The 183,523-nt window shown below is 37.3% G+C and carries 157 protein-coding genes, 1 pseudogene and 1 riboswitch (1 of these 159 running past the window's edge); of the genes and pseudogenes, 17 read left to right on the forward strand and 141 right to left on the reverse strand.

Annotated features, from left to right (window positions below; translation table 11 throughout):
* The 20 genes from murC to AB3I20_RS01875 all read right to left on the reverse strand — a co-directional run.
* A protein-coding gene (murC, locus tag AB3I20_RS01780) for a UDP-N-acetylmuramate--L-alanine ligase (protein WP_067481770.1) crosses the window boundary here: on the reverse strand, window positions 1–588 show its 5' portion. Its footprint begins 747 nt before the window's first position; only the first 588 of its 1,335 coding nucleotides appear in the window; the start codon lies at window positions 586–588; its stop codon lies beyond the left edge, outside the window.
* A 129-nt stretch (window positions 589–717) separates the two neighbouring features.
* Window positions 718–1,479, reverse strand: a complete 762-nt coding sequence (locus tag AB3I20_RS01785; protein ID WP_067481768.1) for a YdcF family protein — start codon at window positions 1,477–1,479, stop codon at window positions 718–720.
* Window positions 1,480–1,506: 27 nt separating this feature from the next.
* Entirely contained in the window at window positions 1,507–1,977 is a 471-nt protein-coding gene (locus AB3I20_RS01790) for a SprT family protein (RefSeq protein ID WP_067481766.1), read from the reverse strand.
* A gap of 3 nt (window positions 1,978–1,980) precedes the next feature.
* On the reverse strand, window positions 1,981–4,161 hold the full coding sequence (locus AB3I20_RS01795) for a Tex family protein (protein WP_368026865.1): 2,181 nt from the start codon (window positions 4,159–4,161) through the stop codon (window positions 1,981–1,983).
* A 159-nt stretch (window positions 4,162–4,320) separates the two neighbouring features.
* Window positions 4,321–5,055, reverse strand: a complete 735-nt coding sequence (locus AB3I20_RS01800) for a metallophosphoesterase (RefSeq protein WP_067482418.1) — start codon at window positions 5,053–5,055, stop codon at window positions 4,321–4,323.
* A gap of 115 nt (window positions 5,056–5,170) precedes the next feature.
* Entirely contained in the window at window positions 5,171–6,112 is a 942-nt protein-coding gene (locus tag AB3I20_RS01805) for a rhodanese-related sulfurtransferase (protein WP_067481762.1), read from the reverse strand.
* 192 nt (window positions 6,113–6,304) lie between these two features.
* Window positions 6,305–6,676: a VOC family protein gene (locus tag AB3I20_RS01810; protein WP_067481760.1), complete on the reverse strand. Its 372-nt coding sequence runs from the start codon at window positions 6,674–6,676 to the stop codon at window positions 6,305–6,307.
* 304 nt (window positions 6,677–6,980) lie between these two features.
* On the reverse strand, window positions 6,981–8,372 hold the full coding sequence (locus AB3I20_RS01815) for an L-cystine transporter (RefSeq protein WP_067481758.1): 1,392 nt from the start codon (window positions 8,370–8,372) through the stop codon (window positions 6,981–6,983).
* Window positions 8,373–8,588: 216 nt separating this feature from the next.
* Complete coding sequence (locus tag AB3I20_RS01820) at window positions 8,589–8,975, reverse strand: DUF1149 family protein (RefSeq protein ID WP_067481756.1); 387 nt, start codon at window positions 8,973–8,975, stop codon at window positions 8,589–8,591.
* Between the two features lie 55 nt (window positions 8,976–9,030).
* Window positions 9,031–9,648, reverse strand: coding sequence for an HAD-IA family hydrolase (locus AB3I20_RS01825; protein ID WP_067482417.1), 618 nt, complete (start codon window positions 9,646–9,648; stop codon window positions 9,031–9,033).
* A 42-nt stretch (window positions 9,649–9,690) separates the two neighbouring features.
* The gene (locus AB3I20_RS01830) at window positions 9,691–10,359 is read right to left on the reverse strand and encodes a 2,3-diphosphoglycerate-dependent phosphoglycerate mutase (RefSeq protein ID WP_067481754.1); all 669 of its coding nucleotides are present in this window, start codon (window positions 10,357–10,359) and stop codon (window positions 9,691–9,693) included.
* A 12-nt stretch (window positions 10,360–10,371) separates the two neighbouring features.
* On the reverse strand, window positions 10,372–10,821 hold the full coding sequence (locus tag AB3I20_RS01835) for a hypothetical protein (RefSeq protein ID WP_067481752.1): 450 nt from the start codon (window positions 10,819–10,821) through the stop codon (window positions 10,372–10,374).
* Window positions 10,822–10,872: 51 nt separating this feature from the next.
* Window positions 10,873–11,544: a hypothetical protein gene (locus AB3I20_RS01840; RefSeq protein WP_067481749.1), complete on the reverse strand. Its 672-nt coding sequence runs from the start codon at window positions 11,542–11,544 to the stop codon at window positions 10,873–10,875.
* A 247-nt stretch (window positions 11,545–11,791) separates the two neighbouring features.
* Window positions 11,792–12,454: a hypothetical protein gene (locus AB3I20_RS01845; RefSeq protein ID WP_067481747.1), complete on the reverse strand. Its 663-nt coding sequence runs from the start codon at window positions 12,452–12,454 to the stop codon at window positions 11,792–11,794.
* Window positions 12,455–12,488: 34 nt separating this feature from the next.
* Window positions 12,489–13,340 carry a carbohydrate ABC transporter permease gene (locus tag AB3I20_RS01850; RefSeq protein WP_067481745.1) on the reverse strand — a complete coding sequence of 284 codons (852 nt, stop codon included), beginning with the start codon at window positions 13,338–13,340 and terminating at the stop codon, window positions 12,489–12,491.
* 11 nt (window positions 13,341–13,351) lie between these two features.
* Window positions 13,352–14,248 (reverse strand): carbohydrate ABC transporter permease, encoded by an 897-nt coding sequence (locus AB3I20_RS01855; RefSeq protein WP_067481743.1) that lies wholly within the window; start codon window positions 14,246–14,248, stop codon window positions 13,352–13,354.
* A 103-nt stretch (window positions 14,249–14,351) separates the two neighbouring features.
* On the reverse strand, window positions 14,352–15,629 hold the full coding sequence (locus AB3I20_RS01860) for a sugar ABC transporter substrate-binding protein (RefSeq protein WP_067481740.1): 1,278 nt from the start codon (window positions 15,627–15,629) through the stop codon (window positions 14,352–14,354).
* A 36-nt stretch (window positions 15,630–15,665) separates the two neighbouring features.
* Window positions 15,666–16,799, reverse strand: coding sequence for a glycoside hydrolase family 88 protein (locus tag AB3I20_RS01865; RefSeq protein ID WP_067481739.1), 1,134 nt, complete (start codon window positions 16,797–16,799; stop codon window positions 15,666–15,668).
* Window positions 16,787–18,601, reverse strand: a complete 1,815-nt coding sequence (locus tag AB3I20_RS01870; protein WP_067481737.1) for a DUF2264 domain-containing protein — start codon at window positions 18,599–18,601, stop codon at window positions 16,787–16,789. The genes AB3I20_RS01865 and AB3I20_RS01870 overlap by 13 nt, the downstream gene beginning before the upstream one ends.
* Before the next feature lie 4 nt (window positions 18,602–18,605).
* Complete coding sequence (locus AB3I20_RS01875; protein WP_095803558.1) at window positions 18,606–18,947, reverse strand: hypothetical protein; 342 nt, start codon at window positions 18,945–18,947, stop codon at window positions 18,606–18,608.
* Window positions 18,948–19,152: 205 nt separating this feature from the next.
* Between AB3I20_RS01875 and AB3I20_RS01880 the strand changes: the two genes are divergently transcribed.
* Window positions 19,153–20,232: a LacI family DNA-binding transcriptional regulator gene (locus AB3I20_RS01880; RefSeq protein ID WP_067481733.1), complete on the forward strand. Its 1,080-nt coding sequence runs from the start codon at window positions 19,153–19,155 to the stop codon at window positions 20,230–20,232.
* A gap of 160 nt (window positions 20,233–20,392) precedes the next feature.
* Here AB3I20_RS01880 and AB3I20_RS01885 read toward each other — a convergent pair whose 3' ends face one another.
* The 3 genes from AB3I20_RS01885 to AB3I20_RS01895 form a co-directional block, all read right to left on the reverse strand.
* Entirely contained in the window at window positions 20,393–22,066 is a 1,674-nt protein-coding gene (locus AB3I20_RS01885) for a hypothetical protein (protein WP_067481731.1), read from the reverse strand.
* Window positions 22,067–22,068: 2 nt separating this feature from the next.
* Window positions 22,069–22,917, reverse strand: coding sequence for a hypothetical protein (locus AB3I20_RS01890; RefSeq protein WP_067481729.1), 849 nt, complete (start codon window positions 22,915–22,917; stop codon window positions 22,069–22,071).
* Window positions 22,918–23,087: 170 nt separating this feature from the next.
* Window positions 23,088–25,094, reverse strand: coding sequence for a beta-galactosidase (locus AB3I20_RS01895; protein ID WP_067481727.1), 2,007 nt, complete (start codon window positions 25,092–25,094; stop codon window positions 23,088–23,090).
* Between the two features lie 111 nt (window positions 25,095–25,205).
* Between AB3I20_RS01895 and AB3I20_RS01900 the strand changes: the two genes are divergently transcribed.
* A complete protein-coding gene (locus AB3I20_RS01900) occupies window positions 25,206–26,003 on the forward strand; it encodes an AraC family transcriptional regulator (RefSeq protein WP_067481725.1) in 798 nt (265 codons plus the stop codon).
* Between the two features lie 180 nt (window positions 26,004–26,183).
* On the opposite strand, the gene AB3I20_RS01905 is transcribed toward AB3I20_RS01900, so the two are convergent.
* From AB3I20_RS01905 to pcrA, 16 genes are all read right to left on the reverse strand, one after another.
* Entirely contained in the window at window positions 26,184–26,312 is a 129-nt protein-coding gene (locus AB3I20_RS01905; RefSeq protein ID WP_067481724.1) for a hypothetical protein, read from the reverse strand.
* A gap of 115 nt (window positions 26,313–26,427) precedes the next feature.
* Window positions 26,428–26,556 (reverse strand): hypothetical protein, encoded by a 129-nt coding sequence (locus AB3I20_RS01910; RefSeq protein WP_269446956.1) that lies wholly within the window; start codon window positions 26,554–26,556, stop codon window positions 26,428–26,430.
* A 222-nt stretch (window positions 26,557–26,778) separates the two neighbouring features.
* Entirely contained in the window at window positions 26,779–28,401 is a 1,623-nt protein-coding gene (locus AB3I20_RS01915; protein WP_368026866.1) for an alpha-glucosidase, read from the reverse strand.
* Between the two features lie 9 nt (window positions 28,402–28,410).
* Window positions 28,411–31,578 carry a TIM-barrel domain-containing protein gene (locus AB3I20_RS01920; RefSeq protein ID WP_067484417.1) on the reverse strand — a complete coding sequence of 1,056 codons (3,168 nt, stop codon included), beginning with the start codon at window positions 31,576–31,578 and terminating at the stop codon, window positions 28,411–28,413.
* 57 nt (window positions 31,579–31,635) lie between these two features.
* Window positions 31,636–32,880, reverse strand: a complete 1,245-nt coding sequence (locus AB3I20_RS01925) for a sugar ABC transporter substrate-binding protein (RefSeq protein WP_067484414.1) — start codon at window positions 32,878–32,880, stop codon at window positions 31,636–31,638.
* Between the two features lie 17 nt (window positions 32,881–32,897).
* On the reverse strand, window positions 32,898–33,722 hold the full coding sequence (locus tag AB3I20_RS01930) for a carbohydrate ABC transporter permease (RefSeq protein WP_067484411.1): 825 nt from the start codon (window positions 33,720–33,722) through the stop codon (window positions 32,898–32,900).
* The gene (locus tag AB3I20_RS01935; protein ID WP_067484408.1) at window positions 33,719–34,591 is read right to left on the reverse strand and encodes a carbohydrate ABC transporter permease; all 873 of its coding nucleotides are present in this window, start codon (window positions 34,589–34,591) and stop codon (window positions 33,719–33,721) included. The genes AB3I20_RS01930 and AB3I20_RS01935 overlap by 4 nt, the downstream gene beginning before the upstream one ends.
* Window positions 34,592–34,605: 14 nt before the next feature.
* Window positions 34,606–36,873 (reverse strand): TIM-barrel domain-containing protein, encoded by a 2,268-nt coding sequence (locus tag AB3I20_RS01940; protein WP_067484406.1) that lies wholly within the window; start codon window positions 36,871–36,873, stop codon window positions 34,606–34,608.
* Window positions 36,857–37,888: a LacI family DNA-binding transcriptional regulator gene (locus AB3I20_RS01945; RefSeq protein WP_067484404.1), complete on the reverse strand. Its 1,032-nt coding sequence runs from the start codon at window positions 37,886–37,888 to the stop codon at window positions 36,857–36,859. Before AB3I20_RS01945 ends, AB3I20_RS01940 begins: the two co-directional genes overlap by 17 nt.
* Window positions 37,889–38,110: 222 nt before the next feature.
* A complete protein-coding gene (gene rlmD, locus AB3I20_RS01950; RefSeq protein WP_197485213.1) occupies window positions 38,111–39,487 on the reverse strand; it encodes a 23S rRNA (uracil(1939)-C(5))-methyltransferase RlmD in 1,377 nt (458 codons plus the stop codon).
* Window positions 39,488–39,601: 114 nt separating this feature from the next.
* Window positions 39,602–40,645, reverse strand: coding sequence for a diacylglycerol kinase (locus tag AB3I20_RS01955; protein ID WP_067484400.1), 1,044 nt, complete (start codon window positions 40,643–40,645; stop codon window positions 39,602–39,604).
* Between the two features lie 10 nt (window positions 40,646–40,655).
* Complete coding sequence (gene gatB, locus AB3I20_RS01960) at window positions 40,656–42,086, reverse strand: Asp-tRNA(Asn)/Glu-tRNA(Gln) amidotransferase subunit GatB (RefSeq protein ID WP_067484397.1); 1,431 nt, start codon at window positions 42,084–42,086, stop codon at window positions 40,656–40,658.
* Entirely contained in the window at window positions 42,083–43,555 is a 1,473-nt protein-coding gene (gene gatA / locus AB3I20_RS01965; RefSeq protein WP_067484393.1) for an Asp-tRNA(Asn)/Glu-tRNA(Gln) amidotransferase subunit GatA, read from the reverse strand. The genes gatB and gatA overlap by 4 nt, the downstream gene beginning before the upstream one ends.
* Window positions 43,555–43,860: an Asp-tRNA(Asn)/Glu-tRNA(Gln) amidotransferase subunit GatC gene (gatC, locus tag AB3I20_RS01970; RefSeq protein ID WP_067484390.1), complete on the reverse strand. Its 306-nt coding sequence runs from the start codon at window positions 43,858–43,860 to the stop codon at window positions 43,555–43,557. Before gatC ends, gatA begins: the two co-directional genes overlap by 1 nt.
* A 99-nt stretch (window positions 43,861–43,959) precedes the next feature.
* The gene (ligA, locus tag AB3I20_RS01975) at window positions 43,960–46,002 is read right to left on the reverse strand and encodes an NAD-dependent DNA ligase LigA (protein ID WP_067484387.1); all 2,043 of its coding nucleotides are present in this window, start codon (window positions 46,000–46,002) and stop codon (window positions 43,960–43,962) included.
* Between the two features lie 16 nt (window positions 46,003–46,018).
* On the reverse strand, window positions 46,019–48,256 hold the full coding sequence (pcrA, locus tag AB3I20_RS01980; RefSeq protein WP_368026867.1) for a DNA helicase PcrA: 2,238 nt from the start codon (window positions 48,254–48,256) through the stop codon (window positions 46,019–46,021).
* A gap of 164 nt (window positions 48,257–48,420) precedes the next feature.
* Here pcrA and AB3I20_RS01985 point away from each other — a divergent pair, with 164 nt between their 5' ends.
* Window positions 48,421–49,956, forward strand: coding sequence for a ClC family H(+)/Cl(-) exchange transporter (locus AB3I20_RS01985; protein WP_067484382.1), 1,536 nt, complete (start codon window positions 48,421–48,423; stop codon window positions 49,954–49,956).
* Between the two features lie 23 nt (window positions 49,957–49,979).
* Here the strand turns inward: AB3I20_RS01985 and AB3I20_RS01990 are convergent, their stop codons facing one another.
* From AB3I20_RS01990 to AB3I20_RS02030, 9 genes are all read right to left on the reverse strand, one after another.
* A complete protein-coding gene (locus AB3I20_RS01990) occupies window positions 49,980–50,231 on the reverse strand; it encodes an LPXTG cell wall anchor domain-containing protein (protein ID WP_067484379.1) in 252 nt (83 codons plus the stop codon).
* Between the two features lie 51 nt (window positions 50,232–50,282).
* Window positions 50,283–50,885 (reverse strand): hypothetical protein, encoded by a 603-nt coding sequence (locus AB3I20_RS01995; RefSeq protein ID WP_067484376.1) that lies wholly within the window; start codon window positions 50,883–50,885, stop codon window positions 50,283–50,285.
* A gap of 21 nt (window positions 50,886–50,906) precedes the next feature.
* Entirely contained in the window at window positions 50,907–51,434 is a 528-nt protein-coding gene (locus AB3I20_RS02000; RefSeq protein WP_231885448.1) for a hypothetical protein, read from the reverse strand.
* Window positions 51,431–53,656 (reverse strand): hypothetical protein, encoded by a 2,226-nt coding sequence (locus tag AB3I20_RS02005; RefSeq protein ID WP_067484373.1) that lies wholly within the window; start codon window positions 53,654–53,656, stop codon window positions 51,431–51,433. Before AB3I20_RS02005 ends, AB3I20_RS02000 begins: the two co-directional genes overlap by 4 nt.
* Window positions 53,657–53,866: 210 nt before the next feature.
* On the reverse strand, window positions 53,867–55,798 hold the full coding sequence (locus AB3I20_RS02010) for a fructose-specific PTS transporter subunit EIIC (RefSeq protein WP_067484370.1): 1,932 nt from the start codon (window positions 55,796–55,798) through the stop codon (window positions 53,867–53,869).
* 18 nt (window positions 55,799–55,816) lie between these two features.
* Window positions 55,817–56,731, reverse strand: a complete 915-nt coding sequence (gene pfkB / locus AB3I20_RS02015; RefSeq protein WP_067484368.1) for a 1-phosphofructokinase — start codon at window positions 56,729–56,731, stop codon at window positions 55,817–55,819.
* Complete coding sequence (locus tag AB3I20_RS02020; protein ID WP_067484366.1) at window positions 56,728–57,480, reverse strand: DeoR/GlpR family DNA-binding transcription regulator; 753 nt, start codon at window positions 57,478–57,480, stop codon at window positions 56,728–56,730. The genes pfkB and AB3I20_RS02020 overlap by 4 nt, the downstream gene beginning before the upstream one ends.
* 168 nt (window positions 57,481–57,648) lie before the next feature.
* Entirely contained in the window at window positions 57,649–57,837 is a 189-nt protein-coding gene (locus AB3I20_RS02025; RefSeq protein WP_067484364.1) for a hypothetical protein, read from the reverse strand.
* Window positions 57,838–57,847: 10 nt separating this feature from the next.
* Window positions 57,848–59,176: a hypothetical protein gene (locus tag AB3I20_RS02030; RefSeq protein ID WP_067484361.1), complete on the reverse strand. Its 1,329-nt coding sequence runs from the start codon at window positions 59,174–59,176 to the stop codon at window positions 57,848–57,850.
* 133 nt (window positions 59,177–59,309) lie between these two features.
* On the opposite strand from AB3I20_RS02030, the gene AB3I20_RS02035 reads away from it, so the two are divergent.
* Window positions 59,310–59,474 (forward strand): SPJ_0845 family protein, encoded by a 165-nt coding sequence (locus tag AB3I20_RS02035; protein ID WP_086271020.1) that lies wholly within the window; start codon window positions 59,310–59,312, stop codon window positions 59,472–59,474.
* Between the two features lie 683 nt (window positions 59,475–60,157).
* Here the strand turns inward: AB3I20_RS02035 and AB3I20_RS02040 are convergent.
* The 9 genes from AB3I20_RS02040 to ftcD form a co-directional block, all read right to left on the reverse strand.
* Complete coding sequence (locus tag AB3I20_RS02040; RefSeq protein ID WP_067484358.1) at window positions 60,158–60,688, reverse strand: folate family ECF transporter S component; 531 nt, start codon at window positions 60,686–60,688, stop codon at window positions 60,158–60,160.
* A 29-nt stretch (window positions 60,689–60,717) separates the two neighbouring features.
* Window positions 60,718–60,816, reverse strand: a riboswitch (THF riboswitch).
* 9 nt (window positions 60,817–60,825) lie between these two features.
* Window positions 60,826–61,587: a formate/nitrite transporter family protein gene (locus tag AB3I20_RS02045; protein WP_067484355.1), complete on the reverse strand. Its 762-nt coding sequence runs from the start codon at window positions 61,585–61,587 to the stop codon at window positions 60,826–60,828.
* 51 nt (window positions 61,588–61,638) lie between these two features.
* Window positions 61,639–62,517, reverse strand: coding sequence for a YitT family protein (locus AB3I20_RS02050; RefSeq protein ID WP_067484353.1), 879 nt, complete (start codon window positions 62,515–62,517; stop codon window positions 61,639–61,641).
* Between the two features lie 239 nt (window positions 62,518–62,756).
* Complete coding sequence (hutH, locus tag AB3I20_RS02055) at window positions 62,757–64,310, reverse strand: histidine ammonia-lyase (RefSeq protein WP_067484351.1); 1,554 nt, start codon at window positions 64,308–64,310, stop codon at window positions 62,757–62,759.
* Window positions 64,311–64,352: 42 nt separating this feature from the next.
* Window positions 64,353–65,723 carry an APC family permease gene (locus AB3I20_RS02060; RefSeq protein ID WP_067484349.1) on the reverse strand — a complete coding sequence of 457 codons (1,371 nt, stop codon included), beginning with the start codon at window positions 65,721–65,723 and terminating at the stop codon, window positions 64,353–64,355.
* A gap of 37 nt (window positions 65,724–65,760) precedes the next feature.
* Entirely contained in the window at window positions 65,761–66,321 is a 561-nt protein-coding gene (locus AB3I20_RS02065) for a HutD family protein (RefSeq protein WP_067484346.1), read from the reverse strand.
* A gap of 1 nt (window position 66,322) precedes the next feature.
* Window positions 66,323–67,999 carry a formate--tetrahydrofolate ligase gene (locus AB3I20_RS02070; protein ID WP_067484344.1) on the reverse strand — a complete coding sequence of 559 codons (1,677 nt, stop codon included), beginning with the start codon at window positions 67,997–67,999 and terminating at the stop codon, window positions 66,323–66,325.
* Window positions 68,000–68,017: 18 nt separating this feature from the next.
* Window positions 68,018–68,644, reverse strand: coding sequence for a cyclodeaminase/cyclohydrolase family protein (locus AB3I20_RS02075; RefSeq protein WP_067484342.1), 627 nt, complete (start codon window positions 68,642–68,644; stop codon window positions 68,018–68,020).
* 11 nt (window positions 68,645–68,655) lie between these two features.
* Window positions 68,656–69,555, reverse strand: coding sequence for a glutamate formimidoyltransferase (ftcD, locus tag AB3I20_RS02080; RefSeq protein ID WP_067484339.1), 900 nt, complete (start codon window positions 69,553–69,555; stop codon window positions 68,656–68,658).
* Window positions 69,556–70,235: 680 nt separating this feature from the next.
* Between ftcD and glmL the strand changes: the two genes are divergently transcribed.
* Window positions 70,236–71,615 (forward strand): methylaspartate mutase accessory protein GlmL, encoded by a 1,380-nt coding sequence (glmL, locus tag AB3I20_RS02085; protein ID WP_067484337.1) that lies wholly within the window; start codon window positions 70,236–70,238, stop codon window positions 71,613–71,615.
* Between the two features lie 113 nt (window positions 71,616–71,728).
* On the opposite strand, the gene AB3I20_RS02090 is transcribed toward glmL, so the two are convergent.
* Together AB3I20_RS02090 and hutI are read right to left on the reverse strand one after the other, a co-directional pair.
* Complete coding sequence (locus AB3I20_RS02090; RefSeq protein WP_075491022.1) at window positions 71,729–74,770, reverse strand: AAA family ATPase; 3,042 nt, start codon at window positions 74,768–74,770, stop codon at window positions 71,729–71,731.
* Between the two features lie 186 nt (window positions 74,771–74,956).
* Window positions 74,957–76,222 (reverse strand): imidazolonepropionase, encoded by a 1,266-nt coding sequence (gene hutI / locus AB3I20_RS02095; RefSeq protein WP_071868492.1) that lies wholly within the window; start codon window positions 76,220–76,222, stop codon window positions 74,957–74,959.
* A gap of 209 nt (window positions 76,223–76,431) precedes the next feature.
* Here hutI and AB3I20_RS02100 point away from each other — a divergent pair, with 209 nt between their 5' ends.
* Window positions 76,432–78,456 carry a urocanate hydratase gene (locus AB3I20_RS02100; protein ID WP_067484328.1) on the forward strand — a complete coding sequence of 675 codons (2,025 nt, stop codon included), beginning with the start codon at window positions 76,432–76,434 and terminating at the stop codon, window positions 78,454–78,456.
* 210 nt (window positions 78,457–78,666) lie between these two features.
* Here the strand turns inward: AB3I20_RS02100 and yihA are convergent, their stop codons facing one another.
* The 7 genes from yihA to AB3I20_RS02135 all read right to left on the reverse strand — a co-directional run bounded on the left by yihA (window position 78,667) and on the right by AB3I20_RS02135 (window position 85,478).
* On the reverse strand, window positions 78,667–79,260 hold the full coding sequence (gene yihA, locus AB3I20_RS02105) for a ribosome biogenesis GTP-binding protein YihA/YsxC (RefSeq protein WP_067484324.1): 594 nt from the start codon (window positions 79,258–79,260) through the stop codon (window positions 78,667–78,669).
* Window positions 79,261–79,324: 64 nt separating this feature from the next.
* Window positions 79,325–80,575 (reverse strand): ATP-dependent Clp protease ATP-binding subunit ClpX, encoded by a 1,251-nt coding sequence (gene clpX / locus AB3I20_RS02110; RefSeq protein ID WP_067484321.1) that lies wholly within the window; start codon window positions 80,573–80,575, stop codon window positions 79,325–79,327.
* A 235-nt stretch (window positions 80,576–80,810) separates the two neighbouring features.
* Window positions 80,811–82,097, reverse strand: coding sequence for a trigger factor (gene tig, locus AB3I20_RS02115; RefSeq protein ID WP_067484318.1), 1,287 nt, complete (start codon window positions 82,095–82,097; stop codon window positions 80,811–80,813).
* A gap of 163 nt (window positions 82,098–82,260) precedes the next feature.
* Complete coding sequence (locus AB3I20_RS02120; protein ID WP_067484316.1) at window positions 82,261–83,196, reverse strand: hypothetical protein; 936 nt, start codon at window positions 83,194–83,196, stop codon at window positions 82,261–82,263.
* Window positions 83,197–83,453: 257 nt separating this feature from the next.
* Window positions 83,454–84,134: an RDD family protein gene (locus AB3I20_RS02125; RefSeq protein ID WP_368026868.1), complete on the reverse strand. Its 681-nt coding sequence runs from the start codon at window positions 84,132–84,134 to the stop codon at window positions 83,454–83,456.
* A gap of 1 nt (window position 84,135) precedes the next feature.
* On the reverse strand, window positions 84,136–85,164 hold the full coding sequence (gene sppA / locus AB3I20_RS02130) for a signal peptide peptidase SppA (protein WP_349702459.1): 1,029 nt from the start codon (window positions 85,162–85,164) through the stop codon (window positions 84,136–84,138).
* A gap of 23 nt (window positions 85,165–85,187) precedes the next feature.
* Complete coding sequence (locus tag AB3I20_RS02135) at window positions 85,188–85,478, reverse strand: hypothetical protein (RefSeq protein ID WP_270344569.1); 291 nt, start codon at window positions 85,476–85,478, stop codon at window positions 85,188–85,190.
* Window positions 85,479–85,892: 414 nt separating this feature from the next.
* On the opposite strand from AB3I20_RS02135, the gene glmS reads away from it, so the two are divergent.
* The gene (gene glmS, locus AB3I20_RS02140; protein WP_368026870.1) at window positions 85,893–87,701 is read left to right on the forward strand and encodes a glutamine--fructose-6-phosphate transaminase (isomerizing); all 1,809 of its coding nucleotides are present in this window, start codon (window positions 85,893–85,895) and stop codon (window positions 87,699–87,701) included.
* Window positions 87,702–87,887: 186 nt separating this feature from the next.
* Here glmS and glmM read toward each other — a convergent pair whose 3' ends face one another.
* From glmM to nifJ, 4 genes are all read right to left on the reverse strand, one after another.
* Window positions 87,888–89,243: a phosphoglucosamine mutase gene (glmM, locus tag AB3I20_RS02145; RefSeq protein ID WP_071868495.1), complete on the reverse strand. Its 1,356-nt coding sequence runs from the start codon at window positions 89,241–89,243 to the stop codon at window positions 87,888–87,890.
* A 69-nt stretch (window positions 89,244–89,312) separates the two neighbouring features.
* Window positions 89,313–90,452 carry a YbbR-like domain-containing protein gene (locus tag AB3I20_RS02150; protein ID WP_368026871.1) on the reverse strand — a complete coding sequence of 380 codons (1,140 nt, stop codon included), beginning with the start codon at window positions 90,450–90,452 and terminating at the stop codon, window positions 89,313–89,315.
* Window positions 90,449–91,336, reverse strand: coding sequence for a diadenylate cyclase CdaA (gene cdaA, locus AB3I20_RS02155; RefSeq protein ID WP_067484300.1), 888 nt, complete (start codon window positions 91,334–91,336; stop codon window positions 90,449–90,451). The genes AB3I20_RS02150 and cdaA overlap by 4 nt, the downstream gene beginning before the upstream one ends.
* Window positions 91,337–91,525: 189 nt before the next feature.
* On the reverse strand, window positions 91,526–95,209 hold the full coding sequence (gene nifJ, locus AB3I20_RS02160) for a pyruvate:ferredoxin (flavodoxin) oxidoreductase (RefSeq protein ID WP_368026873.1): 3,684 nt from the start codon (window positions 95,207–95,209) through the stop codon (window positions 91,526–91,528).
* Between the two features lie 204 nt (window positions 95,210–95,413).
* Between nifJ and AB3I20_RS02165 the strand changes: the two genes are divergently transcribed.
* Window positions 95,414–95,929, forward strand: a complete 516-nt coding sequence (locus AB3I20_RS02165) for a DsbA family protein (protein ID WP_075491016.1) — start codon at window positions 95,414–95,416, stop codon at window positions 95,927–95,929.
* 87 nt (window positions 95,930–96,016) lie between these two features.
* On the opposite strand, the gene whiA is transcribed toward AB3I20_RS02165, so the two are convergent.
* The 7 genes from whiA to uvrB form a co-directional block, all read right to left on the reverse strand.
* Window positions 96,017–96,952, reverse strand: a complete 936-nt coding sequence (whiA, locus tag AB3I20_RS02170; RefSeq protein ID WP_067484292.1) for a DNA-binding protein WhiA — start codon at window positions 96,950–96,952, stop codon at window positions 96,017–96,019.
* Between the two features lie 32 nt (window positions 96,953–96,984).
* Window positions 96,985–97,983: a YvcK family protein gene (yvcK, locus tag AB3I20_RS02175; RefSeq protein ID WP_075491014.1), complete on the reverse strand. Its 999-nt coding sequence runs from the start codon at window positions 97,981–97,983 to the stop codon at window positions 96,985–96,987.
* Window positions 97,980–98,864: an RNase adapter RapZ gene (gene rapZ / locus AB3I20_RS02180; RefSeq protein WP_067484287.1), complete on the reverse strand. Its 885-nt coding sequence runs from the start codon at window positions 98,862–98,864 to the stop codon at window positions 97,980–97,982. Before rapZ ends, yvcK begins: the two co-directional genes overlap by 4 nt.
* 193 nt (window positions 98,865–99,057) lie before the next feature.
* Complete coding sequence (locus AB3I20_RS02185) at window positions 99,058–99,780, reverse strand: amino acid racemase (RefSeq protein WP_067484284.1); 723 nt, start codon at window positions 99,778–99,780, stop codon at window positions 99,058–99,060.
* Between the two features lie 2 nt (window positions 99,781–99,782).
* A complete protein-coding gene (locus AB3I20_RS02190) occupies window positions 99,783–101,048 on the reverse strand; it encodes a D-aspartate ligase (protein WP_172843722.1) in 1,266 nt (421 codons plus the stop codon).
* Between the two features lie 264 nt (window positions 101,049–101,312).
* Window positions 101,313–104,138 carry an excinuclease ABC subunit UvrA gene (gene uvrA / locus AB3I20_RS02195; RefSeq protein WP_067484278.1) on the reverse strand — a complete coding sequence of 942 codons (2,826 nt, stop codon included), beginning with the start codon at window positions 104,136–104,138 and terminating at the stop codon, window positions 101,313–101,315.
* 16 nt (window positions 104,139–104,154) lie between these two features.
* Window positions 104,155–106,149 (reverse strand): excinuclease ABC subunit UvrB, encoded by a 1,995-nt coding sequence (gene uvrB, locus AB3I20_RS02200; RefSeq protein ID WP_067484275.1) that lies wholly within the window; start codon window positions 106,147–106,149, stop codon window positions 104,155–104,157.
* A gap of 258 nt (window positions 106,150–106,407) precedes the next feature.
* Here uvrB and AB3I20_RS02205 point away from each other — a divergent pair, with 258 nt between their 5' ends.
* Complete coding sequence (locus tag AB3I20_RS02205; protein WP_368026874.1) at window positions 106,408–107,901, forward strand: amino acid ABC transporter substrate-binding protein/permease; 1,494 nt, start codon at window positions 106,408–106,410, stop codon at window positions 107,899–107,901.
* A 1-nt stretch (window position 107,902) separates the two neighbouring features.
* The gene (locus AB3I20_RS02210) at window positions 107,903–108,640 is read left to right on the forward strand and encodes an amino acid ABC transporter ATP-binding protein (protein WP_071868498.1); all 738 of its coding nucleotides are present in this window, start codon (window positions 107,903–107,905) and stop codon (window positions 108,638–108,640) included.
* A gap of 264 nt (window positions 108,641–108,904) precedes the next feature.
* On the opposite strand, the gene dnaJ is transcribed toward AB3I20_RS02210, so the two are convergent.
* The 7 genes and pseudogenes from dnaJ to AB3I20_RS02245 all read right to left on the reverse strand — a co-directional run bounded on the left by dnaJ (window position 108,905) and on the right by AB3I20_RS02245 (window position 116,650).
* The gene (gene dnaJ / locus AB3I20_RS02215; RefSeq protein ID WP_067484269.1) at window positions 108,905–110,077 is read right to left on the reverse strand and encodes a molecular chaperone DnaJ; all 1,173 of its coding nucleotides are present in this window, start codon (window positions 110,075–110,077) and stop codon (window positions 108,905–108,907) included.
* Window positions 110,078–110,338: 261 nt separating this feature from the next.
* Complete coding sequence (gene dnaK, locus AB3I20_RS02220) at window positions 110,339–112,168, reverse strand: molecular chaperone DnaK (protein WP_067484266.1); 1,830 nt, start codon at window positions 112,166–112,168, stop codon at window positions 110,339–110,341.
* Window positions 112,169–112,214: 46 nt separating this feature from the next.
* Window positions 112,215–112,778 carry a nucleotide exchange factor GrpE gene (gene grpE / locus AB3I20_RS02225; RefSeq protein WP_067484263.1) on the reverse strand — a complete coding sequence of 188 codons (564 nt, stop codon included), beginning with the start codon at window positions 112,776–112,778 and terminating at the stop codon, window positions 112,215–112,217.
* Between the two features lie 96 nt (window positions 112,779–112,874).
* A complete protein-coding gene (gene hrcA / locus AB3I20_RS02230) occupies window positions 112,875–113,918 on the reverse strand; it encodes a heat-inducible transcriptional repressor HrcA (RefSeq protein ID WP_067484260.1) in 1,044 nt (347 codons plus the stop codon).
* Between the two features lie 230 nt (window positions 113,919–114,148).
* Window positions 114,149–115,330, reverse strand: coding sequence for a radical SAM family heme chaperone HemW (hemW, locus tag AB3I20_RS02235; RefSeq protein WP_067484257.1), 1,182 nt, complete (start codon window positions 115,328–115,330; stop codon window positions 114,149–114,151).
* Window positions 115,331–115,431: 101 nt separating this feature from the next.
* Window positions 115,432–115,662: pseudogene (locus AB3I20_RS02240) on the reverse strand (tyrosine-type recombinase/integrase); the annotation flags it as partial.
* 154 nt (window positions 115,663–115,816) lie between these two features.
* On the reverse strand, window positions 115,817–116,650 hold the full coding sequence (locus tag AB3I20_RS02245) for a helix-turn-helix domain-containing protein (RefSeq protein ID WP_368026875.1): 834 nt from the start codon (window positions 116,648–116,650) through the stop codon (window positions 115,817–115,819).
* 235 nt (window positions 116,651–116,885) lie between these two features.
* Here AB3I20_RS02245 and AB3I20_RS02250 point away from each other — a divergent pair, with 235 nt between their 5' ends.
* Both AB3I20_RS02250 and AB3I20_RS02255 read left to right on the forward strand, forming a co-directional pair.
* On the forward strand, window positions 116,886–117,122 hold the full coding sequence (locus tag AB3I20_RS02250) for a hypothetical protein (protein WP_368026876.1): 237 nt from the start codon (window positions 116,886–116,888) through the stop codon (window positions 117,120–117,122).
* 69 nt (window positions 117,123–117,191) lie between these two features.
* The gene (locus AB3I20_RS02255; RefSeq protein WP_368026877.1) at window positions 117,192–117,539 is read left to right on the forward strand and encodes a hypothetical protein; all 348 of its coding nucleotides are present in this window, start codon (window positions 117,192–117,194) and stop codon (window positions 117,537–117,539) included.
* 421 nt (window positions 117,540–117,960) lie between these two features.
* Here AB3I20_RS02255 and AB3I20_RS02260 read toward each other — a convergent pair whose 3' ends face one another.
* From AB3I20_RS02260 to AB3I20_RS02275, 4 genes are all read right to left on the reverse strand, one after another.
* Window positions 117,961–118,122, reverse strand: coding sequence for a hypothetical protein (locus AB3I20_RS02260; protein ID WP_206909877.1), 162 nt, complete (start codon window positions 118,120–118,122; stop codon window positions 117,961–117,963).
* A 51-nt stretch (window positions 118,123–118,173) separates the two neighbouring features.
* Window positions 118,174–118,392, reverse strand: coding sequence for a hypothetical protein (locus AB3I20_RS02265; protein WP_067484249.1), 219 nt, complete (start codon window positions 118,390–118,392; stop codon window positions 118,174–118,176).
* A 15-nt stretch (window positions 118,393–118,407) separates the two neighbouring features.
* The gene (locus tag AB3I20_RS02270) at window positions 118,408–118,806 is read right to left on the reverse strand and encodes a hypothetical protein (RefSeq protein ID WP_368026878.1); all 399 of its coding nucleotides are present in this window, start codon (window positions 118,804–118,806) and stop codon (window positions 118,408–118,410) included.
* Window positions 118,807–119,378: 572 nt separating this feature from the next.
* The gene (locus AB3I20_RS02275; protein ID WP_368026879.1) at window positions 119,379–120,044 is read right to left on the reverse strand and encodes a hypothetical protein; all 666 of its coding nucleotides are present in this window, start codon (window positions 120,042–120,044) and stop codon (window positions 119,379–119,381) included.
* 900 nt (window positions 120,045–120,944) lie between these two features.
* Between AB3I20_RS02275 and AB3I20_RS02280 the strand changes: the two genes are divergently transcribed.
* The gene (locus AB3I20_RS02280; protein WP_368026880.1) at window positions 120,945–121,661 is read left to right on the forward strand and encodes a hypothetical protein; all 717 of its coding nucleotides are present in this window, start codon (window positions 120,945–120,947) and stop codon (window positions 121,659–121,661) included.
* A gap of 236 nt (window positions 121,662–121,897) precedes the next feature.
* Here the strand turns inward: AB3I20_RS02280 and AB3I20_RS02285 are convergent, their stop codons facing one another.
* The 23 genes from AB3I20_RS02285 to rpsB all read right to left on the reverse strand — a co-directional run bounded on the left by AB3I20_RS02285 (window position 121,898) and on the right by rpsB (window position 149,961).
* Entirely contained in the window at window positions 121,898–123,241 is a 1,344-nt protein-coding gene (locus tag AB3I20_RS02285) for a glycosyltransferase (protein WP_270344580.1), read from the reverse strand.
* Complete coding sequence (locus tag AB3I20_RS02290) at window positions 123,238–123,747, reverse strand: cell division protein (protein ID WP_368026881.1); 510 nt, start codon at window positions 123,745–123,747, stop codon at window positions 123,238–123,240. Before AB3I20_RS02290 ends, AB3I20_RS02285 begins: the two co-directional genes overlap by 4 nt.
* Before the next feature lie 168 nt (window positions 123,748–123,915).
* On the reverse strand, window positions 123,916–125,238 hold the full coding sequence (locus tag AB3I20_RS02295; protein WP_368026882.1) for a 2-hydroxycarboxylate transporter family protein: 1,323 nt from the start codon (window positions 125,236–125,238) through the stop codon (window positions 123,916–123,918).
* 99 nt (window positions 125,239–125,337) lie between these two features.
* On the reverse strand, window positions 125,338–126,981 hold the full coding sequence (locus AB3I20_RS02300; protein ID WP_368026883.1) for a malolactic enzyme: 1,644 nt from the start codon (window positions 126,979–126,981) through the stop codon (window positions 125,338–125,340).
* Between the two features lie 499 nt (window positions 126,982–127,480).
* Window positions 127,481–128,434, reverse strand: a complete 954-nt coding sequence (locus AB3I20_RS02305) for a tRNA-dihydrouridine synthase (RefSeq protein ID WP_067484236.1) — start codon at window positions 128,432–128,434, stop codon at window positions 127,481–127,483.
* Window positions 128,435–128,666: 232 nt separating this feature from the next.
* Window positions 128,667–129,605, reverse strand: coding sequence for a riboflavin biosynthesis protein RibF (gene ribF, locus AB3I20_RS02310; protein ID WP_368026884.1), 939 nt, complete (start codon window positions 129,603–129,605; stop codon window positions 128,667–128,669).
* A gap of 3 nt (window positions 129,606–129,608) precedes the next feature.
* The gene (truB, locus tag AB3I20_RS02315) at window positions 129,609–130,532 is read right to left on the reverse strand and encodes a tRNA pseudouridine(55) synthase TruB (protein ID WP_095803546.1); all 924 of its coding nucleotides are present in this window, start codon (window positions 130,530–130,532) and stop codon (window positions 129,609–129,611) included.
* A gap of 344 nt (window positions 130,533–130,876) precedes the next feature.
* On the reverse strand, window positions 130,877–131,380 hold the full coding sequence (locus AB3I20_RS02320; protein ID WP_368026885.1) for a hypothetical protein: 504 nt from the start codon (window positions 131,378–131,380) through the stop codon (window positions 130,877–130,879).
* Between the two features lie 531 nt (window positions 131,381–131,911).
* A complete protein-coding gene (rbfA, locus tag AB3I20_RS02325; RefSeq protein WP_067484229.1) occupies window positions 131,912–132,259 on the reverse strand; it encodes a 30S ribosome-binding factor RbfA in 348 nt (115 codons plus the stop codon).
* Window positions 132,260–132,285: 26 nt separating this feature from the next.
* On the reverse strand, window positions 132,286–134,532 hold the full coding sequence (gene infB / locus AB3I20_RS02330) for a translation initiation factor IF-2 (protein ID WP_368026886.1): 2,247 nt from the start codon (window positions 134,530–134,532) through the stop codon (window positions 132,286–132,288).
* Between the two features lie 12 nt (window positions 134,533–134,544).
* Window positions 134,545–134,856 carry a YlxQ-related RNA-binding protein gene (locus tag AB3I20_RS02335; RefSeq protein ID WP_067484225.1) on the reverse strand — a complete coding sequence of 104 codons (312 nt, stop codon included), beginning with the start codon at window positions 134,854–134,856 and terminating at the stop codon, window positions 134,545–134,547.
* Window positions 134,853–135,146 carry a YlxR family protein gene (locus tag AB3I20_RS02340; protein WP_067484224.1) on the reverse strand — a complete coding sequence of 98 codons (294 nt, stop codon included), beginning with the start codon at window positions 135,144–135,146 and terminating at the stop codon, window positions 134,853–134,855. Before AB3I20_RS02340 ends, AB3I20_RS02335 begins: the two co-directional genes overlap by 4 nt.
* 19 nt (window positions 135,147–135,165) lie before the next feature.
* Complete coding sequence (gene nusA / locus AB3I20_RS02345; RefSeq protein ID WP_075491098.1) at window positions 135,166–136,362, reverse strand: transcription termination factor NusA; 1,197 nt, start codon at window positions 136,360–136,362, stop codon at window positions 135,166–135,168.
* A 21-nt stretch (window positions 136,363–136,383) separates the two neighbouring features.
* Window positions 136,384–136,857, reverse strand: coding sequence for a ribosome maturation factor RimP (gene rimP, locus AB3I20_RS02350; protein ID WP_067484222.1), 474 nt, complete (start codon window positions 136,855–136,857; stop codon window positions 136,384–136,386).
* A gap of 292 nt (window positions 136,858–137,149) precedes the next feature.
* Window positions 137,150–141,502 (reverse strand): PolC-type DNA polymerase III, encoded by a 4,353-nt coding sequence (locus AB3I20_RS02355; RefSeq protein WP_368026887.1) that lies wholly within the window; start codon window positions 141,500–141,502, stop codon window positions 137,150–137,152.
* A gap of 141 nt (window positions 141,503–141,643) precedes the next feature.
* Window positions 141,644–143,353 (reverse strand): proline--tRNA ligase, encoded by a 1,710-nt coding sequence (locus AB3I20_RS02360; RefSeq protein WP_067484220.1) that lies wholly within the window; start codon window positions 143,351–143,353, stop codon window positions 141,644–141,646.
* Window positions 143,354–143,419: 66 nt separating this feature from the next.
* Complete coding sequence (rseP, locus tag AB3I20_RS02365) at window positions 143,420–144,688, reverse strand: RIP metalloprotease RseP (protein ID WP_075491102.1); 1,269 nt, start codon at window positions 144,686–144,688, stop codon at window positions 143,420–143,422.
* Between the two features lie 287 nt (window positions 144,689–144,975).
* Window positions 144,976–145,776, reverse strand: coding sequence for a phosphatidate cytidylyltransferase (locus AB3I20_RS02370; protein WP_067484217.1), 801 nt, complete (start codon window positions 145,774–145,776; stop codon window positions 144,976–144,978).
* Complete coding sequence (locus tag AB3I20_RS02375; RefSeq protein WP_071868517.1) at window positions 145,773–146,585, reverse strand: isoprenyl transferase; 813 nt, start codon at window positions 146,583–146,585, stop codon at window positions 145,773–145,775. The genes AB3I20_RS02370 and AB3I20_RS02375 overlap by 4 nt, the downstream gene beginning before the upstream one ends.
* 191 nt (window positions 146,586–146,776) lie before the next feature.
* Window positions 146,777–147,334, reverse strand: coding sequence for a ribosome recycling factor (frr, locus tag AB3I20_RS02380; protein ID WP_067484213.1), 558 nt, complete (start codon window positions 147,332–147,334; stop codon window positions 146,777–146,779).
* 2 nt (window positions 147,335–147,336) lie between these two features.
* Entirely contained in the window at window positions 147,337–148,059 is a 723-nt protein-coding gene (gene pyrH / locus AB3I20_RS02385) for a UMP kinase (protein ID WP_067484211.1), read from the reverse strand.
* Window positions 148,060–148,196: 137 nt separating this feature from the next.
* Complete coding sequence (gene tsf / locus AB3I20_RS02390) at window positions 148,197–149,078, reverse strand: translation elongation factor Ts (protein ID WP_067484209.1); 882 nt, start codon at window positions 149,076–149,078, stop codon at window positions 148,197–148,199.
* A 100-nt stretch (window positions 149,079–149,178) separates the two neighbouring features.
* Window positions 149,179–149,961, reverse strand: a complete 783-nt coding sequence (rpsB, locus tag AB3I20_RS02395; protein ID WP_067484207.1) for a 30S ribosomal protein S2 — start codon at window positions 149,959–149,961, stop codon at window positions 149,179–149,181.
* A gap of 357 nt (window positions 149,962–150,318) precedes the next feature.
* Between rpsB and AB3I20_RS02400 the strand changes: the two genes are divergently transcribed.
* Window positions 150,319–150,789 (forward strand): arginine repressor, encoded by a 471-nt coding sequence (locus AB3I20_RS02400; RefSeq protein WP_067484205.1) that lies wholly within the window; start codon window positions 150,319–150,321, stop codon window positions 150,787–150,789.
* 94 nt (window positions 150,790–150,883) lie between these two features.
* Here AB3I20_RS02400 and argS read toward each other — a convergent pair whose 3' ends face one another.
* From argS to arcA, 4 genes are all read right to left on the reverse strand, one after another.
* Window positions 150,884–152,575 carry an arginine--tRNA ligase gene (gene argS, locus AB3I20_RS02405; RefSeq protein ID WP_368026888.1) on the reverse strand — a complete coding sequence of 564 codons (1,692 nt, stop codon included), beginning with the start codon at window positions 152,573–152,575 and terminating at the stop codon, window positions 150,884–150,886.
* 442 nt (window positions 152,576–153,017) lie between these two features.
* Complete coding sequence (arcC, locus tag AB3I20_RS02410) at window positions 153,018–153,965, reverse strand: carbamate kinase (RefSeq protein ID WP_067484201.1); 948 nt, start codon at window positions 153,963–153,965, stop codon at window positions 153,018–153,020.
* Window positions 153,966–154,066: 101 nt separating this feature from the next.
* Entirely contained in the window at window positions 154,067–155,086 is a 1,020-nt protein-coding gene (gene argF, locus AB3I20_RS02415; RefSeq protein ID WP_067484199.1) for an ornithine carbamoyltransferase, read from the reverse strand.
* Window positions 155,087–155,202: 116 nt separating this feature from the next.
* Window positions 155,203–156,432, reverse strand: coding sequence for an arginine deiminase (gene arcA, locus AB3I20_RS02420; protein ID WP_067484197.1), 1,230 nt, complete (start codon window positions 156,430–156,432; stop codon window positions 155,203–155,205).
* A gap of 471 nt (window positions 156,433–156,903) precedes the next feature.
* Between arcA and AB3I20_RS02425 the strand changes: the two genes are divergently transcribed.
* The gene (locus AB3I20_RS02425) at window positions 156,904–157,614 is read left to right on the forward strand and encodes a Crp/Fnr family transcriptional regulator (protein WP_067484195.1); all 711 of its coding nucleotides are present in this window, start codon (window positions 156,904–156,906) and stop codon (window positions 157,612–157,614) included.
* 307 nt (window positions 157,615–157,921) lie between these two features.
* Here the strand turns inward: AB3I20_RS02425 and tsaD are convergent, their stop codons facing one another.
* The 7 genes from tsaD to galE all read right to left on the reverse strand — a co-directional run bounded on the left by tsaD (window position 157,922) and on the right by galE (window position 164,339).
* Window positions 157,922–158,932, reverse strand: a complete 1,011-nt coding sequence (tsaD, locus tag AB3I20_RS02430; protein ID WP_368026889.1) for a tRNA (adenosine(37)-N6)-threonylcarbamoyltransferase complex transferase subunit TsaD — start codon at window positions 158,930–158,932, stop codon at window positions 157,922–157,924.
* Window positions 158,929–159,396 (reverse strand): ribosomal protein S18-alanine N-acetyltransferase, encoded by a 468-nt coding sequence (gene rimI, locus AB3I20_RS02435; RefSeq protein ID WP_067484420.1) that lies wholly within the window; start codon window positions 159,394–159,396, stop codon window positions 158,929–158,931. Before rimI (AB3I20_RS02435) ends, tsaD begins: the two co-directional genes overlap by 4 nt.
* A gap of 6 nt (window positions 159,397–159,402) precedes the next feature.
* Entirely contained in the window at window positions 159,403–159,945 is a 543-nt protein-coding gene (gene rimI, locus AB3I20_RS02440) for a ribosomal protein S18-alanine N-acetyltransferase (protein ID WP_368026890.1), read from the reverse strand.
* A complete protein-coding gene (gene tsaB, locus AB3I20_RS02445) occupies window positions 159,929–160,651 on the reverse strand; it encodes a tRNA (adenosine(37)-N6)-threonylcarbamoyltransferase complex dimerization subunit type 1 TsaB (protein WP_368026891.1) in 723 nt (240 codons plus the stop codon). Before tsaB ends, rimI (AB3I20_RS02440) begins: the two co-directional genes overlap by 17 nt.
* 196 nt (window positions 160,652–160,847) lie before the next feature.
* Window positions 160,848–161,825, reverse strand: coding sequence for a LacI family DNA-binding transcriptional regulator (locus AB3I20_RS02450; protein WP_067484187.1), 978 nt, complete (start codon window positions 161,823–161,825; stop codon window positions 160,848–160,850).
* Window positions 161,826–161,853: 28 nt separating this feature from the next.
* A complete protein-coding gene (galT, locus tag AB3I20_RS02455) occupies window positions 161,854–163,338 on the reverse strand; it encodes a UDP-glucose--hexose-1-phosphate uridylyltransferase (protein ID WP_285700805.1) in 1,485 nt (494 codons plus the stop codon).
* 11 nt (window positions 163,339–163,349) lie between these two features.
* Entirely contained in the window at window positions 163,350–164,339 is a 990-nt protein-coding gene (gene galE / locus AB3I20_RS02460) for a UDP-glucose 4-epimerase GalE (RefSeq protein WP_368026892.1), read from the reverse strand.
* 255 nt (window positions 164,340–164,594) lie between these two features.
* Here galE and AB3I20_RS02465 point away from each other — a divergent pair, with 255 nt between their 5' ends.
* On the forward strand, window positions 164,595–164,762 hold the full coding sequence (locus AB3I20_RS02465) for a DUF3042 family protein (RefSeq protein WP_067484184.1): 168 nt from the start codon (window positions 164,595–164,597) through the stop codon (window positions 164,760–164,762).
* Window positions 164,763–164,818: 56 nt separating this feature from the next.
* Here AB3I20_RS02465 and AB3I20_RS02470 read toward each other — a convergent pair whose 3' ends face one another.
* From AB3I20_RS02470 to AB3I20_RS02515, 10 genes are all read right to left on the reverse strand, one after another.
* Entirely contained in the window at window positions 164,819–166,651 is a 1,833-nt protein-coding gene (locus AB3I20_RS02470) for an FAD/NAD(P)-binding protein (RefSeq protein ID WP_368026893.1), read from the reverse strand.
* A gap of 19 nt (window positions 166,652–166,670) precedes the next feature.
* A complete protein-coding gene (locus AB3I20_RS02475; RefSeq protein WP_067484182.1) occupies window positions 166,671–167,036 on the reverse strand; it encodes a DUF488 domain-containing protein in 366 nt (121 codons plus the stop codon).
* Window positions 167,037–167,155: 119 nt separating this feature from the next.
* On the reverse strand, window positions 167,156–167,548 hold the full coding sequence (locus tag AB3I20_RS02480) for a rhodanese-like domain-containing protein (RefSeq protein WP_067484181.1): 393 nt from the start codon (window positions 167,546–167,548) through the stop codon (window positions 167,156–167,158).
* 15 nt (window positions 167,549–167,563) lie between these two features.
* Complete coding sequence (locus AB3I20_RS02485; protein ID WP_067484179.1) at window positions 167,564–168,526, reverse strand: ROK family glucokinase; 963 nt, start codon at window positions 168,524–168,526, stop codon at window positions 167,564–167,566.
* Window positions 168,526–168,738: a YqgQ family protein gene (locus tag AB3I20_RS02490; protein ID WP_067484177.1), complete on the reverse strand. Its 213-nt coding sequence runs from the start codon at window positions 168,736–168,738 to the stop codon at window positions 168,526–168,528. The genes AB3I20_RS02485 and AB3I20_RS02490 overlap by 1 nt, the downstream gene beginning before the upstream one ends.
* A 20-nt stretch (window positions 168,739–168,758) precedes the next feature.
* The gene (locus AB3I20_RS02495; RefSeq protein WP_075491106.1) at window positions 168,759–169,457 is read right to left on the reverse strand and encodes a rhomboid family intramembrane serine protease; all 699 of its coding nucleotides are present in this window, start codon (window positions 169,455–169,457) and stop codon (window positions 168,759–168,761) included.
* Between the two features lie 24 nt (window positions 169,458–169,481).
* Window positions 169,482–170,021 (reverse strand): 5-formyltetrahydrofolate cyclo-ligase, encoded by a 540-nt coding sequence (locus tag AB3I20_RS02500; protein ID WP_071868525.1) that lies wholly within the window; start codon window positions 170,019–170,021, stop codon window positions 169,482–169,484.
* A 260-nt stretch (window positions 170,022–170,281) separates the two neighbouring features.
* Complete coding sequence (locus AB3I20_RS02505; protein ID WP_368026894.1) at window positions 170,282–171,271, reverse strand: FecCD family ABC transporter permease; 990 nt, start codon at window positions 171,269–171,271, stop codon at window positions 170,282–170,284.
* A complete protein-coding gene (locus AB3I20_RS02510) occupies window positions 171,268–172,257 on the reverse strand; it encodes an iron ABC transporter permease (RefSeq protein WP_086271039.1) in 990 nt (329 codons plus the stop codon). Before AB3I20_RS02510 ends, AB3I20_RS02505 begins: the two co-directional genes overlap by 4 nt.
* Window positions 172,254–173,057, reverse strand: coding sequence for an ABC transporter ATP-binding protein (locus AB3I20_RS02515; RefSeq protein ID WP_218658170.1), 804 nt, complete (start codon window positions 173,055–173,057; stop codon window positions 172,254–172,256). Before AB3I20_RS02515 ends, AB3I20_RS02510 begins: the two co-directional genes overlap by 4 nt.
* A gap of 166 nt (window positions 173,058–173,223) precedes the next feature.
* Here AB3I20_RS02515 and AB3I20_RS02520 point away from each other — a divergent pair, with 166 nt between their 5' ends.
* A complete protein-coding gene (locus tag AB3I20_RS02520) occupies window positions 173,224–174,180 on the forward strand; it encodes an iron-hydroxamate ABC transporter substrate-binding protein (protein WP_067484165.1) in 957 nt (318 codons plus the stop codon).
* A 162-nt stretch (window positions 174,181–174,342) separates the two neighbouring features.
* Here AB3I20_RS02520 and AB3I20_RS02525 read toward each other — a convergent pair whose 3' ends face one another.
* From AB3I20_RS02525 to AB3I20_RS02565, 9 genes are all read right to left on the reverse strand, one after another.
* Complete coding sequence (locus tag AB3I20_RS02525; RefSeq protein WP_270492471.1) at window positions 174,343–174,837, reverse strand: dihydrofolate reductase; 495 nt, start codon at window positions 174,835–174,837, stop codon at window positions 174,343–174,345.
* A 72-nt stretch (window positions 174,838–174,909) separates the two neighbouring features.
* Window positions 174,910–177,102: a SpaA isopeptide-forming pilin-related protein gene (locus AB3I20_RS02530; protein WP_284590551.1), complete on the reverse strand. Its 2,193-nt coding sequence runs from the start codon at window positions 177,100–177,102 to the stop codon at window positions 174,910–174,912.
* Window positions 177,099–177,845 carry a collagen binding domain-containing protein gene (locus AB3I20_RS02535; RefSeq protein WP_071868531.1) on the reverse strand — a complete coding sequence of 249 codons (747 nt, stop codon included), beginning with the start codon at window positions 177,843–177,845 and terminating at the stop codon, window positions 177,099–177,101. Before AB3I20_RS02535 ends, AB3I20_RS02530 begins: the two co-directional genes overlap by 4 nt.
* Complete coding sequence (locus tag AB3I20_RS02540) at window positions 177,845–178,189, reverse strand: hypothetical protein (protein ID WP_067484157.1); 345 nt, start codon at window positions 178,187–178,189, stop codon at window positions 177,845–177,847. The genes AB3I20_RS02535 and AB3I20_RS02540 overlap by 1 nt, the downstream gene beginning before the upstream one ends.
* Complete coding sequence (locus tag AB3I20_RS02545; RefSeq protein ID WP_270492466.1) at window positions 178,179–179,648, reverse strand: helix-turn-helix domain-containing protein; 1,470 nt, start codon at window positions 179,646–179,648, stop codon at window positions 178,179–178,181. Before AB3I20_RS02545 ends, AB3I20_RS02540 begins: the two co-directional genes overlap by 11 nt.
* A 120-nt stretch (window positions 179,649–179,768) precedes the next feature.
* Window positions 179,769–180,650, reverse strand: a complete 882-nt coding sequence (locus AB3I20_RS02550) for a polysaccharide deacetylase family protein (protein WP_067484154.1) — start codon at window positions 180,648–180,650, stop codon at window positions 179,769–179,771.
* The gene (locus tag AB3I20_RS02555; RefSeq protein WP_067484153.1) at window positions 180,647–180,928 is read right to left on the reverse strand and encodes a hypothetical protein; all 282 of its coding nucleotides are present in this window, start codon (window positions 180,926–180,928) and stop codon (window positions 180,647–180,649) included. Before AB3I20_RS02555 ends, AB3I20_RS02550 begins: the two co-directional genes overlap by 4 nt.
* 1 nt (window position 180,929) lies before the next feature.
* Window positions 180,930–182,141, reverse strand: a complete 1,212-nt coding sequence (locus tag AB3I20_RS02560) for a glycosyltransferase (protein WP_368026895.1) — start codon at window positions 182,139–182,141, stop codon at window positions 180,930–180,932.
* Window positions 182,119–183,177 (reverse strand): acyltransferase, encoded by a 1,059-nt coding sequence (locus AB3I20_RS02565; protein WP_368026896.1) that lies wholly within the window; start codon window positions 183,175–183,177, stop codon window positions 182,119–182,121. Before AB3I20_RS02565 ends, AB3I20_RS02560 begins: the two co-directional genes overlap by 23 nt.
* Between the last annotated feature and the right edge of the window lie 346 nt (window positions 183,178–183,523).

Below are 183,523 nucleotides of genomic sequence, written 5' to 3' on the forward strand. Positions count from 1 at the left end.
CATTGTTTGGAACGCGTTGTGGACATCTTCAATACTTGTATAGTAATCAGGATGATCAAAATCAATATTTGTCATAATCACATAATCAGGTGAATAAGCTAAGAAGTGACGACGATATTCACAAGCTTCAAATGCGAAAAATTCTGCACGTGGATCGCCATGTCCAGTACCGTCACCAATCAAATAACTTGTTGGGCGAACGCCTGTCAACACATGTGAAAGTAAACCAGTTGTACTTGTTTTACCGTGTGATCCAGTTACCGCGATACTTGTATAGTTTTGAATAAAGTCACCAATAAAATCATGGTAACGAATCACTTCAAGACCAAGTTCTTTGGCACGTTGAATTTCTTCATGAGTGTCAGGAAACGCATTCCCTGCGATGACTGTCATACCTGGTTTAATGTTATCTGCGCTAAATGGCAAGATTGTTATGTTTGCTTTTTCTAAATCTCTTTGTGTAAAGAAATATTTTTCAATATCTGATCCTTGAACATTTAGTCCTTCTTCATGTAATACTAGCGCCAATGAGCTCATTCCTGAACCTTTGATACCAACAAAATGATATAATTTTTCTTGATTTGTCATTTGAATCCTCTTCTCTTATCTATCATCCATTATTCATTCACATATTCAACACGTTTTTCATTATCTTATAAACAAATAAAAATTTCAACCAAATTTATTCGCAAACGACGTTTCTTACGAAATAATGAGTTACGTACGACAAAATTGCCAATTTGTCTGGGTCAAAATTTCTTGATAAGCTGTCCAAATTTCTTTTGGAACTTCGACATGATTAAGGTAACCTTTCCCCTTAGGACCATAACCATGTTCATCATCATGTAAGCGAGCAATCTCTCCAAGCACTAATGACTTAAAGTAATTCAATGGCCACTGATTATCTAATTCCGGTTGTTTAAATGTCATAACAGCATTTGGTCCTTCCTCGTGCCAACGCTCCAATTGTGGAACAATTGGTACATAATTTTCAAATTCAACGGCTGTGTTTCCCCAAACTTTTTCAAAAGTTGCTCTTGTTCGTCGCTGTAGTATAGGATCATTCATCAGTAAAACTTTTTGTGGAGATAACTGCATCTTTTGCAGTTTATCTAACGCAAATTGAGCATTTTCTCCAGAATTTGTAGAATGTGACTCAACAAGTAACTGCGCATCTGAAAAATGATATTTTTCTTTTAAATAGCAACGATACATCTCGCTTTCGCTAAGCGTTTCTGCAAATAAAAATCCTTGATCCGCAAAATTTTTACGAAGTACAGGCGTCGCATGACCAACCCCGCCTACTAAAAAAAGATGAGCAATCTGTTTGTTTCGTAAAAGGTCAGCTGCATGATCAACCAAAACTGGTAACCCGTTTCCTGCAAGGATTAGTAGCGGAGCTGTTTGGTTTGGTTCTTCTGAACTCGTAGCTGGCTGATCAGCTAAAAATGCTAGTAGCAGATTCCAATTATCAATCATTTCAGCGATACTCCTTTATCTATCTATTTAGTCATTATCGTCATTCGGTCGTTTTGTTTCTTGCCAAGCTAATTTTCCACGACAGCGTCCACAACGAAAACGTTTTGTATCAATTTTTCGTTTCCGATAAATCATTGTCTGACAACGTACGCATTGATAACATTCAATTTTACTAGCTTTTTTTGCTACAGCAGGGGCATAACGCAATCCACCAGTCTGTTGCAACAACTGTTTAAATTCACTATCTCGGTGACGATAGCCTCTCCCTGCTAAATGCAAATGATAATGACATAACTCATGTTTAATGATGCCGACAATGGTTTGTTCATCAGATTGAGCAAACAGTGTCGGGTTAAAGTCTAAATGATGATCATTCAAATGATAACGCCCGCCAGTTGTTTTCAGGCGTGCATTAAAAATAGCTTCATGCATAAACGGTCGTTGAAACCACTCAATCGAAATGGCTTCAACTAGCGTTTGTAATTCTTCTTGTGTCACTTTTTACTCCTCATAAGGCGAAAGCATAGTTAAACTAATACGACCTTTCTTCACATCGACTTGTTCGACCCATACAGTTACGACATCCCCAACAGAAACCACATCTGTTGGATGCTTAACAAACTTTTTACTTAATTTTGAGATGTGAACGAGTCCATCTTGCTTAACCCCAATATCCACAAAAGCACCAAAGTCGATAACATTTCGGACAGTCCCCTTTAATTCCATACCTGCTTTCAAGTCTTCCATACTTAAGACATCTTGGCGCAATAACGGTGCGGGCATTTCTTCCCGCATATCACGACCAGGTTGTGTCAACCCTTCTAAAATATCCGTCAAGGTCTCTTCACCAATCTCCATCGTTTTAGCTAAAGCTTCTGGTTTTAATTTTTTCAAGACTTCTGTTGCTTCAGAGGTTCCCAAATCTTTCTCAGTTAATTGATTCATGGTTAAAATTTCTTTTGATACTGCATAACTTTCTGGGTGAATACCAGTATTGTCTAGTACATTTTTTCCATCAGGTATCCGTAAGAATCCAATAGCTTGTTCGTATGCTTTTGGCCCTAATCTTGGAACTTTTTTCAATTGTGTACGTGCGTTGAACGCACCATTTTCATCACGATAAGTAACAATATTTTGCGCAATTGTTTTATTCAACCCGGAGATATGCTGTAGCAATTGTGGGCTTGCCGTGTTTACATCCACACCCACTTGGTTAACAACTGTCTCAACAACAAAGTCTAACTGCTCTGCCAATCTTTTTTGAGAAACATCGTGTTGGTACTGCCCAACACCGACTGCTTTCGGATCAATTTTTACTAATTCTGCCAATGGATCTTGCAAACGTCGTGCAATTGAAACAGCACTTCTTTCTTCAACTTGTAAATCAGGAAATTCAGTTCGGGCAACTTCGCTCGCAGAGTATACAGAGGCACCAGCTTCGTTGACAATTGCATAGTATGCTGTGTGATCCACGTTTTTTAATTGCTCCGCTACAAATAATTCTGATTCTCGGCTAGCTGTTCCGTTTCCGATTGCGACCATATCCACTTGATAGTGATTGATTAGTTTTACAAATTGACCTTTTGCTGCTTCACGTTTTGCTTGGGCAGCTGGTTTGTGTGGATAGATTACTTCGATTGCTAGGACTTTCCCTGTAGCATCAACTACTGCTAATTTACACCCCGTACGATAAGCCGGGTCGAAGCCTAACACAACTTTTCCTTTTAAAGGTGGTTGCAATAATAAGTTACGCAAATTTTCACCAAAAATCGCAATAGCTTGTTCATCCGCTTTTTCAGTTAACTCATTGCGAACTTCACGTTCAATCGCTGGAGAAATAAACCGTTTGTAACTATCTTGATAAGCTTCACGCACATAACTTGCAGCAGGTGACGCTGGATTACCAACTAATTGACGTTCCAAATAATCCATTACTGCTGTTTCGTCTACTTGTAGATTGACTTTCAGAATGTCTTCTTTTTCTCCACGATTTGTTGCTAAAATACGGTGAGAAACCATTTTATGAACAGGCTCTGAAAAGTCGTAATACATCTCATAGACACCTTTCTCGTCTACGTCTGCATCTTTTACTAAACTTACATAACTACCTTTATTATAAGTATAAGAACGAATCCATGTTCTAAATTTAGCAGTATCGCTGACTTGCTCTGCAATGATTTCATGCGCACCTTGTAACGCATCCTCTACAGAAAAAACTTCTTTTTCTTCATTAATAAATGTTTGTGCATAAGTTTCAACTTTCTGGTCATTCAATTGCAATAACCATTCAGCAAGTGGTTCTAATCCTTTTTCTTTGGCAATCGTTGCCTTTGTACGGCGTTTTTGTTTATATGGACGATACAAGTCTTCTACTTGTTGCATCTTGACTGATTGAACGATCCCGGCTTCTAATTCAGGAGTCAACTTTCCTTGTTCATCAATTAAGCGTAAAACTTCCACTTTTCTTTTTTCTAAATTTTCTAAGTATGCGTAACGTTCTTCGATTTCCCGAATTTGGACTTCATCTAAGCTCCCCGTCATTTCTTTTCGGTAGCGTGCAATGAAAGGAACCGTATTTCCTTCACTCAATAAATGAAGAACCGTTGTTAATTGTTTCGTGTTATAGCTTGCCAATTCTTTTTGCACAAGCTGGATAATTGTTTGATTTAGCTTTTCTGTCATTGAGATGTTCTCCTTTGATTTGTTAGTCGCTTGTCTATTTTAGCATACTTTTTTTATGGAATAAAAACGGATGGAATTACAGAATAAAAAAGCATAGAACACGTCGTCCTACACTTTTTAGTAAAATTGATACTTGTTGTTCATGTACAACTATCTAAATTAAAAATCTGGTTGCCACGGTCCTTGATTGTTTTGATACTCAATATCTTGTACAATTCCTTGCTCATCAAAAATCACGCCATGAATGGATCCTCCAAAAACAGCACCGCCATCAATTCCAATTTTATTGTCACTTCGCCACAAGTCCGTTGTTTGCATATCGCCATGCAACATAGGTGTAATTGTATGGCCAAAAACGATTGTCTTACCCGTTTGATTTTTCCCGTGATGAAAGGGTTCACGAATCCAAATAAAATCTCTTGGACTAGTTTCTCGCCAATCTTTTTTCGTTAAATCTACTCCTGCATGAACAAATAAATACTGTTTCCATTCAAAATACAATGGCCTCTCCACTAAAAATTGAATCAGTTCATCATATCTTGAACGAATCATCATTGCAATTTCCGTCGGAGAATATTCTTCTGTTGCACCTGGATGTAGTAAACTTTCAAAGGTTTCTTTACCACCATTACGCAAATACGCGTCATACCAATCTTCTGGAGAGTGTAAAAATTGCAAGAAATATTCCTCATGATTTCCACGCAAATAAATGGCTCCAGTTTCTTTTGCTAATTTCATTCCAAGTAAAAAACATTCTTTTGTTTTCGGTCCGCGATCGTTTAAATCACCAATCAAAACTAATTGATGAATTGTTGGATCGTACTCACGTACTAATTCTTGAAACAATTCATATTCTCCATGAACATCGCTGATTGCATAGACCAAAGATTTCATAACCATCGCATCCTTTCCTAAAAAGTATAGCGTAACTTTGCAAGTGATTCCAACAAAAAAAGAGCTAAAAGAAAAACAAGTTTGTGCTTTTCTTTTAGCTACTATATTAATTTATTTATTTAAAGTTTGCCGCCACGGTTTCTGTAATTTCTGTATCTGTTAAAGAATGCTCTTTAAGGTAACGATTGTGTGGATGTTGCGCGCATTCTTTTGAGCATGCGCCTAGATGTCGCGCTTCATTTTCTGCCGAAGTCAAAAATTGGCGGTTACATTCAGGATTTGAACAATTCACATAGCGTTCACATGGTGTTCCGTCAAACCAATCTCTACCGATAACTTGTTTATCGACATGATTGATTTCAACTGCAATTCGTTCATCAAAAACATACATTTGTCCATCCCATAATTCGCCTTGAACTTCAGGATCTTTTCCATATGTTGCAATTCCACCATGTAACTGTCCAACGTCTTTGAAACCTTCTCGAACTAACCAGCCAGAGAATTTTTCACAACGAATACCACCTGTACAATAAGTAACGACACGCTTGTCCATAAATTCTTCTTTATGATCGCGAATCCATTGTGGGAGTTCTCTAAAGCTACGGATTTCTGGTCGAACAGCTCCGCGGAAATGACCTAAATCATATTCGTAATCATTTCTCGCATCAATCACAACAGTTTCTTCATCAAGGATTGCTTCTTTAAATTCTTGCGGTGATAAATAAGCGCCTGTGGTATCTTTCGGATTGATATCATCCTCTAGTTTAAGAGAAACCAGTTCCGGACGTGGACGAACAAACATTTTTTTAAACGCATGCTCAGGACTTGGATCGACTTTGAAGAAGGTATCTGCAAAACGCGCATCTGCTTTCATTGCATCCATATAAGCATTCGTATCTGCAATTGTTCCTGATAACGTGCCATTAATTCCTTCCGTTGCGACAAGGATTCTCCCCTTCAAGTTCAATGACTTACAAAAAGCTAAATGTTCCTTTGCAAACATTTCTGGGTCTGCAATTGTTGTGTAATTATAATAAAGTAAAACTTGGTAATCCATACTGTGACATCCCTTCATTCTGATGATTCCCAAATAGTATAAGAAAGGATCAGGCATTTGACGATTTATTTGCTTGTGCATTTTTACGCAAGACTGAATAATTATAAAGCTTTAGGTTTACATAATTATTTTATTGTTCAAAAAAAGAACCTTTTGCAGATTCTGTGACACATCCTCTACAAAAGTGTTCATTTATTTGCCGGTCACTGCAAAATAATTACCGTCTGGATCAGCAAAATTAAAAACATACTCTTCACCAATTTGAACAAGATCACCTAGTGTAACTTTGTTTGCTTGCATTTTTTTATATAAACCAAAGACGTCTTCACTTGCAAACATTAAAGATGGTGAATTTGACGCAACCTCTGGTGAATGTGCTTCAATAAATTTACGATCGTATAAAACTAATTTTGCTTGTGCATCAACTGCTGGGCCAATCTCAACAATCAATGTTCCATCCATTTCTTGACGATCCAATTCTGCAAAACCATTATCTGTCCAAAATGCTGCATTTTTTTCAACATCGTCGACATAAAGCATAATTTTTATTTCATTTGTAAACATCTTGTTCCTCCTAAAACCATTTTAAATGGTGATTAATCGTTGTTAGTTTACCATATACCTTCTATAAACTCTAGGTTTGTTTATTTAATATAATTTTCTTATTTCTTTTTCACGTTTTCACTTTTCGGAATATTTATTTCTTGAAAACGAAAAAAGGTTGAGACAAAAGTAACCTAAATAAAAAAACGCCTAAAATTCGTTTTTTGAAAACGTTGGTTTTAGGCATTTTTTTAATTGAAAAATGTGTTAAGAACGATTGGGTTTCTAGCTTTGTCCCAATCTCTTAAGTTGTTGTTCTTAGACTTTATGCATTTACGTCAATAACTTTTGTCTCATCATTGATGACGTCACGATCCAAATCATGGATACGAGCACTTGTAACAATTCCAGCTACCATACTACCACTAACGTTTGTTGCAGTACGAGCCATGTCAATCAATGGTTCAACAGAGATAACTAAACCAACGATTGCTACTGGTAAATTCATTGCGCCTAACACGATCAATGAAGCAAATGTTGCTCCTCCACCGACACCAGCGACACCAAATGAACTGATTGTTACGATTGCTACTAACATCAAAATAAATTCTAAACTAAAGACATTAATACCTGCTGCTGGTGCAACAATTGTTGCCAACATTGCTGGATAAACACCGGCACAGCCATTTTGCCCAATTGACAAACCAAAACTTGCTGAAAAGTTCGCTGTTGCATCGTCAACACCAAGTGCTTTCGTTTGTGTTTCAATATTCAATGGCAATGCACCCGCACTAGAACGTGAGGTAAAAGCAAAACTCAATACAGGAAAAGCTTTTTTAAAGTAGCTGATTGGGTTCACTTTGACTGACATTAAAATGAGCGAATGAACGATTAACACCGCAAATAAAGCAATATATGAAGCTAACACAAATTTTCCTAAGTTCACAATTGCAGCGAAGTCACTTGTAGCCATGACGTTTGTCATCAAAGCAAGTACGCCATACGGTGTTAGGCGTAGAACCAATGTAACGATTCGCATAACTATTTTATATAAACTATCAATCAAATCTGAGAAAAAGGCTGCCTCTTTTGGTGCTTTACGTTTAACACCAAGGTATGCAACCCCAACAAATGCGGCGAAAATCACGACACCAATTGTACTTGTTGGTCGGCTTCCCGCTAAATCAGCAAAAACATTTTTAGGAATAAATGATAAGATTTGTTGAGGAATAGATAAGTTTTCAACTGTTTCTTGTCTAGTAGCTAATTCAGCAATACGTGCTGTTTCAGCTGCTCCCTCAGTAAACTTTGCACCTTGTAAATTAAAGAGCATCGTTGTCCCAATCCCGATCAATGCAGAGATTGCTGTTGTCGCTAACAAAGTTGTTAAAACTGTTGCGCTGATTTTACCTAATTTTTCCGAAACTTTCATTTTGGTAAACGCGCCGACAATTGAAATGAAAACCAATGGCATAATTAGCATTTGTAAGAAAGCAACGTAGCCATTTCCAACGATTCCAATCCATTCCATTGATTGAGTGACGACTTGATTATCAACCCCAAAGATAATTTGCAGTAGACCGCCAAAAACGATCCCGATTCCTAGCGCAGTAAAGACGCGCGTTGAAAATTTAGTATGGCGCTTTTGCATACGATAAAACACATATAATAATGCCGCAAAAACTAGAACCACTAAAACTGTGATGAGTGTTGTCATTTTTTTCCTCCTTAAAATTTTTTAATGACAAGTCCATCAAAGGAAGTAAAGGTTCCCGGGAATAATTCTTCAACTATTCCCCTGAAAAAAATTTGTATTTTTTCAGTGACTTGTTCATTCTAGCTCATTTTTTGCCAAATGGCATTCATTTTGCTTACATTTAGTAATAGAAAAAGAGTAGTAGCGATAGCTTTAAACTATCACCACTACTCTTTTTTATGCTTCTTTTTCTGATTGAAAATTTAATTTGACACCTGGTTCATCTAAAGCAATTTCTGTAATTTCATATGCCATTCGACTAACAATGTCAAACAAAGGAGCGACTAACTCATCCACTTCTTCTTGTGTCACATCTGCCTGTCCCTGAACTTTACGATTCAAAATGTGGTTGATTTGACTAACACTTCCAGATAATACATATTGGTCGAATACTAAGCGAAACTCTAAACGAGCACCCACAATACTGTGTTCTTCTGGATAATTTTCAATCGTTTCATTCAACGGCGAAAAACCAACTTTTAAGTCAGTTTGGATTTCTTGATCTTTAGGCTTTTGGTCATAGTGAAAAGCCTCAACAACTTCTTTTTGTCTTCTAATTTCCATATCATCACTCCTCTATAAAAATTATAGCATATGAAAATTGAAAGCGGACAATATTTTAAATAATCTCTGGCAACTCAATGATTTGCTTCAGTTCATTCACAACATAAGTTGCGGGAATATCACCTAAAAAATAATCAATGTCATATAAACAAGTTGTAATTCCCGCGTTATTCCCTGCTTCAATATCTAAACGGCGATCACCAATCATCATTGATTCCACTTTTTGTAAGTGAAAATTTTGAATGATCGCATTTAAGGAAGATGGATCTGGTTTCCTAGGGAATTCTTGGTCTATTCCAACGACCGATTCAATTAACTCGTCTAAGCCAAAGTCTTTTAAAAGCCTCCAAGTCGAATCAGTTAAGCGATGCGTTAGGATAAAGTGTCGTCCGCCACGCGCCTTCAAGTTTTCTAGAACTGTCTTTGTGTCTTGAAATGGCGCTGACACTTCGCGACTTTTTGTTTCATACTGATGAAATAACGGCGTGAATTTCTCCTCTGACAACTGATAGTTTTGCCGTAATTGACTTGTCGAGTATTTTTTCATCACAAAATAGAGTTCCTTTTTATCCGCTACAATCCCAAAATCCTGTAAGGCACGCCACGCTCCATCAACCATTGCCGGATACGTATCGAATAATGTACCATCAAAATCCCAAATAAAATTCTTTATCAAAGTTCCTGCTCCTTTTTCCATACAAGTCACTCAAAGTTTTTATAAAATCTTTTTATCAATGATTGTTAGGTGCTCGTCAAATGTATATTGGATTGGTTGTGCATTTGGAATATCAATCGTATCCATTAAATCTTCTGGCACATCCTCCAAGTATTTCGTTAACGCACGCACACTGTTTCCGTGTCCGACAACTAAGAGGTTTTGTTGCTCACGAAGTCTAGGTGCAAGCGAATCTTCCCATAACGGGATTAGACGTTTAACCGTCATTTCTAGGCTTTCTCCACGGGAAACCAAACGAGGATCTAAAAAATCATACCTTCGATCAAATTGATTTTCCTTGGCAAGTGGCGGGACTTCACGATAAGCACGACGCCAAATTTTGACTTGTTCTGCCCCGTAGATGTCTTTCATTTCATCTTTATTTTTTCCAACTAGTTCACCATAATGACGTTCATTTAAGCGCCAGGTTTTGGTAATCGGAATCCACAATTGCCCCATTTCCTCTAAAGCGAATTGAGATGTTTTAATTGCCCGTTTCAAAACTGAAGTGTAGACAGCATCAAATTCTAAACCAGCTTCTTTCATTTTATTCCCAGCTTGGCTCGCTTGTTGCATACCTTTCGCAGTCAATGCCACATCTAACCAACCCGTCCAATAATTCATGAAATTCGCTTCACTCTCACCGTGACGTAACAAAACCATTTTCATTATTTCCACTTCCTATACGTTTGTTTCAAATCGTGTACCACACTTTTTGCATGTTACTCGAATCTTTCCACGGCCTTGCGGAGCACGTTGTTTTTGTTGGCAATTTGGACAAGAAAAAAACGTATACGTTTGGTAAGCCGTTTTCTTATTTGTCTTTGTTTTTCTTTTAGTGACTGTTTGAAAAAAGTTGCGTACCATTTGCCATTTTTTTAAAAAGCGCTGATTTTCATTCAATCTTGGATAGATTTTAGTTGATAAGAAGCGATAAAGCAAAAGTCCTAAAAACACTAACGAGAATAATCTGCCAGATTCATAAGGCAACCAGCGACTAAATAGACTAAACAAAAGCGACAAGATTAATAAAAAGCGATTCAGTTCATCAAATTTTGCATATCTTCCTTTCATTAGTTGTTGATATTTTTGATACATTTTAATCATTCGTTGTAACCAAACTTGAGCCATTTTTTCCTCCATTGACTATTTAATAGAATAAAAAGTGCAAAAGGAAAAGCCCTAATTGGCTTTTCCCATAGTTATTTGATGTAGCATATTTCGATTTTTTGTAAAATCGATTACGATTACTTTTTTCTCTTCAGCTCGTTTGACTACCCGAAACGTGTCTGCTAAAGGTAATGAAAGTTTTCGCGATGGTACTTGTTGAACTTGCAAATAACGATGAACCAGTGATAAAATCTGCGGAAATTGAATAGATGTATGTATCAGATTAGGATACTTTTTCAAAAGTTGTGTGGTTTTCAAAAGGTTCCTTTTTCTGCTAAGCGGTTTTAAAAAACTTTTTAAAATCTTCTGTTGTCGTTTAAAAATCGAAAAAGAATCTTCCTCATCGACTCGATAACGCATCTGATGTTGCAACTCAGCTGTACTTAAATGCACGATACCTTCCTCAATTTCCACGTCAAGACCTGTTGGAAATAAATCCGCGGTTACTCGATCCCACTCTGTTAATGAGATTTCGATAGACTCTTTGACCGGTAGATCAAGTTCCTTTTCAAAAAAAGCTAGGATACCTGACGTGCCTTTCGTTTGATAAACTTCCCCTAAGGTTAATCCCTCTAAATGGAATTCTGGTGAAAAATGCAGCAACGTTTTTTCTTCATTTAACTGAACATAAATAAAAGTTGAACGTTCAACTGATTCATCTTTTAAAACAACTAAAAAATTCATTTTTCTCCTCCTTTACTTCCTTTTTAAAATAGCATACTTCTACTAAAATGTCAGAAAGATTCTAGGATTTTTCCAAAATTTTATTTTTTCGTAATGAGTTGTCAAAAATCAATAAAATGACTCTTTTACTTAGGAAAGAAGCTGATTCATTTAGTCAACAAAATAGAGACTGAAACAAATCTTCGTTCCAATCTCTATTAAATAATTATCATTCGTTCTAAAAAATGACTGGCATCACCAGTTTCACCTACAGAATCCCACGATAATGCCGCCCACAATTCAAATAGATTAGTCCAAAGAAGAAGACTGGAAAGAGTGTAAACCCAAATTGTGGTTTCAAGATCATCATGATTGGCACAATTCCAACCAGCACAGCATTCAATAAGCTGATGTACCATTTCTTCAACGCCACATATGTAGCCACTTTGAGAAGCACCGTTACAGATGCTTCGGGATTCTTTACCTGAAAATAATAACTGTTTAACTGAATGGCTACAAGTAGAATCAATAAAAGAAACAGAAATGGAACAAGCCATCTACCATATGTTACTTGGCTTAAAAACAGAATATCACCACCAACAATCAAACACCCTAACCACCCGACGCTCCCTAATAAAAAACTTTTTTTCCAAAACAGAAAATAAAAATGAAAGTAGTCTTTGAATGGTGCAACTTCTTTTTCCTCTCGCCACTTATTGATCCAAGCCATCAAAGCCAATGCTGCTGGCAGAAAGAAGACAGAAGCCCCTAAAAAGAAGAAGAGGTTCCTCACATCAATTGCTGAAGTGATGGTAACTAAAAAGAATGGAAAACTGACAAGCATAAAGCTCAAATTTCCTGCAAGAAAAAGATAGGCCCAATGAAATAACTTCATATAAATATTCGTTTCAAAACTCTGTTGCTTAAACATTCACATCACTCCGATCTAACGACTCATTTATTCATCAGCCTTTCACGCCAGAAGAAGCAATTCCTTCTACAAAATATTTTTGCATCGCCAAGAAGACGATTGCCACTGGCAAAATAGATAGCACAGACGCTGCCATAATCAATGCATACTCGGCATCAAACAAACCAACAAACATTTTCAGTCCCAATTGAATTGTTTTGTTTTCAGTTGAAGAAAGATAAATGAATGGTCCCATATAGTCATTCCAAGTGTTAACAAAGGTGATAATCGTCAGACTAGCTAGTGCCGGTTTGGTTAACGGTAAAATGATTTTTCGATAAATCCCCCACTCAGTCAAGCCATCAATTCGAGCACTTTCACACAAAGAATCAGGGATACTACTATAATACTGTTTTAATAAAAATACCCCGAATGCGTTAAACGCTTGTAACAAAATCAAAGAAAGCAGCTTATCTGTCAATCCTAATTGTCTCATCATGATAAATTGGGGAATCATATAGGATTGCCAAGGAACAGCGATTGTCCCTATATAGGCCAAAAACAAAAAGTCTCGACCTTTAAATTGTAGTTTAGAAAAACCATACGCAGCAAAACTTGACGTAAATAGTTGGATTAATGTAATAACAATACTTAAAATTGCAGTGTTTTTAAAAAAAGTTAATAACGGAATTCTTGTCCAAATCACTGAATAGTTTTCTGGATGCCAAGTTTTCGGTATCCATTGGATCGGAACAGTGAATACGTCATTATTTGCTTTGAAAGAAGCGGAGAGCATCCAGATAAATGGCACTAATGTCAGCAAAGCTAAAATCGTTAATAAACAAATCACCAGTAAATGGCTAGTTGTTTGTTTTTCTTTGGTTCCTGTCACAGTTGTCGTTTTCATGATTCCCCTCCTTAAACTCGTTCTTGGACTTGATTCCATTTGAACTGAATCACTGTAATCGCTAAGACAATCACAAATAGAATCATCGCAATTGCAGAAGCATAACCGAAATTAAATTTGACAAACGCTTCATTATAAACGTGGTAAACCAAAACATTCGTCGCTCTACCAGGCCCACCATCCGTCATTACTTGCACCAAATCAAAAATCTTGAAGCAATTAATGACTAACATGATCGTTACAAAAAAGGTTGTCGGTCTTAGTGCAGGAACAGTGATATTGACAAATTGTTTCCATTTATTCGCACCATCCATCGCGGCAGCTTCATAAAGTTCTTTTGAAATACTTTGCAATCCAGCCAAATACAAAATCATATAATAGCCCATTCCACGCCAAACACTCACGATAATAATTGCTGTTAGTGCCCACTGTGAACTAGATACCCAACCCGGAGGATTCGCAATAAATAGTTTTAAAAATTGATTGATTGGTCCCATTGTTGGATGAAAGAGCATATTCCAAACAACTGCGATTGCAACCAAAGACGTCACATAAGGAAAGAAGAAGGCTGTTCTAAAAAACTTCACTCCACGAATTTTTTGATTTAATAAGATTGCCAGTCCTAACGAACAAACCAATGTTAGCGGAACCACGCCAATCGTATACAAAAAAGTATTTTTCAATGAGATCCAAAAAGTTTCGTCCGTCATCATTTTTGAAAAATTTTTCAATCCAATGAATTCTGGCGTGCTGAATGAATCCCACTTCATGAATGCGAGAATCAACGAAAATACAACTGGTATCAGCGTAAATAACAGAAAACCAATAAAATTTGGTGCAATGAATGACCACGCGATCAAAGTATTTTTTCTTTTTAGCTTTGAGACAGGATTTGCTTTATTTTCCATATCTGATTGTTAAAAAGCAATAACTTTTTAACCTTTCCCCCTTTTTATCTAAGAGATGCGCCATTTTTGACGCATCTCTGTTTTCAGTTATCAAATGAAGCCTTTATTCAATTTCTTGTTCGACACGTTTTTTCATTTCCCCAACCGCTTTTTCTGGTGTAACATCTCCAACTAGGATCAATTCATGTTCTTCTTGAAGAATTTTATCAATGGCTGGTCCATTTTCATCAATTGGGAATTCAATTGCGATTTTTTCTGGATCGAATGCTTTTTGAGAAACTTCATCTGTTGGCATTCCTTCACGACCAAAGTATAATTTATTGATTTCGTCTGTTCGATAAGAAGGAACAACACCTACGCCCGCAAGGATTTCAGCGCCTTCTTCTCCGGAACAAAAATCAAGGAATTTTTGTGCTAATTCTTGTTGTTTTGAATTTTTGTTGATGGCAAAAGCAGTTGGTGAACCAAATGTTTTGATTGCTTCTCCTTTTTCTTTTTGTGGAATCTCAGCAATGCCCCATTCAACGTTTGTTTTTCCTTCATCAAGATTTGTTAACAATGCGCCCATATACCAAGTACCCATATACATCATGGCAGCTTTTTCGTTTTCAAATTGTGACTGATAAGTGACGTTTGTTGATTTTGCAGTACCAAAATCCATCTGTGCTTTTTCATCTTGCATACGCAACATCCGTTTGTAATCATCGACTAAAAATTTATAATCTGGTTTTGCTAAGTTTTTATCATTTTGAGCAGCTGAGATTGCTTGCAAAGTTGAGCGCCAAGTATGCTGATAAGCACCATAAATTTGTTCATCTGGTTTCGATAATTGTTTTGCAAGTGCTTCATATTCTTCCCAGGTTAAGTTGTTCGGATATTCAAGACCTGCTTCGTCAAACATTTTCTTGTTATAGTAAAGTACCCAAAAGTCTGTACGATAAGGTTGCGCATAATTTTTCCCATCAATCTCATACATTTCATAGCTTTCCTTCGCAGGTTCCGTTTCTAGTCCATCAATATGATCTGTCAAATCAACTAATTGGTCACGTAAAGCGTAAGTCGAGTACGAAAGTAGATTTTTCATCGTTAAAATATCCGTTGTATCCCCACTAGAAAGCATTGTTGTCAATTTCGTATCATAATCATCTGATGCAATATCAACTGCTTCGACTTTGACTCCAGGATTCTTTTCTTCAAATGCACGAAACAATTTATTGAACTCTGGCGTTGTATCATAATTCCAAGTTGTGACTGTCAAAGTTGTATCGCCTGAATCACCACCATTTTTTGCGCTAGCTTTGTCGCCACCACCACAAGCAGCCAACAAACCTAAAGTTCCTAGTAACACACCAGCAGTGATTCCTTTTTTCCATCGCTTCATTTTATTTCCTCCATTTTTATAATAAAAATATTTTTATTACCAAACACTGTACCAACTTTTTGCCAACCGAGTTAGCGCTTCCAAATAATAGTAATCGCCCCAAATCATACATTCATTAACCCCTTTATTGGAGTTCTTATCATAAACACCTTCGAGTAACAGGCCATTTGAGTGTTCACTCTTTTTACTTGTGTACTTTTGGGCTAAAGCTTGCATGATTTTGATTGCTACCGCTTCGTATTCTTCATGCTTTGGATCAGATAAAGGTAATTGTTTAGCTAATTCCAGCAGCCCGCAAACAGCAATCGCCGCTGCGGAGCTATCTCTTTCTTGCCCACTACCATCATTGAATAATAAATCCCAATAAGCGACTTGATCTTTTGGTAACTGGCTAATAAAATAGTCAGCGACCGCTTTCGCTGTTTCTAAAAATTGATAATCGCCGGTGTGATTGTAGCTTAGCGTAAAGCCATAAATCCCCCAAGCCTGTCCTCTCGCCCAACAAGAATCATCGGAGTAACCTTGTTGTGTTTTGCCTTCAATTGGTTCACCTGTTTTCACATCAAAATAGTAGGTGTGAAACGTCGTATTGTTTGGCCGAACGATATATTTTTGTGTTTGCTTCGCATGTGCATAAGCTGCTTTTTTGTAGGATTCATCTCCTGTTTGCTCAGAAGCAAAATACAGTAAAGGTAAGTTCATTAAACAATCAATAATCATTCGTCCACGTTGCGCTGGGTCATTAAGGTTTCCCCAAGCTTGAATGATTTGAGCAGTTGGAGAATAGCGTTCCATCAATAAATCTGCTGCTTGAATTGCCAGTTTTTTTGATGTCTCATGTTTGTTGACTTGATAATCCGCTACGGCAGATAAACTGTATAAAAAACCAATGTCATGGGTTTCTAACTCAATTTTATTTTCTAATCGATGCTTGAACGAAGCCATTTGTTTTTCAATCGTGGCATCAAATTCCGTGGAATTCGTCAGCTCTTTTGCCAAAAACAACATGCCAACCCAAAAACTGGCTGTCCAATCGATATTTTCTTCTTCAGGATAGACCAATCCTTCACTTGCTGCTGGTGGAACTGTTTCTTGAAACGTTTTGAGATTTTCGCGAACTTTGTTGACAGCAAACTCGATTTCTTCTTGCAACCACTCTAATTTTTCCATGCTTTCCTCCTAGTGCCTAAAGCTACTTCGATTCTTTTTTCATTTTGTTGGACTTTTACTTGCTCATTACTGATTTCAATTGTTGGTTTTTCCATTTGCTCTTCCGGTAGCAAACCGGCAACAAGTGAAACTAAAACTGTTTTTCCTGGCGAAATGTTTGCTACTACATGTGGAAGTGCCGTTCGTGGATAAAATAAATTCGTATTCGGCTCGGTTCTGACAATAGCAGCCTCTTCAAATCCCAAAAGCCCTTCAATTCGCGAAAGCCCAATCGGTGAAGCTACCTCTGCTACTCCCCCTTCTGCCACTGGAAGCTCACTCGTGTAGGGTGCGCTAAATCCGCCATCATAAGCTCTTAATGCTTCTTTCGTCTCAATTTCATGAATACGAACATGACACGTTTCTAACGGAACAATGGTTGAAACAATGGACACATCACTCCATGGATTCCATTCATGAACAATTCGATCAGGCAAAATAGCAAAATGAGTATCCAAACCTTTCGACCTGAAATAATGACCATCTTTTGCCAACGCTAACACATTGTCGTAAGCACCTTCGTAATACCAATAATCTTGCTTAGGCACACTAAAACCAAATACTGTTGAATAAACGAACTTACTATATTTAGCATGTGGATGATTTTGGAATTGAACAAATTGTCCCGCAGGAAAAGCTTGAAGATGTGTTAACTCTCGATTGTATTGATAAAAGTTTTTACTTTCTGGAACAGCTAAAAAGCGTTCGTCAATCGTAAGTGGTTGTTCTTGTGCTTGCCAATAAGGATGATCAGCTGGGACAGCTAATAACAAGAAACTTTTCAATGCCCAATAAGGCGAGCCAAATCCGTTATAACCTTCGGCAAAAATAAGATTTTCATAATGATAGCCAACCGTTAATAATCCATCTGTTGAAAAAATTTCTTGTGCCCACCAGTTTTTCATATGGCGATTAATCAATCCTTTGATTTCTCCCCACGGCAACGCCTCCACATCCGCAAACACTAACGCACTAAAGAAAGAAACTTGCGCAAATCGATACGTCAAGCTTCGACCAAATGGGATAGCTTCTCCTTTTGCATCAAACCAATGCTTGAATGTTTGGGCAAAAAAGGTTGCACGCTCTTTGATTACTGCTACACGTTCAGGATCTTCTTCTGCCATAAAGCGAGCATAAACTAAACTATAGTAATGAATGGCAAACGAAATATAATAATCAAATTGTGTTTCTTCTCCATCACAGTACCAGCCATTTTTCTGATAAAATTCTTCCACAACCATAAAATCGCTTTCAATTTGTTGTTGTGAGTATGGCATGTTGCACTTTTTCATCGCAACATTGACTAAAATCCGAAAAAAGTGCCAATTATTTCGAGGAATTTCTCGTTCATTTACCTGAATCAACCATTGATGCAGATTTGCTTGCTCTTTCTCTGTTAATTGATCCCACGTTTTTTCTTTATTCAATAATAAAAATAAACTCAATGATGCCATTTCAACAATCAACTGGTCATAATCAGTAACTGTTCCCCAATAAACTGGACTGTCAGGATTTGTGCCTGCTGTGATTCCTTGAAGGTATTCTGCTAACAAAACGTTCTCTTTTGCAGAAGTCAAAAACGGACCCAATCCCCAAAGTGGTCGAAGGAAGGCTTCGACTTCTCGAGTTGATTCAGTATAAACTGTTCCATGACTGCCTAGTTTTAATCGTCCTAAATTTTTTTTACTAAAAAATGGTTCTAATGGTTCAACTAATGCTACAAATTGATTACTTATTTCTTCTTTTGTTAAAAAAGAATCCATACTTTTACTCCTTTTCAATGATGATTCCTTTGATAAAACCGTAATACTCACCATATACGGTCACTTGATCGCCAATTGAGATTGTTTCTTTCTGTTCATTAAATATTTGATAGTTGCTTGAACCACTTCTCAAAATAAAACGATCTCCTTGCAAAATGGTTTTGCCTCCATCTGAGCGAATGATTTTTCCCTCTAATTGAATGAACGCATGCAAAGGAACTTCTGTATTTTGCAACTCTTGTTCGGTATAGCGCTTTGCTTTTTGCCTAAGTTCACGCGTCACTTCATTTGTAAATTGATTGTTCTGCGCGGTTTCTTGACTCCCTCCACAACCTGAAAAGACCACGATAAGTACTAAAATGTGGAGAAAGATTAAAAATTTTCCTATCTTTTTACCTCCTTTACCTCATCAAAGCTATTATTTTACTAAATTTTACCTTTTATGACTAAAAATTTCAATAGTTTTTTTGGTAAAAAAAAGAAAACTTTTTCTTGTGTTTCTTTTTCGAATCTTATACTATAAATAAAGACAATCAATTAGGAGGGAACACATGGCTACGATTACTGATATCGCAAAAGAAGCTGGGGTTTCGATCTCGACTGTTTCACGCGTATTGAATTATGATGCAACTCTCTCCGCTACTGAAGAAACGAAGAGAAAAATTTTTGAAGTTGCAGAGAAATTGAATTACACAAAATATAAAAAGAAAAATCAAGCAAAAGCAGCCGCTCAGCGAAACGTTTTGCATGAAGAGTTAGAAGGGTCAGCTGGTTCTATCGGATTTATTACTTGGCGTTCAAATGACGAGGAACTCGAAGACATTTATTACCTATCAATCCGTATGAGTGCAGAAAAAAAAGCAGTTGAACTAGGTTACAATGTCGTGAACTTTTCACCAACGGATTTGAGTAATATTCAAAATGTTGACGGCGTTTTAGCCATCGGAAAATTTACAAAAGAAAAAATTGATGAACTAAACGAGTTAGCTGCTAATCTTTGCGTTATTGGAACAAATTTTCCGCTATCAGAATATGACTGCATCAATACGGATTTCACACAAGCAACAGAAATTGCAATCAATCATCTGCTTGAATTAGGCCATAAAAAAATTGCATTTATTGGAGCAGAAGAAAGTCAAAATCTTCATGGCTATTGTCAGTACAAGACGCCTACTACCCTCACTTACTTAAGTATGATGAAACATTATGGCTTATTTGATGCGTCTTACTTTATCGTGCAGGAAAATAGCCAATTGAATGTGAAAAATAGTGAAGAATTAACCAAACAAGCTTTGCAAAGCTGGGGGACCGACCTACCAACGGCAATCTTGGCTGCCAATGATGCCTTTGCAATTGGAATCATTCATACGCTAACGGCGCAAAACATTTCTGTACCAGATGATATTAGTGTTATGGGCATCAACGATATTTCTATTTCGCGCTATATCACTCCACCACTTTCTACTGTCAAAGCCTACACCGAAGAAATGGGCGAGGTCGGCATCAGCACATTGCATGAACGAATCTTGACACCCACAATCGCCAAACGAATCTTTTTGGGTACTGAATTAGTCGTTCGAGGATCAACCGCTGCACCTAAAATAAATGAAAAGAGTCAAGAAATTAAATAGAGCAAAAAAAGCTGGGACAAAAGTTGCCTAAATAAAAAAGCCTAAAATTCGTTTTTGAAAACGTTGATTTTAGGCTTTTTTAATTGAAAAATGGATTAAAGACAGTTGAATTTTTAGTTTTATCCCACTCTCTTTTGCGTTTTTTTCTAAAGGAATATTGCTAGTGGACTAACTTCATTTTGACTACCACTTCTGCTTCCATTGAAATAGTATACGTTGTCTGAATCAAGGTTGCCTGACAAGTGTTTCCTTCATGGTCGTGGTACATTTTTTTCAGACAGTCAATTTTTTTTACTTCCTCCCCAAAAATCAATTCACAGGTCTGGCGTCCTTTGATGCTGACTGTTTGACCGTTCCTTTCAACTGGATATGTCGTAACAAAACTTTCAATGATTTTATTTCCAGCTTTTTTCATCCTGAAATAATCACGTAATTCCAACGTGCTTTCTTCTGGAATCAACACTAAACTTCGCTGAAATTGTTTCAGATTTGCGCTTGGCTCATAAGTCTTCGTCAAATCAAGTGAAAAGCGTTTTCCTTTTGGCGTATCAATAAATTTGGTTGCTGTAGCTGCCACTGCACCAGCTTGTTGGCAGCAATCGTTAATGATTGGCAAGGAATGACCTGATGCATTATTTACCAAATACTGGTAGCGCTTTTCTTCATCGAAGTAATCTTTCGTATACTCTCCCGCCCCTAGATCCGTTAAAAATAATTCATTTGGTGTTCCAAAAATAAAGTGCCCCAAGTCGATGTGATTATGGCTTTCCTCGTTGTGTCCTCCTTTGGCAGCGAAGAATAAGTCTTGAGCTTCTGATTCAAAAATGCCCCATTCCACATCTGAAAAATAATGCATAATAGTTGGTCGCTCAACTTCCGTTTTTTCCGTCCAAATCAAATTACGATAAAGTTGTGCAAACCGATAGCAATGATCGAAATCAATCTCATTCACCTTTACTACATCAGGTATTGGTACTTGAAATACCTGATGGCAAAAACTAAGTAAACCACTAGGCAACTCAGTAAAATTGTAGTCTGAAAATGGCAAGGCTTGTTGATTTTTTCGAACGACATAATACGGAAATGCAGCTATTTCTTTGACTTTTGGCAAATTCAAATAGGTTTCGTCCCCTAACATATCTGCTAGTTTTTCCGCAAAATAAAGGTAATAACCAAATCCATAACTCCAATACCCCACACCTTCTTCACACGCACCATCCAACGCAAAACCTTTTAGATAAGACTGTAAACTATGGTCTACTTTTTGAAGGATTGCTCCTTGCCTCACACTGTTTTTTTCCAGTAAAGATAGAGCAGCCATCCCAATGCATCCACCAATGACGCCGCTCCAATTGTTCTTTTTCTCTTCCCATTCCCAATGATTTTCTTCAAATGGTTGGAATAGTCGTTGGTCGATTTCTTCTCTGATTCTATTTTGTGTCAGTAAAGTAAATTCTGCACCCATTAATTCCATAATTTCGGCTAAGGTTTGGGCTGTTTCGGCAGTAAACAAGTCAATCCACCAAACGGATGATTGCTTAAACGGATTTTTTTCCACTGGTAAATGCGCGGGCAACGCCCAGGTATATTCATTACAGATTTCCCAAATCACTTGCTCCAGTAACTTCTTCGTTTCCTGCTCATGAGTAGTCATATATGCCAGTGCCAAAATCGCCAACTGTCTCCTTCTGGCAAAATAAGCAGTTTCAAAGACTAGTCGATTGCCGGTTTCCAAGTAGGAGACATATCCATCAAATGGCAAAGGTGTAATGGTCGCTGTTGCCACATAAGCCTTCGCTTCTTTTTGGATACTTTGTAAATAGGTCTCAATCATTTTTAATTCTCCTCAATATTCACGTTTCGACCAAAGCACTCAATCTGAGTTAATGCTGGAAAAGGTGAATCGTCATCTGCTTGAATTAGTTCTTCAAAAGTGACCGTTGTGACTCGTCGTTGGTTGAATTCAAACGTCTGTGGTCTCGCTGTCTTTGTTGTCTGAAAAACTTCTTTTGTCCCATCAGAAAAGCATAAAGAAACCTGCGTCCAATAACTATCATGAGGAAAATCAGCTCGCCAAGTAAAAACTACTTTATCCAACTCCACCTCGCGCCCAAATAAAATGGTCAATGCCGCATCTTGTTGTTGATTGATGCCCCAAGATTGAAAAGGATACGAACCATGTGAGTGATTGGCGTAAATACCATCAATCGCATTGCACGCAAAAAATGTTGCGTCGTTTCTCGTTTCGACATTTGCCTCAGCGTGGGGATAACTTCCGGTAAATACCTTTTGATCATGTGGATTCAATGCCAGATTTTGATACATAGTTATTTCTTCAGCAGTCGCTACTCGGGCACTCAGATAATGACTTTCTCCAGCAAAACGCTCTTTAGGACGCGCTGCTAGCACGTTAGGCAGAAATGAAATTGGATAGCTCCAGCTATTTCCTGATAAATAAATAAGTGAAGTAGCTAATGTTTCATCTAGCTTAACCATTAAATAGGTTTCTGGTTGATCCGCTTGAACCACAATTTGGTCACCTTCCTGATACTTAAAATTTCTCATTGCAAGGTGAACGAGATTTTCCGCTGAATCGGTTAAAGGCATCTCTTTTCGTTCTTCACCGCGTGCTGCTGTGCGAAGTTCGCCTGCTTTGTTTTGGATGGCAATTGTTAGTTTTGTCATTATGTTCTGCTCCCATCTAGCTCATTCTTAGCTACTATTTTAGCTACTATTTAGCTATTATTTTATTAGCTATTATTTTAGTTATCACTTTATTTAATTATTACCTTACTTAACTGTTATCTTAGTTACTATTCTTGGTTACTATTCATTCAACCCATTCAATTAATAAGTTATTGTGACTCTTTCACTATCAAGACTTCATATGCCTTTACAAGATACTCTGCTACTAGAGATGTTTGCTTTAACAAGTCTTTTTGACCGATAAATTTTGTTGGTAATTTTTGTGATTGATCTGACAAATTAATGATAAAATAAAATTTTTGCCTTCCTTTTTCACGATAAGTGATTTCCAACGCCGTTTCTTCAGCAACAACTGGTTCAACCTTGGCACTTGCACAAGCCTCATTTAACACTTTGGCTAGTGAATTCGTATCTAACTGTGTACCAATATAATAAGTTTGTCCTTTTCCAAAGGAACACTTTGTAGCAAACGGTTGTCCTGCATAAAAATTATCCGTGTAACTTCCCAGACTTTCAGCTGTTTCTAGATGTAACAAATCACTCACTAAGGTTGCCGTTCCAGTTTCGCCATCTGCAAATTGAATTTGATTCGATTGTTCAGGAGCTAAAGCATCCAGCTCTTCCACCCAAATACCTGTTAGTTTCCGCAACGGCCCAGGATATCCACCCAGTAAAACGTTATCCGACTGGTCAACAATTCCACTCATAAAAGTCGTCACGAAGGTTCCACCTGCACGAACAAAGTCTTCAAGTCGCGAAACGATCTCTCCTTTTATCATGTAGAGTACTGGTGCTAAAATGAGTTCGTACTTTGAAATATCACGGTCAATTGGAATCAAATCCACCGGAATATTTTGCTGATAAAAATAAGCATAGACTTGCTGAATCTGCTCAACATATTTCAAATTTTGATTCGGCCCGCTTGTATATTCCAACGCCCAATAATTATCCCAATCAAATAAGATGGCTACTTTCGCTGGACACGTTGCTTCTACCAGCAAATCTCCAAGTGATTCCAACTCATTCCCTAGTTCTGCCACTTCTCTAAAAACTCGTGTATTCGTTGTTCCAGCGTGTTCAATCACTGCCCCATGGAACTTTTCACACCCGCCAATGCTTCGACGTAACTGAAAATATTGAATTGTGTCTGCACCGTGTGCAATCGCTTGATAACTCTGAGCGCGCAACTCTCCCGGTTTTTTCAATGAATTATACGGTTGCCAATTTTGCTGACTTGGTGTTTGTTCCATAAGCATAAACGACTGATCTTTCAATCCTCGCATCAAGTCATGACCAAGTGCTACTGAACTCCAAGGGGTATTATAGGCAGGATAATTATCCCAAGAAACAAGATCCATTTCTTTTGCCCATTTGAAATAATCTAACCCTTTATAGGTGCCCATAAAATTCGTTGTTACTGGTGTTTCTTGATCAAATTGTCGAATGGCTTCACGCTCTGCTTTAAAATTAGCCAATAAACTATCCGAATTAAAACGCATATAATCAACCGACAAACCCGCAAAAGCAGTCTCTTCCTCATTCATTGCATCACCTAAACAATTGGGCACCACAATTTCATCCCAGTCATAAACAGTATGTCCCCAAAAATTTAAATTCCAAGCAGTATTTAAAGCTTCGATTGTTTGATACTTTTTCTTTAGCCAAATCCGAAAAGCCTTCTCGCAATTTTCACAATAGCAAATTCCCCCATATTCATTATTGATATGCCAAACAGCTAATTGAGGTACGTCGCTGTATCTCTCTGCCAGTTTACCTGCTAATCGCGTTGAAAAGTGCTGATAGACAAGACTATTCGGACAAGCATTATGGCGTTGTCCAAAGCGATGGCGGCGTCCTTCAAAATCGACCCGACCAACTTCCGGATATTCTTTATATAACCAAGCTGGCAATGCTGCAGTTGACGTTCCTAGAACGATTTCAATATTTTCTTTCGCCAATTGATTCATGATTTCATCTAATTGTCCAAAATCATAAACATCTTTACTTGGTTGGATTTTCGCCCATGAAAACACATTGATTGTCGCAGAATTGATCTTTGCAGACTTAAAGATTTCCATGTCCTTGAGCCAAATCTTTTTCTCCCACTGCTCAGGGTTATAATCACCACCATAGAACATTCGTTTTATTTTTTTCATTAATGACTGCCTCCTTTTCCTTCTCACATTCATTGTAAGCGTCATCACAAATCAAATGTATAATATGTTAAACTAAAAAATATAAGATTCCGAAACAAGGAGGTATTCATTTTGACCATTTATTTCAATTTGTCGATTCGACAATTACCCATTAGCATCGAAAGTATTGGAACCAATTGGCAGCAAGTAAGTTTGCAACGCACACAAGGACATCCTTTATACCATTGGTTACAAACAGAAACTGGGGCTGGAGAAATCTGGATTGAAAAACAAAAATTGACATTAGCAGCAGGCGAAGGCGTATTGATTTCCCCTTTTGTCCCCCATGCTTACTATCCACTAACTGATGATTGGCAAACGAATTTCGTCACTTTTGATGGGCACTTAAAAAATCATTTAGATCTGTTAGTCGGAAGCGAACAGTTTCTTTTAGCAAAAGACACCGAGAAGTTTCAGTTCTCCACCCAAATTGAAAAAATGATTGCTGCTTTTGAAGCGAACACCGATCACTTGGCTCTTTCAGTTTTGTGTTATCAGTTTTTGCTCCAATTGAGTCAACCACAAGAGAACATGCAGATTGATGAATTATATCAAAAGTATGTTCTTCCAAGTCTCAATGAGATTCAAGCAAATTACGCACAGCATCTAACAATCGATCAAATCGCCCAAAAACAATTCATCACCCCTCAATACTTTAGTCGCCTTTTTAAAAAATTCATGGGTAAAAGTCCTTATCAGTACTTGATTGACTTTCGCATTCGTCAGGCAAAAAACTTCCTAATCAATCAACCTGATCTATCGATTCAACTCGTCGGCGAACGAGTTGGTTTTGATTCTACTAGTCAATTTATTAACACGTTTAAAAAGAAAACAGGCTATACACCTAAAAATTTTCGCAAATTTTATTAAGAACGTTCAAAAAGATTTGGACTCAATGAGTCGTATCGAGAAGTAAGAAAATTTTTAGACGAGTACCCCGCCAATTTTGAACGTATTCTACTTGCTTTTTAAAGAAATAAGTTTTCAATCTGTTTATACAAAAAAGGAGTTATGACAATTAAGTTGTCATAACTCCTTTTCATTTACCAATTACTTATTAAAGATTTTTGGTCCTTTACGCATATTTCGGCGATCATTTTTAGGTGTATCTTTTTGTTCTGATCTACCTCCGCCTTGTTTCTTTTTAATCAATTCTAACATTTTTTCTTTTGAATTCATTTTAATTCCACCTTTATTTATCCTGCAACAGCAGCAACTTTCTCCTTGTTTAATATACAACAAAAAGCAAGTAAAATCATTTTTTTTTTCGGCGTGGCTAAAAAAGAAGTACAAATCAGTCAACTACGCGTGCTGTTGACGGACCACAATAACTTACAACTGCCTTCAAGAACGAGCAATCTCCTGCTAATTTTTGGTTCTTAGCGAAGAATCCTTGTCTCCCCACAATGATTGCAAAAGACATTCTTGAGTAATAACTCTTGACGGACTTTCGGAATTTTTGTCCATTCTTTTTTACCTTGAACTGACATCAACTACGCCTCCTTCTATTTTTCAGCTTATTTTGTTAGGTTAATTTGCTGTGTGTAGAGGCTTTTGACTTTTTGTTTCGTGCGTAAAATGTTTGTGACTGACTAAAGTCATGAAAAAATCTCTTTGGGAAATCCCAAAGAGATACTCTTTTTTATTATAGTCGTACAGCAAAAGCTTCGTAAGGTCGTAAGTTGATCTCTCCGGTTAATGATTCACTTGTTAGCTCATAATTAGCAACGAGCACTTCTTTTGCTGGAGTCGGCATTCTGAACTCATTCAACTCTTCACTAATATTCGTAACAACTAACCATTTTTCAGCGCCCAATTCACGCGTATAGGCAAAAACTTTTTCTGGTGTGTCTTCCAATAATCGATACGCACCCCAAACAACGATTTCATTTTGTTTGCGTAGCTCAATCAATTTTTGATAGGTATAAAAAATCGAACTCGAATCTGTTAATGCTTGTTCCACATTGATCGTTTGATAGTTTGGATTCACATGTAACCATGGTGTTCCTGTAGTGAAGCCACCGTTTGGACTGTCGTCCCATTGCATTGGGGTACGTGCGTTATCTCGTCCTTTTGTATTGATTGACCGAATAATTTCTTCTTTGGTATAGCCTTTTTCAATTCGTTCATGATACATATTGATGGTTTCAATGTCTTCTGCTTCTGAAATGTCAGAAATCGGATAATTCGTCATTCCAATCTCTTCTCCTTGATAAATATACGGCGTCCCTTTCATCATGTGCAAAAGAATCGCAAACATTTTGGCACTCTCTACTCGATACTGTTGGTCGTTTCCCCATCTTGAAACGATTCGCGGCAAATCATGGTTATTCCAAAATAAACTATTCCATCCTTCGTTTCCTAAAGAAGTTTGCCATTTTGACAATACTTCCTTCAACTTGGTTAAATCTAATGGTGCTAAATCCCATTTTTCTTTTCCTGCTTGTTGGTCTAAGCCAACATGTTCAAATTGGAAAACCATAGATAGTTCATTTCGCTTTGGATCAGAATATCGCTTCGCAATTTCTGGCGTGGCACCCCATGTTTCGCCAACCGTTAAGAGATCTTTTCCACCAAACGTTTCAGTATTCATTTCCTGTAAATATTCATGAAGTCTTGGTCCGTTTCCTGTAATTTCTTGATCTGGAAGTTTGCCTATCAAGTCAATCACGTCCATTCGGAATCCGCCGACGCCTTTCTCAATCCAAAAATTCATCATGTCATAGACTTCTTGACGAACTTTTTCATTTTCCCAGTTTAAATCCGGTTGTTTTTTACTAAATAAATGCAAGAAATATTGTCCTGATGCCTCATCCAATTCCCAAGCAGAACCACTAAAAGTAGAACGCAGCTCATTAGGCACCTGACCGGCAACAGGGTCACGCCAAATGTAGTAATCACGATAAGGATTTTCTGGACTCTTGCGTGCTTCAACAAACCAAGCATGTTCATCTGAGGTATGATTGACTACCAAATCCATAATGATTCGGATATTTCTCTTTCTTCCTTCTGCAATCAATTCTTCCATATCCGTCATCGTGCCAAATTCACTCATGATTTCTTCGTAATTACTGATGTCGTATCCATTATCGTCGTTCGGTGATTGATAAACAGGTGAAAGCCAGATAGCATCAATCCCTAAATTTTCTAAATAATCTAATCGCCGAATGATTCCTTGTAAATCGCCAATTCCATCTCCATTTGTATCTTGAAAACTACGTGGATAAATTTGATAAACGACTGAATTTTGCCACCATTCCTTTTTCATGATTTCCTCCTATAGACAAATTAATTCAATATCCATTGGCATTTCTTTATTTATCGTTACTTTTTGGTTACTCTTACTCACTTGCAAATCAAAAGTATGACCTAGATGATCTGTAATTGTCTGATTAAAATCTGTTGTAGCAGTAACTAGTAATGTTGCATTGGTATAGTTAGACAAATCATTTCCAATTGACTCACCAATTCTTTTTGACTCACCTAAATTTAGTAAAATGACTGAATTTTCTTTCACGTAAACTGGAATTTTATTCATTTCCGCATGAACAATAATCGTCTGTCCGCCTGTTACTTTTTCTTTTGTCCAGAAATCAATCCATGTTCCTCGAGGGAATGTCACTTGCCTTGAAGTTGCACCTTCTGTAACAATTGGTGCAATCAATAGCGATTCTCCAAACATGAACTGATCATAGCAATCTTCAAAATTTTCTAATGGATAGTCAATTTGCATCGCTCGCATCAATGGCACTTTATTGGTGACTGATTTGACGGCTTGGTCATAAATATACGGAAGTAAATTCATTCGTGTATTCGCAAAGAAACGATACACTTCAATCACTTCTGGTGTATTGGTTCGCTCCGCAATATTCCACGGTGTGCGATCTTGATTGTACTCCCCCTTACTTTCTGCATGATATTGCATAATTGGGCAGAACGCTGCCATTGAAGAAGAACGCATAAACAACTCCGCCGTGGGAATATCTCCATTGAATCCCGCTAAATCCCAGCCCCAAAAAATGACACCTGACATCCCAGAATTGATTCCTGCAATCAATTGTCGCTTAAACGCATCAAAAGTTGAACGTTCATCTCCCGCCCAATGTGCCGGATAAGCGTGCGCACCTGTATAGCCAGAGCGACTAAAAGTAATTCCTTGGTTTTGTTGCGCAAAATCATAATAAGCTTTGATGTATTCTTTAGGATAGCGATTGCGCATTTGACTTCCTGTACGACCATCGGCAAAAACAAGATCAGAACCATAAACCATTTCGCCGCCATCTGTTTTGAAACCATCTACACCAATGTCAATCAGGTACTGACGTTTTTCAAACCACCAACGTTTCGCCTCCTCATTCGTAAAATCCAATAATAAGCTATCTGTAAACCAATTTTCTGGAATCCGATAAGGTGAACCATCTGCATTTTTGACAACATATCCCTTTTCAATCATATATGCCTCGTCTTGATCTTTTAGGGGATGTTTTTGCTGATTCAAATATTTTTCAATTGGTATTTGCCAAAGAATAAATTTCAGACCATTTTTATGACAATCTTCAATCAATCGTTTCGGATCTGGCCACCTTCCCCACGCAGGAAATGTTAACTGATCATATGAATAACTTTGTTCTGGAGGAAGTAATGGGTACTGTGCATCATTAAACATATAATAGGTTGTTTCATCACTCCACTGTTCTAAAACGATTACGGTTGCAGGAATGTCATACCTAGTCGTTTGCTCAAGTTCATTTCGAACCACGCTCTCCCGATCCCAATTATTGCTAGACATCCACGGGCCTAGTGCCCAACTAGGAACCATGACCGGTTCTCCAGTGCAAGTCATATATTGTGCAATCATTTCTTTCATTTCACCATGTAGCAAATGGATTTCCGCTAGGTTTTCTTCTTCACTTGTTTCAACATAAATTGTTATTTCTTTTGGGTCATTCTTTTTTAAATCAAATCGAGTATAAGAATCTGTTGCGAAATATAACCCATAACCGTCATTGGTGAAATAATAAGGCATCGGCATATAGGTTCGAGTTCCTTGATCTCGATATTGATTGTAAACAAAACAATCGATTTCATTCCCTAATTGGTTGATTGAATTATAACGTTCGCCAAAACCATAATATAAGTTAGCCTGGTCTTGCAGACGTAGCGTTACCCCCTTTGCTCCCTTTCCAGCTAGTTCATGCAAAGTCAAACAATTTTCAGAAAAATAAAAAGGCAATTTTTCTTTTTCGTTCGGTAAACAAATCGTATTTTTATCATTAATACTGGCAAAGCAATCCTTCAATTGAACTGAATCCAACTGTGGTTCTATTTGACTTAATGTCAACTTATCCTCTTGTAATTTTAAGAATAAAGACTGTTCCATATTCTTCGTTAGATAAACATTTTCATTTTTGTTTGAACCAATAAACTCGATTTTATTGAATCCCCAATGTTTTTGGATTATTAATTCATAACGATCAGAGGTTTCTACTTGATGATTTTCTGCAGTAAAGAAATAGCTGCCACCAGAATAAGTTTCAGGAATCTGGACATGTGCTTGATAAATTCGTAATGTGTCATCAATTAGTTTACAAACAATTTTTTCGTTAAGCCCTTCAATCGTTAAAAAGACTTGAGTAACATTTTTACTATTTACTTGAACATCAAACGTACACGTTTCTCCCGCAGTTGGGTAATGTGGCGTGCGCTCGTAAGGTAATTTTTCATACACATTTCCATTTCCTAAAGGTTTATGAATAAAAGAACTAGTTGATAAACTTTCTTTTTTCTGTCGAAGATAGGTGTCCAATAAGTCTACAAATACTTCATTTTTGTCCGTTTGTTCCTTTGCGTGCATCAAATAGTTTTCAGCCTTCACAAAATCATACTTTTCAGTAAAATAAATACCTAGTAAAGCTGCCTCATCTTTCGACCACGTCGTTTTACGGGAAACCAATTCCTCCATTCCAGCTACCATAATCAAATCTTCTGGCGCAAAAAGGCCAAATGGCAAGACGCTCAGTACTAAATCAACAGCAGGAGTTGCTTGTTTCACTGACGAGATCAGCGTTCCACGACGAATCAAGTGATTAAATATATAATCACGTATTTCAGTTATTTCTTTTTGTAAATCATTCTGGTGATATTTATTTTTGACTTCTGACAAGGTAATATAGTAAATAGCTAAATTAGATGTGTAATTGTCACTCTCTTCACCAAAAACATTTGTCACTTCTTTTGCCCAGTCTTGCTGAATTCGTTTAACAATTCCAAAATCAGTATCATTAAGATGTACTTCTGCTTTCATTTTTACCCACACTGTCGCAGCTGCAATCGGTAACTTTTCTTGTTCGCCACTTAAATCAGCGATTGCTTTCAAATTAGCTGACTGATTTAGTACATCCGTGTAATGCGTTAAAATTTGAGCGAATTTTGGTTCTAGCTCCATGAATAATCCCTCTCCTACTCTTGATATCAGTAGTTTTCTTCTTCAAAATTTGTTTACTTATTGGAATTCTGTTTGCAATTTATCCAGCGCTTCTTTAGCAGATTCTTCCCCTAATAGCACTTTTTGAAACTCTTTATCTGCGCTATCGCTAACTTTACTCCAATCCGCATCTACTGGCGGTAAAATTAGATAATCCAATGAATCAAACACAGCTTGACGATTTTCAGGTGGTGTCTGTTCTAGATAAGGTGCCAAAATCTTGTCATCAGTAATCGCCGGAAGCTCCCAACCATTATCAATGCGAATTTTCGCAGTTTCCGGACTTGCACTCATAAAACGAGTAAATTTATATGCCGCTTCTGCGTGTTTTGAATCTTTAGAAACTGCCAAACCATTCGCAAAGAAATGTGTTGCCTTTTGAGTATTCCCTGCTTCAACTTGAATATCCCAATCAAAATCTGCATCCTTGAATTGACCAAACATCCAAATACCCGTGTGTACCATCGCTAATTGGCCATTTAAAAATAGATCTTCTGAATTTTGACCTGACATTTCTTCTGGTGAAGGAGAGATTTTTTCTTGAACAACATTATTAACCATGTGTTCTAATGCTTCGACATTTTTAGAATCATTCAAGGTCCAGTTTCCATTTTCATCTTTTAATTTGCCACCGTTTTGTGCAGCAACTTTATAAAATTCGTTCATTGTCACTGGTGAATAAGTACCATAGATATTTCCTTTACTATTCGTTAATTTTTTTGCAGCTGCAACTTCATCTTGCCATGTCCACTCTTTTGTTGGATAGCTGACATCAGCTTCATCGAACAGTTCCTTGTTATAGAAAGTAACAACGTTAGAAAAACTTTCTACCATTCCGTATTGCTTTCCATCGTACTTGTATGCCTCAAAAGCCTCTTTATTTAAATCATTTGCATCAAATTCCGTATCTTTTTTGATGTAATCATCTAAATTTAATAGCGCACCTTTTTCAGCATAAGAAACAAAATTTTCATAATTTAATTCAAAAACATCTGGTGTCTGGTCCCCTGCCATCAGTGTCTGTAACTTTGTAAAGTAATCCTTATAGGGGATTAACTCGACATCAACCTTTATTTCTTCATTTTCTTTCTCAAATTCAGAAACCATTTCATTGAGCTGGTCTTCATAATCAGGCGTTGCCGAGAAACTATAATACTTGATGACAGTTTCTTTCTCACTTGACGAACTGCTCCCACTGCCACAAGCACTTAAAAATAAAGCTGTGATTACTGCTACTCCTGTCAATAAAACTTTTTTATTCATTTTATCTCCCCCAAATTTTATTCTTTCATTCCACTCATGGTCATCCCCTGAATGAAGTATTTCTGAGCAAATAAGTACACTGCCAAAATTGGTATCACGCTAATGACCACACCAGCCATGACTAGGTTCCAATTCGTGCTCCAACGACCTTGCAACAACGATAATCCTAACGGCAAAGTCGCCATCTCACGACTGCTTGTCACAATCAATGGCCATAAATAATTGTTCCAAGATTGCATAAACGTAAAAATAAAAAGTGTTGCAATCGTCGGCTTAACAAGTGGCAAATCAACTTTCATAAAGACCGTCCAATGATTTGCACCATCCATAAAGGCTGCTTCCTCCAGTTCAGTTGGAATTGTCAAAAATGCTTGTCGCATCAAGAAAACACCAAACACACCAAAAATATTTGGTAAAATCAATCCTTGATAGCTATCAATCCAGCCCAAATTTTTCAACAAAATAAATTGTGGAATCATGATTACTTGAGAAGGAATCATCATTGTGCTCAAATAAAGCAAAAACAACAGGTTTCTCCCTTTAAATCGCATACGCGCAAACGCATAAGCTGCCATTGATGCCACTACAATCGTACCAATCGTTGTCAATAATGAAACGATGATTGAATTTTTCATAAACGTTAGCATCGGAAACCGTTCGATTACTTGTTGGTAATTTTGTAGTTGTGGATTGCTAGGCAAAAACTCAGGTGGAAAGACCATCGTTGCCCCGCGCTCCTTTAATGAAGTTGAAACCATCCACAAAAAGGGTAAGATCATAACGATACATCCTAGCAAAATAATGCTATATTTTAGAATCATCCATACATTGACTTTTTTCATCTTGTCATCCTCCTTTCTCCCCACATTTGACCGATTGACACGACTAGGATAATTAAAAAAAGTACCCAAGACATCGCTGCTGCATACCCCATTTCTGAGTATTTAAAAGCTGAATTGTAAATATTTTGTACTAAGACCGTCGTCGCTTCACCTGGTCCACCTTCTGTCATGATATTTACTTGATCAAATACTTGAAATGAATTGATTAATGAGATCATCGAAACGAAAAAAGTAGTTGGTTTCAACATAGGTAATGTAATTTTCCAAAATTGATGCCAATGATCTGCCCCGTCGATATCCGCCGCTTCATATAATGATGGCGAAATGTTTTGCAAACCTCCTAAATAAAGCACCATGATAAACCCGATATCCTTCCACACGCTGGTAATGATAATTGCTAACATAGCTGTTTTCGGATCATTTAACCAATTAGGACCTTGTACACTTAGCAATGACAAAAAATAATTAATCAAACCAAATTTGGGATTAAACAACCATTTCCAAACTAAGGATACAGCCACCCATGAAGTAACAACTGGCAAAAAATAGATACCACGAAATACCGCTTTCATTTTCAGTTTGCTATTCAACAATAATGCTACCATCAAACCAATAATCATGACTGAAGGAAGATAGCCCAGAATGAAGAGAAAAGTATTCTTTAAAGAATTCCAAAATTTCGGATCATGGAGCAAATTTTGATAATTTTTTAATCCTACAAATTTCATTGGATTAATTAAATCCCAGTCCGTAAAACTCACCCCTAATGAATAAAAGACTGGATAAATAATAAAAAGCAAAAATCCAATCAAACTGGGTAATAAGAATAAACAAATCCAAAAGAGGTTATTTTTCTTTGAACCAATCATTTTTCATTTCCTCCTTAACTTTCTTCAATATAGAAGACTTCAAATAACATTTCTGTTAGCCATTCATCTTTAAAGTGTTTAACAATTGCTAACTTCTTCATCAGTTCTTGCTTCTGAGATAGATACGTCCAAAGTTGATTTTTTAATTCGTATGAGATAGCCGGCCGATCAATTCGTTCAAACAATAAATCAGTGACCTCTTGCTTCACGATTTCCCTAACTGGTAGCTGAAGCTGATCAATTATTTCTGCATGAAAAATATTGTTGATTAGTTTGGAACCATCTTCATTTTCTACACAATATAAAGAGATTTGATTCTGCCGTTTTTCAGGTAAAATCGAAGTATCTCCACTGGTACTAATTGAAACGAGTTTTCTTTTCCAATCTAATGAAAGTACAGTGATACAGCGTTTTCCATTCAAATCTTCGATCATTTCGTAACAATTACTGTCACCTGGAAAAATTTTCCATTCAATTTTCTCTGGTAAACAATCAGGTTTTGTTTCCATCACATTTGGGTCTGTTGGAATAATTCCACCCGCTTTAGCAAACACAGCCAGTTCATTCACTTGGCGAAAGATACTCAATTCTGCTTGTCCTGCATACCGATTTCCTGTATAAAAGTCGTACCATTTTCCTTCAGGCAACCAAATTTCTTCCTTAGCAAATTGATAATCAGGATTCATTTGATGCACAATTGGTACAACTAAGAGTTCTTGACCAAATAGATAGTTATTTTGATAAAGATATGCTTCATTTTCTTCGGGGTAGCTATAATATAGGGGCTGGATCAATGCCTCACCTTTTTCACTCGTTTCAACATTCGCTGTGTACAAATAGGGAAGTAAACGGTGACGTTCTCTAAGGGTTTCCTTCATCGCTACTTGGATTTCTCCAGAGAAATTCCATGGTTCTTTGCTATTAAATGGGCTTGATGAACTATGCAAACGATTAATCGGACTAAACGTACCAAATTGCATCCAACGTAGTGTCAACTCATCATCCCGACTCCCCCCCATATGTCCACCAATATCGTGACTCCACCAGGTATACCCAATATTAGTAGCTGTTGCTGTAAAATATGGCTGAAATTGTAATGAGGCCCAACTAATGATAGAATCTCCTGAAAAACCAATTGGATATCGATGACTGCCTGGTCCCGCATAGCGGGAAAGTATCAGTCCCTCTTTTCTTTGGGAAAGATCTTCAAAATGATATTGATTTAACAGCCAAAGTGGATCTAGTCCTTCTTCTTTACTTTTCTCACCTTGTTGCCAATCAATCCACCAAAAATCAACACCTTGTTCTTCCAAGGGATGATGCACATCTTCAAAATAGCCTTTTACAAATGTTTCATTCGTCAGATCAAACTCTGCTGGCTCTTCAAGTAAAACGTTTAACTTCATTCGTTTAGAAATAGCTGGATAAGCATCCTCAAACGCACGTATTCCATCAGATGGGTGAACATTTAACGAAACTTTTAATCCTCGGTCATGAAGTTCTTGTAAAAATTTATCTGGATTTGGAAAAAGCTCTTTGTTCCATGAATAACCGGTCCAACCACTACCAAAACGTTTTGGAATATCGCGAAGATGCCAATCCATATCGACTACACTCACTGCGAGTGGAACCTGTTCTTCCGTAAACTGATTCATTAATGCTAAATAGGATTCATCTGTGTAAGCCCAGAAGCGACTCCACCAATTTCCTAAAGCATAGCGCGGAACGATTGGTGACGGTCCCGTCAATTGATAAAAATCTTTCAAAGCTTGTTTGTATTGGTGCTGATAACCAAAGAAATAAAGATCGATTCCTCCTGTTTTTCTTGGCTGTAAATTTCCTTTGGCTGTCGCAATGGCTGAATGTGAGTCATCGAGTACAGCGTAGCCTTGTCTAGAGATGATTCCCTCATCTAATTCCGTTGCACCATCTACATTGTCTAATGTTCGTGTCGTCCCTTTTAATGTCTCAATTTTTTCACCGTAGTACCACCGATTGTTAAAATCTGTAAAATTTGATTTCATTTCAATCACCAAGCCACGGCTTGAAAATTTTTGCTTATCATAACGCAGATGAAACGACTCAGTGTACACTTCCACTAGCGATTCTGACTCTACTAAGTCAAACTCAAATTCTGGGAATTCGCGATTCACAACTATTTGTGTATCAGAATCAACAAATTTACCCTCTTCTGAATATTCCATGCGAATTAAGTGAGGTGTCAGTAAAGTAAAGCGATACTTTTCACCAGTTATCATTTGCTTACTAGAAATTTTTACCATGTTCTTTTTTCCTTTCTAGAACAGAATCACGTTGAATCAGTTCTCCCTCAACTAAAATTTTGTTTTCCATTGTTTGCTCTTGTGTCGCGTGCTGCAACATTAAATTAATTTGACGGACTGAAATTCGCCCTTTTTCCTTTTGTCTAAGGTCTACAGTTGAAAGTGACGGATCGAGCAATTTAGCAAAAATATTATTATCAAAACTTACAAAAGAATGAAACCTAAGTTTTCGTTCACGTAATTGTTGAAGATATTGTGCCGCTAAGTAATCAGAGTTGATGATAAACGCGGTATAGTTGCTACTCAAGTCAATAAATCGCTCCATTTCTTCTTCGGAAAACAATAATTTTTCATCTGGTCTCAGTTCATACTCAGCTAAAGCATCCATATAACCTAGATATCTTTGTGGAACTACACCATCATCTGTTAGTGAGAAAGTCGGGCTGAAAAATGCAATCTGCCGATGTCCGTGTTCAAGCAATGTTTTCGTAGCCTCATAACTCAATTTTCGATCATCATTGTTAACAAAAAGAATATTTGCACGCTCAAAATCATGATTATAATAACTATCAATGAAAACGATTGGTTTACTGATTTTATTAATCAGCTCTGTAATAATATGCTCAAAAGCTCCGACAACAATAAAGCCATCAAAGTTCCAATTTCGCTGAAGTACATCGATATCCGCTAATTCGTTGAATCCATGGAACATCAAAAACATTCCTTGTTTTTTTGCTTCAAACTCAAGACCAGTCATCAAATCGGAAATAAACGGATCGCCAAAATCAATTTCTTCTTTTGTTGAATAATATAAAATTCCAATCATCTTTGATTCCTGTGCAACTAGAGAACGTGCATTAAGGTTTGGGGCATAATTATATTTCTCCATCAGCTTGTTAATCTCACGTTTTTTCTTTTCTGACACTCGATTTGGTTTATTGTTCATAACATTTGAAACAGTCGCAATACTAACACCTGCCTCTCGTGCAATATCTTTGATCGTTACCTTCTTCATTCTCTCCGCTCCTAATTAAAAAAAGTTAAACGTTTTACTTGTTTTGTCAGAAAGAGAATATCACTATTTCTATTCAATGTCAACGTTTACATTTTTTATTTTTCTTTTATTTTTTGTTTTGATGTGCAATATAAAAACAAAAAAGCGAGGATATTCTTCTAATATCCTCGCCTCTAACAATTTTCCCTAATGATGTTATAAAGCTTTTGGTAAGTCCGGTTGTTATTTTCCTTTTTGTTCTAGCAACGCCACCAACTCCACATGATGCGTCTGCGGAAATAAATCAACAGGTTGCACTTTTGTTGTTTCATAGCCTGCTTCGGCAAACAATTTTGCATCGCGCGCAAAGGTTGCCGGATTACATGAAATATAGACAATTCGAGAGGGGTTCATTTCGATTGCTGACTCAATGAAGCTGCCGTCTAATCCTTTACGTGGCGGGTCAACCATGATGACAGATGGTTTGATACCTTTATCTTGCCATTTTTTCATTGCCTTTTCAGCTTTGCCCACTTCATAATGTGCATTTTCGATTTTATTAGTTAATGCGTTAAACTGTGCATCTTCAATCGCTTCAGGAATGATTTCCATTCCATAGACTTCAGCAACACGATCAGCTAAGGATAAACCAATAGTACCGATTCCTGAATATGCATCGATTACAACATCTTCTTTGGTTAAGTTCGCAAAATCAATTGCTGTTTGATAAAGATATTCTGCTTGCTGTGTATTGACTTGATAGAAAGACTTAGCAGAAATTCGGAAGGTCTTACCTAAGAGTTGATCCTCAATGTAATCTTTTCCAAATAAAACAACTTCCTTTTTACCAAAGATGACATTTGTTTTCTCTTCATTGATATTTTGAATGACAGAAACAACTTCTGGTAATTCTTCATGAATCACTTTAGCAATTTCTTTTGCTTTGAAGAATTTTTCTTTACGAGTAACTAAAACAACCATCATTTCATGTGAATAATGTCCACGACGAATGACGATATGACGAATTTGTCCTTCGTTTTTGGCTTCGTTATACGCACGAACTTGGAAACGTTCTAAGATATCACGCACAACAACGATTGCTTTATCGATTTCTGGATCTTGAATGTAAAAATCTGTAATGGAAACTAAATCATGGCTGTTTTTCTTATAAAAACCAGTAGCCAAATGACCATCGATTTTACGAACAGGAATTTGTGCTTTATTTCGGTAAGCAACTGGTGAAGTCATCCCCACTACTGGTAGGACAGGCACTTCTGGTAGCTTCGCAATTTTTTCCATCACATTTTCAACTTGGTGTTGTTTGAACACTAATTGTTTTTCATAACTTAAGTGTGCAAGTGGAGCGATTCCTGTACGAATTAATGTTTTGTCTTCAACAGGTTGACGATCTGGTGAAGTCGTTAACCAGTTTTCTACTTTCGCATAGCCAAATTTATTTCCTGCCTTTAAAACAAGAACTTCAACTTCTTCTCCAGGTAACGCATTTTCAATAAACAATGGGTAGCCGTCAATTTTAGCTACACCCATTCCTTCATAGCTTAAATCAATAATTTTTACGGTATAACGTTCATTTTTTTTCACTGTTTGTTCGCTCATTATTTACTCCTTTAACTTCTTACTTGTCTAGTTCTGACTCTACTATAAATCATTGTTTTTCACAACAACTAAAACCGGCACTGACCTAGGTTCCTAGTATCAGTACCGGTTGTCTGTCTATTTTTCCTCGTCAGCGATCTTGCCGTCACCGTCAATATCTTCGTCTGTTAATCGTTCGACTTCTTTTACAAATTCCTTACCAACTTCTTCGAATTCTTCTTCCTCTACACCCGTGATAGCGGCATCAGGAATCTTATCCGTATTCGCAAAAAATTCAATATGTTGATGTAAATTAGAGAAGTGCATCGGTGCATCGCCACCATATTCACCATCTAAATTGATCATCACTGGACGATTTGTATCATCTTCGGTTTCAACATACAATTCGCTTGTCTTTGTATAAATCACACGATGATCTTCGACATGACGTCCGCCATTCAACATCAGCGCTGCAATGTGTAAAATTTCAAAAATATTGGCTGTCTTGACGATAATCAATGAAAATTTTCCATCGTCAAGCTTTGCATCCGGAGCAATTTGCTCAAAGCCACCTACTGAATTCGTTAGCCCTAAGAAAAACATGGACGCATTTCCAATATATTCTCCTTCATCATACTTCAAACGCATTTTGATTGGTTTCACTCGAGGCAACATTTCTGCTCCCTTTGCGAGATAGGCTAAGTAACCAAAAATACTTTTCAATTCAGATGGCACTTCATAAGTTAATTCCGTTAAGTAGCCACCTGCTGCTATATTGATGAAGTAACTGTTTTCGGCATGACCAATATCCATTTTAACCGTCTGATTTTTTTTGATGACTTCGGCAGCTGCCTTGATATTGTCACGAGGAATTTTTAGTGCTCGTGCATAATCATTCGTTGTTCCAGCCGGGATAATCGCCATTTTAGGTCGTTTCTTCAAAGGTGCGATTCCATTAACAACTTCATTGATCGTTCCATCTCCGCCTGCTGCCACAACCAAGTCAAAGCCTAATTTTCCGACTCTCGTTGCTTCATTTTTCGCAGAGTCTTCTTCGGGAGTTGTTGCATAAGCACTTGCTTCATAACCTGCGTCTTCTAGTGCTTGAAGAATATCAGCGAGGTTTTTTTTCAGCAATTCTTTACCTGAAGTTGGATTATAAATGACACGTGCTTTTTTCATGATTTTCCTCTTAACGTTTCGTCAATTCATCTTTTAGTAGTTTATTCACAACACCTGGATTTGCTTGTCCTTTTGTTGCTTTCATGATTTGTCCTACTAAGAAGCCGACTGCACGATCCTTTCCGTTTTTAAAGTCTTCAACAGATTGTTCGTTATTATCTAAAATCTCATTGATAATTGGCAGTAATTGACTTGGATCAGATAGTTGGATCCAGCCATTGGCTTCAACGACTCCTTGTGCATCGCCACCTTTTGCGATTAACTCACGGAACACTTTTTTCGCAATTTTTGAACTGATTGTTCCGTCCGCAATCAAACGGATCATTCCTGCCAAGTTCTCTGGTGTTAATTGTGTTTCTGCTAATTCTAGTTTTTCACTATTTAAGTAGGCAGAAACTTCACCCATCAACCAGTTAGAAGCTTGTTTTGCATCTGCACCGTTTTCTAATGTCGCCTCAAAGAAGTCAGACATTTCTTTCGTTAACGTTAAGACCATTGCATCATACTCAGGCAATCCGAAATCATTGATATAACGTTGGCGACGTGATGCTGGTAATTCTGGTAACGTTGCTTTGACACGTTGAATCCACTCATCATCAATCACAAATTTTGGAATATCTGGTTCTGGGAAGTAACGATAATCACTTGATCCCTCTTTGACACGCATCAAAATTGTTTTATTTGTTGTTTCATCAAAACGACGAGTTTCTTGTTGGATTTCGCCACCAGAAAGTAAAACTTTTGCTTGACGTTTTTCCTCAAAAGCAAGTCCTTTTTTAACAAATGAAAGTGAGTTCAAGTTTTTTAGTTCTGCTTTTGTTCCAAATTCTTCTTGACCATAAGGACGTAAAGAAATATTGGCATCACAACGCATAGAACCTTCTTCCATTTTCACATCACTAACTTCAGTGAACTGGATGATTGAACGCAATGCTTCAAGATAAGCATATGCTTCTTCTGGTGAACGCATATCTGCTTCTGAAACGATTTCGATTAGCGGTGTGCCTTGACGGTTTAAGTCAACGTATGAATAGCCACCGATACCGTGCATGTTTTTCCCAGCATCTTCTTCTAAATGAACACGTTCGATTCTAATTTTTTTCTTTTGTCCTTCAACTTCAATCTCAATCCAACCATCGTGACCGATTGGTTGGTCAAATTGTGAGATTTGGTAAGCTTTTGGATTATCAGGATAGAAGTAGTTTTTGCGGTCGAAATGTGTATCTTTTGAGATTTCGCAATTCAATGCTAAAGCTGCCTTCATCCCAAACTCTAAAGCCGCTTTGTTCATTACTGGTAACACACCAGGGTAACCCCAGTCAATCACGTTTGTATTGCTGTTAGGTTCTGCTCCAAAATGTGCAGGCGCTGGTGAGAAAATTTTAGAATTTGTTTTTAATTCAACGTGGACCTCAAGTCCAATGACTGTTTCGAAGTTCATTCGCCTTGCCCCCCTAGAATAGCAGGTTGTTGCTTATGAAATTCTGTCGCTTGTTCAAAAGCATACGCTGCTTGATACATTGTTTTTTCTTCAAAATAATTACCGATTAGTTGTAACCCAACAGGAAGACCTTCTGAAAGTCCAGCTGGAATTGACATACCAGGAAGTCCTGCTAAGTTCACTGGAATTGTTAAAATATCACTCATATACATCGTAATTGGATCGTTGATATTTTCGCCGATGCCAAATGCTACAGTTGGTGAAGATGGTCCAATGATTAGGTCATAATCAGCAAAAACTTTTTCGAAGTCTTGTTTGATTAATGTTCTCACTTGGCCAGCTTTCTTGAAGTAAGCATCATAATATCCTGCACTCAATGAGAATGTTCCTAGCATAATCCGACGTTTTACTTCATCACCAAAACCTTCCGAACGTGAGTTAACATACACATCTTCCAAATTTTTCACATTTTCAGAACGATAGCCAAAGCGAATACCATCGAAGCGTTGCAAGTTTGAACTTGCTTCAGATGAAGCGATGATATAGTAAACTGCTACACCATATTTTGAATGTGGCAAGCTAACTTCTTCGACCGTTGCACCTAATGAACGGAATGTTTCTGCCGCTTTCAATACTGCTTCTTTGACTCCAGGTGCCACACCTTCACCAAGATATTCTGTTGGCAAAGCAATTTTCATTCCTTTGATGTCACCAGTCAAGCCTTCAGCAAAGTTAGGTACAGAAACACCTGATGATGTTCCGTCTTTTTCGTCATATCCGCTGATTGCTGTTAATGCTAATGCATTGTCTTTAACCGTTCTTGTCATTGGTCCAATTTGATCTAATGAAGAAGCAAATGCAATCAACCCAAAACGTGAAACACGTCCATAAGTTGGTTTCATTCCAACGATTCCATTAAATGCAGCCGGTTGGCGAATACTTCCACCTGTGTCGCTTCCAAGAGAGACAGGAATTTGTCCAGCAGCAACTGCTGCAGCAGAGCCACCTGATGAACCACCAGGAACTTTAGAATGATCCCAAGCATTTTTTGTTTTCTTGAAGTAAGAAGTTTCTGTACTTCCGCCCATAGCAAATTCATCCATGTTTAGTTTACCTACAGGAATCATATCTGCTTGATAGACTTTATCCATAACTGTTGCATCATAGATTGGGTCAAAATTATAAAGGATTTTTGATGCCGCTGTTGTCAACAAATCTTTCGTTACAATGTTGTCTTTGATCCCAATTGGAATACCTGCTAACACATTGTTTTCATCAATTCCTTTTTCATCTAATGCTTTTGCTAATTCAAGTGCTTTTTCTTCATTTAATGTAATAAACGCTTCGATTTCTGGTTCTGTTTCTTTAATACGTTCAAATGTTGCTCTCATTAGATCTTGTGCAGTTATTTCTTTAGAAACAAGCATCCCATGCAATTCTTCTAATGAACGGTTGTATAATTCTGTCATTACGCGCCTGCCTCCCCATTATCAATAATTGCGGGTACCTTAATAAAACCATCTTCAGATTCTGGCACATTTTTTAATAACTCATCGCGACTCCAACCTGCTTGTGCACGGTCTTGACGCATTACATTCACTGTTTCAACCACGTTTGATGTGAATGGAACACCTTCTGTATCTACTTCTTCAAGCATTTCCACCATATCAATGATTTTACCTAATTGGTCTGTAAAACTTGCAAGCTCTTTTTCATCAAACGCAAGTTTTGCTAATTTGGCAACGTGTTTGACTTGTTCTTCACTAATCGCCATACTACCCCTTCTTTCTTAAACGAGTTAAAAACTTTGCTCTCTATTTTACCACAAGTGTGGAAGCACTGAAATTATTTATTGAAATTTATCTGAAAAAGCTTAGTTTTCGGTTTCCACAGGATGACTTTGTGCTAACGCTTCTGCCATCTTTTCTTCCGTCCAAATCTCAATTCCTAGTGATTCTGCTTTCGTCAACTTACTTCCAGCTTCTTCACCTGCTACAACGATATCTGTTTTTTTAGAGACACTTCCAGTCACTTTTCCACCAAGATTTTCAATCGTAGCTTTCGCTTCTTCCCGCGTAAATTGAGTTAACTTTCCAGTTAGAACAACTGTTTTATCCTTGAATGGTGATTCTACTTCAGCTAATTGTTCCAAGCGAATGCCTTTGTAGTCAAAGTTGACCCCAGCAGCCTTTAATTCATCCATTAATTCATGTACTTCTTCATTACTAAAGTACGTCACGATGCTATCTGCGATAATCGTTCCCATGCTATCAAGCGCAATGATTGATTCAAAATCACTCTGACTGATTGCTTCTAAATTACCGAAGTGTTCTGCCAAAATCTTAGCAGCTTTCGCTCCAACATGGCGAATGCCCAAGCCAAAAATTAACCGTTCGACTGAATTTCCCTTGCTGTTGGCAATCGCTGTTAGAATATTATTAGCAGCTTTTTCTTTAATCTTGTCTAACGTCAGCAATTCTTCTTCTGTTAGTTTATATAGATCTGCAACATCTGCGACTAGCTTTTTATCATACATTTGTTCAAGTACTCTTGGACCTAAGCCTTCAATATTCATCGCATTTCTGGAGACAAAGTGATTGAGCCCTTCTTTCATTTGTGCCGGACATTTTGGATTGATACAGCGAAGAGCAACTTCTCCGTCTAAATGGACTAGCTCGCTTTCACATTCAGGGCAATGTGTTGGTAATGGATAAGGTTCGCTATCTTTTGGTCGTTTGTCTTCAATCACGCGAGCAACTTCTGGAATGATATCTCCTGCTTTATAGATTAGTACCGTATCGTGCAGTCGAATATCTTTCATTTTGATGTAGTCGCCATTGTGCAGACTGGCACGGCTCACCGTAGTCCCCGCAACACGAACAGGGGTCATGACTGCCGTTGGCGTAACTACTCCTGTTCGACCAACAGTCCATTCAATTGTTTCGATGACCGTTTCGACTTCCTCTGGAGGAAATTTATACGCAGTCGCCCAGCGAGGAGCTTTGACCGTGAACCCAAGCTGGTCTTGAAGTGAAAAGTCATTGACTTTCACTACGATTCCGTCAATTTCATAAGGCAAATCAATTCGTTGATCATGAAACTTTTCAATATACGTCCAAACTTCTTCAATTGAATGACACAACTGTGCTTCATGATTGGTATGAAAACCAAGTTTCGCCAGTTCTTGCAATGCTTCGTACTGTGTTTTTGCTTCCATCGGACCAAAATCAGCTACAGTGTACAAAAAAGTATCCAAATTGCGCTTAGCTGCAATCTTTGAATCAAGTTGCCTTAATGAACCCGCCGCGGCATTCCGCGGATTAGCAAAAACATCATGACCAGCGGCTTCTCGTTTTTGATTTAACTCGACGAAGGATCTTTTTGGCATGAAGCATTCGCCACGAACCTCAATCGAAATTGGTTCGTTCAACCGCAAAGGAACGGAACGAACAGTTTTCACATTTTCAGTAATATTTTCACCGACCGTTCCATCGCCGCGAGTAGCGCCACGGACAAAAAGTCCATTTTCATAACGCAATGAAACAGAAAGCCCGTCAATTTTCAACTCACAGCAATAATCCACTGGATGACCAATCGCTTTTTGCACACGTTGATCAAAAGCAAACAATTCTTCCTTGTCAAATACATCATTTAAACTATAGAGTGGAATGTCATGCGTGACTTTCTCAAATCCTGCAAGAACACCACCACCGACTCTTTGAGTTGGTGAGTCTACGGTGATTAGTTCTGGATAATTTGCTTCGATTGCTACTAATTCTGCATAATGTTTATCGTAAACAGAATCTTCTACCGTTGGCTGATCTTCCACATAATATTCTCGGGACCAACGATTTAATTGTACACGCAATTCTTCTGCTCTTTTTGTTGCGTAATCAATCGTCATTTCTTGTGCCATCGTTTTCCCCCCACTATTAAACTTTTTCAATTGGTGCAAATGCCGCTAATAATCGCTTAACTCCTTGACCTTGAAATGCAACGTCTAATTCAAGATCTGTAGCTGTTCCATTTACTCGAACGACTGTCCCAACGCCCCATTTCTTATGCTTGACTTTGTCGCCAGCTTTCCAGCTATTGTTTTCGCCACCAGTCGCTGTTTTTGATGAAACAGTCGTCACTTGTGGCTGTTGATAACTAGGTGTAGTGGTTTTTGTCGTAAATGGAGAAATTTTCTTTGGTGTTGGTCGCATTCCTTGAATTTCCAATAAATCTTGGTCAATTTCGTCAATAAATCTTGAAGGACGATTGTATTGTGTTCGTCCATATAACGTTCTCGAAAAAGCATTGGTCAAGTATAAGACTTCTTCTGCTCTGGTAATTCCTACATAAGCTAATCGACGTTCTTCTTCTAGTTCACTTTCTTCCATCAAAGCACGGGAAAGTGGAAAGACGCCTTCTTCTAGACCAATCAAAAAGACCACTGGAAATTCCAGACCTTTGGCCGCATGCAACGTCATTAAAGTTACTTGCGTCGTCTCTTCTTCTAAATTATCAATGTCTGAAACTAGCGCTAAATCATTCAAGAAAACCGTTAATTTTTCTTCAGGTGCATCTGCTGTTTCTTCATTCTGTTTTTCAAATTGTTTATCGAATTCTTGCGTAACACTTAAAAATTCTTCCAAGTTTTCTAGTCTAGCTTGTGCTTCTAGTGTATTTTGGATCTTCAAATCTTCTTGATAGCCACTGCGTTCCAAAACTTCTTTCGTTAAATCCGTAACAGATAAGTAAGGAACCATTTGTGTGACTTCATCAATCATCGCTCCAAATTCTGCTAATTGACGACCAGCTTTCCCACTAATATTTGCTAAGTCCACGTTTTGAGCTGCTTCTAACAATGCCCATTCATGAATTGAAGCAAATTGACGTAACTTATCAACTGAACCAGGACCAATTCCTCGCTTAGGCGAATTGACTACTCGTTCAAAGCTGATTGAGTCTTGCGGGTTGGCGATCACATTAAGATACGCCAAAATGTCTTTGATTTCTTTTCGATCATAGAATTTGTGTCCACCAACCATTTTATAAGGTATGTTGGCCTTTAATAGCGTTTCTTCCATTACACGTGATTGCGCATTTGTTCGGTAAAGAACTGCAAAGTCGCCATAATCTCGCCCGTTTTCACGCATTTCATGTTGCATTTTTTCAATGACAAAACGTGTTTCATCACGTTCATTATCGCCACGATAGTAGGTGATCTTAGCACCTTCTTGGTTTTCAGTCCAGAGATTTTTAGGTTTGCGGTTGGTATTATTTTCAATCACTTGATTAGCAGCATCCAAAATTGTTTTGGTTGAACGATAATTTTGTTCCAATAAAATAACACTTGCATCAGAATAATCTTTTTCAAAGTCCAAAATATTTTGCATGTCTGCACCACGCCAGCCATAAATACTTTGGTCGGCATCTCCCACAACACATAAATTGCGGAAACGTCCTGCTAGTAAATTGACTAACGTGTACTGAGCATGGTTGGTATCTTGATATTCATCCACATGGATATATTGGAATTTATTTTGATAGTAAGTCAGGGAGTCTGGATGTTCATTGAACAAACGAATCGTATTCATAATCAAGTCATCAAAGTCCATACATTGATTGTATTGTAATTCTTTTTGATAAGCTTTATAACATTTAGCAGCAATTTCTTCATAATAGCTGCCTTGCATTTTTTCAAAGTCTTCAGGCATTTGTAAATTATTCTTGGCTTGAGAAACAGTTCCCAAAATTCCTCGAGGATCATATTTTTTAGGATCAATATTAAGCTCTTTTAAAATACGTTTCATCAAAGTAAGTTGTTCGGAAGAATCGATAATCGTAAAATTCCGATTGTAACCAATAAAATCAACATCTCTTCTCAAAATGCGGACGCACATTGAGTGAAATGTTGAAACCCAGACATCTTCGCCACCAAATTCCAAAATTGCGTTCACACGCTCTTTCATTTCTTTCGCGGCTTTATTGGTAAAAGTAATCGCTAGGATATTCCAAGGATTCACTTCTTTTTCTTCAATTAAATAAGCAATTCGATGCGTAAGAACACGGGTCTTTCCGCTTCCTGCACCTGCCATCAATAACAACGGCCCCTCGGTATGAAGAACCGCTTCTTTTTGGCGAGGATTCATCCCCTGTAATAATTCTTGCTTGGATGACATTCACAACATCCTTTCTTTTATCAATCTCATCAATTATAGCATTTTACCACTCTTCATTAAACCAGCTAGCTGAAAATCATCCGAATTTCTGAAACAATTTTTTCGTCTCTCGTCAGAACAAAGATTTCATGCTAAAGTAAAAGAAAGTGAGGGATAATTTTACGATGGAAAAACGATTTAAACGAATAACATTCGATGACACTCGAATTCTTTTTATTTTAAAAGGAATGCTTGTGGGTTTATTTGCTGGACTCGTGGTCAGTTTTTTTCGATTAGGGATTGAAACATTAAGCAAGAAGATTCAATTTTTTTATCAGCAAAGCCAGCAAACACCAAGCATTCTCATTGGCTTGTTTCTTTTTTCACTGGTTGCTGCTTTTTTAGTTGGTCAATTGATCAAGCATGAGCCTGCGATCAAAGGAAGCGGAATTCCCCAAGTGGAAGGTCAATTGCAAGGTGAACTAACTTATAATTGGTTTTCTGTTTTGTGGAAAAAAATGGTTGGCGGAATCTTTTCCGTCGGTTCCGGTCTATTCTTAGGGCGTGAAGGTCCTTCCATTCAATTAGGGGCAGCAGTCGGACAAGGTACGAGCCAACTTTTTCATTCTTCTAGCTCTGAAGAAAAAATTTTGATTTCAAGCGGCGCTAGCGCTGGCTTAGCCGCAGCATTTAATGCACCCGTTGCTGGATTGTTATTTGTCATTGAAGAAGTTCACCATTCATTTTCACCATTAGTTTGGCTCACTTCTTTTACTTCAGCAATTGTCGCAAACGCTGTTTCACTTTATTTTTTTGGACTGAAACCTGTACTTTATTTAGGGGCGTTGCCTTCTTTACCTTTTCATTATTATGGTGCTTTGATCATTTTAGGAATTATTTTAGGCCTTCTTGGTTTTATTTATCAAAAAACATTGCTCGCTTTGCCGCGATTTTACAAAAGAGTCCCCTTGCCTGAGTATTATCACGGACTCATTCCTTTTCTTTTGGTCTTACCAATCGGTTATTTATGGCCAACAATTTTGGGTGGTGGTAATCAAATCGTCGTGCAGTTAGGACAACTAACGCCGCCACTTCAAGGAATTATTTTACTATTAATCATTCGCTTTGTTTTCTCCATGGTTTCGTATGGTGGTAGTTTACCAGGAGGAATTTTCTTACCCATTTTGACATTGGGCGCCCTAATTGGCAGTCTTTACGGAAAGTTGCTTGTTCTTTATTTTGGAATGGATCCTGTTTTTGTGAAAGACTTCGTTGTGATTGCTATGGCAGGTTACTTTACAGCCATTGGAAAAGCACCTCTGACTGCAATAATCCTCGTGACGGAAATGGTTGGCTCACTCAACCATTTGATGCCACTTGGCGTTGCCTCTTTGGTTGCCTATATCGTAAATGATTTATTGGGTGGACATCCGATTTATGAATCTTTGCTTGAACGACTAGTTGACAATCAGCCAAAGCAATCATCTGGAAAGAAAACCACTTTTGATTTCCCTGTTACAGCTGAAAGTCAACTAGACGGCATCATGGTTCGCGATTTTAATTGGCCCAAAAATATGTTGCTTATTTCAATTTATCGAGGAAAAAAAGAATTGATCACTCATGGTGACACAGTAATGAAAGTTGGAGATATTCTGGTCATTTTGACAGATGAATCAAATATGGCATCAATCAAAAAAGAAATCCAACTAAAGTCTAGCTAGCATTTCAGCAAAAAAAAGAGTGGCTATGAATTTTCATTCATACTCACTCTTTTTTTATACCCATAGTTGAGACCAATTACTATAAAAACAAAAAGCATGCCAAGTACACTGAAAAAAACGTTTGACGAGTCACTTGTTTTGGGGAAGTCTTCAATCGTTCTCGTTTCTGTTTGTAATACAGTCTCAATGTTTTTTTCGTTACCTTCTTCCTGTTCAGCCGGCAAACTTTCAGAATCCATACCAATTGATCCTTTGATTTTTAGTGTCGTATCCATAAGTTATCACCTGCGATCCCTTTCAACACCAAAGCGAAGTTGAAAAATTCTTTACGGTGCAGTCCAAGAAACAGCATCTAATTGTAAAGTTAAATCAAATGTTGGTGCACTTTTGGCAGCTGTGCTTGAAGATAAGACTCCTTGGTAACCAAATGTTGTTTCAGACGCTGAAGTACTTTCACCAGCTGAAGTTAGTTTTCCTTCATTGTTTGCTAATGTAAATAATCGAGCTGGCGTTGTCTCAAAATCTGTGACTGATCCACTTGAAATTAATGCTGTATCACTTGCTTCAGGCGATACGAATTTCAAACTTGAAATCTCTGAGATCGACTCACTGTTGGTTTTTTCAAATTTTGTAATCGTCACATCTACGGGACGACCCGAATTATTTTTGATTGTATATGTTGGCGATTCAATATTGGTACGACCACTGATGTTATAGAAAATCGTCGCGGTATCTAAAGTTACATTGATCCAATCTTCACTCTCTTCATCAATTGTTTCTGTTGGATCCGTATTATCCAATCCAATCGATCCATTCACTTTGATTTCTGCACTACCGTCACCAATCACATCTTGTGCTTGAACAGCAATGGGAACCAATCCCCCTACGAAACTTCCTACAATAAACAAACTAGCTAATCTTTTTTTCATTTTCTTCCTTCTCCTTTTCAATCATTCAACTGTTAATGTAATTCCAGCGGCAACTTGCCCCTTTTTTTCGTTTGTCTCTGGATCATACAAACTGAATAATGCAACTGACGGATACTCCCCCTTTGTTAATGTCTGCTCTAAGGTGACATCTTTTATTTCATACCCAGGTTGAATTGCCCCGGAAGTATAAACAAGTTTATTCGTATGCTTTTCTCGAATCTCAACATTGATTGGATAATTGTTTTGGATGGAATTTTTAATCATCAATTTTCCTTGTAATGTTTGTTCGTCAATTTTCGCTTCTGGCGAAATCATCAAATTAAATTTACTTCTATCTACGGCTTTTTGCGCAAGTTTTTTTAGCTCTTTGTCAGATATTTTTTGTGCGTCTTTTTCTGCAGGTAAAAACTCACCGCTGACAACCGTTGTCGTTTCTGGTTTCACTTGGAAATATTGACGATAAATGAACCAGCTTGCGAGTAGCACTCCCAAGACAATCAAGATAATCATTCGTCTTTTCATTTTATTCGTTTCGGTCTTTTCGATCATTTTGACTCTCCTTGAGGTGTCAAACTATAAGTAAATGTATAGTTTGTATCATATTTTTTAAAAATCGGGCCTGAATACTCTCCTTTTAAATAGATACCAAGTGGCTCAGTTAAAAATGGTGCTATCGTTAAGGAATCGACAGTATTTTCTCCTACTATTAATGGTCCTAATATAGTGTCATTGGTAGCTGCCAACTGAAGTCGTAATTGGTTGCTTTCTCCTGCTGTTACTTGATCAACTAACGTAATTGGTGACTCTACAGAAAGATCTTGAACAGAATCAATAGTAAAATCAATGGGATAGTTGCTCTCACTTAAAATTGGTTGAGCGGATTCCTTGGTGTCAAACGCACCCACTTCCCTCACTTGAAAAAGCAACTCCAAAGGAACCTCGACACTCAGCGGACTTTTTGCAATCTCCACCTCTTTTTCTACCCACAAACTTTCGCTAGCAAAAATTTGGAGTTCTGGGTCTTCATTGATTGTTCCAGAAATCTTTACATAGACATAATAAGAACCTGATATTAACTCTTCCACATGCCACGTTGAACTTGCTGAAGTTTCACTTGTTACCATACCTTGCGTTTCATCTGTCGCGTCTTCAATTTCTTGTTGCGCCGTTTCATTCTTGATTTCATCACCCGTCCATAGGCGTTCTTTGCTTAATTTAAATGTGTTGTTGGTTAACGTTCGTTCAGAAGGATCGTAATCCTTAATCGTTGTTATTAAGTTACTTCTCCCAACATCTACATCTGAAAAACTTTCCCAATCTATTATTTTGATTTTTTTCTGGTAAATCGCTTGTTTTAGTGACGGATTTTCAAAATAATTATCTGCTAATGTTAAAGTGGATGCTCCTGCTACTTCTTTTTTCAATAACTCCTGAGATGCACTTAAATAATTGAACTGATAGCCTCCAATTTCACCAACATTTCCATCTAAACGATTAAACGTCACATTTTTATTGAATAATCCCGTCGTGGTAGTATTCTTAAATCGTAGCCAATTCGGTTCATTGACATTCATCGTAATCGCTCCAGATGAAGTGATTCTTCCACCACTCAGTACAGTCATTTGCGAATCTTTTTGTGCGTTGATTTCTGCGCTTGCAGAGCTAGTATTTGTGAAAGTGAGTGCCTTATTATCCGTTTGTGTATAGAAAAACTCTGCTCCTTTGCCAATAGTTAGAATCAATCCATTGGAACCATATGTGAAATACGTTTTACTTGAAGTAAAGTCCACTTCAGCATCTTCTTCAAGGGTTACTCGCATCTTTCTATCGCCAGAACCTCCTGTACCATAACCATAAAGCAAACTCGAGCTTGCACTTGTCTGATGGTCAATTGTTGTCTTTGATCCTTTGGCAAAGAACAGGTTGTACCCTTCCATAAACTCTTGACTATTGCTACCAACCTCACTCTTAAAATGATTCTCCCCCATCATCGTGAAAGTGGATTCTGTGTTCCACGTCAGCAGAGGTTGCGCACCAGTTTTTCCATAGTAATTCACGTTTTCTAATGTTGCATCAAATTGAATCGCAGACGAACCTCCTGCACCAATAATTCCATAATAGCTTTGATTGCCATATACGTTTCCTTTATCATCTGTCAAAGTCGAGCTCCCAAAATTCAGATTTTTTATTTTGACTTGTAAACCTGAAACTTTTATTCGATAGCCCACATTCGCTTCAGTGGTACTCGAGCTGTTTTCATATAGCATATAGTTTCCTTGACCATTAATTTCAACACTTTTGTAAATCTCAAATACATCTGCACCTGAATAAACAATATTTTCCGTTAAATTAAGATAGTAGGTTCCTGTACCAACATCATTTTTGATTGCTGTCAGTACGTCTTTCAACTCACCCACAGTCCCAGCAGTGTAAGGATTTGTGACCGTTCCTTCGCCTATTAACGCAAAAGGAATCAACTGATTTTTTGTTTCACTAGACGAAATAGTTTTCTCGGCACTACTTTCTACCTTATCAACTGTTTCATCTGACGTTTCTGCATTTATAATTTCATCATTTTTTAATTCAGATGAAGAATGACTTTGCTCCGCTACATTCAAAAGCGGTACCTCTGAACTACTTTCCGTCAAAGATGCCACTTGCCCATCTGCATCTGTGGTTTTTTCCAGTTCATCTGCAGTTATTTCTTTTATCGGCATTGTATACAAACAAATTAACATCAGCCAACAAACCGTCCATTTTCCCCATCCCATATCCAGTTCTCCCATTTTATTTTAATTAATATATGAAAAAAGTTAATTTTGCATGATAAATTTTATCATTATAATGATATGATACTATTTGCATTTTACAAGGTCAAACATTTATCGGCTACTTTCTGTTATTTCTTCAAACAAAAAAACCTCTCATCACCCTCTCCAAGAAAGAGTGACAAGAAGTTTTCGTTATTTATCTATCTAAAATTAAGCTTCAACAGCTTCTGGTGCTTTTCTTAATAATCCATAAATTACACCTGAAACAACTGCACCAATTGCAATAAAGACTAGGTACAATACAGGATGACTAAGTAGGAAGACAACAAAAATTCCACCATGTGGTGCTAATAATTTGATACCAAAAGCGCCAACTAAACCACCAGTTAAAGCAGAACCTACGATGAAGCTTGGAATTGCACGAACTGGGTCAGCAGCAGCAAACGGAATTGAACCTTCTGTTACAAAGGATAGCCCCATCACAATGTTTGTTAAACCAGCATCTTGATCTGCTTTACTAAATTTATTTCTGAATAACACAGTTGCAACGAAAATTGCTAATGGTGGAACCATCCCACCTGCCATAACAGATGCCATAACGACACTACCACCAGTTGCGACAGTTGTTGCAAGCGTTGCTGTACCAAACACGTAAGCTGCTTTGTTGATTGGTCCACCAAGGTCAGCAGCCATCATTCCAGCTAACAAAGCCCCAAGTAACGCAGCATTTGAACCACTCATACTTGTCAAGAAACCATTCAATCCATCATTGATTGCTTTCATTGGCACATTGACCATCAACATCAAGAAACCAGTAATCAATAGTCCAAAGACTGGGTAGAATAAAATCGTTTTGATTCCATCCAATGATTTTGGTAAGTTCTTGAAAACTTTACGTAAGAAGACAATGACATAACCAGCCAAGAAACCACCAATCAATGCACCTAAGAAACCAGCTCCACCAGCATTAGCTAATGCGCCTGCAGCAAAACCAACAACCAATCCAGGGCGATCACCAATACTTGATGCAATAAACCCAGCTAAAACTGGCAACATGAAACCAAATGCCGCTTGTCCAATTTGGTTGAACCAGCTTGCCATTTGATTGTAATTCCCCAAGTTTGCCAATTGATCTTGTGGTACACCCATAAATTGGTCAATCATGAAGGAAAGTGCAATCGCAATCCCACCACCGATTACAAATGGAAGCATATGCGAAACACCGTTCATCAAATCTTTATAGATTCGTTGACCGATTGTTCCATCAGCATTTCCTTCATCTGATGAATCATTTTTACTATCGCCATGGAAAACAGGTGCATTTCCTTCAACAGCAAGATTGATTAATTCTTCTGATTTACGAATACCATCACTTACAGGACGGTTAACTAATTTTTTCCCATCAAAGCGATTCATCTCAACCTTTTTATCTGCTGCAACGATTACGCCATCTGCACGTGCAATATCTTCTGCAGTCAAACGATTTTTAATTCCTTCAGAACCATTTGTTTCAACTTTGATATCTACGCCCATCTCTTTTGCTTTTTTCTTCAAAGCATCTTCTGCCATGTACGTATGCGCGATTCCGGTTGGGCAAGCTGTCACAGCTACGACAAATTTTCGGTCTGAATCAGTTAACGCTTCAATTTGTTGGGCAGCTTGTTCTGCTTTTTCTTCTGCTTCTTTTTCGTCCTCAGCTGTTTGGAAAAGTTCTTGCACTTCATCAGGTGTTTGAACTTCTTTTAGTTTTGCCACAAAATCCGGATTGATCAACAAACGTGATAATGCCGCTAAAGCTTGCAAGTGAGTATCATTTGCGCCTTCTGGAGCAGCAATCATGAAAAATAGATAAGTTGGTTGACCATCGAGTGCTTCATAGTCAACGCCAGCCTTACTTTTTGCAAATAAAACTGTTGCTTCTTTAACTGCCGCATTTTTTGCATGCGGCATTGCAATTCCATCACCTAGACCTGTTGATGTTTGAGCTTCACGCGCCAAAATCCCTTGTTTATATGTGTCAATATCTGAAATACGGCCAGCATCATACATTTTTTGGACCATTTCATCAATAGCACCTGCTTTATCAGTTGCTTGCAAATCCATGATCATTGCTTCTTTGATCATCAAATCTTTAATATTCATGGTTATCCTCCTTAAAATTTAGTCGATTTTTGTAATTTCAACTTCAGGTAATAGTGAATCAATCATTTCACGAGAAGCTAAGTCATCAGAGAACGCTGTTGCACTTCCGCAAGCAACGCCCCATTTGAAAGCTTCGACTGCATCATGATGTTTGCTAAATGAGCCAATAAATCCAGCAATCATCGAATCTCCGGCACCAACTGAGTTTTTCAAAGGGCGTACTAAAACATTCGATTGGTAGGCACCTTCCTTAGTAAATAATAAGGCACCATCGCCAGCCATTGAGATTAATACATTTTGCGCACCTTCTGCCAATAACTTACGGCCATAAGGAATGATATCTTCAACTGATTCAAAATTAGTTTGATACAACTCTGCTAACTCATGGTTATTTGGTTTGATTAATAATGGTTCTTTTGAAAGAGCATTTTTTAAATCCTCTCCCGTAGTATCAATCACAAAATCAGCACCTTTGTCACGGATGATTTCAATCAACTCTTGATAAAAACCTTTTCTAAGACTTGCAGGTGTACTTCCAGATAACACGACAATATCGCCTGCTTCAACCGTACTCAATGCTTGTTTCAATTCATTGATTTCTTCATTAGAGATAACTGGACCTAAGCCGTTAATTTCTGTTTCAGCATCTGATTTCAATTTGATATTGATACGTGTATCTTCATGGACTTTGGTAAACAAAGTATGAATTTGTTCTTTCTTCAACCAATCAGAGATAAATTCTCCGGTAAAGCCGCCTAGAAAGCCAAGAGCAGTTGAGTTTGAATCGATTCGTTTCAAGATACGAGAAACGTTGATTCCTTTGCCACCTGGTAATTTAAAATCTTCTGTCATGCGATTCAAGTCGCCTAATTTTAATCCATCCACACGAACAATAAAGTCAATTGATGGATTAAGTGTTACTGTGTAAATCATTGAATAGCCTCCTTAATTGTTGTCAGGTCACGATAATCTGCGACAAATTCTAATGGACAACGCTCGGTTACGATTGTGGCTGCCGCTAAAGGAGCAACAGAAGTAAAAGATAGCTTGTTAAACTTAGTTTGATCAATCAAGACAAATGCTTCTTCGGATTGTCTCATCGCAATTCGCTTAAGTGCTGCTTCTTCTGGGTCAGGGGTTGTAAATCCTTGAACCAAGTGCGCGCCGTTCATTCCCATAAACGCCTTGTTAAAATGAAATGCACTCAACTGTTCCACACTACTTGAACCCAATACCGCATTAGTAGATAGCTTGACTTGGCCGCCAAGGATAATCGTTGGTATTTGTAAATCAACTAAGTTAGCAGCATGCTTGACTGAATTGGTAACAACCGTCACATTTTTTCCTTGTAAAAACGGGATCATTTCCAACGTCGTTGAGCCAGCATCCAGATAGATGACATCATCTGGTTCAATCAAATCAGCGGATAAACGAGCAATTTGTTGTTTTTCTTGAACGTTTTTGAGCGTTTTTTCACTCATCGCTTGTTCAAATCCTAAAAGCTGCTCTTTTTTTGCACCACCATGAATTCTTTCTAAAAAACCTTCGTTCTCCAACTCTTGTAAATCACGGCGAATAGTGGACTCAGATGCATCTAACAAGGTTACAAGATCTTGCGATTTAACAATTTTGTGTTGCTCTAACAAGTCTAAAATTTTCTGTCTGCGTTCTTCTGTAAGCATTTCCACAACCTCCTCACGACAAATATTAACATAATAATTATTTGCTTGCAACACAAAACATCCAAAAACAATCACTATACTTCTAAAACGTTCAATCAGCACATTTTTTGAAAAAAACCGAAAAAAAGAGAGTCATCCTACAGATAACTCTCCTAACGTTACTATTCTTTATTGGTCTTTCTTGGTATAAATTGCTTGAACTTTCACTTTTCTTGATAATCGGTAATACATACCCAAGCCAGAAAACATAATCAAAAAGCCAACCAACGAACGAATTGAGAAATTTGGGATAAATAAAACCAATGCAGCTAATACGACTGTCGGACCCATCACACGATAATATAATTTTTTATCCATTTTTTCCACCTCATGCTCTCTGTATAGTTGTTAATGCTTCTAATTTACGATAATCTAAGAAAACGACCCTTAAATGATTGTCCCCTTTTTTCAAATCAAAGAAGATGGTTCCTTTTTTCTTTTTCTGTCGGCTTATTTGGATATCTGTTAATTGCTGCTTCATTTCAGCAATTGGTAAATTCGCTAAAGCTTCAGGTGGTACATATAATCTCAAAACCACTTGATAATCTTGATACTTTTCATCTTGGACTTCTACTTCCAAATATTCACGAATGTAATAGCAATAGGCTTGAATTCCTTCGTCCATTGCGACAGTTGGATCAATCATTTTGTAACACATCATTTGCGCACGGTTTTCATCAACCCAAGGAAAATAAGCTTGCGCATTTAACGCTCCTTTTACACGACGTTCACGATACTGATTTTGTTCGATATCATAGCTTCTTGTGACAAAGAAAGTCGCAGCTTTTTTTGGTACAGGTTGCATATTTTGATTTTGATACTGGACGGACTGGATTACTCGATCAGTGTATGCATATTCAATAAATGGTTCTTTCAGTAAGCCAACACCGTTATCCCAAGCCAAGTGATCAAAACCTAACTGGTCACGATAATAAGCTTGAAAACGAAGATTCTCTTTTTTTCGCCAATTAAATGGATTTTTGTAAAGCTGGATCTTCAATACCTGATTCTCTAGTTCAGTAATACTTTCCACTTGCTGAACATCAAGAAAAATTGGTTTTGGAATAACTTTGAAGTAAGCCGCACTGTAATACATCTCCCAACAAGAAGTCAGGCACAAGCCGCGATAAAATAAATCATAGCCAGCAAAATGATTACAATCAACGATCACTTCACCTTCCTGCCCTTTCATCTTAGGAAGGCTACCAATTTCTTCTTGTGTCTCAAATAATGTTCGTCGCTCAATTTCTTTTGTATTATGTGCCAAGAATTCGCTATAGGCACGTAAATAAGCAAATACACCATGAGTTGCCATTTTCATACGAAGATAGTCATGAATCAATGCTTCTTTTTCATTAAAGACTTGTTTATCAATCACATTTTTAATTAATAGTTGCTGATTTTCATAATGAAAGCTGCATTCATTTTCTTCGTTTCCAACTATGAAAAAAATTTGTTCATTCTCTACCGCTAACTCCAATGCCAATTGAAATTTTTTCAAATGAAAGGATTCAGTTGCTTCATGAAAAGGTCGAAAAAATGTCGGCTGGATCAATAAACGAATAAGTATACCCCAATCAGTTATTTCTTGGATTTTGTCACGTTCCTCTAGGTGGTTCATCTGGATAGTCATCAATAGTTTTTCTTCGCCAAACATTTTTCTCACCTCTTTCAAATCTTTTTATAATCTAATTATAACTAACAAACGCCAAAAACCAAAATTTTTCGACTTCATAAAATATAGTAGATTTTTAAGAATTACATGGTACACTATCAATGAGGTGATAAAAATGGGACTAAAATTCGAACGTACAGATAATCTCGACAAACTTTTCGAGTCATTTGCAGTGGATCCAGAGAAAAAAGTAGCTTCTAACGAAGAGATCAACCGTTTTTTAAAACCAGAAACTCCTGACACAAAAAAAGCGAACAAAGCTGCTAAACCAAAGAAGTAAAAACAAAAAAGAAGCTATCGCTTTTTTTAGTCAATGGAAGTCGAAACAAAAGAAACTTATTTCTGACTGATTCGGTTTACATAAAGAAACGATTAAATGATAGAAACAGCATTCGTTGATTCAAAAAAGATGATTTCAATTTTCTGTTAGAAAATCGAAATCATCTTTTTATTCGGGTCCTATTTTTTTGTGCTCATTTTCTCTGAAGAAAGTTTCTTCTATTTTTAAAAAAATTGTCGCTCATCGTTCAAGATAAGAAAAATCCCAATCTTGAATTTTTTTGATTCTCTTCACTTTTTTTCCAATTGATTAATTTTTCTTTATTGTCCATCACTATATCTCCTCACCCATCTATTCATCTATTGAATAAAAACGATATAGCTAATTGATAGGAAAGTATAGTCATCCTCGATACAGCGCCTATCCAAATCAGCTATATCGATGAGTGACCTCGAAGTAAGTTCCTATTTTTTCATGCCCTTTCTGACGATAAAAGAAATTTTATTTTTCTCAAACGTCTTCTCCTGCACTCTAATACAAAAGAATCAAAACAAAAAGAGTAGCTACCAGAATTTTGATACATGCTTTCTATACGATAAGTAAGATCAGCCAAAGAATTTGGCTTAAAAGACAGGCATTCATCTAAGGTATCTACGCTTACGAAGTGTCATTCATTCTATTTTTTACGAAACGAATCGCTTACCAATTATTCTTATTGGAATGGCATTACCAAAGAAGAAGATAAGACTCGTTTGAATTGGCAACATCACAACTGCTTTGATTAAACGAACGGCCCAAAGTTTTCCATCCGTGAAAGGAATATCATACATGATGGACAGCCATAATGGTGTCAAAAACAGGCTAATAATCAAGGTGTTCACCAACACACAAAAAAAGGCATTTTTAAGTGTGACACTTTTTTTATAAAAGAAGAAACCATAGACACAGCCACCAATAAATGCGTTAAGTGTAAAGCCGATAAAGAATGGCGCTTTACCTAACAAAGTATTTCCTATGATATCTGCAACAGACGCACCTACGCCCGTCCAAAAAGGACCAAACAGAGACGCCATAACTACTTCAGGGATAAAATCAAAGGTTATTTTTATTAACTGTGTTTCAAAGCCAAATACTTGAGACAATAGAACCATCAGAGCAATTAGTAAACTAATGGTTGTCAGAGCGTGTACATTTAATTTATTCATTACGAGCATCTCCTCTAGAGCTGCTACACAAAAATTCATGCAGCGAATGCGAGGGCAAAACCGCGAATACTTATTCTTCGTTCATAGAGCAACATCCCATCTCTTATGACACTTAACGCTTTGTCCTCTACTCTGTTATTTTTTATTTAATGATGAGTATAACTTAGATAGTAGAATCCGGAAACAAATGCAGATCCGCCAACAATATTTCCTAAATAAACGGGAATAAAGTTCTGAATAAAGTCCAGCCAAGTCCCACTGCTTTCAAAAATGGCTGCTGGAATGACAAACGCATTTGCCACACTGTGTTGAAATCCAATGGCGACAAAAACCATCACCGGAAACCAGATCCCTAAAATTTTCCCAGCTGTATCCTTTGCTCCATAACCTAACCATAAAGCAAGACCCACAAACCAGTTACAGCCAATACCTGAAACAAAAGCTTGAAAAAATGAACTCTCTACTTTATGCTGGGCAACACTGATTACTTGTTCTTGAAAAACACCGGTGTGAGTTAACCCGACAAAGTGACCAAAAAAATAGGCGACAAAAATGGCACCCACAATATTCGCAAGTGTAATGACTCCCCAATTACTTATTAATTCCTTTAGCGTCACTTTTTTTGCAAAAAATGCACAGCTAACTGCCATCATATTTCCTGTGACTAATTCACCACCTGCTAATAAGATGACAATCAGTCCAACTGGAAACACACTTGCTCCCACCAGACTTGCAAGGCTTGGGAACTCAACAGAAATTGATGCAGATACACGAAAATATGCCAGATATCCCAATGAAATCATTGCACCCCCGATGAACCCCAAGATTAGCTTTGCTAAAAGAGTTTTTTCAATTTTTTGACTCCCCACCCGAATACTGTGTTGTAGAATTTCATTTGGATTTAACATCGACCTATCTCCTCAACCTTCAAAAACTGATTTTCCATTTTAATGATTCATTTATAATATATCTAATTCTTCAAAGTGACTTAGAATTTTAATGTCTTGCGAGACACTAACAAACGCTTTTGGATCAACTTCTTTCATGATTTTTGCTAAAAGCTCCATCTCATAAAAAGTAATGACTGTAATCAAAATTGTTTGGGCACGATAATCATAAGCACCATATCCTTGGGGAATGACCGTAATTCCCCGCTTCAAAACCTTTTGTAATTCTGGGATGACGTGGTTTGGCTGTTGCGTAATCACCATAACTTGAACTTTTTGATGCTTGACATAGACTAAATCAGTTACCTTTCCACTGACAAAAATAGCAAGCAAACTATAAAATGCATAAGGCCAGCCAAACAGATAACCTGCAGTCAAAATAATTAGCCCGTTAATTCCCATTGAGATTGCACCAACACTTCGTCCAGTATGTTGTCTAAGTGTAATAATAAGTGCATCCATTCCTCCGGTAGCAATTCCATATTTCAATGCTAAACCTAAAGAAAATCCATTGATAACTCCACCAAAAATAGCACAAATGATGGGGTCATTCGTTAGCGAAACCGTTGGAACCATTGAAATAGCAAAAGAAGCAAAAGTTACAGAGATTACTGTAAAAAAGACAAATTTTTTATTTATCTTAACCCATGCTAAGATAAACATCGGAACATTCAACAAATAATAGATAACCGAAATAGACAACGTAAATCCTCCAGTTCGATCAAATAAAGTAGAAAGAATTTGCGCAATCCCAGTCAATCCGCCTGCATAAATATGTCCCGGTTGCCAAAAAAAGTTAAGGGCTATCGAATATAAGAATGCATAGATTAACGCGATAGTTACTTTTGTTACCAAATCTTGCCAAAACTTTTCTTGTTTTGCCTGAAACATGCTGCTACACTTCCTTCATTTCCTCATTGAAGACTTCACGTGCTTTATTTTCAACAAATGGCCATTTTTCAGATTCACCTAGCAAATACCTGCTGTTTTCTTTTGCTTTTGGTATTTCATATGTCAGCCTCCTCATTCAAGAATGCACTGCTGTAGGAAAACAAAAAGTGTAAACCAGTAGAGAAGACTGAAGCAACCTTTTCTTTCTACTGGTTCCACTCATCAATCTGGTTAATCAACTAGCTAAATTGAATAGCTAAATCTACTTCTTTTTCTACAGCAGATAATAAATCGCCATGAATCATGACTTCTGTTGCCTTGTTTAATTCCTCATACATTTCAATTTCTTTATCATGTTCAATAAATGCCACGAATTGGCGGAATGCTTGATAAGCAGCCTGTGTTCCTTTTCCTAGTTTGTCTTGATAACCGCGGATATCTATTGCCTGACAGGCCGCCATTATTTCAGTTGCTACCACACGTCTAGAATTCAGTAAGATTTCTGCGGCAGTTCGTGCAGCAGTTGTTCCCATACTAACAAAGTCTTCTTGATTTTCACAAGATGGGATAGAGTCTACACTTGCTGGATGTGCTAAGATTTTATTTTCAGAAACTAAGGAAGCACAAGCGTATTGCGTAATCATAAATCCGGAATTTAATCCAGGATATTTAACTAAGAACGAAGGGAGTTTACTTAGTTGTTTGTTTACTAATCGTTCCACACGACGTTCAGACACATTCCCTATTTCAGCTACGGCAATTCCTAGAAAATCAAATGGTTGCGCCATTGGTTCTCCGTGGAAATTCCCACCAGAAATTACTTTTCCATCACGTGTAATGATTGGATTATCGGTCACTGAGTTAATCTCAATTTCAACTTTCTCTTTCACATACGCGACAGAATCTTTACTAGCACCATGGATTTGTGGCATACAGCGTAAAGTATACGGATCTTGCACATGATCAGGGGTTGCCTCTGTGATATAACCACTTCCTTCAATCAACCGACGAATGTTTCTAGCAGTTGCTAACTGTCCGCTTTGTGGACGAATGGTGTGTAGGTCTTCTTCAAACGGGCTAGATATTCCTCCATGTACTTCTAAAGAAAGTGCTCCTGCAATATCTGAAAGTTTCAACAACTCGATTGAATCGTACGTTGCTAGCGCACCCACAGCCGTTAAAACAGTTGTTCCATTAATGAATGCAAGACCTTCTTTTGCACTCAATTGAATAATGGCTAATCCAGCCTTCTCCATTGCCACTTTACCTGGCAATAATTCTCCTTTGTAGTAAGCTTTTCCAAGACCGAGTAAAGGCATCACCATGTGTGCTAATGGCGCCAAATCTCCAGAAGCACCTAGTGAACCTTTTTCTGGGATAAATGGATGAACTCCTTTATTTAACATGGTCATCAGTGCTTTTACCGTACTTAATCGAATACCAGAATAGCCTTTCACAAGTGAATTCACGCGAATCAGCAAGATTGCACGAACGACATCTTCTGCAAAAGGATCCCCAAAACCAGCAGCGTGTGTCCGAATAAGATTTTCTTGTAGCTGTGCTGTGTCTTCTTGGGAAATGCTCACATTACATAATGAACCGAACCCTGTATTTACCCCATATACCACTCTTTTTTCGGTTACGATGTCGTCAATGATTTTCCGAGAGCGGTTGACCGCTTCTTCTGCGCTTTCTGCGATGCTCACTTGGACATTTCTTCTTGCAACGGCAACCACATCTTCCAATGTCAAACTTTTACCATCTAAAATAATTGTTTCTTCATCCGCTTTCATGTCTAATATCCTCCAATTTTCATTCGCTTATATTCAACATTTCTACTCTGGTGTTGTTCCAGGTCTACTTCCTTTATTGATCACAAAATAGAGAAGACTGGCAACAATCACTCCGACTAACCCAGCAATTAGGTTGAATGGATTAGCTGCTGCTACCATCCAAATACTCACCGCAATGGAGATAACAGGGATAATCGGTCCTAGAGGTAGCTTAAAGGCTGGTACAGTATCCATCTTTTTCCGTCTAAGCCAAATCAGCGCCAAAGCTGTAGGAATATATTGGAAGAAACGGAAAACCACACTCAATTCAGCCAATTGTTCAAATGAACCACTTAATAAAAAGCCAATCGTAATTAACCCGGATACAATAATGGCGACAATCGGTGCTCCTTTAGCATTTTTCTTTGCAATAACTTTCGGCAATAATCCTTCGTCTGAAATGGAAGCACCATAACGTGGAATCATCAATGAATCCCCCATGTTTAATCCAGCAATAGAAATTAATGCCCCAATTGAAATAATCCATTTTCCTGCCGGACCTACCATTTCAACAAATGCATCCTGCACTGGAGCATTACTTTGAAGAATCCCTGTGCCTAACATCGCGATCGTTCCAGCAATAATCATAAAATACAAAATAGATACAATGCTAATTGATCCGATAATTGCCTTTGGTACATTTTTCTTCGCATTTCGCATTTCCCCTGCAACTACTGGCAAAGCTTCAAATCCAATAAATGCGTAAAACACAGTTAGTGAAGTAGATGCCATCGCCTGAGACAAGGTCATATCAGGATTCAGTTGTAGAAAAGGTGTAAAGTTTCCAGCATTAATCCCATTTTTTATAAAGAAAATACTCATCAAAGTAAAGGCAATAATTGGAATTAATTTTGCAATAGTAATCGTGATTGTAAAAATCTTTGATGTTTTAATCCCCATACTGTTGATTATTGATAAAAAGATAATCAATAGCACACTTATCAGGGTATTTTGTCCCTCTAATGTTGGAAATGTTTGAATTAATAATTTCGAAAATCCTGCAGCCATCGCAGCCCAGGCAATGATTGTTACAAACCAGCCCAAAATTCCGACGTTAAATCCAACAAAATCACCAAAGGCTGCTTTTGTATATTGAAACGCCCCACCATTTTTACTAAAATACCCTGCTACTTCCGCAAAACAAACGGCAAGCATCAACACAAGTAATACGACAACAAGTATCGCTACTAGTGATGCTGGTCCTAAATCTTGATAGATCGTCCTTGGAAGTAAGAAAATTCCTGAACCAATGACCGCGTTAATTCCATATAATGTCGCACCGCTCAGGCTGAACTTTTCATTTTCTTCTCCCTTCGAAAATTCTTCTGGATCTTTAATGTCTGAAATTTCCGGAATCTGTTCCTCATTTTGCATGGTTTCCCTCCTCTTCTTAAAGCGCTTTCATTCAAATCTAATTGCAACTGACATAAATTAGTTTAACGACATCGTCCTTTGGTAACAGTTCTATCGCAGTTCGTTCTGTTATTCCAGTCAGCGCGAGACTATCAGATTGTTTCAAGAAATAAGTAGCGTGCTTTATTTTTACTGTACATTGTTCGACACAATACAGATAACAATCTTTTTCTACTGAATATAGAGAATTATGTGTTTGAACACGCTTCATCTCTCCCTGCATGGATTTTTTATAAATTAAATTAAAGTCAACACATTTCCCCACACTTGTTGTAGAAAGTTCTCCGTTAAATTCGCCTACATCAAACGTTTCTAGTCGTACCGTTTGTTCACTATTCGTCAGTGTGACACTTCCTTCAAGTGGCATCAAAAGTCGGTTGTATCCAGGTAATACAGTAAACATAGAATACTGTTCCTCAATCGTGGCGCTAGAAATTCGATAATCAAATACTCTCCGCTGATAATTTGCCTCCAGGGGAAAGAGGAAAAGCTCGGTTGTTTTTCCTCCACTCCAAGTTGATTGATGATATTGGCTACTCCTAAAATGTTCTACATTCATCTTAGAATAGTCCAGAGATATTTCCTTCAGCATCTACGTCAATTCGTTCTGCTGCTGGTGATTTTGGTAGACCTGGCATTGTCATTACCGCACCTGTTAAAGCCACAATAAATCCTGCGCCAGCAGACACTTTTAGATTGCGAATAGTTACCGTGAAATCTTTAGGTGCTCCCAGCAGAGTCGCATCATCTGAGAAAGAATACTGCGTTTTTGCCATACAAATAGGATACTCAGTAAATCCAAGTTTTTCTAATTCCGCAAGTTCTTTTCGAGCGCTTGGTGCAAGTTCTATCCCTTTTCCACCATACACTCGTTGAACGATTTTCGTTAATTTTTCTTCTATTGAATCTGATAGATCATAAACATGACTAAAACTATTGGGTTTTTCTGCTAGTTCTATTACTTTATTTGCAAGATCAATGCCGCCTTCGCTACCTTTCGCCCAGACATCTGATAGTGTTACTTCAACGTTTCGTTCTTCGCAAGCTTTTTCGACAGCAGCTAACTCAGCATCCGTATCGGTAGGAAATTTATTGATTGCAACTACAACAGGCATACCATATACTTCTTGAATATTACTCAAATGTTTTTCCAGATTAGGAAGGCCTTTAAGAACGGCTTCTACGCTTTCAGTTCCTAAATCAGCTTTTTTCATTCCTCCATGCATTTTTAATGCACGAATCGTCGCAACTAAGACAACTGCGTCTGGTTTTAATTCGGCTAACCGACACTTGATATCAATAAATTTTTCTGCGCCTAAGTCTGCTCCAAATCCAGCCTCTGTTACTGCATAATCGGCATATTGCAATGCAAGCTTTGTAGCGAGAACACTATTACAACCATGGGCAATATTCGCAAACGGTCCCCCATGAATAAATGCAGGTGAATGTTCAAGTGTTTGTACAATGTTTGGTTGGATTGCTTCTTTTAAAAGAGCAGTCATTGCCCCTTCTGCTTTTAAATCTCCTGCTGTGATAGGAGTTCCTTCAAAGCTATATGCAACAATGATTTTTTTTAGTTTTTCTTTTAAATCAGTAATGTTATTTGCTAAACATAGAACCGCCATAATTTCAGAGGCAACTGTAATATCGTAGCCATCTTCACGGGGAACACCATTAATTCTTCCCTGTAGACCATTCACAATATGACGTAGTTGTCGATCATTCATATCTACAACACGCTTCCAAGTAATTCTTCGGCTATCAATCCCTAATGCGTTACCTTGATGGATATGGTTATCTAGCAAAGCTGCCAGTAAATTATTAGCCGCACCAATTGCATGGAAATCGCCAGTAAAATGCAAGTTGATGTCTTCCATTGGCACTACTTGCGCATAGCCTCCCCCTGCTGCTCCACCTTTCACACCAAATACTGGTCCTAAAGAGGGCTCGCGTAACGCAATGGCTGCCTTCTTTCCAATTTTTGTTAGAGCATCAACTAACCCAACGGAAGTAGTTGTTTTTCCTTCACCAGCTGGCGTCGGTGTGATTGCTGTTACAAGAATTAGTTTCCCTCGTTTCGCTTTGTCTAGATTTTCTAGCTTGCTAACATTGATTTTTGCTTTGTAATCGCCATACAATGCGAGGCTTTCTTTAGGAATTCCAAGTTTTTCAGCAATGTCCGTAATTGGATTCATCTCAACTTGATTTGCAATTTCGATATCTGATAAGTTTGTCATTTTTCTCTTCCTTCCTAGCTAGACAATTTTTTCGATGGCAGTATAGATTTCATCTGCCAGACTCATTCCTTCACTTAACAATGCATTTCCTTTTTCTTTGTATCGAGTAACAAATGCTTCGTCTTTTACTCCTGAAAGATTGATTAAGACGTTTAACCAAGCCCCTTGCAATGCAGATTTCAAATTTAATGCTGCTACACCTAAGTCACTTGCTGCGTTTGTATTGGATTTTCCAATCAATTCTCTGGTGACTTTTAATGCTTCCACCGCAATTTCCATCATTTTGAAAGGCGTTTGTGTTGCACCTTCTAAAGCACGTTGCATCGTTTGTTTGCGTAGTTCTTTTTCTTCTTCTGTGTCTTTTGGCATCGTAAATACTGCCGACACTTTATTAAATGCCTCTGTATCTTCATCAATGGCGCGTACGAACGCAGATTGTAAACGAGTCGCTTCTTGTTGCGCTGCACTCATTTCTTCTGCAAATTCTGCATATTTCTTTTTTCCAATGGTTAATTCTGTCACCATTTTTGTTAGTGAAATACCCATTGCACCTGCAAGCGCTGATGCTGATCCACCTCCAGGAGCTGGTGCATCAGATCCTAAAACCGTTACAAATTCTTTTACTTTTTGATCAATTAATTTCATGCTCAGTCCTCCTAGTTTAGTAGATGATTTTCCAATACTTGTTTTTTATAATCAAATTCTTCAATTTGCAAATAGTATTCTGCGCAATCAATGAGTGCTTTTGCAGGAGTCAACCCAATAACTTCACTGCCAATAATATTGACGCCATATCTTTTTGCTTCAAAGCGAATCGTTTCAAATGCTCGATATAATGGCGTACCTTCATAATTCACCATATTCATGGAAACTTGCGCAATATTTCGGTCTTCCAACATCACACCAATTCCCTTACAATATTTAAATCCCCCGCCAGATCCACGAACAATCTTTGCAATTTTATTTGCGATAGCAATGTTATCGGTATCAAGATTTACATTAAATGCAACTAGTGGCATGCGTGCCCCTACAGCAGTAACTCCAGCAGTTGGATGTGGTTTTCGTTCACCAAAGTCAGGTGCCCACTCTTCTTCTAATAATTTCTCGGCCATTCCTTCGAATTGTCCTTTTCTTACTTTTGCTAAGTTTGTACGAGTAGGTGTACTTGCCGATTCTTCATACAAGAAGATTGGAATGTTCAACTCATCATTAATTCTTTTAGCTACTTTTTTTGAAATCTCAACACATTCTTCAGTTGTCACATCTTTAATTGGGACAAAAGGAACAACATCCGTTGCACCCATACGAGGATGCTCACCATGATGTTTGGTCATGTCAATGTTTTGACTCGCATACTTAACTAATTGAAAGGCAACTTCTTGAATCCCTTCTTCATCACCAACTAGGGTAAACACACTGCGATTATGACTTGCGTCCGATGAATAGTCCAAAAGAGTAACACCGTTGACACTTTTTGCAGTATTCACTAAGCCTTCAATTACTTTTTCGTCGCGACCTTCACTAAAATTTGGGATACACTCAATTAATTTTGCCATTTAAAACATCCTTTCTTTTTTCACTTTCGTCTTTTAACTTTCTTTTAATTACCAAAGTATATTTGCGCAGGTCATCACTCCCGCACAAAATAAAAACACGCAGTTTCTCATCACAGTTCTTGTTCTAAAAAATCAAGATTGCTACGTTAACAAGATTCATATTTTGTTAACGCTTTCATTTACGAATTTACCTTATCATGCTTATATGGGTTGGTCAACACGTATAAATAGCGTGATATCAGTCTTTTCTCATCATTCAACGACCATTTCATCCAAACTAATTCCGTTTCAAAAGATTCACTTATTTTTTTGAGGCAAATCATTTGACATTTTTTTGACTACTTTTTTTTACACTCAGAGTATTATTAGTGATTAAAAAGTAACTGACGCCCAACTGAAAAACTATTCATTCTCTAGATAATTTTGATAACATAGACAGTCTTTTTTTGTAAGGATAGAAAGTAACTGTTAAAACGAATGAAAATCATCTTAATTAAATAAATAGGAAGAACCAAACAGAAAATCTTCTTCTTTTTTAGATCGATATAAAATTTAATCAGTACATAGATTTTAGAACCATTTTTGATACTTTTGACGTTTAATTGATTCTAAAATGAGGAAAGTAAAACATAAATTAATTTTTTCTCATTAAATATTTTTCTAAATAGGAGGTTCAAAAGATGAATAAGTTCATTTTACTCGTGGATTTCGGAAGTACTTATACAAAGTTTACTGCAATAAACGTAACAACCATACAGGTAGTTGCTCATCTTAGCCTGCCTACCTCTCATGAGCAAGGGATTATGACATGTTATCAAACAGGTGAAACTAGTTTGTTGCATCAACTTGGTTTGCCAATGTTTGATGATGTCTTTATTTGCTCCTCTGCGTGGGGTGGTTTTCGGATGATTGCTATTGGTTTAACTGAAAGTCTCACAGCAGAGGCAGCAAAACGTGCAGCACTTGGCGCTGGAACAAGAGTAGTCAAAACCTATCATTATAGACTGACAAAAGAGCAAGTAGAAGAGATGAATCAGCTAAATGCGGACATCATCCTTTTGTCAGGAGGAACAAATGGAGGAAATCAACAAATCATCTGTCATAATGCCAAAATGCTCCATCGCTATTTATCTTCAGGAACCATTTTAGTTGCAGGAAATGAAGCAGCAATTTCTGAAATTCGTTCGCTTTTAACTAATACGCATCTAACCATTTACTACACAAAAAATGTTATGCCTAAAGTAAATGTACTACAGGCAGAGCCTGTAAGAAAAATTGCAAGAGAGATTTTCTTAAAAAAAATCATTCACACAAACGGTATTGATTTAGTTGCAAAAAAAAGTCTGTTGCCCATTATTCCAACACCTACATCTGTTTTACTGGCTATCCAGTTATTAGCTGACGGTCTTCCAACTATAGAAGGAATTGGCCACACTTTAGTAGTCGACGTTGGTGGAGCAACTACAGATGTATTTAGTGTGGGAAATCCAGCAATTACAGATGATCAAACATTTTTTGAAGGTTTAGAAGAACCTTACTCAAAAAGAACTGTTGAAGGCGATCTAGGTATGCGTTATTCTTCAGAAAGTCTGATTGAAGCGGTTGGCTTTGAAGACTTCCAACGATTATTTTGCGGAGATAAACAAGCACTATACAGAAGTATTCAAAAAAGAATCGTCCAACCCACTTATCTTCCTGATACAAAGCAAGAGCAACAACTGGATGTACTATTGGCATCCAATGCTGTTGCTCTTTCAGTGAATCGACATGTTGGTACTCTGCGTGCCAGTCAAACACCTAACAGAACTATTTTCTATCAAAACGGAAAGGACTTACGAAATTTCCCAAATGTCATCGGAACTGGTGGCGTTCTAGTCCATCATCCACAACCTAAGCAGATTTTAAAGCACGCTTGTATCTCTGATACGGTTCATTTAAAGCCAAGATCACCTAATTTTTTTATTGATACACATTATTTATTTTCCGCACTTGGACTACTTTCTCAAAAATATCCAAAAGAAGCACTTCTCCTGTTAAAAAAGATGATAGTTCCATGCTAAAAATGACATTGAATAAAGAAAAAAGCCAAGGAGTAGCTCTGCGTTCCTCGGCTCTTTTTTGTTTGGACTTAACTTAGCATTCGTATAGGAAGTGCTGCCCTCTTCATTTTTGATTAGGACGATATCTTATCAAAAACAACTTCTCGTAAATAATGTAACTCATATTGATCTCGATAAGGACTAAGGTTTTCGACTGCTTTTTCGTAATAATACGTTTCTTCTCTCTCAAGTAACTTACTTAGATTCGGCTCCACCATCACCTGTGTATTTAACAAATGCTTGACGATTGCTTGATAAAAATATAAGATGCCCAAGTCTCTCGGATTCGTCATTTGCGTTTGAATTTCATTAAATCGTAGGAGAGCTTCAAAAACTGCATGATACTCACCTTCTAACAAATCAATTAGTGCAAGATAGACACTGAGTTGTGTCCTTTTCCAAGGAGAAGTTAGATTGACATACATTTCATTTGACCGTTGCAAATAGAGTCTGGCCTCTTTATAGTCTTGTGCAGCAAAAGCTGAAATACCCATATCTACATAAAAAATGACCAAACTGGTAACTAGGTTTGTTTCCTCACACAAAACAATGGCTTTTTTCTGATAAGAAATAGCCTGCTGGTAATTTTTCCGCAAACGTTCAATTTCTGCTAGATAATCATAGGACGCAGCGATATTGCTCGCATATTTTTCTCTGACTTCATCAGAAATAGTAAAAATTGTAATGGATTCATGAAACAATCGTTCAGCCACTTCTAGTTCACCCACCATTAAGTTATATAAGCCTTTTAAACGCAATAAAATCCCGATTGATTCATGGTCATTTGTCCTGATGGAAATAGACATCGCTAATTCTATATATTGTGCCATCTCACTTGCATTATCTGTCTGGATAAAATAATAGATCATTTGTCGATAAGCTTTCACCAGATAGCAATCATTGTGATATTCCCTTGCTTTTACAATCACCCGCTGAATGTTTTCTATTCCCCGAATATAATTTCCACGATTAATAAAGTAACGCCCCTCAAGATATAAATATTTCATTAACAATAGTTGATAATCCTCTTGTTCACCATATAACTCTTCATTCTTTTTAAGTTGCTCTCCAATTTGCTCAAATTTTTCAAATTCTTTTTGCCATTCGATTGGCTGAAGTTCAATCGCTATTTCGCTTCGTTCATTATAGATAGGAAAAAGTTCATGTTGAAACTTCAAAGACAACTCCAATTTCGATAATTCATAATCAAGAGATTTCAATTCTTGATTGGCATACTTATAATGATACGCAATCAATGCTAATAGCTCGTTGTCATTCGTCAACTTCCATTGTTGTTCAAATAAGGAAGCAATTTGTTCGTGAATGACACGAAGCTTTGTTGTTGATTGTTTTGAGTAAATATATTCTTGTAATTTTTTTTGCTTGAAACAAACACTGATTTTTCCAGAAAATACTCGTTCAATCAATAAATTTCGCTGTTGTAAATTTTCAATCGCCTGCGCAAGTTGCTCATGATTGGTTCGTAAAATAGTCGCTAGCATCGATAGCTCCGCTAACTCTCGAAAATAGGAAACAATTTCTAACACCTCTTCATCAAATGTTGAGAGCTGTGTCAGTGAAAATTCAAGTTCTTCTTGAATTTTTGGCGTAATATACGAAATTTTTGTCCCTATTCTAAGCTGTCGAACGTATTCCATTAAAAAAAGTGGATTTCCTTCTGATTCGTTATAGAGCCTGTCATAAAAATCATAACTAAATTTTTGATCTGGTATTTGCTTTTCAACAAAGGCTTTGACTGCTTCTCTAGGGAAAGGCTCTAATAAAATTTGTGTGAGTTTATCATAATGACTAACAGCATTGATAAAATCAGTAATTCGTTTGTGATGATCTGTCCGCAAGGTTAGAAGAAACATACAATCTTCATTGTGTAGTAACACACTTGTTAATAGTTGCAGACTTCGCTCATCTATCCACTGTAAATTTTCTATTAAAAAGACCACAGAATGAAGCTTGGCAATTTTTTTAAGGATAACAAGCAAAAACTGAGAGAGGTAATTAATATCTGAATCATCCACTGATTCTTCAAATTTTGCACTCTGGTTGTCGATAAAACTAGGAAAAAATCGATAGCACATAGCACGCCAGGTTTCTTCTTTTACTATTTTTTCATCTAGTACAATTTGATCAATCTGATTGATAATCTCCCGCCACACTCTTAATGTAAAACTCTGTTCTGCTTGATAACAAGTCACCTTAATCAAGATTTTTGGTGCCGTATTGCTCAAAACAAGCTGACACAAAGCCGTCTTTCCAATACCATCATCTCCTTGAACAATGATTGATTGAAATGGCTGCTTATGAAAAAAACAGTCAAGATTTGCTTCCAGCACTTCCACTTCCGCTGTTCTACCAAAAAAACGGTAATTTTTGACTTTTTTCTGTTCTTTTTTTCTTTTAACAATGGCTAACGTTTTTTCATAGATTGCTCGTGTTTCTTCACTTGGTTTAATTCCTAATTCTTCATCCAATATACTGGAAAGGTCATAATAAGTCTCAATAACTTTTCCATTTCTGTGACTATCCTGATAAAATTTCATTAACATTTGATAATTTCGCTCATCATACTCATCAATTGCAATTAATCGTCGAATGTTTTTCTCTACATCGATCAACTGGTTATTTTCAATATCTGTGGCGACTTTTTGATAGCAACTTTGAATGAATTTTTGTTCAAAATAATTGCGCATTTTTGTCACCCATAAATCAAATTCATCTGAATCTTTTAAGAAAAAACCTTTTAAAAACTCATCATGATATTCATCTAAGTGATTTACTGGATCTTGTAAAAAACGATCGACATCACTTGGTTGTACCAAAGCATCATTCAATTGCAGAATTGCTTTATTTGGAGAAACAATAAACTCCTCTTCTAATTCTTTGTTCGCCTGATAGATTGTGTTTCGAAGATTTTTTTTTGCACTTTTTTCTGATTTATTAGACCACAAAACTCCCGCAATTTCATCCCTACTAACTGAACCATTAAGGGCTAAATAATAAATAAGTGCGTTGATTTTTGAAAATGCAAAAAAGACGGGTTCATCATTTAAATAAATTTTAGGATTACCAAATAATTCACAACGTAATCGCTTCCCCATGTATTCACCTTCTCTCTTTTATTCTATGACTCGTTCTCAAAAACATAGATAAAAAATGTACATTGATTTTTTGCTATTATTTTACTTTCTCGTTCAAATAAAGAGATTACATAAAACACGAAAGGAATTTCACCTAAGATTACAGGTGCCTCCTTTCGTATACAAATCAGCTTAGTATGAAATTAATCAGACTCTTTGGCGTTCGTTGACCACTAACTCCCCATTTTTATATACTTGACTAACCAGATTAGTTGCAAAGAAGTACATTGGAAAATCAATGTTTGGCGCATCAAACACCGCGATATCTGCCTGTTTTCCTGTATCAAAGCTACCAATTTTTTCATTTCTGCAAACGGAGTATGCCGCATTAATCGTGACAGCATTGAATACTTGAATCGGTGTTAGTTTTAACTGAAAACAGCCTAATTGCATAATGAATTGTAAGTTTGCGGTTGGACAGCTTCCTGGATTACTATCAGTTGTTAATGTAATTGCCATGCCGCGTTCAATCATCTTTTTAGCGGGCGCATAAGTATCCTCCATCAGGCTAAAGGTCGTTCCAGGTAACAGATTTCCAATTACCTGTGCTTCGCTCAAACGATCGATGTCTTCATCTGTAATGACCATTAAATGTTCTGCGCTTACCGTATGCAAATCTGCAGCTACTTTAGAACCTCCAATTGATGCAATCTCATCAGCATGTATTCTTAGCTTAAAGCCCATCTTCTTGGCAGCACTAAGTAAACGATAAGATTGTTCCGCTGTAAACACATTTTTTTCGCAAAAGATATCACAAAACTCAGCCAGTGATTCTTCTTTGACTTTCGGTAACATTTCTTCGATCAGTAAATCGATGAATTCATCTGCTTGCCCTTTAAACTCAGGTGGAATAGCGTGTGCACCCATAAAGGTTGAAACCAGGTCAATATCATGGTCAGTTTCTAATTCTTTTACCACGTTTAATTGACGTTTTTCAGTTTCCCAATCTAACCCATATCCACTCTTTGCTTCTACCGTCGTGACCCCATGAATAATCATTTCATCTAATAAACGAGTAGACTTTTGATATAATTCATCGAATGAAGCTGCTCGCGTTGAATTTACTGTGCTAAGAATCCCCCCACCTGCTGCAAGTATGTCAAGGTAAGGGACACCATTTAGTTTTTTTGAAAATTCGTTTTCTCTACTTCCACCATAAACTAAGTGAGTGTGACAATCAATTAGCCCTGGCGTAGCTAGTTTCTTATAGCAGTCAATGACTTCGGTCTCTTTTCCCATTAATTCTTCACGAGGACTTCCTGCTTTCACTTCGAGTATTTTCCCGTCCTTAATCGCTATATATCCGTCTTCAATAATCGTTGCCTCACTCATTTCTGCTCCTCGTAAAGGATGACCTTTATCAATCGGACAAAAAATTTGGCTAAAATTAATTAGAAGTTTATCTGCTTTCATTTCTATTCACTCCTTTTTTTCTTGCACCTTATATTTTATTAAATACTGTCAAATTTATGTCAAAACATTGAAAGCGCTTAACTATATTATATAATAGAAATTAAGTAAAGAGATAGACTGTTTATTGACTTTCTTATTTATACTAAAGATGCAGTCATCAAATCACAGTTTCTCTAAATTTCAAGTATTTTGTTAGGGAGGAAAAATAAATGGTAGAGTTAACAGAAGTTGAAGCATCAATGACCATCAAGTTAGATGATGTCTTACCAGAAAAAACAGTCTTTCAGGAAGGAATTCGTCGTGCGCCAGATCGTGGTTTTCGCTTAAGTAAAGATCAGACGATTCTTGCTTTAAAAAATGCATTACGTTATGTCCATCCTAAATATCATGATATTGTGATTCCCGAGTTTCTAGAAGAATTACGAACTCGTGGAAGAATCTATGGTTATCGGTGGTATCCAAAAGAAAGAATCTATGGAAAACCAATTGAAGAGTACAAAGGAAACTGCATTGCAGCAAAAGCAATGCAAGTAATGATTGATAACAACCTTGATTTTGAAGTTGCACTCTATCCTTATGAATTAGTTACTTATGGTGAAACAGGCCAAGTATGTTCAAACTGGATGCAGTATCAGCTAATCAAAAAATACTTAGAAGTTCTGACAGATGAACAAACGCTAGTCTTAGAATCAGGACATCCTCTTGGATTATTCAAATCAAAAAAAGATGCACCTCGTGTAATCATTACCAACGGTCTTTTGGTTGGAGAATATGATAACATCGATGATTGGGAAATTGCTGAAGAAATGGGTGTGACAAATTACGGACAAATGACTGCTGGCGGTTGGATGTACATTGGACCTCAAGGGATTGTTCATGGAACCTTTAATACACTTTTGAATGCTGGTCGATTAAAATTAGGCATTCCAGATAATGGAGATTTAGCTGGAAAATTATTTATTTCTTCTGGATTAGGTGGCATGAGTGGCGCACAAGGAAAAGCCGGAGAAATTGCCAATGCTGTTGCCATTATTGCTGAAGTAGATCGGTCTCGAATCGACACACGCTTAGAACAAGGTTGGATCAGTAATTTAGCTGAGACACCAGAACAAGCGATGCGTATTGCAAAAGAATACCTGGACAAAAAAGAGAAAACCTCTATTGCTTATCATGGAAATATTGTTGATTTACTTGAATACATTGATAAAGAAAATATTACTATCCATTTATTATCAGATCAGACTTCTTGTCATAACGTGTATGAAGGTGGCTATTGCCCTGCCGGAATTTCATTTGAAGAACGAACAGAATTATTAGGTTCAGATAAAGCACGATTCCATCAGCTTGTCGATGAAACACTTGCCCGTCATTATAATGTAATCAAATCTTTAGTAGCAAAAGGAACCTATTTCTTTGACTATGGAAATTCCTTTATGAAAGCTATTTACGACTCTGGCATTAAAGAAATCTCCAAAAATGGAATCGATGATAAAGACGGATTTATTTGGCCGTCTTACGTGGAGGATATCATGGGTCCTATGCTCTTTGACTATGGTTATGGTCCTTTCCGTTGGGTATGTTTAAGCGGAAACCATGAAGACTTGGTTGCTACAGATCAGGCAGCAATGGAAGTTATTGACCCAAATCGTCGCTACCAAGATCGTGATAACTACAACTGGATTCGTGATGCAGAAGAAAATCAATTAGTAGTAGGCACACAAGCGCGAATTCTCTATCAAGATTGTATGGGACGAGTAAATATCGCTTTAAAATTTAACGAAATGGTACGAGAGGGAAAAATAGGCCCAGTAATGCTTGGTCGGGACCATCATGATGTGTCGGGAACAGACTCCCCATTTAGAGAAACTTCAAATATCAAGGACGGCAGTAATGTTTGTGCAGATATGGCAACTCAATGTTTTGCTGGGAATGCAGCACGAGGTATGACGCTGATTGCTTTGCATAACGGCGGCGGTGTAGGTATTGGAAAATCAATTAATGGCGGATTTGGTTTAGTTTTAGATGGGTCAAAAGAAACAGATGAAATCATCAAATCTGCGATTTCTTGGGACACAATGGGCGGAGTTGCACGCCGTAGCTGGGCAAGAAACGAGCATGCAATCGAAACCTCCATTGAATACAACAAGATGAATGCAGGTCAAGATCATATCACTATTCCTTACCTTTCCGAAGAAACAAAAGTAGCAAATGCAGTAGCCGAACTGTTTCGTTAAGTTCACTCTCTAATACTAAAAATAAACTCTATCAAAAAGGCATCTGGGAGAAAATTAAATTCCCAAATGCCTTTTTTGCTAAATTCAATTTAAAAAAAGACGATTGCAGTTGCTTTGCAATCGTCGGCTTATCTTTTTATCAATTATTTTTGGTGCAATTATGACACGAAGTAACCTGACTAATCCACTGATGTCACAGGTTTTTCTTTTTTATGCTTGATAGTCAATTGCATCTTCAATTGCTTTCCAAGCTTCATCTTTTCCTTTTTTCGTTACGGAAGAGAACAAAATAAATTGATCATTATGATCAAAATCCAGCGCCTTTTTGATTTCGCTCTCATGCTTGTTCCACTTTCCTCTTGGAATTTTGTCGGCTTTAGTTGCCACTACAATTACAGGAATATCATAATACTTTAGAAATTGGTACATTTGAATATCTTCTTGTGATGGTTTATGTCGAACATCGACTAAGGACACAACTGCTCGCAATTGTTCACGTGTCGTTAAATAGGTCTCAATCATTTTTCCCCATTTCGCACGTTCCGTTTTCGAAACTTTCGCATAACCATATCCAGGTACATCAACAAAGTGTAACGCATTTTCAATCAAATAAAAATTTAACGTTTGGGTCTTCCCCGGCTTACCTGAAGTTCTAGCTAAGTTTTTTCGATCAATCAGTGTGTTGATAAATGAAGATTTTCCAACATTTGATCGTCCTGCTAGCGCAATTTCTGGTAATTGCGTTTCAGGATATTGTTTCGGAGCAACCGCGCTGATTACGATATCAGCTTGATGAACTTTCATAATTTCTCTCCTTTAAAAAAAGGCTGAGACATAGCTTGAAAGTTATGTCCCAACCTCTTTCGCATTATCCAGCTTTTTTCTCTGTATCTTTATAAATAATTGTCGGTTTGCCCGTCAATTCAGCTGCTTCTTTGGTGATAATCACTTTCTCGATGTTTTCGTCTGAAGGAATGTCAAACATTACATCCATCATGATTTCCTCAATGATTGAACGCAAGCCACGAGCACCAGTATTACGTTCAATTGCTTTGTTAGCAATTGCTTGTAGTGCTTCTGGTTCGAATTCTAGTTCAGTATCATCTAAAGAAAGAAGTTTTTGGTATTGTTTAACTAACGCATTCTTAGGTTCTGTCAAAATACGAACTAAATCAGACGTTGTTAATTTTTCTAACGCTGCCATTACAGGTAAACGACCAATAAATTCTGGAATCAATCCAAATTTCAATAAATCTTCTGGAATAATGTGTTGCATCACACTTTCTTCATCAGAGATTTTTTGATTATTAGTACCAAAACCAATTGTTTTTTCGCCCATTCGGTTTTTCACAATCGTTTCGATTCCATCAAACGCACCGCCGACGATAAATAAGACATTCGTCGTGTCGATTTGGATAAATTCTTGATGCGGATGTTTACGTCCTCCTTGAGGTGGCACACTCGCAACTGTCCCTTCCAAAATTTTCAACAAGGCTTGTTGTACGCCTTCACCAGATACATCACGAGTAATCGAAACATTCTCGCTTTTACGCGCAATTTTATCAATTTCATCGATGTAAATGATTCCCTTTTCAGCACGTTCAACATTGTAATCAGCCGATTGTAATAGTTTTAATAAAATGTTTTCAACATCTTCTCCAACATAACCAGCTTCTGTTAAACTGGTTGCATCTGCGATAGCAAATGGCACATTCAATGTTTTAGCTAATGTTTGTGCAAGGAACGTTTTACCAGAACCCGTCGGACCAATTAAGCAAATATTACTTTTCTGTAGTTCTACATCTTCTGAAGTATCGCTTGCTTGTTGATTGACACGTTTATAGTGATTATAAACCGCAACTGCTAATGATCGTTTTGCGCGATCTTGCCCAATCACATAATCATTTAAGACATCAAGAATTTCTTGAGGTTTAGGTACTTCAGTGAATTCACGTACTGCTTCTTCATAAAATTCTTCGTCAATTATTTCTTTACATAGGTCGATACATTCATTACAGATGTAGACCCCAGGACCTGCTACGATTTTTTTTACTTCTTCTTGGGTCTTGCCGCAAAAAGAACAACGCACGGTCTCATTACCACTTGGATTATCATACATGGTCTTCACCCCTTAGCTTGCAAAAAATGCAAGAAACTATCAGCGACTTTGCAGTCTTCAATTATCATAACATAAAACAAAAAAAAGCAAAAGCACTGAAAATCAGCCTTTTTTGTAGCTTTTATTAAAAAAAGGAAAGCTGGGACATAATTTAAAAAACTAAATCAAGTCCCAGCCTTTCCAGTAAATTTTCACATTTTTGACCGATGGATCAAATCTGTTTCATCTTTAGTTATTACTTAGCTTCTGTTGCAGTTCCAGTAATCAAATCAATTGCTTTTTTCATTGTTACATCATGACTTAACATATCTTCAGTCAACACGCGTTTGATTTGTTCGATTGGCATATTGTAAGATTCAGCCAATTCGTTGATTTCTGCAGTGATTTCTTCTTCTGTTGCATCTAAGTTTTCAGCAGCAGCGATTGCTTCGATCACAAGGTTTGTTCTTGTACGCAAGTCAGCTTCGCCTTCAAATTGTTTATGCAAGTCTTCTTCTGTAGAACCAGTCAATTGGTAGTACATTTCAGGAGAGATTCCTTGACGTTGCATGTTGTTTAAGAATTCATCCATTGAACGGTGAACTTCGTCGTGAACCATTACGTGTGGTAATTCAACGATTTCAGCGTTATCAACAGCTAAACGAATAGCAGCTTCGTCTTTTGCGTCTTCAGCAGCTTTTTCTTTTGCTTCTGTTAATTCTTTACGAATTTTTTCTTTTAATTCTGCTAATGTTGACACTTCATCATCAACATCTTTTGCAAATTCATCGTCTAGTTCAGGAACTTCTTTTGATTTTACTTCGTGAACAGTTACTTTGAATGTTGCATCTTTACCAGCTAAGTCTTCTGCTTGGTATTCAGCAGGGAAAGTCACGTTTACATCTAAGCTGTCGCCTGATTTATGACCTACTAATTGTTCTTCGAATCCTGGGATAAATGAACCAGAACCTAATTCAAGTGAGTAGTTTTCACCTTTTCCACCTTCAAATGCTTCGTCACCAACGAATCCTTCGAAATCGATTACGACAGTGTCGCCGTCTTTTGCAGCTTCATCTTCTTGGATAACTAATTCTGCTTGTGCATCTTGTTCTTGTTTAAGACGTGCATCAACATCAGCATCCGTTACTTCACGGTCTTGTTTTTCAACAACTAAATCTTTGTATTGACCTAATTTAACTTCTGGTTTCACAGTTACTTCAGCAGTGATTGTCCAGTCTTGGCCTTTTTCCATGCTTTCAACGTCGATTTTTGGTTGAGATACTGGATCAATTCCAGCTTCTTTTACAGCAGCTTCATAAGCTTCTGGTAATACAGCGTTCAAGGCATCTTCATACAAAGCTTCTTCTCCGTACATACGGTTGAAGACTTGACGAGAAACTTTCCCTTTACGGAAACCAGGTACGTTTAAGTTTCCTTTAACTTTATTAAACGCAGCTGTTAGTCCTTTTTGGATTTCTGGTTGCGCAATCGTAAATGTTAAAACACCATCATTTGTGCCTTTTTTTTCAAATGTTGCAGTCATTTATTTCCCTCCGAGTTTTGAAATTCATTTTATACATCAAAAGCGTTTCATGCATACCATTAAATAGTACACTAACGCTTTAAAATTGTAAACATATTGAATAGTCTGAATCCCTGATTTTTACTAGTTTTTTTTCTTTTTTTTGACGATTTTTCATTCCTGTTCAAAGAAATTGTTGCATCAAATACAAGATTTTTTCTCGTTTGGCTAAAAACTTTTCTTCTTCCACTTCAGTGAAACCCATTTCTGTCGTTCCTTGATACACTTTAATCGTTTCCTCAAACCATTGCGTAGCTTCGCCAATATAAGTGTCAAAGATTGGGTACGTGATTGCCGCCTGCATCATGAATTCTTCCTTTAATCCCGCACTCAACAATGCGTCTTGATTTTCATAAGCTTGTGCTAACTTACTTAAACAGCGATAACTTTTTTGCTCGGCTGGTTTTGGTAACCCTTGTGGCACGACTTCAATCAGTTGCTCATCGATTGTTAAAAAAGCTACTGGTTTGCTTTCTCCAACTTGTACGAGAAGCTCTAAAAGTTTTGCACGCACAAATAAATGGATATCTGTACGAATCAATATTTTTTTCGTTGCTTGAATAAATTCATGATAGGGTAACTGCTCAAGTTCACTAATCAATGTTAATTGTTGCGTTGGCGACAGTTCAGCGATATTGGCTAATTTTTGATGCGTCTGACGTATTTTTTGCCTCGCTAATTGTCCTGAAAAATTTTCTGCTTGCTGGATTTTTTCAATCATTGCATGCTCAAAGTGCTCTGAAAAGTTAGTCGCTGCAATTAGTTTACGTGCATATAGCCAATCTTTTGCACCAATGAGTAAGTCAAAATAGAAAGTGGCAAATTCTTCTTGTTTCAGATATTCTGTTTCATGGATCACTGCTTGACTCAAAGCTTCTTGTTTTTCATCAAGCTCATACAAACAATAAACGAGTAAGCTGTTTGCTTCAAACGTTTGCTTTAATTCATACGCACGGGTAAATAATTCTTTTGCTTTTCCCAAATTCTGTTGCGCAAGCGCTTGTTGAGCGACACGCATTAAATTCTCATATTTTTCTGGAAAATCAACTGGTCCAACCATGTCACTCCTCCTAACCCTTTTCCATTTTAACAAAACAAAAAAAGCGTGACAATCAAAATCATAATCGTCATGAAAGAAAGAATTTTTGAAAAAAATTTTTTTGCTTTTTTGACGGCTTTTGCTTAAATTTTCAAAAATATTGCTTTTATCTCACCGTTTAATCATAGCCACTAATCAAAAAAAGAGGCTGGAACATCTTTTTGTTCCAGCCTCGCTTCGTTCGTACGATTTTCAATCAAAATAACAAATTTTAGAAATTAAGCATTTATTTCTTGATTAAACGCTTTGATCAAATTAACTGTTACAACACTGGTATTTGAGAAGTAGTCACCCAAATGCTGTTTTTTCTGACTAAATATTGTTGGAATATAGCCAATAAACAATAAAGGAAACTTCAAAATAAATCGGCAAGCCGCTTCGCGTACGAGAACAGTTGACCAACTCAATTCCATTTCATCAAAGCTGATGACCCGAATGCCGAAAATCATTTTTCCTAAGGTCTGACCATGATTTAATTTTGTCAATAAAACAAAGTAGCTTAAATAAATGACTAATCCTAACAAGCCATACACACTTAGGTAGGAATCATTGATTGACAACCACCCAAAATTACTTGCGACTCCAAGAGTTAAGCGTGTGATAGCACCAATACAGAGCAAATCAATTAAAAAGGCAAAGAAACGAATCCAAAATCCAGCGTAAAAATACGTTGGAAAGTCATTCAGTTCTTTCTTCTCTGTAGGAGTCTCTGTATATTGTTGCCATTCAGCTTGTTTTTCTTTGATTTGTTCTTCTGTCAATTCTTCTTTACGAAAAGAGTTCAGTACCTTTTGAGAAAATCCTTTATCTGGTCCAACAGCTGGTTGTGGATTTATTTTTGATTCATTTGCTGTAGCTGGTTGTTCATTTGTCGGTTGTTTTTCCGGAGTTTCTGCCATCTTATTCACCTCCGTAGTAATACATCGCTTTAGGAGATTCTGCCGTACCAAGGTTTTCTAAAACGGATAAAATTTGGCTTGTTTCAGAAGCCTTGATTCCTTGGAATTCTGCAAACTTCGAGCCAAACCAAGTATTCGCGAACCCAGTGCCAGAAGTGCTATATTCGATCAACTGTGCATTTTCTAGTTTCTGGTCTTTTCTCATTGCTGCTAGTGCTTCATCTGGAAATGCTAATTCGTCAACCAGACCATTTTCCTTCGCTTGCACGCCGTCATAAATTCGACCATCAGCGATTTTTTTCACTTCTGTTTCTGGCATGTCGCGTCCTTCGCTGACTACCGAAACAAATCGACCATAAGCACTATCAATGTAAGCTTGTAAGACAGCTTGATCCTCTGCTGTTTCCGGACGAGTGCTTGATCCCATATCTTTTAGCGCACCACTTTTGACTGTCGTGTCTTCTACACCAAGTTTTTCTAATAAACCTGAATAGTTTAAACCAGACATGATTACACCGATTGATCCAGTAATTGTTTCTTCTGTCGCATAAATTTTATCTGCATTAGCTGAAATATAGTACCCACCACTTGCGGCCATGCTTGTCATGCTAACATATAAAGGAATTTTGCGTTCGGTTTGGATTTTCTTTAGTTCTTTCGCAATTTCTGCACTTTCGTAAACGCCTCCTCCTGGAGAATTCACTTCTAAGAAAACGCCTTTAACCGTATCATCTTCTTCAATTTCTTTTAACTGTTTCATAAAACTGGCATGGTCATAGCCTTCTGACGCGAAAATACCGGAAGAGCCACCACCTTGAATCGTTCCATCAACAGTTAATTTAACGATTTGCTCTGATTCATCACCCGGTTCAAGGACGTTTGCTGTCAACTCATCTTCTCCATATAGTAATCGATTAAAACTATCTAACTGGATTTCATCACTTACAGGTCGTGTCATACCTGAAGCTACCATTGATACCACTAACAACCCTGTAGCAATTGCCACAGCAATCCATCTTTTTTTATTCATCTTTTTCTCCTTACTTTACAAGTTTAATATAGATTTTTAATTACGATTACTGTTTCTGTTGCTTCTTCTGCATTCATTTTTTCCGCTTTTTCTTCTAATGCGTAACCCGCAAATGCTTCATTCGTCAACTCATCATGAACAACAAACTTTTGTGCTTTTGCTACAGCTACCGCATCTGGCGCTAGCTCTTGGATACTGTCCCAACCAGTATCCAAGAAAATTTTTGTTTCATCTGTTACATCCGGCATCTCTTCTAGTGCCTTCAGTTGTTTTTTTAACTCACCCAACGTAAGAATTTCTATTTTGGCTTCCATCTTTTCCTCCTACAATTTAGACATTTATGATTGTTTCCATTGTACCGAACTACTGGAAAAGATGATAGTCAATTTTCGATAAAATTCTGGCAGTTCCTTCTCCAAAAATACATTTTAGATATATACCAATTTAACAAAAAAAGATTTTTATTGACAAATATGCCCAATAAAAGTTATTATTTTAAATGTTTCCAAAACTTTTTTGAAAAAGGAGAATAGTAGACCATTAAGGATAGCGCCAGATCTGGGTAACCAGATGACGAGGAAAGGGTTTATCGAAAGTTTCGGCGGGTGACCCTAGGGAGCTGCACTCTACAGAGTATGAAAAAAACGATTTGTGAGAATCGAACAAAAACATACTCATGCAGTTGGAAACATCAGACAAATTTATTGAAGAAAGTAGGATGTTTTTTTATGTGCGGAATTGTTGGAATGATTGGATTAGAAAATGTAACTCCTGGATTAGTAAACGGATTAGAAAAGTTAGAATATCGCGGCTATGACTCCGCCGGTATTTTTGTTGCAAATGACTCTGCTGATTATTTGATTAAGTCACAAGGACGAATCCAAAATTTAAAGGATCGCTTAACGCCAGAAGTTGTTGGAACAATTGGCATTGGTCATACACGTTGGGCAACTCATGGAATACCTTCAGAGAAAAACGCCCATCCCCATACATCACAAAGTGGTCGTTTTGTTTTAGTTCACAATGGTGTGATCGAAAATTTTGAAGAACTAAAAGAAACTTATTTAGCTGACCATACATTGATTGGTGAAACAGATACAGAAATCATTGCACATTTAATTGAAGTATTTGCTAATAATGGATTGTCAACTAAAGAAGCCTTCTTAAAGACACTTCAGCTAACAAAAGGTTCTTATGCGTTTGGTTTAGTGGATCGCACAACTCCTGATGTCATCTATGTTGCCAAAAATAAAAGCCCTCTATTGATTGGGTTAGGCAACGGCTTTAACGTGATTGCCAGTGATGCAATGGCAATGCTAGTCCAAACGAAAACGTTTGTTGAAATCGAAGACCAAGAAATGGTTCTCATCACGGCAGATGACGTAACCATTCAAAATTTTCAAGGAGATATCATCACTCGTGAGTCTTTTGAAGCACAAGTTGACGCTTCTGACATCGAAAAAGGAACCTATCCTTATTACATGCTCAAAGAAATTGATGAACAGCCAATCATCATGCGTAAAATTGCGCAAACTTATGTAACAGCTGAGAATCAGATTGCACTTGATCAAGAATTAGTAACAACACTCGCGGTCAGTGACCGCATTTATATCGTTGCTTGTGGTACCAGTTACCACGCAGGTCTTGCTGGAAAACAAGCTTTAGAAACATTGACAGGAATCCCGGTTGAAGTCCATTTAGCAAGTGAATTTGGTTACCATATGCCTTTGCTTTCTAAAAAGCCATTTTTCATTTTTCTTAGTCAAAGTGGCGAGACTGCTGACAGTCGACAAGTATTAGTGAAAATCAATCAACTTGGGCTTCCTTCATTAACAATTACGAATGTAGCTGGATCTACGTTATCAAGAGAAGCTTCTTTCACTGTTTTATTACATGCTGGGCCAGAAATTGCTGTTGCTTCAACAAAAGCTTATACTGCTCAAATCGCTGTTTTAACATTATTAGCAAAAGCTGTCGGCGATCAAAACAAGAACATGCTTTCTTTGGATTTTGACGTAGCCCATGAACTAAGTTTAGCAGCAACTGCTATGGAAACGATCATCACTCAGAAAGAATATTTAGAACAGCTAGCTACTGCCTACTTGAATGATACGCGAAACGCTTTTTATATTGGACGTGGCTCTGACTATTACGTTTCTCTTGAGGCAGCTTTGAAATTAAAAGAAATCAGCTACATCCAAGCAGAAGGTTTTGCTGCCGGAGAATTAAAACACGGAACGATTGCCTTAATCGAAGAAGGCACCCCAGTAATTGGGATTATTAGTGATCCTATCACTGGTGCTCACACTCGCGGAAATTTAAAAGAAGTTGAAAGCCGTGGTGCAAACACGTTAGTCATTTCAACAGAAGCGTTAGCAAAAGAAAATGATCAGTTGGTTTTACCAACCGTTCATCCGTTCTTCACGCCATTAACGACTGTTGTCCCTACCCAATTACTTGCTTACTATGCGACTTTGTTACGCGGGTTCGACGTTGACAAGCCACGTAACTTAGCAAAATCTGTAACCGTTGAATAAAATATTCTAATTCTAGTCTTCCCCAATCAATTCAAAAAAGAAGTAGCCGTGAAAAATTCACGGCTACTTCTTTTTAATACACATGTACAAACCGAAAGACCATTTTGCGCATGGAATTTTATTTTTGGGCAGGAGTTTAGCAAGAAAAAGAGCCAAAGCAAAAATCCGCTTTAGCTCTTTATTTAATTAGTCAATACCAATTTCCGCTTTTACGACTGCAGCAATTTTATCAACATAATAATTTACTTTTTCATCCGTTGGTGCTTCTGCCATGACACGTAACAATGGTTCTGTTCCTGAAGGGCGAACTAAGATACGACCTTCCCCATTCATTTCAGCTTCTGCTTCATCAATAACTGCTTTGATTGCAGGAACATCCATTGCTCCATTTTTATCGCTGACACGAATATTCACTAATTTTTGTGGATAAATCGTTACTTCACCAGCAAGTTCTGATAATTTTTTGCCTGTTTGTTTCATGATATTCAACAATTGAATACCAGATAACATTCCATCACCAGTTGTATTGAAATCTAGGAAAATCATGTGACCCGATTGTTCCCCACCAAAGTTATAATCATTTTTACGCATTTCTTCCACTACGTAACGATCGCCAACTTGAGTAATCACATCTTTCAAACCGATTCCTTCAACCGCTTTGTGGAAACCTAAGTTACTCATAACCGTTGTTACGATTGTATCTTTTTTCAAGCGATTTTTTTCTGCTAAGTATTTTGCACAGATAAACATGATTTTATCACCATCAACAATATTTCCTAGTTCATCAACCGCAATGATTCGGTCACCATCGCCATCAAAAGCTAAACCAACATCTGCTCCTTTTTCAACAACCATCTCAGCTAATTTTTCTGGATGTGTTGAGCCAACGCCGTCGTTGATATTCAAGCCATCTGGTTTTGTTCCCATTGTGTAGAAATCGGTTTCCAGGTCTGCAAACAAACGATTGACAGAAGTTGCTGTTGCACCATTTGCTGCATCAACACAAACTGTTAGCCCAGACAAATCACCATTGATTGTTTGAACTAAAAATTGTGAATACTTCAATAATCCTTCTGGAAATTCTTCGACAGTTCCTAATCCCTCAGCAGAAGGTCTTGGTAGCTCATCAGTTGGTGCATCAAGCAATGCTTCGATTTCTAATTCTTGGTCATCCACCAATTTGAATCCATCTGCTCCAAAGAATTTGATTCCATTATCTTGTGCAGGATTGTGCGATGCAGAAATCATTACTCCAGCACTCGCTTTTTGTAAACGAGTCAAGTAAGCTACACCTGGTGTTGAGATAACGCCTAATTGAAAGACTTCGATCCCTACTGATAACAACCCTGCAACTAATGCAGATTCAAGCATTTGGCCAGAAATACGAGTATCACGACCAACTAAAACTCGAGGACGTTTCCCTTCAACTTCATGTTGACTTAAAACATAGCCTCCATAACGCCCTAATTTAAATGCTAATTCTGGTGTTAACTCTTTATTTGCTTCTCCACGGACACCGTCCGTTCCAAAATATTTACCCATAACGATTAACTTGCTCCTTTAACTTCATTTTCTAAGAAATTTTCCCATTCAATTGTTCGGTTTCATCCATTAGTTTTGAGTTGAATCAACTGTCTCGTTTATCGATTCTTCAGTACTCGTAGCTTGTGTATCTGAACTTGAAGACGAATTTGAAGTTGATGGTGTTGTCGTTCTCGTTGTATCCGTTCCAGATTGTGTTGTTGACGTACGATCTGCACTGCTTTCTGAACGTGAAGATGAACTTCTGTTGGTCGTCTCTTCTAACACCGGTGTGATTTCGACACTCACTTTTTTCGGTGAAACACTTAGCCCATCACTGACCGGAATCTCATACTCTCTCGTCAAACGATGTGTAATCCCTGACACGTCGATTGGAACGATGATACTATCTCCCAGTTGTTCCAATAACTCACTGGTTCCCGTTACTTCTGCTTCCAGTTTTGAAAAATTAAAGTCATAGCTTTTCACACCATCTGCACGAACACCTTGCTGTGTTCCATAAAGACGAACCGTTTTTGTCGGTTTGATTGCATCTGCTTGTACTCTTACATGCACTGGATCAGCAATGATACTCAACGCTTCTCCCGCGCTATTTAAAGCTTGCACAGCTACATTACTATTGATACCATCATCTGTCACGTCCGACGCATTGACTTCAGCAACCACTTGGTTGATTTCCGCTAATGTTTTATCACCTGTCGTAATCGACACTTTTTTTGGTGTTTCTGAAACAGTGTCTAATTGATAACCAGAAGGTGTCGTTTCAGATGGCAAGATTGTTGTTACTTCAAAATCTTTTTCCACCCGTTTTTCGATTGTCACCGTGATTGTGGTTGGTTCAACTTTCGCATTCACTGCACTACTAAGATTTCTGACTCTTAGTGAAACTTCATGGGTTCCTTCGCTCAACTTAGTTAAATCTGCACTTAAACGGAACGTTCGCGTATCAACATTTGATTCCGCATTTAACTGAACACGATTAGCGCTAGTAAGTTTCACTTTTGCCGTACTTACAAATCCATGAATATAATATTTTTCAGAATCATAAGATAACTGAATTGGCACATCACTCACAGTTTGTGTATACGACTCAGAACCAGATAAGACACTTTGAGTTGATTGATTGTTTGCATTGAAATACAAAACGATACTAAACAATAAAGCAATAAACCCATAGAAAATACTGGTCCTTTTTTCTTTTGAGATCATTTACGACCCCCTCCCTTAGTCATGCCATCTAGGAAGGATTGAAGAACATTTTTTCTGTTCTTTGTTTTTTCATCTGCAATCAATTCACGACGCAAGATTGCTAAATATTCTTCTTGAGATAGACCAGTAATCAATTCGTTATCTAAAGTGATACTGACATCTCCTGTTTCTTCAGAGACAACGATCGTAATCGCATCACTGACTTCACTGATACCGACAGCTGCGCGGTGACGAGTCCCAAACTCTTTCGGGATCAACATACTTTCAGATAAAGGCAAATATGCGCTGGCCACTGCAATTTTACCGTCTTTTACAATAACGGCCCCATCATGAAGCGGCGTATTTGGAATGAAGATATTAATCAGTAATTCCCCCGTAATATCTGCATCTAACGCAATCCCAGTTTCAATATACTCATCTAATCCTGTATGACGTTCGATCGTGACCAATGCACCAATTTTTCGCTTGGACATATATTGGATCGCTTTATCGAATGACAAAATCATTTTTTCATCTTCTTGCTGTTCACTCTTCGTTTGCTTAAATAGTGAACTTCTTCCAAGATGCTCCAACCCGCGACGAATTTCAGGTTGGAAAATGACAACTGCTGCGATAACACCATAGGTAATGACTTGATTCATCAACCAGGATAGCGTATGAAGTCCAATTATTTCTGCTAAAATTCGAATCACGATAAAAATCGCAACCCCTTTTAGTAATTGAATGGCCTTCGTTCCTCTTAGCAGCTGGATCAGTTTGTACACCAAGTACCAGACAACCAGAATATCAAGTATGTTCACAAAAAAGTTTAGCGATAAAAAATCACCGGAAAGCATTTGCTGCCAATAATTCAAATTAAAAAGTTCCCCGATTTGAAATGACATAAAAAGCCTCTCTTCTCTTTTGAGATTTCTTTCCCATTATATCATATGTTTATTCTTTAAAGAGTTTTCTGCTTCGTTTTTCCAGATAAAATCACAATTTTTTCAAGAAAGTTACAATTTCTTTTTTCGTCAAAAAAAGACTTACTAAATTTTCACCTTCAAGGCGTCATTAGCAAGTCTTTCTTTTCATTATTCTTGTTCTTTACGACGTTTTGCACGTTCTTCACGCCGTTTTGCTCGTCGTTCTTGTGCTTCAAGATCAACAGGTCTTTCTTTTTTAACACGCTTCTCTTTTTGCTCTTTCTCAGGCGTATTCGAAGCGAGTTCAGGTTCTAACTTCGCTTTGATTTTTTCGAGTTCACCAGACATCAACGCATAACTATAAAAGCGATTTTTTGCATCATGAACAGTTTTTTCAAATAGGTCTTTAGCCATTAACGGATTTGTATTTTCTAATGAAGAAAAACGAACTTGTTTACGCATAAATTCTGCCATCGTTGAAAAATTTGGCTTTTTATAGTCCAATGTCATTGGATTTTTTCCCTTTTCGAGTAAAGTCGGATTATAGCGATACAGTGACCAATAACCTGAAGATACAGCTTCTTTTGCTTCCTTGATTGATTCTTTCATCCCACCAAATAAGCCATGAGTGATACATGGTGTATATGCAATAATCAGAGATGGACCAGGGAATTTTTCGGCTTCTTCAAATGCTTTGATTGTTTGCATTTGGTTTGCACCCGACGCGATTTGCGCAACGTAAACATGATTATAAGTCATCGCCATTTTGCCTAAATCTTTTTTCGCTGCATATTTCCCACTGGCAGCAAATTTAGCAATCGCTGAAGCTGGTGTTGCTTTCGATGTTTGTCCACCAGTGTTGGAATAAACTTCATTGTCCAAAACCAAAATGTTGACATCTGCGCCACTGGCAATCACATGATCGATACCACCAAAACCAATATCGTATGCCCAACCATCGCCACCAATCATCCATTGGCTATTTTTTACAAATAAATCTTTTTCGCGATAAATCATTGCTAATTCTGGAACAGCTTCAAGTTCTGCTTCTATCGCGGCTTGAAGTTTTGCTGCCCGTTGTTGTGTGCCTTCACTATCAAACAAATGATTCAACCAATCTTCCATCAATAAACGTAATTCTGAAGAAACTTTTGGTAGCACTCCACTCATCGACTTCGCTAAAGCTTCACGTCTTGTTTGTGCAGCCAGTAACATCCCATAGCCAAACTCGGCATTATCTTCTAATAATGAATTTGACCAAGCTGGGCCTTGTCCACATTCATTTGTCGTATATGGTGAAGCAGGTGATGCTCCTCCCCAAATGGAAGAACAACCAGTTGCGTTAGCAATCATCATTCGATCCCCAAACATTTGAGTCAATAATTTCACATAAGGTGTTTCACCGCAACCAGAACAAGCACCTGAGAATTCTAATAATGGTTGATTGAACTGAGTTGATAACACAGTGTTTTTTCCTTTAACCGGGTTTTCTTTTTGACGTAATGTCATGGCAAACGCCCAATTCACTGCTTGTTCTTTTTGTTCTTCGTAAGGTTTCATTACTAACGCTTTTCCTTTTGCAGGACAAGCTTCCACACATAGTCCACAGCCTGTGCAATCTTCCACAGAAACTTGGATTCGGTATTTCTGGCCATCAGCGCCTCGCATTTCACGAACGATGAACCCTTCTGGTGCTTCTTCCATCTCCTCTTCATCTGCCAAAAATGGGCGAATTGCTGCGTGCGGGCAAACAAAGGCACATTCATTACACATCGTGCAACGGTCACTGATCCATTCAGGCACCTCAAGCGCGACACCACGTTTTTCAACAGCACCTGTCCCAACAGGCATTTCGCCTGCTGTCATTCCATTTCTTACTAATGTTCCCACCGACAATTCATTGCCTTCTTGTGCGTTCACAGGTACGAGAATTTCTTCTACATAACTTGACTGTTTACGAGCGGCTTTTTGCGGTACTTCAAGCGTTTTCCAACTTTCTGGAACATCCACTTTGTGAAGAAGCTCGACTGTTCGATCAATGGCTTGTGTATTTTTTTCAACGATCGTCATTGATTTATGCCCATAACTTTTCAGCGCTTCTTCTTTTAAAATTGGCAAGACTTCTTCAAACTCAATAATATTAGCTAATTTAAAAAAGGCCGTTTCCATTGCTGTATTGATTCGCCGACCAAGTCCTACTTCTTGTGCAAGTTTCATTGCATTGATTGTATAAAACTGGATGTCATTTTGTGCTAAATATTTTTTTAATTTCGTTGGTAAATGTGTTTCAAGTTGCTCATCGCTCCAGATTGTATTCAATAGGAATGTTCCGCCAGGTTTCAATCCTTTAACCAAATCATAACTATGCAAGTAAGCTGGCGTATGGCATGCAATGAAATCAGCATGTTCAACTAGATAAGTCGAACGGATCGGCGTTTCACCAAAACGAAGATGCGAGACGGTTAAGCCACCTGATTTTTTTGAATCATAATGAAAATACCCCTGTGCATACTTATTCGTATGATCGCCAATGATTTTTATCGCAGATTTATTCGCACCAACTGTTCCATCTGAGCCAAATCCCCAGAATTTTGCTTGATAAGTTGTTGGGTTCGTTAAATCAAGTGTTTCACGTTTTTCAAGTGAAGTATACGTAACATCATCAACAATTCCGATTGTAAAGCGCGTTTTCATTTGCGCTTTTTCTTTTTTTAATTCATCAAAGACGGTCACGATTTGATCAGGCGTGACATCTTTTGAACCCAAACCATATCGTCCACCAATAATTGTTGGACGTATTTCTGCGTCATACATTACGCTTTGAACGTCTAATAGTAATGGTTCTCCACCAGCTCCTGGTTCTTTGCTTCGATCAAGAACCGCAATCGATTTAACCGTACTTGGTAATTTTTCTAGCAAGTTTTTAACTGGGAATGGTCGATATAAATGAATATTCAAAAAGCCAACCTTACGACCATTTTTATTTAAATATTCGACTGTCTGTTCAATCGTCTGTGCAACAGATCCCATGGAAATAATGATTTCTTCTGCATCTTCTGCACCATGATACGTAACCAAATCATAATTAGTATTTCTCAACTGATTAATTTCTTGCATATATTTTTGAACGATTTCTGGAAGTTTATCATAATATTGGTTAATCGTTTCTCTTTGTTGAAAATGGATATCAGGATTTTGATTCGTTCCACTAACGGTTGGATGATTCGGGTTCATTGCCCTTTGACGGAATTTTGCTAATTTTTCTTGATTAATCAATGGCGCTAATTCATCATATTCCAACACTTCGATTTTTTGAATTTCATGACTCGTTCGAAAGCCATCAAAAAAATTCATAAAAGGAATTTCTGCTTCAATCGAGGCTAAGTGTGCGACTGGAGCTAAGTCCATTACTTCTTGGACACTACTTTCTGATAGCATCGCAAATCCCGTTTGTCTAGCGGCCATGACATCCCCATGATCGCCAAAAATATTTAAAGCATTAGTTGTCACTGCTCGACTTGCCACATGAAAAACGCTTGGCAATAATTCACCTGCTATTTTGTACATGTTTGGAATCATCAATAACAATCCTTGTGATGCTGTATAAGTAGTCGTCAAAGCACCTGTTTTTAAGGAGCCATGAACCACGCCAGCAGCGCCGGCTTCTGATTGCATTTCGACAACTTTAACTGGTTGACCAAATATATTTTTCTTTCCTGCTGCCGACCATTGATCGACTAATTCTGCCATTGTTGAACTTGGTGTAATTGGATAGATAGCAGCTAACTCGGTAAACGCATAGGAAATATATGCTGCGGCTGTGTTCCCATCCATGGTTTTCATTTTTCGCATTTATCATCATCCTTGTTCAGTTTCTCTCGAGTAATCTGCTTCATTATACCGTAAACTTGAGGGGAATAAAAATAAATTTCGAGCATTTATTCACATACTTTCATAAAACACTTTTTTTATAAGAAATATTTTGTGAAATCCTCCGAAAACAAAACGCTATCTTTTTTTATTTTGAATCGGTAAAATGTATTTGGAGGTGTTTCTATGGATATTTCAGTTATTGATGCAACAAAAACAAACGAAACAACAGGAATTTACTACGGAGATACAGCAGCGCCACAAACAACGATTGAGTTTCTCAATCTTGCTTGTCCTTATTGTAAAAAATGGTTTGAAGAATCTTTTTTGACACTTGACTCATTTGTACAAGAAGGAAAAGTCAATCGTCTAATTAAACTCTTTGATAAAGAAAAAGAAAGTTTACAACGCGGTAATGTCATGCATCATCACATTACTGCTAACGACGGCAAAAAAGCTTTAGCAGAAATCAAACAGATTTTTGAAATGCAAGACCAATGGAAAGAACTTTCTTTAGAAGAAGTTGCGCAATACGCAACGCAAGAATTAGGATTGACTTATCAACCAGATATGGAAATGGCAAAAGCAATCATTGACGAAGCAAATGCTGCGCATATTCAATTCGTCCCAACGATTATACTCGATCAAACTATTTTTGACGAAAGCATCACGTTAGACGAATTAACTTCTTTAATCAACTAATAAAAAAGGTGAACCAAAACGAATTCCGTCTTGGTTCACCTTTTTTATTAACAGTGATTCGCTCAATCAATACGCTAATTGAGTCAATCACACAGCTTCTTCTCTTAGCTTCTCAGCAAAATCATTGATCTTTCGTATTCGATGATTGATGCCCGATTTTGAGATTGCTCCTGATGGAATCATCTCACCTAATTCTTTCAAACTGACTTCTGGATGTTGCAACCTTAATTCAGCAATTTCTTGCAGTTTTTCTGGTAGAGCATGCAAACCAACTCTTGCTTCAATGAATTCAATATTTTCAATCTGTTTAGATGCCGCATCAATCGTCTTATTTAAATTCGCCGTTTCACAATTAACCAAACGATTAACCGAGTTTCTCATGTCACGAACGATACGAACATCTTCAAAACGCAACATCGAATTTGTCGCACCAATCAACGTTAAAAAGTCAGCAATTTTTTCTGCTCCTTTTAAGTAGGAAATATAGCCATTACGTCTTTCAAGTGTTCGTGCATGCAAGCCATAGTAATTCAGCATGTCACAAATGTCTTGATTATGTTGTTCATAAATGGAAAAAATTTCCAAATGATAACGACTTGTCTCTGGATTGTTCACAGATCCAGATGCCATAAATGCACCACGTAAGTAAGAACGCATTTTCTGTGCATTTCCCATGATTTCATCAGACACATGACCATTAAACATCAAGCCATCCATAATATCCAAGTCCATCAATACATTTTTCGTCCCCTGCTTCAAGCGAACGATATAGACATTATTCTTTTTTAATTTCATTTTTTTTCGAACAAGTAACTCACTTCGAACATTATAATGATCTTTTAAAAGAGAATAGATACGTCGGGCAATCGCAGCATTTTCTGTCTGAACATTTAAAATGAACTGCTGATTGACAATGCCTAAAGAGCCGTTCATTCGCAACAAAGCAGCAAGTTCTGCTTTTGCATGTTCACGATGAACTTCCAAACCAGTCAACTCTTTTTTTACATCAGATGCAAATGACATTCTATTCTCCTCCTTTCTTTCACAATCCTAGTCTAATATTTCGAGCCAAAAACTAACCGAAAAAGTTCTTCAACGACTTTTTCGCCGTCATGGAACACGCCACCATTTTTCAACTCCAAGAAATCAGTTGAAATAACGCGACAACCTTCATTTCTAAGCCCGCTAAAATCATGCTGAACCTGAACAAGGTATTCATCATAGATTTCAGGATCCATGTAATCTTCTGGTACCTTTTCTGTATTCACCAACACCGTATCAATAAATTTCTCCTGTAAGTGTTCGTGCAACACACGTATGTGATCCGCATCAGTGAAATGTTCCGTTTCACCTTTTTGCGTCATGATATTACAGATGTAAACAACTTCTGCTTTTGTTTTAACGATTGCTTCGCCGATTTCAGGAATAACTAAGTTGGGCAAGATACTCGTAAACAAACTTCCCGGACCAAGTACAACCATATCTGCTTCCGCAATAGCGTTCACAACTTTACGCGCTGCTTTTGCTACTTGATCGTCCGTCGTATTTCGCACAAAGACATGGTCAATCGTTTTACGATCTAACGCAATTTTTGATTCACCAACAGCTGTTGTTCCATCTTTAAATACAGCATGGAGCGTTAAAGGTGTTTCAGACGATGGATAAATATGCCCATCTACGTGCATCATTCTCGACAATAACTGAATCGCATCGTACGTACTACCTCTCATTTCTGAAACAGCCGCAATAATCAAGTTACCAATACTATGATTAGCTAAGAATTGATCCTCTTTCTTAAAACGATATTGAAAAATATCTTCATAAAACTGAGGCATATCAGAAAGTGCCACCAATACGTTTCGCAAATCACCAGGTGGTGCCATTGAAATTGATTCCCGAATTGCACCACTACTTCCTCCATCATCCGCCACTGTTACAATGGCCGTTAAGTCTGCGCCTTGATTGCGTAAACTTTTCAAGATAACTGGGAGACCCGTTCCACCCCCGACTACCACAATTTTTGGTTTTCTAATTCGATAGGTCTTCATATTCAAGAGCGATTCACCGTCTCTTTCCGCTTATCTTTGTCACGGTGCGTAACATTCACTTTATAATTTTCACTCAACGCTTTTGATAAACGTTCTGTTAAAGCAACTGAACGATGTTGTCCGCCGGTACAACCAATTGCAACAGTCAAGCTGCTCTTTCCTTCTTTGACATATCCCGGCAAAACAGTCTCCAATAAATGAAGAAATTGACTATAAAAATCCTCTGTTTCAGTAAACGACATCACATAATCATAAACGGGTTGATCCATTCCAGTTAACGGGCGTAACTCTGGAATGTAATGAGGATTTGGCAAAAAACGCACATCCATCACAATATCTGAATCAATCGGTAACCCGTATTTGAATCCAAAAGAAACAAATTCAATTCGGAAGCCTTGATCTTCTTGCGTTTTGAACGTAGCAATGATTTTTTCTCTTAATTGGCGTGGCGTCATCGTTGTCGTATCGATAACAACGGATGCTTGCACCTTTAATTCATTTAAAATTGCACGTTCTTTACGGATTCCTTCAGTTACTAGGCCATCCATTGCCATCGGATGGGTACGACGAGTTTCTTTGTAGCGGGCTACTAATTCTTCATCTGAAGCATCTAAGAACAGAATCGAAGTATCAATGAAATCCGTATTGACAATTTCAATCAACATTTTTTGAATTTCTTCAAAGAATGAACGAGAACGTAAATCGACACCTAATGCCATTTTTGTTACCTTTCCAGATTCTTTGATTAGTTCCCAAAATTTAGGAATCAATCTTGGAGGCATGTTATCAATACAAAAGTATCCCATGTCCTCAAAACTTTGTATCGCCACAGTTTTTCCTGCGCCGCTCATTCCTGTAATAATTACGAGTTGTAAATTTTCAGCCATCTTCTCGAACCCCTCTCTAATTGTCATTTAAATTATATCATTCCGGGCGTATCATCGCTAGCTATATCTTTCCTATTTATGGAATTTTCATGGAAAAATAACCTGTTGTTACAAAAAACTTGGACCAAATACCACAAATGATGATACTTGCTCCAAGTTTTTCTATCGTTACCGATTCAATTAATTGTCGCTACTATTTAGCATTAGAAGATTGTTCCCGAAATTTTTCTGCTAGTTCAATTGTTCGATCAGCCAAAATTGATTGTGCATCAATCACTGGGTACGTATTATCAGAAGCAAATTCTTGCATCAATGATAATTCGGTACAACCCAAAATGATTTTTTCACAGTTTAGCTGTCCGACCGCTTCCTCTAAAATTTCATAGTACAAAGCTTCATTTAAATAGTCTGATTCTTTGATATCATGATAAATCAAATGATTGATTTTCGCTTGTAGTTTGTCATCAGGAGTCACTACGTCAAAGCCTAATTGTCTCACTTCACGCTCATAAATTCCTGCCTTCATGCTACCTTCTGTCCCTAAGATAGCTACTGAACCAGTCGTTTGTTGACGAACTAACTCGTTGGCTGCTTCTCTTGGCATATGCAAGATTGGGATATTTGTTGCTGCTTGTAGCTCATCAAAAAAATAATGTGCTGTATTACAAGTCAATACGATAAAGTTTGGCTGTAGTAGGTTTTGCTTTTCAATATCATCCAGCAAATAAGGAATTGGATTTTCCTTCTCACGATCTAAAATATAAGCAGTTCGATCCGGTACCGTTGCATGATTGAACAATACATAGTTTAGATATTCTTGGTCCCTAGTTGCATTCGTGCGGTGATTGATCAAGCGGACAAAACTCTCCGTTGCCATTGTTCCCATACCGCCCAAAATACTGAAAAAATTCTCCATGACTAGCCTTCTTTCACATGAAAATATTTTTTGAATCGAGGAATATAGTTATGGAACATATATTTCATTAGTACCCATCGTTTCAATGAACGATCGCCATCATAAAATACAGTTGTACCAAAACGTTTTTCCTGAATCATTTTTTCTGCAATTTTTTTATCTTCGTTCTCTCTAGCATATGTTAAAAAGATTTTTTTTGGTACGCCCAGCCATAGTTTTGCGTCTGCGGAATCTTTCGTACCATAAATAGTTTCTGTAAATGGTTCATGGAATACTCTGTCTTCTGTAACGAAGCGCGCTAAATTTAGCCCATTCAACGTAACAAAGAAGCTACTACGTCCTTGACGTAAGTTGATTTCAAATAATTTGTATTCTCCATCGCGTGGATCATATTTCATATCAAAATTCGCAAAACCAGTATACTCGATTGTTTCCAAAAATTTCTTGATTGTCTGGTAAATTTTTTCATTGTAATCAGGCATGATTACGACATAATTACCGATTGATGCAGGTGTTGGATCTTCCAAAAGTGGATGTCCCAAACACATCATCCGAACCTGATGATTTTCATCAACATAGGCATTTAACACGCGCATATTGCTGTCATCTCCAGGAATGAAATCTTGAACAATCATTTCACTTGTATATCCGGCTTCGTAAATTCGTCCTAAAATCAAGTCAAATTCTTCACGATTATCGATAATAAATGCTTTTTTTCGTCCTTCAAATTGAATAGAAAGATACTCTACACTATTTGCTGGTTTTAACGCTACTGGAAACTCAAATGGCAAGTCTTGTTCCAAGCGGCCATTCACTAACATTGGTTCTCTAACAATCAATGTTTTGGGATAAGGAAGTTGATATTCTTCGCAAACTTCATAAAAGCTTACTTTATTAATTAATCGTTCGAATAATGAATAATCAATATACGGACAAATAAAGTATGCTGAAAGTTCTTCTTTATGTTGAGAAATCAACTCTGCATATCCATCTCCACAAGCAATCAACAAATATTTTTTACTTTGATCTGAATATTTTTCTTTTGCCAAGCGTAGCATCGTTTCGATAAAAACTGGATCCTTATCAAAACCTGGAATTACTTCGACACTCACGATGTTGCTGTAACGAGTTGGCGCAAGTTGGTTTGAAGCATATGCTTGACACACTTTACCATAAGCTTCATTAAATGAACGTGCCATACCATAGACGTTCATATCACTTCCTAATAATATAGGAACAAATTCTTCATTTACATTACTATTCATCACAATCTCTCACTTACTCATTAATCTACTGATTCTTTATTTAACTACACAAGGAATATCATACCATAAAGAAAAAAGCAATCAAAGGAAACTCCTCCGATTGCTCAATTCTTTTTTGAACGGATTGAACTTATAGGAAGTTTTTATCTATACCAATTCAGTGTAGAAAGAACTACCTTGTAATGTATTTTAGAAGATGCTATCTAAAAAAACAAGTGTTTTATCATCTTTTAAAGTTTTTTTAACCATATCACCATTTTTTAATTTTTAGACCTTTTCATTCATCACTTTTTCTAGGTATCGCCCAGTATAACTCTCTTTTACTTGGACAATATCTTCTGGTGTTCCAGTGGCTAAAATCGTTCCGCCACCATCACCACCTTCTGGTCCCAAATCAATGATGTAATCTGCCGTTTTGATGACATCTAAGTTATGCTCAATCACTAATACTGTATTTCCTGCATCCACTAGACGTTGCAAAACATCTAGTAAGCGTGCAATATCATCTGCATGTAGTCCAGTCGTTGGCTCATCAAGAATATAAAAATTCTTTCCGTTAGATATTTTATGTAGCTCACTGGCTAACTTCATCCGTTGTGCTTCCCCACCGGATAATGTTGTTGCCGGTTGCCCCATTGTAATATAACCCAAACCAACATCCACGATTGTCTTTAATTTACGATGAATCTTAGGAATATGTTGGAAGAATTCTACAGCATCTTCAACAGTCATTTCTAAAATATCAGCAATGTTTTTCCCTTTATAACGTACTTCCAATGTTTCAGAATTGTATCGTTTTCCATGACAAACTTCACAAGGAACATAGACATCCGGTAAAAAGTGCATCTCGATTTTGATGATTCCGTCACCCCGACAAGCTTCACATCGGCCACCTTTTACGTTAAAACTAAAGCGCCCTTTTTTATAGCCACGCATTTTGGCTTCGTTTGTTTGTGCAAAAAGATCACGAACATCGTCAAAGACACTTGTATAGGTTGCTGGATTACTTCTTGGTGTCCGACCAATCGGGCTTTGATCGATATCAATGATTTTTTCAATCGTTTCATAGCCAGAAATCGTTTTGAATTTACCCGGTTTAGCTGAATTTCGATTTAATTTTTGTGCAAGAGCTTTTTTCAAAATACCATTAACTAAAGTACTTTTTCCAGAACCAGAGACACCAGTGACTGCCACAAATTCTGCTAAAGGAAACTCCACGGTCACATTTTTCAAATTATTTTCTGCTGCTCCAGTAATTTTAATTGCTTCACCATTTCCTTGACGACGCGTTGTTGGCACAGCAATTTTCTTTTTCCCTGAAAGATATTGTCCTGTTAACGAATGAGGATCCTTCGCAACTTCCGCAGGTGTACCAGCTGCAACGATTTGTCCGCCTTGCTCACCCGCGCCTGGTCCTACATCAATCAGATAATCAGCTGCTCGCATGGTATCTTCATCATGTTCCACAACAATCAAGGTATTTCCTAAATCTCTCATTTTCTTCAATGAACCAATCAAACGATCATTATCACGTTGATGCAATCCAATCGATGGCTCATCCAAAATATACAGAACACCGGAAAGATTTGAGCCAATTTGGGTAGCTAAGCGAATACGTTGCGCTTCCCCACCAGATAGTGTTCCAGAAGCCCGACTCAAAGTTAAATATTCCAAGCCAACATTTTCTAAGAATGATAGTCGATCATTAACTTCTTTTAAAATTGGTTTAGCAATCATCGTTTCTTGTTCTGATAAAGTTAAATCAGAGAAGAAGTCAACTGCCTTTTTGATTGACAATTCATTTGTTTCACCAATATTTGTTCCATTAATTTTGACAGACAATGCTTGCGGATTTAAACGTAATCCTTTACATGTTTGACAAGTTAATTCAGTCATATATTGACGCATTTGTTCTCTCGTAAAATCACTACTTGTTTCTTGGTAACGACGCGCGATATTCTTTAGTACGCCTTCAAAAGAAGCTTCAACATCACGCACACCACCAAAATCATTTTCGTAATGGAAATGGAATAATTCATCCGTCCCATTCAAAACAATTTCTTGATGCTCTGTTGGCAACTCATCAAACGGTGTGTTCATATCAATTCCATAGCTTTCACACGCTTGCGCCAACATTTGAGGATAGTATTGAGAACTAATTGGATTCCATGGAACAATTGCTCCTTCAGCCAAGGTCTTCGCACGATCAGGAATAACTAAATCTTGGTCAACTTCTAATTTCAAACCAAGTCCATCACAATCTGGACAAGCTCCAAATGGCGCATTGAATGAAAATAGTCGTGGTTCTAGTTCACCAACTGTAAAGCCACAATACGGGCAAGAGTAATGTTCACTGAATAACATTTCTTCTTCACCAATCACATCAACCAAGGCATATCCATCTGCCAAACGTAATGCTGCTTCAAAAGAATCGAACAAACGTGAACGAATGCCCTCTTTTACCACAATTCGGTCAATAACAATCGCAATATCATGTTTTTTATTCTTTTCTAGTTCAGGAGCCTCAGTAATATCAAAGGTATCGCCATCCACTCGTACACGAACGTAACCTTCTTTTTGGATTCGCTCAAATACTTTTTTATGTTGCCCTTTTTTCTTTGCAACAATTGGTGCTAAAATTTGGATTTTTGTCCGTTCTGGCAATTCCAATACTTGATCAACCATTTGTTCAACCGATTGACTGGTAATCTCAATGTGGTCATTAGGACAGATTGGGTGTCCCACACGAGCAAAAAGCAAACGCAGATAATCATTGATTTCCGTTACTGTTCCTACCGTTGAACGAGGATTTTTACTTGTCGTTTTTTGGTCAATCGAAATCGCCGGACTTAAGCCATCGATACTATCAACATCTGGTTTATCCATTTGTCCCAAAAACTGACGAGCATAGGCTGAGAGACTTTCGACATAACGTCGTTGTCCCTCTGCATAAAGTGTATCGAAAGCTAATGAGCTTTTCCCAGAACCAGATAACCCTGTAATTACTACAAATTTATCTCTTGGAATTGTTACATCTACATTTTTTAAGTTGTGCGCTCTGGCGCCATGAATAATAATTTTATCGTTAGCCATCTCGTCCTCCTGCTCTTTACTCTGCTGCTTTCAATTCTAAAATCGTATCACGTAAATTAGCGGCAGTTTCAAAATCTAAAGCTTTCGCAGCATCTTTCATTTCTTTTTCTAATTTCATCAGTAAATCAGCTTTTTCTTTTCGACTCATTTCATTGTAAGAAACTTGAACGGTTCCTTTTGATTCATCTTTTGCCTCTTTCGTAATAGAAATCAAATCACGAATTTCTTTGATAATCGTTTTCGGTACGATCCCATGTTCTTCATTATAAGCTTCTTGAATCGAACGTCTCCGTGCCGTTTCATCCATTGCTGATCGCATGGAGTCCGTTATTTTATCAGCATACATAATTACTTTACCTTCTGAATTTCGCGCTGCACGTCCAATTGTTTGGACAAGTGAACGCTCACTTCTCAAGAAGCCCTCTTTATCAGCATCTAAAATGGCTACCAACGAAACTTCAGGGACATCTAATCCTTCACGCAATAAATTAATCCCAACTAAAACATCAAATTCACCTAAACGTAAGTCACGAATGATTTCCGTTCTTTCAAGTGTTTTGATATCACTGTGTAGATATTTAACTTTGATACCAAGCTCTTTAAAGTAATCCGTCAAGTCCTCAGACATTTTTTTCGTTAAGGTCGTCACAAAAACACGTTCGTTTTTCTCCACGCGTTCATTGATTTCACCAACCAAATCATCAATTTGTCCCATGATAGGGCGAACTTCAATCACTGGATCTAATAAACCGGTTGGACGAATAATTTGCTGGATCACTGTATCTGTTTGCTCATGTTCATAAGGTCCCGGTGTAGCTGAAACATAGATAATTTGATGGACATGTTGCTCAAATTCTTCTAATCTCAACGGCCGATTGTCAAGTGCTGAAGGCAAACGGAAACCATAATCAACCAACATTTGCTTTCTTGCTCGGTCACCGTTATACATCCCGCGAATTTGAGGCATCGTTACATGGGACTCATCAATGACAATCAAGAAATCTTCTGGAAAGAAATCAAGTAACGTATAAGGTGGCTCTCCTTCTTTTCGGCCATCCATATGACGCGAATAGTTTTCGATTCCTGAAGTGTAGCCCATCTCCAACATCATCTCAATATCATAATTTGTTCGTTGTTCCAATCGTTGTGCTTCTAATAACTGATTATCTTCTCGTAACACTTTTAAGCGCAACTCTAGTTCAGTTTTGATATTCGCAACGGCTTGTTCCATATGCTCATCATTTGTTACAAAGTGAGTAGCCGGAAAAATAGCGACATGTTCTGTTTCTCCAAGCACTTCGCCAGTTAATGCATCTACTTCACGAATCCGTTCGACTTCATCACCAAAAAATTCGACTCTCAAAGCACGTTCATCACGTGAAGCTGGAAAAATTTCCACCACGTCACCACGCACTCGGAACCGACCACGCTGAAAGTCAATATCATTTCGTTCAAAATTAATCCCAACTAAATTACGAATCAATTGATTACGGTCAAGTTCTGCTCCTTGTCGAACCGAAACAACTTGCTTTTGATACTCAAAAGGTGAACCTAATCCGAAAATACAAGAAACAGATGCAATCACAATCGTATCGTTTCGCTCTAAAAGGGAACTCGTAGCCGAATGACGTAACTTATCAATTTCGTCATTGACACTTGAGTCCTTTTCAATATAAGTATCACTAGATGGAACATACGCTTCTGGCTGATAGTAATCATAATAGGAAACAAAATATTCAACCGCGTTTTTTGGAAAGAATTCTTTAAACTCTCCATATAATTGTCCAGCTAAAGTTTTATTATGTGCAATAATCAATGTTGGTTTATTTACTTCCTGGATCACATTGGAAATCGTATAGGTCTTCCCCGTACCGGTTGCACCTAATAAGATTTGCGCTTTTTTCCCACCAACAACACCATCAACTAATTGGCGTATCGCTTCAGGTTGATCCCCCGCTGGTTGGTACTTCGAGACAAGCTCAAATCGTTGAGAGGTATCTCTTTCAATCATTTTTCGTCCCCCTTTTCATTCATTCCTTTTCATTTTATGACTTGCAAAAAGAAAAGGAAAGCAAAGGCATTCCTTACTAAAAAATTATAACACACCGAACATACTTTCGCCACTTCTTTCCCTCGACTGCAGATGTTAGGTTTTATAACATTGATTGTTAGGTTTTGTCGCTTTTTTCATTTTTTTAAGCTTCAGAACTTGTCTGATTTATTACTTTTCCCCTATAATAAACAGATATTGAGAATTTAGGAGGTAATTATGAAAAGAAAGCATTTATTCTACTCGTTCATTTTCATAATGGTAGGATTTGTCACACTTGCAACTAGCAATCCTGCCCAAGCAGAAACAAAAAATACGGAATCAAGCACCGCCGAGACGATGCAAACGATTCAACCCAAAAAAGACAAATACGTCGTTGCTAGCGACTCTGCCTTTGCACCATTCGAGTTTCAAAATACAGATGGCAAGTATGAAGGAATCGATGTTGAATTAATGAAACAGATTTCTGAGCTTCAAGGATTTAATATCCAAATGGACTACCGCGGTTTTTCTGCTGCTTTGCAAGCGTTAGAATCTGGTCAAGCTGATGGCATGATTGCTGGAATGACCGTCACAGATGAGCGTAAACAAAGTTACGACTTTTCTGACACTTATTTCGATAGCGGAATCCAGTTAGGTGTAAAACAAGGTGATACATCCATTAAAGCCTACAAAGATTTAAAAGGAAAAACAGTTGGTGCCAAAGTCGGAACCGAAAGTGCTGAATTTCTAAGTAATCACGAAGAAGAATATGGCTATAAAATCAAATACTTTGATGCTGCTGACCAACTATACGATGGGTTAAAAGTTGGTGCGATTGACGCAATAATGGATGACTATCCTGTCCTTGGTTATGCCATCAAACAAGGCCAAAAAATTGATACACCGATTGCAAAAGAATCTGGCGGTAAGTATGCCTTTGCAGTAAAAAAAGGTGAAAATCAAGAACTTTTAGCAATGTTCAATGAAGGTCTTAAAGAGTTAAAACGTACAGGAGCTTATGACAAAATCATCGACAAGTATGTAGCTACTTCAAATGAGTCAGCCGATTCAACCAAAGATGAATCAACAATCATCGGCTTGATCAAAAACAATTATAAACCACTATTACGCGGTTTCTGGATGACGATCGTACTTGCTTTGGTATCATTTGCTTTAGCATTAGTTGTTGGTGTCATTTTCGGCTTATTCAGCGCTTCACCAATTCGTGCGTTACGCACAATCGCAACCATTTACGTTGATGTGATTCGCGGAATTCCAATGATGGTACTTGCCTTCTTCATTTTCTTTGGCTTACCTGGTATCGTTGGATTTACAATCCCTGATTTCATTGCCGGCGTTATTACATTGACATTAAACGCGAGTGCTTATATTGCAGAAATCGTTCGTGGCGGAATCAATGCTGTTCCTGTCGGACAAATGGAAGCTTCAAGAAGTTTAGGTTTATCTTATAATCGAACGATGCAAAAAATCATCTTGCCACAAGCAATTCGAATCATGCTCCCTTCATTCGTTAACCAGTTCGTTATCTCATTGAAGGATACAACAATCATCTCTGCAATTGGTGTTGTCGAATTACTTCAAGCTGGTAAAATTATCGTTGCCCGTACAACCCAAAGTACGTACGTTTACCTAATCATTGCAATCATGTATTTAGTTTTGATTACCGCTTTAACAAAATTAGCGAAAGTTTTAGAAAAGAAGGTGAAGTAAGATGTCAGAAAAAATCTTAGTTGAACATCTTGTAAAAAAATATGGTGACAATACTGTATTGAACGATATCAACGTCTCAATCAACGAAGGTGATGTCGTTTGTATCATTGGCCCTTCTGGTTCAGGAAAAAGTACTTTTCTGCGTTGTTTAAATCGTTTAGAAGAGCCAACTGACGGAGATATTATCATCGACGGCGCTCACTTAATGGATAAAAACACAAATATCAATCTCGTTCGTCAACATATCGGAATGGTGTTCCAACATTTCAATTTGTTCCCTCACCTTTCTGTTTTAGAAAATATTATTCTTGCGCCAATGGATTTGAAAAAGGAGTCTCGCGAAGAAGCAGAAAAGAAAGCAATCAAGCTATTAGATACAGTTGGCTTGGCTGACAAAAAAGATATGTCACCAGAAATGCTCTCCGGCGGACAAAAACAACGCGTTGCGATCGCCCGTGCATTAGCAATGAACCCAGACATCATGCTTTTTGACGAACCAACCTCTGCACTTGATCCAGAAATGGTCGGCGACGTTCTAAACGTCATGAAAAAACTTGCGAAGCAAGGAATGACCATGGTCATCGTTACTCACGAAATGGGATTTGCCAAAGAAGTTGCCAATCGTGTCATGTTCATTGACGGTGGAAACTTCCTTGAAGATGGAACGCCAGAGCAAATTTTTGAAAATCCACAAAATGAACGTACAAAAGACTTTTTAGATAAAGTTTTAGATATTTAACAAAAGAACCTGAAACAGTTTCAACCCATGAAAAAGCATCGTCAAAATCTTGAATAAGGTTTTGACGATGCTTTTTTGATTTGTATTTTAGAAGAGCCAGTCGTCACTAAGCTCTTCTTTTATCCCTTTTACTATTCATTACTGAAGGAATGACGCGTTCATCGCAGTTCTTTTTTACTCAGCTTATTTCCAAAAGAGTTTACTACATTGAACGTATAAGTAATAAAACGGTGAAGCGACACATTTGTCAGCTTCACCGTTTTATTATTTACGCTTTTTTCCGCCAAAAGCGTCCTTCATTTTATCGAAAAAACCATCTTCTTGTTGTTCTTCGACTTTCATTCCACCTGCTTCAGCAAATGAGCGTAACGCTTCTTTTTGTTGTTCATTTAAGTTCTTCGGCGTAATCAGTTTCACTTTCACGTGTTGGTCACCTGTTGCACCACCACGTAGTTTAGGCGCACCTTTTCCGCGAAGACGGAAGTTTGTTCCAGTTTGTGTTCCTGCTGGGATCTTTAACTTAACATCTCCGTGAACAGTTGGAACTTGAACTTCATCTCCTAAAGCTGCTTGCACAAAACTCAATGGTAACTCGTAATAGATTTCTGAACCATCACGATCAAAAATATTACTTTCTTCAACACGGAAGACTACATATAAATCACCAAATGGTCCGCCGTTTTCACCTGCTTCACCTTGACCAGCTAAACGCATTTGTTGTCCTTCTTCGACACCGGCTGGTACATTCACTTTCACAGAGTGAGCTTTCTTTTCATGACCAGAGCCATGACAAGTTGGACATGGTTCTTTGATTTCTTTTCCGGTTCCATGACAAACATCACATGTTTGACGACTCATCACGCGACCTAATGGTGTTTGACGTTCAACATTGATTGTTCCTGAACCATGACATTTTTGACATGTAATTGGTTCCGTCCCAGGTTTTGCACCATTCCCATGACAAGTATGACAAACTTCTTCCCGGTTATATTTGATTTCTTTTTCAATACCAAAAATTGCTTCCTCAAAACTCAAATCAACTGTGTATTGTAAATCAGCTCCTTGACGAGGTGCCGTTGGATCAACTGAACGACCTCCGCCTCCGCCAAAGAAAGAATCAAAGATATCTTCAAAACCACCGAAGCCGCCTCCGCCTCCAGAGAATCCTCCAAAGCCACCGAAGCCGCCTCCGCCTCCAGCGCCATAGTTTGGATCTGTACCAGCGTGACCATATTGATCATACGCAGCCCGCTTTTGCGGATCACTTAAAATTTCATAAGCCTCAGACACTTCTTTAAATTTTTCTTCTGCATCTGCTTCTTTGTTAATATCAGGATGATATTTCTTAGAAAGTTTACGATAAGCTTTCTTTATTTCATCTTCTGAAGCCCCTTTTGAAATTCCTAGGACTTCATAATAATCACGTTTCGTTGCCATAGGCTTTCCTCCTATTGGTTCTAATACATCAAATTCACATCGCTTGTAATCATATCACATTTTAGTTGAAACCAAAACTGCTACTTGCATTCTTTCAAAAGAAAAAGACTGTGGCAAAAAGTCGAATCGACTTTCCCCATAGCCTTCTCTTTTTTACGAATAGGTAGACGTTTCAGAAAAGATGGCTTCAACTGAATCTACAGCTATCATCAAAGTCCAACTTTTCTGTTCTAGTCTACTCCTAGCACACTAGGGAACTAATTATTTGTCGTCGCCGTCGACTTCTTCAAAGTCAGCATCAACGACATCGTCTGCTCCGCCTTGTGCTGCTTCAGGATTTTCTTGCGCTTGTTGTTGTGCAGCTTGTTCATATAATTTAACTGTTAAGTTTTGAACGATTTCGTTCAAAGCATCACGTTTTGTTTTCATTTCTTCAATGTTATTTGCTTCAACTGCCGCTTTTAATTCATCGCGAGCTGTTTCTGCTTTTTGAACTTCTTCTGCGTCTACTTTACCTTCTAATTCTTTCAATGTTTTATCAACTGAGAATAATAAGGCATCTACGTCATTGCGAAGATCGACTTCTTCTTTACGAGCTTTGTCAGCTTCTGCATTAGCTTCTGCATCTTTTACCATACGTTCGATTTCATCGTCTGATAAACCTGATGAAGATTTGATTGTGATTTTTTGTTCTTTTGAAGTGCCTAGGTCTTTCGCTGATACATTGACGATCCCGTTTTTATCAATATCAAAAGTAACTTCGATTTGAGGGATACCACGTGGTGCTGCAGGAATATCAGTTAATTGGAATCTTCCTAGTGTTTTGTTATCAGCAGCCATTGGACGTTCACCTTGTAAAACATGAATATCTACAGCAGGTTGGTTATCAGCAGCTGTTGAGAATACTTGTGATTTACTTGTTGGGATTGTTGTATTACGATCAATCAACTTAGTGAAGACCCCACCCATTGTTTCGATACCTAATGATAATGGTGTTACGTCAAGTAAAACAACATCTTTTACATCACCAGTGATGACCCCACCTTGGATTGCTGCACCCATTGCAACGACTTCATCAGGGTTCACTGATTTATTTGGTTCTTTACCAGTTTCTTTTCTTACAGCTTCAACAACTGCAGGAATACGAGTTGAACCACCAACTAAGATTACTTCATCAATTTCAGATTGTGATAAACCAGCATCTTTTAATGCTTGGCGTACTGGAATTTTTGTACGTTCAACTAAGTCAGCTGTTAACTCATCAAATTTTGCACGAGTCAATGTCATTTCTAAATGCAAAGGTCCTGCTTCGCCAGCTGTGATAAATGGTAAGCTGATTTGAGTGCTTGAAACACCTGACAAATCTTTTTTCGCTTTTTCAGCAGCATCTTTCAAACGTTGTAAAGCCATTTTGTCTTGACCAAGGTCTACGCCGTTTTCTTTTTTGAATTCAGCAACCATGTAATCAATGATTTTGTTATCAAAGTCATCCCCACCTAAATGGTTGTCACCAGCTGTTGATAATACATCAAAGACACCATCACCTAATTCAAGGATTGATACGTCAAATGTACCACCACCAAGGTCAAATACTAAGATTTTTTCATCACGGTCTGTTTTGTCTAAGCCATAAGCTAAAGCTGCTGCTGTTGGTTCGTTGACAATACGTTCCACTTCCAAACCAGCAATTTTACCAGCATCTTTTGTTGCTTGACGTTGTGCATCGTTAAAGTATGCAGGAACAGTGATAACTGCTTTCTCAACTTTTTCACCTAAGTAATCTTCAGCAAAACCTTTGATATATTGAAGAATCATTGCAGAAATTTCTTGTGGTGTGTAAGATTTTCCTTCAACTTCTACTTTATACCCAGGTTCACCAATGTGACGTTTGATTGATGAAATTGTGTTTGGGTTAGTTACAGCTTGACGTTTTGCCACTTCACCAACTTGGATTTCACCATTTTTAAATGAAACAACAGATGGTGTTGTACGGTTTCCTTCTGGATTTGCGATAATTTTTGCTTCGTTTCCTTCTAATACAGCAACTGCAGAGTTTGTTGTACCTAAGTCAATACCAATAATTTTAGTCATATTAACGTCTCCTCATTAAATAAAATTTAGTTTATAGTTGCACGAATTACTGCGCGACAATGACCATTGTTGGTCTTAATACGCGATCGTGTAATTTATATCCTTCTTGCAAAACTTCCACAATCGTATCTGCCGGCACCTCATCAGATGCGGGAACAGTTTGGACTGCTTGGTGAAGCATTGGGTCAAATGTTTCGCCTTTTGCAGGGATTTTTTCAATTCCCTCTTCTTTCAAAGCAAAACGAACACCTTCTAATACCATTTCGACACCTTTTTTCAAGCTAGCACCTTGTTCATCTGAAACTTCTGTTGCTAGCGCTCGCTCTAGGTTATCAATTGAAGGTAATAATTTTTTAGCTAAATCTTGTGAACGATATTTTTGCAATTGTTCACGTTCATTTTTTCCGCGGTTTGCCATGTTGGCAATTTCAGCTCGGGCGCGTAGGAATTTATCTTCCATTTCTTCTAAGTCAGCTTTCAAGTTGACGATTTCAACATTTTCCACTTCAACTTCTGAAACACCTGAGTCTTCCGCAGCTTCTGTATCGACTTCCAAATCTTGCTGGATGTCTTTTAATTCTTTTTCTAATTCCTCTTGGTTTTCTTTCACGATACAGTCTTCCTTTCATTATTCAGTCAGCTGTCTTGATTGTTCATATTAAAAATCAGATTAGCTGCTATCAATTTTAGAAATGCGGACTTACAATCATGAGCCAGACAAATCAAGCAAACGATAGTAATCAGCCAGTCTATTCGCTAATTCTTTTCGATAGACATCGACCAAACCAAACATTCGTGAATACGGCATGCTTGTTGGTCCAAGTAAAGCAATTGTTCCTCGGCCATGTCCATCAATTTCATAACTTGCTTGAATCATGCTCATATTTTGTAGCAGATCATTCCCTAATTCAGAGCCAATCTTAATATGAATATTACTATCCATCGGAACAATCATTTGAGTAAGCTCGTCGGAATCCCTCATTAAAGAAAACATCGACTTAAACTGATTCAAATCTTGATGGGGTTCATAATCAAGCAGGTTCATTTGTCCACTCACATAAATCTTATCTTCAAATACTTGACCTAAAACAGCATCAAATAAGTAGGAGATACCTTCCGTTGATTGGAAATATTTATGTAAGATCATTGGGATCTCTGTTCGCAGTTTTTGATAAACCGTCATTAGCGGATCACCCACCAAGCGGTCATTCACAAGCCGAACCATTTTTTCTAAATCTTGACTCCCCAGGTTTGCTGGAAGAGTAAATACCTGGCTTTCAACATTGCCTTTATCCGTCACCACGATAGCAATAATTTGTCGATGATTTAACGGTACGATTCGGAAACCAGTTAATCGGCGATCTTTCACTTCTGGTCCCAACGAGAATGTCGTATAGCTTGTCAGTTCAGATAAAATTTCAGCGGACTGACGAATGATTTCGTTAATCTCATGAAATTCTTTTCCTAAAGACTGCCTAATCACTTGCAAATCATCATTTGTTACACGAGTTGGTTTCAATAAATGATCCACATAGTAACGATATCCCGCCGCAGATGGAATCCGACCAGAGGAAGAATGAGTTTTTAACAGCAACCCGTCTTCTTCTAGCGCCTTCATATCGTTGCGAATCGTCGCTGAACTTGCTTCAATTCCCTCAGCCATTAGCGTTTTGGAACCAACGGGTACGCCACTACTCGTATAGTTTTGGATGATCAGACGCAAAATATCACTTTGACGCTGTGTTAACATCTTCCATCACCTCTCATTAGCACTCCTATCTTCTAAGTGCTAACCCACTTACTAATATAACAAGTCGTCTTCTTTCTGTCAAGAAAAACACATCACTTTTTAGCACTCTTCCGCCCCGAGTGCTAACGATGAGTTTTATTCAAAAAAAAGCGGGAAATCAATGTTTGTTTGACTTCTCGCTACGCAATTATTTGTGATTATCTTTTTATTTAACTAAATTTAAACATTTTTTATTCATTGATTTCTGTTTTTGGTAACAAAAATTTTTCAAAAACTTCGTTCCCTAAAAATGTACCTTTAGGGGTTAAATAAACTCTTTCTTCAGTGTTCACCAACAAGTCGTCTTTCACTAACGTATCTAACGTTGACTGGTAGAGTGACTCTATCGTTTGTTGATAACGATCATAAAAATGTTGTTTGTTGATCCCGGATTTTTTACGCAACCCCAAAAACAGCTCCTCTTCAATCTGGTTGTTTCGTGATAACGTTTCTTTTTCTAAAATCGGTAAATTTCCTTCACGCAAGGGACGCAAATAATGCTGGATTGGCCCCTTGTTTCGATAACGTGTTTGATCAAGATACCCACTTGCCCCTGCACCAAAGCCAAAATAATGGTCATTATTCCAGTACATTAGATTATGTTGTGATTCATGACCGGTCAATCCAAAATTACTAATTTCATATTGATGACGGCCATGTTGTTCCATTGCTTCAATCGTTTCCTCGAACATTTGCGTTTCTGTTTCTTGATCGGGTAACTCTAATCGACCTTGTCTTACCCAGTTCATGAACATTGTTTTATTTTCCAAAATCAACGAGTATAAAGAATAGTGCGGTAAATCTAGCGCTAATGCTTTTTCCAGTGTATCACGATAATTTTCAAGTGTTTGTCCAGGCAAAGCATAAATCAAATCAATGCTTACATTGGAAAAGTTTTCTGCTTCTAAAAATGACATTGTTTGGTATACATCTTCAGCAGTATGCTTTCTGCCAATTTTTTTTAACAAACGATTATCAAACGTTTGAACGCCCATAGATAAACGGTTCACACCATAGTTTTTCATGACTTGTAGTTTTTCTCGCGTTAAATCACCTGGATTCGCTTCAACAGTAAATTCCTTTCCAGTTCGAAAAGGTAAAATATCACGAGCGCCTGCTAGCAAACGATCTAATTGTTGTGCGGATAACGAAGTTGGTGTTCCCCCACCAACATATAATGTTTCTAAATCTTCTATAGGATGTTTCTCCATCATCAACTTCATCTCTTTTAGTAACATTTCAACATACTCATCAACTGGTTGGCCCTCTAAAAAAACTTTATTAAAATCACAGTAATAACAAATATGCTCACAAAATGGAATATGGATATACGCAGAAGTTTTGTGTTCTGCGGAATTAGTTGCTTCATTCATTGACTTAAATTCTCCTTACGCCGAAAAGTCGTACCATTTTTCGACCTTCTTTTCGATCACTCATATAAAAGCATACTAACTGTAATTGGGAAACAAATCCACTAAAAAATCCAAGAATTGACTTCTTGGATCACTTTTTCCTTAGCTACACTTGTGACTTGATTGTAAATTTCTAGCGTTGTTTTCATATTGGAATGACCCACTCGATCCATGATGGCTTTGATAGGAACATTAGCTTCAGCCAAAAGAGAAATATGTGTATAGCGAAAAGTATTCGTAGTCACATGCTTATTAAAATCAGGGTATTTTTCTCTTAAGATATCTTTGACACAGTTATTTATTCTTAAACAAAAATGTATTATTTCAGATGTTTGTTTTTTATTCAATACTTGTATTTTATTTTTTCATAATATGTTATCTTCGTGGTATACATTATTCTAACCATTCATTGTTGGATAGTGGACTTAGAATATTTTTCACATACGTTTATGTATAAACTTTTTCAATATAATCGACCCATTCCATTTCATCAAGCAATTCTAATGTATTTACGATTCTTCTTTTTTCATTTTCATTGTCAATCCCCTGATCATGATTTAACAATAGACTAAAAATGTTTTTTACCATTTTAGCTTGCATATCATCGCTATTAAAAATAATTTTATCGAGTTCACTTAAAAATAATTGGATATTTGCCTCATTTTTTCGTGTATAAGATAAAGATAACCCATTTATAATAAAATTTTGTAAATCTCTTGAGTAATTTGAACTATCTAAATAAATTTTCATGTGCTGTATGCTTTCGACAAAATTAAACCTTATGTACTTATCTTCAAATAAAAATAAACAATTTGAAAATATAACAAGTTCGAATCTTCCCCATGTTTGTATCTTATCTAAATAGTTAATGATTTTTTTTGCAATTTTGCGTTGTTCATTTTTATCTAGTGCGTCACCTTTATACTCTCTAACTAAATAATATTGAGCATATAAACTGTAATAATAGAAATCTTTGGTATCAATATACATATCCAGAATTTCATTTGCAAAATTTATATCAAAAGGATTAAGGTACTTTTTCGATAATTCAACAGATACTTTCTTTTTACCTTCTAATTCTTTTTCATTCAATATGAATTCATATTCTTCTAAGCTAATATTTAGTCTTTTAAGATATTTCAATAAAATAGTAAAACTTATTTTAATTCCCCCATTTTCAAAAGAAGACAATGTATTTCTATGTGAAATCCCTTCAGCCAGCTTTTCTTGGGTAAAATTCCTTTCTTTTCGTAAAAGTTTCAATAGTTCATTGTGCTCCATACAAACCCCTCCCTTTTTGTAAAATTTTAAATCATTTTACTCTATTTAAAAATACTTTTTTGACGAATTACTATGCAAAATAATCTGATGAGAAATTTACTTATATAATTACTTTGCAAACAACCATTATATGAAGGAGGTTATTTTATGGAAACATATCCTGAATTATTACTCGACGGCGCTTGGCAAACAACTGGAGTTAAATAAATTTATATAAGAAAAGAGGATAAATAAAATGATGAGAAAAGGATTTATTGGTTTAGCCGCAACATCAATGTTAGGTTTTTCACTTCTAAGTAGTGCTAGTCTAGTTGTAAATGCAGATGATTTAGCTGTCGTAGATTCTAATGGTATTCAGCTTTCAAACATAGATTCTTTTACCTTAGATCTTAATTCACAACAACAACTTTTTATGAACAAATTAACTCATATATATCCATACTTCTATTTCGATCATAATCAGCTTGCTTGATCAATTGATTATGATACATTAAAAACAGAATATGGTTTTACTGATGATGATATCGTTACAATTGATTCTATGTTAAAAGCTCCAGCAATCTCTTGGGATAACGAAACTTCCAATATTCAATCCAGAATGTATGTTAAAGGGAGCAAAGTATATTTCACTCATGCTGATGTAGTTTCTGCTCTTTACTCAGCAGCTTTAATCGGACCGTCAGCTATTTATGCAGCAATAGTCGGGTTAGGAACCATTTCTCTCGGTCCAGTTGGAACTGCTATTGCGGGAGCAGTAGGGATTTTAGGCTTTCCAAGTTTGGCTGGGTTTACCTATCAAGTTATCCAAGCAGCTTCGAATGGACAAGGTGTCTATTTAGGAGTCGAAATGAACGGAATTTTTCCAAATATCGTCAGCGGTACATTTTAAAATAGATTGAGGGATATTATTGAAGAATAGAAATTTGTTGGTCATAAGTATTATCTTAATCCTCGGCTCTAATATAGGTTTTGTCACCCTATCTGATCTTCCAAAATCTGTCTGGATTACACTTACTTTTATTGGTAGCTGCTTGTTTTTATACACTTGCATAAAACGTGGTCTAGCTAAAAAAAAAATACTCATTTTTACTTTTCTAATTGTCGCTACTTTTTTAGTATCAAATTTTTTTCTCGATAATTCTGCCTTACTGGTATATTTCGCTAATAGTTTAGTTGGCAGTCTGCTCGTTTATTCATTAGAAAAACATTACAGCGGACGTAAATAATTAAAAAAGCCCAACCCACTTTATAGAAAATAGCCTATAAAGTGGGTTGGGCTTTTTTAATTCAGGAACATATCAATCGATTTTTTATTTATCCAATCCCACTAATTTTCGCTGCTTACGATTTGCCTCATCTGCTATATAGTTCATCACTGTTTTAAATTCTTTCGCTGTGGCATTTTCGGATAGATCAGCAATACTCTTATTGTATTTTTTTACGATTTTTTGAACTTGTTCTTTCTCAGTCATGTAATTTCTCCGATATTTTTATCTGACTCTGCTTAACGTAGAACGTAGCCTTCAATTATTATCATAAGAATCACCTTCTTTAATCAACTTCATTTCTTTTTTTAAATTCCAAAAAGAAGCAATACCAACAATCATTCCAATCATACTCAAAAATGCCCAAAAATATCTTTTTTGAAGAAGTAAGATGACTGAGAAAATAGCCATGATAATCGAGCAAAATATGCCTATATTAATCAAACGATTGATTTTTTCTTTTGTCTTTTTACGCATCCAAATATGCTCCTATTATGCTAAAATATAATGGTCGTTCTTTCCATCTGCTAAAATCCCCCCAACTGATGCACTAGCAATCGTAAGTGCAGCATTGATCATCCTGCTTAATAAACCACTCAATCCGATACCTACTCTAGCTAAAATTTGTTTTTCAACCATTCTAGTAATATTTTTGCGATTATTTCTTAATAACGTTCTTACCGCTCCAAAATTGCTTGCAGCCGTCCATAATCCAATTGCTATTAACCCTACATCAATAACACCAGCAACAAAACCAGTTGAGTTCCACCAATTTTTCCCTACGCCTCGTATTCTTGGATTGAATCCAGTCATTGCTAAATACTGACTGATTGCTTGTTCCATTCTTAATTCATCTTCTACTGTTAACAATAATTCTCCGTTTTCTTCCAATTTAGGTTGAACCTTCTCATAATCCTCTTTAATTTTTTCAATAACCACTTTAGAATTTTTCTTTTCTTCTACATAAAAAGGGATGTTTTTTCAGAGATACAATTAGTGTCAATATTCTTAGTTTTCTCTAAATTTGATTCATTTACTAAGCAACTACGCTATCATTTGTAATAAATATAGATAAAACAAATGTAAACAAGACTACAATTAGTAAGTAGATGAATCCTTTTTTATAGCGTAATTCATTAGTAAAGCCTCCTAAATAAACTTTAAGACTATCTGATGTTATACTCAAAGATAGTTGTCAATTTCTTATCTACACGATTAAATCTTAGATGATTTCTATTGCAGCATGTACTTTTTCTTCCACTTAATCTCGTATATCATCTTCTAAAAATTTTTTCAGCGAATGATATATCCTAAATATCGTGGGAATAAAAATAAGACTCAAAAAACAGACCACATATTTTTTTTGAATAAACGATGTAATACTCAACATGAAAAAAAAGAAAATAAGAAAAAGAAAAATTTTATTCGTTCTGATTAGAAATGCACTGAACTTCTTACTCATTTTACGCTAAAATATATCCATCTAGTCTTTTTCCATCTACATAGTCAATTCCCCACGCAACGGCGTAGCCAAGACTTATTCCAGACAGAGCACCAGCAACATCTAATCCAGCAGATAGCCAATTTCCAAGAGTGATTCCAACTTTAGTTCTTAGCTGCCTCTCGATTGACCGAGTAATATTTCTTCTATTTACTCTAATTATCTGTATTATTTGGTTCGCCGATCTAGCTCCCGCTCCAAACCCAAGAGCAATAAACGCGACGTCAATAACATCACCAATAAAGCTCCTACTATTCCACCAATTACGACCAAATCTTCTTAAATAGGAACTATACCCTACCGCTTTCAAGTACTCGGTTGTTGCTGTATCCAATCTCATTTCATCTTCAGGCGTTAATAATATTTCTCCTTCTTCGTTAAATTTAGGTGGCACGTCTCCATACTCTTCCTTGATTTTCTCAAGAGCTAGTTCAGAATTATTTTCTTCTTTCGAGTAATAAATTGCCAAGTCTTCAGCATTAAAGTAGCTTTCACTATTCTGAGTTTCATCTAGAATCAACTCATTTGCCAAAACAACCACACTACCACTTGTTGCTACAACGGACAAAGCAAAACTTACTGCTATTACACGAACCCACACTTTCAAACCTAGATATTTCTTTTTCATTATGTATCCTCCAAAGTTAATATTTGTCTTATATGACAATAAAACTATAAATTGATAACATCGTTATTGACTAAAGACACCATAAAAAGTACTTTTATACTCATAATCGTCACTTATTTTATAGCTTATAAAAAAACATCAGATATCTTAAAATCACAACAATAATATGCTCACAAAATGGAATATGAATATACGCAGAAGTTTTATGTTCTGCGGAATTAGTTGTTTCATTCATTGAATTCTCTTTATTATGTATTAGTTTAAGCAATATACTAGAATCAAATTGATGGCTTAAAATAGGAAACCAAGAAAAATAAATTCTTTCTAACGTTTCATTGCTGACTCAATCTTAGACATGTCGGAGTCTGACACTTCCTTGTCTACATTTGAACGAACGATTTTTTCACCTTATATAATGAATGGATTCCCCAACAAAACATACCAAGCCAATCTTTCCAATTATAAATCTACTAATAAAAATCAACCTCTCTCCTGTCTCTACATTTCTCTACACTAAGTAACTAATTAATTTTTTGTTCACTTATTTACTCCTTTTGATTAACTCCACTTATATCAAAATCTACTATCAATCAACAACATCTTCATTCATCCTTTGTCTCTTTTTTACCTTATGATCAAAACATAAACTCCTTCTTTCAACATTTACTGTTGTTTTATGAAGACAGCTTAATTATAAATAGATGACAAAGTTATTGTTTAGTTTGCTCGTAAAAGTTCTATTGTTTTCCTAATTGTTTCATTAAAACAGGAAAAATGACAATATCCATGCTAGATAATTTATCAAAAACACCATTCATAACCTAAGTAAATTCAGACATTTGACACAAAATACTATCTGTTATGGTATACTTTTAATAACATAAATTTGGAGATGATTTGATGAAAAAAATGAGTCCTATTTTACTTTCTGCTGCCCTCGCCTTGCTTTTAGTTGGCTGCAGTCCTAAACAAAGCCATACTAAAAAAGCCGCAAGCAAACCTAATTTATCAATAACAACTAAAAGCTCTGCCGCTTCTTCAAGTACAACAATCAGCACAACCAAAAATTCCAGTGCCTCAACAACAAGTAGTTCCTCTACTCAAGTCACTTCTCCTTCTCAGGTAGAGTCGCAAACAAGTGAACTAGCGGTTCCTAGCACTAGTGAGCAGCCACTAACTGACACAAGCTCTTCCCAAGTAACTCAAGTAGATCCACTAGCTGGTTATTCTGATTTGCAAATTGAGTACGCTCGTGTTTGGTTGACTTTCATGGGTTCTACTATACCAGATGATTTCGAATTACATGTTCACCTTAGTCCAGCAGGTCAGCCGATTGATCCTTATGACAATGGAAGTCTTACTTACCCAACTGAAACAGTTACTCTTTCTGGAAAATATTCCTACCAAGGTCTTGTCGTTTATGCAAGTAATCACGATGGAACAGTTACACGTTACCCAACACCTTCTCACTGGCAAATGTCTGCGGAGCAAGCGAGTGATCCAGAAGCGATTCGCGCATTAACACAAAACGTTCTTGATCAAGCAACCGTTGTCCCTATTCCAACCGGTGATTCAGAACAAGTAAAACGATTGATAGCTGTTACAGTGATTGATTAATGACTGTAAGGTAATCTTGAACTGATTTCCAACTATTTCTTGAACAACGAATCTACTTGTTTAAAAAACTATTACTGCATACAAGTATTTTCCATTCAATATTTAGTTGACATAATTTATTTCCTATACACATTCTTCTCACAAAAAACAACACAAGCAACCCTATCTAGGGATTACCTGTGTTGTTTTTTGCGTATCCTTCATTCGTACTTTCGTAAGCATGAACAATCATTTTTCTATTCATTCATTTCATCTGTTGAATCTTTTTTTGAAGTTGGTGGGCCTTTTCGATCTGGGCTTTTCCACGTGCCTGAACCTAAGCCTAGAATTGTTTTGATCGCTGGAATAAAAGTTGTCACAATCGTTAAGGCATTTATCATCCAATAAAGTAACATATATAATGGTGCAAAAAATAAATACTTGATTTTTCTTCCTTGGTCATCCAAGATGAGCGATGCTCCTAATTGAAAAATTCCTGAGATCATTTCAAAGCAGACAAAAAGAAAAGACAACGTAATCATGTGATAGATTCTTTCCGTGTTCCCTTCCAAAATAAACTTGATTAAACTCCACAAAAAAATCAAACTAGAGATCCAAAAGAAAAACGACCAAATGATACTGAACGTTTGGTCAATGAACATGACCGTGTGGCCAATATTTCTAAATGGGTGCAACACTATTTTTTTGAAATTCGTCAACCAAACTTCTGTTCCACCTTTAGCCCAGCGTTTTCTTTGGCGATAAAGCATCCTCAAAGATTCTGGAACCTCCATAAAAAACATGATTCGTGGAGCAAAAAGTGAAAGCCAACCATCCATTTGATGATCCCACGCAATGCTGATATCTTCCGTTGCTCGGTCTTGTCTAAATAATCCCACATCGATTAATGCGTCTTTTCGGTACATCGTGTTTGCACCACTATAAGCGTAGATACTGCCTAAAACGCCAATTTGTGTACGTTTTATGATTCCGACAATACTAGAAAATTCGACCGTTTGTGACTTTGCAATTAGTTTCGTTCTATTTTGCACATCCATATTGGCTGTAACTGCAGAAATATTTGTCGAATCTTGGCGAATAAAATAGTTGACGTACATGTTCAAAGAGTCGGGCTCCGGAACTGTATCTGCATCATTACTTAGAATCAATTTCCCTTTTGCAAACCCCATACCAATATTGAAAGCATGTGCTTTCCCCTTGTTCTTTTCAATTCGAATGACTCGTAGCTTGGAATATTTTTTTTGTAACCGAGCTAAAATTTCAGGTGTACTATCAGTAGAGCCATCATCTGTTACCAATACTTCATAATGTTTATAGTTTAGTTTAGTCATCAAGTACTCTATTGTATTTTCAATAACGATTTCTTCATTATGAGCAGGAACCATGATCGTAATGAATGGCTCAACCTCTACCGGGATATCATCCCACTCTGTTTGTTTATATTTAAAAAGAAAGGTATAACATAAAACACCGATAAACCAAGAAAATCCACCAATAATTGGATACGTAACTAGGACCAAAAACATGATCATTAAAATAATATCTAGTATATCATTACCAGTTTGAAAAAAAGTCATCATAGCTCCACATTGCCTTTCTTATAAAGGTTGCGTACAAAATCTGTATCTAAGTTTTGCTCTTCCTTTACGGAATAACTACACACTTCTTTGCGAACTGCTTCAGGACCAAATCGAACATCAAACGCTTCGTTTAGTAACTGACGACGTTTTTCCAATTGTTCTTCGTCATATTGAACCTTTTTCTGCAAAAGATTTTTGAAATAAAAATTATTTCGTATCGTCAATCCAATGTAAAAGATAGCAATCACAACAAACGTGACGCTCAAGAAAACAAATAGAAATTTTAAAGTCTGTAATTCATCTTTATAAACAACTAAATGGTTCTTCCATGCTTTTTCTGGCGATAAAACTGGTAGTAATAACCAAATAAAAGGTGCTATCACACAAAGCCATCCCACAAGCGAAACAATCGTCTGAAAAATTTTCAATGGATAGTGTTTTTTCTCAAAATAAGCGTCAGTGACAAGCATTCGCTCTACTTCCTCTCGACTAATCTTCGGTTTCATGTTATCTCCCCCTCTTTCTTATCAGCTGATGCTGCGTTTCTTCTAGTCTGACGGTTTTTCAAACATTTAGCAACTTATTTACCTTCAATACGCGCTGCATTTTCACCAACAATCTGCGTAAAAATAAAAAGCCAAACATGTTCACTAGAAACATGCTTGACTTCTTTTTTATGAAAGCAACTGCATCAAAAATCCTGAGATAATCAAGACAATTGCTCCGCCTAAACGATTTCCCATTTGGGCAAACGCAATGAGTTCCATTCGATTCGCAGCAGAAAGTACCGCAACGTTACCGGTACCGCCCATTGAATTATTACATAACCCAGCAGTAATTGAAGATTCAATTGGATAAAGACCAAATAGTCGACCGACAAAACCAGATACTATTGAAATAACAATGACACTTGTTAAACAAAGTACAACAAACTGCCAAGTTAAGGCGGAAGCTAATACATTTAAATTCAAAAGCGCAATCCCGATACCAGCAAGAACAGCCGCAGTCAAGTTTTTCACAATTAAGTTATTGAACATAATAGCTGCATCCTCATAATATTCAGGCAAGATATTCGTAATTTTACAAATGACAACGATAATAATCATAAACGCATACGCATGAACTTTCGGAACAAAGTAATTACAAATTTGTCCAAGAATGAAAAAGGTGATTGAAATCATCAATCCTACACCCAATTGAGAAATATTCGGTTTCACTGTACGAGGTTTTCCATCACCAAGATCGCCTTTTTCCATCAATTTTCCATTCCCATTAATTTTAGGCATTGATTGTCCAGCGCGTGCCACTAAAGCTGCTCCGATAATGGCTAATACATTGGTCATTGCCGTTGCAGGAATCAAACGAGAAATAATCGACGAGGCATCCGTTCCTAAAACATTTGCATAAATGCTAGACAACGGAACCGCACCTGCACCAACACCACCAGCCATTGCAGGAAGTGACACATACAATACTGAATCAGCAAAGCCGTTGCCGATCAACATCCCTACCAAACCAACTGCAAAAAAGGAAGCGACCATTGAAATCAATGCCACTGGAATAAAACGGACAGAAGCTTTCATCAATAGATTACGATTCATTCCTAAAATACTACCAGTAATCAATGCAGCAATATAAAAATCCAAAAAACCCATATTATTGATAAAATTCTCAGTCGCGTGCACGACATATTCAGGTAAAATACCAAAAGTCGCGATAGCTGCTGAAGCAAAAATAGCAAAAACAGAGCCACCACCAAGATAACTTTTTACAATTGGAAGTTTTGAACCAATGAAATGAAATAAATTCCCTAAAATAACTAATACAGCAATTGGGTCAATCATGTTCGTCGGTAATTTTCCCAACGCCATTGCGACGATCAACACTGCAACCATAATTAAATACAAGGGCAAACTGATACCACTAATTTTTGTTGACCAAATGCTCGTCTTTTTTTCGTCTTCAACCGCTGAAACAGCTGTTGCTTTTTGTACCATACTTACAGATCCTTTCTCCTTTGGCAATCAATAAGAAAAGTAGAACCGTTTGGATGAACTGTCCGCTTTTCTTATTGTCTTGCACACAACTACTTCTAATTATTCAGCCGTTAATTCTGTGTACTCTGGTACCCATTTAGCATCTGCAACGGCTGCTTTGATATCTGAAATTTCTTCACGATTTAGCCCTTGCTCCACCACTGATTTGGCTACAGTTTCTGCAATGATTTGAGAAAACTCAGTAATTTTTGCAACAGGAGGTAAAATAGATGCTCCTGGTTGTGTCACATCAACGATTCCTCCCAAAGCACGACTTGCTTGAGAAATGATTTCTGCATTCACACGCGTTGCAGTTGAAGCAATCAAACCTAATCCAAGCCCCGGATACATCAATGCGTTGTTTGCTTGACCAATTTGGTAAGTTATACCTTGATAGTCAACGTCAGCAGCAGGAATCCCTGTTCCAACTAGTGCTTTTCCATCTGTCCAAGTAATCAAATCTTGCGCTTTTGCTTCAGCAAGCTTAGTTGGATTTGACAAAGGCATAATAATTGGACGTGCTGTATGAGCAGCCATTTCTTTAACAATTTCTTCAGTGAAAGCACCTGGTTGTGTTGATGTACCAATCATGATTGTTGGATGGATTGCTTTCACAACTGCAGTTAAATCTGTCAATTCTGATGCATTTTCAAATTCATCACGATTTCGTGCAAAAGGAATTTGTCCTGGAGTTAGTCCTTCTGTATCTGTAAATAGTAAACCTTGTTTATCTACTTGGTAAAAATGTTTGCGTGCTTCTTCTGCTGGAACGCCTTGACGAATCATTTCATCTAAAAGAATATTTGCAATTCCAACACCGGCAGTCCCTGCACCAAAAGTTAAAATCGTTTGGTCTTTTAATGCTTCACCAGAAATATTCAAGCCACCTAACACACCAGCTAAAACAACAATTCCTGTTCCTTGAATATCATCGTTGAATGTTGTAATTTGATCTTCATACTTTTCTAAAATAGTTGCTGCATTTCCACGACCAAAATCTTCCCAATGCAATAGTAATTCGGGGAACAACTCAGTTGCCGCACTTACAAATTGATCAACAAATTGATAATAAGTTTCGCCTTCAACCCGTTTATGGCGATTGCCTAGATATAATGGGTCATCTAGTAATTCTTGGTTGTTTGTTCCAGCATCAAGAGATACCGGTAATACTTGTGCAGGATTGATTCCAGCTGCTGCAGTATAAACCATTAATTTTCCAATCGCAATATCTACACCATTAACTCCCCAGTCACCCATTCCTAAAATTCCTTCTGCATCAGTCACAACGATTAAGCGAATATCTCGGCCATCTGCAGCATTTTTCAGACTTGCTTTAATACTTTCTGGATCATCAATTGAAAGGAACGCTGCATCTTGCGGTTTCAAGAAAATTTCATTATATTGTTCAATTGAGTCAGCGACTACTGGATCATAAACAACTGGCATAAACTCAACTAGATGTTCACCCATTAATTTGTAGAAAAGTGTACGATTTGTATTAAATAAGTTCATTAAGAAAATTCGTTTTTCTAAATCAGATGGTTTACTTAAGTATTGACCATAAGCTTGAACTGATTGTTGTTCTAGTGTTTGAACGGTACTAGGAAGCATACCTGTAAGCCCGTATTTAGCGCGTTCCTCTTTCGTGAATGCTGTTCCTTTGTTTAAAAATGGATTGTTCAATAAATTTAATCCTGTAAGCATAAAAAATTCCTCCTAAGTTTTACTACATGCGAAAGTATAGTCGTCACTTTTAGCTATAGTCAAAACCACGGGTCATGATAAATTTTATTTATATGTAAACATAAAAAAAGTATGACAAGTCAATGCCATACTTTTTAGCTAACAAATGATTTTCAACTATGCAACTTCCAAAATATTTTGCGTCTGTTCAAAAATAAGACAAATGATTTTTCTCAGTTGTTCTTTATTTTTTCGAAGCTGAACGCTTGGAACCACAACCTTATTCTCGGTGTTCCCAAACCAACTCCTCCATATAGCTTGCATCCACTTCAAAACATTAAAAGCTATTTTGAGTGTTTGGTCGCTATCTTATCGGAGCTAAGCGTTTTGTGCCACAACCTTATTCTCGGTGTTCACCAAGCAACTTCTCGAAATAACTCTCAACTGTCCAAAAATATGAAAGGCTATTTTTCTCAGTTGTTCTTTATTTTTTCGAAGCTAAACGCTTGGAACCACAACCTTATTCAAAACGTTCAAGTATTTCCCGCACCTCATCCGTCGTCTTCGTATTCATCAACCGCGCTCGCAAATCACCAGCACCTGGAAATCCTTTAACATAAATTTTGAAGAAACGATGCAATCCGACTATCGAACGTGGAACCAGCTCAGCATATTGATCTTGCAAATCTAATTGTAAATGCAACAAATCAAGTAGTTCTTTTGAAGAGTGTGCTCTAGGTTCCTTTTCAAAAGCATACGGATTTTTGAAGATTCCTCGACCAATCATCACTCCATCCACACCATACTTTTCAGCTAATTGAAGCCCAGTTTGGCGATCAGGAATATCTCCATTAATAGTAATTAGTGTTTGGGGTGCTACTCGGTCTCGAATGGCTAGCACTTGAGGAATCAAATCCCAGTGTGCATCCACTTTACTCATTTCTTCGCGAGTTCTTAAGTGAATTGACAGATTAGCAATATCTTGTGCTAAAACATGTGATAACCAATTTTCCATTTCTGCTATGTCTTTATACCCAAGTCTTGTTTTCACACTGACCGGTAGCCCACCAGCTTTTGCAGCTTCAATCAATTCTGCCGCAACTTCGGGACGTAAAATCAATCCACTCCCTTTACCATGACCAGCAACATTAGGAACTGGACATCCCATATTCAAATCAATTCCCTTAAAGCCCATTTCTGCCAAACCAAGGCTCATCTCACGGAAAAATTCTGGTTTGTCTCCCCAAATATGGGCGACCATTGGCTGCTCATCTTCAGTAAAAGTCAAACGACCTCGAACACTTTGTCTACCATCTGGATGACAATAACTATCCGAATTAGTAAATTCTGTAAAGAAGACATCCGGTGCGCCTGCGGCTTGAACAACATGGCGAAAAACAACATCTGTCACATCTTCCATTGGTGCTAAAATAAAAAAGGGCTTTGGTAATTCTGCCCAAAAATTGTTCGTCATTACTTATCTCCGTTCTCTCTTCATTCCAATTTAAAAAAACATGCTTATTATACTAGGATTTTGAAAAAGAAGCAAAGGGAAGGACTCCAATCGTTTTTACTATTGCAGTTAACGAAATCTTCTAAAAAAAATAAGAGAGTGTGACATAATTTTTTGCCACACCCCCTATTTATGAATAGAGGTGTTCTAGAAGTAACTTATTAAATAATGTTACAGCCCTCTTAACTTCTCTTTATTTTTTAAAATAGGCCGCTGTATCAGCCTCATCTTTTTTTAGTTGTGCAATTAAGCCATCAACATCCGTAAACTTCACTTGATCGCGTAAAAACTCATTCCAACGAACAACCACATGTTCACCATATATATCTTGATTAAAATCTAAAATAAATAATTCAACAGTTAGCTCTCGGCCTTCGCCAAACGTATCATTATGGCCAATGGATCCCATTGCTGGATACCAGTTGTCACCAACTTTGATTTCAGAGACATAGACACCTTCTCTAGGTAAATGAACAGTTTCTTTGACTTTGACATTTGCTGTAGGGAACCCTAACAATCGCCCCCGAGCGTCACCATGAACCACGACACCTTCAATCTCGTATACACTTCCCAAAAGTTTGGTTACTTCTGTCACATTTCCTGCATCCAATAACTGACGAATACGTGTGGAGCTGATTTTCTCGCCATCTTCGACTTCTTTTTGAACAGTTACAACTTCAAAACGATTGTTTGCATATTCTGGAAGGTGTTCTACATCTGCAACATCTTTTGGTCCATAGGTATAATCAAACCCTGAAACAGCATATTTAGCGTGTAAACCAACAATGTATTGATCGACAAAATCTTGAGGTGCCAAGTGTGCAAATGCAGAAGTAAAATCAATTTCGTATAAGAAATCTACACCAAGTGCAGCCATTTTTTCTTCTTTTTGTTCAAGCGTAGTTAAATATTTAACACTTGCTGGATCAATCTTTTTAAACACGATTGAAGGATGTTGGTTGAACGTCATCAAAGCTAATTTCAATCCTTCTTGGTCAGCGATTTTCTTGCCTGTTTCGATTACTTTTTGATGGCCTAAATGTACCCCGTCAAAAAATCCTAAGACAAGTACTACTTCCTCTGCTGGAATTTGATTTTTTTGATAAGGGTGACGAATTTTGATAATTTCCATCAGTTATACCTCATTTCTTAACACTTTACTTGGTTTTAATTTATCTTTTTCCTTTGGATTAGGCTGGTAGATGCTAACAACTTGATTTTGATAAAACAAAGCAATTTCTTGATCTGGCATCGTTGGCAACCCAAACACGTTGTAATCTAAACGCATGCCATTCTTGACTTTTTGCCAAACAGCTTCACTGATATCTACTCGTGGAAACTTCTCAACGCCTGCTTCGATTGGTAATAAATACTCAGAAATAGTCCCGTTTTCCATATACTCAGCTACTTGCGCCAAAGTGATTGCTTGTTTTTGATTCATTCCTGCGCTTGCTGTTCTTGTCAAGTCAGACATGTGAGCAGGAAATCCTAGTTTTTTTCCCGTATCAACAGCAAGTGTTCGCACATAAGTTCCTTTTCCGCAATCAACTTCAAAACGCCAAGATAACAAACCTTTTTCTTGATCCCAGTTTAATTCACTAGTGCGTTCAAAACGATAAATTTGGGCTTTTCTACTTGGACGCTCAACTGTTTCATTGTTGCGAGCATATTCATAAAGACGTTTGCCATTGACTTTCACCGCTGAATACATTGGCGGAATTTGCGTGATTTCTCCCAGAAAAGAGTCCATGATTTGATCGATCTTTTTTTCTGAGATTTGTTCTGTCACCGCTTGTTTTTCAACCACTTCGCCAGATTTATCTTCCGTTGTTGTACTGAAACCAAGTGTAATTTCACCTTGGTATGTTTTCCCAGAGTCAGTTAAATATTCAATAACTTTTGTTGCTTTGCCAATACAAATTGGTAACACACCATCTACATCTGGATCTAGTGTTCCACCATGACCGATTTTTTTGGTATGTAATATTTTTCTTAATTTAAATACGCAGTCATGACTTGTCATCCCACGTTCTTTCCATAACGGTAATAGCCCTTCCATTTCTGCTCTCCATTTCTTTTTGATTCAACTGATTTATTATAACACAGCAAGAATAAATACTACATTTTTGAATTCAACTCCAACGATTTTTACATGTTGGATACAAAAACGTAATAAAATTCATCGGGGTGTAAATAGAATACATGTTATTCTTTTTTTATACAAAAGGAGGGATTAGATGGAAAATATTTTCTTCGCACCCTTTGATTGGTTATATGGGTGGCTTTCAGGCAAATAAACACGTCTTCCCCAAGACAAACGAAGAATTTTAAGCTTCGTGCATAAAAAAACGGCAAGTCTCATCATTTGAGGACTTGCCGTTTTTAATTTTTTCAATCATTTGCTTAATATGGGTTTCCACTAGGATCAGTTTCTTGCACTTCTCCTATCGGTGAAACTCGGAAAAAGGTCAATGTACCAGAACCTCCATGTTCACTTGCAGAAAGACTGTAAGCTTTAAAAAGATAATCGCCATCAATCATTTGCCAAAAGATAAAAGCAATATCTGAATCCTTATACTTTGGATATTTTTCGTAAATAGCATCTAGTGCTTGTTTTTGTTCTGGTGTAAAGGAAGGCATTTCACTCGTTGAGTTTGTTGCTGACGTATTTGTACTTTGACCTGTTGAACTCGCTGGTGTTGTCGTTACCGTTGAATTCGTTTCTTTAACAACTGTTTCCGTGTTTGAATCACTTGTTGCCATTTCTGAGACAGTCGTTGTTGTTGTTGTTTCACTCGTTTGAACCGTCGATTGTGACGTTTTACTTGAAGTTACTTGCTCATTTTTCCCGCAAGAAGCAAGAAACAATGTCATGCCAATCACACTTAACCCAATTATCTTTTTCATTATCGCCACATCCTTTTATTTTTTTATCAATCCAAAAGATACAAAAATTTCTAGAAAATCTCTTACCATATTCACCTCATTATAACAAAAAAACATTACCCAATAAATGGGTAATGTTTTGGTTAATTTCTCTATCAATTTGGTCAGCATTCAAAACAGCATAGCTCTAAAACCTTACTTGCTTAGGAATCGTGACACTGACGGTTTTGGAAGCATTCAAAACAGCATAGCTCTAAAACTCAGAGAAAAAGCGAAAGTTCTTACAAAAAGTTTTGGAAGCATTCAAAACAGCATAGCTCTAAAACCTCGGCTAAAAATTTTTGAGGGTCCGTAATCGCACTATTCATTCATAGCAAAACTTCAGTTTGAATGCTCATCTAGCTTGAATATTTTTATTTCAAAGAGCGCCTTTCTGTTCATTATAACATAGGAACTACTTACCCAATAATTTTGCGAATAAATTTTTATTTTTTAATCTAAATAAAAAAAGAGTAACAAAACCTGATATACCAGGTTTGTTACTCTTTTTGTTTAGTCCTTATTCAAATTACGCAACAGCTCGTCGATATGGTTACCATAGCCGACAGACTCATCTAATTCAAAGATTAGCTCAGGTGTCTTGTAAATGCTTAGGTTATGACCTAATTCACGACGAATGAGCCCACTTGCTTTACTCAAACCTTCTTGAGCTTTTTTCTTATCTGAAGCAAGATCAGATAAGATGCTGTAATAGATGGTTGCTTGTTGCAAATCACCTGTTACATGTACATCCGTGATCGTTACGTTTTCAACACGTGGATCACGAACCTTTTTACGTAAAATATCATTGACCTCTTTTAAAATTTCTTGACCGACTCGACGGTCACGATAGTTAGCCATAATGAGCGGCCTCCTTTATTTTTTTATTAGTCGTTTTTAACTTCTTCCATAATGAAGCCTTCAATGATGTCATCAACTTTGATGTCATTGAATTTTTCAATCATTGCGCCACATTCAAATCCCATTTTAACTTCTTTCACGTCATCTTTAAAACGTTTCAAGCTAGCTAATTGGCCTTCATAGATAACGATTCCGTCACGAATGACACGAACACCACTATCTCTACGAATAAATCCTTCAGTCACGTATGCACCAGCAATCGTTCCAACTTTTGAAACTTTGAAGGTTTCACGAATGATCATTTGACCAGTGATTTTTTCTTCAAATTCAGGATCAAGCATCCCTTTCATTGCTGTTTCGATTTCTTCGATTGCTTTATAAATGATTCGGTGTAAACGAATGTCTACTTCTTCCGAATCAGCTTGGCTCTTCGCTTGTGGTGTAGGACGAACGTTAAACCCGATGATGATTGCGTTACTTGCAGCAGCTAAGGTAACGTCACTTTCATTGATTGCACCAACAGCAGCATGCACGATTTTCACGCGAACGCCTTCGACATCAATTTTATTCAATGAAGCAGCTAAAGCTTCTGCAGAACCTTGTACGTCAGCTTTGATAATAACATTAACTTCTTTCAATTCGCCTTCTTTAAGACTTTCGAACAAGTTATCTAATGTTACACGGCTTGTAGCGGCACGGTGTTCAACAACTGCACGTTTGGCACGTTCTTCACCAGCTGCACGAGCTGTTTTTTCATCTTCAAAGACAACAAAGTGATCCCCAGCTTGTGGTACATCGTTCAATCCAGTGATTTCAACTGGTGTTGCTGGACCCGCATCTTTTTCACGTCGACCTAAGTCGCTGACCATCACACGAACACGTCCGTAAGTATTGCCGACAACGATTGGGTCTCCTACATGTAATGTTCCTTGTTGAACAAGTAAAGTAGTGATTGGTCCCTTACCTTTGTCTAAACGTGCTTCGATAACTGTACCGATTGCGCGTTGTGTTGGATCAGCTTTCAAGTCTTCTACTTCAGAAACTAATAGAATCATTTCTAATAGTTCTTCAATATTTTGACCAAATTTCGCTGAAATTTCAACGAAGATCGTATCTCCGCCCCACGCTTCAGGAATAAGTTCGTATTCACTTAATTCTTGCATAACGTGTTGTGGGTTTGCGCCTGGTTTATCAATTTTGTTTACAGCAACGATGATTGGAACATTCGCAGCTTTCGCATGGTTGATGGCTTCAACCGTTTGTGGCATTACACCATCATCAGCAGCAACAACCAAGATTGTAATATCTGTGATACTTGCCCCACGCGCACGCATACTTGTAAAGGCCGCGTGACCTGGTGTATCCAAGAAAGTAATTGGTTTACCGTCGATGTCAATTTGGTAAGCACCGATATGCTGAGTGATTCCGCCTGCTTCATCATTTGTTACACGTGAGTGACGCAAAGTATCTAATAAAGTTGTTTTACCATGGTCAACGTGCCCCATAATTGTGACAACTGGTGGACGTGAAACTAGATTTTCTTCATTCAATTCTTCTGGTTCAAAGAATTTGTCTAAATCTGCAATATCCACTTGTACTTTTTCTTGTGGTTCCATACCATAATCTGTTGCTAATAACTCGATTGTATCTTTATCAAGTGCTTGGTTTTGATTGACCATGACACCTAGCATGAATAGTTTTTTGATGATTTCTGCTGGTTCACGGTGAATTTTTTTCGCAATATCTGCAACGTTCATGCCTTCTGTATACTCTAGAACTTCTGGTAGTTCACGGAATTTACGTGGTGGCACAGCTGGTTTGTTTGACGTTTGTTGTTTCCCTTTTTTCCCTTTTTTGTTAAAACGATTGCGGTTATTATTGTTGAATTTTCCGCGATTGTTATTGTTGTTACGATTTTGATTTCCGCCTTGACGGTTTTGGTTAGTTTGGTTGGATGATTTATTTTGTCCTTGATTCACTTGACCGCTCCCTTGACCGCGATCTTGATAGTTGCGGTTATTTTTATTTTTTTGTTGTGTTACATTTTTTGTATTTTCTTGAGTTTTATCATTTGGCTTTTGATTGACGGGTTTTTGGTTTGGCTTTTGTACAACTGGGTTTTTGAAAGCTTGCTGCAATTTATTCTCATCTTCGCGATTTAAAGTTCCCATATGGTTCTTTACGTCGATCCCTAAATTTTGGGCTTTTTCGACAATCACTTTACTTGATTGATTGAGCTCTTTTGCTAATTCATAGACTCTTTTTTTTCCCATGTAATCACCTTCCTAACCTTCAATTAGCTCCTTGATTTTTTTCGCAAACCCTGCATCTAAGACACCGAAGACTTTTCGTGGTTTTCCAATCATTTGCGTAATTTCAGCTTCTGAAAATAGCTCAAAACAAGGAACTTTGTAATAGGAACTTTTGTCTTTGATCTTTTTTCTTGTGTTATCACTAGCGTCAGTCGCAACAAACACTACTTTTGCCTTTTGGCGACGAATATCTGCAATGGTTAACTCTTCACCGGTTACTAACTTCCCAGCACGCATCGCAAGACCTAGTAAATTCATGACTTTTTGTCGATTTACTGTGTTCATTTTCCGAAAAGCTCTTTTCGGGCTTTCTGGTGCGTAACATAATCTAATAGTTCTTGATAAAATTCATCTGTTAGTTTTACATCGAGAACTCGATCGAGGATTTGCTTATCCCAAGCTTTTTGCACTTCTTCCGGCTCAATTGAGACATACGCTCCTCGTCCAGGCATTTTTCCAGTAGGATCAATTGAAACTTCTCCTTCTTTTGAACGGGTCACTCGAATCATTTCTTTTTTCGGTTTCATTTCACCCGAAACCACGGATTTGCGTAAAGGAATTTTCCTTTGTTTCATCTCGTTTGCCTCCTTACAATTAAGCTTCTTGATCTGTTGTCTCAGTTGTTTCAGTTTCTTCAAAAGCCATTGTTTCGTATTCATCAGCTGTTAGGTCTGATTCAACGATTGCTTCATCATGAACCTCTTCAACTACTTCTTCTGAAACTGCTTCTTTTTGTGCTTGTTTTTCATAAAACTCAGCCATATCTGATTCAGATTTGATGTCGATTTTATGATTTGTTAATTTTGCAGCTAAGCGAGCGTTTTGTCCACGTTTACCGATTGCTAAAGATAATTGATAATCAGGTACCACTACTGTACAAGCTTTCGCATTTGTTTCGTCAAAAATGACATCCATTACTTGAGCTGGGTTCAATGCGTTCGCAATAAAAATTGCTGGATCTTCGTTCCATTCAACGATATCCATGTTTTCACCTTTTAGTTCGTTTACAATTGCTTGAACACGTTGGCCTTTAGGTCCTACGCACGTTCCAACAGCATCGATATTTGCATCATTTGAGCGAACAGCAACTTTGGAACGGTCTCCTGCTTCACGAGCAATACTTACGATTTCAACTAATCCATCGTAAACTTCAGGTACTTCTTGTTCAAATAAGCGACGCAATAAGTCTGGATGACTACGGCTTACAAAAACTTGAGGACCTTTTGATGTGTTTTCAACACGTGAAACGTAGACTTTGATTCGGTCATGTGGTTGATAAAATTCGTTTGGCATTTGGTCTTGTTTAGACAAAACTGCTTCGATTTTACCTAAATTCACATAGATATAACGTTTATCTTGGCGCTCAACGATTCCTTGCATGATGTCTTTTTCGTATTCGCTGAATTCGTTATAAATAATTGTTCTTTCCGCTTCACGGACACGTTGCAAAATTACTTGTTTTGCTGTTTGTGCAGCAATTCGACCAAAGTCTTTAGGTGTAACTTCAAAACGGATTGTATCCCCTAATTCATATGCTGGGTTAATCAAAAGTGCGTCTTTTAACGATACTTCTAACTGAGAATCCATTACTTCTTCTGTAACTTCTTTCACCGCATAAACATGGATATTTCCTTTTTTCTGATCAAACTCTACTTCTACATTTTGGGCTTGTCCATAGTGACGTTTATAAGCAGAAACTAAAGCAGCTTCCAAAGCGTCGATCACGATTTCTTTTGAGATACCTTTTTCAGCTTCTAAAGCATCTAACGCGTTCAACATTTCTTTACTCATTATTTTGATTCCTCTCCGTAATTAAAATTGAATAGCTAAGCGAGCTTTCGCAATATTTTTACGTTCAATGGTTAGTTCCTTTTCGCGTGTTTTAATGCGAATTTTTAACGTTAGTTGCTCAGCATCAAATGATTGAAGAAAACCCTCGTATTGTTTTTCTCCATCAACAGGTTGATATAAAGACACATGGACGTAATCGCCTAGTGCTTTTTCATAATCTGCTTCTTTTTTCAATGGACGTTCTGCTCCAGGAGATGACACCTCTAGGAAATAGGCTTGAGGAATCGGATCTGGGTCTGCAGCATCTAGCTTCTCACTTAATTTTTCACTGACATAGACACATTCATCGATGTCAATTCCGCCTTCTTTGTCAATGAATACTCGTAAAAACCAGTTTTTGCCTTCTTTTGTAAACTCTACTTCTACAAGTTCAAAATTTTGTTCATCTAAAATCGGGGTCACCATTTCTGTGACTGTTTCAACGACGCTACTCAAAAATTTCGCCTCCTTAAAATTGGCTACGTAATTCCATTAAAAAGAGTGAGCGAAAATTCCGCTCACTCACAATTAGTATCATTACCAATGAAAACTATATCACAAATTTCATAAAATGACAAGTTTGCTGGTTATTTATTGCTTTCTTCAGCAACTCGATTCGTTTAAAATAAAGGCTTGCTAAATTTTTTTCTTTTTTGATTCATTTTTATTTCTTCATAAAAATTTTTCTTGTAAAAAAAATAAAGGCACCAACGATTAAACGTTGATGCCTCTTGTTAAGAAAAATTGCCTATAACATATCAAACAATGATAATTGATTTTCATCTGGTAAATCTTTTAATACACCATTGTCGTCCATGTATTCAATCAATGTTTTAGAAACTTTTCCTCGTGTTGCTAAGTCTTCTTTCGATAAGAATGGACCATTTTTTCTTGCTTCTACGATTTGATTTGCCACGTTGGCTCCCAAACTAGGAACTGCGCGGAATGGTGCAATCAATGTATCACCATCAATCACGAAATTTGTAGCATCTGACTTATACAAATCAATCATTCCAAAATCATAGCCACGTTCCAGCATTTCATTTGCTAATTCAAGTACAGTTAACTGATTTTTTTCTTTCACTGAAGCCTCTAATCCCTTATCAGTGATTTCTTTCATCGCTTCTTTGACAGCTTCTTTCCCTTTACACATCGCAACTAAATTAAAGTCATCAGCACGAACAGAAAAATAAGCACAGTAATAAAGAATTGGAAAATAAACTTTAAAATATGCTACCCGTAAAGCCATCAACACGTAAGCTGCCGCATGGGCTTTCGGGAACATGTACTTGATTTTTGAACAAGAATCAATATACCAATCTGGCACGTTGTTTTCTTTCATTGCTGTCAAATACGTTTCTCTTAAATCATCAGGAATCTTCGTCCATAAACCTTTACGAACAGTTTCCATGATTTTAAATGCCATCCCACTATCTAAACCAGCATGGATCAAATAAACCATGATGTCATCCCGACAACCAATTACTTCAGCCAAGGTTGCATCCCCACGGCGAATCAGTTCTTCTGCATTTCCTAGCCAAACGTCCGTCCCATGAGATAGTCCAGAAATCTGTAACAACTCAGCAAATGTTGTTGGATGTGTTTCTTCAAGCATACCTCGAACAAAACGCGTTCCAAATTCAGGAATTCCTAAAGTACCCGTTTTTGAAAAAATCTGATCTTTATCGACGCCTAATACCTCTGGGCCGGCAAAAATCCGCATAACTTCCGGGTCATCTGTTGGAATTGTTTGTGGGTCAATTCCAGATAAATCTTGCAGCATCCGAATCACGGTCGGATCATCGTGTCCAAGAATATCAAGTTTCAATACGTTATCGTGAATGGAGTGGAAATCAAAGTGAGTTGTTTTCCATTCAGAGTTCTGGTCATCTGCCGGATACTGAATCGGTGTAAAATCATAAACATCCATGTAATCAGGGATTACAATAATCCCCCCTGGATGCTGTCCAGTTGTTCGTTTAACCCCAGTTGCGCCCTTAGCTAAACGATCGACCTCAGCACTACGAAATTGTAAATTGTGGTCGCGTTCATACCCTTTTACAAATCCATATGCCGTTTTGTCTGCGACTGTTCCGATGGTTCCAGCTCGGTAGACATACTCCTCACCAAATAAAACTTTCGTGTAGTTATGTGCTTCTGCTTGATAGTCACCTGAGAAGTTCAGATCAATATCGGGGACCTTATCACCATGGAAACCTAGGAATGTTTCAAATGGAATATCATGACCATCTTTATTTAAGCGCGCACCGCATTTTGGACATTTTTTTTCTGGCATATCAAAACCAGAACCATACGTGCCATCTTCAAAAAATTCCGAATACTGACAGTTAGGACAATAATAATGTGGCGCTAATGGATTAACTTCTGTGATTCCTGTCATGGTCGCTACAAAACTTGAACCAACAGATCCACGGGAACCAACCAAGTAACCATCTTCATTACTTTTATGCACAAGCTTTTGAGCAATCAAATAAATAACTGAAAACCCATTTCCGTTGATTGAGTTCAATTCTTTTTCCAAACGTTTTTGAATAATTTCTGGTAAAGGATCGCCGTACAGTTCTTTCGCACGATTATAACTCAATTCGGTGATTTCATCTTCTGATCCAGGAATTTTTGGTGTATATAATTCATCTTTAACAGGGACGATTTCTTCACAGCTATCCGCAATTTTATTGGTATTATCAACAACGATTTCTTTGGCAAGTTCTGCTCCCAAAAAGTTGAATGCCGTTAACATTTCATCCGTTGTTCTGAAATGAACATCTGGCAAACTATGACGGTTAAGGGGGTTTGCTCCACCCATCGAGTTGATCAAGATTTTTCGATAAATGCCATCTTCTTCATTTAAATAATGGACATCACCCGTAGCAACGACAACTTTATCTAACTTTTTACCAATATTGACTAGATTTCGAATGATTTCTTCTAAATCGTGTTCATTTTTCACTAATTCTTGTTCCAATAAAGGAGCGTAGACTGCTTTTGGCATAACTTCGATATAATCATAAAACTTCGCACGATTTTCTGCTTCCTCGACCCCTTTTTGCATCATTGCTTCAAAAATTTCACCTTTATCACAAGCAGAGCCAACCAAGAGATTTTCTCTAAATTTTTTCAACTGTGAACGAGGAATTCGGGGAACCCGCTCAAAATAATTGATATTTGACATTGAAATCAACTTGAACAAATCTTTTAGACCAGCTTGATTCTTCGCCAAAAGAGTTGCATGAAACGGTCTAGCTCGTTTATAAGAGTCGCCTTCACCAACATGATCGTTTAACTGATCGTGATAATACATCTCATGATTTTCCATTGCCTCTTTGACAAAAATCCAGGCTAAATGACCTGTTGCCTCCGCATCAAAAATGGCGCGGTGATGTTGTTCTAAACTGACACCGAATTTTTTAGTCAATACACCTAACCCAAAACGTTTAAATTGAGGATATAAATAGCGTGCTAATTCTAACGTGTCAATAACAGGATTTTTTGCTTCTGGAATTCCGTAACGTGCATAACTTGTATTTAAGAAACCCATATCGAACGTCGCATTGTGGGCAACTAGGATCGAGCCTTCAGAAAATTCAAGAAACATTCTTAAAACTTCTTCTTCAGATTTTGAGCCTCGGACCATTTCATCTGTGATACCTGTTAAGTCCACCGTTGTTCTTGATAAACGATGACCGGGATCAATAAATTCATCAAAGCTTTCAATGACGTTTCCTTTATGCATCTTGACTGCAGCCAATTCAATAATCGTATCATATACAGCTGATAGACCAGTCGTTTCCACGTCAAAAACCACATAGGTCGCATCATTCAAAGAATCATGTGTATCATTATAAGCAATTGGAACACCGTCATCGACAACGTTTGCTTCTACGCCATATAAAATCTTGACTCCAGCCTTTTTCCCAGCGCTATGTGCTTCAGGAAACGATTGGGCTCCGCCGTGATCTGTAATAGCAATCGCTTTATGTCCCCATTTACCTGCTTGCGCAACAAAATCAGAGATACTATTCGTCGCATCCATCGTACTCATATTACTGTGTAAATGTAGTTCGACTCGCTTTTCCCCTTCAGGAGCGTAGTCTTTACGCGGTGCATGTTTAACTTCAATAATATCTTGCGCATTCATTACCAAATCGCGTACAAATGTATCTTCTTGAATACTTCCACGAACTTTTAGCCAGCTTCCTTTACTAATTGCATCGAAAACTTGTTCATCTTTTTCACCATTCGAGAACTTTTTGACAATGAAAGAAGAGGTATAGTCTGTGATTTTCAACGTCAAAATTTTCCGTTTGGAGCGTAATTCACGAACTTCTTTATCAAATACATACCCTTCCAAAATTACGCGGCGCTCTTCTTCAACGATGTCAATCATCGGTGTAACAGGGTCATCTGTTGGAATATTGCGTCCAAGTTGAATTGGTCCTTCCAGAGCAGGTGCTTGTTCTTTCTTTTCTTTTTTCTTTTGTTCATGAACAAGGAGACTTTCTGCCGCTTGCTTCATGAAGGCTTCTGCTTGCTCTTGCTTACGTTCTTCAAAAAGTTCCAGCACGCGAGCCGCTTGCTCTTCATCGACTTCAGGTTCGATATGAAATTTAGGAAAGCCATAACTAAGATAAAGTTCTTCTACCAAAGGCAAATATTGTTGCTTCAAATAGGAAATGGCTCCTGTTTTATCCACTGGCAACACAATTTTTCTTTCTTTTAAAATTGGAACTTGTGTTTTTAAGACTTGTTGGACTAATGGTGTATCACATTGTTGACTTTCTAAAGCTTGTGCCCAGTAATCTTGTAACAATCGTTCGTCAAATGTTTGATCTTCTGCTTTGATTATCAATTTGACCTGTGCGATTTCATTAAATGCTATTGTCAAGTGTTGTAGGAATGAACGATAAAGCATGATTGGCAATATTTGAGAAAAATGAAGCGTAAATTCCCATAAACGTGATTTACGGTGCACAACAACACGTTCCATTTCGCCAGTAGAAATTAACGGATGATTTTTTTCTTCATCTTCTAGTTGAATTTGTTCTAACAGTTTTGCAAACAAATCTCGTTTTTCTGACAAAAAAATACGCCCTTTCTAGTTTATTTGTTTTGAGACAAATAATTTTTTTCAATACTATTTAGTATACTCGTTTTTCTTTTGATTTACATTAAAAAAATTCGAGAAAGACTTCGTCTCTCTCGAATTTCGAGGTTATTTGAATTATTCGCCTTGGTTTAAAAGAATTGGTAAAGTATTCGCAAGCTCTTCTTTGCGTACTTCCACCATTTCACCAGTCTTCTTGATTTTTACTTCAACGATTCCATCGACTGCTTTCTTACCAACCGTAATTCGAATTGGGCAACCAATCAAATCTGAATCTGCAAACTTAACTCCTGCACGTTCATTACGATCGTCAACTAATACTTCGTAGCCTGCTGCCATCATTGCTTGCTCAACTTCATTTGTTAAGTTTGTTTGATAGTCATCTTTTAAATTCATTTGAACAACATGTAGATCATAAGGAGCGATTCCTTTAGGCCAATTGATTCCATTTTCATCTGCATTTTGTTCAACGATTGCTGAAAGTAATCGGCTCACACCGATACCGTAACAACCCATAATCACAAATTTTTCACGGCCATTTTCGTCTAACACAGTTGCACCCATTGATTCACTATAACGAGTACCTAGTTTGAAAATGTGCCCAATTTCAATTCCTCTTGTAAATGCAAGAACACCATTATTATCTGGTGAAGGATCACCTTCTTGAACAAAACGTAAATCTTCATAAGAAAGAACAGAAAAATCGCGTTCTGGATTTACATTGATGTAATGGAAGCCAGTTTCATTTGCTCCAGCAATCGCATTTGCTAAATCTTGGACATGGCGATCTGCATAAACTTTTACTTCGTCCGCTAAGTTCACTGGACCAACAGAACCAAAATCAGCACCAAGATATTTTTGTGCATCTTCTTCTGCTGCTTCTTCTAAGAAATCAGCGCCTAAGAAGTTTTTCAATTTGACGTCATTGACTTCATGATCGCCACGAATCAATACCAATACAGGTTCTTCATCTGCAATGAATAAAACAGATTTGATGATTTTTTGTGGTTCTACATCAAAGAAACCTGCAACTTCTTCAATCGTTTTGACATCAGGTGTTGCTACTTTTTCTAATTCCAATTGTGTTTCATGTGACTTTTTAGGAACATAGTAGCTTGTTGCCATTTCCAAATTAGCTGCGTAGTCACTTTCTGTTGAATAACAAATCGTGTCTTCACCGATTTCAGAGATTGCCATAAATTCTTTGGAGTCTTTTCCGCCCATTGCGCCACCGTCTCCGATAATTGCACGGAAATCTAAACCACAACGTTTGAAAATCTCAGTATAAGCTTTTTCATAATCTTTATATGTTTCGTCTAAACTTTCTTCTGAAGCGTGGAAAGAATATGCATCTTTCATAATGAATTCCCGACCACGTAACAAGCCAAAACGAGGACGTTTTTCGTCACGATATTTTGATTGAATTTGATACAAGTTTAATGGCAATTTTTTGTATGAATTGATTTCATTACGAATCAATTCTGTAAATGTTTCTTCATGAGTTGGTCCCAAAATCATTTTACGATCATTGCGGTCATTCAAACGGTATAAGTTTGGACCATAAGTATCATAACGACCAGATTCTTGCCAAAGTTCTGCTGGAAGAATTGCGGGCATCAACATTTCAACTGCCCCAATTTTTTCAAATTCTTCACGCATGATTGTTTTCAATTTTTCTAACACACGATTTGCCAATGGCAAGTAAGAATAGATACCGGCAGATACTTGACGAACATAGCCAGCTCGCAATAGCATTTGATGACTTAGTACTTCAGCATCATTTGGTACTTCCCTCAGTGTTGGAATCAACATCTTTGATTGTCTCATTTTATATACTCCTTTAATCCTCAAAATAGTTATCGCTTGTTATTATACCCTATTTGTCAACTCTATTTAAAAAAAGAATCGTTGAATATCATTCCATGTCACTAAAACCATCAATAGCATCAAGAAACCAAACCCAATCAAAGTTAAGATTCCTTCTTTTTCTTGACTCAATGGTTTGCCACGTACACCTTCAATGACATTTAATACCAACTTACCGCCATCAAGTGCTGGAATTGGCAATAGATTCACAATCCCTAAGTTCATTGAAAGCATCGCCATTAGCCCAATAACAGTCATCATTCCTTGACTAGCTGCTTCAGACGATAATTGGAACATCATCACTGGACCGCCTAGTTTATTCAAACTAAATCCTGTAAATAGTGATCCCAGCGCTTTGAAGATTTCTAATGAACTACTGAAAGCTTGTTTCGTTCCACCAACGATTTTATCAATAAAACCAGTTTTCATCGGTGCTTGTATACCAAGCTGTCCAACTTTTTGCCCATTTGATTCTACTGATTTAGGTGTCACTTCAATGTCTTGAACTTTTCCGTCACGTTGAACTTCAAAATTCAATTTTTTTCCAGGATTTGCAGTAATTTGACTTGTTAAATCAGTCCACGACGTGATTTTTTTATCATTAATACTTAGGATATGGTCATTTTCCTTTAAGCCAGCTACATCGGCTGCACCATCAGGAAGTACTGCACCAATTTGATTCGTATTTGTTACCTGAATGCCTCCTTGCATGAATGCAAGCACAATGAACAAAAAAATCGCTAAAATAAAGTTATTCATCGGTCCAGCAAAGTTAGTTAACATACGTTGCCATAATTTTGCTGATTGAAACTGAACATCTCTTGGTGCAATTCGAATTTCTGTTCCATCTGCCTCAATAATTGTGGCATCATGATCTACTGGGTAAGTCACAGCCTCTGTATCATCGCCGTTAACAAAAGCTGTAATTGTCAGCTCGTCCTCTAGATCGTAACGAACAAGTTCCACTGGAATTCCATTCGTTAGTTGAACTTTTTTACTTAAGTTGATTTTCTCTACGATACCATCAGAATTGAGTGAAAGCGACAGTGGCATTCCTGGGGCCATCTCTGTCTCATCATCGCCGTTGCCTGCCATTCTTACATAACCACCAATCGGTAATAACCGAAGTGTATATGTCGTTCCATCTTTAGCTTGATGTCCATAAATTTTTGGACCCATACCAATTGCAAATTCTCGGACTAGGATTCCTGATCGTTTCGCAAAGAAGAAATGACCAAATTCGTGGACAATAACCAAAATACCAAAAACGATGATAAAAGTTAGAATCGTTTTCATAGTTTGCTTCTCCTTTATTTTTTTCTAGCATTTTTCTAATTTTTGTGAAGATAAACAACATAATTTTACCACAGTCTGACACAGACACCAATAGCTACCTTTAGGAAAACAAAAAAGAGCAGTGGCAACACCCACTACTCTTTTCATCATTTCAAAACAAAAATTTTTGATCCATCCAAAAGTGATTTTGGCTTTCTACTTTAAATAAGTCTAAATTTCTCAAAAATTTAGAAAAGAATTTCCGACAGTTTATTTATTGAAGCTGAGTACTTCTTCTCACAAACTTTTTAAATCACACCAAATAATTGCATGATAGGAAATACAAATAATAGACTATCGAAACGGTCTAAAATTCCACCGTGACCTGGTAAAATATTTCCAGAATCTTTTACATCGTAATGACGTTTGATTGCTGATTCAACTAAATCACCAAATTGTCCAACAATTGAGAAGACAATTGTTAACAACAACATTACTAGTGTTCCATAATTGAAGTATTCCTTACCTGGGAATAACAAGAGATAAATCAATGCCACAACGATTGCACTTGCGATACCACCCAAAGCTCCTTCAATTGTTTTATTTGGTGAAATTGCTGGGATCAGTTTATGTTGACCAAAGCGACGACCAAACATATAGGCACCGATATCTGTTGCCCAGACAATGAATAGCCCAAATAATAACACAACTAAGCCTTCCGTTCGCGCATTCACGAAATTCTGGAATCCCATACCCACATACAAACTTACGACAACTGGAAATCCAGCTTCATCAATGGTATACGTATTTTTTGATACAACACTTGTTCCCAATAAAATCATTACAACAAAATAAAAAAGCGTAAATGTATTTGTATTTTCTGGTAAAAAGAAAAACCAACGTTCTTTTGGCAACACCAGAAAAACTGCACCTATTGCTGATAAGATTCCCTCAAAACTTAATAGCGTTAATCCTTTCATGCGAAACAGTTCGTAGACACCTACAACCGCTAGTAACGCCCCTAACAACTCAACAGCCATGCCACCAACCCAAATGATTGGAATGAACAAGATTAAAGCTACGACAGCTGTGATCACTCGTTGTCTCATGATTGATCCTCCTCATTTTTATCCAATTTTTTAACACCGCCAAAGCGACGGTCACGATTTTGATAAGAAGCAATTGCTTCCTTCAAATGATTGCCATCAAAATCTGGCCATAATGCTTTTGTAAAATAAAGCTCACTATAAGCAATTTGCCATAACAAGAAATTACTGATTCTTTCTTCCCCGCTCGTCCGAATAACTAGTTCAGGATCACGAAGTTCATTCGGCAAGAAACCTGTCATCAAGTGATCAGCAATTTTTTCTTCGTCAATTGCTTCAACAGCTAATTCTTGATTACTGATTTCAGCCGCAATCTCTTTTACTGCCGTCACGATTTCCGCTCGGCTTCCATAATTCAACGCAAAATTCAACACCATTCCAGTGTTTTCTTTTGTCTGTTCAATTGCTCGGCGGACAGCATCTTGCGTGTGACTTGGTAGTACGTTTTCGTAACCCATTACGTGAACTTTTACATTCTCCTTGATAAGTTCTGGTACGAATGTGTCGAAAAAATCAACAGGCAACTGCATCAAAAAGTTGACCTCATCTTTTGGTCGTTTCCAGTTTTCAGTCGAAAACGCATAAAGAGTCAATACTTTCACACCTAAACCTGATGCTACTTTTGTTACTTTTTTTACAGTTTCCATGCCTTCTTTGTGTCCTGCAACTCGAGGTAATCGGCGATTTTGTGCCCAACGACCGTTGCCATCCATAATGATGGCAACGTGTTGAGGAATCTTTCCCTCGGAGTTAAATTGAAACTCACTTTTTTCTTGAATATACTTGTTTTTTTGCGGAAAAAAACGTAACATTCTTTTTCCTCCTATGCTTAAAAATTCCCACTATCTTACACATTATAGCAATATCTCTTTGTATTTCCTATGAAATCATGATTTTTTCCAAAAAATTTGTTTGTTTTTTTGAAAATTTTTAAGTTTCCACCAAAAAAGGAGTAGCAAAATCAGTACTGATTTTGCTACTCCTTTTTAAAAAGCCGGGAAGATTAAACTTCTAATAATTCTTTTTCTTTTTCGCCAGCGATTTTATCTAGTTCTTTAATGCTGTCATCAGTCAAAGCTTGAACATCTTTTTCTAGTCCGCGCAAGTCATCTTCCGTAATGTCACCATTTTTTTGTTGTTTTTTGTATGCATCCATTGCATCACGACGAATATTACGAATAGCGATTTTTGCATTTTCAGACTCTTTTTTTACATCTTTCGCTAATTCTTTACGACGTTCTTCCGTTAATTGTGGAATAACTAAACGGATAACATTTCCATCATTCGTTGGGCTGATACCGATATCACTTGCCATGATTGCCTTCTCCACATCTTGAAGAATACTTTTATCAAAAGGCGTGATCATCAATACACGTGCTTCTGGAATTTGGATTGATGCCATTTGGTTCAATGGTGTTGGTGCACCATAGTAATTAACTGTGATTCGGTCTAATAAACTTGCATTCGCGCGTCCAGCACGGATTTGTCCAAGTTCACGTTGTAAACTTTGCGCTGCTTTTTCCATTCTCTCTTTTGCTTCTGCCATAATTGCATCTGCCATTTTTATTTCCCCCTTACGGTAGTTCCGATATTTTCACCTAAAATTGCTCGGCGAATATTTCCATGTTCATTTAGATTGAAGACAACTAATGGGATATCATTATCCATACTTAATGAGCTTGCTGTTGAATCCATTACTTGCAATCCTTTAGCAATAACTTCCAAGTGAGTTAGTTCTTCAAACTTAACTGCATTTGCATCAATTTTTGGATCTGCAGAATAAACACCGTCTACATTGTTTTTAGCCATTAAAATAACATCAGCACCAATTTCAGCTGCGCGCAACGCTGCTGTTGTGTCTGTTGAGAAGTAAGGATTACCTGTACCACCAGCAAAAATAACAATTCTGCCTTTTTCTAAATGACGTTCTGCTTTACGACGAATGTATGGTTCTGCGATTTGACGCATTTCGATCGAAGTTTGTACACGTGTCGGTACACCAACGTTTTCTAATGTATCTTGTAAGGCTAAAGCGTTCATAACAGTCGCTAACATGCCCATGTAATCAGCTTGTGCACGTTCCATACCCATTTGAGCACCCGTTTGTCCGCGCCAGATGTTTCCGCCTCCTACAACGATTGCCATTTCAACGCCTAACTCGTGGACTTCTTTGATTTCTTGAATAATTTCTTTAATGACTGGAGGTTTAATCCCAAATCCTTCATCTCCAGCTAAAGCTTCACCACTTAATTTTAAGACTACACGTTGATATTTTGGTGTGACCATGTTCATTCCTCCAATGTTTTCTATTGCCATTTTACCATAATTAGTTGATTTAGCCATTAAATGCTTACATTTTTTGGCATTTGCCTAAAAAAAGGGAGCGCACAATAGTGTGCGTTCCCATCTGTTATTCAACAGAATTATTTTTTCACTTGGCTCATAACTTCTTCTACAAAGTTATCTTCACGTTTTTCGATACCTTCGCCAACTTCAAAACGAACAAAGGATTGAACAGTTGCGCCTTTAGAAGCTACAAATTTTTCAACAGTCATGTCAGGATCTTTAACGAAAGGTTGGTCAACCAAAGCGATTTCTGCTTTGAATTTCTTCAAGCGGCCTTCCACCATTTTGTCAACGATGTTAGCAGGTTTACCTTCGTTTAATGCTTGTTCAGTTAGAACAGTTTTTTCATGTTCTAATTCTTCAGCAGGAATTTGTGATTCGTTTACATAACGAGGATTGATAGCAGCAACGTGCATAGCAACGTCACGAGCAACTGAATCATCAGTTGTGCCATCTAAAACTGTCAATACAGCGATACGTCCACCCATGTGTAAGTAACCACCGAATGCAGCGTTATCTTCTTTTTCAACTACTTCAAAACGACGGAAGCTGATTTTTTCACCGATAACTTGTGTAGCTTCGATTAATTCAGATTCAATTGTGCCTTTTTCAGTTTTGATTTGCATTGCAGCTTCCATGTCAGCTGGTTTGTGTTCAGCAACTAATTCTGCAATTTCTTTTACTAAGTCTTGGAACATTTCGTTTTTAGAAACGAAGTCAGTTTCTGAGTTAACTTCAACGATTGCTGCAGTGTTCCCTTTAACAGCAACTGCTGCTAAACCTTCAGCTGCAATACGGTCATTTTTCTTAGCTGCTTTAGCCATTCCTTTTTCGCGTAAAAGATCAACTGCTTTTTCAATATCGCCTTCTACTTCTACTAATGCTTTTTTCGCATCCATCATACCTACGCCAGTCATGTCGCGTAGTTCTTTTACCATTTTAGCTGTAACGTCTGCCATTTTATAGTCCTCCTAAGTAGTGTTTTTCTTTAAAAAAAGCTGTTTCAAAGGAGAGTGAGGCTTGTCGCCTAGCCTTTGAAACAGCTCCATCATTCAAAAATTATTCTGCTGAAGAGTTGTCGCCTTCAACGACATCAACGATTTCTTCGATTGATGTTGCATTGTTTTCTGCTACAAAATCTTCTTCAACCACTTGGTCTTCACCTTGGTTTCCTTCGATAAATGCATCAGCCATTTTTGAAGTGATCAATTTAACGGCACGAATTGCATCGTCGTTTGAAGGGATTACTACGTCGATTTCATCTGGATCGCAGTTTGTATCAACCATAGCTACGATTGGGATATTTAATTTATGAGCTTCTTGAACAGCAATACGTTCTTTACGAGGGTCAACGATGTACATTACATCTGGGATTCTTGGCATATCAGCGATACCACCTAAGAATTTTTCAAGACGTTCGCGCTCTTTGTTCAAACCAGCAACTTCTTTTTTAGGTAGAACTTCAAAAGTTCCATCAGCTTCCATTGCATTGATTTGTTTCAAGCGGCTAATACGTTTTTGGATTGTATCCCAGTTAGTTAAAGTTCCACCTAACCAACGGTGGTTTACAAAGTATTGACCTGCACGAGTTGCTTCTTCTTTGATTGCTTCTTGTGCTTGTTTTTTAGTACCTACGAATAATGCTACGCCGCCTTCTTCAGCAACGTTTTTCATGTAGTCATAAGCTGCATCTACTAATTTAACTGTTTTTTGTAAGTCAATAATGTAGATACCGTTTCTTTCTGTGAAGATATATTTCTTCATTTTTGGGTTCCAGCGACGTGTTTGGTGACCAAAGTGTACGCCGGCTTCTAGTAATTGTTTCATAGAAATTACTGCCATTTTGTGTTTCCTCCAATTAGGTTTTTTATTTTCCTCTTCTTGTCTTCAAACTTGCCAGCAAACTTTTGCAAGCACCTACTGACAATCCAACAAAAATGTGGATTTATTGATGCAAAAAGCATCCTTAGTTATTATACAGATAAATTTTACCTATAGCAATAAGAAAAAGAGTTTTCTGCTCAACATTCATTAGTTTAACGGAACAATTTGTTTTTTTCAAGTAAAATTCTTATTTTCACTTGAATTTTCTGTTCTCCATCTTCTCTAACTCTTTTGATTCAAAAAAGAAAATGCGGGTGGGCAATTTTAACTTTTTTTGTTATGATACGGATGAAATCTTTTGTAAAGGAGAAAACGATGCGAAAAGCCGACCGACATTTATTGATTAAACAAATTATTGAAGAGTTTCCCATTCGAACACAAGAAGATTTATTAACTAGATTAGGTGACTATCAGGTAACTGCAACGCAAGCAACAATTTCTCGCGACATCCGTGATTTGAAAATCGTTAAGGTACCTGATGCTGATGGTCTTCCCCGTTTTGTTTTATTTCATGGTGAAGACGATGACGAAACAAAAAATGAAGAAGAACAACGCTTAATTCGGATGATTGAAGAAATCGTACTAAAAGTCGAACGTGTCCACTTTTTGACAATTATCGGTACTTTACCAGACAATGCGCATTTATTTGCTTCCATTTTAGATGATATCAAGCCACCACACATGCTCAGCACGATTGCCGGATTTGACACGGTCATCGTCCTTTCTGAATCAGAAGAAGATGCAAAAAAAATTGAACTGTATTTTAAAGAGCACTTATTACATTGATAACTATAAAATAAAAAAAGCAACAGACTTCAAACTTTTCATTTGAGTCTGCTGCTTTTTATTTTTGTCTTTAACTAAACGGAATCCGTTTCAATTACATTTTGTCTGGTGCGTGTAAACCAAGTAAACGTAAATCTTCTTTTAATAGAACAGCTACTGCATAAACTAATGCTAAACGAGATTCTTTTTGACCATCATCAGCCAAAATCTTTGTATGTGCATAGTATTTGTTAAATGCTTGAGCTAATTTGATTGCATGTTTTGCAATAATTGAAGGCTCATATTTTTCACCAGCAGATAAAACAGTTTCTGGATATTTTTGAACCAACTTGATTACTTCCCAACTGCTATCATCATTTAGTGCATAATGTGCATCAGCTGATGGAACAAAGTTTGCTTTTTCTAGCAAGCTCATTGCACGAGCATGTGTGTATTGAACGTACGGACCTGTTTCACCTTCGAAACGTACAACCTCTTCTAAGTTGAAGTCAAATGTATTCAAACGATCATTTTTCAAATCATGGAAAATTACTGCACCAACCCCAACTTGTTTGGCAACAATGTCTTTGTTTTCCAAGTCTGGATTTTTTTCACTGATTTGTTCTTTTGCAGAATCGATTGCTTCGTTTAATACTTCTTCAAGTAAAACGATTTTCCCTTTACGTGTTGATAATTTTTTACCACCTTGAGTGATCAAGCCAAATGGGATGTGGTGCATTTCATCTGACCAGTCAAAACCAAGTTCTTTCAAGACAGCTTTTAATTGTTTGAAGTGATAACTTTGTTCATTCCCAACAACATATAGTGATTGGGCAAAATCATACGTACGTTTGCGGTAAAGTGCCGCAGCTAAGTCACGAGTGATATACAGTGTCGCGCCATCTGATTTTTTGATCAAAGCAGGATTTAAATCGTAACTAGCTAAATCAACGATTTCTGCACCTTTGTCTTCTTTTAATAGGTGTTTTTCTTCTAAAAGTTCAACGACTTCGTCCATCTTATCGTTATAAAATGCCTCACCGTTCAATGAATCAAAACGAACTTCTAATAAATCATAGATTTTATTGAATTCTTTCATTGATTCATCACGGAACCATTGCCATAATTCAATAGCTTCTGTGTCGCCTTCTTCTAAGCGTTTAAACCATGAACGTGCTTCATCATTTAATTCTGGCTCAGTTTCAGCTATTTCATGGAACTTCACGTAAAGACGCAACAATTCATTGATTGGCTCAGCTTTGACTGCTTCTTCTGACCCCCACTTTTTATAGGCAACGATCAATTTACCAAATTGAGTTCCCCAGTCACCTAAGTGATTGATTCGAATGGGTTGATACCCAATTTTTTCTAAAATAAACCCAATGGAGTTTCCAATAACTGTTGAACGTAGATGTCCCATTGAGATTGGTTTTGCAATATTTGGTGAGGACATGTCGATTGGTACTGTACCTTGATTGCCAATTGTGCTATCACCATAATGTGCTTGTTGTTCAACTACTGCTTCAAGTACAGCTTGACTGATTGCTTCTTTGTTCATAAAGAAGTTTAAATAAGGTCCAACAACTTCAATTTTTTCAAAGTTTTCTGGTGCAATTTTTTCAGCTAAATCTGCTGCAATCTGTTGTGGTGCTTTACGGTAGATTTTCGCCAATGAAAAAGCTGGAAAAGCGACGTCACCATGATCCGCTGATTTTGGATTTTCTAATAATTGTTGTACTTGTTCAAGTGTCAAGTCGTCTTTCACTACATCATAAACGGCTTTTGCAACTAAGTCTTTGTTATTCATCTAAGTTCCTCCTAAATTTTCCATGATTGTTGAAGACAATAAAAAAAGTCCCTAGCAATCACAATCACTGTGATTACTAGAGACGAGATTACCCGCGGTACCACTCCAGTTGTCTTATACATCAAGACCTACTCAATCTGCTATCGGTAGATGACCGTCCGCTTTGATTAACTCAAAGACAGAAATTCTCCAAGTGCGCTTCGTTGTGTCTTCTTCATTCGGCTCCCACCAATCATCCGAACTCGCTCAGCAAGAATCAGCACAAGTACTCTCTTGTTCAACAAATCATAAAAGTATTAAACTGCTTTGAATTATAGCAGAAAAAAACATTTCTGGCTAGCTCCTTTATAAAAAAAACTGCCCAGATGGTCTAAAGGAGAAGAAACTCCACCTGGGCAAGAATAGCTATAAATCATTTCGTTTACACGAAAGACTTAACAAATTAATCAGCAACAACAATCGTTCCTTCTTCAGAAGCTAGTAAGTTTTCAATGTTTTCTAAAGAAGTGATGATTGCTTTTGCATTTGGTCGAGCTTCTACAAATTGAATAGCTGCTTCAACTTTTGGCAGCATGCTACCAGGAGCAAATTGATCTTCACTGATATATTGTTTCATTTCTGAAATAGTTACAGTTTCCAATTTCTTTTGGTCCGGTTTTTGATAGTTCACATAAACATTGTCCACACCAGTTAAAACAATCAATAAATCGGCATCAATGATTTCTGCCAATTTTTCTGAAGCAAAGTCTTTATCGATTACCGCTTCGCGACCTTCTAAACCAGTGGCTGTTTCAACTACCGGAATACCACCGCCACCAACAGAAACAGTAACTACGCCTTGATCAACCAATGCTTCAATTACACGTGCTTCTTTGATTGAAATTGGTTTTGGCGAAGCAACTACTTTACGCCAACCACGACCAGCATCTTCCTTAAACGTTACGTTTGAATCTGCTTTCATTTGTGCAGTAGCTTCCTCTTCTGAATAGAACGGACCAATTGGTTTTGTTGGGTTTTTGAAAGACGGATCGTTTTCATCTACGATAACTTGCGTGACTAAAGATACAACATCTTTATCAATTCCTTTTTGTTTCAATACTTCACCCATTGCATTTTGTAACCAATAACCAATAGAACCTTCAGTCATTGCAACACAAGTGTCTAATGGCATCGCTGGTGTTTTTTCAGAATCAGCTGCTTGTTGTTGGATCAATAAGTTACCGACTTGTGGACCATTCCCATGAGAAATAATCAACTCGTCACCTTGTTCAATAAATTTTACTAAGTATTTTGCTGTTTCCATCAATGCTTCTTGTTGTGCTTTTGCACTTGCATCAGTTGATAAAATTGCGTTACCGCCTAAAGCGACAACAACTTTTCGATTTGCCATATTATTCGCCCTTTCTTCAGACAATGTTAATCAATGACAAAACGAGGCAGCAAGTACTTGCGTCCTCTGCCTCGTTTTGTACATGAGATGAATGTGGTTTATTAAACGCGAGGGATAAACAAGTTGCCTAATGTTGCAGCCATAATTGCTTTAATTGAGTGCATACGGTTTTCAGCTTGTTCAAATTGACGTGCATATTTGCTGCGGAAGACTTCATCAGTTACTTCCATTTCAGTAATACCGAAGCGTTCTTTCATTTGTTCACCATACACAGTGTTTGTGTCATGGAATGCTGGTAAGCAATGCAAGAAGATCAAGCGATCTGTGTTATGTGTTTTTTCAACCATTTCCATGTTGATTTGGTAAGGTTTCAACAATTTGATACGTTCTTCAAATTTGTCTTCTTCACCCATTGATACCCATACGTCTGAATAAAGTACGTCAACGCCGTCAACACCTTTATCAACATCGTCAGTAATCATTAGTTTTGCACCTGATTTAGCTGCAAAGCCTTCTGCTAATTTCACGATTTCTTCTTCTGGTTGTAGTTCTTTTGGTGCAACGATACGCATATTTGTTCCTAGAATAGCACCAGTTACTAATAATGAGTTTGCCATGTTGTTACGGCCATCACCACAGTAAGCAACAGTGATTCCTTCAACTTTTCCGAAGTTTTCTTGGATGGTTAAGAAATCGGCGATCATTTGTGTTGGATGCCATTCGTCAGTTAAACCATTCCAAACTGGAACACCTGAGAATTCAGCAAGTTCTTCAACCATTTTTTGGCTGAAGCCACGGAATTCAATACCGTCAAACATACTACCCAAGACTTTAGCTGTATCTTCTGTTGATTCTTTTTTACCTAATTGGATATCATTTGCACCTAAGTATTCTGGATGAGCGCCTAAGTCAACAGCTGCAGTTGTAAAAGCTGCACGTGTACGTGTAGAAGTTTTTTCAAATAATAAGGCAATGTTTTTGCCTTCTAAATAATGATGTGGAATTCCACGTTTTTTCAAATCTTTTAAATGTTGAGAGAAATCAATTAAATATTGTAACTCTTCTTTAGTAAAATCTTTTTCTGCTAATAAGCTTCTTCCTTGAAATACTGATTCTTTCATAATAAAACATTCTCCTTTAGTTTGTTTTTATAATTTAAGACGGAATTTCATTGATTTAAGAGGAAATTCCAGCGACAGCTGACAGTAGAGTAGGACCGTCGCTGGAATACTCAAACTTATTTCAAATCTTCACGTACAAGCGGTTGGCTCATGCAACGTGGACCACCACGGCCACGAGACAATTCACTTGAATTGATTTCCAACACTTTGATGCCGTAGCTTCTTAGTAATTCATTTGATACATAGTTACGGTTATAAGTGACAACCACACCTGGTGCAATAGCTAAAGTATTTGAGCCATCATTCCATTGTTCACGTGGAGCAACGATTGCATCGCCATTACCAGTTGGGATCAAGACTAGATCATCTAATCCTAAAGCATCTTTCAATGTTGCATGTAGATCATCAGAATGAGTGATCTTGATGTCATCACCATCTGGAACGATTGTAAAGACATCGATTTTTCCGTTTTTACTTTGAATAGCTGGATGAATTGTGAATTTATCATAGTCAACCATGGTAAACACTGTATCCAAATGCATCATGGCACGATTATTCGGAATCTTGATTGCTAGCACTTTTTCAAATCCTGAATTTTTAGCAAATAAGCGACGTGCCATTGTTTCCAAAGCTTTCGCGTTGGTTCTTTGTGAAATCCCTACTGCGACAACTTTGTCACTTAAGACTAATTCATCTCCGCCTTCAATGTGTTCAGTAGTATCACGATCTAACCAAACTTCAACACCTTTATTTGCAAAGCGTGGGTGATGGTTCAAAATATATTCCGTGAACATTGACTCACGACGACGTGCTTCAAAAGTCATACGGTTTACAGTCATCCCATTTCCGATTGATGCGGATGGATCTCTTGTAAAGTATAGGTTTGGCATTGGATCCATGTAGAATGGATATTCATCGTCTGCTGACAAGTCGTACAAACTGTTTGAACGAACTTCGATGTCTTTCGTACGAACACCTGCCATAATTTTATCTACCATTTCTTGTGTTTCCATTGATAGAAGGAACTCATGAAGACCATCTCTCACAGCATTTGATGCAATGTGCGATTCGTCTAACATTTTGTTTAGGAATTGCTCTTTCACATTGCCTGCATCAATTGCTTCTGCAGCGAGTTTTTCTAAATAAAGTGTTTCAACGCCTTCATTTTGTAACGTCTTAGCAAATAAGTCATGTTCCTCTTGAGCAATCGGAAGATACGGAATGTCATCAAATAATAGACGGTCCATAATATCTGGTGTCAAGTTTTCAACTTCCTGTCCAGGCCGTTTTAATAAAACGGTTTTTAACTTCCCTATTTCAGAGAAAACGTGAATTGGTTTATCCATGTTGTGTTGCCTCCTTCGTTTTGATTACATGTATAGAATATCGTCATTTTGTAACCCTTTTCATAATTTCTTTGCATTCAAAACGAGAGATTCTTCACGTTAATATTCCGTTATTAAATAATTAAACGTTTTTCTTCATTTTATTAAGTTTTATTCATTCTTTACAGACAAAAACACTCGAAAAAAAATATTTATTCATGAAAAAAATATTTCTGAATATAAAAAAATTATTGAATTAATAGCGTTGTTAGCGTTTACTTATGTATTAATTGCATTTTTTATGCAATATATTATAAACAAATCGCCTAATATTCATTTAAGCTGATTATTAATGAATATTTTTTCTTTAATAACAAAAAATTTTTTTACTCTACCAAAACTGCTTATAATTATCGTTATTTCTTTATCTTTACAAATCAAGTGAAAAACGGGACAATAGTAGTAGTGAAGAAATAAGGAGAGAGGTTTGACATGCGAATAACTAAAATTGATTACCATTTTTCCAAGTTAAGATACCAACCAGACTTCATGCATTTTACTGACGAAGAATTTCAATTGATTAAGGAACATACCGTCCTTCGTTCCTACAAAAAGGGCCAAATCCTTTTTGATGAAGGCGACGAGCGTCAACGCTTTTATATTTTAACGAAAGGACTCGTTCGTCTTGAACGCTATGATGAAAGTGCCACTTATTACTATTATGACTATGTAAATGCAAACACATTATTTCCTATGGCGGGAATTTTTGAAGCACAAGCTTACGCTTACACCGCACAAGCAATGACGGATATTGATACCTTTTACTTACCTGTTAGCTTTTATGAAAAACTTGCGCGAAATAATTCTGAACAATTGATTGCACTTATCCATAAAATTTCAAAAGTTGTCGAGATGCACGAATTACGAATTCAAATTGGATTAACTTCCAGCGCCTTTGATCGAGTGAAGCAAAATTTATTTATTTTAAAAGAAGAACTTGGTGTTCCAACAGAAGATGGACACATTTGTATCCCCTACCCAATCACTTTAAAAGAGTTAGCTGTTAATAGCGGAACTACCAGAGAAACTGCTGGACAAGTCATCAAACAATTACGTGACAGCGGGTTACTTGATTATCGAAAAAAACAATTTACCTTTTGCAAAACAGCTGTAACTCCTGCATTGCGAGATGCTAATGAGTAAAAGAAAAAAGGAGATGCGACAAAATGTCGCATCTCCTTTTTTCTAATAAGCGGTATTTTCAAAGAAACTTCTTCAGTAATAAGTCCTCTTTTCACAAAAATATGGAAAGCTGTTTTTAGAAAAGATTCCTTATTACTTAAAGCTAAACGTTTTGCGCCATAGGCTTATCCTCAGTGTTCAAGAAATAACTTCTTCAAAATAAGTCCAACTTACTCAAAAATTCGAGAAACAATTTCTGGTAATTTATCCTTATTTATTCGAGCGGGGCATTTCCTCTACAAACTCTTCTTTACCTAGCAAGCCGTTTTTACAAAACCAAGCTAGGATTTGCATTCAATTGCAAATCAGCAGCGGTTCCCTTTTGCCGTTCAACATGGGCTGCTGCCCCAATCATCGCTGCATTATCCCCACATAAACGCAGTGGTGGGATAATCAATTCAACTTCTGGCAATTCTTTCGCTAAAGCTGTCGCTAATCCTTCACGAAGCCCTTGATTAGCAGCAACGCCCCCAGCAACAACTAATTGTTTCACTGGAAATTCTTTACATGCTCGTAATGTTTTGGTCACTAGCACTTCAACAACACTTGCTTGAAAGCTAGCCGCTAAGTCATTTTTATCTAGCTCTTCCCCACGCTGTTCTGCATTATGAACTAAGTTGATGAACGCACTTTTCAATCCACTAAAACTAAAATCATAGTTTGCTTCATGGATCATCGCCCTTGGAAAATGATAATTATCTTTTCCATGATGCGCTAATTCATCAATTTCTTTTCCACTTGGATAACTTAATCCGAGGACGCGTCCAACTTTATCATACGCTTCACCAGCTGCATCATCCCGTGTTTCCCCAATAATTTCATAAGAACCATCTTCTTGCATATAAACCAGTTCCGTATGCCCACCACTAACTAGCAAGGCGATTAGCGGAAATTTAAACGGTTTAACAAAGCGTGCAGCATAGATATGACCTGCCATGTGATTAACGGGGACCAAAGGTAAGTTATTTGCCCATGCAAATGCTTTAGCAGCAGAAATACCAATTAATAAAGAACCAACTAATCCTGGTCCGTAAGTAACTGCGACCGCTGAAAGTTCAGCTACTGTTACCTCCGCTTCAGCCAAAGCTTCATCTATACAAAGTGTGATTTGTTCTACGTGGTGTCTACTAGCAACTTCTGGTACAACGCCACCAAATCGTTTATGACTATTTATTTGTGATGCGACAATATTCGACAAGATTTTCGTGCCATTTTCTACAACAGCAACACTTGTTTCGTCACAACTTGATTCAATCGCAAGAATCAATTCTCTATTCATTTCATCGTCTCCGTCTTTAACTTGGTACTCATAATAAAGGCATCTTCTACCGGTTGTTGGTAATAAGATTTACGAATACCCAATACTCGAAATTTTTCTGATTCATACAGACATTTTGCCCGTTCATTTGATTTACGAACTTCTAGAAAAACTTGAAACACATCATTTGCTTTTTCTTGCTGAATTAATGCTTTCAGTAATTGTCGTGCATGACCTTTTCCTTGTGAGGTTAAATTTACTGCAATATTGGTAATTTCAACTTCATCAACCACACGGCTAAAACCTAAGAAGCCAACGATTTCGTTTGCTTCAATCGCTATCAAATAATCTGTATGAGGTTGCTGTAAATCTGTTAAAAATTGTGTTTTTGTCCATGGTGAACCGTGTGTATATGCCTGATTACTAATCAACCAGAGTTTTTCTGCCAAGTCATTGTAATCAAATGCTGCTTTTTGATAAATCAACATTCTTCACTCTTTTTCTAAAATTTTTACCATATCTAAGGCATCTTCATTGTTTTCAGTATAATACCCTTTTTTGATGGTTCTTGATTGAAAGCCCAGCTTTCGGTACAACTTTTGCGCATCACGATTGCCTACGCGAACTTCTAACGAAAGAGTCTCACAGCGATTCATTATAGCAAACTTTTCTATTTCGTCAATTAAGAACGAGCCAATGCTTTTTCGCTGATAGCGAGACATCAAGGCGATATTTGTAATATGACAATCTGTTCCAATGATTCGTGAACCGATAAATCCCACTAATTCCTCATTAATAAAGACGCCCAGATACAAGTGAACCAAAGGAGAACGAAATTCAGATAAAAATGCACTCCGCGTCCAAGGTAGTTCACCAAGGTAAACTTCTCGCTCGACTGTCAACAAATCTTTGATGTCTGCTGTCGTCAATTGGCGTATTTGATAGGTATCTTGATTTACTTCTAGCTCTTTAGCAGGATAAAAAGACGATTCTCGGAACAAATGTTTCGTTATTTGCTTAAATTTTTTCAACATAGCTTTCGGCTCCAGGCGTATGAGTTTCTAGCCATTTTTCTTCAGCTTCTACCTTTTTCAAATACCGTGGTAAGAATGCTTGAACATCAGAGACAGGGACAGCTTGTGCTCCTAAATTTGCCAGCACAGTTCCATTTGGGATATCCCATTGAGGAATCAAATTGATTGTTACTTCTGGTAAAACTTCGTTTAATTCTGTTTCAAATTTTTGGCAATCACTACCAACAAAATAAATTGATTGTTCAAGTGTTTTTAATTCTGTGAGTAGATCGACTAATGAGGAATGCTTGTCTTCAATCAATGTTTCTAGCTGATTTTCTTTCCATTGATAGGCGCCCGCATAAACATTTTTACGTCTCGCATCAAAGAGTGGCACAATCACACCTTCCACATTCACACAGTTAGCTGCGACTGTTTTCAAACTAGAGATACCTACCAATTCTTTCTTTAGTGTATAGGCTAAAGTTTTCGCAGTCGTCACGCCTATTCTTAGACCAGTGTATGAACCTGGTCCGTCAGAAACTGCGATACGATCAATCGCTGATGGCTCCAATTGTAGATCTGCAAATAATTGATCAATTGCTGGCATCAACGTAATGCTATGGTTTCGTTTGATGTTCGTTTGAATTTGTCCAAGAACTACATCGTTCTCCACGACACCTATAGCCAAAGTTTGGTTTGCTGTATCAATTCCTAATGTAATCATGTTTTGATTCCTTTCCATTAACTATCGTTTCTTATTGTAGCACATTTTTAGCGGAAACCTAATCTGAGATAACAACAAAAAAACTAGCGTAGCCTCATAAGAACCATAAGCAATGTCGTCTGATACAAGCATTGCTTGATAAGTAGGTTCTTACAAAAATTCCGCTAGTTTTGATCGGTATCATTTCACTTGATTGTTACGCTGATTCTCGCACAATCAAGTCTGTACCAACAACGATTTTTCTTGGAACGGGAGCTTCTGTCTGGATCAATTGTAAAATCGTTTCAACAGCAATCTCCCCTAACCATTCAGTGTAAACTTTTATCGTTGATAATGCAGGTGTCACATATTTAGCTACGCTGCTGTCATTAAATCCGATAACTGCAATATCCTTAGGCACACGATAGCCACTCTCTTGAATCGCTTTTAATGCACCAATTGCTAATGCATCGTTTGCTGCAAATAGAGCATCTGGCTTTTCACTTGTTTCGGCTAAAAATTGTTTGATTGCTGAGTAACCTGCCTCAACCGAAAAATCAGCTTCGATTATGGCAAAGGGTTCTTGTTGCTCACTAACCATGATTTGTTCAAAAGCAAGTCTTCTTGGATCATTCAACAATTGCCGATTTTTTTTTGTATATTCTTTCCCCGTTAACATTGCGATTTTTTTAGCATTTAATGACAAAAAGTAATCAACAACTTTTTGGACACTTGAAAAAAAATCGACAGTTAATGAGTCAATCCCAACTGCGGTCCCATCAGAATCAACTAAAAGTAATTTTGGTTGAGATTTTTCTAACTCTGCCAGTTGCTGCAAGTCGAACTTTCCGACAGCAATCGTTCCGTCAACTTCACGTTCGCTAATGGAATCCCAAGTTTCCTTTAGCAAATCAACATTCAACTCTTCCGCTTTCTTCTCAATCCCAAGACGAATGGCTAAATAATATAAATCTTCGAGCTCTTCACTTTCATTATGCCATTGAATCAATCGCAAAGTTGCTTGATTAGCTGGAAGGTTTTTTTTATGTTTCGTATAGTTTAACTGTTCGGCTGCCTCGAAAACTTTCTGTTTAGTTGCTAAGCCTACGGAAAGTTCCGAATCATAATTCAATACTCTTGAAACAGTCGCAGGAGAAACACCTGCTAGCTGCGCGATATCTTTAATTGTTGCCATGATGTTTCCTCCTTCCTCACTGGATCAATTATAAATAATCAGTAAAGCGAGCAAATGCCGCTTGTCCTTCTTCTGTCCGCTTAAACACGCCTGCATCTTCTAACACACGTAAGAACACTTGACCAACAGCTTCCTGCACAATTTCAGTTACGTGATCTGCTGTGATTGTGTGAGTTGCCCGCAACTCATCTGCCCATTCACGATGATAATCAGCTAAGTTGTTTTCTTCGTTTAACAAATATTTTTCCACTTCTTCAAGTTCCATTTTTAATCGTGGAGGTAACACGGCTAACCCCATCACTTCAATCAAGCCAATGTTTTCTTTTTTGATGTGCTGAACGTCTTTATGTGGGTGGAAAATCCCATCTGGATGTTCTTCAGATACATTATTGTCGCGCAACACTAAATCTAGTTCAAAGTAGTCATCTTTCCGACGCGCAATCGGAGTAATCGTGTGATGCGCTGTCCCATCGGCAGAATGCGCCAAAACTTCGACAGATGCATCCGAGTAACCTTGCCATTTTTCTAAAATGGTTGTTGCCGCATCTACAAGGAGTTCTTTGTCTGGTGATTGAAGGCGAATCACTGACATTGGCCACTTCACAATTCCTGCAATGACTTGTGGGTAATCAGTTAATTTGATTAAGCGTTCCATTGGTGCTTTCGCCATTGGAAATTCATGACGTCCAGCTTGGTAATGATCGTGAGATAAAATAGAACCACCTACAATTGGTAAATCGGCATTCGATCCCACAAAATAATGAGGCAATACTTCCGTAATTCGTAACAAGCGGCGGAAAGTATCTTGATTGATTTGCATCGGACGATGAATTTCTGACAAAATAATTGAATGCTCATTGTAATACGCATAAGGTGAATATTGGAATCCCCAGCTTTCGCCATCTAGGTTCATTCGAATAATCCGATGATTTGTTCTCGCAGGGTAATTTAAACGTCCTCGATACCCTTCATTCTCCATACAAAGCAAACATTTTGGATAGTCTACTTTCACTGCTTCTCGTTCCGCAGCAATTTGCTTTGGATCTTTTTCGGGTTTCGATAAGTTGATTGTAATTTCAAGGTCTCCGTAAGCAGTTTGTACTGGAAACTGGATATTTTTAGCAATTGAACGCGTTTTGATGTAATCGTTTTGCTGACTCAACTGGAAGAAATATTCTGTTGCTTCTTCTGGCGAGTTGGCATAGTGTTGTGCAAAAAAAGCATTAACAACAGACGGCGGCGGAGTCAAAAAATCCATTAGCTGTGCTTCAAACATTTCTTGTTCTGCAGCCAAATCTGAAATGACTTGATTGTCTTTCGCTACTTGGACTAATTCTGCCAGCAAATCCACTGCAGGTACTGTTACTGGACGTGGTGTGACTTCTCCCGTCAACGCTTCTTCACCTATCAAACTTAATAATCGATTTTGAAGATAAATTCGATCCATTTCCATGAAGCCACCGGAGCTAATCGAAAGCGTTGCAAAGTCACAAATTGTTTGACTGATAGACATTGTCAATTCTCCTATTCTTCATAGCCATGTGGATGACTTACATGCCAATCCCAAGCTGTTTTAATAATTGCTTTAACATCTGTATATGCTGGTTCCCAACCTAAGATCTCTTTTGCCTTTTGACTTGAAGCAACTAATGTACTTGGATCACCCGCACGACGAGGTGCAATTTTTGCTGGAATTTCTTTCCCAGTAACTTCGCGAGCTGCTTCAAGCATTTCTTTGACCGAATAACCATTGTTACTTCCCAAATTAAAGAAATTACTTTCATTTCCAGCTTTTAAATATTCTAAAGCTTTGATATGTGCAGCAATCAGGTCTTCTACTTGAACGTAATCACGAACGCAAGTCCCATCTGGTGTATCATAATCGTCACCATAAACTGCTAATTCTTCTCTTTGTCCTAATGCCACTTGTAAGATAATCGGTACTAAATGAGTCTCAGGTGTATGGTCTTCACCAATGCTTGCATCAGCCTTTGCACCTGCTACATTGAAATAGCGAAGAGCCACGTAACGCATTCCATACGCATTGTCACACCACTTCATCATTTTTTCCATCATCAATTTACTTTCCCCATAAGGATTTTTGGGATTAGTTGGTGTTTCTTCTGTAATTGGTGACATTTCGGGTTCACCGTATGTTGCTGCTGTTGATGAGAAAACAATTTGTTTTACATCAAATTCATGCATTACTTCAAGTAGGATTTGCATACCATAAACATTATTGTTGAAGTACATTAAAGGTTTTTCAACTGACTCACCTACTAAAGAACTTGCAGCAAAATGAATGACTCCTTCGATTGCTTCTTTTTCAAATACCGTTTGTAAAAATGCTTTATCTCGAATATCTCCTTCATAAAAACGTGCATCTGGGTGAACGGCTTGACGATGCCCTGTTAATAGATTATCAACAACCGCAACATCATACCCTTTTTGGATTAATTGATCGACTGCATGTGAGCCGATGTACCCCGCACCACCTAAAACTAAAATTGACATATTTAAACACTCCTTTATTGATAACTAACGCTCTTTTATCATCCATCCTTCATTGTACCAAAAGAACACGGAAGTTTCGAAACAGTTTTTAGTAATCACCAGCTTTTCCTATGATTTTATTTAGTAAATTTATAATAAAACATTTAGTAATTTTTTTCAATTGTTTTTGTAAAGGTTTCCAAATAAACGTCTAACTAGCCTTTTTTCTGTTTTTGTTTCATAATAGAGGTATCAAACAATTAAGAGGTGTTTTTAATGAAAAAATTTGTATCTGGATTATTAGTCGGAAGCTTAGCAACTGTTGCTGCTGTAGCAGGTGTTGTCGCTTCAGTTAAAAAAACTGTAATTGATCCAATCGATGAAAAAGAATCAATGATTGAAGAAAATCGTAAAAAAGCGATGCGTAAACGCGTTGCACGTTAATTAGTTATTTAAAAAAGGACAGCTAAGATGTTCAAGTCGCTTACGACTTGTTCATCTTAGCTGTCTTTTTTGTTTGTTTTCTCTTGTTTAGTTAACAAATGGCGAGCAATTGAATCTGCTTGCCTTAAATTCCAAGCATCTGTGTATGGACGTGCCACAGCAGCCGTCAACCAATCGACACCTTCTACTGGAATCCCATAACAATAAAAATTGGGAATCACTTTTCCATTTGCCCCTATAACTTGATTTGCATGGTTTACATCAATCGCACCTGAAAAATAATGTTCGTCAATTTCTGTTTTTTGATAAGAACGAATCAAACCATTTTTATTCAGACTTTGAATGACTGGATTTTTTGAATAGAACACACTATTAATCGGCAAATGAGCTTCAATCAAATAGCGACTATTGAGTTGCTTATTTTCTGTTTCAATCCAAAATCTTCCTCTGGCTCGTTTGATTTCAAACGGCGGTTTTGTAATATGGAAAATATCGGCATCTATCAGCGCAGCAAGCTCTTTGCTTCTTCTCAAAGGTGGACCAATGGTTAAAAAAGCATTCAGCGGTGTGAACCAAGACCACAATTGCTCACGATATTCTTCAACTGAAAAAATATCCCATGCGATTGCTTCACGAATTGGTTCACGCCAGTCTTTGATTGCATCTAAAGTTGAACTAAATGCACCTGTGTCATTTCCTTTTTCCGCCTCATTGATTTGCCATGCCAAAAAGGAACGAACCCCCTTTTCAAAATCATTAGGAAAAGCGGAAAGAGGATGTTCCAAGCTGTCCCATGACCAAATAAATGGTTCTAATTGCGGATAATTTGACAAACATTCTTCTGTTGACTCTAGCAAAAACACTTGCTCAAATTCAACAGGATTGATTGCTAATTGTTGTTCCTCAATCGTTTTTTGATAATAAAATAATTCTACTTCTTTTTTGAACAAGTCAAAAAATCTTTTACCAGTCAATTCTCCTTTTCTCTGCCATTTTTTTAGATTTTCTGTTGTTAATAACTTGAGCCGAGCCATCGCGCCACCCTGTTTTTGGTTCTTGCCACGGGGATAATAGGGAACCCCACGACGTGACCCCGCGTAAATAACTGGCTCGTTTCCAGAAGGGTGATAAATAAACTGATTTTCTTTTTCTTCAAAACGTCCACCACGTCCAACTGTCAATAACCCAATATAGTCAAAAAATGCTAACCCTAATCCACGTAAAAGAATCGGTTCATTAGCAGGTATATCAGCAACTAAAACGTCTGCTGGATTACTTGGCGGTTGATAAAACAAATCATGTTGCTGCGCATAATCAGCAAGATCAATTTCTTCATTCATCAACTCATTTTCCCAATGGCCACTTGCCAACACCAATTGATCCACAAAAAACGTTGTATCATCTGTCGCTAAGTAAAAACCAGACTCCACTCGTGAAACACTATCAACAAGTGCGGGAACGAAAGTAATCACATTGGGATATTCCTTTTTGAGTTCCGTGAAAAACCATTGCTGATACAAACCATAAAGGCAACGTGTTGCATGTTCATCTTTTCCTAACTGCTCCATTTCTGCGAGAAAAAAAGATTGCTTGTTCAATGATTGTTCCTCAACGAAAGAGGGGCCCTCTTTTTTTGCCCATTGATAAAGATTAGGACCTGCAGAAACAACACCATCAGTCGAAAGCGTTGCATCTGTAAACAATGTTACCTGTTGTGAAACCGAGTTCATTAATAGGTCTGTCGATTGATCCACTCGCCAAACTCTTCCACCGGGACCAACTACATCAAATAAGTAAATTTGAAGTGATTGATTCGTTTGATTGTTGCGCAAAATTCTTTCTAACATACTCAAGCCACGTGGACCTGCTCCGATAATGCCAATCTGCATCTTACACCTTCTCTTTATTTTAAACAGCTAGTTGTTGATCCAATCGTTTTTTCAACACTACTGCCTGATTTTCTGTTTCATCTTTTGCACCGTAGACAAGTGTCACTTGTTTTTCTTTTTGACAAATGGCCAGTAATTCTTGAAAAGCTTGGTGAGGAACTTCTTCATCTAACAATTCTTTTTGATAACGTTCAGAGAACTCAGGAAATTTTTCTGGGGTATGATTGTACCACTTTCTCAGCTCTGTGCTTGGCGCAACCTCTTTCAGCCATAAATCAAGTTTTGCTTCTGCTTTAGAAACACCTCTTGGCCAAATACGATCAACCAGAACCCGAAAACCATCTGTTTCTTCTGCTTTTTGATAAGCTCGCTTCAATTGAATCATGTTCTTTGCTCCTTTCCTTCACTCTTTATTTTAGCGAAAAACACGCTAGAGTACAAAAATAAAAAAGGATCGAGTAACCAGCTTTCTGCTAGTTTCTCGATCCTTTAAGAAATAGTCAATTAAACTTTTTTACTTTTGATTTTACCAGACCAGCCATCATAGCCACCTTTTAAAATATAAAGTTCTTTAAAGCCTTCTTTACGTAATTTGTTAGCTGTTCGAATGCTCAAACTTTTTCTTTGATCGTAAATATAGACAGGTTGGTCTTTACGAATTGAGCCTAAAGAGTTTTTTAATACTGTATAAGGAATATTTCGTGCACCTAAAATATGGCCAGCATCAAAAACATCCTTTTCTCTGACATCAATGATTTGCGCTTTACGCATTCCTTCACGAAACTCTTCTTCTTCTAACATTTTTGCTGAACGTTTTGCCATGATACGTAAGTATGCTTCCCAAAATACAATCGCCAGAATAATTGCGATCAAAAAAATATTAATCCAAAAAAACATGAGTTGCCTCCATCTTTACGCAAATTTCAAGGCTAATGATGCAGCACCAATGACGCCTGCTTCATTACCAAGCTCTGCTAATTTAATTTTTGTTGATTCTCTTACTTGTGGGAAAGTGAATTCCATAAAGTATTTTTCCACACGACTACGCAAAAATTCGCCTGCTGCAGATACCCCGCCGCCTAAAACGATACTTGAAGGATTCAATGTATTTCCTAGGTTTCCGCATGCTAATCCTAGGTAGAAACAAACACGATCCACAACCATCAATGCAAAGGGATCGCCGCCTTCTGCTAATTCGAAGATGTCTTTACTTGTTACTTCTTCGCCATTATCAAGCATTGCTTTAAGTGTTGAATCACCTGCATATTCTTCCGCCAAGAAACGGCCCAAACGCACCACACCCGTTGCACTTGAAACAGTTTCTAAACAGCCACGTTTTCCACATGTACATTCAAAACCATTTGGATCAACTGTGATATGGCCAATTTCGCCACCGGCGCCAGCAGCACCATGTACAAGATTACCAGCAGCAACGATTCCGCCACCAACACCAGTTCCCAATGTGACGAAAACAACATCAGGATCATTTTCTCCAGCACCTTTCCAGCGTTCACCTAGAGCAGCAACATTGGCATCATTATCAACTGCAAACTTAATTCCAGTACCTGCTTGGATTTGTTCTCTCACTGGTTGTAGCTCTGTCCAGTTCAAGTTATACGCGCCAATAACGGTTCCAGCTTCGCTATCGACACTTCCCGGAGTTCCCATACCAATACCGATAAAGTCTTCCACTTTCATGTTATATAAGTTTAAACGATGATTGATTGATTCAATGATTTCAGGGACAATATGTACACCCTCATCTAAAATATTGGTATCAATGCTCCATTTTTGTTGAATTTCACCTTCTGGAGTCATAATTGCAAATTTTGCAGTCGTTCCACCTAAATCAATTCCAATAATTTTCTTGTCCATTACACGTTTCCTTTCTTTCGGCTTTCTTCTATTCGGTGCTCTCTTTTCAGAATGCGCCATGCCGTCATGTACGTATCATGATCAATCAAGCGATTGTCATATAACGTTCTTAATTCAATCGTCATCAACTCTATATCATAAATTCGTGAGCCGACATAGATGATGATGCCAAATTTTTTGAATAGCTGTTGTACGTCATACAAGCTTTCCATGTTAAAGCACTTCCTTCACATTATACAAGTAAACCATACTTTTTTAAACCCACTAACAAACAAATTACTAAAAGAAAAATAAAAATCATTCCAGAAATAATTCGTTGATGAATCGAAAAGTTTCCTCTTTGTTCGGGCAAACCCAAGATATTTCCTAACAGTAGTCCGCCGAGAACTCCGCCAACATGCCCCCAGATATCAACCGATGTATCAAATCCACCAAAGACTAAGCTTAAAACGATAAATAACGAGAACTGTCTCACCATCTGTGTAATTGCAGGGTTATTTCGAAAATGGAATCCTAAAATCACAAAAGCACCAAACATCCCAAATAAGGACGTACTCGCTCCTGCAGATAACACGCCTACTTGGTTCAACGCAAAACTAGCTAAATTACCAGCTACGCCACTCAATAAATAAATGAGGAAGAAACGCCAATGTCCGTAAATCGTTTCGATTTGCGAACCCATAAAGTAAAGTGTTACAGAGTTAACTGCAAAGTGCATCAGACCAAAATGAATAAAGATGGGAGTAATCAAGCGCCACCACTCATGATAGTATGCAAAGAAAGGACCATACATTCCGCCAAATGATTCTATTTTTAACTCTGGAAACAGGTACATCAATACAAATACAATTGTTTGAATCCCTAAAAAAATATAGGTCCAGATTGGTTTTTTCAACCAAAATTGAATTTTTCGTTTTTGTTGATAATCCATGAAAACCTCCTATTAGTAATAAAATTAATCAATAAACAATTGTTGAATTTTTTGATCAAATGATTCTGGCAACCACGCATCATTCAACTGTTCAGTAAAGACTAAGCTCGCTGTTTGGTTTGGATATTGCTGTAAATAGCGATCATAATAACCACCACCAAAACCAATTCGATAACCCGATTTCGTAAAGACCAAGCCAGGCACAATTAATAAATCGATTTGTTCAGGTAAAAAAAGGCGTGAATTTGTTGGCTCTAAGACACCAAAACTAGACCGTTCTAGCATCGTTTCATCTGTCAATTCATAAAAAGCCATTTGACGCTTTGGCAATGTCTTCGGAATCACGATTTGTTTATGCAGTTGCTTTGCATAGTGGATAACAGGTTCTGTTGCTACCTCGAATTCATTTGCTAAAGTTATCCCAATCGTTTGTGCGTTTTGAAATGCTGAACTCGAAAATAGTTTTTGATGGATCCGTCGTTCTTTTTCTACTTTTTCATTTGAAGCTAGTTCTTTTAATGTTTGAACGCCTGCTTGACGTAATTGTGCTTTCGTTTGATTCACTCATCCAACCTACCTTCCTTGATAGCATGGTATCGAAAAATGAATAAAATAGCAATGCTGTTGCGAGGAAATAACGTTCATTTTCAAAAAGAAAAAGAGTTCAAGATGAATGCTTGAACTCTTCGTTTTAGATTTTTTGAAGGGAAAGGGTTGATATTTTTGGTTGTTGTTCATTTTTTCTGAAGCCCAACCTTTTGTGCCACAACCTTATTTACGGTGTTCCCCAAGCAACTCCTCACTATAGCTTGGAGCCACAACCTTTAAGCTTGCTTTTGAAACAATAAATAAAGAAAATACGGCGCACCGATTAACGCAATCAAAATTCCTGTCGGGATTTCACCACTTGGAAGGATGACACGCGCAATAATATCAGCTACGTTCACCAATAACGCCCCAAACAAACCACTTAGTACAAAAGTCCAATGGTTCTCTTTTTTAACAATTGTTTTTGCAACATGCGGCGCCAACAAACCGACAAAGGATAAACTACCTGCAACAGCAACACTAGCACAAGCTAATCCCACTGCCAGAATTAATAGCACCCGTTGACTTCTTCGGACATGTAAGCCTAAACTCTGTGCACGTTCTTGTCCAAAAGAAAGTAGCCCAATCTGTTGACTATAATAAAAAGCAAGTGGCAAAAGAAAAACGGCCCATGGAAGCAATGCCCAAACATAAGGCCAACTAGCACCCCAAATAGATCCTGCCAACCAAGCATTTACAAAACCGTAATTTTCTTTTGAGATTTTGATCGTCACTAGCAAAGTCATCGCCGATAACCCAGCGTTTACAGCAATTCCCGAAAGTAAAATTCGGTTCATTTTCAACATACCGCTTTTAGTATAGGAAGTAAGATACACACAAATAGCAGCCAGCAAACCACCTAGACAAGCCGCAAAAGGTAATAGAAAAGTTGCTGCAGCTTGCGAAAAGAAACCTAAATAAAGCATGACGAAAAAGCCAGCTCCTGCATTGATTCCTAAAATGCTAGCATCTGCCAACTCATTTCTAGTAACTCCTTGCAGTAAGTACCCCGAAACACCCAAACACATTCCCGCCAAAAGACTAACTGCCAACCGTGGAAAACGAAATTCTTGTACGATTAGCTGTGTAATTGGCGACGCAGTTCCAGTAATCCCATCAATCACTTGTTGAATAGATAATAGTGGTGTCCCAATCATCAAGCTAAGTAAAACACTAATGAACAAGCAGAACAGCAAGAAGGTAATCAGCCATCGTAATTTTTTCATCCCTCTTCCCTCCTAACTTGAACAAGCAAGAATGGCACACCGATCAAAGCAATAATCAAGCCAAAAGGTGTTTCAAATGGTGGATTGATCATTCGTGCCACCAAATCTGCTACCATTACTAAGCATCCTCCCGCTAAAAAAGAACCAGGTAGAACGTAACGATAATCTGAACCTACTACCCCACGAATCAATGGTGGTACTAATAAACCAATAAATGAAACGGGTCCCACAAGTGCCACCGCAATTGCAGATAAAATCGCCACCATTCCAAAAGAAATAAGACGCGTTCTTCGTGGGTTTCCACCAAGTGCCACCGCATGCGATTCACTTAAATTAACCAAGGAGATTGATTTACCTAGCAAACAAGCGCAAATTGAAGCAATTAAGTAAACAGGTAACAAAACTGTCAATTGTCGCCAAGTGATATTCGCCGCTCCTCCAACAAACCAAAAAGCTAAGTCTTGTTGCAAATTAAATAATTGTGTTAGCGCTTGACTAATTGCAGTAAAAAATGAGCTAATCGCCACCCCAGCTAAAATTAGCTGAACTGGATTGATTCCCATTTTGGAAAATTTGAGAAAGCCAAACACCAAAATCGTCACTGCTAATGCCCCAACCAGAGAAATCAAAAACGTTTGAAAAGATGAAACAGCTGGTAAGAAAGCAAAACTAATTGCCATAGCTAAAGACGCACCTGCATTGATTCCCAACAACCCAGAATCTGCCAATGGATTACGTGTCACACCTTGCATCAATGCCCCACTTAAAGCAAAACTGCTGCCAACAACAAACGCACCTAACACTCGAGGTAATCGAATCGTTCGTAAAATTTGTTGTGCTTGATTCGCTGAATCAAATTGAACAACAGATAACCATAAGTCTTTCAACGTTACCTCTGCTGCACCATTTGCGACAGCTAGTAAAAAAAGTATCATACTTACTACTATAAGCAGCCAAATAAAACGACTCTTCTTTCTACTCGTCATTGATTTACCTCCTGTCGTGAAAGTAAATCGTAAGTTAGAAAGACTGGCTTGTCAGAATCAGGCAAATGAACGATTTGTGCATCAATTTCAAAAATTTCTCGCATCCATTCTTTTGTAATTACTTCTTTTGGTGAACCTTCAACCAATAATTGACCAGCTTTCAATCCTAATAAATAATCTGAAAAACGAGATGCATGATTGATATCATGAATGGACATCAAAATCGTCGTTTGTTTTACGCGATTGATTTCTTCTAATAAATGTAGAATTTCTAATTGATGTGCGGGATCTAAAAAAGTAATTGGTTCATCTAAAATCAAAATGTCTGTTTCTTGCGCCAAAGCCATAGCAATCCACACACGTTGCGCTTGTCCACCTGACAGAGTAGCAATCTCTCGTGTTTTTAAAGTATCTAAGCTAGTTGCTTCTAGCGCCCATTGAATCGCTTCTTGGTCTTCTACAGTCAAACCACTAAATGGCTTTTGATAAGGATATCTACCATAAGAAACAATTTCTTCCACGGTCATTCCCAACGGATGATCACTACTTTGTGCCAGTAAAGCAATTTTTTGTGCCAATTCTTTTGAACTATATGTAGAAATTTCAGAATCATTCACAATAATTTTCCCCTTTTTCACAGGAAGGATTCGTGTGAAGCTTTTTAATAATGTCGATTTTCCGCTCCCATTTGGCCCAATCAAACTAGTAATCTTGCCTTCAGGAATTTTTACTGATAAGGCATCAATAATTTGCTTTTTGGGATACCCTGCTGCAATATCGACTGCTTCGATTTTTGCCATTTCACCCATCCTTTCGTTGAAAATCATTCTCAATTATGACGCTACTTCACAAATTCGTCAAGCACAAGTTTTCTTTAGCTTTCACTAAAAAATTGGTTGACAGTGCTTTAATTATCAGGAATAATAGCATCTGAGAATGATTCTCAATTATTCTAGGAGGAAGAAAATGAAACGAAAAGCAAAGTTTTTCACAATCTCAACGACTCTATTATTAATTGGTTTATTAGGAGCTTGCTCCACAGCAAATAAAACGACAGACACAACAAATTCGACAACTACAGCAAAAAGCAATGGCACGCACACCGTGACAGATACTTTAGGCAATAAAGTAACAATTCCCAATCAACCAAAACGGATTATTGGAAGCTACTTGGAAGACTATCTAATTGCACTAGATGAAAAACCTGTTGCGCAATGGACCGTTGGTAGTGGATCAATCCAGGATTATTTACAAGATGATCTGAAAGATATTCCAACGATTTCTTATGACTTACCTTACGAAAAAGTTTTAAGTTTTGAACCTGATTTACTTCTGATATCTTCTTCGGCAACTGTTGAAGGTGGAAAATATGAACAATACAGTAAAATTGCTCCTACTTATGTGGTTACAAATGGTAGCGATGTAACTTGGGAAGAGCAATTAAAAGATGTGGGTAAAGCTTTGGCAAAAGAAGACCAAGCAAAAGAAATCATCAGTGAATACCAAGCTTCTGCCAAAAAAATCAAAACGGAATTAGCCGATAAAATCGCTGGTAAAACAGCAGCTGTTTTATGGGTAACAAATAATTCTGCCTTTATGGTGAGCGAAAATCGCTCAAGTGGTCGTATTGTTTACGGCGATTTAGGTTTTGGTGTCCCTAGCTTAGTTAAAGAGATCTCTAAAGATGCTACTTCAGACTGGTCTGCTGTTTCTTCAGAAAAATTAGCTGAGTTAGATGCCGATTATTTAATTTTGGTCAACAGTGATCAAGGCGCTGCAATGTTTGAAGAACCTGCCTGGAAAAATCTGAAAGCAGTCAAAGAAAATCATTTGCTCGAATTTGGTCCAGAATCTAGTTGGTTGTACAACGGACCAATTGCTAGCCAAGAAATGTTGAACGATCTTGCTGAAAAATTAAACTAAAAACTTCTGAAACATTAAAGAGAGCGAGACAAAACTAAAATCCAGTCGTTCTTAACATATTTTCAATTAAAAAAGCCTAAAATCAGCGTTTTCAAAACGAATTTTAGGCTTTTTTTCTATTTAGGCTAGTTTTGTCCCAAACTCTTTTATTAGTACCTTCGCTTAGTCTTTTCGCACCCATTTTTGGAAACGATGTGGGTAGCGATTTTCTTCATCTAAAATCCCCACGTGTTCTTCGGCTAACGTGAAATCGGAAAAGTCGATTTCACCAATATACGTGTCGCCTTCAAATTCTTCGTCAATCAATGTTCGCCATATAATGCCTGTTTCTGGTAATAATTCTCGAAAAATTCGACTGCCACCAGAAACATAAATATCTTCTGTTACTTGTTGACTGTAGGCGAACACTTCTTCAATTGAATGCATAACTTCCGCATTTTCTGCAACTTTGAGGTCTGGTCGGGTTGTTAAAACAATAATATGACGATAAGGCAGACTTAATTTTCCCATACCTTCATATGTTTTTCGTCCCATCACTAAAATTCGATCCATTGTATGCTCCCGAAAAAAACGCATATCATTTGGTAATTTCCACGGTAATAAACCATCTTTCCCAATCAAACCGTTACGATCTTGTGCCCACATTGAAATAAACAAATTATCCGCTCCTTTAGCTAACTTTCTCATTCTACCAAGAAGCATACACAATTTTTCGTAAAAAAACTACTCTCACTCTTTTGGAGTCCCCCATTGATCTGGGGTCGTAACAATTTTCAGTTGGATTTCTTGCGCGACTAAATAATGATAACTTCCGTCTTTCTCATCAAAAAGAAATCGTACAATTGCATCTTTCTGCTCAAAATGACCAATATTCTCGATTGGGTCTCCATGATAACTACCACTAACATCTGTTGCCACTAATTGGTCCAGTTCATTTTGAAAAGAAACTGCAGGTGCTTCAAGAATATCTGTTCCAAATTTAATCTTGGTGATCCATTCAATTGTAGCTCCATTGAGACTTTTTTTATCCGCCTTCACTACGACATTTTGTGTCAGTTGTGTTGGAATCAATTTTTGATTGAGCAACGTGATTGTTTCGACTAAGTGTTGACTCGATAATTCAAAATGTACCGTTTGAGTTGCTCGTACAAAACCAAATTTTGCTTTTGTTTGACGTAGTTCATACGTTCCAAACGGAAGATTCGTCAGCGTTAACGGTTCATTTAAAGCTAAGGCTAGTTGCTGAACCTGACCTGTTTGAGTATTAAATAATTCAAATGAACCTTCTTGGATTGGTTCACCATTGATTTTTTTCAGTTGGATAGTTAGTTGCGTCACTTTTTTTAGTGGCAACTGGCTAATCATCGGATTACTTTGGGGAAGTAACTCTTCGTGTATAGTTGATGAACTTGATTCGATCACCACTGTTTGATTGTCTTTTTCTGCTATGATTTCACTTGTTGTTGAACTCGCTGATCTAGTTGATTCCGTTGTGAGCGAATTAATCATTAATGAACTTGATTCTTGAGACTCTGCTTCTTTAAAATTATCATCATCAGATGTTTTGGCTGTTTCTGGTTCTTTTGCATTTTGCACTGGCACTTCTAACAGCTGACTACCTTGAATCCAAATAGTTGTTTCCTTATCGATAATCTGATAACCAGTTGGGGCTTTTTCCTGGACTAATGTATATTTTCCAATTGGTAGCTTTGTAAGTTCAAACATGCCTTGTTCATTTGTCAAAAGATTCTTTTTCAGAATTTTTCCAGAATCATCCATCAGATGAAAGCGACCACCAGATAATTTCTGTTTCACATCTGCTCGGTTGGTTAGCGTTACCTTCAAGCTACCCAAAATAGGTTGATTTTCCACGTCTAGTTGTTGCGTTAATTGCTCTTCTGTTATGGAAAAAGTCCTGTTTGTTGTCTTTTCATATCCTGTTGGCGTTGTTACTTGACTCACCTGATAAGTTCCAAGAGGAAGCTTTGGCACACTTGCTTTTCCCTTCTCATCTGTCGTAATTGTTTCGACCAAGTTTCCTGTTGTGACATCGTGAATCTCAAATTGACCACCAGCAAGTGGTTGGTTCGTTTCTTGATCTGTCAACTGTAGATTGAACTGTCCTGTTACGATAGCTGGTTTGGTTACAAAAGAACGAACTTTTATTTTCTGATGATTGACATTCACACCTGTTGAGCCACTGAATGCGACTGCATAATTTTCCTGTAGCGGCAAGACTTGTTTCCATGTCAGCCACCCCCGATTGGAATGAAAGCGAATCGTTAGTTCCTTGCTCATCGCATCATAATCAGCAATAAACGAATGGAATTGCCCATCAACATCTGCTGGCGCATCTTGATTGTTCGCTAAATATTGAACAGAGTCTTGAATCATAACTGTTGTAGGATTGGAGACTAAAAACGCACCAAATGGTTGATTTCTTCCTAAGATCCGTTCAACGTTTTCAGGTGGTTCCTCGTATTCTTCACTACGGTTCCAAAACGTGTCTAATTTAAATGCTTGAACGCCTGCTAATCCTAAAACACCGATACCATTCCCTGGTTTTCCGATGGCTGATGGCACATCCGTATGAAGCGCAAGCGCAACCCCATCTCCCCCACCTTCTACATCTGTTTTATCACCTAAATTTACTTCGGCTTCTAAATGAAAAGAGGTAGTAGCTGGTAATTTTTTGTTCAACGAAACATTTCCAGCTTGTAATCGCCTATTAGGTGTTAACGAAATAATTTCAGTTATTGGATCATAAGAAGCTGATCCTTGTAATGAAAAATAATCCTGCAAGTTTTCTGATTCTATAGCCAAGGGTTCATCATAAAGGTTTTCAGCTGCGAAAGCCGTGCAGCCAAAAACAGTTGAAGCAACCAAACTGGTCAAGAAAACAAGTTTTTTCATTCTTATCATTTTGCTTCACCCCCTATCGTAAATGCCAATTTTCTTGAATCTATTTGGTATTCTTTTGGTGCGTTTGTTTCTACAAAATAATACTCACCTTTCGTTAAGCCGTCGACAGCTAGTTGTCCATATTGATTCGTTTCAAGCTTTTTTCGTAACACTTTTTCATCTTGATAAAGTGTAAATGCTACGCCAGCAAGTGGCTCATTCTCGTCTGTGATTTTTGTTAATAAAATCGTATTTTCTTTTCGCTGATTGGTAAAAATCCGTTGAATGACTGTTTGATTTTCAATAACTAATTCGACTGTTTCTTCCGAAAGTTCGTAGCCGAGAGGAGCTTTCACTTGGCGGATTACATACTGGCCTTTTGCCAATTTAGTCAGCGAAACTTGTCCCGTTTCATCAGCAGTTAATTTCTGCGTTTCGCCATTTTCAGCTTTTGCTTCATAAACAGCTCCTGGAATTGCTTTTCCCGAAGACTGGTCGACAGTTAAAAGTTCTTTTGAATAGGTTTCTTTTTTCAAGGACTTGCGGTACATCGTGATAAAGGCTTTATTAGAGAGAACTTTTTGACCATCACCTAAATCAAGTTGTGCTTGATTTCCATAAACTTGTTTTTCTACTACAGATTGCGCGCTTGTCTGTCGATTTATTTTTTGCGTGGTGCTTGTAGCAGTCACTAATAAAAGCGGGCTGAACAAACTTACGGCCCCCAACATTAGCGAAACCCCTTGATAAATCGTGCGTTTCATTATTCTTGCCTCATTCCATAAACCAAGCTTCCACTCAATCGAGCCATTCGCTGGCCAATCAAGGTTTGACTTGCGCCTCCGCCTGAAGGTACCTGCGGATTCTTTTCCATAGCCGAAATTCGATTTTCCAGCATTGTCAATTCATTTCTTTTTATCCGGCGATGATTTTTAAAAACGACTGTCTCTCCGTTATTTTCCACCTGAATATCATTCACTAGGCTTTCTTTTGACAACTCAATTTTCTTGTCCCGGATTGGTTGATCGACCAGCCCACTCAAAATAACACTTTGATACAGACAAGTCGTTGCTAACATACCACTAACTATTAAGGATTTAACTTTCATTTTCATTCCTCACTTTAATTACCATCTCGCCAAACAACAACCAATCATGATCACTTGGTGGATTTTTCCAGATAATCTGCGGACAGTTCAACTTATCAATCAACAAATCACTAACATATAGTTGTGTCTGATTGTTGACCTTTTTTTGAACCTCAATATTCAAGTTTTGAAAAGCTAAAATATTTTCCGCAATGAATTTTGTATACGCTGATCCTCTCGAAAAATCCACACAAACGTAAACTTTATCAGATAAATACTTTTGTGGAATAACCGAAATAATGGCGAAAATATAATCATAATACAGACTACCATTCGTCAATAATCCTTGATCGTAAATCTTACTATTTTTTGCTAATTCAACAAATTTCTTAGCCACTTGATGAAATTGTGGATATAATTCAGCGAAGAAACGCTCTTGATCCTCTGAAATAAATGTCAGTCGAGAATGATTGGCAAATGCCAACTTAAAATTTGTTAGTTCCAAAACCTGCTGTAGTTCTACGATTTTTTCTATTTTTCGTTCCGTTGATAAAACAAGCTTCAACGTTTGAAATAAATAATCGACCTGTAAGGTAGTCAACTCAGTTAAATTTTGGTTCCATCTGATTGTTTTTTGCTGTGTCGTTAGTGAAAGACATTCCTCGCTTAATAAAAAAACCAAAAGCCATAGTTGTTCATTTTCTTGTTTTTCTTCTGGAATCACAGTGATCTTTTGCAATTTATTTTGAACAAGTACAAGCTGTTGTCGAATTTCTTTTGCATAGACATCTTCAAATTCAATTTCAACTGTATTCACATAACTTCGTTTTGATAAGCGTAAGAGTGTAATGCTCAAAAACAATTCTAATTTAGCAATCCGAGTCATAATCATTTCTAAATTCAAGGTGTGGATGATTACCTCCAACACTTCATGTGTCTTTTGCCGAAGTGAAGACTCAAATGGTGATTCTAAGCCATTGAAAAAATAATAGTAAATATCAAAAATTTCTCGCCGAACCTTGGCTTCATCTCCAACTAACGTTCCTTCATTGATTTGAATACCACCTGGTGCCAAAATATCTTCTAGTTCACTTTTGATCAGATATGCTTTTGAACGACTCAAAAAATGTTTTTGTGAAAACTTTTCTGGTGTGGATCCAAATTGAACCATTTCGTGAAAGAGCAAAAACAAATCAGATTGCTTCAAATAATAAAGTTGTAACTGCCGAATCACTTCATTGGAAAGGTCTGGAATATCGATCTCACCTTTCGATAATCGCACAACTTTGGCATTAGTTGCTGCAACTAATGCCTGTTCAAGTTCAGCAATATACTTATTCACTTTAAACTTTGAGATTCCTAGTAACTCAACTAACAGTTCAACTGAAGTGAATTGCCCCTTACGCATGTCAAATATGCGTAAGATATCGAGTTGGTACCGAGCTGAATCGCTGAGTAAATCTAATTTGTTAATCGTCATAACACCCTCCTGAATTTTCCTGCATCTTAATATAACGCTTTTTAGTTAACTCCTTCCTCTTTTTTGTTTGTACGAGAAACTCGCTAAGAAGTATCAGCTTCATTATTTTTTGCAATTTTTTTAATTTGTATCGTTATCTAGCCAATGTAATAATGTCGGCCAATTTTCTTTAGTGACTATCAATCGTGGCATGTCAGTAGTCAACGTTTCATTCGTAACAACACCAGTTTCTAAACTGAAGATACCCTTGATTTGATTTTGACTCATGTAGTCTGTTAGTCGTTTGTTTTTTGCCCCGTAAGGATAAGCAAAATAATCAGCTTGATACCCAAGTTCCTGTTTAAAGATTTCTTGACTTTTTTTATAGTCATCAATCATTGTTTTTTTTGGTAAGTTAGTCGACAATACGGGTTTTCCTTTTTCTTGATAATGTAAATCATTGGTATGCACGCCAAATGTGGCTAAGGGCGAAGCCGCCAACTTTTTTATCTGTGACCAACTAGCCATCTGCGAGCCAGAAAGATTATTTCCAGTCTCGCCTGTAATCACAAAAGCGGTGAAGGGGAACTTCTCTTTCTCTAAAACTGGAAAAGCGTTATTTGGTAACGTAACATCGATATCATCAAATGTAATCACCACATTTCGCCCAGTTAACTCTTTCTTTGCACGTTTTTCGAGTAATTGATCCATTGTTAAAACAGGTACTTTTCTTTCCTTTAAATCCTGCATTTGTTGAGTAAAATCACTCAATGGTACATTAAATTGATGAAGTTGGGTATTTTTTGACATTTTTGAAACTGCCTCAACCACAAAATTATCTGCTAGTACACGATGATAACATAAAACGATCACTCCATCTTCATCTGATAAAGGAGCATAAGAAAAACCAGTACTCACTTCACTTTCCACTAGTTGTTTTGTCTGGCTAAAAAGTAGAAAACTAACAACACCAATCAGACAAAAGCTCAATAAACTGGTAAGTAATCGATTCACTCGTTTCATTGCGTACCTCCTGTTGTTTTCAGTGCGACGATTCCAATCAAAATTGGCACAATAAAAATCGCCAGTAAAGCAAAAATAAGATGCAAAATATCTGTTATTTGGGTCAACGGAAAGTCAACCAATAAAAAAATGGCGCCAATAGCATCAGAATAATAACCTAACAATGAACAAAACATCAAAAACAATAACGCTAAAAATAACCACCACGCAATCAATAAATACATTGTCGAAAGTAAATTACGCGTAAACATCTTTTTTCGAATAATCAAATGATCCATTTTATACACCTCGATCTGGACTTTCCCATTTTCCTTTACTTGTCTTCCCTGTGATTACAGCAAATTCCGAAGAAATTGCACTAATAAGATTGGTTAACCAATAAAACATCAAATAAACAGGAACAGTTAGTTTGTCTTGCAGTTTGAGCTGACTATCATTCTCATCGCCATTGACACCAATCCAAAATAGTAAGATAGACAATAAAATGAACAAAACAACAACACCACCTGCGACATGTAATTCCTGTCGAAAATAAGTTGCAACGAGATAATTAAACGTGCTAAACACAAATGTCCCGCCCCAAAGATGACTCAAAATCATTTCGCCGAGTAACAACTTATAGTTTAAATCGCCACCCCCCATGACCCATGAAAAATTCCCGAGAAGCACTTCCAATCCACCAATCGACCAACGTTTTCTTTGTTTCAATAAACTAAAATAACGTTCTGGGACTAAAATATAAGAAAGTGCGCGGCAGTTATATGTCACGCGCCAACCTGCGCGATGCAGTTTCCAAGTGACATCAATATCCTCCGTCATAACCTCGGGATTAAACCCACCAACCTCTTTTAAACTTGATACGCGATACATCACGATTACGCCTGAAACTGTCATGATTGCACCTAACATAAATGTTTGCGTGCGCTTGATTCCGTCAATGATTCCAACGTATTCCAACGTCTGTAATTTTCCTAACAAAGTTGAGCGATTACGTACCACTGGCTTCCCTGTCACCGCGCCAATTATCGAACTGCTCTCTAACTCTGCAGCTAAGATTTCCACTGAGTTTGGTGCCAACAAAGCATCTGCATCTAATACCAGCAAATACTTTCCACTAACCATTTCCAAAGCTGTATTCAGCGCAGTTGCTTTCCCGCCATTTTTTTGTTGGGCAAGAATTCTCAATTCTTTTTCTTTAGAAAATCCTTGTTTGATTTGTTCAAGGAGCATTAACGTATTATCTGTACTTTTATCATCAACCACAATGATTTCCAAGTTGGGATATGCAAGTTGTTCCAAAGCAGACATCGCTTCTTGAATCGTTTCTTCTTCATTGTAAGCAGATAAAACGATTGAAACTTTTGGATAACTTTTTAATGATTCTTGCTTGGTGTACTTGATTCTCGAAAAGTATGCGCCAACCGACCATAAAATAGACATCAGAATTGGATAACCAATCGTATAATAATCAATGAATTTTAGAAGAAACATGTTGGTCTTTCCTTTCTGCTGATTGTCCGCCCCGCAACTTTCGTCGTAGCCATTCGCTGCTCCGTTCAAATGGATAACTAAAAAGAACTGCTGCACTGAAACTAATTAAGATGATTACAAAACCATAGGTCAAGCGCTGCTCCATCGTTGGCAACAACATTCTTGCAATCGGATAAACGAGTTGGTCTGTAACATCTGACATCAGATAGATTCCAAGCGTCCATTGACTCAACTTTCTGATAGGCAATTGAAATCCTTTCGTTACTGGTATGCGCAAACAACACACAAAAATCAAAAAACTAACAATCAGTGGTTCAAAGCCGTTGTATTGATTCCCAGCAAAATCTTGATACGTTGTCTGATAATCAAGTATCACGTCTAAGACAAAGAATGCGAAAATAGCTATGAGTAAAAGTAACCAAGTTTTCTTAAACTTTTTAAACTGTTCTTGATATTCAAATAAATAGGCACCGATGAAATAATAGCCAATTGGATAAGCATCAATCCAAAAATCTGGAACCACTTTTCCGAATGAGTTCAACAAAGATGGCCCAAAAAATAAAAAAAGCGATACCCCAACAACATATCGATGGAAAAACTGATTCTGATTTGCTTGCCAAATCAAATTTAGTAAGGGAATCATCAAGTACAACCCTATATACATTTCCACATACCAAGAATAAGTATTGGTTGAATAATCCAAAATACCAAAAAGTGCATCAGTCAAACTCACGCCTTCATCCATCACAACCATTCTCAGCCAGCCAACTAAAGAAATGCTGACATACAAGAACAAAACAGGAAACAGATTCAATAAATAGGAAACAGAAAGTTTCTTACGATTCATCAAGAAACCTGTACACAATAAAAACAATGGCACAGCAGTTATTGTCACTTGCCTTGTCATCATCCAAAAAAGGGTACGATTTGTTTGAATCGTTTGATCATAAAAACCACTATTTAATAAGAAATGAACAGCTACCACAAAAAAGGCAGCCATTGTTTTAATCAAGTCAATCGAATAATTCCGTTTCATAAGCACCTCCAAAAATAATTACAAAATGAATTATAACGAGTTTTTCATTTTGTTTTACTACCAAAACAAAATTGAAATCCATACTTTTTATTTCTATAAAAAAAATTTTGGATAATCGATTTTTTCGTAACTAAACAAGCCTAAAGTCAGAAACATTTCAAGTAATTTCTTGATTTAGCAAGCTTTCCAATCATTCATTTTACGTACGTTACTAAAAAGATTACAAAAAAGCGACTTTTGTCACAAATTGTCATGAACCTTTTACCTATGAAATATTTTTCCATGTTAAAGTAGTCCAAGTTGATCACAACAACAAAATTCGAACAACTCAAAAGGAGAAACTATT

Origin of the sequence: Enterococcus sp. C50, assembly GCF_040887505.1 — a bacterium.
Lineage (GTDB): Bacteria > Bacillota > Bacilli > Lactobacillales > Enterococcaceae > Enterococcus_B > Enterococcus_B thailandicus.

Coding starts and splice junctions, on each gene's coding strand:
- AB3I20_RS01785 (WP_067481768.1), bottom strand. CDS start 1,479: ATGATTGATAATTGGAATCTGCTACTAGCATTTTTAGCTGATCAGCCA.
- AB3I20_RS01795 (WP_368026865.1), bottom strand. CDS start 4,161: ATGACAGAAAAGCTAAATCAAACAATTATCCAGCTTGTGCAAAAAGAA.
- AB3I20_RS01800 (WP_067482418.1), bottom strand. CDS start 5,055: ATGAAATCTTTGGTCTATGCAATCAGCGATGTTCATGGAGAATATGAA.
- AB3I20_RS01805 (WP_067481762.1), bottom strand. CDS start 6,112: ATGGATTACCAAGTTTTACTTTATTATAATTACACAACAATTGCAGAC.
- AB3I20_RS01810 (WP_067481760.1), bottom strand. CDS start 6,676: ATGTTTACAAATGAAATAAAAATTATGCTTTATGTCGACGATGTTGAA.
- AB3I20_RS01815 (WP_067481758.1), bottom strand. CDS start 8,372: ATGACAACACTCATCACAGTTTTAGTGGTTCTAGTTTTTGCGGCATTA.
- AB3I20_RS01820 (WP_067481756.1), bottom strand. CDS start 8,975: ATGGAAATTAGAAGACAAAAAGAAGTTGTTGAGGCTTTTCACTATGAC.
- AB3I20_RS01830 (WP_067481754.1), bottom strand. CDS start 10,359: ATGAAAATGGTTTTGTTACGTCACGGTGAGAGTGAAGCGAATTTCATG.
- AB3I20_RS01835 (WP_067481752.1), bottom strand. CDS start 10,821: ATGGCTCAAGTTTGGTTACAACGAATGATTAAAATGTATCAAAAATAT.
- AB3I20_RS01840 (WP_067481749.1), bottom strand. CDS start 11,544: ATGAATTTTTTAGTTGTTTTAAAAGATGAATCAGTTGAACGTTCAACT.
- AB3I20_RS01845 (WP_067481747.1), bottom strand. CDS start 12,454: ATGTTTAAGCAACAGAGTTTTGAAACGAATATTTATATGAAGTTATTT.
- AB3I20_RS01850 (WP_067481745.1), bottom strand. CDS start 13,340: ATGAAAACGACAACTGTGACAGGAACCAAAGAAAAACAAACAACTAGC.
- AB3I20_RS01855 (WP_067481743.1), bottom strand. CDS start 14,248: ATGGAAAATAAAGCAAATCCTGTCTCAAAGCTAAAAAGAAAAAATACT.
- AB3I20_RS01860 (WP_067481740.1), bottom strand. CDS start 15,629: ATGAAGCGATGGAAAAAAGGAATCACTGCTGGTGTGTTACTAGGAACT.
- AB3I20_RS01865 (WP_067481739.1), bottom strand. CDS start 16,799: ATGGAAAAATTAGAGTGGTTGCAAGAAGAAATCGAGTTTGCTGTCAAC.
- AB3I20_RS01870 (WP_067481737.1), bottom strand. CDS start 18,601: ATGGATTCTTTTTTAACAAAAGAAGAAATAAGTAATCAATTTGTAGCA.
- AB3I20_RS01880 (WP_067481733.1), top strand. CDS start 19,153: ATGGCTACGATTACTGATATCGCAAAAGAAGCTGGGGTTTCGATCTCG.
- AB3I20_RS01885 (WP_067481731.1), bottom strand. CDS start 22,066: ATGATTGAGACCTATTTACAAAGTATCCAAAAAGAAGCGAAGGCTTAT.
- AB3I20_RS01890 (WP_067481729.1), bottom strand. CDS start 22,917: ATGACAAAACTAACAATTGCCATCCAAAACAAAGCAGGCGAACTTCGC.
- AB3I20_RS01895 (WP_067481727.1), bottom strand. CDS start 25,094: ATGAAAAAAATAAAACGAATGTTCTATGGTGGTGATTATAACCCTGAG.
- AB3I20_RS01905 (WP_067481724.1), bottom strand. CDS start 26,312: ATGAATTCAAAAGAAAAAATGTTAGAATTGATTAAAAAGAAACAAGGC.
- AB3I20_RS01910 (WP_269446956.1), bottom strand. CDS start 26,556: ATGTCTTTTGCAATCATTGTGGGGAGACAAGGATTCTTCGCTAAGAAC.
- AB3I20_RS01915 (WP_368026866.1), bottom strand. CDS start 28,401: ATGAAAAAGGAATGGTGGCAAAATTCAGTCGTTTATCAAATTTATCCA.
- AB3I20_RS01920 (WP_067484417.1), bottom strand. CDS start 31,578: ATGGAGCTAGAACCAAAATTCGCTCAAATTTTAACGCATTACACGGAT.
- AB3I20_RS01925 (WP_067484414.1), bottom strand. CDS start 32,880: ATGAATAAAAAAGTTTTATTGACAGGAGTAGCAGTAATCACAGCTTTA.
- AB3I20_RS01930 (WP_067484411.1), bottom strand. CDS start 33,722: ATGAAAAAAGTCAATGTATGGATGATTCTAAAATATAGCATTATTTTG.
- AB3I20_RS01935 (WP_067484408.1), bottom strand. CDS start 34,591: ATGATTGGTTCAAAGAAAAATAACCTCTTTTGGATTTGTTTATTCTTA.
- AB3I20_RS01940 (WP_067484406.1), bottom strand. CDS start 36,873: ATGGTAAAAATTTCTAGTAAGCAAATGATAACTGGTGAAAAGTATCGC.
- AB3I20_RS01945 (WP_067484404.1), bottom strand. CDS start 37,888: ATGAAGAAGGTAACGATCAAAGATATTGCACGAGAGGCAGGTGTTAGT.
- AB3I20_RS01955 (WP_067484400.1), bottom strand. CDS start 40,645: ATGAAAAAAGCACGTGTCATTTATAATCCAACTTCAGGTAAAGAATTG.
- gatB (WP_067484397.1), bottom strand. CDS start 42,086: ATGAACTTCGAAACAGTCATTGGACTTGAGGTCCACGTTGAATTAAAA.
- gatA (WP_067484393.1), bottom strand. CDS start 43,555: ATGACAGAATTATACAACCGTTCATTAGAAGAATTGCATGGGATGCTT.
- gatC (WP_067484390.1), bottom strand. CDS start 43,860: ATGGCGATTAGTGAAGAACAAGTCAAACACGTTGCCAAATTAGCAAAA.
- ligA (WP_067484387.1), bottom strand. CDS start 46,002: ATGGCACAAGAAATGACGATTGATTACGCAACAAAAAGAGCAGAAGAA.
- pcrA (WP_368026867.1), bottom strand. CDS start 48,256: ATGTCATCCAAGCAAGAATTATTACAGGGGATGAATCCTCGCCAAAAA.
- AB3I20_RS01985 (WP_067484382.1), top strand. CDS start 48,421: ATGGAAAAACGATTTAAACGAATAACATTCGATGACACTCGAATTCTT.
- AB3I20_RS01990 (WP_067484379.1), bottom strand. CDS start 50,231: ATGGATACGACACTAAAAATCAAAGGATCAATTGGTATGGATTCTGAA.
- AB3I20_RS01995 (WP_067484376.1), bottom strand. CDS start 50,885: ATGAAAAAAAGATTAGCTAGTTTGTTTATTGTAGGAAGTTTCGTAGGG.
- AB3I20_RS02000 (WP_231885448.1), bottom strand. CDS start 51,434: ATGATCGAAAAGACCGAAACGAATAAAATGAAAAGACGAATGATTATC.
- AB3I20_RS02005 (WP_067484373.1), bottom strand. CDS start 53,656: ATGGGATGGGGAAAATGGACGGTTTGTTGGCTGATGTTAATTTGTTTG.
- AB3I20_RS02010 (WP_067484370.1), bottom strand. CDS start 55,798: ATGAATATTAAAGATTTGATGATCAAAGAAGCAATGATCATGGATTTG.
- pfkB (WP_067484368.1), bottom strand. CDS start 56,731: ATGATTTACACAGTAACACTTAATCCATCAATTGACTTTATTGTTCGT.
- AB3I20_RS02020 (WP_067484366.1), bottom strand. CDS start 57,480: ATGCTTACAGAAGAACGCAGACAGAAAATTTTAGACTTGTTAGAGCAA.
- AB3I20_RS02025 (WP_067484364.1), bottom strand. CDS start 57,837: ATGGATAAAAAATTATATTATCGTGTGATGGGTCCGACAGTCGTATTA.
- AB3I20_RS02030 (WP_067484361.1), bottom strand. CDS start 59,176: ATGTTTGGCGAAGAAAAACTATTGATGACTATCCAGATGAACCACCTA.
- AB3I20_RS02035 (WP_086271020.1), top strand. CDS start 59,310: ATGGGACTAAAATTCGAACGTACAGATAATCTCGACAAACTTTTCGAG.
- AB3I20_RS02040 (WP_067484358.1), bottom strand. CDS start 60,688: ATGCTCGTAATGAATAAATTAAATGTACACGCTCTGACAACCATTAGT.
- AB3I20_RS02045 (WP_067484355.1), bottom strand. CDS start 61,587: ATGTTAAATCCAAATGAAATTCTACAACACAGTATTCGGGTGGGGAGT.
- AB3I20_RS02050 (WP_067484353.1), bottom strand. CDS start 62,517: ATGTTTCAGGCAAAACAAGAAAAGTTTTGGCAAGATTTGGTAACAAAA.
- hutH (WP_067484351.1), bottom strand. CDS start 64,310: ATGAAAGCGGATGAAGAAACAATTATTTTAGATGGTAAAAGTTTGACA.
- AB3I20_RS02060 (WP_067484349.1), bottom strand. CDS start 65,723: ATGCAAAATGAGGAACAGATTCCGGAAATTTCAGACATTAAAGATCCA.
- AB3I20_RS02065 (WP_067484346.1), bottom strand. CDS start 66,321: ATGAATGTAGAACATTTTAGGAGTAGCCAATATCATCAATCAACTTGG.
- AB3I20_RS02070 (WP_067484344.1), bottom strand. CDS start 67,999: ATGACAAACTTATCAGATATCGAAATTGCAAATCAAGTTGAGATGAAT.
- AB3I20_RS02075 (WP_067484342.1), bottom strand. CDS start 68,644: ATGAAATTAATTGATCAAAAAGTAAAAGAATTTGTAACGGTTTTAGGA.
- ftcD (WP_067484339.1), bottom strand. CDS start 69,555: ATGGCAAAATTAATTGAGTGTATCCCAAATTTTAGTGAAGGTCGCGAC.
- glmL (WP_067484337.1), top strand. CDS start 70,236: ATGAATAAGTTCATTTTACTCGTGGATTTCGGAAGTACTTATACAAAG.
- AB3I20_RS02090 (WP_075491022.1), bottom strand. CDS start 74,770: ATGGGGAAGCGATTACGTTGTGAATTATTTGGTAATCCTAAAATTTAT.
- hutI (WP_071868492.1), bottom strand. CDS start 76,222: ATGAAAGCAGATAAACTTCTAATTAATTTTAGCCAAATTTTTTGTCCG.
- AB3I20_RS02100 (WP_067484328.1), top strand. CDS start 76,432: ATGGTAGAGTTAACAGAAGTTGAAGCATCAATGACCATCAAGTTAGAT.
- yihA (WP_067484324.1), bottom strand. CDS start 79,260: ATGAAAGTTCATCAAGCTGATATCGTAATCAGCGCGGTTGCTCCGAAA.
- clpX (WP_067484321.1), bottom strand. CDS start 80,575: ATGTATGATAATCCAAGTGGTAATGAGACCGTGCGTTGTTCTTTTTGC.
- tig (WP_067484318.1), bottom strand. CDS start 82,097: ATGACTGCAACATTTGAAAAAAAAGGCACAAATGATGGTGTTTTAACA.
- AB3I20_RS02120 (WP_067484316.1), bottom strand. CDS start 83,196: ATGGTTGGACCAGTTGATTTTCCAGAAAAATATGAGAATTTAATGCGT.
- AB3I20_RS02125 (WP_368026868.1), bottom strand. CDS start 84,134: ATGGCAGAAACTCCGGAAAAACAACCGACAAATGAACAACCAGCTACA.
- sppA (WP_349702459.1), bottom strand. CDS start 85,164: ATGAATAAAAAAAGATGGATTGCTGTGGCAATTGCTACAGGGTTGTTA.
- AB3I20_RS02135 (WP_270344569.1), bottom strand. CDS start 85,478: ATGGAAGCCAAAATAGAAATTCTTACGTTGGGTGAGTTAAAAAAACAA.
- glmS (WP_368026870.1), top strand. CDS start 85,893: ATGTGCGGAATTGTTGGAATGATTGGATTAGAAAATGTAACTCCTGGA.
- glmM (WP_071868495.1), bottom strand. CDS start 89,243: ATGGGTAAATATTTTGGAACGGACGGTGTCCGTGGAGAAGCAAATAAA.
- AB3I20_RS02150 (WP_368026871.1), bottom strand. CDS start 90,452: ATGATCTCAAAAGAAAAAAGGACCAGTATTTTCTATGGGTTTATTGCT.
- cdaA (WP_067484300.1), bottom strand. CDS start 91,336: ATGTCATTTCAAATCGGGGAACTTTTTAATTTGAATTATTGGCAGCAA.
- nifJ (WP_368026873.1), bottom strand. CDS start 95,209: ATGCGAAAAATGAAAACCATGGATGGGAACACAGCCGCAGCATATATT.
- AB3I20_RS02165 (WP_075491016.1), top strand. CDS start 95,414: ATGGATATTTCAGTTATTGATGCAACAAAAACAAACGAAACAACAGGA.
- whiA (WP_067484292.1), bottom strand. CDS start 96,952: ATGTCATTTGCATCTGATGTAAAAAAAGAGTTGACTGGTTTGGAAGTT.
- rapZ (WP_067484287.1), bottom strand. CDS start 98,864: ATGGCTGAAAATTTACAACTCGTAATTATTACAGGAATGAGCGGCGCA.
- AB3I20_RS02185 (WP_067484284.1), bottom strand. CDS start 99,780: ATGGAGAATTTTTTCAGTATTTTGGGCGGTATGGGAACAATGGCAACG.
- uvrA (WP_067484278.1), bottom strand. CDS start 104,138: ATGGCTAACGATAAAATTATTATTCATGGCGCCAGAGCGCACAACTTA.
- uvrB (WP_067484275.1), bottom strand. CDS start 106,149: ATGATTGAAAGAGATACCTCTCAACGATTTGAGCTTGTCTCGAAGTAC.
- AB3I20_RS02205 (WP_368026874.1), top strand. CDS start 106,408: ATGAAAAGAAAGCATTTATTCTACTCGTTCATTTTCATAATGGTAGGA.
- AB3I20_RS02210 (WP_071868498.1), top strand. CDS start 107,903: ATGTCAGAAAAAATCTTAGTTGAACATCTTGTAAAAAAATATGGTGAC.
- dnaJ (WP_067484269.1), bottom strand. CDS start 110,077: ATGGCAACGAAACGTGATTATTATGAAGTCCTAGGAATTTCAAAAGGG.
- dnaK (WP_067484266.1), bottom strand. CDS start 112,168: ATGACTAAAATTATTGGTATTGACTTAGGTACAACAAACTCTGCAGTT.
- hrcA (WP_067484260.1), bottom strand. CDS start 113,918: ATGTTAACACAGCGTCAAAGTGATATTTTGCGTCTGATCATCCAAAAC.
- hemW (WP_067484257.1), bottom strand. CDS start 115,330: ATGAATGAAGCAACTAATTCCGCAGAACACAAAACTTCTGCGTATATC.
- AB3I20_RS02245 (WP_368026875.1), bottom strand. CDS start 116,650: ATGGAGCACAATGAACTATTGAAACTTTTACGAAAAGAAAGGAATTTT.
- AB3I20_RS02250 (WP_368026876.1), top strand. CDS start 116,886: ATGATGAGAAAAGGATTTATTGGTTTAGCCGCAACATCAATGTTAGGT.
- AB3I20_RS02255 (WP_368026877.1), top strand. CDS start 117,192: ATGTTAAAAGCTCCAGCAATCTCTTGGGATAACGAAACTTCCAATATT.
- AB3I20_RS02260 (WP_206909877.1), bottom strand. CDS start 118,122: ATGACTGAGAAAGAACAAGTTCAAAAAATCGTAAAAAAATACAATAAG.
- AB3I20_RS02265 (WP_067484249.1), bottom strand. CDS start 118,392: ATGCGTAAAAAGACAAAAGAAAAAATCAATCGTTTGATTAATATAGGC.
- AB3I20_RS02275 (WP_368026879.1), bottom strand. CDS start 120,044: ATGAAAAAGAAATATCTAGGTTTGAAAGTGTGGGTTCGTGTAATAGCA.
- AB3I20_RS02280 (WP_368026880.1), top strand. CDS start 120,945: ATGAAAAAAATGAGTCCTATTTTACTTTCTGCTGCCCTCGCCTTGCTT.
- AB3I20_RS02285 (WP_270344580.1), bottom strand. CDS start 123,241: ATGATGACTTTTTTTCAAACTGGTAATGATATACTAGATATTATTTTA.
- AB3I20_RS02290 (WP_368026881.1), bottom strand. CDS start 123,747: ATGAAACCGAAGATTAGTCGAGAGGAAGTAGAGCGAATGCTTGTCACT.
- AB3I20_RS02295 (WP_368026882.1), bottom strand. CDS start 125,238: ATGGTACAAAAAGCAACAGCTGTTTCAGCGGTTGAAGACGAAAAAAAG.
- AB3I20_RS02300 (WP_368026883.1), bottom strand. CDS start 126,981: ATGCTTACAGGATTAAATTTATTGAACAATCCATTTTTAAACAAAGGA.
- AB3I20_RS02305 (WP_067484236.1), bottom strand. CDS start 128,434: ATGACGAACAATTTTTGGGCAGAATTACCAAAGCCCTTTTTTATTTTA.
- ribF (WP_368026884.1), bottom strand. CDS start 129,605: ATGGAAATTATCAAAATTCGTCACCCTTATCAAAAAAATCAAATTCCA.
- truB (WP_095803546.1), bottom strand. CDS start 130,532: ATGGAAGGGCTATTACCGTTATGGAAAGAACGTGGGATGACAAGTCAT.
- AB3I20_RS02320 (WP_368026885.1), bottom strand. CDS start 131,380: ATGAAAAAGATAATTGGGTTAAGTGTGATTGGCATGACATTGTTTCTT.
- rbfA (WP_067484229.1), bottom strand. CDS start 132,259: ATGGCTAACTATCGTGACCGTCGAGTCGGTCAAGAAATTTTAAAAGAG.
- infB (WP_368026886.1), bottom strand. CDS start 134,532: ATGGGAAAAAAAAGAGTCTATGAATTAGCAAAAGAGCTCAATCAATCA.
- AB3I20_RS02335 (WP_067484225.1), bottom strand. CDS start 134,856: ATGAACACAGTAAATCGACAAAAAGTCATGAATTTACTAGGTCTTGCG.
- AB3I20_RS02340 (WP_067484224.1), bottom strand. CDS start 135,146: ATGAAACAAAGGAAAATTCCTTTACGCAAATCCGTGGTTTCGGGTGAA.
- nusA (WP_075491098.1), bottom strand. CDS start 136,362: ATGAGTAAAGAAATGTTGAACGCGTTAGATGCTTTAGAAGCTGAAAAA.
- AB3I20_RS02360 (WP_067484220.1), bottom strand. CDS start 143,353: ATGAGACAATCAAAGATGTTGATTCCAACACTGAGGGAAGTACCAAAT.
- rseP (WP_075491102.1), bottom strand. CDS start 144,688: ATGAAAACGATTCTAACTTTTATCATCGTTTTTGGTATTTTGGTTATT.
- AB3I20_RS02370 (WP_067484217.1), bottom strand. CDS start 145,776: ATGAGACAACGAGTGATCACAGCTGTCGTAGCTTTAATCTTGTTCATT.
- AB3I20_RS02375 (WP_071868517.1), bottom strand. CDS start 146,585: ATGTTACGTTTTTTTCCGCAAAAAAACAAGTATATTCAAGAAAAAAGT.
- frr (WP_067484213.1), bottom strand. CDS start 147,334: ATGGCAGATGCAATTATGGCAGAAGCAAAAGAGAGAATGGAAAAAGCA.
- pyrH (WP_067484211.1), bottom strand. CDS start 148,059: ATGGTCACACCAAAATATCAACGTGTAGTCTTAAAATTAAGTGGTGAA.
- tsf (WP_067484209.1), bottom strand. CDS start 149,078: ATGGCAGACGTTACAGCTAAAATGGTAAAAGAACTACGCGACATGACT.
- rpsB (WP_067484207.1), bottom strand. CDS start 149,961: ATGGCAGTAATTTCTATGAAACAATTACTAGAAGCCGGCGTACACTTT.
- AB3I20_RS02400 (WP_067484205.1), top strand. CDS start 150,319: ATGCGAAAAGCCGACCGACATTTATTGATTAAACAAATTATTGAAGAG.
- argS (WP_368026888.1), bottom strand. CDS start 152,575: ATGAATAACAAAGACTTAGTTGCAAAAGCCGTTTATGATGTAGTGAAA.
- arcC (WP_067484201.1), bottom strand. CDS start 153,965: ATGGCAAATCGAAAAGTTGTTGTCGCTTTAGGCGGTAACGCAATTTTA.
- argF (WP_067484199.1), bottom strand. CDS start 155,086: ATGAAAGAATCAGTATTTCAAGGAAGAAGCTTATTAGCAGAAAAAGAT.
- arcA (WP_067484197.1), bottom strand. CDS start 156,432: ATGGATAAACCAATTCACGTTTTCTCTGAAATAGGGAAGTTAAAAACC.
- AB3I20_RS02425 (WP_067484195.1), top strand. CDS start 156,904: ATGCGAATAACTAAAATTGATTACCATTTTTCCAAGTTAAGATACCAA.
- tsaD (WP_368026889.1), bottom strand. CDS start 158,932: ATGAATAGAGAATTGATTCTTGCGATTGAATCAAGTTGTGACGAAACA.
- rimI (WP_368026890.1), bottom strand. CDS start 159,945: ATGTTGAAAAAATTTAAGCAAATAACGAAACATTTGTTCCGAGAATCG.
- tsaB (WP_368026891.1), bottom strand. CDS start 160,651: ATGATTACATTAGGAATTGATACAGCAAACCAAACTTTGGCTATAGGT.
- AB3I20_RS02450 (WP_067484187.1), bottom strand. CDS start 161,825: ATGGCAACAATTAAAGATATCGCGCAGCTAGCAGGTGTTTCTCCTGCG.
- galT (WP_285700805.1), bottom strand. CDS start 163,338: ATGTCTATCAGTCAAACAATTTGTGACTTTGCAACGCTTTCGATTAGC.
- galE (WP_368026892.1), bottom strand. CDS start 164,339: ATGTCAATTTTAGTTTTAGGTGGTGCGGGGTACATCGGCTCACATGCA.
- AB3I20_RS02465 (WP_067484184.1), top strand. CDS start 164,595: ATGAAAAAATTTGTATCTGGATTATTAGTCGGAAGCTTAGCAACTGTT.
- AB3I20_RS02470 (WP_368026893.1), bottom strand. CDS start 166,651: ATGCAGATTGGCATTATCGGAGCAGGTCCACGTGGCTTGAGTATGTTA.
- AB3I20_RS02475 (WP_067484182.1), bottom strand. CDS start 167,036: ATGATTCAATTGAAGCGAGCTTATCAAAAAGCAGAAGAAACAGATGGT.
- AB3I20_RS02480 (WP_067484181.1), bottom strand. CDS start 167,548: ATGTTTTTTTGGATTAATATTTTTTTGATCGCAATTATTCTGGCGATT.
- AB3I20_RS02485 (WP_067484179.1), bottom strand. CDS start 168,526: ATGGACAAGAAAATTATTGGAATTGATTTAGGTGGAACGACTGCAAAA.
- AB3I20_RS02490 (WP_067484177.1), bottom strand. CDS start 168,738: ATGGAAAGCTTGTATGACGTACAACAGCTATTCAAAAAATTTGGCATC.
- AB3I20_RS02495 (WP_075491106.1), bottom strand. CDS start 169,457: ATGGATTATCAACAAAAACGAAAAATTCAATTTTGGTTGAAAAAACCA.
- AB3I20_RS02505 (WP_368026894.1), bottom strand. CDS start 171,271: ATGAAAAAATTACGATGGCTGATTACCTTCTTGCTGTTCTGCTTGTTC.
- AB3I20_RS02510 (WP_086271039.1), bottom strand. CDS start 172,257: ATGACGAGTAGAAAGAAGAGTCGTTTTATTTGGCTGCTTATAGTAGTA.
- AB3I20_RS02515 (WP_218658170.1), bottom strand. CDS start 173,057: ATGGCAAAAATCGAAGCAGTCGATATTGCAGCAGGGTATCCCAAAAAG.
- AB3I20_RS02520 (WP_067484165.1), top strand. CDS start 173,224: ATGAAACGAAAAGCAAAGTTTTTCACAATCTCAACGACTCTATTATTA.
- AB3I20_RS02530 (WP_284590551.1), bottom strand. CDS start 177,102: ATGATAAGAATGAAAAAACTTGTTTTCTTGACCAGTTTGGTTGCTTCA.
- AB3I20_RS02535 (WP_071868531.1), bottom strand. CDS start 177,845: ATGAAACGCACGATTTATCAAGGGGTTTCGCTAATGTTGGGGGCCGTA.
- AB3I20_RS02540 (WP_067484157.1), bottom strand. CDS start 178,189: ATGAAAGTTAAATCCTTAATAGTTAGTGGTATGTTAGCAACGACTTGT.
- AB3I20_RS02545 (WP_270492466.1), bottom strand. CDS start 179,648: ATGACGATTAACAAATTAGATTTACTCAGCGATTCAGCTCGGTACCAA.
- AB3I20_RS02550 (WP_067484154.1), bottom strand. CDS start 180,650: ATGAAACGAGTGAATCGATTACTTACCAGTTTATTGAGCTTTTGTCTG.
- AB3I20_RS02555 (WP_067484153.1), bottom strand. CDS start 180,928: ATGGATCATTTGATTATTCGAAAAAAGATGTTTACGCGTAATTTACTT.
- AB3I20_RS02560 (WP_368026895.1), bottom strand. CDS start 182,141: ATGTTTCTTCTAAAATTCATTGATTATTATACGATTGGTTATCCAATT.
- AB3I20_RS02565 (WP_368026896.1), bottom strand. CDS start 183,177: ATGAAACGGAATTATTCGATTGACTTGATTAAAACAATGGCTGCCTTT.